This is a genomic window from Pseudomonas phytophila (assembly GCF_025643095.1).
Lineage (GTDB): Bacteria > Pseudomonadota > Gammaproteobacteria > Pseudomonadales > Pseudomonadaceae > Aquipseudomonas > Aquipseudomonas quasicaspiana.
Genome location: NZ_CP081201.1, coordinates 3670436 through 3901121 on the forward strand (window position 1 = coordinate 3670436; position 230686 = coordinate 3901121).

At 57.6% G+C, this 230686-nt stretch carries 195 protein-coding genes and 2 pseudogenes (2 of these 197 cut by a window edge); 86 read left to right on the forward strand and 111 right to left on the reverse strand.

Translation table 11 applies throughout. The features are described from left to right. The 8 genes from malQ to K3169_RS16650 form a co-directional block, all read left to right on the forward strand. Positions 1–1046: the 3' portion of a 4-alpha-glucanotransferase gene (gene malQ, locus K3169_RS16615; protein WP_122395662.1), read on the forward strand. The gene continues 1033 nt to the left of window position 1, outside the view; 1046 of the gene's 2079 nt are visible here — the last part of the coding sequence; the start codon falls outside the window, past its left edge; the stop codon is at positions 1044–1046. Next, positions 1043–3823 carry a malto-oligosyltrehalose synthase gene (locus K3169_RS16620; protein ID WP_263267185.1) on the forward strand — a complete coding sequence of 927 codons (2781 nt, stop codon included), beginning with the start codon at positions 1043–1045 and terminating at the stop codon, positions 3821–3823. Before malQ ends, K3169_RS16620 begins: the two co-directional genes overlap by 4 nt. 17 nt (positions 3824–3840) lie before the next feature. Beyond that, a complete protein-coding gene (locus K3169_RS16625) occupies positions 3841–4275 on the forward strand; it encodes a DUF2934 domain-containing protein (protein ID WP_027902671.1) in 435 nt (144 codons plus the stop codon). A gap of 163 nt (positions 4276–4438) precedes the next feature. Next, positions 4439–6634 carry a glycogen debranching protein GlgX gene (gene glgX, locus K3169_RS16630; RefSeq protein ID WP_027902670.1) on the forward strand — a complete coding sequence of 732 codons (2196 nt, stop codon included), beginning with the start codon at positions 4439–4441 and terminating at the stop codon, positions 6632–6634. Then, positions 6631–7650, forward strand: a complete 1020-nt coding sequence (locus K3169_RS16635) for an acyl-CoA dehydrogenase family protein (protein ID WP_122395660.1) — start codon at positions 6631–6633, stop codon at positions 7648–7650. The genes glgX and K3169_RS16635 overlap by 4 nt, the downstream gene beginning before the upstream one ends. Then, complete coding sequence (locus tag K3169_RS16640; RefSeq protein ID WP_263267186.1) at positions 7647–8408, forward strand: PIG-L deacetylase family protein; 762 nt, start codon at positions 7647–7649, stop codon at positions 8406–8408. The genes K3169_RS16635 and K3169_RS16640 overlap by 4 nt, the downstream gene beginning before the upstream one ends. Next, the gene (locus K3169_RS16645; protein ID WP_099269485.1) at positions 8405–9004 is read left to right on the forward strand and encodes a class I SAM-dependent methyltransferase; all 600 of its coding nucleotides are present in this window, start codon (positions 8405–8407) and stop codon (positions 9002–9004) included. The genes K3169_RS16640 and K3169_RS16645 overlap by 4 nt, the downstream gene beginning before the upstream one ends. Then, positions 9001–9663, forward strand: a complete 663-nt coding sequence (locus K3169_RS16650) for a glycosyltransferase (RefSeq protein ID WP_099269484.1) — start codon at positions 9001–9003, stop codon at positions 9661–9663. Before K3169_RS16645 ends, K3169_RS16650 begins: the two co-directional genes overlap by 4 nt. Positions 9664–9666: 3 nt before the next feature. Here the strand turns inward: K3169_RS16650 and K3169_RS16655 are convergent, their stop codons facing one another. Further along, positions 9667–10713, reverse strand: coding sequence for an alpha/beta hydrolase family protein (locus tag K3169_RS16655; RefSeq protein ID WP_122395657.1), 1047 nt, complete (start codon positions 10711–10713; stop codon positions 9667–9669). 331 nt (positions 10714–11044) lie between these two features. Between K3169_RS16655 and K3169_RS16660 the strand changes: the two genes are divergently transcribed. The 4 genes from K3169_RS16660 to K3169_RS16675 all read left to right on the forward strand — a co-directional run bounded on the left by K3169_RS16660 (position 11045) and on the right by K3169_RS16675 (position 16863). Then, positions 11045–12208, forward strand: coding sequence for an isovaleryl-CoA dehydrogenase (locus K3169_RS16660; RefSeq protein WP_099269482.1), 1164 nt, complete (start codon positions 11045–11047; stop codon positions 12206–12208). Positions 12209–12468: 260 nt separating this feature from the next. Beyond that, positions 12469–14076, forward strand: a complete 1608-nt coding sequence (locus K3169_RS16665; protein ID WP_231677606.1) for a carboxyl transferase domain-containing protein — start codon at positions 12469–12471, stop codon at positions 14074–14076. 13 nt (positions 14077–14089) lie between these two features. Beyond that, the gene (locus K3169_RS16670) at positions 14090–14905 is read left to right on the forward strand and encodes a gamma-carboxygeranoyl-CoA hydratase (protein WP_231677607.1); all 816 of its coding nucleotides are present in this window, start codon (positions 14090–14092) and stop codon (positions 14903–14905) included. Continuing rightward, a complete protein-coding gene (locus K3169_RS16675; RefSeq protein ID WP_263267187.1) occupies positions 14902–16863 on the forward strand; it encodes an acetyl/propionyl/methylcrotonyl-CoA carboxylase subunit alpha in 1962 nt (653 codons plus the stop codon). The genes K3169_RS16670 and K3169_RS16675 overlap by 4 nt, the downstream gene beginning before the upstream one ends. Before the next feature lie 734 nt (positions 16864–17597). On the opposite strand, the gene K3169_RS16680 is transcribed toward K3169_RS16675, so the two are convergent. Beyond that, complete coding sequence (locus tag K3169_RS16680) at positions 17598–21083, reverse strand: indolepyruvate ferredoxin oxidoreductase family protein (RefSeq protein ID WP_263267188.1); 3486 nt, start codon at positions 21081–21083, stop codon at positions 17598–17600. A 182-nt stretch (positions 21084–21265) separates the two neighbouring features. On the opposite strand from K3169_RS16680, the gene K3169_RS16685 reads away from it, so the two are divergent. The 3 genes from K3169_RS16685 (at position 21266) to K3169_RS16695 (ending at position 24165) form a co-directional block, all read left to right on the forward strand. Then, positions 21266–21733: an Lrp/AsnC family transcriptional regulator gene (locus K3169_RS16685; RefSeq protein ID WP_027899705.1), complete on the forward strand. Its 468-nt coding sequence runs from the start codon at positions 21266–21268 to the stop codon at positions 21731–21733. 619 nt (positions 21734–22352) lie between these two features. Next, on the forward strand, positions 22353–22913 hold the full coding sequence (locus tag K3169_RS16690; protein ID WP_027900829.1) for a DUF4880 domain-containing protein: 561 nt from the start codon (positions 22353–22355) through the stop codon (positions 22911–22913). A gap of 106 nt (positions 22914–23019) precedes the next feature. Next, a complete protein-coding gene (locus K3169_RS16695; RefSeq protein WP_231678167.1) occupies positions 23020–24165 on the forward strand; it encodes a M14-type cytosolic carboxypeptidase in 1146 nt (381 codons plus the stop codon). Positions 24166–24273: 108 nt separating this feature from the next. On the opposite strand, the gene K3169_RS16700 is transcribed toward K3169_RS16695, so the two are convergent. Together K3169_RS16700 and K3169_RS16705 are read right to left on the reverse strand one after the other, a co-directional pair. After that, positions 24274–24813, reverse strand: coding sequence for a cytochrome b (locus K3169_RS16700; RefSeq protein WP_231678165.1), 540 nt, complete (start codon positions 24811–24813; stop codon positions 24274–24276). Then, the gene (locus K3169_RS16705) at positions 24810–25907 is read right to left on the reverse strand and encodes a catalase family peroxidase (RefSeq protein WP_263267189.1); all 1098 of its coding nucleotides are present in this window, start codon (positions 25905–25907) and stop codon (positions 24810–24812) included. The genes K3169_RS16700 and K3169_RS16705 overlap by 4 nt, the downstream gene beginning before the upstream one ends. Before the next feature lie 177 nt (positions 25908–26084). On the opposite strand from K3169_RS16705, the gene K3169_RS16710 reads away from it, so the two are divergent. Together K3169_RS16710 and K3169_RS16715 are read left to right on the forward strand one after the other, a co-directional pair. After that, positions 26085–26597, forward strand: coding sequence for a sigma-70 family RNA polymerase sigma factor (locus K3169_RS16710; RefSeq protein ID WP_263267190.1), 513 nt, complete (start codon positions 26085–26087; stop codon positions 26595–26597). Then, positions 26594–27352 carry an anti-sigma factor family protein gene (locus K3169_RS16715; RefSeq protein WP_263267191.1) on the forward strand — a complete coding sequence of 253 codons (759 nt, stop codon included), beginning with the start codon at positions 26594–26596 and terminating at the stop codon, positions 27350–27352. Before K3169_RS16710 ends, K3169_RS16715 begins: the two co-directional genes overlap by 4 nt. 265 nt (positions 27353–27617) lie before the next feature. Here the strand turns inward: K3169_RS16715 and K3169_RS16720 are convergent, their stop codons facing one another. Continuing rightward, positions 27618–28823, reverse strand: coding sequence for an MFS transporter (locus K3169_RS16720; RefSeq protein ID WP_263267192.1), 1206 nt, complete (start codon positions 28821–28823; stop codon positions 27618–27620). Positions 28824–28928: 105 nt separating this feature from the next. Here K3169_RS16720 and K3169_RS16725 point away from each other — a divergent pair, with 105 nt between their 5' ends. Further along, positions 28929–29504, forward strand: coding sequence for a TetR/AcrR family transcriptional regulator (locus K3169_RS16725; protein WP_231678160.1), 576 nt, complete (start codon positions 28929–28931; stop codon positions 29502–29504). Between the two features lie 3 nt (positions 29505–29507). After that, on the forward strand, positions 29508–30797 hold the full coding sequence (locus tag K3169_RS16730) for a leucine-rich repeat-containing protein kinase family protein (RefSeq protein ID WP_263267193.1): 1290 nt from the start codon (positions 29508–29510) through the stop codon (positions 30795–30797). A gap of 320 nt (positions 30798–31117) precedes the next feature. Here the strand turns inward: K3169_RS16730 and K3169_RS16735 are convergent, their stop codons facing one another. Beyond that, entirely contained in the window at positions 31118–31822 is a 705-nt protein-coding gene (locus tag K3169_RS16735) for a YebC/PmpR family DNA-binding transcriptional regulator (protein ID WP_099269542.1), read from the reverse strand. 330 nt (positions 31823–32152) lie between these two features. Here K3169_RS16735 and K3169_RS16740 point away from each other — a divergent pair, with 330 nt between their 5' ends. Beyond that, positions 32153–34162 carry a type VI secretion system Vgr family protein gene (locus K3169_RS16740; protein WP_263267194.1) on the forward strand — a complete coding sequence of 670 codons (2010 nt, stop codon included), beginning with the start codon at positions 32153–32155 and terminating at the stop codon, positions 34160–34162. 18 nt (positions 34163–34180) lie between these two features. Here the strand turns inward: K3169_RS16740 and K3169_RS16745 are convergent, their stop codons facing one another. The 4 genes from K3169_RS16745 to K3169_RS16760 all read right to left on the reverse strand — a co-directional run bounded on the left by K3169_RS16745 (position 34181) and on the right by K3169_RS16760 (position 38225). After that, positions 34181–34954: an enoyl-CoA hydratase gene (locus K3169_RS16745; RefSeq protein ID WP_231678063.1), complete on the reverse strand. Its 774-nt coding sequence runs from the start codon at positions 34952–34954 to the stop codon at positions 34181–34183. Positions 34955–35024: 70 nt separating this feature from the next. Next, complete coding sequence (locus K3169_RS16750) at positions 35025–36233, reverse strand: acetyl-CoA C-acyltransferase (RefSeq protein WP_263267195.1); 1209 nt, start codon at positions 36231–36233, stop codon at positions 35025–35027. Positions 36234–36342: 109 nt separating this feature from the next. Beyond that, complete coding sequence (locus tag K3169_RS16755) at positions 36343–37110, reverse strand: 3-hydroxyacyl-CoA dehydrogenase (RefSeq protein WP_263267196.1); 768 nt, start codon at positions 37108–37110, stop codon at positions 36343–36345. Positions 37111–37190: 80 nt separating this feature from the next. Next, a complete protein-coding gene (locus K3169_RS16760; protein WP_263272312.1) occupies positions 37191–38225 on the reverse strand; it encodes an AraC family transcriptional regulator in 1035 nt (344 codons plus the stop codon). 163 nt (positions 38226–38388) lie between these two features. Here K3169_RS16760 and K3169_RS16765 point away from each other — a divergent pair, with 163 nt between their 5' ends. Next, positions 38389–38868, forward strand: a complete 480-nt coding sequence (locus tag K3169_RS16765) for an LEA type 2 family protein (RefSeq protein ID WP_231678060.1) — start codon at positions 38389–38391, stop codon at positions 38866–38868. A 37-nt stretch (positions 38869–38905) separates the two neighbouring features. On the opposite strand, the gene K3169_RS16770 is transcribed toward K3169_RS16765, so the two are convergent. Further along, positions 38906–39160: a hypothetical protein gene (locus tag K3169_RS16770; protein WP_027898211.1), complete on the reverse strand. Its 255-nt coding sequence runs from the start codon at positions 39158–39160 to the stop codon at positions 38906–38908. Between the two features lie 175 nt (positions 39161–39335). Between K3169_RS16770 and K3169_RS16775 the strand changes: the two genes are divergently transcribed. Further along, positions 39336–39656, forward strand: a complete 321-nt coding sequence (locus K3169_RS16775; protein WP_027898212.1) for a YqjD family protein — start codon at positions 39336–39338, stop codon at positions 39654–39656. A gap of 702 nt (positions 39657–40358) precedes the next feature. Here K3169_RS16775 and K3169_RS16780 read toward each other — a convergent pair. Beyond that, entirely contained in the window at positions 40359–40859 is a 501-nt protein-coding gene (locus K3169_RS16780; RefSeq protein ID WP_027900801.1) for a hypothetical protein, read from the reverse strand. A gap of 108 nt (positions 40860–40967) precedes the next feature. Continuing rightward, the gene (locus tag K3169_RS16785) at positions 40968–41321 is read right to left on the reverse strand and encodes an SPOR domain-containing protein (protein ID WP_263267197.1); all 354 of its coding nucleotides are present in this window, start codon (positions 41319–41321) and stop codon (positions 40968–40970) included. A gap of 317 nt (positions 41322–41638) precedes the next feature. Between K3169_RS16785 and K3169_RS16790 the strand changes: the two genes are divergently transcribed. The 8 genes from K3169_RS16790 to K3169_RS16825 all read left to right on the forward strand — a co-directional run bounded on the left by K3169_RS16790 (position 41639) and on the right by K3169_RS16825 (position 49919). Continuing rightward, complete coding sequence (locus K3169_RS16790; RefSeq protein WP_263267198.1) at positions 41639–42706, forward strand: M4 family metallopeptidase; 1068 nt, start codon at positions 41639–41641, stop codon at positions 42704–42706. Between the two features lie 17 nt (positions 42707–42723). Next, on the forward strand, positions 42724–43023 hold the full coding sequence (locus K3169_RS16795; protein ID WP_231667730.1) for a protealysin inhibitor emfourin: 300 nt from the start codon (positions 42724–42726) through the stop codon (positions 43021–43023). 250 nt (positions 43024–43273) lie between these two features. Further along, positions 43274–45385, forward strand: coding sequence for a putative bifunctional diguanylate cyclase/phosphodiesterase (locus tag K3169_RS16800; protein ID WP_263267199.1), 2112 nt, complete (start codon positions 43274–43276; stop codon positions 45383–45385). Between the two features lie 223 nt (positions 45386–45608). Beyond that, positions 45609–46238, forward strand: a complete 630-nt coding sequence (locus tag K3169_RS16805; RefSeq protein ID WP_263267200.1) for a paraquat-inducible protein A — start codon at positions 45609–45611, stop codon at positions 46236–46238. Next, positions 46238–46852, forward strand: a complete 615-nt coding sequence (locus tag K3169_RS16810) for a paraquat-inducible protein A (protein WP_027900796.1) — start codon at positions 46238–46240, stop codon at positions 46850–46852. Before K3169_RS16805 ends, K3169_RS16810 begins: the two co-directional genes overlap by 1 nt. Continuing rightward, a complete protein-coding gene (locus K3169_RS16815) occupies positions 46845–48527 on the forward strand; it encodes an intermembrane transport protein PqiB (RefSeq protein ID WP_122704201.1) in 1683 nt (560 codons plus the stop codon). The genes K3169_RS16810 and K3169_RS16815 overlap by 8 nt, the downstream gene beginning before the upstream one ends. Next, positions 48524–49135, forward strand: coding sequence for a membrane integrity-associated transporter subunit PqiC (locus tag K3169_RS16820; RefSeq protein ID WP_122704200.1), 612 nt, complete (start codon positions 48524–48526; stop codon positions 49133–49135). The genes K3169_RS16815 and K3169_RS16820 overlap by 4 nt, the downstream gene beginning before the upstream one ends. A 298-nt stretch (positions 49136–49433) precedes the next feature. After that, entirely contained in the window at positions 49434–49919 is a 486-nt protein-coding gene (locus K3169_RS16825) for a helix-turn-helix domain-containing protein (protein ID WP_122704198.1), read from the forward strand. A 147-nt stretch (positions 49920–50066) separates the two neighbouring features. Here the strand turns inward: K3169_RS16825 and K3169_RS16830 are convergent, their stop codons facing one another. The 7 genes from K3169_RS16830 to K3169_RS16860 form a co-directional block, all read right to left on the reverse strand. Further along, a complete protein-coding gene (locus K3169_RS16830; protein ID WP_263267201.1) occupies positions 50067–51332 on the reverse strand; it encodes a Zn-dependent hydrolase in 1266 nt (421 codons plus the stop codon). Between the two features lie 311 nt (positions 51333–51643). Further along, on the reverse strand, positions 51644–52825 hold the full coding sequence (locus tag K3169_RS16835) for an amidase (RefSeq protein ID WP_231677912.1): 1182 nt from the start codon (positions 52823–52825) through the stop codon (positions 51644–51646). Continuing rightward, positions 52822–53829, reverse strand: a complete 1008-nt coding sequence (locus K3169_RS16840; protein ID WP_263267202.1) for an ABC transporter ATP-binding protein — start codon at positions 53827–53829, stop codon at positions 52822–52824. Before K3169_RS16840 ends, K3169_RS16835 begins: the two co-directional genes overlap by 4 nt. Further along, the gene (locus K3169_RS16845; RefSeq protein ID WP_122398437.1) at positions 53826–54869 is read right to left on the reverse strand and encodes an ABC transporter ATP-binding protein; all 1044 of its coding nucleotides are present in this window, start codon (positions 54867–54869) and stop codon (positions 53826–53828) included. Before K3169_RS16845 ends, K3169_RS16840 begins: the two co-directional genes overlap by 4 nt. Positions 54870–54871: 2 nt before the next feature. Beyond that, positions 54872–55765 carry an ABC transporter permease gene (locus tag K3169_RS16850; protein WP_027900788.1) on the reverse strand — a complete coding sequence of 298 codons (894 nt, stop codon included), beginning with the start codon at positions 55763–55765 and terminating at the stop codon, positions 54872–54874. Between the two features lie 2 nt (positions 55766–55767). Beyond that, positions 55768–56721 (reverse strand): ABC transporter permease, encoded by a 954-nt coding sequence (locus K3169_RS16855; protein WP_027900787.1) that lies wholly within the window; start codon positions 56719–56721, stop codon positions 55768–55770. A 170-nt stretch (positions 56722–56891) separates the two neighbouring features. Further along, positions 56892–58565: an ABC transporter substrate-binding protein gene (locus K3169_RS16860; RefSeq protein WP_231677910.1), complete on the reverse strand. Its 1674-nt coding sequence runs from the start codon at positions 58563–58565 to the stop codon at positions 56892–56894. Positions 58566–58613: 48 nt separating this feature from the next. On the opposite strand from K3169_RS16860, the gene K3169_RS16865 reads away from it, so the two are divergent. Both K3169_RS16865 and K3169_RS16870 read left to right on the forward strand, forming a co-directional pair. Continuing rightward, positions 58614–58802: a hypothetical protein gene (locus K3169_RS16865; RefSeq protein WP_231677909.1), complete on the forward strand. Its 189-nt coding sequence runs from the start codon at positions 58614–58616 to the stop codon at positions 58800–58802. Positions 58803–58868: 66 nt separating this feature from the next. Further along, positions 58869–59897, forward strand: a complete 1029-nt coding sequence (locus tag K3169_RS16870) for a LacI family DNA-binding transcriptional regulator (protein WP_263267203.1) — start codon at positions 58869–58871, stop codon at positions 59895–59897. A 199-nt stretch (positions 59898–60096) separates the two neighbouring features. Here K3169_RS16870 and K3169_RS16875 read toward each other — a convergent pair whose 3' ends face one another. The 7 genes from K3169_RS16875 to K3169_RS16905 form a co-directional block, all read right to left on the reverse strand. After that, entirely contained in the window at positions 60097–61047 is a 951-nt protein-coding gene (locus K3169_RS16875) for a FecR domain-containing protein (protein WP_263267204.1), read from the reverse strand. Continuing rightward, a complete protein-coding gene (locus tag K3169_RS16880; protein ID WP_263267205.1) occupies positions 61044–61559 on the reverse strand; it encodes a sigma-70 family RNA polymerase sigma factor in 516 nt (171 codons plus the stop codon). Before K3169_RS16880 ends, K3169_RS16875 begins: the two co-directional genes overlap by 4 nt. A gap of 239 nt (positions 61560–61798) precedes the next feature. Next, positions 61799–62764 (reverse strand): L-arabinose ABC transporter permease AraH, encoded by a 966-nt coding sequence (gene araH, locus K3169_RS16885; RefSeq protein WP_027902022.1) that lies wholly within the window; start codon positions 62762–62764, stop codon positions 61799–61801. A 63-nt stretch (positions 62765–62827) separates the two neighbouring features. Further along, positions 62828–64354 carry an L-arabinose ABC transporter ATP-binding protein AraG gene (gene araG / locus K3169_RS16890; RefSeq protein WP_027902021.1) on the reverse strand — a complete coding sequence of 509 codons (1527 nt, stop codon included), beginning with the start codon at positions 64352–64354 and terminating at the stop codon, positions 62828–62830. Positions 64355–64515: 161 nt separating this feature from the next. Next, positions 64516–65520: a substrate-binding domain-containing protein gene (locus tag K3169_RS16895; protein WP_027902020.1), complete on the reverse strand. Its 1005-nt coding sequence runs from the start codon at positions 65518–65520 to the stop codon at positions 64516–64518. Between the two features lie 219 nt (positions 65521–65739). Then, positions 65740–66618 (reverse strand): SMP-30/gluconolactonase/LRE family protein, encoded by an 879-nt coding sequence (locus tag K3169_RS16900; RefSeq protein WP_263267206.1) that lies wholly within the window; start codon positions 66616–66618, stop codon positions 65740–65742. An 86-nt stretch (positions 66619–66704) separates the two neighbouring features. Further along, positions 66705–67427, reverse strand: coding sequence for a FadR/GntR family transcriptional regulator (locus tag K3169_RS16905; RefSeq protein WP_122807425.1), 723 nt, complete (start codon positions 67425–67427; stop codon positions 66705–66707). Between the two features lie 345 nt (positions 67428–67772). Between K3169_RS16905 and K3169_RS16910 the strand changes: the two genes are divergently transcribed. Further along, entirely contained in the window at positions 67773–68921 is a 1149-nt protein-coding gene (locus K3169_RS16910) for an aldose epimerase family protein (protein ID WP_263267207.1), read from the forward strand. Positions 68922–69051: 130 nt separating this feature from the next. Here K3169_RS16910 and K3169_RS16915 read toward each other — a convergent pair whose 3' ends face one another. The 13 genes and pseudogenes from K3169_RS16915 to K3169_RS16975 form a co-directional block, all read right to left on the reverse strand. Then, the gene (locus K3169_RS16915) at positions 69052–69945 is read right to left on the reverse strand and encodes a metal ABC transporter substrate-binding protein (protein ID WP_263267208.1); all 894 of its coding nucleotides are present in this window, start codon (positions 69943–69945) and stop codon (positions 69052–69054) included. A 16-nt stretch (positions 69946–69961) separates the two neighbouring features. Continuing rightward, positions 69962–70831 (reverse strand): metal ABC transporter permease, encoded by an 870-nt coding sequence (locus tag K3169_RS16920; RefSeq protein WP_263267209.1) that lies wholly within the window; start codon positions 70829–70831, stop codon positions 69962–69964. Between the two features lie 178 nt (positions 70832–71009). After that, the gene (locus K3169_RS16925; RefSeq protein WP_263267210.1) at positions 71010–71753 is read right to left on the reverse strand and encodes a metal ABC transporter ATP-binding protein; all 744 of its coding nucleotides are present in this window, start codon (positions 71751–71753) and stop codon (positions 71010–71012) included. Continuing rightward, a complete protein-coding gene (locus K3169_RS16930) occupies positions 71750–71881 on the reverse strand; it encodes a hypothetical protein (RefSeq protein ID WP_255878800.1) in 132 nt (43 codons plus the stop codon). Before K3169_RS16930 ends, K3169_RS16925 begins: the two co-directional genes overlap by 4 nt. A 78-nt stretch (positions 71882–71959) precedes the next feature. Continuing rightward, positions 71960–74725, reverse strand: a complete 2766-nt coding sequence (metC, locus tag K3169_RS16935) for a cystathionine beta-lyase (RefSeq protein WP_263267211.1) — start codon at positions 74723–74725, stop codon at positions 71960–71962. A 216-nt stretch (positions 74726–74941) separates the two neighbouring features. Beyond that, on the reverse strand, positions 74942–75538 hold the full coding sequence (locus K3169_RS16940; RefSeq protein ID WP_263267212.1) for a cysteine dioxygenase: 597 nt from the start codon (positions 75536–75538) through the stop codon (positions 74942–74944). 150 nt (positions 75539–75688) lie between these two features. Continuing rightward, positions 75689–76525 (reverse strand): annotated as a pseudogene (locus tag K3169_RS16945) (amino acid ABC transporter ATP-binding protein). Continuing rightward, entirely contained in the window at positions 76512–77303 is a 792-nt protein-coding gene (locus K3169_RS16950; protein WP_027898430.1) for an amino acid ABC transporter permease, read from the reverse strand. Before K3169_RS16950 ends, K3169_RS16945 begins: the two are co-directional and overlap by 14 nt. Beyond that, positions 77293–78027: an amino acid ABC transporter permease gene (locus K3169_RS16955; protein ID WP_263267214.1), complete on the reverse strand. Its 735-nt coding sequence runs from the start codon at positions 78025–78027 to the stop codon at positions 77293–77295. The genes K3169_RS16950 and K3169_RS16955 overlap by 11 nt, the downstream gene beginning before the upstream one ends. Beyond that, a complete protein-coding gene (locus K3169_RS16960) occupies positions 78024–79241 on the reverse strand; it encodes an aminotransferase class I/II-fold pyridoxal phosphate-dependent enzyme (RefSeq protein WP_231678148.1) in 1218 nt (405 codons plus the stop codon). Before K3169_RS16960 ends, K3169_RS16955 begins: the two co-directional genes overlap by 4 nt. Continuing rightward, complete coding sequence (locus K3169_RS16965; RefSeq protein ID WP_263267215.1) at positions 79238–80674, reverse strand: FAD-binding oxidoreductase; 1437 nt, start codon at positions 80672–80674, stop codon at positions 79238–79240. The genes K3169_RS16960 and K3169_RS16965 overlap by 4 nt, the downstream gene beginning before the upstream one ends. Then, on the reverse strand, positions 80671–81510 hold the full coding sequence (locus K3169_RS16970; RefSeq protein ID WP_122704159.1) for a transporter substrate-binding domain-containing protein: 840 nt from the start codon (positions 81508–81510) through the stop codon (positions 80671–80673). The genes K3169_RS16965 and K3169_RS16970 overlap by 4 nt, the downstream gene beginning before the upstream one ends. Before the next feature lie 157 nt (positions 81511–81667). Continuing rightward, entirely contained in the window at positions 81668–82501 is an 834-nt protein-coding gene (locus K3169_RS16975) for a transporter substrate-binding domain-containing protein (protein WP_122704157.1), read from the reverse strand. Between the two features lie 246 nt (positions 82502–82747). Between K3169_RS16975 and K3169_RS16980 the strand changes: the two genes are divergently transcribed. From K3169_RS16980 to K3169_RS16995, 4 genes are all read left to right on the forward strand, one after another. Continuing rightward, a complete protein-coding gene (locus tag K3169_RS16980) occupies positions 82748–83617 on the forward strand; it encodes a LysR substrate-binding domain-containing protein (protein WP_231678145.1) in 870 nt (289 codons plus the stop codon). A 233-nt stretch (positions 83618–83850) separates the two neighbouring features. Further along, positions 83851–85071 carry a putative DNA modification/repair radical SAM protein gene (locus tag K3169_RS16985; protein ID WP_027902755.1) on the forward strand — a complete coding sequence of 407 codons (1221 nt, stop codon included), beginning with the start codon at positions 83851–83853 and terminating at the stop codon, positions 85069–85071. Continuing rightward, entirely contained in the window at positions 85062–85922 is an 861-nt protein-coding gene (locus K3169_RS16990; RefSeq protein ID WP_206361651.1) for a TIGR03915 family putative DNA repair protein, read from the forward strand. The genes K3169_RS16985 and K3169_RS16990 overlap by 10 nt, the downstream gene beginning before the upstream one ends. A gap of 123 nt (positions 85923–86045) precedes the next feature. After that, positions 86046–86387 (forward strand): helix-turn-helix domain-containing protein, encoded by a 342-nt coding sequence (locus K3169_RS16995; RefSeq protein ID WP_027902753.1) that lies wholly within the window; start codon positions 86046–86048, stop codon positions 86385–86387. A gap of 159 nt (positions 86388–86546) precedes the next feature. Here K3169_RS16995 and K3169_RS17000 read toward each other — a convergent pair whose 3' ends face one another. After that, positions 86547–87392 carry a PhzF family phenazine biosynthesis protein gene (locus K3169_RS17000; RefSeq protein WP_263267216.1) on the reverse strand — a complete coding sequence of 282 codons (846 nt, stop codon included), beginning with the start codon at positions 87390–87392 and terminating at the stop codon, positions 86547–86549. Positions 87393–87556: 164 nt separating this feature from the next. On the opposite strand from K3169_RS17000, the gene K3169_RS17005 reads away from it, so the two are divergent. Together K3169_RS17005 and K3169_RS17010 are read left to right on the forward strand one after the other, a co-directional pair. Further along, entirely contained in the window at positions 87557–88183 is a 627-nt protein-coding gene (locus K3169_RS17005) for a LysE family translocator (RefSeq protein WP_263267217.1), read from the forward strand. Between the two features lie 71 nt (positions 88184–88254). After that, on the forward strand, positions 88255–89109 hold the full coding sequence (locus K3169_RS17010; RefSeq protein WP_122704147.1) for an NAD-dependent protein deacetylase: 855 nt from the start codon (positions 88255–88257) through the stop codon (positions 89107–89109). A 136-nt stretch (positions 89110–89245) separates the two neighbouring features. Here the strand turns inward: K3169_RS17010 and K3169_RS17015 are convergent, their stop codons facing one another. After that, positions 89246–91609 carry a DNA polymerase II gene (locus tag K3169_RS17015; protein WP_263267218.1) on the reverse strand — a complete coding sequence of 788 codons (2364 nt, stop codon included), beginning with the start codon at positions 91607–91609 and terminating at the stop codon, positions 89246–89248. 183 nt (positions 91610–91792) lie between these two features. On the opposite strand from K3169_RS17015, the gene K3169_RS17020 reads away from it, so the two are divergent. Together K3169_RS17020 and K3169_RS17025 are read left to right on the forward strand one after the other, a co-directional pair. Beyond that, complete coding sequence (locus tag K3169_RS17020; protein ID WP_263267219.1) at positions 91793–92260, forward strand: RidA family protein; 468 nt, start codon at positions 91793–91795, stop codon at positions 92258–92260. A 3-nt stretch (positions 92261–92263) separates the two neighbouring features. Then, the gene (locus tag K3169_RS17025) at positions 92264–92791 is read left to right on the forward strand and encodes a GNAT family N-acetyltransferase (protein WP_263267220.1); all 528 of its coding nucleotides are present in this window, start codon (positions 92264–92266) and stop codon (positions 92789–92791) included. Here K3169_RS17025 and K3169_RS17030 read toward each other — a convergent pair. The 4 genes from K3169_RS17030 to K3169_RS17045 form a co-directional block, all read right to left on the reverse strand. Next, on the reverse strand, positions 92683–93192 hold the full coding sequence (locus tag K3169_RS17030) for a helix-turn-helix domain-containing protein (RefSeq protein ID WP_122704141.1): 510 nt from the start codon (positions 93190–93192) through the stop codon (positions 92683–92685). The two genes, K3169_RS17025 and K3169_RS17030, sit on opposite strands and share 109 nt — an antisense overlap. A 269-nt stretch (positions 93193–93461) precedes the next feature. Continuing rightward, positions 93462–94412, reverse strand: coding sequence for a GlxA family transcriptional regulator (locus K3169_RS17035; protein WP_263267221.1), 951 nt, complete (start codon positions 94410–94412; stop codon positions 93462–93464). A 153-nt stretch (positions 94413–94565) separates the two neighbouring features. After that, entirely contained in the window at positions 94566–95099 is a 534-nt protein-coding gene (locus tag K3169_RS17040) for a DUF4174 domain-containing protein (RefSeq protein ID WP_027902744.1), read from the reverse strand. A 102-nt stretch (positions 95100–95201) separates the two neighbouring features. After that, the gene (locus K3169_RS17045; RefSeq protein ID WP_027902743.1) at positions 95202–95528 is read right to left on the reverse strand and encodes a DMT family transporter; all 327 of its coding nucleotides are present in this window, start codon (positions 95526–95528) and stop codon (positions 95202–95204) included. Positions 95529–95774: 246 nt separating this feature from the next. On the opposite strand from K3169_RS17045, the gene K3169_RS17050 reads away from it, so the two are divergent. Together K3169_RS17050 and ppnN are read left to right on the forward strand one after the other, a co-directional pair. Further along, positions 95775–97733: a DNA topoisomerase III gene (locus K3169_RS17050; protein ID WP_231677876.1), complete on the forward strand. Its 1959-nt coding sequence runs from the start codon at positions 95775–95777 to the stop codon at positions 97731–97733. A 322-nt stretch (positions 97734–98055) separates the two neighbouring features. Continuing rightward, positions 98056–99429 (forward strand): nucleotide 5'-monophosphate nucleosidase PpnN, encoded by a 1374-nt coding sequence (ppnN, locus tag K3169_RS17055; RefSeq protein WP_027898418.1) that lies wholly within the window; start codon positions 98056–98058, stop codon positions 99427–99429. 218 nt (positions 99430–99647) lie between these two features. Here the strand turns inward: ppnN and K3169_RS17060 are convergent, their stop codons facing one another. Then, positions 99648–100895, reverse strand: a complete 1248-nt coding sequence (locus K3169_RS17060; protein WP_263267222.1) for an aspartate aminotransferase family protein — start codon at positions 100893–100895, stop codon at positions 99648–99650. Between the two features lie 101 nt (positions 100896–100996). Here K3169_RS17060 and K3169_RS17065 point away from each other — a divergent pair, with 101 nt between their 5' ends. The 3 genes from K3169_RS17065 (at position 100997) to K3169_RS17075 (ending at position 103509) form a co-directional block, all read left to right on the forward strand. After that, complete coding sequence (locus K3169_RS17065; RefSeq protein ID WP_099269316.1) at positions 100997–101905, forward strand: LysR family transcriptional regulator; 909 nt, start codon at positions 100997–100999, stop codon at positions 101903–101905. Positions 101906–102382: 477 nt separating this feature from the next. Beyond that, complete coding sequence (locus tag K3169_RS17070; protein ID WP_095096866.1) at positions 102383–102679, forward strand: transposase; 297 nt, start codon at positions 102383–102385, stop codon at positions 102677–102679. Beyond that, the gene (locus tag K3169_RS17075; protein ID WP_231677976.1) at positions 102595–103509 is read left to right on the forward strand and encodes an IS3 family transposase; all 915 of its coding nucleotides are present in this window, start codon (positions 102595–102597) and stop codon (positions 103507–103509) included. The genes K3169_RS17070 and K3169_RS17075 overlap by 85 nt, the downstream gene beginning before the upstream one ends. Positions 103510–103719: 210 nt before the next feature. Here K3169_RS17075 and K3169_RS17080 read toward each other — a convergent pair whose 3' ends face one another. Then, positions 103720–104715 (reverse strand): aldo/keto reductase, encoded by a 996-nt coding sequence (locus K3169_RS17080; RefSeq protein WP_263267223.1) that lies wholly within the window; start codon positions 104713–104715, stop codon positions 103720–103722. A gap of 700 nt (positions 104716–105415) precedes the next feature. Here K3169_RS17080 and K3169_RS17085 point away from each other — a divergent pair. The 10 genes from K3169_RS17085 (at position 105416) to K3169_RS17130 (ending at position 114426) form a co-directional block, all read left to right on the forward strand. Beyond that, positions 105416–106327: a methyl-accepting chemotaxis protein gene (locus K3169_RS17085; protein WP_410478266.1), complete on the forward strand. Its 912-nt coding sequence runs from the start codon at positions 105416–105418 to the stop codon at positions 106325–106327. Positions 106328–106336: 9 nt separating this feature from the next. Further along, the gene (locus K3169_RS17090) at positions 106337–106705 is read left to right on the forward strand and encodes a response regulator (protein ID WP_027902808.1); all 369 of its coding nucleotides are present in this window, start codon (positions 106337–106339) and stop codon (positions 106703–106705) included. A 37-nt stretch (positions 106706–106742) separates the two neighbouring features. Continuing rightward, a complete protein-coding gene (locus tag K3169_RS17095) occupies positions 106743–107033 on the forward strand; it encodes a lipid asymmetry maintenance protein MlaB (RefSeq protein WP_122398400.1) in 291 nt (96 codons plus the stop codon). Positions 107034–107083: 50 nt separating this feature from the next. After that, entirely contained in the window at positions 107084–109210 is a 2127-nt protein-coding gene (locus tag K3169_RS17100; protein WP_263267224.1) for a chemotaxis protein CheA, read from the forward strand. Positions 109211–109241: 31 nt separating this feature from the next. Continuing rightward, a complete protein-coding gene (locus K3169_RS17105; protein WP_231665863.1) occupies positions 109242–110900 on the forward strand; it encodes a methyl-accepting chemotaxis protein in 1659 nt (552 codons plus the stop codon). A gap of 38 nt (positions 110901–110938) precedes the next feature. After that, a complete protein-coding gene (locus tag K3169_RS17110) occupies positions 110939–111478 on the forward strand; it encodes a chemotaxis protein CheW (RefSeq protein WP_027902812.1) in 540 nt (179 codons plus the stop codon). Between the two features lie 15 nt (positions 111479–111493). Then, the gene (locus K3169_RS17115) at positions 111494–112303 is read left to right on the forward strand and encodes a CheR family methyltransferase (RefSeq protein WP_410478267.1); all 810 of its coding nucleotides are present in this window, start codon (positions 111494–111496) and stop codon (positions 112301–112303) included. After that, positions 112300–112827 (forward strand): chemoreceptor glutamine deamidase CheD, encoded by a 528-nt coding sequence (gene cheD, locus K3169_RS17120; RefSeq protein WP_099269309.1) that lies wholly within the window; start codon positions 112300–112302, stop codon positions 112825–112827. Before K3169_RS17115 ends, cheD begins: the two co-directional genes overlap by 4 nt. Further along, positions 112790–113866 (forward strand): chemotaxis response regulator protein-glutamate methylesterase, encoded by a 1077-nt coding sequence (locus tag K3169_RS17125; protein ID WP_027902815.1) that lies wholly within the window; start codon positions 112790–112792, stop codon positions 113864–113866. The genes cheD and K3169_RS17125 overlap by 38 nt, the downstream gene beginning before the upstream one ends. A gap of 119 nt (positions 113867–113985) precedes the next feature. Next, a complete protein-coding gene (locus K3169_RS17130; RefSeq protein ID WP_027902816.1) occupies positions 113986–114426 on the forward strand; it encodes a CBS domain-containing protein in 441 nt (146 codons plus the stop codon). Between the two features lie 139 nt (positions 114427–114565). Here K3169_RS17130 and K3169_RS17135 read toward each other — a convergent pair whose 3' ends face one another. Then, positions 114566–115483 (reverse strand): homocysteine S-methyltransferase family protein, encoded by a 918-nt coding sequence (locus K3169_RS17135; RefSeq protein WP_231678180.1) that lies wholly within the window; start codon positions 115481–115483, stop codon positions 114566–114568. Between the two features lie 205 nt (positions 115484–115688). Between K3169_RS17135 and K3169_RS17140 the strand changes: the two genes are divergently transcribed. From K3169_RS17140 to K3169_RS17155, 4 genes are all read left to right on the forward strand, one after another. Then, positions 115689–116510, forward strand: coding sequence for a transporter substrate-binding domain-containing protein (locus tag K3169_RS17140; RefSeq protein ID WP_027902818.1), 822 nt, complete (start codon positions 115689–115691; stop codon positions 116508–116510). After that, complete coding sequence (locus K3169_RS17145) at positions 116507–117340, forward strand: amino acid ABC transporter permease (RefSeq protein ID WP_231678179.1); 834 nt, start codon at positions 116507–116509, stop codon at positions 117338–117340. Before K3169_RS17140 ends, K3169_RS17145 begins: the two co-directional genes overlap by 4 nt. A gap of 98 nt (positions 117341–117438) precedes the next feature. After that, positions 117439–118587, forward strand: a complete 1149-nt coding sequence (locus K3169_RS17150) for a MalY/PatB family protein (protein ID WP_231678178.1) — start codon at positions 117439–117441, stop codon at positions 118585–118587. A gap of 40 nt (positions 118588–118627) precedes the next feature. Then, entirely contained in the window at positions 118628–118777 is a 150-nt protein-coding gene (locus K3169_RS17155; RefSeq protein WP_164706030.1) for a hypothetical protein, read from the forward strand. On the opposite strand, the gene K3169_RS17160 is transcribed toward K3169_RS17155, so the two are convergent. Both K3169_RS17160 and K3169_RS17165 read right to left on the reverse strand, forming a co-directional pair. Then, complete coding sequence (locus K3169_RS17160) at positions 118771–119022, reverse strand: hypothetical protein (RefSeq protein WP_263267225.1); 252 nt, start codon at positions 119020–119022, stop codon at positions 118771–118773. The two genes, K3169_RS17155 and K3169_RS17160, sit on opposite strands and share 7 nt — an antisense overlap. Before the next feature lie 167 nt (positions 119023–119189). Then, positions 119190–120740, reverse strand: coding sequence for a TerC family protein (locus K3169_RS17165; RefSeq protein ID WP_255879803.1), 1551 nt, complete (start codon positions 120738–120740; stop codon positions 119190–119192). Positions 120741–121138: 398 nt separating this feature from the next. On the opposite strand from K3169_RS17165, the gene K3169_RS17170 reads away from it, so the two are divergent. Both K3169_RS17170 and K3169_RS17175 read left to right on the forward strand, forming a co-directional pair. Next, a complete protein-coding gene (locus K3169_RS17170) occupies positions 121139–122245 on the forward strand; it encodes a Gfo/Idh/MocA family protein (protein ID WP_027898608.1) in 1107 nt (368 codons plus the stop codon). Positions 122246–123285: 1040 nt separating this feature from the next. Next, complete coding sequence (locus K3169_RS17175) at positions 123286–124854, forward strand: lactate dehydrogenase (protein WP_263267226.1); 1569 nt, start codon at positions 123286–123288, stop codon at positions 124852–124854. Positions 124855–125112: 258 nt separating this feature from the next. On the opposite strand, the gene K3169_RS17180 is transcribed toward K3169_RS17175, so the two are convergent. After that, positions 125113–125505: a hypothetical protein gene (locus K3169_RS17180; protein WP_263267227.1), complete on the reverse strand. Its 393-nt coding sequence runs from the start codon at positions 125503–125505 to the stop codon at positions 125113–125115. A gap of 62 nt (positions 125506–125567) precedes the next feature. Next, entirely contained in the window at positions 125568–126461 is an 894-nt protein-coding gene (locus tag K3169_RS17185) for a LysR family transcriptional regulator (RefSeq protein ID WP_200866092.1), read from the reverse strand. A gap of 127 nt (positions 126462–126588) precedes the next feature. On the opposite strand from K3169_RS17185, the gene K3169_RS17190 reads away from it, so the two are divergent. Both K3169_RS17190 and K3169_RS17195 read left to right on the forward strand, forming a co-directional pair. Continuing rightward, complete coding sequence (locus tag K3169_RS17190; RefSeq protein WP_231665855.1) at positions 126589–127953, forward strand: MFS transporter; 1365 nt, start codon at positions 126589–126591, stop codon at positions 127951–127953. A gap of 793 nt (positions 127954–128746) precedes the next feature. Further along, on the forward strand, positions 128747–129484 hold the full coding sequence (locus K3169_RS17195) for an IclR family transcriptional regulator (RefSeq protein WP_263267228.1): 738 nt from the start codon (positions 128747–128749) through the stop codon (positions 129482–129484). 78 nt (positions 129485–129562) lie between these two features. Here K3169_RS17195 and K3169_RS17200 read toward each other — a convergent pair whose 3' ends face one another. Together K3169_RS17200 and K3169_RS17205 are read right to left on the reverse strand one after the other, a co-directional pair. After that, a complete protein-coding gene (locus K3169_RS17200; RefSeq protein WP_122704098.1) occupies positions 129563–130882 on the reverse strand; it encodes an MFS transporter in 1320 nt (439 codons plus the stop codon). Positions 130883–130959: 77 nt separating this feature from the next. Next, positions 130960–131937, reverse strand: a complete 978-nt coding sequence (locus K3169_RS17205; RefSeq protein ID WP_231673683.1) for a hydroxyacid dehydrogenase — start codon at positions 131935–131937, stop codon at positions 130960–130962. A gap of 338 nt (positions 131938–132275) precedes the next feature. Here K3169_RS17205 and K3169_RS17210 point away from each other — a divergent pair, with 338 nt between their 5' ends. Together K3169_RS17210 and K3169_RS17215 are read left to right on the forward strand one after the other, a co-directional pair. Continuing rightward, complete coding sequence (locus tag K3169_RS17210) at positions 132276–132953, forward strand: RraA family protein (protein WP_263267229.1); 678 nt, start codon at positions 132276–132278, stop codon at positions 132951–132953. Positions 132954–133067: 114 nt separating this feature from the next. Beyond that, on the forward strand, positions 133068–134330 hold the full coding sequence (locus K3169_RS17215) for an MFS transporter (RefSeq protein ID WP_411567004.1): 1263 nt from the start codon (positions 133068–133070) through the stop codon (positions 134328–134330). 4 nt (positions 134331–134334) lie between these two features. Here the strand turns inward: K3169_RS17215 and K3169_RS17220 are convergent, their stop codons facing one another. Further along, a complete protein-coding gene (locus K3169_RS17220; RefSeq protein ID WP_263267230.1) occupies positions 134335–135231 on the reverse strand; it encodes a LysR family transcriptional regulator in 897 nt (298 codons plus the stop codon). Positions 135232–135327: 96 nt separating this feature from the next. Between K3169_RS17220 and K3169_RS17225 the strand changes: the two genes are divergently transcribed. Beyond that, positions 135328–136452, forward strand: a complete 1125-nt coding sequence (locus K3169_RS17225; RefSeq protein WP_263267231.1) for a DSD1 family PLP-dependent enzyme — start codon at positions 135328–135330, stop codon at positions 136450–136452. 401 nt (positions 136453–136853) lie between these two features. Here K3169_RS17225 and K3169_RS17230 read toward each other — a convergent pair whose 3' ends face one another. From K3169_RS17230 to K3169_RS17250, 5 genes are all read right to left on the reverse strand, one after another. Then, positions 136854–137768, reverse strand: coding sequence for an IS3 family transposase (locus tag K3169_RS17230; RefSeq protein WP_231677976.1), 915 nt, complete (start codon positions 137766–137768; stop codon positions 136854–136856). Continuing rightward, on the reverse strand, positions 137684–137980 hold the full coding sequence (locus K3169_RS17235) for a transposase (protein ID WP_095096866.1): 297 nt from the start codon (positions 137978–137980) through the stop codon (positions 137684–137686). The genes K3169_RS17230 and K3169_RS17235 overlap by 85 nt, the downstream gene beginning before the upstream one ends. 406 nt (positions 137981–138386) lie before the next feature. Then, a complete protein-coding gene (locus K3169_RS17240; protein ID WP_099267504.1) occupies positions 138387–139562 on the reverse strand; it encodes an integrase core domain-containing protein in 1176 nt (391 codons plus the stop codon). A 208-nt stretch (positions 139563–139770) separates the two neighbouring features. Further along, positions 139771–140781, reverse strand: a complete 1011-nt coding sequence (locus K3169_RS17245) for an aldo/keto reductase (RefSeq protein WP_263267232.1) — start codon at positions 140779–140781, stop codon at positions 139771–139773. Between the two features lie 101 nt (positions 140782–140882). Further along, entirely contained in the window at positions 140883–141776 is an 894-nt protein-coding gene (locus tag K3169_RS17250; protein WP_027901389.1) for a LysR family transcriptional regulator, read from the reverse strand. 514 nt (positions 141777–142290) lie between these two features. On the opposite strand from K3169_RS17250, the gene paoA reads away from it, so the two are divergent. Genes paoA through paoC form a run of 3 tightly spaced genes read left to right on the forward strand, consistent with a single transcriptional unit; the run spans position 142291 to position 146065 of the window. Further along, positions 142291–142917, forward strand: coding sequence for an aldehyde dehydrogenase iron-sulfur subunit PaoA (gene paoA / locus K3169_RS17255; protein ID WP_231665874.1), 627 nt, complete (start codon positions 142291–142293; stop codon positions 142915–142917). Further along, positions 142914–143870, forward strand: a complete 957-nt coding sequence (locus tag K3169_RS17260) for an FAD binding domain-containing protein (protein WP_231678139.1) — start codon at positions 142914–142916, stop codon at positions 143868–143870. The genes paoA and K3169_RS17260 overlap by 4 nt, the downstream gene beginning before the upstream one ends. After that, positions 143867–146065: an aldehyde oxidoreductase molybdenum-binding subunit PaoC gene (gene paoC / locus K3169_RS17265; protein ID WP_263267233.1), complete on the forward strand. Its 2199-nt coding sequence runs from the start codon at positions 143867–143869 to the stop codon at positions 146063–146065. The genes K3169_RS17260 and paoC overlap by 4 nt, the downstream gene beginning before the upstream one ends. 419 nt (positions 146066–146484) lie before the next feature. On the opposite strand, the gene K3169_RS17270 is transcribed toward paoC, so the two are convergent. The 26 genes from K3169_RS17270 to K3169_RS17395 form a co-directional block, all read right to left on the reverse strand. After that, on the reverse strand, positions 146485–147453 hold the full coding sequence (locus K3169_RS17270) for an XdhC family protein (protein ID WP_263267234.1): 969 nt from the start codon (positions 147451–147453) through the stop codon (positions 146485–146487). 99 nt (positions 147454–147552) lie between these two features. Further along, entirely contained in the window at positions 147553–148026 is a 474-nt protein-coding gene (locus K3169_RS17275) for a cupin domain-containing protein (RefSeq protein ID WP_231677133.1), read from the reverse strand. Positions 148027–148081: 55 nt separating this feature from the next. Further along, positions 148082–148861, reverse strand: a complete 780-nt coding sequence (locus K3169_RS17280; RefSeq protein ID WP_263267235.1) for a carboxymuconolactone decarboxylase family protein — start codon at positions 148859–148861, stop codon at positions 148082–148084. A gap of 139 nt (positions 148862–149000) precedes the next feature. After that, positions 149001–149894, reverse strand: coding sequence for a LysR family transcriptional regulator (locus tag K3169_RS17285; protein WP_122704076.1), 894 nt, complete (start codon positions 149892–149894; stop codon positions 149001–149003). An 80-nt stretch (positions 149895–149974) separates the two neighbouring features. Continuing rightward, on the reverse strand, positions 149975–150289 hold the full coding sequence (locus K3169_RS17290; RefSeq protein ID WP_263267236.1) for an antibiotic biosynthesis monooxygenase family protein: 315 nt from the start codon (positions 150287–150289) through the stop codon (positions 149975–149977). 603 nt (positions 150290–150892) lie between these two features. After that, a complete protein-coding gene (gene ggt, locus K3169_RS17295; RefSeq protein WP_263267237.1) occupies positions 150893–152515 on the reverse strand; it encodes a gamma-glutamyltransferase in 1623 nt (540 codons plus the stop codon). Between the two features lie 14 nt (positions 152516–152529). After that, positions 152530–153309: an ABC transporter permease gene (locus K3169_RS17300; protein WP_122397759.1), complete on the reverse strand. Its 780-nt coding sequence runs from the start codon at positions 153307–153309 to the stop codon at positions 152530–152532. Next, a complete protein-coding gene (locus tag K3169_RS17305) occupies positions 153302–154060 on the reverse strand; it encodes an ABC transporter ATP-binding protein (RefSeq protein ID WP_122397758.1) in 759 nt (252 codons plus the stop codon). Before K3169_RS17305 ends, K3169_RS17300 begins: the two co-directional genes overlap by 8 nt. After that, positions 154057–155364 (reverse strand): acyl-CoA thioesterase/bile acid-CoA:amino acid N-acyltransferase family protein, encoded by a 1308-nt coding sequence (locus K3169_RS17310; RefSeq protein ID WP_122704068.1) that lies wholly within the window; start codon positions 155362–155364, stop codon positions 154057–154059. The genes K3169_RS17305 and K3169_RS17310 overlap by 4 nt, the downstream gene beginning before the upstream one ends. Continuing rightward, positions 155361–156434: an ABC transporter substrate-binding protein gene (locus K3169_RS17315; protein ID WP_263267238.1), complete on the reverse strand. Its 1074-nt coding sequence runs from the start codon at positions 156432–156434 to the stop codon at positions 155361–155363. Before K3169_RS17315 ends, K3169_RS17310 begins: the two co-directional genes overlap by 4 nt. Before the next feature lie 9 nt (positions 156435–156443). Then, a complete protein-coding gene (locus K3169_RS17320) occupies positions 156444–158030 on the reverse strand; it encodes a class I adenylate-forming enzyme family protein (protein ID WP_263267239.1) in 1587 nt (528 codons plus the stop codon). Then, positions 158027–158815, reverse strand: coding sequence for a VOC family protein (locus K3169_RS17325; RefSeq protein ID WP_263267240.1), 789 nt, complete (start codon positions 158813–158815; stop codon positions 158027–158029). The genes K3169_RS17320 and K3169_RS17325 overlap by 4 nt, the downstream gene beginning before the upstream one ends. A gap of 2 nt (positions 158816–158817) precedes the next feature. Further along, the gene (locus K3169_RS17330; RefSeq protein WP_122704062.1) at positions 158818–159237 is read right to left on the reverse strand and encodes a PaaI family thioesterase; all 420 of its coding nucleotides are present in this window, start codon (positions 159235–159237) and stop codon (positions 158818–158820) included. A 243-nt stretch (positions 159238–159480) separates the two neighbouring features. After that, on the reverse strand, positions 159481–160497 hold the full coding sequence (locus tag K3169_RS17335) for a zinc-binding dehydrogenase (RefSeq protein WP_122704060.1): 1017 nt from the start codon (positions 160495–160497) through the stop codon (positions 159481–159483). 38 nt (positions 160498–160535) lie between these two features. Next, positions 160536–161519 carry an ABC transporter substrate-binding protein gene (locus K3169_RS17340; RefSeq protein WP_231665841.1) on the reverse strand — a complete coding sequence of 328 codons (984 nt, stop codon included), beginning with the start codon at positions 161517–161519 and terminating at the stop codon, positions 160536–160538. A 32-nt stretch (positions 161520–161551) separates the two neighbouring features. Next, entirely contained in the window at positions 161552–162328 is a 777-nt protein-coding gene (locus K3169_RS17345) for an ABC transporter permease (protein WP_164706029.1), read from the reverse strand. Beyond that, positions 162325–163086, reverse strand: a complete 762-nt coding sequence (locus tag K3169_RS17350) for an ABC transporter ATP-binding protein (RefSeq protein WP_122397751.1) — start codon at positions 163084–163086, stop codon at positions 162325–162327. Before K3169_RS17350 ends, K3169_RS17345 begins: the two co-directional genes overlap by 4 nt. Further along, on the reverse strand, positions 163083–163808 hold the full coding sequence (locus K3169_RS17355; RefSeq protein WP_122397750.1) for a GntR family transcriptional regulator: 726 nt from the start codon (positions 163806–163808) through the stop codon (positions 163083–163085). The genes K3169_RS17350 and K3169_RS17355 overlap by 4 nt, the downstream gene beginning before the upstream one ends. Before the next feature lie 414 nt (positions 163809–164222). Continuing rightward, positions 164223–165893: a dipeptide ABC transporter ATP-binding protein gene (locus K3169_RS17360; RefSeq protein WP_263267241.1), complete on the reverse strand. Its 1671-nt coding sequence runs from the start codon at positions 165891–165893 to the stop codon at positions 164223–164225. Beyond that, positions 165890–166786, reverse strand: coding sequence for an ABC transporter permease (locus K3169_RS17365; RefSeq protein ID WP_122397747.1), 897 nt, complete (start codon positions 166784–166786; stop codon positions 165890–165892). The genes K3169_RS17360 and K3169_RS17365 overlap by 4 nt, the downstream gene beginning before the upstream one ends. After that, positions 166783–167790 (reverse strand): ABC transporter permease, encoded by a 1008-nt coding sequence (locus K3169_RS17370; RefSeq protein WP_122704054.1) that lies wholly within the window; start codon positions 167788–167790, stop codon positions 166783–166785. Before K3169_RS17370 ends, K3169_RS17365 begins: the two co-directional genes overlap by 4 nt. A 192-nt stretch (positions 167791–167982) precedes the next feature. Beyond that, positions 167983–169590: an ABC transporter substrate-binding protein gene (locus tag K3169_RS17375; protein ID WP_263267242.1), complete on the reverse strand. Its 1608-nt coding sequence runs from the start codon at positions 169588–169590 to the stop codon at positions 167983–167985. Between the two features lie 196 nt (positions 169591–169786). Beyond that, on the reverse strand, positions 169787–171121 hold the full coding sequence (locus tag K3169_RS17380; protein WP_122397744.1) for an LLM class flavin-dependent oxidoreductase: 1335 nt from the start codon (positions 171119–171121) through the stop codon (positions 169787–169789). 14 nt (positions 171122–171135) lie between these two features. Further along, entirely contained in the window at positions 171136–173589 is a 2454-nt protein-coding gene (locus K3169_RS17385) for a TonB-dependent receptor plug domain-containing protein (RefSeq protein WP_122704050.1), read from the reverse strand. A 5-nt stretch (positions 173590–173594) separates the two neighbouring features. Further along, entirely contained in the window at positions 173595–174566 is a 972-nt protein-coding gene (locus K3169_RS17390) for an ABC transporter substrate-binding protein (protein WP_122397742.1), read from the reverse strand. Positions 174567–174570: 4 nt separating this feature from the next. Then, positions 174571–175401: a class II aldolase/adducin family protein gene (locus tag K3169_RS17395; protein ID WP_263267243.1), complete on the reverse strand. Its 831-nt coding sequence runs from the start codon at positions 175399–175401 to the stop codon at positions 174571–174573. A gap of 711 nt (positions 175402–176112) precedes the next feature. Here K3169_RS17395 and K3169_RS17400 point away from each other — a divergent pair. From K3169_RS17400 to K3169_RS17420, 5 genes are all read left to right on the forward strand, one after another. After that, complete coding sequence (locus K3169_RS17400) at positions 176113–177744, forward strand: ABC transporter substrate-binding protein (RefSeq protein WP_231677130.1); 1632 nt, start codon at positions 176113–176115, stop codon at positions 177742–177744. Then, on the forward strand, positions 177741–178691 hold the full coding sequence (locus tag K3169_RS17405) for an ABC transporter permease (RefSeq protein WP_095102106.1): 951 nt from the start codon (positions 177741–177743) through the stop codon (positions 178689–178691). The genes K3169_RS17400 and K3169_RS17405 overlap by 4 nt, the downstream gene beginning before the upstream one ends. A 4-nt stretch (positions 178692–178695) precedes the next feature. Continuing rightward, positions 178696–179613, forward strand: coding sequence for an ABC transporter permease (locus tag K3169_RS17410; protein WP_231677129.1), 918 nt, complete (start codon positions 178696–178698; stop codon positions 179611–179613). Next, a complete protein-coding gene (locus K3169_RS17415) occupies positions 179610–181250 on the forward strand; it encodes a dipeptide ABC transporter ATP-binding protein (RefSeq protein ID WP_263267244.1) in 1641 nt (546 codons plus the stop codon). The genes K3169_RS17410 and K3169_RS17415 overlap by 4 nt, the downstream gene beginning before the upstream one ends. 201 nt (positions 181251–181451) lie before the next feature. Beyond that, entirely contained in the window at positions 181452–182273 is an 822-nt protein-coding gene (locus K3169_RS17420; RefSeq protein ID WP_263267245.1) for a class I SAM-dependent methyltransferase, read from the forward strand. Between the two features lie 151 nt (positions 182274–182424). Here K3169_RS17420 and K3169_RS17425 read toward each other — a convergent pair whose 3' ends face one another. From K3169_RS17425 to K3169_RS17440, 4 genes are read right to left on the reverse strand one after another with little or no spacing between them, the layout of a single operon-like run. Beyond that, complete coding sequence (locus K3169_RS17425) at positions 182425–183336, reverse strand: aminotransferase class IV (protein WP_263267246.1); 912 nt, start codon at positions 183334–183336, stop codon at positions 182425–182427. A 14-nt stretch (positions 183337–183350) separates the two neighbouring features. Then, positions 183351–184121 carry an amino acid ABC transporter ATP-binding protein gene (locus K3169_RS17430; protein WP_263267247.1) on the reverse strand — a complete coding sequence of 257 codons (771 nt, stop codon included), beginning with the start codon at positions 184119–184121 and terminating at the stop codon, positions 183351–183353. Between the two features lie 16 nt (positions 184122–184137). Next, on the reverse strand, positions 184138–184800 hold the full coding sequence (locus tag K3169_RS17435) for an amino acid ABC transporter permease (RefSeq protein ID WP_122704036.1): 663 nt from the start codon (positions 184798–184800) through the stop codon (positions 184138–184140). Between the two features lies 1 nt (position 184801). Then, a complete protein-coding gene (locus K3169_RS17440; protein ID WP_206197252.1) occupies positions 184802–185464 on the reverse strand; it encodes an amino acid ABC transporter permease in 663 nt (220 codons plus the stop codon). Positions 185465–185665: 201 nt separating this feature from the next. Here K3169_RS17440 and K3169_RS17445 point away from each other — a divergent pair, with 201 nt between their 5' ends. Beyond that, a complete protein-coding gene (locus K3169_RS17445; RefSeq protein WP_263267248.1) occupies positions 185666–187093 on the forward strand; it encodes an MmgE/PrpD family protein in 1428 nt (475 codons plus the stop codon). A gap of 180 nt (positions 187094–187273) precedes the next feature. Here the strand turns inward: K3169_RS17445 and K3169_RS17450 are convergent, their stop codons facing one another. Continuing rightward, positions 187274–188110 carry a transporter substrate-binding domain-containing protein gene (locus K3169_RS17450; protein WP_122394657.1) on the reverse strand — a complete coding sequence of 279 codons (837 nt, stop codon included), beginning with the start codon at positions 188108–188110 and terminating at the stop codon, positions 187274–187276. A 267-nt stretch (positions 188111–188377) separates the two neighbouring features. Between K3169_RS17450 and K3169_RS17455 the strand changes: the two genes are divergently transcribed. Further along, the gene (locus tag K3169_RS17455) at positions 188378–189304 is read left to right on the forward strand and encodes an aldo/keto reductase (RefSeq protein WP_263267249.1); all 927 of its coding nucleotides are present in this window, start codon (positions 188378–188380) and stop codon (positions 189302–189304) included. Positions 189305–189328: 24 nt separating this feature from the next. Continuing rightward, on the forward strand, positions 189329–190654 hold the full coding sequence (locus tag K3169_RS17460) for an NTP/NDP exchange transporter (RefSeq protein WP_263267250.1): 1326 nt from the start codon (positions 189329–189331) through the stop codon (positions 190652–190654). A 130-nt stretch (positions 190655–190784) separates the two neighbouring features. Here the strand turns inward: K3169_RS17460 and K3169_RS17465 are convergent, their stop codons facing one another. Further along, the gene (locus tag K3169_RS17465; RefSeq protein WP_263267251.1) at positions 190785–191510 is read right to left on the reverse strand and encodes an ABC transporter substrate-binding protein; all 726 of its coding nucleotides are present in this window, start codon (positions 191508–191510) and stop codon (positions 190785–190787) included. Between the two features lie 448 nt (positions 191511–191958). Between K3169_RS17465 and K3169_RS17470 the strand changes: the two genes are divergently transcribed. Next, on the forward strand, positions 191959–194382 hold the full coding sequence (locus tag K3169_RS17470) for a glucose/quinate/shikimate family membrane-bound PQQ-dependent dehydrogenase (protein ID WP_263267252.1): 2424 nt from the start codon (positions 191959–191961) through the stop codon (positions 194380–194382). A 341-nt stretch (positions 194383–194723) separates the two neighbouring features. Here K3169_RS17470 and K3169_RS17475 read toward each other — a convergent pair whose 3' ends face one another. The 16 genes and pseudogenes from K3169_RS17475 to K3169_RS17550 all read right to left on the reverse strand — a co-directional run bounded on the left by K3169_RS17475 (position 194724) and on the right by K3169_RS17550 (position 215967). Beyond that, a complete protein-coding gene (locus K3169_RS17475) occupies positions 194724–194966 on the reverse strand; it encodes a DUF6124 family protein (RefSeq protein WP_263267253.1) in 243 nt (80 codons plus the stop codon). Between the two features lie 530 nt (positions 194967–195496). Then, positions 195497–195733 carry a contact-dependent growth inhibition system immunity protein gene (locus K3169_RS29805; RefSeq protein WP_411567052.1) on the reverse strand — a complete coding sequence of 79 codons (237 nt, stop codon included), beginning with the start codon at positions 195731–195733 and terminating at the stop codon, positions 195497–195499. A gap of 318 nt (positions 195734–196051) precedes the next feature. Continuing rightward, the gene (locus K3169_RS17480) at positions 196052–196399 is read right to left on the reverse strand and encodes a hypothetical protein (RefSeq protein WP_263267254.1); all 348 of its coding nucleotides are present in this window, start codon (positions 196397–196399) and stop codon (positions 196052–196054) included. Between the two features lie 531 nt (positions 196400–196930). Next, complete coding sequence (locus tag K3169_RS17485) at positions 196931–197368, reverse strand: hypothetical protein (protein ID WP_263267255.1); 438 nt, start codon at positions 197366–197368, stop codon at positions 196931–196933. A 185-nt stretch (positions 197369–197553) separates the two neighbouring features. Continuing rightward, positions 197554–197913 carry a hypothetical protein gene (locus K3169_RS17490; protein WP_263267256.1) on the reverse strand — a complete coding sequence of 120 codons (360 nt, stop codon included), beginning with the start codon at positions 197911–197913 and terminating at the stop codon, positions 197554–197556. 103 nt (positions 197914–198016) lie between these two features. After that, on the reverse strand, positions 198017–198580 hold the full coding sequence (locus K3169_RS17495; RefSeq protein ID WP_263267257.1) for a PoNi-like cognate immunity protein: 564 nt from the start codon (positions 198578–198580) through the stop codon (positions 198017–198019). 27 nt (positions 198581–198607) lie between these two features. After that, entirely contained in the window at positions 198608–198883 is a 276-nt protein-coding gene (locus K3169_RS17500; protein ID WP_263267258.1) for a DUF1910 domain-containing protein, read from the reverse strand. Positions 198884–199368: 485 nt separating this feature from the next. Then, positions 199369–199731: a hypothetical protein gene (locus tag K3169_RS17505; protein ID WP_263267259.1), complete on the reverse strand. Its 363-nt coding sequence runs from the start codon at positions 199729–199731 to the stop codon at positions 199369–199371. Between the two features lie 474 nt (positions 199732–200205). After that, positions 200206–200934 carry a hypothetical protein gene (locus tag K3169_RS17510; protein WP_263267260.1) on the reverse strand — a complete coding sequence of 243 codons (729 nt, stop codon included), beginning with the start codon at positions 200932–200934 and terminating at the stop codon, positions 200206–200208. Positions 200935–201417: 483 nt separating this feature from the next. Next, on the reverse strand, positions 201418–201750 hold the full coding sequence (locus K3169_RS17515) for a hypothetical protein (protein ID WP_263267261.1): 333 nt from the start codon (positions 201748–201750) through the stop codon (positions 201418–201420). A 312-nt stretch (positions 201751–202062) separates the two neighbouring features. Continuing rightward, positions 202063–202491, reverse strand: coding sequence for a contact-dependent growth inhibition system immunity protein (locus K3169_RS17520; RefSeq protein WP_263267262.1), 429 nt, complete (start codon positions 202489–202491; stop codon positions 202063–202065). Between the two features lie 557 nt (positions 202492–203048). Next, positions 203049–205313: pseudogene (locus tag K3169_RS17530) on the reverse strand (DUF637 domain-containing protein); the annotation flags it as partial. Between the two features lie 899 nt (positions 205314–206212). Then, positions 206213–206674: an SMI1/KNR4 family protein gene (locus tag K3169_RS17535; RefSeq protein ID WP_263267263.1), complete on the reverse strand. Its 462-nt coding sequence runs from the start codon at positions 206672–206674 to the stop codon at positions 206213–206215. 319 nt (positions 206675–206993) lie between these two features. Next, positions 206994–207326 carry a hypothetical protein gene (locus K3169_RS17540; RefSeq protein ID WP_255878940.1) on the reverse strand — a complete coding sequence of 111 codons (333 nt, stop codon included), beginning with the start codon at positions 207324–207326 and terminating at the stop codon, positions 206994–206996. Then, positions 207326–214243, reverse strand: a complete 6918-nt coding sequence (locus tag K3169_RS17545) for a DUF637 domain-containing protein (protein ID WP_263267264.1) — start codon at positions 214241–214243, stop codon at positions 207326–207328. Before K3169_RS17545 ends, K3169_RS17540 begins: the two co-directional genes overlap by 1 nt. 23 nt (positions 214244–214266) lie before the next feature. Then, the gene (locus tag K3169_RS17550; protein WP_411567005.1) at positions 214267–215967 is read right to left on the reverse strand and encodes a ShlB/FhaC/HecB family hemolysin secretion/activation protein; all 1701 of its coding nucleotides are present in this window, start codon (positions 215965–215967) and stop codon (positions 214267–214269) included. An 882-nt stretch (positions 215968–216849) separates the two neighbouring features. Here K3169_RS17550 and wecB point away from each other — a divergent pair. The 7 genes from wecB to K3169_RS17585 are packed head-to-tail and all read left to right on the forward strand — an operon-like array spanning position 216850 to position 227541. Continuing rightward, positions 216850–218082, forward strand: a complete 1233-nt coding sequence (gene wecB, locus K3169_RS17555) for a non-hydrolyzing UDP-N-acetylglucosamine 2-epimerase (protein ID WP_411567053.1) — start codon at positions 216850–216852, stop codon at positions 218080–218082. 34 nt (positions 218083–218116) lie between these two features. After that, positions 218117–220327 (forward strand): cellulose biosynthesis cyclic di-GMP-binding regulatory protein BcsB, encoded by a 2211-nt coding sequence (locus tag K3169_RS17560; RefSeq protein WP_263267265.1) that lies wholly within the window; start codon positions 218117–218119, stop codon positions 220325–220327. A 12-nt stretch (positions 220328–220339) separates the two neighbouring features. After that, positions 220340–222454: a glycosyl transferase family protein gene (locus K3169_RS17565; protein WP_231677109.1), complete on the forward strand. Its 2115-nt coding sequence runs from the start codon at positions 220340–220342 to the stop codon at positions 222452–222454. After that, the gene (locus K3169_RS17570) at positions 222451–225018 is read left to right on the forward strand and encodes an NfrA family protein (RefSeq protein WP_263267266.1); all 2568 of its coding nucleotides are present in this window, start codon (positions 222451–222453) and stop codon (positions 225016–225018) included. The genes K3169_RS17565 and K3169_RS17570 overlap by 4 nt, the downstream gene beginning before the upstream one ends. Before the next feature lie 8 nt (positions 225019–225026). Next, a complete protein-coding gene (locus K3169_RS17575; protein ID WP_122704014.1) occupies positions 225027–225680 on the forward strand; it encodes an alginate O-acetyltransferase AlgF in 654 nt (217 codons plus the stop codon). A gap of 8 nt (positions 225681–225688) precedes the next feature. Beyond that, a complete protein-coding gene (locus K3169_RS17580; protein WP_231665818.1) occupies positions 225689–226681 on the forward strand; it encodes an alginate O-acetyltransferase AlgX-related protein in 993 nt (330 codons plus the stop codon). Between the two features lie 56 nt (positions 226682–226737). Further along, positions 226738–227541 carry a hypothetical protein gene (locus K3169_RS17585; protein ID WP_406643943.1) on the forward strand — a complete coding sequence of 268 codons (804 nt, stop codon included), beginning with the start codon at positions 226738–226740 and terminating at the stop codon, positions 227539–227541. A 765-nt stretch (positions 227542–228306) separates the two neighbouring features. Here the strand turns inward: K3169_RS17585 and K3169_RS17590 are convergent. Together K3169_RS17590 and K3169_RS17595 are read right to left on the reverse strand one after the other, a co-directional pair. Then, on the reverse strand, positions 228307–229560 hold the full coding sequence (locus K3169_RS17590; RefSeq protein ID WP_099269415.1) for an OprD family porin: 1254 nt from the start codon (positions 229558–229560) through the stop codon (positions 228307–228309). 138 nt (positions 229561–229698) lie between these two features. Continuing rightward, positions 229699–230686 carry the 3' portion of a TRAP transporter substrate-binding protein gene (locus K3169_RS17595; RefSeq protein WP_027900488.1) on the reverse strand. It continues 38 nt past the right edge of the window, so 988 of the gene's 1026 nt are visible here — the last part of the coding sequence; its start codon lies off the right edge, out of view — the gene reads right to left on this strand; the stop codon is at positions 229699–229701.

Sequence of the window (230686 nt, forward strand, 5' to 3'; positions counted from 1 at the left end):
AGATTGGCTTCTACGCCTTCGCCCAATGGCTGACGGCCCGTGGTCTGGAGCGTGCACAAGTTGCCGCCCGCAGCAGCGGTATGAGCGTAGGGTTGATTGCAGATCTCGCCGTCGGTGCAGATGGCGCGGGCAGTCAGGCATGGAGTCGGCAGGATGAATTGCTCTCCGCGCTCAGCGTCGGTGCGCCGCCGGACATTCTCAACCGTGCCGGACAAAGCTGGGGGATTTCCGCTTTTTCTCCTGAAGGCCTGAAGCGTAATGGTTTCCGTGCGTTCATTGAAATGCTGCGGGCCAACTTCGCCCATGCAGGCGGCCTGCGCATCGACCACATCATGGGCTTGCAACGTCTGTGGGTAGTGCCACTAGGCTCACCCGCCAGCGAAGGTGCCTACCTCAACTATCCGCTGGACGACATGCTCCGGCTGCTGAGTCTTGAATCGTGGCGACACAAAGCGATCGTGCTGGGTGAAGACCTGGGCACTGTTCCTCCCGGCCTGCACGAAAAGCTGGCTGCCCGGGCAATCCTCGGCATGCGCGTGCTGCTGTTCGAACAGAACAACGCGAACTTCAAGCCGATCCTCGACTGGTCCGATCAAGCCCTTGCCACCACCAGCACCCACGACCTGCCGACACTGGCGGGTTGGCTGGCGGAGAACGATATCGCCTGGAACCTGCGTCTGGGCATGGTCAACGAGCAACAAGCGCAAGACTGGAGCGCAGACCGCCATCGCGAACGCGACGGGCTGCGTCAGGTCTTGAGTCAAAACTCCACTAACTTCAGCGACGGACGTCCGGATGCAGAACAAATGATCGACGCCAGCATCCGCTATATCGGCCACACCCGTGCGCCTCTGGTGCTCCTGCCAATGGAAGATGCGATGGGCCTGACCGAGCAGTTCAACCTGCCTGGCGACACGCCGCAACACCCCAACTGGCGCCGCCGTATTCCCGGCGAAAGTTCGACATTGATGGACCACGAAGCCGTTGCACGACGGGTTGAGCTGTTGTGTCAGGCACGCCTGCAAGCTGCGGAGCGTGATCAATGAGCCCGCGCCTGGAAACCCTGCGTGCCACGCAGCGCCTGCAATTTCATAAAGACTTCACCCTGGATGACGCCGTAGCGCTGGTGCCCTACTTCGCCAGCCTGGGTATCAGCCATATCTACGCCTCGCCGCTGCTAAAGGCTCGCGCGGGTTCGATGCATGGTTATGACGTGGTCGATCCGCGGGTCATCAACCCGGAACTCGGTGGTGAACCAGCGCTGCGTCGTCTGGTCAGCGCCCTGCGTGAAAAAGGCATGGGCCTGATTCTGGACATCGTGTCCAATCACATGGCTGTGGGCGGTAACGATAATCCTTGGTGGCTTGATCTGCTCGAGTGGGGACGGCGCAGTCCCTACGCTGACTTCTTCGACATTCAGTGGCACTCGCCGGATCCGTTGCTCAAAGGCCAACTGCTTCTGCCTTTTCTCAGCACCGACTACGGCACTGTATTGCAAGCCGGTGAGATTCCGCTGCGCTTCGACCCCGACCATGGCGTTTTCTACATCGAGCATTACCAGCACCATTTCCCGATCAACCCTGGTACTTACGGGCCATTGCTTGAATCCGATGAGAATCCGCTTCTGGACGAATTGAGCAAGCGCTTTGCCGCACTTGATCAATTCCCGCAGGCATGGGAACGAGCCAGACAAGCCCGCGCCGAACTGGTCGAGCTGGTTAAAGACAAATCGATCATGAGAGCCATTGAGCTGGCCATGCAGCGCTACGACTCGACTACACCCGAAGGCTTCGATCGGCTGCATCACTTGCTGGAGGCCCAGCATTACCGTCTGGCTAGCTGGCGCACCGCAGGCGACGATATCAACTGGCGGCGCTTCTTCGACATCAACGAACTGGGTGGCTTGCGAGTCGAGCGCTCCAATGTATTTGAAGCTACCCACGGCAAGATCTTTGAGCTGATCAGCGAAGGTCTGGTGGACGGTTTACGCATCGACCACATTGACGGCCTGGCAGATCCACGCGGCTACTGCCGGAAACTGCGCCGCCGGGTCAACAGCCTGCTCGCTGCGCGTCCTGCGGGCACCGAACTGGCGCATTTGCCAATCTTCGTCGAGAAGATACTTGGCCCTGATGAATCGTTGCGTCAAGACTGGGGTGTCGATGGCACCACCGGTTATGAATTCATGAATCAGGTGTCGCTGCTGCAACATGACCCCAAGGGTCAGGAGCCTCTGGCCGAGCTGTGGAGCCGCATCAGTGAACGCACCGCTGACTTTGATCAGGAAGTGCTTGAAGCACGTGATCTGGTGCTGCACGGTACTCTGGCGGGTGACTTTGAAAACGTCGCGCAATCCTTGCTGCAAGTAGCACGCAGTGACCTGATGAGCCGCGACCTGACGCTGGGGGCGATTCGCCGGGCCTTGCTGGCGCTGGTGGTGAACTTCCCGACTTATCGGACCTACATCAGCGTGTGCGGGCGCTCTGCGGAAGATGAGCGTTTCTTCCAGCAAGCCATGCAAGGCGCACGCACCATGCTCAGCGAAGCTGACTGGCAAGTGCTGGATTACTTGCAGCGCTGGCTGGGTGGAGAGTCCTGGCGCAAGTTGCCACGGGGCAAGCAACGCAAGTTGAACAAAAACGCATGTGTGCGCTTCCAGCAACTCACCTCGCCGGTGGCCGCCAAGTCTGTGGAAGACACCTCGTTCTATCGCAGCGCGGTATTGCTGTCGCGCAACGACGTAGGTTTTCATCCGCAGCACTTCAGCGCCCCGGTCCAGGATTTTCACGATGCTTGCCTGGCTCGCATCAAAGCCTTCCCGGACAACCTGCTGACCACCGCGACTCACGACCACAAGCGCGGTGAAGACACCCGCACTCGTCTCGCCGTGCTCAGCGAATGCGCCGGTTGGTACGGCGAGCAGGTGGAGCGCTGGCGCCAGTTGGCGGTACCGCTCAAAGGCGAAGAAAACCCGATCAGCCCTGGCGATGAGCTGATGCTGTATCAGGCCATGCTGGGCAGCTGGCCGCTGGACATGCAGGAGGATGAGTTCGAAAACTACGCAGAGCGCCTCATCAAGTGGCAGGAAAAGGCCCTGCGTGAAGCCAAACTGCAGAGCAGCTGGAGCGCGGCCAATGAACCGTATGAGCGCGCATGCCGGGAGTTCCTGCAGAACATCCTGCTCAGCCCTCAGGGGCTCGCGTTGCGTCAGTCGCTGGGCGCCACCGCTAACCGCATTGCTACCAACGGTGCATTGAACAGCCTGGCGCAAACCTTGCTTCGTATGACCGCGCCTGGCGTTCCTGATTTGTATCAGGGCACCGAGTACTGGGACTTCACTCTGGTCGATCCGGACAACCGCCGCCCTGTTGATTACGCAGATCGGCAGGACGCGCTGAGTCAGGCGTCCACTGTCAGCGACCTGCTGGGCTCCTGGCAGAACGGCCGGATCAAGCAAGCGCTTATCCATCAGGTGTTGAACCTGCGGGCCGGGCACTCCGAGCTGTTCAGTCGCGGCGACTATGTGCCGCTGGAGGTGCTGGGCACCCATGCTGACAAGGTGATGGCATTTGCCCGTGTTCTTGATGCAGAACAGGCTATCGTTGTGGTGCCACGCTTGTGCAATGAACTATTGGGTACTGCCCAAACTCCATTCATCAATGCAGAAAATTGGGGGGACACGCGGGTCGTTCTACCGTTCGCGGATGCAAATCGAAGTTGGAAGGGACTTTTTTCAGACGCCGTAGTCACAACTGACAAGGAGTTGCTGCTCAGCGCAGCACTCGAGGAATTTTCTGTAAACCTGTTTATTCAGACTAAGTAAAACCTGGGAGTGTCGAGATGAGTGCCGACGAAAAGCGAATTCGCGAGTTTGCGTATCAGATATGGGAGTCGGAAGGGAAACCTTCCGGTCAGGACGCACGTCATTGGGAAATGGCTCGCAAGCTGGCTGAAGCTGAAGCGCTGGCTCCGGATAAATCCACCGCCCGCAAGGCAACCAAGCCTAAGCTGCCAAAGGTTGACGCCAAGCCGGCGGCTGATAAAGCCAAGCCTGCTACGGCAAAATCTGCTCCGAAAGCTGCCCCGAAACCGGCCAGCAAGCCAGCGGCGGCACCTGCCGCTAAACCGGCTGCCAAGCCTGCGAGCAAACCGGCTGCCGTGAAGAGCAAACCGGCTCCGGCGGCGACTCAGGCCGAACAGCCTGCAAAGCCAGCCGCTAAAAAACCCGCAGCCAAACCAGCAGCAAAAAAACCGGGCAAACCATCAGCGCCTTGATTCCTCCAAAGCGCCGCACCAACTCCGTACCGCAGGGATCACGTTCTTAACCGTCGTGACCTGCGGTAACCCAACATTTTTTACTTCGACTTTTTGTTGAAGCGCTCTCGCTTCGACCGCGGTTTCGGCCGCCCCGAAAAACACCAGCCGTCAGGAACGCACAATGAACACGCAGTCCAAAACCTCAAAGAAAGACAGTCCACAAGGTGCATCCGCCAAGGCCGATCAAGTCGAAGCCAGCGTGTCACGTATTCGTGAAGGCCTTCCCTTCCCTCTCGGCGCCAGCTGGGACGGTCTGGGCGTCAACTTCGCGATCTTTTCGGCCAACGCTACCAAGGTTGAGCTTTGCCTGTTTGATTCCACCGGCGAAGTTGAACTTGAACGCATCGAGTTGCCGGAATACACCGACGAGATTTACCACGGTTATCTGCCTGACGCCCACCCGGGGCTGATCTATGGCTACCGTGTCTACGGTCCATATGACCCAAAAAATGGCCATCGCTTCAACCACAACAAACTGCTGATTGACCCGTACGCCAAACAATTGGTTGGCGAATTGAAATGGTCCGAAGCGTTGTTTGGTTACACCATCGGCCACCCGGACGGCGACCTCAGCTTTGACGAACGCGACAGCGCGCCGTTCGTGCCGAAAAGCAAGGTTATCGACCCCGCCTACACCTGGGGTCGTGACCAGCAGATCAGCGTGCCGTGGGACAAGACCATCCTGTATGAAACTCATACCCGTGGTTTCACCATGCGTCACCCGTCGGTGCCGGATGAACTCAAAGGCACGTTTTCCGGTTTGATGGTTGCTGACGTGATCGATCACATCCGCAAGCTGGGTGTGACCTCCGTCGAGTTATTGCCGATTCACGCTTTCGTCAACGATCAGCATCTGTTGCAGAAAGGCATGACCAACTACTGGGGCTACAACAGCATTGCGTTCTTTGCCCCTGATCCGCGCTACCTCGCTCATGGCAAGATTGCCGAGTTCAAGGAAATGGTTGCGCACATGCACCATGCCGGGCTGGAAGTCATCCTTGACGTGGTCTACAACCACACTGCGGAAGGCAACGAACTCGGTCCGACCCTGTCCATGCGCGGCATCGACAACGCCTCGTACTATCGTTTGATGCCTGACGATAAGCGTTTCTACATCAACGACTCCGGCACCGGCAACACGCTGGATCTGAGCCACCCTTGCGTGCTGCAGATGGTTACCGACTCCCTGCGTTACTGGGCTTCGGAAATGCACGTCGACGGTTTCCGCTTCGACCTGGCAACCATTCTCGGCCGTTACCACGATGGCTTTGACGAGCGTCACAGCTTCCTCGTGGCTTGCCGCCAGGATCCGGTCCTGCGTCAGGTGAAACTGATTGCCGAGCCGTGGGACTGTGGTCCAGGCGGCTATCAGGTCGGAGGTTTCCCACCAGGCTGGATGGAGTGGAACGACAAGTTCCGCGACACCGTGCGCGCATTCTGGAAAGGCGATGAAGGTCAGCTGGCGGATTTCGCCGGGCGCATGACTGCGTCGGGCAACATGTTCAACCAGCGCGGTCGCAGGCCTCAGGCGTCGGTGAACTTTATCACCGCTCACGACGGCTTCACCTTGCATGACCTTGTCTCCTACAACGACAAGCACAACGAAGCCAACGACGAAAACAATCAGGACGGCAGCAACAATAACCTGTCCTGGAACCACGGCGTCGAAGGCCCGACTGAAGATCCTGAAATCAACGCGTTGCGCTTGCGCCAGATGCGTAACTTCTTCGCCACCTTGCTGCTGGCCCAGGGTACGCCGATGGTGGTTGCCGGTGACGAGTTCGCCCGCACCCAGCACGGTAATAACAACGCCTACTGCCAGGACAGTGAGATTGGCTGGGTCAATTGGGATCTGGACGAAGACGGCAAGTCGCTGCTCAAGTTCGTCAAGCGCCTGATAAAGCTCCGTCTGACTTACCCGATCCTGCGTCGTAGTCGCTTCCTGGTAGGCGATTACAACGAAGAAATCGGCGTTAAAGATGTCACCTGGCTGTCGCCGGACGGCAACGAGATGGGCATCGAGCAATGGGAAGACGCACACGCCCGTTGCCTGGGCATGTTGATGGACGGCCGTGCCCAAGAGACCGGCATCCGTCGGCCTGGCGCTGACGCGACCTTGCTGCTGGTAGTCAACTCGCACCATGACGGGGTCAACTTCACCCTGCCACAAGTGCCTGAAGGCGAGCACTGGACCTGCCTGGTCGATACAAATCAGCCAGACATGAAAGCCAGTGAGCAATTTGGTTTTGGTGATCACTACACCGTCACTGCTCGCTCACTGCTGCTGTTCGAACTGCAGCACGATGAAAACGCATGAGTCAGGCGCTCAGTGAGTTCCTCGACTGGCGCAAGCACGGCTATGCCGATACGCGAGCGCTGGGCGAATGCTTGCAGGCGCTGATTGACGAAGGGCTGGATCAGCTCCCCTTTCCTGCCAGCGGCCAGATACTTGAGCGCTGGCAAGGACTGGCCTGCGTTGCCGGGCATGATCTGGGGTTGTGCAAATTGTATGAAGGCCACACCGATGCGTTGGCCATCATGCATGAGGTGGGTGTCAACGCACCGGAAGCCGGGACCAGTTGGGGCATGTGGGCGGCCGAGCCGCCCCAGGCCAGGGTTAGCGTGCAGCGCAAAGGCGATAACCTGCAAATCAGCGGTCGAAAAGCCTGGTGTTCGGGCGCGGCGGTACTCAGCCACGCATTGATGACTGCCTGGGACGAAGATGATCAGCAACAGCTGGTCGCCGTCGATCTCAGGCAACCCGGTGTCAGCATTACTCAGGAAGGTTGGCGTGCCGTGGGCATGGGCGCAACTGGCAGCGTTGAGGTGGTGTTCAAAAGCGCTCTAGGCGTCGCCATCGGTAAACCCGGTGATTATCTGGCCAGACCCGGATTCTGGCAGGGTGGCATCGGCATCGCAGCTTGCTGGTACGGGGCGTCCACAGCTCTGGCCCAGCGCCTGTTGCAACAAGGCTGCAAATCACAAGAGCCACACACCATGGCCCATTTGGGCGCGGTGGATGTGGCAATGCACAGTTCGTGGGCTGCCCTGCAACACGCGGCCCACCGTATCAATAAAACACCCATCGCCGACGCACAGGTGTTAGCGCGTCGCAGCCGAGCGGTGATCGAACACAATGTCGAGCAGGTGATTCTGCACGTTGGCCGCGCCTTGGGCGCCGGTCCTTACTGCAAGGATGCGCATTTCGCCCGGATGATCGCTGACCTCCCGGTTTTCCTGCGCCAGAGTCACGCCGAGCGTGACCTGGCAGCCCTGGGTGATCTGACAGCCCGGCAGGCTGTGATCACGCCATCACGGATGTGGCAACTATGACTGACCATAACCCCATCGTCGGCAGCGGCACCTCGCTGCAGGCCTGGAACGGATCGAAAAAACTCGCGCAACTGGCTTCAATCAGCGCCGATGAACTGGTCCCGCCCAACTCACGCGCGGTGATCATCGCCCCTCACCCTGACGATGAAGTACTCGGTTGCGGCGGCCTGATGCATCAACTGGCGCAACTGGGTCGACCACTGAAACTCATTTCGGTCACCGACGGCAGCGCCAGCCATCCCGGCTCGTCCACCTGGCCGGCCGAGCGGCTCTGTGTGATTCGCCCCCAGGAAAGCGCTGAAGCCTTGCGCCGCCTCGACCTGCCCATGCACAGCCTGCAATGGATACGGGGTGGTTTCGCTGACACCTCCGTGGCCCAACATGAAGATCAACTGACGGCTTTTATCGAGCGCTACCTTGAGCCAACGGACGTGGTGTTTACCACGTGGGCCAACGATGGGCACAGCGATCATGAAGCAGTTGGTCGCGCCAGCGCACGTGCTGCCCACGCCGTTGGCGCACGTTTGCACGAGGTGCCGATCTGGGCGTGGCACTGGGCTTCGCCTGAAGATGACCGCTTGCCTTGGGAGCGTGCGCGCAAGATCCTCCTGGAACCCGCCGATATCGCGCGTAAACGTCATGCGGCTCATGCATTTGCCAGTCAACTGGAAGGCGATCCCCGGATCGGTCTGCCGCCGGTATTGGCCGCGGATGTGCTGGAGCGTTTGATGCAGCCGTTTGAGGTGGTTTTTCTGTGAGTGTCGATGACAGCTACTTCGAACGACTTTTTCAGGAAAGCGACGACCCGTGGGCGTTCAAGAAACGCTGGTACGAACGCCGCAAGCGGGCGTTGACTCTAGCCGCCCTGCCCCGTGAGCGTTACGCGTCGGTATTTGAACCTGGCTGTGCGAATGGCGAGCTCAGCGCGGACCTGGCCACACGCTGCGATCGATTGCTGGTCTGCGATACCAACCGTTCGGCGGTTGAACTGGCACGTCAGAGGCTCGCGACGTTCACACAGGTAGAAGTCATGCATGGGCGTCTGCCTGAGCAATGGCCGGACGGCCGGTTTGATCTGATCGTGTTCAGCGAACTGGGCTATTACCTGGACGAGCAGGACCTCAATAGCTGGATTGATCGCGCTCTGGCGTCGCTGACAGATGATGGACAAGTACTTGCCTGTCACTGGCGACCACAGATTGATGGCTGCCCTATGGATGCGCAAAAGGTCCACGCGATCCTTGCGGCACGCTTGGAAATGCCCCGGATTTTCAGTCATGAAGAGGCAGATTTTTTCCTCGATGTCTGGAGCCGTGATGAAAGATCCGTCGCAGAAAGGGAGAACCTACGATGATTGGCGTGCTCATACCGGTTCACAACGAAGAACTGTTGCTCGGTCAGTGCCTTGAAACCCTGTTGCGTGCGAGTAGGCATACCGCATTGGCTGCCGAGCGGGTTGTCATTCTAGTGGTGCTGGACAGTTGCACTGATGCTTCGGCGAGCATTGCGCGGCAGTATGGCGTGGACACTGTCGAGGTCAATGTACGCAACGTGGGTCAGGCGCGGGCTGCAGGCGCGGCGCTGTTACTGGAACAGGGTGCCCGCTGGATTGCCTGCACCGATGGCGACAGTACCGTGGCTGAAGACTGGCTGGTAGAACAACTGGCGCTAGACGCCGATGCCGTCTGCGGGACAGTAACGCCCGGGGTCTGGCAGGACGGAATTCCCGTTGAAGCGCAGATTCGCTATCAACAGCATTATCAGCATCGTGACGGTCATCGCCACGTTCACGGGGCCAATATGGGCATCAGCGCGGCGGCTTATCGTCTGGCAGGTGGCTTCCCGCCGCTGGCTTGCCATGAAGACGTTCAGTTGATTCGGCAACTGGAGTTGAATGGGGCTCGTATCGCCTGGAGTTGCCGACCTCGCGTGACCACAAGCACCCGGCTGGAAGCACGGGCGGCGGGTGGTTTTGCCGATTTCCTGCGTTCGCTGACGGCGACAACCGGCTGATCATCAGGGTTGTTCATGATGGGCTGTTTGCATTCCCCCGGCGCCCAACTCAGGCATACCCAGCGCATTCTCGAAAAAACGCACGGCCTCGGCACTCAGGTTGCGATGAATGTCTTCCCGGTCGACACCTTCACGGTCGTTACAAATAACCGGTGAAGTTGCTCTCAGCTCATCGCTGCAGGGCGCCATGAACACGAAGTGCCCTGCCCCCGCCAATAACTTGTAGTCCGGCGTCTGCGGCAGCTTGCGCGCCAGTGCTTCGGCATTCTGGTCAACGGCCAGCAGTTCGTCACCATCGCCGCTGTACAACAATACCGGGACGTGAACGTCCGCCAGAGTATGGCGGCCAAACATCAGTGTCAGCGGTGCCATCAACATCAATGCGCCAACCCTGGGATCAGCTTGTGCGTGCAGATCATCTCGATCTAGCAGCAATTCGCCTCCGGTCTTGCAGGCATCCCGATCATCAGGGCGTTTGGTGCAATACGTTTTCAGGCGCTGCAGATCAGGTTCTGCACCGGCCAGGATCAAAGCTGTTTCGCCCCCTGCCGAATAGCCAATGACGCCCACTTGATCGGCGCGGATATAGGGCGCAAGCGTCGGATCAAGCAGTGCAGTGCTGATTGCTTCGGAGATTTGCAGTGGTCGGCCATACAGATTGCTGACGCTGCCCAGTCGGCTGTGGTCAAGGTTGTTATCGCCGGGATGAATCACCGCAACCACTACAAAACCCTGCCTGGCCAGCGACGTGGCCAGGTCATGCAGCGCGAGTGGAGTACCGGTATTGCCATGGGAGAGCAATACCAAAGGAAAACGTCCCAGGGCTATCGGCGCTTCGAGCGCAGCATCAACGGTATAGCCCTGAATAGTGCTGGTTTGCTCCACTGCCGTAGAAGGGTAAAAGGCAATGGCCTGCATCGGCTGAGAGTCCAGCGGATCGGGAAAGCTGAGGCGGTGGTAGCCGACACTCCAGTCGTCGTCGGCCACGGCCTGCACCGAAATCAGGCTTTGGGTCAGGCACACCAGTAATAATGCACAGATACGTACCATCGTGCGATCCAACCTATGCAGGTCCGAAAGTAATCCATCCAGCGGTATCAACCGGTCTGGAGCGAGCTTCATGCTCTGCCGCGAACTCGTGTAACGAATTCTGTTAACAAACCATTAACAAACCCTGGTAACAACTGCTTACAGGTATCAGAGTCGCGACTTTGAAATTAGTGCACAACCCACGCCAAAATTTGGCGAAAACTTTATGGGTGATGCATTCCTACACCTACAGCATGACTTTAAACCTGCTCATTGACACATCTCCACCTCAAGGCTTACGTTAACGTAAAGGTCATAGCGACTCATCCAAAAATAACAAGGAACGCTAACCATGAGTTACCCCAGCCTGAACTTCGCTCTGGGCGAAACCATTGATATTTTGCGCGACCAGGTGCAATCGTTTGTGGCTGCCGAAATCGCCCCACGCGCTGCGCAGATTGATAAAGACAACCTGTTCCCTGCCGACTTGTGGCGCAAGTTTGGCGACATGGGGCTGCTCGGGATCACGGTCGCTGAAGAGTACGGGGGCGCTGGACTGGGTTATCTGGCCCACGTCGTGGTCATGGAAGAAATCAGTCGCGGCTCTGCGTCTGTTGCGCTGTCTTACGGCGCGCATTCGAATCTGTGTGTGAATCAGATCAATCGCAATGGCACTGACGCGCAGAAAGCGAAATACCTGCCCTCCCTCATCAGCGGGGAGCATGTCGGGGCGCTGGCCATGAGTGAACCCAACGCCGGCTCAGACGTGGTTTCGATGAAACTTCGAGCCGAAAAACGCGGCGACCGCTTCGTCCTCAATGGCAGCAAGACCTGGATCACCAACGGTCCGGATGCGAATACGTATGTGATCTACGCCAAGACCGACCTTGAAAAGGCGGCTCATGGCATCAGCGCGTTTATCGTCGAGCGGGACTGGAAAGGTTTTTCCCGCGGCAGCAAGTTCGACAAGCTGGGTATGCGCGGTTCGAACACCTGTGAATTGTTCTTTGACGATGTGGAAGTCCCGGAGGAGAACCTGCTGGGGGCGCTGAATGGTGGCGTGAAGGTCTTGATGAGCGGCCTGGATTACGAGCGTGTCGTGCTGTCGGGAGGACCAACCGGAATCATGCAAGCGTGTATGGACGTGGTCGTACCCTACATCCATGACCGTAAACAGTTCGGCCAGAGCATCGGCGAGTTCCAGTTGATTCAAGGCAAGATCGCCGACATGTACACCCAGCTCAACGCCAGCCGCGCTTATTTGTACGCCGTGGCTCAAGCCTGCGAACGTGGCGAGACCACGCGCAAGGATGCGGCCGGGATCATCCTCTACAGCGCCGAGCGCGCTACGCAGATGGCTCTGGAAACGATCCAGATTCTGGGCGGTAACGGCTACATCAACGAATTCCCGGCCGGACGACTGCTGCGCGACGCCAAGCTTTACGAAATTGGCGCAGGCACCAGTGAAATCCGGCGGATGTTGATTGGGCGGGAATTGTTTAATGAGTCGCGATGATTGCTGCTTTTTCGCGATAAACAATAACGCGGAGCGTCTTGCAACCCCGTCTCATGTATCGCGGGCAAGCCTCGCTCCCACATTGAACTGCATTCCAGTTCAAATGAGTCAGAATCTGTGCGCGCTTATCAACTCGAACTGAAATGCGATCTCTTGTGGGAGCGAGGCTTGGTCTGGGCGGCATTCCGACGATGCAGGAGACGAAAGTGGCAGACGTACCGCGGAATCTTTTATAGCGCGCAAAAAAACCCGGAGTAGCCATGACCACCCTCCAGACCCGCATCAACACCCGCTCCACCGAATTCGCCACCAACAGCGCTACCTTGCTGGAACAGGTCAACGCACTGCGTAACCTGCTCGCCAAAATCCAGCAAGGTGGCGGGCCAAAAGCTCAGGAACGCCATACCTCTCGGGGCAAACTACTGCCACGGGATCGCATCAATCGCCTGCTAGACAGCGGATCGCCATTTCTTGAAATCGCTCAACTGGCCGCGCTGCACGTTTATGACGAAGACGTGCCCGCTGCCGGAGTGATCGCCGGGATCGGCCGCGTCGAAGGCGTGGAATGCATGATTATCGCCAACGACGCCACGGTCAAAGGCGGCTCGTATTACCCCCTCACGGTCAAAAAGCACCTGCGGGCTCAGACCATCGCCCAGCAGAATCGCCTGCCGTGCATTTACCTGGTCGACTCAGGCGGTGCCAATCTGCCGCGACAGGATGAGGTATTTCCGGATCGCGAGCACTTCGGGCGGATCTTCTTCAATCAGGCCAACATGAGCGCGCTGGGAATCCCGCAGATCGCCGTCGTAATGGGCTCCTGCACTGCCGGTGGCGCTTATGTACCCGCCATGGCCGACGAAGCGATCATGGTTCGCCAACAGGCAACCATCTTTCTGGCCGGCCCTCCTCTGGTCAAGGCAGCGACAGGCGAAGTGGTCAGCGCTGAAGACCTGGGAGGCGCAGACGTGCATTGCCGTACCTCAGGGGTTGCCGACCACTACGCCGAAAACGATGAGCACGCGCTGGAGCTGGCACGCTGCAGCATCGCCAACCTCAACTGGCGCAAACTCGGCACTTTGAATAACGCAGCCCCCATTGCTCCGCTGTACGCCGCTGACGAGCTGTATGGCGTCATCCCCGCCGATGCCAAACAACCTTTTGATGTCCGTGAAGTCATTGCCCGCCTGGTGGACGGCTCGGTGTTCGACGAATTCAAGGCGCTGTTTGGCACCACCCTGGTGTGCGGCTTTGCAAGGCTGCATGGCTATCCCGTCGCGATCCTTGCCAATAACGGCATCCTGTTCGCCGAAGCGGCACAGAAAGGTGCGCACTTCATCGAACTGGCCTGCCAGCGCGGGATTCCGTTGCTGTTTCTGCAGAACATCACCGGCTTCATGGTCGGACAGAAATACGAGGCCGGCGGCATCGCCAAGCACGGTGCAAAGCTCGTGACAGCGGTGGCCTGCGCCAAAGTCCCGAAATTCACCGTGATCATTGGCGGCAGCTTTGGTGCGGGTAATTACGGGATGTGTGGACGCGCATACGACCCCCGCTTCCTGTGGATGTGGCCCAACGCGCGGATCGGTGTCATGGGTGGCGAGCAGGCCGCTGGCGTCTTGGTCCAGGTCAAACGCGAACAGGCCGAGCGCAGCGGCGAACCGTTCAGTGCCAGCCAGGAAGCGGCCATCAAACAGCCGATTCTCGACCAGTATGAACATCAAGGGCATCCGTATTACTCCAGCGCCCGGCTATGGGATGACGGCGTGATCGATCCAGCACAAACCCGGGACATCCTCGGTCTCGCCCTCTCCGCCTCGCTGAATGCGCCTATCGAACCGACGACCTTCGGTCTGTTCCGCATGTGATCAGGAAACCCTCATGACTGACTTTCAAACCGTCGAACTGTTGCGAGATCCCAAAGGCTACGCCACGCTCTGGCTGAACCGGCCCGAGAAAAACAACGCGTTCAACGCGCAAATGATCCGCGAGATGATCCTCGCGCTGGATGCGGTTCAGGCTGATGCCAGCCTGCGCTTCCTGCTGATACGCGGCCGCGGCAAGCACTTCAGCGCGGGGGCGGACCTGGCCTGGATGCAGCAGGCAGCCGATCTGGATTACAACACCAACCTGGATGATGCCCGCGAACTGGCCGAGTTGATGTACAACCTCGCCAAGCTGAAGATTCCGACATTGGCGGTAGTACAGGGCGCAGCATTCGGCGGCGCGCTGGGTCTGATCAGTTGCTGCGACATGGCCATTGGCGCCACAAACGCTCAGTTTTGTCTGTCAGAAGTGCGCATCGGCCTGGCGCCTGCGGTGATCAGTCCATTCGTGGTTCAAGCCATCGGCGAACGCGCAGCCCGCCGCTATGCACTGACCGCCGAACGCTTTGACGGTGTGCGTGCCCGGGAAATCGACCTCATTGCCGAGTGCTATCCGCCGCAGGAGCTTGAGCAACAAGTGGAGACCTGGACCGGCAATCTGCTTCTGAACAGCCCCCAGGCCATGCGAGCCAGCAAAGACTTGCTGCGCGAAGTGGGCAATGGTGCACTGACGCCGGCCCTGCGTCGCTATTGCGAAAACGCTATCGCCCGGATTCGCACCAGCCCTGAAGGCCAGGAAGGTCTGCGCGCCTTTCTGGACAAGCGTCCACCCGCCTGGCAGACCGAGCAGCCCAAGGAGCCACGCCCATGAGCGCTTCCACTCTAACGACTGTATTGATTGCCAACCGTGGCGAAATTGCCTGCCGCATCATGCGCACCGCGAAAAACCTGGGGCTGACCACCGTCGCTGTTCACAGCGAAACAGACAGACACGCCCGCCACACTCGGGAAGCAGACATCAAGGTCAACCTGGGGGGCAGTAAAGCCGCCGACAGCTACCTGCAGATATCCAGACTAATCGCCGCAGCACTCGCCAGTGGCGCTCAGGCGATTCACCCCGGTTACGGTTTCCTCTCCGAAAATGCCGAATTTGCTCGCGCCGTTGAAAGCGCCGGCCTGATCTTCCTCGGCCCGCCCGCCTCCGCCATCGACGCCATGGGCAGCAAGTCCGCGGCCAAATCGTTGATGGAACAAGCTGGTGTGCCGCTGGTACCGGGTTACCACGGCGAGGCTCAGGATCTGGCGACCTTTCGCGATGCAGCCGAGCAGATTGGTTACCCGGTACTGCTCAAGGCTACTGCGGGCGGCGGTGGCAAAGGCATGAAGGTTGTCGAGCGCGTTGAAGATCTGGCAGACGCACTGGCCTCGGCGCAGCGCGAAGCCGCGTCATCCTTTGGCGACTCGCGCATGCTGGTCGAGAAATACCTGCTCAAACCTCGCCATGTGGAGATTCAGGTGTTTGCTGATCAGCACGGTCATTGCCTGTACCTCAACGAACGCGACTGCTCGATCCAGCGTCGTCATCAGAAAGTCGTCGAGGAAGCGCCCGCGCCGGGCCTGAGTCCGCAGTTACGCAAGGCCATGGGCGAAGCTGCGGTTAAAGCGGCGCAGAGCATTGGTTATGTCGGCGCGGGAACTGTGGAGTTTCTGCTTGATGCCCGAGGCGAGTTTTTCTTTATGGAGATGAACACCCGCTTGCAGGTTGAACATCCTGTGACCGAAGCCATTACCGGTCTGGACCTTGTGGAATGGCAATTGCGAGTCGCACAGGGCCAAGCGCTGCCGATGACTCAGGAGCAAGTGCCTTTGATGGGCCACGCCATCGAAGTGCGGTTGTACGCTGAAGATCCAGACAATGAATTCCTGCCCGCTACCGGGACGCTGGCGCTTTATCGCGAAAGCTCGCCAGGCACCGGGCGCAGGGTCGACAGTGGCGTGGCGCAGGGCGACAGCATCTCACCGTTTTACGATCCCATGCTCGGCAAGCTGATTGCGTGGGGGGAAGACCGCGAGCAAGCCCGTTTGCGTCTCCTGGCGATGCTCGATGAGTTCGTTGTGGGTGGGGTCAAAACCAACCTGCCGTTTCTCCGACGCATCATCGGCCACCCGGCATTTGCTGCTGCCGAACTGGACACTGACTTCATTCCGCGCCATCAGGCGCAACTGTTGCCGCCGCCTACTCCATTGTCGGAAGAGTTCTGGCAAGCGGCCGCTGCTGCGTTCAGTCAGAGCGAGCCTGCTCGCGTGCGTCAGGACGATGCCCACTCACCCTGGTCGTCAATGAAGGGCCTGCGCTTTGGCATGGCAAGTGAAGTAGATCTGCACCTGGCCTGCGATGATCGGGAGCAAATCATCAAACTGTACGATGACAGCGCAGCGTCATTTCAATTGATTGGCGATCAGTTATTGATTGAGCGAAACGGCGTGCGTCAGCAACACCTGGCGCTGCGTCGCGACGACACCCTGTTCCTGAAATGGGCAGGTAACCTGCATGCTGTCAAACGCTTCAATCCCATCACAGCAGCAGACGCCAGCCACGCCCCTCAAGGCGGACTGACCGCGCCCATGAATGGCAGCATCGTGCGGGTTCTGGTCGAAGCCGGCCAGAACGTTGAAGCAGGTACGCTACTGGTGGTGCTGGAAGCCATGAAAATGGAACACAGCATCCGCGCTGACAAGGCCGGAGTCGTTACTGGCGTGCATTGCAGCGAAGGAGAGATGGTCAACGAGGGAGTGGTCTTAGTGGCAATTGAAGTGCTGGCTGAGTGACGATGCCGGAAGACCGTCCTCCAGGCTGAAGCCGGTCCTACAGGATTGAGCAGCCCCTGTGGGAGCTGGGCTTGCCCGCGATAAGAGCGACTCGGTTCACCTGCAACACTGCAGCGTCTGCATCGCGGGCAAGCCCGGCTCCCACAGGAGAAAGTGATCGCCTGGCAAAGCAACGCTAGCCCGCGACGGCTTACTTCAGAGAACGCTATCGCGCAGCCAGCCCATAACTCTGTGGGAGCTGGGCTTGCCCGCGATAAGAACAACTCGGTCAACCTGCAACACCACAGCGTCTGCATCGCGGGCAAGCCCGGCTCCCACAGGAGAAAGTGATCGCATGCCCACTGCACGCTAGCCCGCGACGGCTTACTTCAGAGGACGCTGTCGCGCAGCCAGCACATGACCTTGTGGGAGCTGGGCTTGCCCGCGATAAGAGCGACTCGGTTCACCTGCAACACCGCAGCGTCTGCATCGCGGGCAAGCCCGGCTCCCACAGGAGAAAGTGATCGCCTGCCCAGCAACGCTAGCCCGCGACGGCTTACTTCAGAGGACGCTGTCGCGGAGCCAGCACATGACCTTGTGGGAGCTGGGCTTGCCCGCGATAAGGACAACTCGGTCCACCTGCAACACCGCAGCGTCTGCATCGCGGGCAAGCCCGGCTTCCACAGGAAAAGCTATCCCCTGTCGAAGCAGTGCTGCCCGCCACAGTAATCCTGTAGCCAGACTTAATTAAAATCTCAAGCCACCACCTCAAACAACTTCGGCGCCGCCACTTCTCCCGTCAACAGACTATGCCGTACCCGCTCGGCATGTAGCCCCGCAGCCTTCATGGCGCGTTCCTTGATGTGCCCATAACCGCGAATCTTCTCCGGCAAACGCGCCAATTCCAGCGCAGTGTGGCGATTCATGGCATTGAGGTTGAGCAGGATCAGCTCGACGTCGCTGATATACGCCTCGATCAACTCTCGCTCCTGCTGACGCTCAAGGCTGCGCCCGAATGGATCGAACGCCGTACCCCGCAAGAATTTAAACTTCGCCAGCCCGCCAAACGCCTTGAGCATCCAGGGTCCGAAACTGCGTTTACGAGGTTCTCCCGTCAGCTTGTCACGCTTGGCCAACCATGACGGCGCCAAGTGAAACTCCAGCCGGTAATCACCTTCAAACTGCGTCTGTAATTGACGGGTAAAATCGCCGTTGCTGTAGAGACGCGCGACTTCGTACTCGTCCTTGTACGCCAGCACCTTGAACAGATTGAACGCCACCGCTTCAGTCAGTACCGCCAACTGCCCCGGGAACAAGCGCATCTCGGTCTGCCGCACATTTTCAACCAGACGCGTATAGCGTTCAGCGTAGGCGGCGTTCTGGTAATCGGTCAGCGCAGCGACGTTGGCTTTGATGCGTTGCGCCAGATCAACGGGCTGCGGGGCGTCGACGATTTGCTCCTGAGGATGAGCAATGGCTTGCACAGCCGCCAGATCATGGGCTGCTCGCCGTCCCCACAGGAAAGCCTGTTGGTTCAACTCAACCGCCACGCCGTTGAGTGCGATGGCTTTTTCAATGGCTGCAGAACTGAGCGGAATGAAGCCCAGCTGGAACGCGTAGCCCAGCATGAACAGGTTGCTGGCAATGGTATCGCCGAGCAAACGAATCGCCAGATCAGTCGCTTCGATAAAGTGAGTTTTTTCAGCCCCCACAGCGTCCCGAATGGTTTGTTTCATCGCCTCGACTGGAAAAACCGCATCCGGATTACGGGTGAATTCCGCAGTTGGCGTTTGCTGGCTGTTGACCACAGCATGAGAAAAGGTCGAATTGAGCTTGGCGATGGCATCCGGCCCCGCCGCTACCAGCAAGTCGCAGCCCAGCAGCAGGTTGGCTTCCCCGGCCGGTATGCGCACCGCAAACAGATCTTGCTGCCGTGCAGCGATGCGGATGTGACTGACAACCGGACCAAACTTCTGCGCCAGGCCGGCCTGATCCAGCACGCTACAGCCCTTGCCTTCAATGTTGGCCGCATAGCCCAGCATGGCACCCACGGTGGTCACGCCCGTACCGCCCACACCGGACAGCAGGATATTGAACGGTCTATCCAGACTCTGCGGGTGAGGCTCAGGTAATGTCACGAAGCTCTGCACCTGATTCGGCAGCGCTGGCTTGCGCAGCTTGCCGCCATGTACGGTGACGAAGCTTGGGCAGAAACCTTCGACGCAGCTGAAATCCTTGTTACAGGCGTTCTGGTCGATCTCGCGTTTACGGCCTTGGGCGGTCTCTTTGGGCAGCACTGAAAGACAGCCGGACTTGACGCCACAATCGCCACAGCCTTCGCAGACGGCGGTGTTTATCAGCGCACGTTTTTCCAGATCCTTCATCGTGCCGCGTTTGCGCCGACGACGTTTCTCCGTGGCGCAGGTCTGGTCATAAATGATTACTGAAACGCCCTGAAATTCACGCAGTTCGCGCTGCACGCTGTCCAGATCGCGGCGATGGTGAAAACTGGTGATCGGTGCAAAGCCTTCACGGCTTGGGTATTTGTCCGGCTCATCGGACACCAGCGCGATGCGCTGCACGCCCTCGTTGAATACCTGACGACTGAGCTGATCGACACGCAGTACACCATCGATGGGCTGTCCGCCGGTCATGGCGACTGCGTCGTTGTAGAGGATTTTGTAAGTGATGTTGACGCCCGAGGCCACCGCAGCACGCAAGGCCAGATGACCAGAGTGGAAATAAGTACCGTCGCCGAGGTTCTGGAACACGTGGGGCGTGTTGGTAAACGGTGCCTGACCAATCCAGGTCACGCCCTCGCCGCCCATTTGCGTGAAGGTCTCGGTGGCCCGATCCATCCAGATGGTCATGTAATGACAGCCAATCCCGGCCAGTGCACGACTGCCTTCCGGAACCCGCGTCGAAGTGTTATGCGGGCAGCCAGAACAGAAATGCGGGGTACGCTGGGTGTTGAACAAGGGCGCTTGCAGGGCTTTCTCTTTGTCAGCCAGAAACTGCAGGCGCGCGTCGATTTTGTCGCTGCTGTAAAACGGCGCAAGGCGTTTGGCAATCACCCTGGCAATCATTGCGGGAGTCAGCTCGCTCAGGTTCGGCAGCAGCGAAAGGCCTTGCTCGTCAAATTCGCCGACCACCACCGGACGGCGATCTACTGGCCAGTTGTAGAGCTGACCGGTGAGTTGATCCTCGATCACGCTGCGCTTCTCTTCGACTACCAGAATCTCGTCCAGGCCTTCAGCAAAACCATGGACCGAAACCGGCTCCAGCGGCCAGCTCATGCCGACCTTGAGCACCCGAATACCGACTTGAGCACACAGCGCTTCATCGATGCCCAGTTCTTCCAGAGCCTGACGCACATCCAGATAGGATTTGCCGGTAGTGACAATGCCCAGTCTTGGCTGCGGCGAATCAATTACAACCTTGTTGAGCTGGTTGGCACGGGCGAAAGCGCGAGCAGCGTAAATTTTATAGGTATTGAGCCGTGCCTCCTGAGCCAGTGGCGGATCCGGCCAGCGAATGTGCAAGCCACCTTCAGGAATGTCGAAGTCTTCAGGAATCTGCGTCGTGATGCGCAGTGGATCGACCTCAACCACGGCCGACGAATCGACGTTCTCGGCGATGGTTTTCATCGCCACCCAGCAACCGCTGTAGCGGGACAGCTCCCAGCCGATGATCCCGTAATCAAGGATTTCCTGAACGTTACTGGGGTTGAGCACAGGAATCATGGACGCGATGAACGCATGTTCGCTCTGGTGGGCGATGGTCGACGACTTGCAGCCATGGTCGTCCCCCGCCAGCACCAATACCCCGCCATTGGCTGCTACGCCCGCCGAGTTGGCATGCTTGAATACGTCGCCACAACGGTCCACACCCGGCCCTTTACCGTACCAAAGTGCAAATACACCGTCGTATTTGCCTTCGGGAAACAGATTGACCTGCTGGCTTCCCCACACTGCCGTCGCCGCCAACTCTTCGTTGACGCCCGGCTGAAAGTGGACTGCGTTCTGCTTGAGGTAGTCCTTGGCGTCCCACAGGCTCTTGTCGAGATTGCCCAGAGGCGAGCCGCGATAACCCGAGATGAAACCGGCGGTATTCAGCCCTCGTGCCTCATCACGCTGCTTTTGCAGCATCGGCAAGCGGGTCAGGGCCTGGGTGCCAGTCAGGTATAGGTTGCCGGTCGCGAGCCGGTACTTATCGTCAAGACGAATATCAGCCAAAGACATTCAGGCGCTCCTTTTATTTTTATGAGCAGTGTTATGGCGGCTAATCCGCGGGGCAGGTTCTACCCGGGCGGTCACAAGCAAAATACTGCCTGTAGCAATGAGGCTTTTTCTTTCTAATTTGCCGTTTATCTGCTGAACTTCTGCATGTTCAGTTCTATAAAAATAAAAAAAGAGGTCAATTCATGCAGAACAAATTAAGCCCCATCGACCGCAGGATCCTGCGCCTGCTGCAACACGATGCCGATCTCTCGGCAGCCGAAATTGCCGAACGCGTCGAGCTGTCCCAATCCCCTTGCTGGCGGCGCATCAACCGCCTTCAGGAAGAAGGCTATATCGAACGCAAAGTCGCCCTGCTCAACCCACGCAAGCTTGGCCTGACCATGACGGTGTTCGTCGATGTGAAGTTATCCGGGCACGGCCGGCGTTTTCTTGCGGAATTCGAAGAAGCAATCACCGGCTACCCCGAGGTGCTGGAGTGCTACACGATGGCGGGCGATATGGATTTCATGCTCAAGGTGGTGGCGCAGGACATCGCCAGCTACGAGCGCTTCCTGCGGGATCATCTGCTGCAGCAGCCACACGTGCAGGAAGCCCACTCGAACATCGCCATGAGCGAAGTAAAACGCACGACAGAACTGCCGCTGGACTGACGGGCGTCAGGCGGAATCCGAATGATTTTCTATGGAGACGATAAAAAGGTTTGACTTGCAAATGATAATGATTATTATTGCAAGCAACTGGCCGCAAGGTCAGTTGGATAACTCAGAAGTCTTAGGTCGGCTTCTGGATTATCTCCTCATCAGGCTAATCACGGTTTTTGACCCGGATTTTTTCCGGGTCTTTTTTTTAGTTTTGCGGTTCGTTTCTATTTTTTTGGTGTCACTGGTGATGCAAGGTTCGGGTGCTGCTTTCTTCAGGCTAATGAAGAGGGTGTCGTTTCTACGATGGCGCGGATCATAGCAAAAAGATTGCAGAAAGGGCCTCTGAAGTTGGCTTTCAAAGGCGCTGCACGGAAGATAATCGGTAATTGAGCTGGCTTAGCACTTGAGAAAGACTCTCATCCCGGCACCTCGCGCCGTCTTCTACACCGAATATGGCGCGGTAAACACTGGATCTGTAGGAGCGCACGAGCACCGCGAGGCCGCGATGGCGGTGTATCAGACAGGACGCCATCGCTGCCTCGCGGTGCTCGTGAGCTCCTACAGAAAAGCGTTAAAAGCAGCACCTTAGCAAAGAAGTCTTCATCAACATCAAGCGAGGCAATCGATCATGAGTATTCAACTCTCGTCCTTCCCCGCCCTGCCTGCACGACGGACAGATGTTCCACTGAGTCTGCACGGCGAGAGCCTGCGGCGCGGTCTGGTGAAGCTTTCTCGCCGAACACAGCAGGTCTTTCTGCTCAGCCGACTGGACGGGGCTTCCTACGCCCACATCGCTGACTTGCTGAGCATCGATGTCGCACTGGTCGAGCAGGCCATGGTGCGAGTCCTGCAACACAGCCGTCGGCAAGTCGCTGCGGATGAAGCCAGCGCTGTGGATCCGGTATGCGAACAGGCCAGCCGCTGGTATGTACACCTGCAAAGTCCACAGGCTACCGCCAGTCAACGTATCGAATTCCGCCATTGGCTGGATGCTGACCTTGCGCATCTCGCCGCCTTCGAAAGTACCGAGCGTCTGTGGCGCCAACTTCAAGCACCGGCTGCCGTCATAGGCGCCAGCGGCTGGCATCGCCGCAAACGTCGCAGTTATCTGTTCTGGTGTATGGCGACAGCGTTTTTGTGCAGCCTGCTCATGACGGCGGAAGCTTTTGCCTTGCTCGGTCAGACCTGAAGCACTGAGTGACCGATTCACACACCTTCACGTCGCAGCGACGCGCATTGCTTCGCGCAGGTTCCGTGTAAAGTAGCGCCATAACTGGCACTAACGTACACAGGAACTGACCGTGACCTCTCTCAAAATCAGCGCAGACTTCGATAGCGGCAATATCGAAGTGATAGACGCGAGCAACCCTGCACAGATCCAGTTGGCCATCCGCCCGGACACCCGCAGCCCGCATTTTCAGTGGTTTCACTTTAAGGTCGAAGGCCTGCAGACGGGCCAGGTCCATAGGTTCAGCCTGACCAATGCCAGTCAGTCCAGCTACAACAATGCCTGGACTGGCTACAACGCAGTGGCATCCTACGATCATCAGACCTGGTTTCGGGTGCCCTCCACATTCGACGGCCGCGCGCTGAATTTCAGCCTGACGCCCACTGGCGAGCACGTCTGGTTTGCCTATTTCGAACCCTACAGTCGCGAGCGCCATGACTGGCTCATTGGTCAGGCCCTGGAAAAGGCTGGCACTGAACTGCTGGCCACAGGCAAGAGCGTTGAAGGCCGTGAGATTCCGCTGCTACGGCGCGGCAATGGCGCCGAGGGCAAACGCAAAATCTGGATCATTGCTCAGCAACATCCCGGCGAGCACATGGCTGAATGGTTCATGGAAGGTGTGATCGAGCGCCTGCAACAGCAGGATGATCCGGTGCTGAATGCCCTGCTGGAAGTCGCCGACCTGTACCTCGTCCCGCACATGAACCCTGACGGTTCGTTCCACGGGCATTTGCGCACGAATGCCAACGGCAAGGACCTCAACCGTGCCTGGCAGGACTCCACCCCGGAAACCAGCCCGGAAGTATTCTTCGTCAAGGAACAGATGGAAAAGTATGGCGTGGACATGTTCCTCGACGTCCATGGCGACGAAGAAATTCCCTATGTGTTTACTGCTGCCTGCGAAGGCAATCCGGGTTACACGCCCAAGCAGCAACAACTCGAAGCTCAGTTCCGCAGCCGTTTGAGTGAAATCACCCGGGATTTCCAGACCCGCTATGGCTATCCCCGTTCACAGCCGGGCAAGGCCAACATGAACCTGGCCTGCAATAGCGTCGGGGAAAAATACAAGTGCCTGGCGCTGACTCTGGAGATGCCGTTCAAGGACAACGACGATGCCCCGGACCTGATCACTGGCTGGGACGGCAAGCGCTCGAAACAACTGGCCAAGGATGTCTTGACCGTTCTCTCGGAAATGGCCCCGATCCTGCGCTGAAAATCATCCTGTAGGAGCTGCCGAAGGCTGCGAAAGCATTCTGTCTGATACACCGCTTCGCAGCCTTCGGCAGCTCCTACAGGAAGGTAACGCCCTTCTTTTTAGCGCTTACCCTCTCCCCCGCAACATGCTACCGAGCACCTCGTCACGCCTCACCCACGCATGAAACAGCGCGGCTGCGATGTGCGTCAGCACGGTCAGAAACAGCGTATACGCCAGCCAGCTATGAGCCTGACGTAAAAAGGCGAAGGTCCCTGCGTCCGCTGCAACGATGGAAGGCAGGCGCACCGAACTACTGAGCATGACCGGATCACCGGCGGCGGAAATCATCGCCCAACCAATCAACGGCATTGCCAGCATCAATGCGTACAACACGTAATGGGACAGCTTTGCCGCCAAAACCTGCCAGCCCGGCAAGTCAGCCGGCAATGGCGGTGTCTGGCTGGACACCCGGACGATGATGCGCAGAATCACCAGCACCAGGATCGCTATGCCCAACGGTTTGTGCAGATTGAGCAACCATTCATGTCGTTCCGACACCGAGGCCACCATGCCCGCGCCAATAAACAGCATTGCGATGATCATCACTGCCATCGACCAGTGCAGCAGGCGCGCCAGAGGAGAGAAATGCTTATTGGAGCCACTCATGATTTTTTCTCCGGGACGGGGGCGGCTTTGGGCAATTGCTCGACTTCTGCAGTGCGCCGTTTGTAAGACGTCGCGTAAGCAGCAGAACGCGCGGCCAGCAGTGGGTCATCCGAGCCACTGATGCCGGATGGCAGCACCAGCGGGTCAAAGTTGATGTCACGGCAAGCGCCGCTCAACTGCGGTTGTTCGCTTTCCAGCACCAGCGTACCGGCGTTCAACGTTTGGCGATCAGCAGGCCATTGTTTGCTGGCATCGTTGACTGGATCACTGGCACCCGCGAGAGTCAGGATCAGGTTGAAACGAACGGGGCCTGCGGCCAGTCGGTCATTCAGGTCCTGCTCCAGATAATCCTTGGCGTCCGGCGCCGGTGCCGCGGGTTGCGCGGCATCCACAGGCACCATGTTCCAGCGCACGGCCTGGCGTTTGCCATCGGCACTGACCAGATAGAACGCATTGACACTGTTGTAACTGACGGTCGCGTAGCTGGCCGACGGCCTGGCGGTCTTGACCCATGCCAGAAATGGCGCGGCTTCCGGGTGATTGGCGAAAAATGCAGGGGCCTTGGTCGGGTCAGGCTTGCCGGTTTTAGGGTCTGGCGCATTGGCCTGCAACAACCCGAAGAACGCTTCCGGCGTGCCGACAGGGAATACCGGCATGGCATTCATTCCGGTACGCCACTGCTGGCCGTCTGCCTGAGTAAAGCGCAGGGCCAGACTGCGTATCGGAGCGGCACTGTCTGGCGAATAAGGGTTGCCGGTGGGCAGCGCGAATCGTCCTTCCACTGGCGTGCGGGTGGCGGTAAACAGCTGAGCACTGGAAAGATCGGCAGCAGCGCCGTTGCTTTCGAAGTAACCTGCAACGCATACCCCTTTTGGGTGATTGCGGCGATATCCGGGGAATGTACCGTTATTGTGCTCAAGGGTATTGACCAGCTTGTCAGGGGTCAGACGCTGCGGATCGAGGTAGCCTCCCACATAGGCAAATGCGGTAGCGGCAACCAGCACCACTACGCCAATGCCCACCAGACGCAGGCCCGTTGCAGTTGGACTTAATGGAGGTCTTTGCCCCTCGGGTAACGGATCACGGTCGGTCATATACAACTCCAGGTCATCGTCTATCACGCTTTGTGGGCAGTAGGACGGAGCCGGAAAGTGTTTATTCCATCCGCCGAAAAAAAATTGCACGAAGGGTGGAATAACCAATGCCGGGCGTCGTCTTGCTGCTCAGACGCTTAACACGATCATAGTTGCTGCCCAGGGAATCTGCGGTCCATGAACGAGCTCGACGCCCAACTCAGAGAGTTGATACCGCGAATGCGCAGGTTTGCCCTGTCGCTGACCCGCAACTCCAGCGGCGCTGATGACCTGGTTCAGGCAAGCCTTGAAAAAGCTTTGTCAGCCTGGAAAGACAAGCGAATCGAAGGCGATTTGCGCGCCTGGCTGTTCTCGATACTCTATCGCCAGTTTCTCGACGCCCATCGCCGCTCACGTCGGTACAGCCGCATGCTGGCGCTTTTTACCGGTGGCGCAGATGAGGATTACCAACCCAGCGTTGAACGCACCGTGATTGCTCAATCAACTCTTGGTGCGTTTGAGCGACTGAACACCGAGCAGCGTGCGCTGCTGTTATGGATCTCGGTGGAAGGCTTGAGCTACAAGGAAGTCGCCACGATTCTCGACGTGCCCATCGGCACGGTCATGTCGCGCTTGTCCCGCGCTCGTCAGGCCCTTCGCCAGTTCAGCGATGGCGAAATCACCACTCCTTCTCTGCGGATACTGAAATGATCACCCTGCCCCCCAGCGAACTCGACCTTCACGCTTATGTGGATCATCAACTGAGCGAGGCCGACCGCCTGCGCCTGGAAACCTGGCTGGCAGCCCATCCGCAGGTCGCGTCGCAGGTCAAAGCCTGGCAGGACGACGCGAAACGGTTGCGCACTGCAATGAGTGGCGAACTGCAACGCCCGCCGAACCCGGAACTGGACCCGGTGTTTATCCGTCAGCGCATGCGGCGTAATCGTTATCGTCACCTGGCTACGGCGGCCATGTTGCTGTTAGCTGTCGGAGTTGGCGGATTCAGCGGCTGGCAGGCCAGGGAGATAACCCTGGCCGGTGCCACGCCGCCGATGGCTGATGCGTTGCAGGCCTACCGGATGTTTGCTCTGGACGACAACATGGCCAGCGACTGGAGCGCGGAAAAAACCAGTGATGCACAAGGCTGGCTTGACCGTCATTTCACCCAGGCCAACCGGCTGCCCAACCTGGAAGCGGCGGGATTCAAACCGGTCAGCGGACGCATGACCACTACTGAACAGGGGGCCGCTGCCCTGGTGGTGTACAAGGACACTGAAGGCCGCACCCTGAGTTTCTACATCCGCCCGCCGGGTGCAAAAAACCGCTTGCTGCCGCGAGGCACCCGACTCGACGGTGATCTGCAAGCCGATTACTGGTCCAGCGATGGTTACAACTACGCCATGGTCACCCCGACTAAAGACCCTGCCGCCCAACTGGCCCGACAGGCGCTGCCTGGGGCGATTTGAGTTGCTGCTACCTTGTTATACGTAGGACCGGCTTTAGCCGGGAAAGCATCACTTCAGACGAAATCATCATGGAGGATGCGCCTGCCTCCTCGCGGCTGAAGCCGCTCCTACTTAGGACCGGCTTTAGCCGGGAGAGCATCATTTCAGACGAAATCATCATGGAGGATGCACCTGCCTCCTCGCGGCTGAAGCCGCTCCTACGGATTGAGTTCCCCCAAGGTGCTTTTTTGTAGATAAAACAAGGGGTTCCGTTATCGGCACACCTTCAAACCGGGTTGACCGCTTCCCGTCCAGCCACACGCCTGACAATCAGCCCTGCCAACGCCAACAGCGCCAGCACGATCACCACACCGCCATAGACATTGGTCGTGGCAATCAGGCCGAAGCTGTGGGCGCTCAGGCCGGCGATCAACGCCGGGATACAGAACGCCAGGTAGCTGAGCACATAGAAAGCCGACATCAGACCCGCCCGCTCATGGGCCTGAGCCAACGGCAATAACAGGCGCAATGCCCCAAGAAAGCCTGAGCCGAAGCCGATGCCCGCAATGACCGAGCCGACGAAAAACAGCCAAAGCCAGCCAGCATTGACCGCCGTCAGAATGACCGCAACGCCAACCGGCAAACCGATCGCACCTACCCAGAGCCCCAACACCGCAGGCCGCGTACGCAAGTTGAAAATGGCCAGTGCACCGCTGATGGTCAGCGTGGCAACGGCCAGCCCGCCGTTGATTGCAGAAGTCGTCCCGGTGGCTGCAGCAAGCAACGATGGCGACAGTGACAGGAAGAAGCCACCTAATGACCAAGCGGCAATATCTACCGGCAACACCAGCCACAGCGTGCGCCGGGCCTGAACAGGAACGTGCAGCGAGGGTTTCAGCGAGGCCCAGGCGCCCGGTTGACGGCTGACGGTTTCCGGAATCAGCCAGAGATAAATCGCTTGTCCGGCAAATGCCGCCAGCAACAGGCAGTAGGTCAATAGCAGTGGCAGCGGCGCCAGCTCCACCAACAGCCCTGTGCCTAAAGCCCCAATCGCCATGCCGAACATCGGCGCGATGCTGTTGACCAAAGGTCCCTGTTTTTCGTCGTTGTCCAGCAAGGCAGCCCCAAGCGCGCTGCCCGCCATACCTGTCGCCAGCCCTTGAATCATCCTCGCTGCCAGCAACCAGCCGACATCAACCGCAAATATAAACAACAGCATGGAAACAATTTCCAGCAGCAGTGCCGCAAAGATCACCGGGCGCCGCCCCAGGTAATCCGACAGCGACCCCACCATCAACAGCGCTATCAGCAACGTGAACGCATATACCGCGAAAATAAGCGTCAACATCGCTGCAGAGAAACCCCAGCCTTGCTGATACAAATGGTAGAGCGGCGTCGGCGCGCTGGACGCTGCAAAAAAGCACAGGGTCGTGAATGCCAGAAATCCCAAGGCGCTGTTTCCCCGGTCAGGGTTCTGCAAAAGACGGGACATGGGTACACTCTCCGATCAGGCACATCATTAAAGCTAAGATTTAGCGTTCTGGATTGTGCGAGCTGACGCAGCTTAAAGCAAATACTTTGTGTTAAGGTCCGCCTCATGGCTATAAAAGAAGGAATTCGCACCGGCGGTCGCAGCGCTCGCGTGCAAGAGTCAATTCACAGCGCGGTGCGCGATTTACTGGTCGAAAACGACCGCGCGGCCTTGAGCGTGCCCATGATTGCTGCACGTGCGGGCGTGACACCGTCCACCATCTATCGCCGTTGGGGTGACCTGACCACGTTGCTGGCTGATGCCGCCGTTGAGCGCCTGCGCCCGGATGAGCCTATTGACTGCGGCAACCTGCGCGACGATTTGCGCACGTGGACCGAAATGTACCTTGATGAAATGAACTCGGCCCCCGGCCGGGAGATGATGCGCGATGTCGTCGCCAGCAGCGCAGCGACGTGCTCGGGCAAATGTGCCGGCATCACTCGCGATCAATTGCAGATCATCATCGACCGGGCGCTGGCCCGTGGCGAGAAAGCCCCGGACGCCAATGAGCTGATTGACACAGTGGTTGCGCCGATGATCTATCGCATTTTGTATGCAGAGGCTCCTCCGAGCCTGGAGCGCGTCCACCTATGGGTCGATCGTTGCCTGAACCTGCCCCCTGAAACCATGGGTCGTGGCTGACCCATGCATACACTCGAAGACCTGCGCGCGGGCAAGCTGGCGGGTATAAAACGTTTGGACCTGTCCTGCGGGCTGAACGAATTTCCAGTGGAAATCTTCAATCTGGCCGATTCGCTGGAAATCCTCAATCTGAGTGGCAACAACCTGAGCGTCTTGCCGGACGACTTGTACCGGCTATCGCACTTGAAAGTGCTGTTTTGTTCCGACAACCCTTTTACAGAGCTGCCGACCTGCATTGGCCGTTGTCAGAATCTGCAGATCGTCGGCTTCAAGGCGAACCAGATTTCACACCTCCCGGCCGCAGCGTTGCCACCCCGACTGCGCTGGCTGATCCTCACCGACAACCAGATCGAGCAACTGCCAGAGACGCTGGGCGAATGCCGCTCGCTGCAAAAGCTGATGCTGGCCGGCAATCGTCTGACCCGCCTCCCCGCGAGTCTGGCCCAGTGTGAACAGCTTGAACTGCTGCGCATCGCAGCCAACCAATTGACCGAATTGCCTGACTGGCTGCTGCAACTGCCCTCACTGGCGTGGCTGGCCTTTGCCGGTAATCCGCTGTGCAGCGCGCCTGAAGCAAAGTCTGTACGGCAGATCCCGTGGACTGAGCTGAGTATTCAGCAGCAACTGGGTGAAGGTGCTTCCGGGGTCATCCAGCAAGCGCTCTGGCAACCACCCCGGCAAGCAGCCAGGACAGTGGCCGTCAAACTCTACAAAGGTGCCGTGACCAGCGACGGCTCGCCGCTCAACGAAATGGCGGCGTGTATCGCGGCGGGCACTCACCGGAATCTCATTGCCGTTGAAGGCCAGATCCTCGATCACCCTCAGTCATGCGCAGGGCTGGTCATGCAATTGATTGAGCCTAACTTCGTCAACCTTGCGGGTCCGCCAAGTCTGGATTCGTGCTCCCGGGATATTTACCCGAACGGTTTCCATCCGAGCAGGGAAATCGCGTTACGCATGGCCCGTGGCATCGCATCAGCCACCGCACACCTGCATCAGAACGGCATGACCCATGGCGACCTGTATGGCCACAATATTCTCTGGCACGACGACGGCGATTGCCTGTTGGGAGATTTCGGCGCTGCTTCGTTTTATTCCACGTCCGCACAGGGCGTGGCTCTGCAACGCATAGAAACGCGGGCCTTCGGGATTTTACTGGGGGAGTTGCTGGAGCGCTGTGCCGAGCCCGTAGAGGATACCCTTTGGGCGCTGCAGGCTCGCTGTATTCAGCCGAATGTCAGCCAGCGACCGACGTTGCGAGAGGTTGAGCAGGCTTTGACTAAAGGCCCGTAGAAAATGCTGCGCGAGATAAGGCTCTGCAAATTTTGAGTTGAAACGGTGTACCTGTGGGAGCCGGGCTTGCCCGCGATAAGGCTGGACGCGATCCAACGTCAACCGCGTACAGTCTTATCGCGGGCAAGCCCGGCTCCCACATAGACCGCGCTATTCCGTAGGACCGGCCGGGCGGCGTTCCGCTTTAGCCGGGAGGGCGTCGGGACATTCACTACATATTCCTCGGCAGAAATACCACTCTCCCGGCTAAGCCGGTCCTACGGGATTGCAAGCAAACATAGAATCTCCCACAGGAGAATGCATTTCAAATCAGAATGCCGTCAGCCCGCCAACCCCACGTAAACGTTCTGCACGTCATCGTTGTTATCGATGGCAGCCAGGAAAGCTTCAACTTCAGCCATCTGCTCGTCATCAAGGCCATCAACGGTGCTTTTCGGACGGTAGCCCAACTGGGCCGACTGCACGGTAAAACCGAACTCCGGCAGTTTCTTGCATACGGCGTCCATGTCGGTTGGCTCGGTCAGGAACAGGGTTGCGCCCTCTTCGCCTGGCTCGCAATCCTGAGCCCCCGCTTCGATGGCCGCTTCGTCTGGATCGGCGTCCGGGTTGATCGGCATTGCTTCGATCATGCCCTGATAGTTGAAATCCCAGGAAACCGAGCCTGCTGCGCCCAATTGTCCTTTACGAAACAACACACGGATTTCAGACACAGTGCGATTAATGTTGTCGGTCAGGCACTCAACGATCACCGGCACGCGATGCGGCGCAAAGCCCTCGTAGGTTAGGCGCTCAAAGGTAACGTTTTCGCCCAGCAAACCGGCACCCTTCTTGATCGCTCGCTCCAGGGTCTCCCTCGGCATCGAGGCTTTTTTCGCTTGTTCCACAACCAGCCGCAGACGCGGGTTCATGTCCGGGTCTGCGCCAGCACGCGCTGCGATCATGATTTCCTTGGACAGCTTGCCGAAGATACGTCCCTTGGCATTGGATGCTGCTTCTTTATGCTTGACCTTCCACTGTGCGCCCATGCTTGCTCTCTTGATCCGATTGCGTCCTGCCCGATGCGCCAGTCCCTGCGAAAGGGCCGACTGCAAAACCGGCAAAACGTTAAAAAATGAGGTGCGTCGCTATCAACACGCGACGCCGCGCATTTTATACCCGATAACGTCAGATGAAACCCCTGCCGTCGCTCGATTTCAGGTCGAAGGCCGATTGCATCAGGGTTAATGCACTGCATGGCAACTAGCGACATTCCTCTTTAACTTGTAGTCCCTTTCCGAAAAATGCTGAAGCGATGCCCATGGACCGTGGCATTTCGTACCCTCTGCCCCCTTAAATTCAAGGTGGGAGCGATGTGGATGTCCGAAGGCAAACGAATGCCGATCACTCTGGCGATTGTCGATCACAAGATGAATCTGCCCGTCATCAGCATCAGCGGGCGGGAAGCCCTGAACGCACCCTATCGTTTCATCATTGACGTTGTCAGCAGTGATCCACACCTGAAATTCGAGGTATTCGAGCAAAAAGCGGCCTGGCTTGCGTTAGGCCCCGATCAAGGTGTTCATGGCAAGATCAGTAGCGCCACACTACTGCACGCCGGGACCGGATTGAGCCTCTATCGCATCACTTTGGGCCCGACGCTGCTCGATATGGAGCAGCGTCGGCAGCGTCGGGTATTCCAGGACCTTAGCGTGCCGCAGATAATCGCACGACTGCTCGAAGAGCACAGCATTGCTCCTGCCACCTATCGTTTCGAGAAGCTGGTGGGAATCTATCCTTCGCGAGAACAGTGCGTACAGCAAGACGAAACCGATCTGCATCTGCTGCTGAGATTATGTGAAGAAGAAGGTATCTCCATGCGCTTCGAACATCAGCGAACCCGACACTTGCTGGTCTTCGCTGACGATCCTGCCCGCTTCCCCCATCGGTCAAAACCTGCTCAATTTCAGCCACCAGCCCTGCGAACAAGGCACGCACCGGCCATTTCGTACCTGGCTGAACAATGGGCGTTACAGCTGGCGGCGACAGACCACGAAACGCACTTTCATGACCCGCTGTTAAAGACATCGAAAAACGCGTCTGACGATGAAGCTCATGCCGACAAAAAAAACGCCAGTAACCAGCGTTTCGAAGCAAGCCTGCTGTCGCGCCTGCCCACCGAACGCCAGGCGCATGAGCGACAGGCCGGCGCCCGGGCCCTGGAGCGCCAACGTTGCGAGCGACGCGTGATCCGTGGGCTCGGCACTGACCTGCCAATGACACCGGGCCAGATCGTGCAAGTACTGGGGCATCCCGAGGCCCGGTTCAACGATCAGTGGCTGGTGGTAGAAATCAATCACACAGGCCAACAGCCGGAGGTGCTGAAAGGCAAAGCGCCAGAGGATGTGGCCCGGATTCTCGAGGCCGCAAGGTCAGTTGCTGCGCAATCCGGGGCCAGCAATGGTCAAGCGACCGGGCATGACGAAATCGACAGTCTCAGCCAGGGCTATCACAGCAGCTTCCGCTTACTGCCGTGGGAAATGCCGTTTCGGCCCGGGTTGAAGCACCAAAAACCTGTCATGTCGGGATTTCAGCCCACGACCTTGCTGAGTCGCTGCAACCAGACGAAAGAACAGTTGATGAACGGACGACTGCCTATTGGCTTCACCCCAACCCCGGCGGGCTGCGAGCCTGCCGAGTTGTGCGCGCCCATCGGTATTTCGCTGGCGCAATTGAAGGCCCTGCGTATCGGTGCAGCATTGATTGTCGGCCACTTTGACGGCGACCCTGAGCGGCCGATTATCTATGGCGTCCCGGACGAACATCGCGTGCCGCTCAATGATTACCCTGCACAGGGTCTGCCCACCGCTGATGCAGTACACCTGAACCTGCCACAAACCCTGCATCTCACGACTGATGGGATTTTGCAGCTCAGCACTGCAGACAGCAGATTCGACCTCACAGCCAGTTGCATTGAGATGACCGGTACGCTGCCAACGCTCACAGCCCAGGACCGCTCCTGCGGGCGGGATCAACCTGCACAGCATCCGGCTCTGTCTCTCTTCGACGCCGACCTGCGCCTGACCGAGCACCCCGGCCTCAAAGGCGCACCGCTGGTAGATCGCCTATGGTACATAGTGCGAATGCGTGAGCCCGGACTGCAGTTTCTTGCACGCCTGCAACCGGAGCATTTTCTGTTCGAGGGCAAAACCGACCGACACGGTTATTGCGGGCTCAGTTCTGAAGAGCTGCGCGAGCTTGCTGCAGCGTATCGCAAGACCCCGAACGAGCTCTGCCTGGTTCATCCGGGACACTGCATCATGCTACAGACGTGGTTCGAGCAAAACTGGCCGCGGAGATTGCATCAGGCTTTCATCCAGCATGGCTGAGCAGTCAGCAAAGACTACTCAACGCCCCTTGAAACGGGGCTCTCGCTTTTCGATGAACGCAGCCATGCCTTCTTTCTGATCCTCAGTGGCAAAAGCAGCATGAAAAACCCGGCGTTCGAAGCGAATACCTTCGGCAAGACTGACTTCCAGGGCGCGGTTAACGCTTTCCTTGACCATCATCGCAACAGGTAGCGACTTTGCCGCAATGGATGCAGCGACCTTCAGTGCTTCATCCAGCAGTTCGCTCAACGGCACTACTCGTGCGACCAACCCCGCGCGCTCTGCTTCCTGGGCGTCGATCAAACGTCCGGTCAGGCACATTTCCATCGCTTTGGCCTTGCCGACGGCGTGGGTCAAGCGCTGGGTGCCGCCCATGCCGGGCAAGACGCCGAGTTTGATTTCCGGCTGACCGAAGCGCGCATTATCCGCAGCGAGGATGAAGTCGCACATCAATGCCAGTTCGCAGCCGCCGCCCAAAGCAAAACCTGCCACGGCGGCGATGAGCGGGGTTCGCCGGGCGGCTACGCGATCACTGTCGCTGAACAGGTCGTCCAGATAGACCTGCGGATACTTCAGCTCAGCCATTTCCTTGATATCCGCCCCCGCCGCAAACGCTTTGCTGGAGCCGGTCAGCACAATGCAGCCAATGTCACGGTTGGCGTCAAGATCATCCAGCGCATTGTTCAATTCGCTGATCAATTGCGCGTTCAAGGCATTCAAAGCCTCCGGACGGTTGAGCGTTATCAGCGCCACCCTTCCTCGAATCTCTATCAAGATAGATTCATAACTCATTGATAATAATCCCTTTTCTAATAGCTATTATTCTAGAATAAACTTTAACTTAAGCACTTATCTCATTGCACTATTGAATGATTTCTACGGCTATAGCGGTTGCTTCACCGCCACCAATGCAAATGGCCGCAACGCCGCGCCGCAGCCCCTTACGTCGTAAAGCCCCCAGCAGGGTCACGAGAATACGTGCGCCCGACGCACCAATAGGATGGCCGAGCGCGCAGGCTCCACCGTGAACATTAACCTTGTCATGGGGCAAGTTCAGCTGACTCATAGCTGCCAGCGTGACAACGGCAAACGCTTCGTTGATCTCGAACAGATCGACCTGATCCAGGGTCCATCCGGTGCGCGTCATCAGATTGTGAATCGCCCCGATGGGCGCAACCGGAAATAGCCCCGGCTCGTCCGCAAACGCCGCATGCCCATGGATCACCGCCAACGGTTTCAGGCCTCGCTGTGTCGCTTCGGAGCGACGCATCAACAGCAGCGCTGCGGCACCGTCGGAGATGGAGCTGGAGTTGGCTGCGGTCACTGTGCCGCCTTGACGGAAAGCGGGCTTGAGCGTCGGTATCTTGTCCAGCCGGGCCTTGGGAGGTTGCTCATCATGAGTCACCAGCCGCTGCTCTTTGCCCACAGTGACTTCCAGCGGGACGATTTCACCGTTGAACCAGCCTTTGCTGATCGCCTCTTGTGCGCGGCTCAAGGACTCCACTGCAAACGCATCCTGCACTTCACGGGTAAAACCGTGGCTCTCCGCGCACTGTTCGGCATAAGTGCCCATCAGCCGGCCTGGTTCATAGGCGTCCTCCAGACCATCCAGGAACATGTGATCAAGCGCCCGCCCGTGCCCCATGCGGTAACCGCTGCGCGCCCTGTCCAACAGATAAGGTGCGTTGGACATGCTTTCCATGCCGCCCGCCACTACCACTTTTGCACTGCCCGCCAGCAACACGTCATGGCCCAGCATCGCCGCCTGCATGCCTGAGCCGCACATTTTGTTGAGCGTGGTGCACAACGTTGACCTGGCCAGCCCAGCGCCCAACGCGGCTTGCCGCGCAGGTGCCTGCCCAAGCCCCGCAGACAACACGCAGCCAAATAACACCTGCTCAACTTCTTCAGCCGCAATACCCGCCCGCTCTACCGCTGCGCGAATAACCGCCGCCCCCAGCTGCGGCGCGGTCAGACTTTGCAGATCGCCCTGAAAACCACCCATGGGCGTGCGCACAGCGCTGACGATCACCACGGGGTCATCATTTATGGATGAATGTTCTGAAGTCATGATTAATTCCTTAGCAAAATCACATAACCATTTGAATTAACGCCGTATCCGTATCCGTATCCGTATCCGTATCCGTGTCCGTAGGCGTTGCCGCGTGTTCACTCATTGATTACCGCGCAGCCATGCGCAAGGCGCCGTCGAGGCGGATGACTTCGCCATTAAGCATCGGGTTTTCGATGATGTGCCGGACCAGGGCGGCGTACTCATCCGGCTTGCCCAGACGCGGCGGAAATGGAACCCCTGCCGAAAGGGATTCACGCACCTGCGGCGTCATGCCCGCCATCATTGGCGTCTCGAAAATACCGGGGGCGATGGTCATGACCCGGATACCGAAACGTGCCAGCTCTCTCGCCGCAGGCAGAGTCATGCTGACAATGGCGCCCTTGGAGGCGGCATAAGCAGCCTGGCCGATCTGACCGTCGTAAGCCGCGACAGACGCAGTATTGATGATGATGCCCCGCTCACCGCCCTCATCCGCCGCGCCGACAGACACGGCCGCGCTGGCAAGCCGCAACAGGTTGAAACTGCCGATAAGATTGACGTCGATCACCTGGCGAAAGTCAGGCAGATTGTGAGGACCTTCCTTACCGAGGATCTTTTGCGCGCCAACGATACCGGCGCAATTGATCAGCCCGTGGAGCGCTCCAAATGCCTCGACACTGGCGTCCACGGCGGCCTGTGCAGAGGCTTCCTGACTGACATCGGTGACCATTGCGCGAGCATTTTGGCCCAGTTTTTCCAGCTGTATCGCCAATGCCTTGGCGTTCAGATCGGCGAGTACCACTCTGGCCCCGGCGTTGACCAGCATGTGCGCCGTCGCAGCGCCCAGACCTGAGGCGCCACCACTGACCAGGAAAACCTTGTCGCGAATATCCATGCGTAACCTCTATTCGGTTCCTTATTGTTGTTAACCAAAATAGTCGCCCTGCGTGCCGGTTCGGGCAATGGTCAAAACGCTCAGCGTTGATGACCGGTTTGACCAACGCCGCTCTGCACCACATCTCGATAGTGACCGGGGTTGATCCCCGACCATTTACGGAAAGCCTTGTAAAACGAGCTGGTGTCGGCAAAGCCAAGACGACTGGCGATGGTCGCCATGTCCAGATGCTCGTCCGCCAGCCAACCAATGGCCAGATCCTTGCGTACGGAATTCTTGAGGGCCTGGTAGCTTTGAGCCTCTTCGGCAAGATGGCGGCGTAAGGTCGAGCCGGAAACGCACAGACTCCTCGCCAGGTCAGCACTGTGTGGCCATTGTTCGGCAGGCAGGCTGCGCAGATGCTGGCGGATGCGGCTGGCCAGGCTTTGCGGGTCCCGATACTTGACCAGCAGATTACCCGGCAAAGCTTTGAGGAAGGCGTCAAGTTCGGCAGCGCTACGCCGAATGGGCAGGTCCAGGCAATCAGCAGCAAAAATCATTCTTGAGCGCTGCCGCTGGAAACGCAGATTCTCCGAAAACATGACCTTGTAGTCATCGATGTAATCCGGCTGCGCGCAACGCAATTCAATGCCCATAATGGGCACGCGCCGCCCGCAAAGCCAGCAGGCCACACCGTGCACAATCATCCAGAAGGTGAAATCCGCAAATGCCCGGGACACCGGGTCCTGCTCATCACCAATGACCACCTCCACCACACTCTGCTGACGGATCAACCGGGCACCGAAGCGCTCAAGCATCAGCCCGAGAAAGTCGAGTCCTGACTCAAGTCCTGCCACCAGCGTGGGCTGAGCCATGGACGAGCGGCATAGAAACTCAAGACTGCCTTGGCGCAGAGGACGCGGGTCCATACCGAAAAACAGGTCGTCAGTGCGCTGTTCAATACTCCGCCACAAATCCGCATATGCGTTGACCGACACCCGGGCCTCCCGATCTTCAAGCACATCAACGGCAATGCCTGCCTCTGCCAGCAGCGCTTGCTGGATCTGCCCGGAAAGACCGCTTTGCAGGAATGCCTCGCGCACCATTTCAACGGAAATGGTGTGTTTTGCCGTCAACATCGCAATCGGTGACGTGGTTTTCTGATGTCTGGGCATCCGTGACTCATCAGCATGCGGGTCCTGCAGCATAAGCCAGCGCCGGATGAAAACGAATCTCTGCGCGCACATGGGGTCTGAGCGGATAGCAGCGCCCTGTCACATGCCCAAAGGAACATACCGAATGCCCTCACGCCTGATTCGTACGCTGCTGGTCAGCTTTCTGCTTTTAACCCTTGGTGCTTGCGCCCTGTTGCCCAATCGCGATCCACTGAACATCAACGTAGTGGGTATTGAGTCATTGCCCGGACAAGGCCTGGAAGTGCGGCTGGCAGTCAAGTTGCGATTGCAGAATCCGAATGAGACCGCCGTCGAATACAACGGCGTTGCGCTGGACCTGGATGTAAATGGCAGACTGCTGGCGTCCGGCGTCAGTGATCAGCAAGGCTCCATCGGGCGCTTTTCCGAAACAGTGCTGGTGGTGCCGGTCAGCGTTTCCGCGTTCGCGGCCCTGCGTCAGGCGGTGGGCCTGACGCAAACCCAAAGCCTCGACAACCTGCCTTACACCTTGCGCGGCAAGCTTGCGGGCGGACTGTTTGGCACCATGCGTTTCAAGGACAGTGGCGTCCTCAGCCTGCCGCAATCTGTTGACGGGAGCTGGTAAGGCTCTGCCTCAAGCGAGGCGTCTGGCGAGGCGTTGCTTACTTGCTGGCGGCCATGAGCCGGTTGACTTCACTGCGGACCATGTTCGCGTACTCGGGCGGGCTCATGGTGTCGAGTTCGGAACGAACCCATTCGGACCATTTGCCTTTGCGCTTGGAGCGCTCGCCGAACAATCGCGCGGCGTCACCCTTGGCTTTACCCAGGTTGCTCTGCCATAGGTCAAAGAGGCGGGATTTCTCGTCTTCGAGCGCAGCACGCTCAGGAAGCGGCCGATTGGCCAGATTGAAACTCATAACGGTCACCTGTGACTAAAAACCGGAAGTATCTTACACCCGTAGGGGCACCTTTAAGAGACTGTTTCCGGCAAATCCCACAAGCAAAATGAGTGGTGACGCGCAGACTTCTGCAACTTTTCGCCAACCGCAAGACTCCATTGCTTACTGCCATCATCAACGAAAGGAAAACATCATGGCTCGTAAAACTGCCGCTCAAACTACCGCAGAACAGATCAAGGACCAGGCTTTCAGCGAACTGCAGGCCCTGATCGAAGAGTCCGACAAGCTGCTCAAAGACAGCGCTGCTCTGGTCGGTGAAGACGCAGAAACCCTGCGCGCGCAGCTCGGCCTGAAGCTCAAGCAGGCATCTGAGTCTGTTGCCAGTGTGCGTGAGCGCACCAAGCCGGTGGTTGAAGCGACCGAAACCTATATCGGTGGCCATCCATGGCAGACCGTTGCCATTTCCGCGGGCTTTGGTCTGGTAGTAGGTTTGTTGCTGGGTCGTCGCGACTAACCCTGTACATTTATTGATCTACCGTGGATTGGGTATGTATGCAGCTTTTTGTGTACATATCCATTGTTGCGTTTGGGCTTGGATTGGTTGCGCCCTTACGGCGCCTCACTTTTGAAAGGAGCCGGAAGCCGGCCCAGCCAAAAGTAAGCAAAAGGCTCTTGCCCCATCACTTGGCACCTCGCTGTCGCTCGGTGTACCCGCCCACAGATCCTGAACCGTGGGCCGCCGCAACGGGCCATCCATGGCCCAATGCGGCTAACCCGGCGTCCTGCCCCTCTTCAACTCAAGAGCACCCCACGCTTCAGAATCTGCGTTCGGCCAGCGTGATTTAACGGGGCGCCTCAGATCAAGATCAAAAGCGCGGCGGCCTGACAGCCGACCTGATTGTGTGGGTTTGCCGGGCATCTGTAGGAGCTGCCGAAGGCTGCGATGCGGTGGGTCATACGACGGATGCGTTGGCCGTGGTAACGTCTCGCGAACAAGTTCGCTCCTACCGATCCGCGGGGAACCGCTGCTTTTGATTTTGATCTTAAGCGCCCCGTTAAACCACGCCGGCCGAGCGACAGCGAGGCACCCAGTGGTGGGGCAAGAGCCTTTTGGTTACTTTTGGCTGGGCCGGCTTCCGGCTCCTTTCAAAAGTGAGGCGCTGTAAAAGCGCAACCAATATGAGCCATCACCCAACACCGGATATACACACAAGACCTAAACCGAACTCCCCGGCACCAACGCCTGCAACTGCCTGGCAAAATGATCCGCCGTAAAAGGCACCGCTTCAGACTCCTTCACGCCAATGCGTTTCTTCTCCATCCACTGCACACCTTGCGTGGCATCCACACAGATCAGCGACACCTGCTCCTGCGCATGCGGGCTCAACCCTGTGGCCGAAATCGACACCAGCCCTTTCGCCCCCATCGCGTCAGGAATCAGGGCAACCTGCCGCCCCGCAATCGACAGCGTCATCCGCTGAGTGCGAAACGGTGAGTTTTCGTCGGGGTAACCTTTGCTTTGTGCAAGATGCGGCTCGAACTCCACAGTGATCTGACCACTGTCGGTCAGCGGCTTGAGCCACGCTTCGATCTGCTCGTAAAGTTTCAGAATGCTGGCCTGCCATTGCGCCAGGCCGGTGTGGAATTGCTGGTGCTTATGTTCTTCATTGCGTTGATTGGCGCTCAGTAACTCGCCCAATCTTTGAATTTCGTCCATAACAGCGCTTCCCGGTTCACGCATCGAATAATTCGAAGCACGTGAACCGAGGGTGTCACAGCGATCATCCAGTGTCTTGCTACATTCGCGGCGACAGCTGAATAGCCGTCAGGACGGCACTCGCCGAATCACCACCGGGGCAGCTTTGCGGTGGGATTTGGCGATTTTAGCCAGCAGCTCAGTGCGAATTTCTTCGGCGCGTTCCTGGCTTGGGTAAGGTCCGATCAGTAATTGCTGCTTGCCATCGATCGTCACCAGATAAGGCGGATAGCTGCGCTCAAGCAACCAGGCACTGATATCGCTCAACGCCTCATTGGCATTGATCTGGATTTCCCATTGCGGGGCAGCCTGCGGGGCTTGTACTGCAGTCGTCGCCTGCACCTTGGGCGCGGGTGGAGTCGACTTGTCGGCATCGCAGCCAGCCAGTGCCAGCACCGCTATCATCATTGCCAAATTGCGCACGTCTGCTTGCTCCTCTCAAAAGTGGGCGCAAGTTTAGCATTGCTGCCATCGACAACGGTCCATTCACGCTGGCGACACTTAGTCGCTCTCTGGCAGCAACGAATGCCATAGATCACCCCGTCAGTCAGGCCTGGCTGGCGCGCATCTCTCAAAGACTAATACCGCAGTTACAAATTCTAACGATTGTACCTGCCGTTTTTCAGCGGCAATCGAGGTTCAACAGCGCTCTCCGGCGAACGGGCGGAACATCGTGGGCACGGGCGCTGCCCAAAAAGAGTCCGTTACGGTTTTGTAACACTGCTCAGGGAGTTTCACGCATGTGCCATCGAAATCCGCTGCATTGCATCGTCCCCCCTTACATTCTCGAGCATCTGGCTCAGTCGCCTCACGCACGGGTCAGAGCTCTGGCGATTACCAATCTGGCCAGCAGTTCGGCCTTTGTCGCTTTTCGAAGCTCAGCAGGAGCCATGCCGAGCTTGCTTGCAAGCAAATCGCCGGACGGTAAGAAGAGTCGACTGGTTTACGACGCCAAGGGCACCAATAAACTGCCGGGTACGCTTGGCCGCTCGGAAGGCCAACCGGACACAGCCGACGCTGCTCTGGACGAAGCCTTCAATGGTTCGGGCGATGTTTATGACTTTTATAACGAGTTGTTCGGCCGCAATTCCCTTGATGACAACGGGATGACGCTGGTTTCCACCGTCCATGTCGCCGAGGTGGATTTCGAAGGGGGCTTCGTGCCCATGAACAACGCGTTCTGGAATGGCGAGCAAATGGCCTACGGTGATGGCGACGGAGAGGTCTTCAAGCGTTTTACCGGCAGTCTGGAAGTCATCGGCCATGAGCTGACCCACGGCGTACAGTCTTTTACCAGCAACTTGAGTTATCAGGGACAGTCAGGCGCACTCAACGAACATTTTGCCGATGTATTCGGGATTCTGGTCCGTCAGTGGAAAGAAGGCACCAGCGCTGAAGAGTCGAGTTGGGTGATCGGTAAGGAGCTATTGGTCCCCGCCCCTACCCGCCGCGGCATCCGCGATATGGAGAACCCGGGTACAGCGTACGTGAACGATCCGGACTTGGGCGATGACCCGCAACCCGCCAGCATGGCGGGCCTTTACACAGGCCCCAAGGATAACGGCGGCGTACACATCAACTCGGGCATCGCCAATCGGGCGTTTGTGCTGGCGGCCAAGGCGCTGGGCGGGAATGCCTGGGAAGTGACTGGCAGGATCTGGTATGAAACCTTGTTGCAGTTGCAGAGCAACAGTCAGTTCGCAGACTGTGCGAGGATCAGTGTGCAGGTGGCGGGCAGCAAGCAATACGGCACTGCCGCGAAAAAGGCCGTCAAGGCTGCCTGGAAAAAGGTCGGCATCAACGTTTGATACTGAGGAGCACCATCATGAGAGTCTGTTACGTGCAGTCCGGGGGCTTTGTCGGCGCAATCAAAAGCTGCGAGGTGAATATGGCTGACCTTGAACAGCCATTGGTAGAACAAGTGAAGCGTCTGATGGAGGAACGCGGCCTGCCAAAATCCGCCGACACGGGCTCGGAGCACGCCCGTGACCAGAAGCAGTATGAGATCACGATCGAAGACGACACCAATGCGATCTGCATTTCTTTCGATGAGCACAACATTCCTGAAGAGGCGAAAACGTTGCTGAGTTACCTTCAGAAACGTGCGAAACCGGGGAAGCTCTGAGCTGGCCTGGACTGGTTTTAAATAACTGCTGGAGATTCTATCCTGGCCCGCGGTCCCGGCCGGTACTACGGGATTGCTGGCCAACATAGAATCTCCCACAGGGTTCTGTGCAAATCTGAATGCACACTATGTTTAATACGCAAAACAAAGTAATGGCTATTTGATGCTATCCTAGGGATCGGATCCCATCCCGCAGCCTTCCATTCCGACCTTGTCGTTGCTGGTGTGCCGATCCAGTTCAGAGGACGAAATGATCGCACCCATCCTTGCTCTGTATTTCATTTCCACGGGAATATTGGTCATGGGCGCGTTCAATGCCGCGTTGCTGGCCCGCAACAGTGGTTACACCCGAGCCTGCGTCATGTTTTCCGCGACCTGCCTGGTCTTCGCTCTGTTTCAGGTTGCCTGTGCCGTCCAGTACTCAGCACACACAGTTCAGGCGGCACTGTCAGCCCACAAATGGGTCAACTTTTTCTCGCTGTTACTGGTCCCGCTGAGCAGCTACCTGATTGCCGCGCTGGAAAACAGACCCAGCGCTTACAGGGCCTCCTGGCTGATCGCTGGCGTGGCCGCTTTTGCAATTGCCTACAACGCCTACAACCCCTTGGGTTACCGATTTGAACACTTGTACTCCAATGGCTTGAGCACGACTGCCTGGGGGGAACGGCTGTTCATCCTGGCTGGCGAGCCGTCGGCGATTTATCAGGTCATACGCCTGTTGTCGTTCACTCTGCTGATCTGGATCACTCTGTTTTCACTCAGAATCAGAAAGAAGGCGGGGCCGCTCTCGAATATTGTGATCTGGACGTCCATTGTCCTGTTGCTGACCTCTACCGTCCTGACCAGCCTGGCCGATGCCGGAGTCGTCCAGGTGCCCTATCTAGGCGCCTTTGGCTTCCTGTTTCTGGCGGTCTGGTTTTCTGTGATGGTCAAGGCGAGGGTTTCCAGAAGCCGACGAGAAAAAGCACGTACTGATCGGGCGCTTGAACAGGAGATCTACAGCCACCGGATCGCTAACCAGCGCTTCGAGCATGCCCTTCACAACGATGCCCAGACTGAGTTGCCCAATCGTGCCGGAGCGTTGGTCAGGCTGCAAAGCTTGATAGCCGTCAATAAACAGAATCAAACAAGGCTCGTGGTGTTCCTGCTAGAGCTTGATCAGATGGGAATCATCAATGGCACGCGTGGACACAAGGCAGGGGACCAGTTGCTGGTCAAGATTGCGCAACGCCTGCAACTCACCACGCGCGACAGCGACCTCATCGCGCGGGTCGGCACTGATCAGTTGTTAGTGGGCGCCAGCGGAGTCAAAAACGAAAATGGCGTTGCTCGCTTGCAGGAAAAGCTGTCCAAGGCCCTGGCGTCATCTTTCGATATTGCAGGCAGCCAGCTGAAAATAACGTCCAGTGCCGGGGTTGCAGTATTCCCGGATGATGCCTGCCAGCCCGAGGATATCCTCGGCGCTGCCGAACTGGCACTGCACGAGGCCAAGAGCTTTGGCCCAGGCAACTTGCGGGTCTATCACCCTGCCATGAAAGAAAACATTCAAGAACGGGTTGATTTCGAGGCAGCGCTTGGCCTGGCCCTTGAGAAAAGACAGTTTTTCCTGTGCTATCAACCCCAGGTGCTGGCTTCGGATGGCCGGACTGTATGCCTTGAAGCACTCATCCGCTGGCAGCATCCGGATTACGGTCTGGTCATGCCGGATCGATTCATCCAGGTTGCAGAATCCATGGGCATCATTGCCGACATGGGTGCATGGGTTATCGAAACCGCCTGCGAGCAGCTCGCCCGCTGGCACGCCATGGGTTTCACCGACCTTAAAGTGGCGGTCAATCTGTCAGTTCAGCAGTTGCTGGTCAGCGAACTTGAAGCGACGGTCACCAGTGCGCTGGTGCGGCACAATCTGCAGGGCCATCATCTGGAACTGGAGATTACCGAGTCGGTGCTCATGCAGGATCCCGAGCGTTCCATCGAGCGGCTTGCCGATCTGCGTCGACTGGGCGTGCGCTTATCAATCGACGATTTTGGTACGGGCTATTCATCGCTGGGATATCTGCGAGTCTTGCCGGTGCATGCCTTCAAACTTGATCGCAGCTTTGTCCGCGACATCGGCAAAGGCGGCAAGGATCTGGAGATTTGCGCTACCGCTATTGGACTGGCGATCAACCTGGGTCTTGAAATTGTTGCCGAGGGCGTTGAAACCCAAGAGCAGATCGAGCAATTGCGCGCCCTTGGCTGCCACCTTTTGCAAGGCTACTTTTTTGCCAGACCGCTCAGTGTCGAGGCTGCCAGTGACTTTCTTGCAGCCGAGCTCAAACGCCTGGAGAGCATTTCTTACGAGCCTCCCATCGCAATCTGAACTTCAAACCTCGTCCTGATGAACATCAAAGATAGGCTTGACCAGCATCAGGAAGAGTCAGCCAGCAATAATGGCTTATTGGCATGTGAACGTCGGTCAGCGCCCGCGGTCCATCTTTCATGCCATTAAAAGGAACGGCTGAAAAATGGAGCCATATGCGCGTCAAAAAGGTATCTTCTCGCCCTTCGTTCTCTTGCGTTATTCTCCCCGGCCCGCGGCGTAGATGAGCACCACCTTGGCTGACACCACACCCTCTAACGATCTGATCATCTGCGAACATTGCGATTCGCTGTACGATGCTGTTCCCCTGCAAAAGGGCGAGACGGCATTTTGCGCGCGTTGCGGTGCAGTTCTGGCACGCGCTCATCGCCTGAGTCTTGAACAATTACTGGCATTGACCATCGCCGCTGCAGTGCTATTCGTCTTTGCCAACCTGTTCCCGGTAATCAGCATCAGCATGAAGGGCCTGAGTAATGAGGTCACTCTGTGGTCGTCCGTGGAGGCTCTTGCCCAGGGACGCATCACATTGATTGCACTGGTTGCCGGCCTCTCGATCATCTTTGCCCCCATGCTGCAGATCATCCTGATGTTCTGGGTGTTGCTCCATGCGCAAAAGGGCCAGATAGCTCCGGGCTTCAAGATGTGCATGCGCGCACTGGAACATCTAAGGCCGTGGAGCATGCTGGAAGTCTGCATGCTGGGCATTCTGGTCGCGATCGTGAAACTGTCGGGCATGCTCGACGTACACGCAGGCGTTGGCTTGTGGGCCATGGCCATGCTGATGGTGCTGATCATTCTGATCGCCGGTAAGCACACGCGTCGCCTGTGGACCGAACCGGGAGTGCCACGTTAGTGAACGGCATACCCTTCGCCCACGAACACGGCCTGACGCTTTGTCACATCTGCGGCTACGCTTGCCCGGAGAACAGCCACGAATGTCCGCGTTGTGAATCCCCGGTTCATACCCGCAAACCCAATAGTATTGCTCGTACCTGGGCGTTTTTGATTGCCGGACTGATTTTCTATATTCCGGCCAATGCCCTGCCCGTGATGTACACCACGATGTTTGGCAACAGCAGCCAGAACACCATCATGAGTGGGGTCATCGAATTTTTTAAAAGTGGCTCGTGGGATATTGCGCTGCTTATCTTCATCGCCAGCGTGGTGGTGCCCAGCATCAAATTCTTTGTCCTCGGCTTGCTGCTCATTACTTGCCAGCGTCGCAGTACCTGGGCCATGCGGGAGCGGGCAAAGCTGTATCGGTTTATCGAATTGATCGGCTACTGGTCGATGCTTGACGTGTTGGTGGTGGCGTTAGTGGCCGCCCTTGTGCAGTTTAATGAGCTCAGCACCATTGAGCCCAGAATCGGCATTCTGTTTTTTGGTCTGGTAGTGGTGATGACGATGTTCGCCGCCATGAGTTTCGATCCCCGGCTTATCTGGGACGCAGAGGTTGAAGATGTCTGACAATACCCTCCCCCCTTCTTCATCGGCCCCGAGCCGCCCGGATATAAAACGGCGGCGCCTGCGTGTTTCGCTGGTCTGGCTGGTGCCGATCGTTGCCGCGCTTATCGGGATCTCCATGGCGGTCAATAACTGGATGTCACTCGGCCCCAAAATCACTGTGAGCTTCCTGACCGCTGAGGGGCTGGATGCCAACAAGACCCAGGTCAAGTACAAGAATGTGGTCATCGGTATGGTCACGGATATCAAGCTCAGTGAAGACCGGACTCATGTTCTGGCAACGATCGAGCTGAACAACTCTGCGGGGCCGTTCACACGAGAAGACACTAACTTCTGGGTCGTACGTCCACGGATCGGTGCACAAGGCGTATCGGGCGTCGATACGCTATTGTCCGGTGCCTTCATCGGTGCTGACGCCGGCAGGTCGGAGAAAACCAAGGCTGACTTCACCGGGCTTGAAACGCCCCCACCTGTGGCCTTCGGGGAAAGAGGCAAGCGTTTCAAACTGCATACCGACGACCTTGGCTCACTGGACATCGGCTCGCCGGTTTACTACCGCCGCATTCAGGTCGGACAAGTCGTGTCTTACGAGCTGTCTAAGGACGGCAAGGGCGTCGACATTCAGATATTTATCAACGCGCCCAATGATCAGTACATATCCACCGATACCCGTTTCTGGAATGCCAGTGGCGTAGATGTCACTGTGGGCACTGCGGGCCTGAAAATCGACACTCAGTCCATGGCTTCGATATTGTCAGGCGGGATTGCCTTCCGCGAACCTAACTGGAGCCCTGATGCCAAACCCGCAGACGAAAATGCCGAGTTCAAGATATTCGATGATCAGGCTTCTGCCCTCGCCCCACCCGATGGTGAGCCGAACTATATTCGTTTGCGCTTTAACCAGTCCCTCAGGGGCCTCGCTGTCAATGCCCCGGTAGATTTTCTGGGCGTCAACATTGGTCGCGTAGTGTCTGTCGACCTCGATTATGACCCCGAGTCCCAGACATTTCCGGGCGTGGTCGGTGCAGTGATCTACCCCAAACGCCTTGGCGCTGCACAAGAGAAACTTCAGCAACTGGGCGGTAGCGGTGACGTTGACGAACAATCGGCACGTATCCTCGGAGCATTTGTGGCTCGGGGCCTGCGTGCGCAGATCCGAACGGGCAACCTGCTGACGGGGCAGTTGTACATTGCGATGGATTTCGATCCGAAAGCGCCCAAGGTTGTGTTCAATCCTAAAAACCGCCCACTGGAAATACCTACCGTGCCGGGCAGCTTCGACAAGTTGCAGGAACAGTTGCAGGCCTTCGTCGAGAAACTCGGCAGACTGCCTCTCGATGATCTGGCAAAAAATCTCAACGGCAGTCTGAGTGAATTGCAGAAAACCCTTAAAACCGTCAACGGCACAGTCTTGCCGGAGATGCGTGGCACGCTGCAACAGGCGAAGAAAACACTGGGCACGGCGAATGACACGCTGTCCGAAGACTCTCCGGCACGTCAGCAACTGGGCCAGGCCATGGACGAGGTGCAGCGCACCGCGCGCTCGGTCCGGGTACTGACCGACTTCCTCAGTCGTCATCCTGAAGCATTGCTTCGTGGCCGTACTGGCGACGCCGCGCCGGGCTCTTACAAAGCCCCTTCATCATCTCGTGCCATCGACCTGGAGCCACAACAATGAGTTTGCGTCTGAAGTTCATGGCCTTGGCAGCCGCGCTGGGACTCAGCGCTTGCTCCTCGACGCCTACCCACTACTACACGCTGATTGCACCCATGACTTCGAATCCACAGCCGATTACCAGCCCGGCTCCATTTCAGTTCGAAATGCTCCCGGTGTTGATGGCGGTTCAGGTCGATCAACCGCCGCTGGTGGTGCGTCAGGGCAATGGCAGCCTGGCGATTCTGGACGCCGAACGTTGGGGATCGCCATTGGGTGACGAATTCCACGATGCGCTGACAGGCCAGCTGGAGCGTCGCTTTGGCAGTCGCGACATGGCGGGTTTGCCGAAGGACGCTGCACAACCTGTCTTGTCACTCCGTACGGATGTACGCCGCTTTGAGTCAGCGTTAAATCAATACGCGCTGATTGACGTTGTCTGGACGCTGGGTTTGCGCAACAACGACGCGAAACGGCAGAGCCTGACCTGCAGCAGCATCATTCGCGAACCGGCAGGCCAAGGCATGGAAAATCTGGTTATCGCCCATCAACGAGCAGTTTCGCGACTGGCGGACAGCATCGCTAAAACCGCAACAACCTGGTCGCAACAAACCAGCACACGCTGCCCTTGATACGCTAACTCCCTCCGCGGCCCCCCGGTGGGCCGCTGCTCATGGCATCAATTGCGATGCATGTTCATCGCCAACACATCTGATTGAAACTATGCGCCAACTAATTAACGTGTTTGGATCCACTTGAGTCTCGTTTAGCTGTATTGTTAACATTCTTTCGGTGGAGTAAACCATCGGACTGTCGTATCCGGTTGATTTCATTATCTTTGCTGTAAATCTGGATCAGTCATATTCAACCCTGACAAGTTGCCGCCCTCTGGCGTGGCAATCCTCATGAATAACTGCTCGGAAAGCCGCCATGACTAAAATCGGTCAACGTCTGAAAGAAGAACGCCTGCGACTCAAACTGTCACAAAGTGCGCTGGGCTCGATTGGCGGTGTTGAAACAAATGCGCAAGGCAATTACGAGAATGGCTTGCGATACCCCAGGGCCGATTATCTATCCCGAATCGCCAACGGTGGCATCGATGTGGCCTATGTGGTGACCGGCCTTCGTTTACCCCTCGTCAACGGGGAGTCTCGCGCCGACGATTTGTCCTCAAGCCTGCCTGCTCGCGATGGCTTGAACGGCACTGATCGTCTGGACAGCCTGATCGAACGCCTGCAAAACAACCTGCACGGCATCACTACCGACTTGTATCAAATCAGTCGGCTGGCTGACGCCAGCAGTGAATCAGGCAAGGCCGACAGCAGGAATACCCAACTCGAAAACATCAAGGGCGAGGCTGAAGCCATTGCGCTGGCGACTTTACGCCTGATCTTCGTTACCTCGCGTTTGAATTGATCAGATACCCTCATTTGAAGTTATCGTTGCAACGATTATCGCAAATAGATATATCCGTCTATTAATTAAGTTACTGCAGTAATTAACGGGGCTTTGTCAGCGGTTCATAAGTCCGGCAAGCCCCACTAATGGATGGACATCCCGGCATTATTGAGCAGCACTTACCATCGCTCGCAGCAGCACTGCGCAGCCAGCCGCCAGATCTTCGGGTGTCGCGTTTTCGATTTCGTTGTGACTGATACCGCCTTCGCACGGCACAAAGATCATCCCCGCTGGTCCCAGTTCGGCGATAAAAATAGCATCGTGCCCCGCACCACTGACGATATCCATATGGCTAAGCCCCAGTTGCGCAGCTCCCTGGCGAACAGCGTCGACACACAGGCTGTTGAAGTCCAGTGGCGGAAAGTCTGCCGTGGGTGTCAGCTCATGGCTCAGGCCATGCTGGGCGCAGGTGCTTTCGATCACTTGCCGCAGCTCATCAACCATTGACTGCAGCTTGTCAGCCTGAAGGTGCCGAAAATCAATGGTCATCTTCACTTCGCCAGGGATTACGTTACGTGATCCCGGATGGATATTCAGACACCCGACGGTGCCACAGGCATGAGGCTGACTCTGCAACGCAATGCGGTTGACCGCACTCACGACCTGCGCAGCCCCGACCAGCGCATCCTTGCGCAAAGACATGGGCGTCGGCCCCGCATGGGCCTCGACGCCGGTGAGGGTCAGATCGAACCATTTCTGCCCAAGACAGCCCATGACCACGCCAATGGTTTTTGCCTGATCCTCAAGAATGGGGCCCTGTTCGATGTGTGCTTCGAAGTAAGCACCCACCGGATGACCGAGCACCGCCCTGCTCCCTGCGTAACCAATCCGCTGCAGCTCTTCACCGACTACCAGACCTTGCTCATCCTGCTTGGCCAGCGTCTCGGCCAGATCCAATTGGCCTGCGAACACCCCCGAGCCCATCATGCACGGCGGGAAACGCGAGCCTTCCTCGTTGGTCCAGACTACGACTTCCACCGGTGCATCGGTTTCCAGCCCCAGATCGTTTAGGGTGCGGATCACTTCCAGCCCGGCCATCACTCCAAAACAGCCGTCGAACTTGCCGCCAGTAGGCTGAGTGTCGATATGGCTACCAGTCATCACTGGTGCGCGATCCGGATTGCGTCCGGGACGCCGGGCGAAGATATTTCCGATGGCATCGACGCTCACCGTACAGCCCGCCTCCTCGCACCATTTGACAAACAGATCCCGGGCCTGACGATCAAGGTCAGTCAGCGCAAGCCGACACACGCCGCCCTTGACCGTAGCGCCTATCTGCGCGAGATCCATCAATGATTGCCAGAGGCGCTGACTGTTGATCAGCGGAGCATTGGAAGTGAGCAATGTTGTCGAGGTGAACGGGGTGGTCATGATGGTTTCTCCAATTTTTTTTGGCATTGGCTTGATTTGCAATCTCTCAAACGACATCCAACCGCAGAATTGAATGCACTCCTGTAAGAGATCGCCCGGTGCCCTGACACAGCGCTGTCGCTCAGCAAACGGGGCCCTATAGGAGCGCGCCTGGTCTGGGCCGCATCCAGAAGATGCGGTGCGTCAGCGAAAAATGTGTTGCCTGACCCGATGCAATCGCGGGCAAGAGCGCTCCTACAGTAGAAAAGCATTCCCAGCCCGGTTAGCTATTTCATGTTTGATGAGCGCTCACCGAGGTCCAGTGTTGGCTGCTACAGGCCCTGCGCCACAGCAATCTTCACCGCCAGCTTCACCAGGCTCAAATCACTGCCCACCGGGCCCATCAATGAAATGCCCAGCGGCGCCCCGTCTTTCATCGTCAGCGGCATGCTCAACTGCGGGGTACGGCACAGCACCGATATCGCCAGCAAGTGATGGGAAATACGCCGGGTCTCTTCGATCTCTTCATCCCTGGCACTGAGCAAAGGCGCGATATCCGGGACGGTGGGCATCACCAATACGCGATCACCCAGCAGCTCTTTCCAGTGCGCCGCAAACCGTTCGCGCAACGCACAGGCGTCGTTGTACTGCTCGTCAGTGACCGCCTTTGACCAGGCAAAACGTGCCGCGACATCCGCACCCAATGCCAGGCCTTCACGTTCAATCAACTCACCCTGCGCCTGCCAGGCCTCACGCCCCTGAATGTAACGGAACGCCCAATAGGCGTCGGTCAATGAGGGCAGCTCACTGTGGAGCTTTTCCAGCGGTCCACAACAAGCGGTGATGTGTGCGATGGCCGGAGCCAATACATCCAGCGATGCCTTGGGCAACAGGTCGAATAACGCCTCGCTGATCACCAGTTTCGGTGCCTCCGGCAATGGCGCCGAATCCTCACCCAGCAAGCACTCCCCCACCAGGCCGAACACCTTGGCCTCGCGGGCAAAATACCCGGCAGTGTCCATGCTTTCGCACAGCGCCTGAGTGTTTGCCAGCGACACCCGACCATGGCTCGGGCGCAATCCGAACAACCCGCAGTAGCTGGCCGGGGTTCGAACCGAACCGCCTGTATCACTGCCCATGGCGAAATCACACAACTTGTTCGAGACTGCCGATGCCGACCCCGACGACGAGCCGCCCGGAATCCGGTCATGGGCCGCGCCGTTGCGTGGGGTGCCGTAGTGAGCGTTTTTGCCGCTCATTGAGTAAGCCATTTCATTGGTGTGCGCCTTGCCCACCAGTTCGGCACCAGCGTCCAGCAAGCGCTGGATGGTCGGCGCAGTCAGCGTCTTGATCCCGGACATGGCCAACACATGGGGGTTGCCACCTCCGGTTGGATAACCCGCTACGTCAAACAGGTCTTTGGCGGCAAAGGTGTAACCCGCCAACGGGCCGCTGGCCGCACGGGGTACATCAACGTGGGGATAGGGCATGAAAGCAAACGCAGAATCGGTCATGTCATGGACTCACAAACGGAATGAACGGGGGCCTGACTCCAGTGATGGCAGCTCACGGAGTGCTCAGCAAAAATGTCCTCGATAGCCGGAACTTCGTTGCGGCAAATTTCACTGGCGCGCGGGCAACGCGGGGCGAAGGCACAGCCTGTCGGCAGATTAGCCAGATCAGGAGGCGCGCCGGGAATGCTGATCAAGCGCTCGCCTTTACGCAGGCCATCTTTGGGACGGGTACCGAGCAAGACCTGGGTATAAGGGTGCCGGGGGTTCTCAAGCAATTCGGCCAGAGGCGCCTGCTCGACGATGCGCCCGCCATACATCACTGCCACACGGTCAGCGACCTCAACGGCAGCACCAATGTCGTGGGTCACGAAGATGATCGAAAGACCCAGTTCCTGCTGCAATTCGCGCAGCAGGATCAGAATCTGTATCTGCACGGTGGCGTCCAGCGCTGTGGTCGGTTCGTCCGCGAGCAAAATCTGCGGTTTGCAGGCCAGCGCCAAAGCAATCATCGCCCGCTGGCGCATACCCCCCGACATCTCGTGTGGGTAGGCATCGAGACGCTGCTCGGGGCTGGGAATGCGCACATTGCGCAAGGCCTCAAGTGCCGCCGCGCGGGCTTCGGCTTTGGACATCGGCCGATGACGGCGCAGCGCTTCGACGATCTGCTGGCCAATGGTGTAAACCGGATCAAGCGCCAGCAACGGTTCCTGAAAAATCATTGACGCCACAGGGCCGCGCAACGCTTGTAATTGGCTGCGGGACAGTTTCATCAGGTTCTGCCCGGCGATATCGATCTGTCCCTCGATGGTGGTCGAGCGCTCGGAATGCAGGCGCATCAAGGCCCTCAACGTGACGCTCTTGCCCGAACCGGATTCACCGATCAGCGCCAGGACTTCACCCTTGGCCACTTCCAGGCTGACGCCATTGACCGCTGATAACATCTGCCCTCCACGTTTGAAACGGACCTTGAGGTCACGCACGGCAACCATGGGTTGTTCGCTCATGCCAGTGCTCCTCTGTGAATCAACTGCGCCGATGGACTGCGGCTGTGCCCTGCTCCCGGCTGGACCATCAGGCATGCCGCCTGATGCTCGTCCCCCGTGTCAGTCAGCACCGGAGCGGTCTGCGCGCAAATCGCTTCCGCGTGTGGGCAGCGGGTGTGGAAACGACAGCCTGACGGCGGATTGATCGGGCTGGGCGGATCGCCGGACAACGGCGATACCAGCGTTCGACTGGCCGGATCCATGGATGGCATGGACGTCAGCAGCGCCCGGGTGTACGGGTGCTGGGCATCCGAGAACAAGGCTTCTGCGGGGCCGATCTCAACAATCTCGCCCAGGTACATGACCATGATCCGGTCGGATAAATAGCGCACCACGTGCAAATCATGACTGATGAACACGTAGGTCAGTTGCAGGCTGTCCTTGAGGTCCAGCAACAGGTTCAGAACCTGCGCCTCCACAGATTTGTCCAGCGCCGAAACGGCTTCATCAAGGATCACCAGACGCGGGTCCACCGCCAGTGCCCGGGCGATGTTTACCCGCTGACGCTGCCCGCCGGAAAGCTCGTGGGCATAGCGACCGGCAAAGCGCGTCGGCTCCAGTCCCACCCGGCCCAGCAGGTCGCGGGCGCGAAGCAAGGAATCCTTCTGGCTAACGCCGTGTACGGACGGGCCGAACGCTACGGATTGCTCCATGGTCAGGCGCGGGTTCAGGGAGGAATAGCTGTCCTGAAAAACCATTTGCACCTGACGCCGGTAGTCTCGCAACGGCAATTGAAGCCCACCGACGCTCATGGCGTCGAAGACCAGTTCGCCGCTATCGTGCTCAATCAACTGCATCAACAGCCGAGCCGTGGTGGACTTGCCGCAGCCGGACTCACCGACCACACCAAGGGTTTCGCCCTTGTGGACGACAAAGTTGATGCCATCCACGGCACGAACCACGCTGCGTTTACCCAACGCACCTTTGACCGGGAAGTGTTTGACCAGATTTTCCACTTTCAGCAGTGGCTGCGCTGGACCGCCAATATCGCGCTTGGTCATCGTCAGCTCCTGATTGCCATGGCTGCCCGCAAACGGTCGGCGAGCACGTTGAAAGAGATCGAAGTGATGAAAATCATCGCGCCCGGCAACGCCGAAACCAGTGGCTGGGTGTAGATCGCAGTACGCAGGGTGTTCAGCATCAGGCCCCACTCAGGCTCCGGTGGCGTGACGCCCAGCCCGAGGAACGACAGGCCCGAAGCAAGGATCATCGACACCGAAATAAGCCCCGTGGTGAACACAAAAATCGGTCCCAGCACGTTGCCCAGCACCTGGGTGCGAATAATCGTGAATGAACCCGCCCCCGAGGCACGTGCCGCTTCGATGTAATCCCGATTGCGCACCTGAGTGGTGACACTTTCGGCAATCCGCGCCACTTGCGGCACGAACACCAGTGTCAGTGACAGCAAGGCATTGTTGACCCCGGCCCCCAAGGCGCCCGAAAAAGCGATCGCCAGCAACACCGAGGGAAATGCGTAGAACACATCCACCGTGCGCATGATCAGGCTGTTCAGCCAGCCACCGAAGTAACCGGCAATCACCCCAATCGCGCCACCGATGAAAAAGGCGAAAATCACAGGTGTGATGCCCATGAACAGCGACAAGCGCGCGCCCAGCATCAGCCGCGACAGCAGATCACGGCCCAACTCATCGGTGCCCAGCGGAAAGCCTTCGGTGCCGATTGGCTTCAAGCGTTTGAACATAGACGTGGTAAACGCGTCCCCCGGAACGATCCATGGCCCGAAAACAGCCAGCAACAGCAACACGAAAATGATCGTGCCCACGAATAACGCCACTGGATCCCGGCGCACGCGGCCAAACACTTCACTCCAGTAGCCCGGCGAGCTTTCGACGGGAGCAATGACCGGCGCGGCCGGTCGCAATATCGACAGGTTCATGCTCAGCCCCTTTTGATACGTGGATCGAGCAACGTCTGCAGGATGTCCACCAGCAGATTGAGTGCCACGAAAAACAGCGCCAAGACCCAGATCGTGCCCTGCAGCAAGGGCAAGTCACGCTGGAAGATCGCGGAGTTGAGCAGCAAGCCGGTACCGGGCCAGGCGAACACCGTTTCCACCAGAATCGAGCCGCCCATCAAATAGCCGATCTGCAAGCCCATGACGGCCATGGCGGTGGGCGCGGCGTTTTTCACCACGTGACGAAACAGGCCCCACTCACTCAGGCCTTTGGCACGCAAACCGATGATGAACTCCTGCGACAGTGTTTCCGCCACTTGAGCCCGCACTGTGCGGGCAATGATCCCGGTGGGGATGACCGACAAGGTGATCGCCGGGAGAATCATGAACTGCAGATGCGCCCAGTCCCATGCCCATGCGGCCTGCCCCAGTGGTCCGCCACCGGTCGCCGGCAGCCAGCCCAGTTGTGATGAGAAGATGATCACCATCAGCATGCCCAGCCAGTAGTGCGGCACGCTGACACCCACTGCGGAAATGGCCGATGCCACACGATCAAGCCAGCTGTCCTGAAAATAACCGCCCACAAAGCCAAACAGGCTGCCAAGGACAAAGCCGATCAACGTTGCCAGTAACGCCAGCCGCAAGGAGTAACCCACGGCGCCCATGACTTCTGCAGTGACCGGACGGCCGCTGGCAATCGACATCCCCAAATCACCCTGAACGGCGTGCCATAGCCAAAGGCCAAACTGCACCGGCAGAGGTTTGTCGAACCCGTAGGCCTGGATCAACTGCATACGCAGCGCTTCGGACGCGTCCGGTGGCATCACAGAAACCAGCGGGTCGCCGGGTGCCATTTGCACGAGCATGAAGCACACCAGCGCCACGCCAAGCAAAATCGGCGTCGCCAGCAAAATGCGCCGCAAGATATAGGAAAGCATAAGGTCGCCTCACACGGTTTTTATGTGGGAGCAGAGCTTGGTCTGGGCGGCATTCCGACGATAAACGAGGACGCGGTATGTCTTCCAGTTGCGTCTCATGCATCGCGGGCAAGCCTCGCTCCCACAGGTTCTGCGCAATCCTGTAGGACCGGCTGAAGGTCTCAGGCTTCTCAGTCCTGTTTGGAGACCAGCGTCAGGTCGATGAACCAGCTCTGCGCAGGCACAACGCCTTTGATTTTTGGCGAAATGGCGCGTGGCCCGACGTCGTGCGCCACGTAGAGGAACGGAGCCTCATCAACGATGGCGGCATTGAGCTTGCCAGCCGCTTCATCCAGCGCTTTCGGATCGAAAGAGTTGCGCACGGTGGTGATCAACTTCTCGACTTCCGGGTTGGCGAAGTAGCCCCAGTTATTGGAGACCGGCGGGAACGCCTTCTCGCTGGCGAAGCGCACCATACCGAAGTACGGGTCCATGACCGCTGCGCTGACGTTGATTGCGTTAGCACCCTGCGCCGCAGGATCCTTGGCGCCCAGACGCCAGCCACTGAACAGGGTGTTCCACTCAGTGACGGCGATTTCCACATCGAAGTAGCAACCCTTGAGGCTCTGCTGAATGTATTCGTTCATGGGCAATGGCTGCATTTGCCCCGATCCGGACGCCGAAGTGAGGACCTTGACCTTGATCGGCTTAGCCTTGCTGTAACCCGCCTCGGTCATGAGTTTCTGCGCGGCTTCCTGATCGTATTTGATCTTGAATGCCGGGTTGCCGTACCACGGCGAATCTTTCTCATAGGTACCCGTGGCTTCCTGCATGTAGCCGCCCAGATAAGCCTTCAGTTCGCTGCGGTCCAGGCACAGGTTGGCAGCCTGACGCACGCGTTTGTCCAGCCACGGCGAACCCGGTGCAAAGGAGAACTGCCACGGCCACAGATGCGGCTGAGCATTGGAATAAATCTTGAAGTCCTTGCTCTTGATCTGGTCCATGGCGTCCGGTGCCGGTGCTTCAATCCAGTCCACCTGACCGGACAACAGCGCCGCTGTGCGGGCGTTGGCTTCTGGTAACGGGATCAATTCGACGCGATCAACCTTGGGCACACGCTTGGGGTCCCAATAGTCCGGGTTCTTGTCCAGCACCAGTACCTGACGCGGCACCATACGGTTCATCTTGAACGGGCCGGTACCCGAAGAATGGCTGGCGAACGCGGTCCAGGCTTGCTTGGAGCGCTCGGCCGGGTCAGTCGTGGCGGCTGGAACGGCCGCGAAATCTTTCTGCCAGGCCACGGGCGAAGCCATGAACAAGTTAGTCAGGTTGTACGGCAGCACGGCATCCGGCTCGCTGGTCGTCAGCTCGACGGTCAGGTCATCGATTTTCTTCGCGCTGCGCAGGGTTGGCATACGGGAAACGGTCACGCCAATCTGCCCGGGGGCGTACTGCGGAGCCTGCTTGTCGAGCACCTTGTTGACATTCCAGACCACTGCATCAGCATTGAATACAGAGCCGTCGTGGAATTTCACGCCAGGACGCAGCTTGAAGATCCACTTGGTGTGGTCATCGGGATTGACCGCCCACTCGGTAGCCAGCCCTGGCACCAACGCGCTGGGCTTCTCGCTCTGGGACAGATCCCACTCAACCAGCGAGTCAAAGATCGTGATCCCGGTAAAACGGTTGCCTTCATACCCCTGATCCGGCTGGCCATGGGTCAGCGGAATGTCCGCTGCTGTCATGGCGATCCGCAAGGTGCTATCGGCCATCGCGGCCAGTGGCGACAAGGCACCGATCGCTACCGAGCAGGCCAGTGCCAGTCGGGTAAAACTACGTGCGCGGGTTACTGAAGCATGCGTCATGGCGAGTTTCCCATCAGTCAGGTAAGGAGAGCTGACAGGTGCAACGCAATGGGCATACCAACTTTTTTCTCTGCAAATCGTAAAAGACCGATCGAGCAGGAAAAACTGATTACTTTCAGTAAGTTAAAACCCATTAAAAATCACTGGAAAATATCACCCAAACGTTTGGGTAGTGTTGCGCAGCAGTTCATGCAATCTTTTGGTACGCAGCGCTCCATGCTGGCGCAACTGTCCTGATCTCATGGAAGCACAGGTCATGCTGCGCATACCCGTCGGCGAAATACGCGTTACGAGGCCTACTCCATGAACAGACGTCCCGCCACACTTCGCGGTATTGCCCAGCAACTCAACGTACATGTCTCAACGGTCTCGCGAGTGCTCAACGGCACCCTTGACCATGCAGGCAGGGCCGCGTCCAAAGACACCATCGAACGCATTCGCGCCCTCGCCGCCAGCCTTGATTACCAACCCAACACCCACGCCCGCACCCTGAAAACGCGGCACAGCCGCGAGATCGCGATTCTGGTTCCGAGGCTTTCCGACCTCGTGCTGGCCACGGTCTATGAAGGCATCGACGAAACCGCCAGCGCGCGACGCTACACCTCGTTTGTTGCCAACACCTTCGACCGTCCGGAACGCCAGCGGGAACTGGCAGAGCGCGCGTTGGCGCGTAATGTCGAGGGGTTGATCATCAGCGACGTGCACTGCACCCCGGAGCCGGGATTTCTTGAGGAACTGGCGGAACGGCACGTGCCCTTCGTACTGGTCAGCCGCCGACGCGGTCAGCATTGCTCGGTGACCTCGGACGATGAAATGGGCGGTCGCCTCGCCGCCGAGCATTTATTTGCACAGGGCCATACAAACGTTGCAGTGATTGCCGGCGAAGTGCACAGCAGCAACTCAAGCGAACGTACCGCCAGCTTCGTAGACTACTACCGCGAGCGCGGCATCGACATTGCGCCGAAATACATTGTCCCCGGTCAGTTCGACAGCCAGGTCGGTTTCAGTACGGGAGAATATTTGCTGAGCCTGCCGCAACCGCCGACGGCGATTTTTGCCGTCAACGATTTTCTGGCCATCGGCCTGTTCGGTGCCCTGCGCAACCGCGGCCTGGTGGCCGGACGGGACATCGCCGTGATCGGCTACAACGACACGCCACTGGCTGCTCACCTGCAACTGACCAGCATCAGCACCAGCATGCATGCCCAAGGGGTACGTGCGGTTGAGACCCTGCTGCAACGCATAACGGGTGAGCCGGTTCAGTCGCATCGGTTCCCGGCAGTATTGATCGTGCGGGATAGTAGTTGTTGTCAGGGGCATACCCAATACTGACTTGAAACACGCCTATCAAACAATATTCAACCATATGATTTGGAATGCTTTTTTAACTGTAGGAGCGCGCTTGCCCGCGATTCGGTCTGTCAGTCAATAAATGTATCGGCTGTGCCAACGCTATCGCGGGCAAGCTCGCTCCTACAGGTCCAGTGTCAGGTGCGCGACAGCGCGACGCCCAAAGGAAAAGCGTTCCAATTCACGCAGTGGACTTGCCGGTGGTCAGCGTCACCCAATAACGCGTCCGGGTTTGCACTCGCAATGGCAGGGTGGCGGCAAGCAGGAACAATATCTTGTCGGTGTCATCAAGGCGGAAAGTGCCGGTGACCTTTAGCGACTCCAGCGCGGGCTCCCAACGCAGAACGCCCGGACGGTAGCGGCTGAGCTCCTCCAGAAAACGTCCCAGTGGCTGATTTTCAACGCTGAGTACGCCCTGACGCCAGCCGGGCTGACGGGTATCAAAAGGCTGCACAGAGGTAATCGATTCGGCGCTCATGATGGCTCGTTGGCCAGCCTGTAGTTGCATGGACGGGCCCTGTTGCGGCGTGAGTTCCACCGTGCCGCGCCACACGGAAACCTGACAGCTTTGCCCGTATTGACGAATACACAACTCCGCACCAGTGGCGAACACCTGCCCTTGAGCCGTCCTGATGGTCATCGCCGGAACATTATCGGCCAGGTTAAGCGCCATCTCGCCCTCGATCAGCGACAGCAACCGCCTGCCCTGCTCCAGATCCATGTTCAACGCTGATGCGGTACTCAGTTGCAGCAGGCTGCCATCCGGCAAACGAAGATCCCGACGCTCGCCCGACGCAGTGCGAAGATCAGCGCGCCAGGCGGCAACAGGAGTCTGTTGAGCCAGCAACCAGCCCGCAGGCAATAGCGCGGCGACAATCAAGGCGCGCTTGAGAACGGCACGGCGTCCGGCGTCAGGGCGGTCAAGGCTGGCCATTGCCAACTCCGGTGGCAGCCCGGCAAACCGCTGACGCAAGCCCTGGGCTTTCTGCCAGGTCTGCTCGTGATGGCTGGACTGCTCACGCCAGCGCTGTAAACGCGCCCGGTCTTCGGCATTGGCGCTACCGGACTCCAGCAGGACCAGAAAGTCTGCTGCGTCTTCAGCAATCTGCCGGGACGGCACCGCGCCGCTCATAGCTCGACCATCAGACAGTGGGTGTAAGCCTGAGCCATGTAACGTTTTACCGTTCGCTCGCAGACCTGCAAGCGTTCTGCAATCTGTGCGTAGCTGAGACCTTCGAGTTGCGCCCAGAGAAACGCCCGGCGTACCGGCAAAGGCAGCGCATCGAGCAATTCATCCAGTGCCTGCAGGGTTTCCAGCAAGACCCAGCGTTGCTCAGGTGAAGGAATCACGTGTTCAGGCAACTTCGCCAGCGCCTGGAGATAGGCCTGTTCGACGTTGCGACGCTGGTAATGGTTGATCAACAGGCGCTTGCCCACCGTCAACAGGTAGGCCCTCGGCTCACGCAATGAAGCCAGAGGTTCGCTGTGCTGGCTGGCCAGTACCTTGACGAACGTATCCTGACTTAAATCGGCAGCATCCCATGCATTGCCAAGGCGACCGCGCAGCCAGCTTTCCAGCCAGCTGCGGTGATCGCGGTAGAAACTTTCCAGGGTGGGCTCCAACGGCCCTGCTGCTTCCCTCATCGTCAACCGCTCACTGTGAGTCACTACTTAAAATGAGAATCATTCTAAGTAGTTCAGAGGCGAGCGCCAACTTTAATTTATTGAGGGGGGTTGGGTTTGTAGAAGGAGTTTGCAGTGCGAGCCTGAACTTGCGGAGCCTGAATCACTGGCAAGCCAGGCTCCCACAGGAGGAAGCGGTCTCATGTGGGAACCTGGCTTGCCAGCGATGCAGGCACTAAGGTCTATCTGCAATCACCGCCTCAGCGCCGCTTCATCCGGTCAATGATCACCGCGAGCAAAAGAATCGACCCGCGAATCACGTACTGGTAGAACGTATCGATATTCTTCAGGTTCATCGCATTCTCGATAATCGCCAGGATCAACACCCCGGCAATCACATGACGGATCATGCCAATCCCGCCGCTCAACGACACCCCGCCCAGCACACACGCCGAAATCACTGTCAGCTCGAAACCCTGCCCAATCATCGGCTGACCGGAAGTCATCCGCGACGCCAACACCACGCCCGCCAGCGCACCGATCAGACCATGGACTGCAAAGATAATGATCTTGGTGCGATCCACATGCACACCGGCCAGCAACGCTGCTTCCTGGTTGCCACCTATCGCCAGAGAATTACGGCCGTAAGTGGTGTAATTCAAAAGCCAGCCGAAAAACGCAAAACACACGATGGTGATCAGAATAGGCACCGGCACGCCGTACAGCTGGCCGTTACCGAACACGAAGAAGTCTTCGTTGGAAACACCCACCGCCTTGCCGTTGGAAAAGATATACGCAAGGCCACGAACAATCTGCATCGTCGCCAAGGTCGCGATCAGTGCGTTGATGCGCAGCTTGGCAATCACAATGCCGTTGATCAGCCCCACCACCAGCCCCATGGCCAGGGCGGCGGAGATACCGAGAAAAAGGCTGTCGGTATCGCGAATCACAATCCCGGCGATCACCCCTGAGCAGGCCAGCACCGAGCCGACCGAAAGATCGAAATGCCCTGACGCCAGACAGAACAACATCGTGCAGGCAGCGATGCCCACCGTGGAGATCGCCAGCCCCAGGCCGCGCATGTTCAGGGGGGACATGAAGTTATCGATGAGAAGCGTGCAAAGCACGAAGATGCCAACGGCGGCCATCAGCATCGCCCAGTCATCAATGAAACGACGCACGTTAAGGCCCTGACGTGGAGCCGTCAGACTGGATTCGGTAGACATACGCACCTCTTTCTTGTTTTTCATTCTTGTTTTTCTGCTTGTGCTACGCGTAGCGGGTCCGTGTCAGACACGGGTTCGCGGCAAGGCCAGTTGCAACAGACGCGCTTCATCCGCTTCGTCGCGATTCAGCTCGCCGGTGATAGCGCCTTCACTCATGACCAGAATCCGGTCGGCAATACCCATGACTTCCATCAAATCGCTGGACACCACAATCACTGCGATACCGTCGGCTGCCAGGTTATGAATGATCTGGTAGATCTCGGACTTGGCGCCGATATCGATGCCTCGTGTCGGCTCATCCAGCAGCAGGACTTTCATGGGCATCGACAGCCAGCGCCCGAGAATCGCCTTCTGTTGGTTGCCCCCGGAGAGAAACAGCATCTGCTGATCCGGCGAAGGTGTTTTGACGTTCATCGCCTGAATCTGATGTTTGGCGTTGCTCTTCTCCCAGCGTCCCTGAATCAGGCAGCCCATCGTCACGTGGCGTGGACGCGCACCAATGTTGATGTTTTCGGCAACGCTGGAGAGCGGCACGATGCCTTCTTTCTTGCGGTCTTCTGGGCATAGCAGGATTCCCGCGGCAATGGCATCACGAGGGGAACGCAGTTCGAGGTTCTTGCCGTCAATCTGCAACGTGCCGGCCTTGCTGCGCGTCAGGCCCGATAACATGCGGAACATCTCGGTACGACCAGCACCCACCAAACCAAAGAAGCCAAGCACCTCACCTTTTTGCACGGCGAAAGTGACGGGTTCCTGCAAACCCGGGCCAAGCAATCCAGTGACCCGCAAGCCGGGCCCTTGATGCTGTCGCGGCCGGTAGTTGTAGATATCCTGAATATCCCGGCCGACCATGCAGGTCACCAGCCGGTCGTGATCCAGTTCGGCCATGTCTTCGAAGGTACGCACGAAGCGCCCGTCCTTGAACACTGTGACCGCATCGCAGACCCGGAAGATTTCTTCCATGCGATGGGACACATAAAGGATCACCCGGCCTTCATCCCGCAGCTTGACGATGATCGCCATTAAACGATCGATTTCCCGTGCCGACAGACTGCTGGTGGGTTCGTCGAATGCAATGACATGGGCGTTACGCGACATGGCCTTGGCGATTTCCACCAGTTGACGCTGGCCAAGGGACAAGTCACCGAGCCGGGTCGACGGATCAATCTCGTCGGCGAGCCCTTTGAGCAGCTCCCGCGCCTGACGCAACATCGCGCGGCGGTTGACCATGCCCCAGCGGCTAGGCATGTGCCCGAGCAGCAGGTTCTCGGCCACGGACATCTCGGGGACCAGTTGCAGCTCCTGGTGAATGACTGCAATACCTGCGGCAATGCTGTCGGCAGTGGATTTAAAGTTGTAGGCCTGGTCACCAATCGACAAATTGCCGCTACTCGGCTGATAAGAGCCGCCCAGTATTTTCAGAAGCGTGGACTTGCCCGCTCCGTTCTCGCCCATCAGCGCATGAACGCTGCCGGGACGCGCTTCAAAGGTAATCTCCGACAGTGCGCGCACGCCGGGAAAGGTCTTGCCGATGCCGTTGAAGCGCAGGCTGCCTGCGGGGAGCGGTTGTTTAATTGCTGCTGGTTGCATGGAACCTCCTGTCCGGATCAAGACGCGATTCCCTGTGGGAGCTAGCTTGCTTGCGATGGCGTCGGGTCAGTCAACACTTCATTTGCTGATACACCGCTATCGCGAGCAAGCTCACTCCTACAGGGTTCCCGGGTGCTAGAGAGTGCGCACCTCGCGCACTCTCACTTCCAGAGACCAATCTTGGTCAGCACTTCCTGAAAGTTCGCCCGGGTAATCAGTGTCACGTCATCCATCGCGGTGTATTTAGGAGGCTCCTCGCCGGTGGTCACCCACTTGTACATCTGCAGCGCGGTGTTGTAGCCCTCTTTATCCGGGCTTGGCAGCATCGAGCCGAAGAAGCCGCTTTCTTTCTTCTTCAATTCATCGATAGCGTCAGTGCCATTGATGCCGATGCCAATCACATTGGCAGGTTTGAAGCCCGCGCCAGCCGTTGCACGCACACCACCCAGAACGGTGTTGTCGTTCATGCCGCCAATGATCAGGTTTTTCGCTGCGGCAGGCAGTTTAGGCAACGCCGAGTTGGTGGACTCCATGCTGCCAGGTACGTCGAGGGTCTTTTGCGCAGTGAAGAGGATATGGTCTTCCGGGAAGCCGGCTTTCTTCAGCGCGTCCACCGATCCATCGGTACGCTTCTTGCCGGTGTCCAGCTCGTTGTAGGTATTGATAATCGCGTAGGTTTCTTTCCAGTCCCAATTACGATTCTTCGCTTCAGCGGCCATGGCTTCGCCCTGTTTCTGGCCGACCTCGTACGCGGCCATGCCCAGATACGGGACGTCCTCCATGAACTTGCCACTGGCGTCGACAAATCGATCATCCACGGCCATGACTTTCAGGCCATTGGCTTTGGCCTTGGCAACAATCGCAGGGCCAAGGGATACATCGGGCGGGCAGATGACGAAGCCTTTGGCTCCATTGGCGGCCAGGCTGTCGATAGCGGAAAGGGTTTTTTCGCCGTCAGGCACGGCAATTTTGATCACTTCGAAACCATGGTCCTTGCCCGCTTTTTCAGCGAAGGCCCATTCGGTCTGGAACCACGGCTCTTCGGCCTGTTTCACGAGGAAGCCGATTTTGACTTTGTCAGCGGCAGATACACCACCCGACAGACCCAACACAGCAGTGGCAACAGCGGCACAGCAAAGGGAACGGATCCCATGACGACTCAACATAGCTAACTCCTTATTTTTATTGAATAGCTACAGCGTCCAGCAATGAGTTGTGTTGAGGTCATCCGCACCCGAAGGCAATCCGGAACGACATCAAAACAAGAACAAAACAGTCATATCATATTATCAATGACCGGAATGTAACCTAGTGTCACGCATCCTAAAGCACCGACATGGAACGCTCCTTTTCAGGTAATAAAACAAGCTTTTTGCTTACAACCGTCAGCCAGCGAAACGCGTCGATGGCAAACCCTTGATACCGACATTTGTCGCCAATAGCGCACCGTCAAATTGACCATGCGCATCGCCCGGCTCCGCGCTGGTGACATACAGCGTGGTCATATCAGGACCGCCAAACACGCAGCTGGTGGGATGACTGACCGGCAACTCTACGATCCGGTCAACACTGCCGTCGGGCGCAAAGCGGATCAGGCAATTACCGCCCCAGCGTGCATTCCATACGTAGCCATCGACGTCCATCGCCGAGCCGTCCGGAACGCCGCGGGCATGCTCCGCAGCCCAGATCGAGCGCACCCCAAGACTTCCATCGACAAGGATCGGGTAGCGATAGATCACCCCATCAAGACTGTCGGCGCTGTAGAGCTCATCGCCCTTTGCACTCCATAACAGGGTGTTGACGATACCCTGGCCTTCAAGCAAAGGCGTGACAGCGCCATCGGTATCAATTCTGAACAAACCGCCAGAACGCCGGGTGATCGGCAGATCACCGCCCTCCTCGTCGAGATTGTTCTGCATGGACCCCAGCCACAAGCGGCCCTGGACATCGCAACGGGCTTCATTGGCCCGATTACCGTCAACCGGGTCGGCCTTGCAAAACAGGGTGAGGTTTGGCGTATAGCCAGGAGAATCCAGGTCAAGGCGGTAGACGCCGCTGGCCAGCGTTACCAGCGCATCGCCCCGAAGAGTGGGGATAAAGGCCGAAACAGGTTCGGGCAGATGCCATTGCTGATACTGCTCTTCAAACAGGCGACAGGCCAGTCGGGCCGCGATATCGACCCAATACAGGGTCTGGGTTTCTGCGTCCCAGAACGAGCCTTCGCCCAGCATGAAACGGTGCGCTGAAACAGGCAGCCATTGCATATGAAAGTGTCCTTTATTCTTGTTTTTTTACGTGCTTCCTGGTGCATCTTGTAAATGCCTCAGGGTGTTCGGTTATCAGTACAACGTTAGTCGGTGAAGCTGTTTGATGCCAAAGCCTGTCGGGCAAACGATTCGGCAATCACCCCGGCAGCCTGCTCGATCAATGCCATGCAGGCCCATACGCCGCGCGCCGCATCACGAGTGGCAATCGCGTCGGCAAGATCCTTGTGCAGTGGCAAGGTTTTACCCAGCTCACCCGGTACCGCCGACGACACTTCGAACGACACGGCCAGCAACGCCCCCAGCGCAGGCAGCATTTGCTCGATGAAGCGGTTATGGCTGGCTGCCAGAACCGCCTCATGGAAACGTCGGTCAGCCAGGTTGTAATCGCCCATGTCCGCTACCGATACTGCCAATGCCGCATACGCCGATTGAATCTCGCTGATCTGCTCAGCGCTGGCCCGCTCGCACGCCCAACGCACCGCCATGGGCTCGATAGTCCTGCGCAAATCCAGCAGATCCTTCACAAAGTCTTCCGGCAGACCTTTGCGCGCCAGCCAACTCACTACTTGTGGGTCGAACAGATTCCAGCTGCGCAACGGCAAAACCCGTGTGCCCACCTTGGGCCCTACTTCCAGTAGTCCTTTGGCGACCAGTGTTTTGATCGCCTCACGAATCACCGTACGGCTTACACCCAATTCTTCAGCCAACACCGCTTCGACTTTCAGCACCTGACCCGGCCGCACATTACCCGCCGCGATCCACGCCCCCAGCCAATCGACTGTAGACGCATGAAAATTACTGCTCATGTGATGCGCCTCACCACGCGGCCATTCCGCGAACTGAGGCTAATCATCACATGATTGGCTGTCAAACCTGCCTGTTGTGTTGCATGTAGGAGGAGCCGAGGGCTGCGATGTGTTTTCTGCTGGAAAATCACCAGATCGCAGCCGTTCAGCAGCTCCTATAAAATCACCACGACCATCAAATAGTATTACGATTAAATTTTCAAGTGACGTTTTATCGGCTATAAATCCTTTTATCACCATTCAACAGGATGAATAGTCAGACCAATAAACCAAACCCAGCGATAACCCGGCCCGCATCGAAGGTTCGGTGCAGCCCCACCACAACAACAAAAAAAGGTACATTCAATGAAACCCTCTTCACTGCTCAGCAGCTTCGGACTGTCCTTGATGATCGCGACCCTCACGGCCAACGCGGCCAGCCTTACCAATGAACACAGCGCTTTTGGAAAGACAGCCGATGGCACTGCGGTCGAGAAGTACACCTTGCGCAATAGCCATGGCGTAGAAGCCAACATCATTACCTACGGCGCGACCCTGCAATCGCTGCTCCTGCCGGACAAGAACGGCAAGGTGGAGGACGTGGTGCTCGGTTTCGATGATGTGAAAGGCTATCAGGACAACGGAACCGTCTATTTCGGGGCGACCATTGGCCGCTTCGGCAACCGCCTGGCGGATGGCAAGTTCAGCCTTGATGGCAAGACCTATCAGGTGCCGCAGAACGACAAGACCAACGCCTTGCACGGTGGCACTCAGGGTTTTGACAAGCGGGTATGGAAAGCCGAACCCAGTAATGAGAATGGCTGGGTGGGCGTAAAACTGACCTATGTGTCACCGGATGGCGAAATGGGCTTCCCCGGCGAGCTGAAGACCGAGGTGACCTATAGCCTCAATGAGAAGAACGAGCTGCGCATCCACTACAACGCCACCACCAACAAGCCCACGGTGCTGAACCTGACCAATCACAGCTACTTCAACCTCGCGGGCGCGGGTAACGGTGATGTACTGAAGCAGGTCGCCACACTACACGCCTCGCATTACACGCCGGTCAACGAGAAGCTGATTCCCACCGGCGAACTGCCTGCGGTCAAAGGCACGCCTATGGACTTCCTGACGCCTACGGCCATCGGCAAGAACATCAAGGCGGACCATCAGCAATTGAAATATGCCGAGCCTAAACAAGGTGGCTTTGATTTCAACTGGGTACTGGACACCAAAGGCGACGTCAGCAAACTGGCTGCCGAAGTCATCGACCCACAATCCGGACGACGCCTGCAGTTGTTCACCAGCGAGCCTGGCGTGCAGCTGTATACCGGCAACTTCCTGGACGGCAGCATCCATGGCAAAGGTGGCAAGGTCTACCCGCACTGGGGCGCCTTCACCCTGGAAACCCAGCACTATCCGGACGCGCCGAACCAGCCGAAATTCCAGAGCACCCGACTGGATCCGGGCAAGGCGTATACACAGACGACCGTGTTTAAGTTTTCAGGAAACTAAAAGTTCAAGGTACCGCGCTGTCTCGCGGTGACCAATGGACCTGTAGCTGCCGAAGGCTGCGATAGCGGTGTGTCTGGATGAATGCTTCGCAGCCTCTGGCAGCTCCTACAGAACATGCATTTCAATAGAATTACTTACCCCGCATCGCCGCGACCAACTGGTCAACGTTGTACTTGAACATTTGCACATAACTGGCCGCTGGCCCATTGGCTGGCGACAGCGCTTCCACATATAACTCGCCACCGGGCTTGGCACCGCTGGCATCGGCGATCTGTTTCACCAGGCGCGGATCACCGGAGTTCTCGAAGAAGTACGCACTGACGTGCTCGGCCTTGATCTGCCGGATCAATTTGCCCACATCCGCCGCCGACGCTTCAGATTCGGTCGAGAATCCCAGAGGCGACAGGAACGTCACACCATACGCATCGCCAAAGTAGCCAAACGCATCATGGGAAGTCAGCACTTTGCGTTGCGCCACCGGGATCGACTGGATTTGTGTCCTCGCATAGCTGTCCAGCGCTTGAAGCTGCTGGGTGTAGCGCTCGCCATTGGCCTTATAAAGACTCGCGCCCGCCGGATCGGCTTTTTCCAGCGCGGCAACGATATTGCGCACGTAGATCACCGCATTAGCGGCGCTGTTCCAGGCGTGGGGGTCGGTGATGCGTTCGCCATCCTCTTCCATGCTGCGGGTCTTGATCCCGTTGGACAGCACCACAGGCTCGCCTTTGTAACCTGATGCCTTGATCAACCGATCCATCCATCCTTCCAGATGCAAGCCGCTGACAAAGACCAGATCGGCCTTCTTCAACGCTTGGGCGTCAGCCGGGCTGGGCTCATAGACATGCGGATCGCCGTTGGGGCCGATCAGCGACGTGACATGTACCCGCTCGCCGCCAACGTTCTGCACCATGTCGGCAATGACGGTGAATGAAGCGACGGCTTCCAGCGGTTTGGCCTGGGCCAGAACGCTAAACGCGGACAGCACAAGGGCTGCCATCGAACTCAACAGCATTGATCGTTTCATGACGTTCCTCTTGAAATCAGTGGGTCAGATGGGATTGGGGAAACAGGCCGCGCAGGATGCCCGTGCGGCCGAACAACAGAGAAAAGCCATAGAAAGCGCTGGCGGTCAGGACGATGGCAGGCCCTGAGGCAACACCCAAGTGGTAGGAAATGATCAATCCGATCAGCCCTGACAAAGTGGCAACCAGCGTCGAGATCGCCACCAGCGCGCTCAATGAAGTTGCCCAGAAACGCGCCGCCGTAGCCGGTAGCATCATCATGCCGACCGCCATCAAGGTGCCCAGCGCCTGAAAGCCCGCCACCAGATTGAGCACCACTAACAGCAGAAAAAGTACGTGATACAGGGAGCCACGCCCGCCGACGGCCCGCAGGAATCCGGGGTCAAAACATTCCAGAACCAGTGGCCGATAAATCAGTGCGAGCAGAATCACCGTGAACGAAGCGATGCCGCCGACCATGTAGATCGCGTCGGCATCGATAGCCAGAATGGTGCCGAACAGCACATGCAACAGATCGACGTTGGAGCCGTGCAGGGAAACGATCATCACCCCGGCTGCCAGTGAGGTGAGATAGAAGCTGGCAAAACTGGCGTCCTCACGCAGCGTCGTCAAACGGCTGACCAGCCCCGACAACAGCGCGACCGCCAGACCTGCGATCAAGCCGCCGATGCCCATGGCAGGCAGCGACAAACCAAAAAACAGAAAGCCCAGTGCGGCGCCTGGCAACACCGCATGACTCATGGCATCGCCCACCAGACTCATGCGCCGCAGCATCAACAAAACGCCCACCGGTCCCGAGCCAATGCCCAGCGCCAGACAAGCCACCAGGGCACGGCGCATGAAGCCGAATTCGATGAAAGGTTCGATTAATAAGGTGTAGAGGGTCATGAGAGTGATCCCCAGCGGCAACACAAATCGCTGGCTGGAATCCGATCCCCTGTGGGACCGAGGCTTGCCCGCGATAAGGACGACGCGATGTGTCCTGAATCGCATCCAGCCTTATCGCGGGCAAGCCCAGCTCCCACAGACTCCGCATTCACAACAGGGATGCGTGGTATCAGGTTCATCATTGAGCCTTCTCCCCACACAACTCCGCATCCGCACCCCAGAACTCGGCCATGTTGCGTGCCTTACGCAGATTTTCGACGTTGAGCACGTCGGCAGTCGCACCCCAGGCAATGGCTTCCCGGGCCATTAACAGGGTTTGCGGAAAGTGCTGCCGGACCTGATCGATGTCATGCAGCACCGCGATGACGGTTCTGCCCTGCCCGTGCCAGACCCGGACCAGTTCCAGCAGATCCCGTGTGGTGCGTGCGTCAATCGCGGTGAAAGGTTCGTCGAGCAGGATGACCGCAGCGTCCTGCAGCAATAGCCGGGCGAACAGCACTCGCTGAAACTGCCCGGACGACAGTGAGCCAATGCTACGTGACTCAAAACCTTCCAGCCCGACGGCTTGCAGTGATTCCTGGGTGCGTTTCGCCAGGTCGCGAGTCAACCCACGGAATGCGCCGATGCTGCGCCACGCCCCCATGGCAACGGTGTCCGCGACACTCAGTGGAAAGCTGCGATCGATTTCCGCTGCCTGGGGCAGATAACCGAGGGTTTTGGTCGCCAGATTGCCGCGGTCGACCCGTCCTGCCGCCGGTTTCAGGGTGCCCGCGATAGCTTTGATCAAGGTCGATTTGCCCGCGCCGTTAGGCCCGACAATCGCCGTCAGGCTACCGGCCTCGAAGCACCCATTAAGGTGATGCACCGCAGCCCGCCGTTCGTAGGCAACGGTGAGATTTTTGAGGGAAATAGCGGCGCTCATGGAATGGCCACCGCCCAGACGATGGCCAGCCACAGAAATATCAGCATGCTCAGGGCGAGCACGACTCGCTTCCATGCCGACTGGGCGAGGACCGAACCGGCGATGGACGGAACACGTGGAGCTTTCATGAATCAGTAACCTGCAACGATTCGTTACAGTATTACATAGCGCTCACTCTAAATGTTATGAAATAACATTTATGTTCACTACCCTCCAATAGCAACAAAGCCCTTTTGCAGATCCTCGATCAGCGCTCCCACATCCTCCAGACCAATGTGCAAGCGCAGCACCGGGTTCAGCGCTTTGTCTGCCAGATTCTTCCGATCACTCAGATCAGCGACGGTAATCAAGCTCTCGTAACCGCCCCACGACGCGCCCAGTCCGAACAGACTCAAGGCGCCGATGAAAAGGTCCAGTTGAGCAGGATCGGCATTCACCAGTTCGAACGACAACAAGCCATTGCTGCCACTGAAGTCGCGCTTGAACAACGCGTGATGCGGATGCCCGACCAGCGCCGGATGAAAGACCTTCTTGACCAGAGGTTGCGCCTGTAGCCAGTGGGCAATTTCCAGCGCCTGACGCTCGTGCACATCCAGCCGCGAGGCCAGTGTCCGGGAGCCGCGCAACACCAGATAAGCATCGTCCGGGCTGACGGTGTTGCCGAAGGTTTCGCTCATCCGTCCCAAAGCGGGCCACACCTCTTTGCGCGTGCAAACGCTGCCCATCACCACATCGCTGTGGCCACAAATGTACTTGGTCAAGGCCATGATCGAGATGTCGGCACCCAGCGTCAGTGGCCGATACAGGTAGCCCGAACCCCAGGTGTTGTCGACTGCCAACAGAATGCCCCGGGGTTTGCACAGTGCTGCGATGGCTGGCAGATCGCACAGCTCGTAGAGCAACGAACCCGGCACTTCGGCGTAGACCATTCTGGTGTTGGCTTGCAGCAGACCCTCCAGCCCGCGCCCATCGGCCGGGAAGTAACCGACCTCGATACCGAAAGGGGTGAGAAACTCCGCGGCCAGCCTGCGTACCGGGCCATAGACCGCGTCAGTGAGCAGTACATGATCGCCGGGACGCAGATAGGCCAGAAAGGTTTGCGCCGCAGCTGCGAGACCTGTCGAGAACAGCTTGGTGCGATATCCACCCTCCAGCTCGGTGACCAGGTCTTCCAGCGCGAAACCGGTAGGGTTGCCCCGCGCGCCGTAGCTCAGAACGCGCTCCGTGTCGCGACGCTTACGGATGTCGCGCATCTGACTGAGGCTGTCGAACAGCACGGTGCTCATTCGTGTGACCGGAACATTGACGGCGCGCCCGCCGCTGCCTTTTTCAGTACGCGCGGCATGAATCAGCCGTGTCCGCACGTCAGAGGCTGTGGACGGGCGCTCAGGCTTTTTTGCGTGCAAAGGCTTCAGGCTGTTGATTTCCTGTTCTGTCATTTGCGCCAGCAAGCCGATTTCCCAGGCCAGATACTGACGTGCGGCGTCCTTGTTGCCGGAGTGCCGGTCGTGGGTAAAAAACAGGAAGTCGATGCACTGCGCGTCGGCCAGCGCTGCCACGTTCTCTACCAGCGGCAAGCCCGCTGCTTGCCAGGCCGCCAAACCACCCTCCAGTAACCGAACGTTTGCGCGTTGCGCCTCAGGCAATTCCAGCACAGCCAGCTGTGCGACTTCCGGGCTGTCGGCCACTAACACCAGTGGTCGCGCTTCATCAGCCACCGCGTTCGCCAGCAGCGGACGAATCGACCAGCGCGAGCCCTCGACGTGCGCCTTGCGAAAGCTGGTACTTGGGCGCAAATCAACGAGGGCAATGGCGTCATCCTTCAAAGCATCGAATGCAGCCGTTGCCTTGATGGTTGGCAACAGCGAAGCGTTCAGGCCCGGCGCGACGGGCAGCGCCAGACCACTGCTGATACCGTCCGCCAGCACATAAGCCTGATGCCCCAACTGACGCAGCCAGGCAGCGACGATTGGCGCACGGACGCCGTCGGAATCGATCAGCACGATGCGCGCATGGCGCACGCCGATGTACAGGTCAGTAGACTGAATCAACTGCCCGCCCGGAGTATGTTGCGCACCCGGCAACGTCGCCGCAGCAAACTCTTCAGCAGTGCGCACGTCACACAGGAACAGACTGCGGCTTTGATCTTCCGCCCATCTGGCAACCTGATCGGCGCTGACCGTTTCTACACCGGCTTTTTGCGCCAGTGCCTGAGCGGCTTCGCGCTGTTTGCCGAGGGACTCCACCGCAACCTGATCGGGATAGCGCCGAGCGCTGCCATGTTCCAGTTGCAGGTCAGCGAGGTACCAGCCTTGAGTGCCATTTTCCAGGGCGTAGACCGGGTTTTTCACGCCCAGATCGATCAGCGTCTGTGCACCGATGATGCTACGGGTGCGACCCGCGCAGTTCACGACAATCGGTGTGGTTTCGTCGTTAATCAGCGCAGGCAGCCGATAGCCCAGTTCGCCATTAGGGCAGCAGATGGAGCCGGGAATGGTCATCTTGCGGTATTCGTCGAATGGCCGACCGTCGAGCACCAGCAACGGCTCGCCACGAGCCTGCCATTGGGCCAGTTCGTCGGCGCTGATGTGCGGCGTATGACTGGCCTCTTCCACCAGTTCGCCAAATGCCTTGGACGGCACGTGCACACCGGCAAACAGCTGCGAACCCGCCGCCTGCCAGCCATCGGCGCCGCCTTGCAGGATAGATACCTGCTGATAACCCAGCGCGGCAAGACGAGCGGCAGCGCGTGGGGCAACATCACTGCCGGTCTGGTCATAAATCACCAGACGCACAGCTGGATTGGGCGCCAGACGCGGCGCTTCGATTTCCAGACGGCTGTAGGGCAGATTCTGCCCATGGAACAAATGCGCCTCGCCGTACTGACCGTGCTCGCGCACATCAAACAGGGCAATTTCCTGCCCGTCGAAAAGCCACTGTTGCAGTTGCGCTGGTGTGATGGTTTGGCTCATGGAATCTCACAAATTATTGTATTGATGCAGGACCTGTTGGAGCGGTGCTGCTCTCTAGTGAGCAGAGGACCTGAGCAGACTGTGTGGGAGCGGTGCTTGCCCGCGATACATGAGACGTGGATATAAGTCACACCGCGCCATTATTTATCGCACACACCAACTGCCGGTTAACCGATTACCCAGCCCTGCCACAGGCACGCAGACGGAGCACCTCAATCACGCGTAAGCCTTGATCGAAGGTTCCATCTGCGAGGCGTTGTAATTCAGCACGCGGCCCTCTTCGTTCACGCCAAACCGGCCGTTCAACGACTCCAGCGGGCGGCCATACAAATGGAAATGCAGGGTCGGCGTTTCGCCGTCGACGCGAATGCCGTGCAGGTCTTCGCCGAGAAAACCTATCGGTGTACCTGGCTGCACCACGACTTCTTTTTCCAGCTCAAGTCTGGCGTATTCCGGATTGCTGCCGTCGTCGGTGCGTCCCCAGACGTAGTTGATTTCCTGACCTTGCACAGCAACGATCACTGCCCAGGTTTCATGGTTGTGAGGCAAGGTTTTTTTACCGGGCAGCAGCGAGTTCATGTACAGCGTTGGCGTATTACCGTCGTCGTTCAAACGATAGCGAAAAGCCGTCGAACCCGCGCCAGGCACCGGCGAGGGAAACGTGTCGAAGTTGAACAGGTCATGGCGAGTGGCAAGGCCTTCCAGCAAAGCGATGATTTCCTGCAACGCCGCCCGGTCTACGCCGCGGTCGTTGATCAAACGCACTTGCTGCAAAAGGGTTTCGATGGCTTCGGCACGGTTTTCAATGGTCATAAATACTCCTGGGTTAACTCTTGAACTGAAATGTTTCCCCTGTGGGAGCCGGGCTTGCCCGCGATACAGGCAACGCATATCGCGGGCAAGCCCAGCTCCCACCTGGAAAAGAATTTCAAATCAAAACAGTTTGGGGTTCCTCTTGAAGCCTCAAACAGAAATGCTGTACCGGCTCAGATTGCTCAACACATACGGGTCATTCTGTGCCGCCGGACGTCAACCGGAATCACCCAGTGCATGACGCAGAAACTCCTGGGTACGCTCGCTCACCGGCCGCTGGAAAATCTGCCCGGCGCTGCCGTGCTCAACGATCAGGCCGTTCTCGGTGAAATACACCACGTCGCTGATTTCTTCCGCGAAGCGCATTTCGTGGGTGACCAGCACGCAGGTCATGCCCTCCTCCGTCAGCTCACGGATCACGGTCAGCACTTCGCCGACCGTTTCCGGGTCCAGGGCCGAGGTCACTTCATCAAACAGGATCAGTTCAGGCCGCATGGCCAACGCCCGGGCAATCGCCACACGCTGCTGCTGACCGCCGGACAATTGACCGGGATAAGCATCCGCCTTGTGTTCCATGCGAACCTTGGCCAGCAGCGCGCGAGCCTGTTGCTCGGCCTCGGCACGGCTGACACCCAGCACTTTGCGCGGGGCAATGACCAGGTTTTCCAGTACCGACAAATGCGGGAACAGGTTGTATTGCTGAAAAACGAAGCCAACCCGTTTGCGCAGCTCGATGCGGTCGGCCTCGGTGGCCAGCTTGTTGACCTCAGTCGCACCAACCTGGATGGTGCCGCGCTGGGTCTGTAGCAAACCGGTAATGCAACGCAGGATGGTCGATTTGCCCGAGCCTGAAGGGCCGATGATCGACACTGCCTGACCTCGTTGCACTTCCAGGTCGATACCTTTAAGGACGTGATTGGTACCGAACGACAGATGCAGATCGCGCAGGCTGACCAGAGGGCTGGACGCTGTATCAGTAGAAGGCATAACGGCGCTCCAGACGTTGAGTCAAACGGGAAATCGGATAGCAGTAGGCGAAAAACAACGCCAACAGGCTCAGGTAAATCAGCACCGTGAACCCGGTCTGATTCACGGTATTACTGGCGATCTGCGCCGTATCGATGACGTCATGCACCCCCACCAGCGAAGCCAGCGCAGTGCCCATAGTGATGACCGCATAGAGGTTCATCCACGGCGGCAACATGCGCTTGAAACACTGCGGCAGGATGATCGACGTGAAGATCTGCCAGCGGGTGAACGCCAGTGAACGCGCGGCCTCCCACTGGGTGCTGGGGATCGAACCAATCGCACCGCGGAAGATTTCCGCGACGTTGGCGCTGGCAGGCAAAGCCAGGCCGATAGTGACCTTGACCCAGTCGGGAAACGAAATGTACGAGCTGCCGATATGAATCTCGAACGGGAATACGTACGTAGTGAAATAGATCAGTACCAGCCAGGGCGCATTGCGGAAAATCTGCACCCAGATCCGCGCGGGCAGACGCAATATCCAGCTGGGCGACAAGGCCAGCGCACCGATCAACAGCCCGGCGACGGTGCCCAGGCCAATCGCGACAAGGCTGATCAGAATGTTCTGTCCGAAGCCCTTGGCCAGCGCGGGCGACCACTGCATCAACGCCATGAACACCGGGCTTTGTGGCGCAGCGAAGATCAGCCAGGCAACTGCAGCGACGAGCAGCGCAAGCTTGCCCATATGGCGGCGCGGCCAGGCCAGCGGCACCGACACGGTGGAAGAATCAGTGGCCATAACCGGGCATCCTCAGGCGCGCTTCAAGGGCGCGGCCTACACAATTGACGACGAAACTCAGCAAGCCGAAAAACGACAGAATCAGAATCATCAACTCCAGCACGTTGTCGCTCTGGGTCCAGATCATGATTGCCGCGTAGGTGATATCGCCTACGGCAATGGCCGACGCCACTGCAGTCATCTTCACCAGATCAATCAGGTTGTTGATCAGTGATGGCAAGGCAAACCGCAACGCCAATGGCAGTTGCACATTCCACAGCAACTGACGACTGCTGAATGCCAGCGAGCTGGCGGCTTCCATGGTCACCGACGGCACCGCTTCAATACCGGCGCGCAATGCTTCGGCATGGAACGCGCCCTTGTGCAGGGAAATCACGATCACCACCCAGGCAAACGACGTCAGCGGGTTCGCCGCGCCGACCGCTTGAGTGAGCAGCATGTTCAGCACCAGGAACGCGCAATACAGTTGCACCAGCGTCGGCGTGTTGCGGGTCACTTCAATGAAAACCCGTGCTGGTGTAGCCAGATACGCTTTGCCCGACGTCAGCATCGCCGCCAACACCACCCCGACCAGCAAACTGCCAACGATGGTGAATGCGCACAGCAATAGTGTGGTCAGCGCTCCGTCCACCATGGATCCGCGCTGATAGGCGTCGAGCAAAAAGTTGTAGTTGAGCCCGAACCCGGCGGCCCAGTGAACGAACAGTTCCAGCCAATGACTCATGCGGGGACCTCGCTGTGCAGACGGGCACAGGCCGCTGCGATGCGACGTCCGGCTTCGGCAACACTGGCCGTTGCAGTCGCAATCGACAGCCGAAACCATGGCGACAGCCCATAAGCGCTTCCGGCCACGCCCGCAACGCCCGACTCAAGCAACCAGTCGACCACATCGGCATCGCTATCAATGCGCTGGGCGTCCGGACGATAACGACCGAGCAAACCGGCGCAGCGGACAAACACAAAGAATCCGCCTTGCGGTTCCAGCACCTGCAACCCGTCCACATCGCGCAACGCTGCAACCAGCAGATCACGACGCTGGTGATAGGCGGCGACCTGTTCCGGCAGGAAACCCAAGCCGCCTTCAAATGCCGCCAGTGCCGCGGCTTGGCCGACCGACGATGCGCCGGAGGTGGACTGGGACTGGACGACAGTCATCGCGGTCGTCAGTGTTTGCGGACCCGCGCCAAAGCCGATCCGCCAACCGGTCATGGCATAAGTCTTGGAAACCCCACCCACCAGCAAGCAGCGTGATTGCAGGTCAGGCGCGACGTTAAGCAGGTTCAACGCCTGACGGTCATCAAACCGAATGTGTTCATACAGCTCGTCGAGCAACACCAGAACCTGCGGATGGCGCCGCAATACATCGGCCAGCGCCAGCAACTCGGCTTCGCTGTAGACAGCGCCGCTTGGGTTGCCGGGACCATTGAGGATCAGCCAGCGGGTGCGCTCGGTGATGTGGTTTTCCAGTTGGGCAGGCGTCAGTTTGCAGCCCTGTTCCAACGGGCATTCGATGAAGACCGGTTCGCCACCGCTGAAACGCACGCTATCCGGAAACGACGGCCAGTACGGCACAGGGACCAGCACTTCATCACCGTCATCCAGGGTCGCAGCGAAGGCGTTATAGATAATCTGCTTGGCGCCATTGGCGATCACGATGGAAGGTAGCGCGTAGTCCAGGCGATTTTCCCGCTGCAGTTTGCGCTGCACAGCATCGCGCAAGGCTTTTACGCCGGGGGTCGCCGTGTATTTGGTGTCACCCGCCGCAATCGCCGCACAGGCGGCCTGTTTGATGTGTTCCGGGGTGTCGAAATCCGGCTCGCCCGTTGTCAGATCGAGAATATCGACTCCCGCTTCACGCAAGGCGGTGACACGGGATTTGGCGGCAGCATTGGCCGACAGCGTGACGCGTTGCACGCGTTTTGACAGACGCACGCTCATGGCGCTTCTCCCTGTTCGCCAACCACCAGAACTTTGCCGGGGTTGAGCAGGTTTTTCGGGTCCAGCGCCTGCTTGATGCGACGCATCAGGTCCAGTTCCACCGGGCTTTTGTAGTGAGTGAGCATCTGCAACTTGCGCTGACCAATGCCATGTTCGGCACTGATCGAGCCGCCGAAGGCATGAGCACTGTCATGCACCAGCGCACTCAGGGCGGCGTAATTAGCCATATGCGCCTCAACCGTCGAACCCAGCGGATGGGCCACGTTGTAATGCAGGTTGCCATCGCCCAGATGGCCGAAGGTGAAGTTGCGCACGCCGGGAAAGTGTTCCTGCAGCAAAGCATCGGTGTGAGCAACGAACTCCACCACACGTGAGATCGGCACAGAGATATCGTGCTTCATGTTGCGACCGGCGCGTTTCTGCGCGTCACTCATGTTCTCGCGCAGCAACCACAGGGCTTCGCTCTGGGCGAGGCTTTCGGCGACCAGGGCATCGGCCAGCAAATCGCTTTCGAAAGCAGCACCCAACACCTCTTCAAACGATTGTCGGGCATGGCTTTCGCTGTGGTTATCGGACAATTCCAACAGCGCAAACCAGGGTTGCGCGGCGTTGAAAAAAGGCTTTGGACCGTCCGGAAACTGCTCGCGCAGCAACGCGAGGCAGTCAGCCGTCAGCAACTCGAACGCCGTCAGGCTTGCGCCAAATCCGGCGCGGGCATGGGACAGGAAGCTCACGGCCTGCGCCAGCGACTCAAAGGCCAGGAAAGCTGTCGCCTGAGCCTTGGGCAGAGGAAACAGTTTCAAGGTCGCGGCCGTGATAATGCCCAGGGTGCCTTCGCTGCCAATGTACAGATCGCGCAGGTCGTAGCCGGTGTTGTCCTTACGCAAACCGCGCAGGCCATGCCAGATTTCGCCTTCGGCAGTCACCACTTCCAGACCCAGGGTCAACTCGCGGGTATTGCCATAACGCAGCACCGCGGTGCCACCTGCGTTGGTGCCCAGATTGCCGCCGATCGTGCAACTGCCCTCTGCGCCCAGACTGAGCGGAAACAGACGGTCCACATTGCGCGCCACGTCCTGCAGGTTTTGCAGGATGCAACCGGCTTCAACCGTGAAGGTGTCGTTATCGGTGTCCACCTCACGCACCCGATTCAGGCGATCGAGCAACACCAGCACTGCCCTGCCACTGGCATCGGGTGTCGCCGCGCCCATCAACCCGGTGTTGCCGCCTTGCACCACAATCGGCGCTTGATGCGCAACACACAAACGCACAACCGCTGCGACTTGTTCGGTATCGGCGGGATGCACGATAGCCACGGCCCGCCCGACATAACTGCCCTGCTTGTCGGTCAGTTGCGGCACGGCGTCTTCACCGCTCTGCACATGGCTGGCGCCCAGCAGTTGCTGCAACGCCTCGAACAGGGCTGCACTCATTGCTTGACGGCCAACGGTGCGGCGTTACGGAATTTCTCGTGCAGGTCGCGCAAGGCCTGGGAAGGTGCCATCCCGGTGCGTTCGCCGACTTCGATCAACCAGCCGCTGCGGTGCCAGTCACGCACAATGGCGTCGAGTCTGGCTTGCACGTCATGTTCGCCCTTGCGGATCCAGATCACCGAGTTGGACGGGATCAGGTCGGTAGGCAAAGGGGTTGAGTAATCAGCCCACTCCTCTTCGCCGAGCAGTGCATGCATGGTGGGGCTGACATGGACTGCCGCAACACAACCGTTGCCGCGCAACGACAACAGCGATTCGGACTGGCTGCGGAACGCCTTGATTTGCGCGCCGTAGGTTTCCTGCAATGGTTTGATAAAGTTACTGCCCTGGGACACGCACACCGGCTTGCCCTTGAGGTCTTCCCACTTGCTGATTCCCGCGTCTTTGCGAATCAGTGCTGCACCGCCGACTTCTTCATAAGGCGTGGGCACGTAATCGAGAATCCCGGCACGCTCATCGGTGTACTGCATGTTGGCGATCAGCAGATCAACCTTGCCCTGCTGCAGGAATTGCACACGATTGGGGGCCAGCACGGAGACGGTTTCCAGCTCGACGCCCAACTGTTTGGCAATGCCTTTGGCCAGTTCGACGTTGTAGCCCTGATGCGCGCCGGTGGCTGGGTCAATAGTGCCGAATGGCGGGCCGCTGAGAATCACACCGATGCTGATCTTGTGACGCTGCTGAATCTTGTCCAGTGTCGCGTCGGCATGGGCAAGCCCGGCGCAGAGCACCAGCCCGAGGGCTGTGAGGGTTTTGCGGGTGAAGAAGGTGTTCATGGGTGTTTCCTTGGTAACCGAAGTCGGTCATTTGGAATAGTGCATCCTGTGGGAGCGGTGCTTGCCCGCGATAAACGATAACGCGGTGTCTCTTCCATCCGCGTCTCATGCATCGCGGGCAAGCCTCGCTCCCACAAAGGATCAACAAATCGAATCGTTACCCCTTGAACTGCGCATGCAGCTCAACCAGCGCAGGCGATGCCGGGGTGATGTTGTGGCGCTTCTCGGCCTCGATCAGAAAGCCGGTGCGGTGCCAGTCCTTGACGATGGCATCCAGCCTGACCTGGGTGTCGGTTTCGCCCTGACGGGTCCAGATCACTGATGGCGCAGGGTTGAGTTCTGGCGCGATGGCGCGGTAGTCCTTCCACTCAGGATTGCTGGTCAACAACGGATTGATCAGGGTGGAGTCATGAACCGCGGCTACGCAGTTGTTGCCACGCAGCGCCAGTAGCGATTCCGAAGAGCTTTTGAACGCCTTGAGCTCGGCACCAAACTCAGTGAGCGGCTTGACGTAGCTGCTGCCCTGAGAGGTGCACACCGGCTGACCTTTGAGGTCTTGCCAAGTATTGATCTTGCTGTCTTTCAGCACCGCTGCCGTACCGCCAACCCGATAGAAAGGCGTCGGCACCGACCCCAGGATCTGGCCACGCTCAGCGGTCCATTCCATGTTGGCGATCAACAGATCCACCTTGCCCTGCTGCAGGAACTGCACGCGGTTGGCGGGCAGGACCGACACCAGTTCGACTTCTGCGCCAAGACGACGGCCGATGTCTTCGGCCAGATCGACGTTCAGCCCTTTTGGCTTCTGGCTGGACGGATCGATAGAACCGAACGGCCCACCGGAAAGCAGAACCCCCACCACGACCTTGTGCCGGGCTTCAATTTTGTCCAGCGTTGCATCGGCCTGGGCCAGGCCGCTGACCGCGAACGAAACCAGAGCGCTCAGCATGACGGGCATAAAACGAGAAACTGGCGTGCGAGTGGTCGGCATAATCATTCCCTGTTAATGGTCGGCGTACCCCGACCTGATGTGTGGGCATCCTAGGTAGCGGCAACAATTAACGGAAATTCAAATATCAAATATGGTTATAACTTTCTGTATTCCAGCTTCAAACAAAAAAGCTATAAGCTCGTAAAACGGGCCCCTTATGAAGTTTCTAAAAAACACTGACCGACATTACATAAAAATACGTAATGTATTGAGCTGTCTGATTGATATGAATCGAGCCATATCCCCATGCTGAACCATCCGCCCAACACGACACTTGATCTGGAATTGCTGCGCACTTTCATTGCCGTGGTTGACCACAACAGCTTCGCTGAAGCCGGAGCCCGACTGGCACGTACACAATCATCCGTGACCCAGCACATGCAGCGTCTGGAGCAGCAAGTGGGAGTCAGTCTGTTCCAGAAACAGGGTCGCCAGAAACAGCTCACCGAGCCAGGTCGCCAGTTGTTGCGTCATGCCCGGCAAATGTTGTCGCTCAATGACGAAGCACTCAATTCCCTGCGCGAAGACAGCCTGAGTGGCGTGCTGCGCATAGGCTCACCTCACGATATCGCCGATACGATTTTGCCGCCGATTCTCAGCCACATCGCACGCTCGGCACCGCGTCTTCGGCTGGAAATCGACGTCGGCCGCAGCCCGTTTCTGATGGATGATCTACATCGCGGCAAGGTGGACCTGGTCATTTCCACTCGCGAAGATCCGGACCTTGAAGGCTTTGCCTTGCGCACGTCGCCGGTCTGGTGGATCTGTTCTGCGGGGTACATTCACGAGCCGGGCGAGCCGCTGCCGCTGATCCTGATAGATGAGCCGAGCATTTACCGACGTTATGCGCTGGAAGCCCTTGAGCGTGCCAATATCCCCTGGCGTCAGGCGTATCTGGCATCCAACCTGATCGGCGTCAAGGCCGCCACTCGCGCGGGACTGGGTGTGACGGCACGAAGCATGGAAATGCTCGGCCCGGACATGCGCGTGCTGGGTGAGAACGACGGTCTGCCGCGCCTGCCGGACGTGACCTACCACCTGTGGATCAGGCCAAACACAGTCAACCCGTTGGCACGCCGGGCTTATGAACTGATTCGTGGGAGTCAGGGATTGTAGGTTTTTCTTCGCCAAAAGAATTATCAGAATTGGAATGGGATCGTATGTGGGAGCGGTGCTTGCCCGCGATACAGGCAACGCATATCGCGGGCAAGCACCGCTCCCACATGGGACTGCGTTCCAATTCAAATAATGCAGTGGCTTCAAGCAAGCCACTTATTCACCCGACCGCAGGACATTGCGTCCCACACCTGAACCCGATACTGTACATGCAAACAGTACCGGAGTTTCCCATGCAGCTGATCGACAAGCTCAGCATCCTTGCGGATGCCGCCAAGTATGACGCGTCATGCGCCAGCAGCGGTGCACCCAAGCGTAGTTCGGAGGGCAAGACCGGGCTGGGTTCGAGCAACGGCATGGGTATCTGCCACAGCTATACGCCTGATGGACGCTGTGTTTCGCTACTGAAAATCCTGCTGACCAACTTCTGTCTTTACGACTGCCAATACTGTGTCAATCGCCGCTCCAGCGACGTACCCCGTGCCCGCTTCAGCCCCGAAGAAGTGGTCACCCTGACACTGGATTTTTATCGACGTAATTGTGTCAGCGGGCTGTTCCTCAGTTCCGGAATCATTCGTTCGTCCGACTACACCATGGAACAGTTGATCGAAGTAGCGCGTCAACTGCGGGAGGTCCATGAGTTTCGTGGCTATATCCACCTCAAGACCATCCCGGACGCGGACCCGGCACTGATCGAAATGGCCGGCCGTTACGCTGATCGCCTGAGCGTCAACATCGAACTGCCCACCGATGACGGCTTGAAAACCCTGGCTCCGGAAAAAAACGTCGTCACGATCAAGCAGGCGATGAAGACCATTCACACCGGACAGCAAACCATCCTCAACGAGCCACGTGCGCCGCGCTTTGTACCTGCCGGGCAAAGCACGCAAATGATCGTCGGCGCTGACGAGACCGACGACAGTACCATTCTCACCAGCGCCGAATCCCTGTACGGCAATTACGGCCTGCGCCGGGTTTACTACTCCGCGTTCAGCCCCATCCCCAACAGCCCGAAAAGTGTCCCGTTGGCCGCCCCGCCACTGATGCGCGAGCACCGTCTGTATCAGGCGGATTTCCTGCTGCGGGGCTATGGCTTCAAGGTCAAGGAGCTGTTTCAGGGCGCTGGTGATCTGGCACTGGACATCGATCCAAAACTGGCGTGGGCCCTGAACAACCGCAGCCTGTTCCCCATGGACCTCAACCGCGCCGACGCTTCACAGATTGCGCGAATCCCAGGCATCGGTATCCGCACCACCAACCGTTTGCTGGAACTACGCCGTCAGCGTCGAATCCGCTACGAAGACCTGACACGCATGCGCTGTGTACTGGCCAAGGCCAAACCGTTCATCATTACCTGCGACTATCACCCGACTCAGGCAGAGAGCAGCAGCGAGTCATTGCACATGTTGTTGCGCGACCGCCCAGCTCCGCAGCAAATGGGGTTATGGGGATGATTTGCCTGGATTGCGACGACCTGTTCGACAACTGGCGACAGCAGGCACGCTGGCTGCTCAGCCATGAAGTCGATCCAAGTCAGGTGAGCTGGAAATCCAGCGACGGCAGCGACCTGTTCGGTTCTGATCACAGCTACCCGGAACAGCAAGGTCCGTTTCAGGCCCGGATCCCGCTGGCCCTTCTGCAGTTGCTGGAAAGCGCCTCACAATTTCGCGGCGATCAGCGCTGGAGCCTGTTGTATGAGGTGCTTTGGCGCGTCAGTCACGGGGATCGCACCGCGATGCTGGCGGGCGACAAGCTGGGCAGCGAGCTGCATCGGCGCATCAAACAAGTCAGCCGAGAAGCCCATCATCTGCACGCATTTCTGCGTTTTGTTGTACTGCCCGAATCTGAGCTGCCAGAGCAATTTGCGCAGCCACAATACGTCGCGTGGCACGAACCTGCTCACGACATCCTGCACAGCGCCAGTCAGCATTTTATCGGCCGTATGGGGCAGCATCGGTGGATGATTGCCACACCCAAAGACGGCGTCTACTACGATGGTCACCAGTTGATCCATCAGCGTGTCTGCCCGCCTGCCTGGCAACAACTGGCGCGCAACGCCGAGGATCCGGGTGGAGAGCTGTGGCTGACCTATTACAGTCACATCTTCAACCCGGCACGCCTGAACCCCAAGGTCATGGAAGGCCACTTCCCAAGCCGTTTCTGGAAAAACCTGCCTGAAGGTCCTTTAATTCCTGCTTTAATCAGTGAAGCGAGAACCGGCAAACAACGTGATGGTCAGGCCAGTCAGGTCGCCGCAAGGCCCGGCAAGCGTATCGCACGCGGTCCGGGAATTGCCTCGTCCTAGAGCGCTACACCGTTCATCAGTTGCTATCAAAGCCTTCAAACATCAAGACCTTCTTGGTAATCTGCGACACACTTCAAACAACTACCTTCTCATCGAAGTGGATCAGCATCAGGAAATCACCAAATGGAAGGCATGGGCATAAGACTCAAGTTGGAAAGAAAGCGTCTCGATCTTTCTCAGCGAGACCTGGGTTTGGTTGGCGGGGTTGAAGCCAATGCTCAAGGGCTTTACGAACGAGGCAAGCGCTTTCCCAATGCCGAATACCTCAGAGCTGTTGCGAAGGCCGGGGTCGATGTTTTGTATGTCATTACCGGTTCCCGGGAGTTACTGGCCATCGACTCCATTTCCGCAGGCGAGTCGAAAGTGTTATCCGAGCTGGACGGTTTACCTCTGGATGTACAGGAAGACATCAAACGCTTGATCAGCACTCTTTCTGTATCTGAAGAGCAAGCCGTTAAATCCTGATGGGTTTTACTACCGAGCACGTCGGCAGTACCCTGCGAACTAACCTGCTGAATGAAACATAGTCAGTGGGGACGACTTAGCCGGAAAACCAAAGCCGGTCCCATTGGGTTTGTTTAGTGCATTAGTTGCGCGCAAACATGGCGGCCCAGCAGCAAAGTCTCATTCCAGTTCTACCCCACCCTCAATACACGTCACCACCTCGCCGCCAATCCAGATGTCGTCACCAAGACGCTGCACGTAAACCCGACCTTGCCTGCCCAGCACCGTGCCTTGGCTGACCACATAGCTGTCCTCTGCCAGCCCGGCACTCAACAACCATTGCGCGATACCGGCATTGAGGCTCCCGGTCACCGGATCTTCAGGCATGCCGTCACCCGGGATGAATGCTCGGACTTCAAATTGAGCTTCCTCCCCATCGAGTAGCGGATCCCAAGGCGCGAACACACCAATCGCCAGACCGCCCAACTGCGCATAATCCGGTTTCAGCGCCAGTACGCTGGCTCTGTCCGCGAGCCTGAGTGCTAACCATCCAGCACCGTTATCAACCCAGCGGGCGTCAAGAATCGCAGCGTCAGCCAGCCCCATTCCAGCGCGAATCCGCTCCAGCAACCCAGCCTCGACCGGCTCAGAACGCAACAACGCGGGTGCAGTAAACGCCAGTTGTTTGCCCTGGCGACGAATCCGCACCAAACCTATGCCGCATTCCTGAATGATTTCCTCCCCTTTAGGCTGCCCGCCACTCTCCAGCCAGGCATGGCAACTGCCCAGCGTCGGGTGCCCGGCGAACGGCAACTCATACTGCGTGGTGAAGATCCGCAGTCGATAATCCGCCTCGGGATGCTGGGGCTTAAGCACAAAAGTGGTTTCACTCAGGTTGGTCCAGTGGGCGAACGCGGCCATGGTTGATTCGCTGAGTGCGTCAGCCTCAAGCACCACGGCCAGCGGGTTGCCCTTGAGGGCATGCCGACTGAATACATCAACTTGTTTGAACGAATAACGACTCATCACTGCCCACTCTGAAAACGCCAAGGCGGCGAGACTCTCATTTCAAACCGGGCAAGGTAAAGCCCGGAAAAAACTGTTGCACAAAAATCGCGAGCAACTGTAGTGCAGCCTGCCCGGCGCGATCCGCTACCGTCACCGCACGATATCAATGCAGGAAGCAGCTCATGATCGACTTTCAGACACTGTCTTTATTCTGCGGTGCAGTGATGCTTCTGTTGATCACACCGGGGCCGAACATGGCGTTTGTCATGAGCCACGGCTTTACCTATGGCTGGCGCGGCGGTCTGACCGTTTCGCTGGGGATCGGCGCCGCGGATATCGTGCTGACGATACTGACCGCAACCGGGGTGACCGGTCTCGTCGCGGCATGGCCGCCGTCTTTCGACATCATTCGTTATGTCGGCGCGGTCTACCTGTTGTGGATGGCCTGGAAAGCCCTGCAAGGCGGCAAGCCGGGCAAAAACGTCATCGATAACAAGGTTTCGCTGAGAACAGTGTTCGTCAGGTCGATGCTCAACAGCTTGCTCAATCCAAAGGCGCTGCTGTTTTTCATCGTCTTCCTGCCGCAATTCGTGACGCCTTCCAACGGCATGATCGCCCAACAACTGATCGTGCTCGGCCTGGTGCTGACGATAATTGCATTTGTCTTCCATGCCCTACTGGGTGCCTTTGGCAGCACCATCAATCGTTGGTTTGCGGGCAAAGAACGGTTAGGCAAGCTACAACACAGAGTGCTTGCGGCGGTGCTGACCCTGATGGCCGTGCGCCTGATGGTCATGTCCAGACCGTGAATCTGTTGTAGAGGGCACCATTCAAGCATCCGCCGGGTCAGATATCACTCACGCCACGCGGAGAACCCATCATGCTGGACAGCCCATCCACCGCCCCGGTCGAAACGCTTTACACGCTCATGGCGCAAAAACGTTTTGTGGTCCTGACCGGGGCAGGCATCAGCACACCGTCGGGTATTCCTGATTACCGGGATACCGACGGTGTAAGGCGCGGCAAGGCACCGATGATGTTCCAGGAGTTTCTCGGCTCACCTGAAGCGCGGCGACGCTATTGGGCGCGAGCGATGCTGGGCTGGCCGCGGGTGCGGATTGCTCAACCCAATGCGGCGCATCGCGCTTTGGCGACGCTGCAATCTCATCGCTACATTAGCGGTTTGATCACGCAAAACGTCGATACGCTACATGATCAGGCTGGCAGCACTGACGTCGTCGAGCTGCATGGCAGCCTGCACCGGGTGCTGTGCCTGGACTGCGGCGAGCGCTTTGATCGCGCCGCGATTCAGCAATTGATGGAAGCGCAGAATCACTATCTGGCAGACGTTGACGCAGTGCAGGCGCCGGATGGCGATACCTTGCTCGACCCGGCATTTGAGACGCGCTTCCAGGTACCACATTGCCCGCATTGCAATGGCCAGCGCCTCAAGCCCGATGTGGTGTTCTTCGGCGAAAATGTTGCGCCGCCTACCGCTGCAAAAGCTTTGGCGAATGTGACCCATGCTGACGGCTTGCTGGTAGTGGGCTCGTCACTGATGGCTTACTCCGCATTCCGCCTGTGCAAGACCATAAGCGAGCAAGGCAAGCCACTGATTGCCATCAACATCGGCAAGACACGCGCCGATGAACTGCTGGATCTGAAGATTGAGATGTCGTGCGAGATATTGTTGCCGGAGTTGGTGGAGCGGTTGGTCGGGCACAGAGATACCTGATGCCTGCAATTACCTGTGGGAGCCGGGCTTACCCGCGATAAGGACACCGCGATCCAAAGTGAACCGCGTCCGGCCTTATCGCGGGCAAGCCCGGCTCCCACAGAGGATCGCATTTCAGAATTAGATGGGGAATGATCTAAAACAACCCCAACTGCCCGCCAATCAGCTTGCTGAAATCATCATCCACGAATGGCAGGATTGCCTCCGCGATAGGTTGCAACTGGCGGGTGACGTAATGGTCGTAGTCGATAGGTGCATGCCTGACTTCCAAAGGCTCCGGCCCGGCAACGCTGATGACATAGCTGATCCAGCCGCCATTCTGATACTGCTTGGGACGACCCAGGCTTGCGTTGTGTTCGTCCGCAAGACGCGCTGCCCGGACATGAGGTGGCACGTTACGCTCATAATCATCCAGTCGACGTCTTAGCCGTTTGCGATAGATCAGCAAGTCATCCAGCTCGCCCGCCACGGTACGGCGCACATAGTCGCGCACATAGTCCTGATACGGCCGCCGATGGAAAATCCGCGAATACAACTCCTGCTGGAATTCCCGGGCCAGTGGCGACCAATCGGTGCGGACCGTTTCCAGTCCTTTGTAAATCATTTCATCGGAGCCATCCGCGCGCCTGACCAGCCCGGCATAGCGCTTCTTGCTGCCCTCTTCCGCACCGCGAATAGTCGGCATCAGGAAGCGTCGAAAGTGTGTCTCGAACTGCAGTTCAAGGGCACTGGTCAGGCCATACTCCTGCTGTAAATGCTCGCGCCACCACAGGTTGACCTGTTGCACCAGCGTACGGCCGATCCGGGTCGCGTCTTCCTCGCCGTGCAGGCTTTTGAGCCAGACAAAGGTGGAGTCGGTATCGCCGTAAATCACCGTATAACCCTGGGCTTCAATCAACTGCCGGGTGCGGCGCATGATCTCGTGGCCGCGCAGGGTGATCGATGACGCGAGCCGCGTATCAAAAAAGCGGCAGCCACTGGAACCGAGCACGCCATAAAAGGCGTTCATGATGATCTTCAAGGCCTGAGACAGCGGCTGATTGTTCTCCCGCTTGGCCGTCTCGCGCCCCTGCCAGACCCGCTCGACAATCGCGGGCAAGCAATGCCGGGTGCGAGAGAAGCGCCCGCCGCGAAAACCCGGTACAGAGTCTTCGTCCGACGGATTGCGCAAGCCTTCGACCAGACCCACCGGATCAATCAGGAAGGTGCGGATAATCGACGGGTAAAGGCTCTTGTAGTCCAGCACCAACACTGACTCATACAACCCCGGCTGCGAGTCCATGACAAATCCACCGGGACTGGCCTCGGGCATGCGCTCGCCAAGGTTGGGCGCCACAAAGCCCTGGCGATGCATCAACGGAATGTACAGATGACAGAACGCAGCCACCGAGCCGCCGCTGCGGTCAGCAGGCAACCCCGTGACCGAAGCGCGCTCCAGCAGGAAGGTCAGCAACTCGGTTTTGGCAAAGATGCGCGTCACCAGTTCGCAGTCTTTCAGGTTGTAGCGCGCCAGCGCAGGCTTGTCCTCGGCGAACATGCGGTTGATTTCATCCATGCGCTGGTAAGGCGTATCGATCGCCTTGCCCTCTCCGAGCAAGGTCTGGGCGACATTTTCCAGGCTGAACGACGGGAAGCTCCAGGTCGCCGAGCGCAGCGCCTCGATGCCGTCGATGATCAGACGCCCGCTGGCGTCGGCGAAAAAGTGATTGTTGCGTGATCCATGCTCGCGCCAACCCATGGCTTCCCCGCCCCGCCCAAGGCGCAGTGGCACTTGCAGTCGCTGAGCATGCTCGTGCAGTACCCGCAGGTCGAACTGCACCACATTCCAGCCAATGATCGCGTCCGGATCGTGAAGCTCAAGCCACTGGTTGAGACGCTCCAGCAGCAGCTTGCGGGTGTCGCAGTATTCAAGCGCGAAGTCGACGTCCCGGTCATCGCCATTGGCGGGGCCCAGCATGTAAACCTGACGCTGGCCGCAACCTTCCAGCGCGATGGAGTACAACTCGCCTTTTTCCGTGGTTTCGATATCCAGCGACGCAAGACGCAACTGGGGCCGGTAGTGTTCTGCAGGCCGGATCTGCGCCTCGCACAGCGTGCCATTACTGTCCGCAACACCGCTGAATTGCACGGGGGCGGTGATGAAACGCTCCATCAGATAGCGTTCAGGTGGGCGGATATCGGCCTCGTAGACATCCACCCCGCCTTTGCGCAGGGATTTTTCCAGGTTCATCAGTTGCCGGTGCTGCTGGCAATAAACCCCAAGGACCGGGCGATGGCGGAAATCACACAGACTCAGCTCACGAAGCTCGACCCCTGACTCGCTGCGCAATACGGCTTCGGCACGAGCACGCTGTTCAGCAGGAATGAACGCCACCGAAGGTTGTACAGGCAGGCGAATGTGCCGGGGACCGTTATCGGTCGCCAGCCAGAATTCCACCTGCGTGCCTTCGGGCGTATCACGCCAGTGTCGGCTCAGGATAAAGCCCTGCTGTACATCCACCACCGCAAACCTCAAAAACCTTCAGGAGCGTGATTCTACTTGGCATTGCCCGCTAGAGGGCGACTCATCTTCGTGACGGCGGCTACGACCAAAGAATCCACGCCTGACCGCTTGCCAATGTCAGGAGCTTGAGGCGATAAAGGCACCCTCCGCACTGGATTTATCTTCGCCACGGGACGTGACATGTCAGCAGACCAGCGCTTCAACCTGATTGCCGAACAACTTGGTTACAGCTTTGATGGCGAGATCAAAATCGGCGGCAATTATGTGCCGCTGATTCGGCACAACGACGAGATTTACATCAGTGGGCAAATCCCCAGGGTTGGCGACACGGTAGTCGACACCGGACGCGCAGGGGCCGACACCACTCTGGCTCAGGCGCAACTGGCGGCGAAAGTCTGCGCGATGCGCGCGCTCGCCTTACTGCAACGCAGCGCGGGATCACTGGACGGGATCAAGCGGTTGCTGCGCATGAACCTGTACGTGCAATGCGCCCAGAATTTCACTCAGCAAAGCGAAGTGGCCGACGCGGCTTCTGAGGTGCTGTTCTTCGTGCTGGGCGACGTCGGTGCGCACACTCGCACGTCGGTCGGGGTCTATCAGTTGCCGAAGAACGCCACCGTTGAACTTGACCTGATCGCAGTGGTGTAAGCCATGTCCAGTGCATTCAGGATTGAACGTTTGCAGGGCCGGCACGCAGCGGCTTATCGAGATTTGATGCTGGACGCCTACACACGGCACCCCGAGGCATTCACCTCCTCCACAGAAGAGCGCGCGGCCCTGCCCTTGTCCTGGTGGGAAAACCGGCTCAATGCGGCAGAAGATGCCGGGCAAGTGGTGTTCGGCATCACTGACGGTGACGCCGTCCTGGGTGCGGTAGGGCTGACCTTCAGCAACCGGCAACGGGCGCGACACAAGGTTTTACTGTTCGGCATGTATGTGGTGGCCGAGCAGCAAGGCAAAGGTCTGGGCCAGTCACTGATCGATGCGGCGTTGAGCTATGCACGTAAGCGGCCACACACGTTGCTGGTACAACTGACTGTCAGTGAAAACAATGCATCAGCACGCAAGCTTTACGAGCACAACGGATTCGCATCATTTGGCCTGGAGCCATTGGCCGTAGCGACCGCAACCGGATTTATTTCCAAGGTCCATATGTGGCGGGAATTACGCGAGTCCTGACGCACGCTGGCCGCCTTCAACTTGCGTGCATGGCCCCGCCACCGCGCGGGATTGGTACCTTCGGTCTTGCTGAACATATGAGAGAAATGCGCCTGATCGCAAAACCCGCATTCGGCGCTGATTTGCGTGAGGGTCATTTCCGACTCTTTGATCAGTTGCTTGGCCTGCTCGATGCGCTGGTTGCGAATCCATTCCTGGGGGGACATGCCCGTGCTGCGCTTGAATGAGCGCGAGAAATGACTGCGCGTCAACTCGCAGGACGCTGCCAGAAAAGGCACAGAGACTTTCTTGCTCAGGTCAGCAGTGATGAGTTGTTTGACCAATGCCAACCGGCCAGGAGAAAGACCGCCGGTGACCGGCTCATTCAGCCCGTCGTTGACGTCGTGCAGCGGATTGTCCATGACGATAAAACCTTGCGAAATATCCTGGAGTCATCTTCGCAGTCGTCAGTTTTCTAACAACCCTCACGAGGGGAGCACAACGGCCATCAAGGTGCCTGATCAGGACAAACCTTGGCAGCACGGTGCTATCGAGCAGCACACACAAAACCTGTGGGAGCGAGGCTTGCCCGCGATGAGGGCACCGCAGATATCAGGTTCTATCGCATCCAGCCTTATCGCGGGCAAGCCTCGCTCCCACAAAGACCGCAAGACTATAACAAAGCAATCGATCAACCAAACTGCTGTCGATACTGGCTCGGTGTCAAACCCAGCCTGTCGCTGAACAGTGAGCGCATATAACGCACACTACCAAAGCCACTGCGGTGAGCAATTGTCTTGAGCGGCAGCACGGTGGTTTCCAGCAGATTGCGCGCCCGGTCCAGTCGAGCATTCTGGATGAACTCCATCGGCGTCATGTTCACTTCTCGGCTGAATACCCGAGCGAAATGTCGCGGGCTCATGGCTGCCATCGAAGCCATTCGCTCGATGCTGAACTCTTCGTCAAGGTGCTCGATGAGGTAGTTCTGTATCCGGGTGATCGGCGTTTCCTGCGTGGCAACAGTCGCCACCAGCGGGCTGAATTGCGCCTGACCGCCCTGCCGCTTCATTACCACCAGTAAAACCTTGGCGACATCCAGCGCGACTTTTCTGCCGTGATCTTCCGCTACGAGTGCCAGTGCGAGATCGATCCCTGCCGTGACCCCGCCAGAAGTCACCAGGCGGCGATCCTTGATGTAGATCTGGTCGGTGGTCACCTGAGCCGCCGGGAAACCCTTGATCAAGCGCTCGGTGTAATGCCAGTGAGTGGTGACGGTGTGACCGTCGAGCAAACCGGCTCTGCCCAGCAAAAAAGCGCCGGTGCAAATCGAACCGTAGAGAGTCGATTCCTGCGCCGCTCGCTGCAGCCAGGCCACCAGCGGCGGATGACTGTCGTTATAAGACCCCGGACCACCCGGTACCAGCAGCAGATCGAAGGCTGTCGGTGCAGTTTCAACGCAGACGTCAGGGTGAACCGTGACGCCATTTGACGCGCGAATGGCCGACGCCTGGGTGCCCACAGTGGTCAACTGATAGTGTCTGGAGGGCTCGAGATAGCGGTTTGCGATAGAGAACACCTCCATCGGCCCGGCCATGTCGAGCAACAGGAAGTCAGGAAACAAAACGATTGCAACGGTCTTCATGCTCTTACATCGCCCAAATCGAGTTCAACACCCTAAAGCAAAGGCCCGGGACCGCGGCTGCGTCGGTCCCGGGCCTTGACCCGTGCACATACTAACGTTTTGAGTGGCGCTTCGCCGCTATCGGCTGGCTCGCCAGTTTCAGACCTTTACGGCTCAGTCATCGAGGGTTTTAGGCGCACCTTTCGCTGGCTTGCCAGCCTTTTCCGCGCCGGGCTTGGCCTCAGGCACCGGTGCAACCGCTGCCGGAGCGGTGGCAGCCTTTTCTTCGGTTGGTAATTGATCAACCGTGGTGAACAAATCTTTCACGGAAACAGGGCCAAGCTGGTCGAGTTTTTTCTCACCGTCCTTGCCCACCAGAACGACCTTGGTTCCCCTGCTCGCCCCCAGTTTCAGCTCCCGAATCAGCGCCATGGTTGACTGAGGATCAAGGTCTTTACCGTCACGTTTGCCGATCATGGCAACCACCGTATAAAGCACCATGCCACGCTCTGCGAAACCCTTCTGGTTTTCCGGTTCCTTGAGCTCTTTTTGCAGGTTGACCAGTGTCGGGTCCAGTGTGCTCGGCGCGATAACAATCAATGGGCGCGACTTGCCGCGGTCCTGGTTCAGAGGGCTGTCGCTGTCAGCCGCGAGCAGAGGGCCCGCAGAGATAAGCAACGTGGCGAGGGTCAACGACCGGATAAACATAAATGGCTCCTTCAAACCTAGACAGGACACTAGTCGGGCTTTCGACGCTGTTTTAGATGTTTTGTTCTCATTGGGTATAGCTCAACAGCCGTCGCAACCCTTTTATTTAACGGGTGCGGACACCAGCTTCAGTCCGACAATGCCAGCCAGAATCAGCAAAAAACACAAAATCCGCAACACACTGCGATCTTCGCCCAGTACCAGCATGCCGTAAACCGCAGTGCCCAACGCACCGATTCCGACCCATACAGCATAAGCCGTACCGACCGGAATGGTGCGGGTCGCCACAGACAGCAGGTACATGCTCAGACAGATGAAAAAACCGCAGAACAGACTGGGCAACAGCCGGGTAAAACCATCGGTACGGGGCATTACCGCGGCATAGATGATTTCGCAGGCACCTGCGAATAACAGAAACATCCAGCTCATCGAACTTCCTCGGAATGGTTTTCTTTAGTTGGCGTCGGGACAAAATAGCGGTGCCAGAGCGGTTGGTGCAAGGTTGAAAGCCGGTCCCAGTGAATTGCGCAGCTCCCACAAAAACTGCATTCCAAACCGCCTCCTGGCACCTTCCCACAAGTTTTATCTGTATATCCATACAGATAAAACTTGCCGAAAACGTCCTTACTGCTCATGCTGTGCCCCCATCAAAACCCGTAAAAAACGATGGTACCCATGCGGTTGTTTCTGTGCGAAAAACCCTCCCAGGCCAAAGATATCGCCGCTGTACTAGGCGCGAGTCGACGTGGTGATGGCTGCTGGGTGGGGCCCAACGCTACGGTGACGTGGTGCATCGGCCATCTGCTGGAAACCGCGCCACCTGACAGTTACGACGCTCGCTACAAACGCTGGGTGCTGGATGACCTGCCCATCGTTCCGGAAAAATGGAAGATGCTGGTCAAGCCACGCACGGCCAGTCAGTTCAAAGCGGTCAAACGCCTGTTGGGCGAAGCCTCCGAACTGGTCATCGCCACCGATGCCGACCGCGAAGGCGAGATGATCGCCCGGGAGCTGGTGGACCATTGTCGTTATCGCGGACCGATACAACGCCTCTGGCTCTCGGCGCTCGACGATGCCTCAATCCGCAAGGCCTTGAACGCCCTCAGGCCAGGCGCCGAAACCTTCAGCCTTTACCACTCGGCGCTGGGACGCTCACGGGCAGACTGGCTGATCGGCATGAACATGAGTCGCCTGTTCACCCTCCTCGGCCGCCAGTCGGGCTATCAAGGCGTATTGCCGGTGGGACGCGTACAAACCCCGACGCTGCGGCTGGTAGTGGATCGTGATCGCAGCATCGCCGATTTCGTGCCCGTGCCCTTCTGGGCTATCGATGTGCAACTGCTCCACGCTGACCAGCCCTTCACTGCTCAATGGCGTGCCGCTGCAGATGTCTGTGACGACCAGGATCGATGCCTGAATCAGACGACTGCGCAGCAAGCCGCTGAAACCATGCGCAACGCGGCGACTGCCAGGCTTCTGAAACTGCGAACCGAACGGGTACGTGAAGCCGCGCCGCTGCCTTTCGACCTCGGTACGTTGCAGGAGGTATGTTCGAAAAAATTGGGTCTCGGCGCACAGGAAACACTGGACGTTGCTCAAGCGCTATATGAAACCCACAAAGTCATCACCTATCCACGCAGCGACTGCGGTTACCTGCCAGTCAGCCAGCACAGCGATGCATCGAAGATCATTGCCGCACTGGGTCGCGCAGACCCGGCGCTGAACGAGCTGCTCAAACACCTTGATCCAGGTCGCCGCTCTCGGGCCTGGAACGACGCAAAAGTCAGCGCTCACCACGGCATCATCCCCACCGGCGCGGGCAAATCCCTCGATCAACTGACCGGCAAATACCGCGCAGTGTTTACCTTGATTCGGGCCCGTTACCTTGCGCAGTTTCTGCCCAACCATGAATACGATCGCACGCAGGCCGACTTCGACTGTGGCGGTGAAAAGCTCCGGGCGACCGGCAAGGTGATCGTCGAACCAGGCTGGAAGCGCGCATTGCCGGAAGCTCTGACGCCCCCAAAAGGTCGGGAAGCGCCCGCACCGCAAGCCTTGCCAAAGCTGACCGAGGGCAGCGATTACGCGGTCGACAACGTCACTCTCAAGGATCTCTGGACCCAGCCACCCAAGCCGTTCACAGAAGGTGACCTGATCAAGGCGATGAAGAATGTCGCCCGTCTGGTGGAAGACCCGCGCCTCAAACAGAAACTCAAGGACACTACCGGGATCGGCACAGAAGCGACACGTGCTGGCATCATTCAGGGCTTGCTGGATCGAGGTTATCTGAGCAAGAACGGCAAAGCCCTGGCGGCGACACCGGCTGCATTCAGCCTGATCGACGCGGTGCCCCGCGCAATCGCCGATCCGGGCACTACAGCCATCTGGGAACAGGCGCTGGACATGGTCCAGGCTGGCGAGATGAGTCTCGAAGAGTTTGTCGCCCGGCAGGCCACCTGGATGAGCAAGCACATCAGCCGCTGTATGGGCACGCGCATGGTCATTACCGCATCTGCAAGTCCTGCCGGAGGCAAGCCGCCATGGAAAGGCAAACGCAAGACCGGCAAGCGCAAACCTGCGGGCACCAGTACCGCCAAGCCACGACGTGCAGCCAAAACTGCCAGCAAACCGTGATCGGGTATAGGATGCCAGCTGTAACCCACTCACTTGCAAGGAGTTGACGCTTAATTGATTCACCGGTTGAATGGCGATGCCTGCTCAGGTGCGCACAATCAGCCGCACCTCAATAATCAAGAGCAGCAACTCAGACAAGGAGGATATTGAGTCAACCCGGTTTGTCGGCCCGCTTAAACCGTGGTGTTGGCTTTTGCCCCACGGTATTCAACAAGACACTTGCCCGCCCTGCCGCCTTTTCGTGCAGGGAAACGCAGGGTCTCACTATTCAGATGCGCGTGAGCCCGACTGGCTCACCGGCATTTCTTCAAGGGAATTCAGAATGCCCCCAAGACAAGTAATCAACGCCTCGGTCAGTCCCAAGGGCAGCCTCGAAACACTGTCCCAGCGCGAAGTACAGCAACTCAGCGCCGCCGGTTCAGGCAGCATTTACACCCTCTTCCGCCAGTGCGCCCTGGCTATTCTCAACACCGGCGCGCATGTCGATAACGCCAAGACCATTCTTGAGGCCTACGAGAGTTTCGAAGTCCGCATTCACCAGCAGGATCGTGGTGTACGCCTTGAGCTTCTCAATGCGCCCGCCGATGCATTCGTCGACGGCGAAATGATCGCCAGCACTCGTGAAATGCTGTTCAGCGCCTTGCGCGACATCGTTTACACAGAGAGCGAGCTGGACAGCCAGCGCATTGATCTCGAAAGCTCCCAAGGCATCACCGACTACGTGTTTCATCTGCTACGCAACGCTCGCACGCTGCGTCCGGGTCTTGAACCGAAGATGGTGGTTTGCTGGGGCGGTCACTCGATCAACACCGAAGAGTACAAATACACCAAGAAAGTGGGCCATGAACTTGGCCTGCGTAGCCTGGACATCTGCACCGGTTGCGGTCCCGGCGTGATGAAAGGCCCGATGAAGGGCGCGACCATTGCCCACGCCAAACAGCGGATCAACGGAGGTCGATATCTGGGCCTGACCGAACCCGGCATCATCGCGGCAGAAGCGCCTAACCCGATCGTCAACGAGTTGGTGATCCTGCCCGATATTGAAAAACGCCTTGAAGCCTTCGTGCGCGTTGGCCACGGCATCATTATCTTCCCGGGTGGTGCGGGCACCGCAGAAGAGTTCCTTTACCTGCTGGGCATCCTCATGCACCCGGACAACCACGACCTGCCTTTCCCGGTGGTGCTGACCGGTCCGAAAAGCGCTGCGCCGTATCTGGAACAACTGCACGCGTTTGTAGGCGCGACCCTGGGCGAATCGGCTTACAAGCACTACCAGATCATCATCGACGACCCGGCTGAAGTGGCCAGGGAAATGACTGCCGGGCTCAAGACCGTCAAACAGTTCCGCCGTGACCGCAATGACGCGTTCCACTTCAACTGGCTGCTGAAAATCGACGAAGGCTTCCAGCATCCGTTTGATCCGACCCATGAAAACATGGCAGCCCTGCAGTTGAGCCGATCATTACCGCCGCATCAACTGGCGGCCAATCTGCGTCGTGCGTTCTCGGGGATTGTCGCCGGTAACGTCAAAGACAAAGGTATTCGTCTGATCGAGCAACATGGGCCATACGAAATCCATGGCGACAACGAAATCATGGAACCGCTGGATCGACTGCTGCACGCGTTCGTCGAACAGCACCGCATGAAGCTGCCAGGTGGCGCGGCGTATGAGCCCTGCTATCGGGTGGTGACTTGAGGGCTGTTGTGAGTTATTGATTGATCGTACTGCGGCTATTCGTTTAGCTGAAATACGGCTCCAAAGTTAAACCTCAGCGCCTGAATCGTCGGAGTGCCGCCCAGACCAAGCCTCGCTCCCACATGAGATTGCATACCCTGTGGGAGCGTGGCTTGGTCTGGGCGGCACTCCGACGATACAGTCACCGCAAAATTAACCGGAATGCCAGATAAAGCCGCTCAGCTACATACCTCTTCAAGCGTCAACGTCATTGGCAACACCTCAGCCTTCAGGCCGCGTCCTCCCACCCCAGTACACGACGCCAGCGTCTTGCAAACCCCCAACACAATCTCATCGATCTCCTGCTCATTGACGGTCAACGGCGGTAACAGACGAATCGTCTTGCCCCGCGTGACGTTAAGCAGCAGGCCATGCTCGTGTGCGGCAATCGCTGCCAGATTTGCCAATGGTCGGGTCAACTCGACGCCCACCATCAAGCCCCTGCCACGAATATCCAGAACATCCGGGTGTTCACTCAGGGCGGCGCGCAATCCGGCCAGCAACCGTTCGCCCTGCAACCGGGCGTTATCCAGCAGGCCCTGATCCTTGAGAATATCCACGACTGTACAGCCAGCCCGGCAAGCCAGCGGGTTGCCGCCGAACGTGCTGCCATGGCTGCCCGGCGTGAACAGCTCAGCCGCTTTGCCTCGCGCCAGGCAGGCACCGATGGGGATGCCATTGCCCAGGCCTTTGGCCAATGTCATTACGTCCGGGACGATGCCTTCATGCTGGAACGCGAACCACCGCCCGGTGCGGCCCATACCGGTTTGAATTTCATCCAGCATCAACAACCACGCGCGCCGACTGCACAACTCACGCAAGGCCTTCAGATAACCCGGCGGAGCCAGTTGCACGCCACTTTCGCCCTGAATAGGCTCCAGCAAGATGGCCGTGATGCGATGGCCATAGGTCTTGCATATCTTGTCCAGTGCGGCGAGATCGCCAAATGGCACTTTGACGAAATCACCCGGTAACGAATTGAAACCCAACCGCACGGCAGGCCCATCACTGGCAGACAAGGTCCCCAGCGTCCGACCGTGGAATGCATTGTCCATCACGACCACCAGCGGCTTTTCAATGCCTTTGTGCCAGGCATACAGCCGGGCCAGCTTCAACGCCGTCTCATTGGCTTCCGCGCCGGAGTTATTAAAAAACGCCCGGTCCATGCCCGCCAGCCCGGTCAACTTCCGAGCGAGCTCCTGCTGCCACTGAATGCTGTACAGGTTAGAAGTGTGCATCAGCAAGCCTGCCTGCTCACTGATCGCCGCCACCAGCCGGGGGTGCGAATGACCGACGTTGGTAACAGCAACACCCGCCACCGCATCCAGATACTCGCGACCTGCCTCATCCCACAGGCGAGTGCCAAGGCCGCCAGTGAAACTTAGCGTCAACGGAAGGTAGGTGCTCATCAGGCAAGTGGCGGTCATGTTCGAAACTCCATCTCAGGCGTGTTTTTTTCCAGTATCGTTAGCAACCTGAGCTGGATAAACGGCGATTTCCTTCAATGATTTAAAAGTAAGGCTTGATAATGGATTTGCTCCAGGCAATGTCGGTGTTTGTCAAAGTGGTGGAAACCGGCAGCATGACGGCCGCTGCACTCGAGTGCGGTATGTCGACCACCATGGTGGGCAACCATTTGCGCGGGCTCGAACAACGACTGGGGGTCAGCCTGCTCAAACGCACCACGCGTCGCCAGGGGCTGACTGAGTTTGGCGCTACGTACTACCAGCGTTGTGTGGATGTTCTGGCGCTGGTTGCCGATTCGGAGCAATTGGCAGCGCAATCCCAGGACATCCCCCAAGGGACCTTGCGCATTACTGCACCGTTTACATTCGGCTCGGAAAGCCTCGCGCCGGCGCTAAGCGAGTTCATCCGCCGCTACCCGCAAATCAAGCTGGATATTGTGTGGAGCAACGAGCGCATGGATTTGATCGGTCAGGGGTTCGACGCGGCGATTCGTCTGGGCCAGATTCATAGCTCAAGCCTGATTGCCAGGCCCTTGCAGGATTACACCCTAACCCTGTGCGCAGCACCGTCGTATCTGCAACGTCGCGGCACACCCGTCGAGCCTATGGATTTGCAGCAGCATGATTGCCTGGCGTTTGCCTACCCGGCCGGAGATGACTGGAGTTCAGTCGAAAAACACTGGCGACTAACGGGGGCTGAAGGCGAAATATTAGTGCCGGTCAGCGGCCCGATCACCATGAACACCTCTGCGGGACTGCACAAAGCTGCACGCGCCGGAGCCGGGATCGTGATGATGCCTGACGCGCTGGTTCAGGAAGATCTGGAAAACGGCAAGCTGATCGCCCTGCTACCTGACTACCAACTTCCATGCCGCCCCATGCACCTGCTTTACGCCCAGGATCGCTACCGCTCGCCGAAGCTACGCAGTTTTGTCGACTATGTCGTGGAATTATGGGGTCGGCCTGTTTGACAGTTGTCGCCGAGTCGCCCGCGTCCATGGCACCGCGCTGTCTCGCGGCAACCAAGGACCCTGTAGGAGTGAGCTTGCTCGCGATAGCGTCGGTTCAGGCGATAAATTCGTCGACCAAAAAACCGAATCGCGAGCAAGCTCACTCCTACAGGTCCAGCATCTGCCTGACACATCGCTAGGTCGCACACCACATGAAATATCTGTAGGAGCGCACGAGCAACGCGAGGCCGCGATGGCGGTGTGTCAGGCAAACCGTCATCGCTGGCCTCGTAACCTCGGTGAGCTCCTACAGGTCCAGCATCTGCCTGACACATCGCTAGGTCGCACACCACTGAATTATCTGTAGGAGCGCACGAGCACCGCGAGGCCGCGATGGCGGTGTATCAGGCAAACCGTAATCGCTGGCCTCGTAACCTCGATTGTTGTGGCTCAATATTTATGGACCATGATGTAGGAGTATCAACCTAAGGAAGCATCATGGGATTTCGGGTCGTTACAGCCGAAGAAAAAGCCGAGGCTATTCGCCTTGTCGTTGAGTTGAATTACTCAGTGCCTAAAGCGTGTGAGCAGACTGGCGTAGGGCCTACCGCGTTGCGGCGCTGGGTTTCACGGTGGCGCAAGGAGCAGGTAGGAGCCGCGCAAACTACCCGGCCTCAGGATCAAGATCTCATCGACTCGCTGCAGGCCAGATTGGCACTGCTGGAGGCCGAGAACGATGTTTTAAAAAAGCAGTTGCCCTCTCATCTAAAGGTGCTGTTTGGCCGAAGAAAATGATTGAGGGCGCTACAAAGAAGCTGTCGGTTCGACGCTTGTGCTGCGTACTGAGCATACCTCGCAGCAGTTATTACGCCATGCGTCGGCCTCGAGCTAAACGCAGTATCGAGCCGCAGTTAGAGAAGAAGATCCGGCTTTTGCACAAAGAACATCGAGGCGCGCTGGGCAGTCGCGGATTTGTTAAAGCGCTGAAGGCACAAGGCGTCCAAATGGGGCGTCATCGTATGCGCAGCTTGATGAAGAGTCTGGGTTTGGTGAGGCGTCGGGCACAGCATGCGCACTATCGACGGGCTACCAAACCGTCCAACATTGCGCCCAATGTGCTGGCACGACGCTTTAACCCTGAACATCCCAACACGTTCTGGGCGGGAGACATTACCTATATCCGTGTCGGTGGTAGTTGGCTGTACCTGGCAATTGTGATGGATCTTTTCTCGCGCAGGATCGTTGGCTGGGCGTTTTCAAGGACGGCCGATACCGAGCTTTCATTGCAGGCTTTACGACTTGCGGTGGGGCTGCGCCGACCTTCTTCCGAGCTGGTGTTTCACTCGGATCAGGGATGCCAATACACCGCTGACCGCTTCGTTAGCTATCTGGCCGAGAAGCAAATCGTGCAGAGCATGAGTCGGCGCGGAAACTGTTGGGACAATGCGGTAGTGGAACGCTACTTCCGATCACAGAAACACGATTGGTCACCTGAGAACGGTTACTCGAATCACTTCGAGGCAGAACGAGACGTGATGGATTTTATTGCTCACTACAACCATCGACGTTGCCACTCTGCCTCGAATAACCTGCCGCCAGCTGTTTTCGAAAAACTGGCGGCCTAACACTCCTACGGAACGGTCCAAAAAAACTGGACCATTACAGATGGGCTCCTACAGGTCCAGCATCTGCCTGAACATCGCTAGATCGCACAGCACATGAAAATCTGTAGGAGCGCACGAGCACCGCGAGGCCGCGATGGCGGAATGTCAGGCATACCGTCATCGCGGGCCTCGTAATCTCCGTGAGCTGCAGGCCGACTATTCAATTAATCCCTACCGCGCCGCATCCCCCCATCGATACTCATGAGTAATCTCATCGAGCTGCGTCTTCAATGACTCATCCAGCACAAAATCTGCCGCAGCCAGGGTGTCATCCAGTTGCTCCGGACGACTCGCTCCGATGATTGCCGAAGTGATCACCGGATTGGCCAGCACCCATGCAACAGAGGTAGTGGTCATGGGTTTGCCCGCCTCGTTGAGCAAGGCCTTGAGCCGCTCGATACTCTGGAACTCACGCTCATGCCAGTAGCGCTGCTGATATATCTCCCCCGCCTCGCCCACACTCGCCGTGAAACGACCATCGCTGGGCGTGCGTTCCAGCGCATGCTTGCCGGTCAGCAAACCGCCGGCCAGCGGGTTATAGGGAATGACCGCCAGCCCTTCTTCTTTGGCCAGAGGCAACAACTCGCGCTCGATCTGGCGGAACAACAGGTTGTAGCGCGGCTGAATGGAAACGAAGCGGGTCAGCCTCAGGTAGTCCGCCCTTCCCAGCATCCTCGCCATTCGATAAGCCAGGAAGTTCGACACCCCGATATAACGCGCCTTGCCATGCTTGACGATGATGTCCAGCGCCTCAAGGGTCTCATCCAGCGGGGTCAGCGGGTCATCCATATGCAATTGATAAAGGTCGACATAGTCGGTGTTCAATCGTTTGAGCGAAGCTTCAATGGCATCGAGCAGGTGCTTGCGCGAATTACCCTTATTCCAGGCCGCGGGCCCCATGGAGCCACTGGCCTTGGTGGCGAGGATGAAGCGGTCACGTTTACCTTTGAGCCAGCTGCCAACCACTTCCTCGGTTCGCCCCACTGCATCGAATTTGGCACCGAGTGGGTAAACGTCCGCCGTGTCGATGAAGTTCACCCCGGCATCCGTGGCGTGATCAATGATTCGGTGTGAAACCTGAGCGTCAGTCTGCAAGCCAAAGGTCATGGTTCCCAGACAAAGCCGGGAAACACTGAGGCCTGTCCGGCCGAATTGACGATATTGCATGCTGCTTCTCCTTCGGGCTTCGAAAACTCAAGCCCCTGAGGATAGCCGTGCAAGATGCTGCTGTGGGGACCGCTCATCAAGCCTGACCAAATGAGGGGTGTTCAGTGTCCAGAAGCCCTGGGGATAAGAAAAGTTCCAAGTATTCAAGACAAATTATTTCCTGGTTTGAAATTGCACTGCTACGCTTTTTCCTGACCCTCAATCGGGGAATCCCTAGTAAACACAGGTAATGGACACCCCCAGAACAACACAGGTGCGCCAACTCACCCTCGAATGAAGCAGTCGTCGTCAAATCGACTGACGATTGACGCCATTAATGTGACTAAAGTCTCAGTCGTGTTTGCAGATAACAAAGTATTCGCCATTTCTCCTTATTGAGTCGTTCAAGGATCGAACCATGATGCAGAGCCAAAACGGTAGTTCTCCTGTTCAAGGCCGCCAGACGCTCTTCCTGTGGTTTCCACTGGTGCCTGCTGCTGCAGGATGTGCCGCGCTGTTGCTGTCGGCCTCTACCCAATTGAACATGGGTCTGAGTGCCGCGGTACTGGCTGTCGGTGTTGCCACGGGGTTGTTCGCGGCGGCCAGTCAAAACCGGAAACTGCAGGCCATTGCCATCGCTGCGGGCTTGCAACAACAGCAAACTGCCAATAGCGCATCGCTGAAATCCAGCGCGCAGATCAATGAAGTCCTGCTGGGCGCGATGCCCATCTGGGCCAAGCAAGTCGAAAGCTCACGGGAGCAGACCGAAACCGCCATCGTCACCCTGACCGGGCGCTTCACGGGCATCTCTTCGCGGCTGCAGGAAACGGTTCATGCGTCGCAACATGCGGCGGGTGATCTTGGCGGTCAAAGTGGCGATGGTGCGCTGCAAGTACTCGCGCAAAGCGACAGCGATCTGGTGCAGGTCATCGATTCTCTCAAGGCCACGCAGACCAGCCGTGACGAAACCCTGGCTCAGGTTCGCAACCTCACTGCTTACACCGGTGAATTGCGCACAATGGCCGCCGACGTCGCAGCCATCGCCGCACAAACCAACCTGCTGGCACTCAACGCAGCCATTGAAGCGGCCCGCGCGGGCGAAGCCGGGCGCGGTTTTGCGGTGGTCGCCGACGCCGTGCGCAGCCTGTCGAGCAAGTCCAGTGAGACCGGTCAGCAGATGTCCGCCAAGGTCGACATCATCAACAGCGCCATCAACCAACTGGTGCAGGCCGCTTCCAGTGGCGCGGACCAGGACAGCAACTCGGTAGCGAACTCCGAGAACACCATTCAGCGCGTACTGGAGCGCTTCAAGAGCGTGACCGAGCGCCTCGCCGAGTCCGCCGAAATGCTTCAACAGGAAAGTTTCGGTATCCGTGACGAAATGACAGAAGTGCTGGTCAGCCTGCAATTTCAGGATCGGGTCAGCCAGATACTGGTTCATGTGCGCGACAACATTGACGACCTGCACGCCCATCTTCAGCAGGCGACGCAGGCACCTGACCAGGCCGTGGCGATTGATGCACGCAGCTGGCTCGCGCGTATGGAAGCGACCTACGCCACCGACGAGCAGCGCAACACGCACCACGGCAGCAGCGCCGGACAACAGAATTCACAAGAAATAACCTTTTTCTAGGAGAGCCACATGGCTAAAAACATTCTGGTCGTCGACGACTCCAGCAGCGTTCGACAAGTGGTCGGCATCGCCCTGAAAAGCGCAGGTTATGACGTTATCGAGGCGAGCGATGGCCGTGACGCCCTGAGCAAGCTCACCGGGCAGAAAGTGCACCTGATCATCAGCGACGTGAACATGCCAAACATGGACGGCATCACCTTCGTCAAAGAGGTCAAGAAGCTGCCGAACTACAAGTTCACCCCGATCATCATGCTGACCACCGAATCTCAGGAATCGAAAAAAATGGAAGGCCAGGCAGCAGGCGCAAAAGCCTGGGTGGTCAAGCCGTTCCAGCCAGCACAAATGCTCGCGGCTGTTTCCAAGCTGATTCTGCCCTGATTGCCTGCTACTTGATGCCTGATACCAGGAGGTTGTGATGCCGCTTGCATGTGAAATTCTCAATGACACGGCACACGTGAACATCGACGGTGAGCTGACGATTTACACCGCCTCGGACTTGTCCGCTCAGTTGCTTCCGCGACTGGGCGCAACGCCGCAGATGCAGATCGATCTTTCGCAGATCACCGAAATGGACGGCGCAGGCTTGCAACTGCTGATCATGGTTACCCGCGAGGCCTCGAAGGCCGGGACGGCACTGACCCTGACCGGGCATAGCAATGCGGTACTGGAAACCCTGCAACTGAGTGGTATGGGCCCGTCGGTTTGACTACCGACTCGCCCGGCTGCTGCAGCTGACATCACCAAAGGGAACTGAGCGTGAGCATTAATCTCGACCAGGCATTACAAACGTTCATCGTCGAGGCTCGCGAGCTGTTGGAGGCGATGGAAGAGTCATTGCTGCAACTGGAAAGCGAACCCGGCGATGCCGACGCGATTGGCGCCATCTTCCGGGCAGCGCACACTATCAAAGGCTCGGCGGGTCTGTTCGGGCTCGACCCGATTGTCAGCTTTACGCACATCGTCGAAGACGTGTTGGACCGACTGCGCGAAGGCAGTGTTTCAGCCGACGCAGGCCTGATAGCGGTGCTGCTGAAATCCGGCGATCACATGCTCGAACTGATTGATGTCGTCGCCAGTCAGGGCGGCCAGCTGCAAGCTCCGGCACTGGCTCGTGAAGCCGAACTGCGTAAAAGCCTTCAGGCTTATCAGGCCCCTGCGAATGTCAGCAACGATGAGCTGGAAGTCATTCCGGACGCTGAAGTCCACGCCGAACAGACCCATGCCGTGCTTTGGCATATTTCCCTGCGCTTCGGTCACGACGTGTTTCGCAATGGCATGGACCCTTTGTCGTTCCTGCGTTTCCTGAACACGCTGGGTGAGATCGTCACGGTGCAGACGCTGACCGACAACTTGCCAACACTGGAAGCCTGGGATGCAGAGTCTTGCTATCTGGGCTTCGAAATCGACTTCTATTCCAGTGCGACCCACGCCGCCATCAACGAAGTCTTTGATTTCGTGCGCGAAGACTGTCTCGTTGAAATCACCAAAGCCGACACTGAGAGTCAGCAGGACTGCTCGGGCACTGAACTGATGTCCCAGTCACCAACCATCGCCGATCAAGGCACCGGCATGGTTGCCATGGGCGAGTTGCTGGAAGATCAGCGCTCGGTGCCACGCGTACCGGCCAACGTCTCCAATGAAAAACAGCTTGCCAGCGACAAGCCCGCCGAGAGCAAAGGCAAAGATGGCCGCTACGTCCGGGTCAACGCCGACAAACTCGACGAACTGATCAATCTGGTCGGTGAACTGGTGATCGCCAGTGCGGGTGCCACCCTGATCGCCCGTACGTGCGACAACGACCCATTGCAAGAGTCCACCTCGACAGTTTCCGGGCTGGTAGAAGAAATTCTCGACGGAGCGTTGCGTCTACGGATGATCCCCATTGGCGACACATTCAACCGGTTCCGCCGTGTTGTACGGGATGTCAGCCAGGAACTGGGCAAAGACATCGACCTGATGATCAGCGGTGCCGAAACTGAACTGGACAAAACCGTTGTCGAGAAAATCGGCGACCCTCTCATGCACCTGCTGCGAAACTCCATGGATCATGGCATTGAAAGTGCCGAGGCGCGTCTTGCCGCCGGTAAGCCTGCCAAGGGCCATCTGCACCTCAATGCCTACCATGACTCGGGCAGCATCGTCCTGGAAATCGCCGACGATGGCGCCGGACTGAATCGCGACCGGATTCTGGAAAAAGCCCAGGAACGCGGCCTGATAGCCCCCGGCGCGACGCTGACCGATCAGGAAATCTACAACCTGATTTTCGAACCAGGCTTCTCCACCGCCCAAGCGGTCACCAACCTTTCAGGGCGTGGCGTCGGCATGGACGTCGTCAAGCGCAACATTACCCTGCTGCGCGGCACCGTCGATCTGGACAGTAAACCGGGGCAAGGCACCGTCATACGCATTCGTTTGCCGCTGACACTGGCCATTATCAACGGCTTCCTCGTCGGTATCGGTCAATCCACCTACGTGATCCCGCTGGACATGGTCCAGGAGTGCATCGAACTCAGCGAGGACGACCGTCAGATCAGCCGCGAACAGGGTTATCTGGACCTGCGCGGTGAAGTGCTGCCATTGGTTTATCTGCGTGACCACTTCCACCACGACGGCCCTGCCGCTCGCCGCCAGAATGTAGTGGTGGTGCGTTATGCCGATCACAAGGCGGGACTGGTTGTAGACGACCTGCTGGGTGAATTCCAGACCGTGATCAAACCGTTGGGCAAGCTGTTCGGCGCACTGCGCGGCATCAGCGGCTCAACCATTCTGGGCAGCGGCGCCGTCGCATTGATTCTCGATGTTCCTGCTTTGCTCAGCCAGATCGTACACCTTGAAACACGCTACACCTCTAATCCAGCCCAATCGCCAGCCACTGCCCGTTGATGCATCCGCATTTCCATGGAGGTAACACCCGATGAAATGGTTTTACGATCTGAAGATCGCCACGAAGTTGATCGCGTCATTTCTCACGGTGCTCGCCCTCACCGCAGTCATGGGCGTTTTCTCCATCATTCAGCTGGGTCAAGTGAATGACACCGCCAGCGACATTCGCGATAACTGGATGCCGTCCATGCGTGCGGCGTCCGCCATGCGCTTCCAGGCGGCCAATTACCGCCTCAAGGAAAACCGCCACATCAGCACCGAATCCACTCAGGAAAAAACGACCGCAGAGCAAGAAGCGGCGGAAGCGAGGAAGCAGTTTGAGAGCCGGGTCGCGGTCTATGAAAAACTCATTTCCGGGCCGGATGAACGCCAGCTTTTCGACACGATGATGTCTGACTGGGCCGCTTATCTGACCGTCAGCAAAAACGTGCTGGCCCTTTCCATGCAGGGTGCAGAAGCCGATGCACGTGCTCTGTTGCGGGGTGAGTCGAAACGTACTTTTGACCTGGTGACAGCGGACCTGCAGAAAATGGTCGAGTTCAACGACGCCGGTGCTGAAAAAGCCAATGTGCTGGGTAATGAGCTGTACGCAACCGCGCGGATTTCGATCATCGCAGTGTTGATCTCGGCGCTAATCGTCGGCCTGGGTCTGGCGTTATTTATCTCGCGAGTCATTTCCCGCCCATTGAAAGAAGCGGCGATTGTTGCCGAACAACTGGCCGAAGGTAATCTTAACGTCCATATCAACCCCGGCTCGAAAGACGAAACCGGCATGGTGATCAACGCCATGCAAAACATGGTCGGCAAGCTCTCGCACATCATCGGTGAAGTGCGCAACGCAGCAGACAATCTGGCCAGCGCCTCTGAAGAAGTCAGCGCCACCGCTCAGTCCATGAGCCAGGCCACCAGCGAACAAGCGGCCAGTGTGGAAGAGACCAGCGCCTCCATCGAACAGATGAGCGCCAGCATCAACCAGAACACCGAAAACGCCAAAGTCACCGACGGCATGGCCAGCAAGGCTGCCAAGGAAGCCACCGATGGTGGTGAGTCCGTGCAGCAGACCGTTGTGGCCATGAAGAAAATCGCCCAGCGTATCAGCATCATTGACGACATTGCCTATCAAACCAACCTGCTGGCCCTCAACGCGGCCATCGAAGCAGCGCGTGCAGGTGAGCACGGCAAAGGCTTCGCCGTAGTTGCCGCTGAAGTGCGCAAACTCGCGGAACGCAGCCAGGTCGCAGCACAGGAAATTGGCGAGCTGTCGTCCAGCAGCGTCGACATGGCAGAGAAAGCCGGCAACCTGCTCAATGAGATGGTCCCGTCGATCAACAAAACCTCGGATCTGGTTCAGGAAATCAGCGCCGCCTCCGAAGAACAGGCCGCCGGTGTCGCGCAGATCAACACGGCAATGACCCAGCTCAACTCGGTCACTCAGCAAAACGCGTCGAGCAGCGAAGAACTGGCTGCCACTGCTGAAGAGATGAGCAGTCAGGCTGAGCAACTGCAACAGGCCATGAGCTTCTTCACCCTGGACGCTGCGCCGAAAGCCGCCAGCCAGCCGGCGAAGTTCGATAACTCTTCAGGCACTACAAGCCGCAAGCCCTCTCGCCCGGCTCCACAAGCGCCGCAGAAGTCTTTTGCGTACAACATGGCAAGCACCCCGGATGAATCCGAATTCACTCGATTCTGAGCGGATCCACCCACTCGCTTGTCATGAAGGAGACAGACATGGGCGCAATCGCTACGACACGACAAAACGTGACGGTCGTTGAGGAACAGGAGCAGTACCTGACGTTCATGCTCGGCACCGAGATGTTCGCCATCGGGATCCTTGGCATCAAAGAAATCATCGAGTACGGCAATCTTACTGTCGTGCCGATGATGCCGGCCTTCGTCCGCGGGGTGATCAACCTGCGCGGCGCGGTGGTCCCGGTAGTGGACCTGTCGGCGCGCTTTGGCCGCCCCAACTCGACGATTACCCGTCGCAGTTGCGTGGTCATCATCGAAGCCAATACAGCGGACGGCCAGTCACAGGACATAGGCCTGCTGGTGGACACCGTGTCAGCGGTGATGGACATCCCCGCTTCGCAAATCGAACCACCACCGAGCTTCGGTGCAAAGATTCGTGCCGATTTCATCAGCGGTATGGCCAAGGTCGATGGCAAGTTCGTCATCGTCCTGGAAGTTGATCAGGTGCTGTCTATCGACGAAATGTCGAGTCTGGCCGCAGTCGATCAGATTCCGGCCATCGAAGCCGAACAACGCTGATCCGGGACGGCAGATATCGTGAACGGAACAGTGCTCAACGACAGGGAATTCAGTCAGTTTCAGTCCTGGCTGTACGGAGCCGCGGGCATCAGCCTGTCACCTGCGAAAAAAGCGCTGGTGGCGGGCCGCTTGTTCAAGCGCCTCAAGCACTATGAGCTGGAAAGCTACGGCGAATACTTCAAGCTGATCATGAGCGGCCAGCGCAGCGACGAACTTCAGGTTGCGCTGGATTTGCTCACCACCAATGAAACCTATTTCTTCCGTGAGCCCAAACACTTTGATTTTTTACGCCAGCAGGTATTGCCCAAAGCAACGCCGGGCAAGACTTTTCGGGTGTGGAGTGCAGCAAGCTCCTCAGGCGAAGAACCTTACAGTCTGGCAATGACCCTGGCCGAAAGCCTTGGCACCACGCCGTGGGAAATTATCGGCTCGGATATCAGCAGCCAGGTGCTTGCCAAGGCCCGTGCCGGGCATTACCCCATGGAGCGCGCCACCAACCTGCCCCAGCCCCTGCTGCACAAGTATTGCCTCAAAGGTATCGGTAAACAGCACGGTACTTTTCTGGTGGACCGTGGGTTGCGCAACCGGGTCAGTTTTATTCAGGTCAATCTAAATGAGGCTCTGCCGGAACTCGGCGAGTTCGACGTGATCTTTTTACGTAACGTGATGATTTATTTTGACCAGGAGACAAAGATCAAGGTTGTTGCCCGTCTGTTCCCTCGCCTCAAGTCCGGTGGGTATTTCATTGTCAGCCACTCTGAAAGCCTCAACGGCGTCAGCGATGCATTGAAACTGGTAGCACCCTCGATCTATCGCAAACCATGACTACCACCGTTGATGAAGTCTTTCTGGCGCCGGGCGATTTCCACTTCGCGACAAGCCCTACCCGCATACGCACGATCCTCGGGTCCTGCGTTGGCATCACATTCTGGCATCCGGTGCGCAAGATTGGCGCTATGTGCCACTTCATGCTGCCAACCCGGACCCACCGATGCGGCGTGCTGAACGGTAAATACGGTGACGAGGCGATCGAGATGTTTCTCGAGTACGCCAAGGCACACCGTACGGCGCCGGAAGACTATCAACTCAAGTTGTTCGGGGGCGGCGAGATGTTCCCCCACCATAAGCGCGGCGTGCATTACAGTGACGTTGCGCGGATGAACGTCCGTGCGGCACTGGAGCTTGCCAACAGACATGATCTGGATCTGATTGCACAGGACATGGGCAGTACAGGCTACCGCAACGTCATTTTCGACCTGTGCAACGGACATGTCTGGGTCAGACACAAACCAATAAGGACAACCACGGAACATGGCCACGAAAAAAATAAACGTACTGCTAGTCGATGATTCGGCGGTAGTTCGTCAAGTTCTGCTGGCCATCCTCAACGACACGCCTGATATCCATGTGATGGGAGCTGCATCGGACCCGATCTTCGCCATGGAAAAACTGGCCAAAGAATGGCCGGACGTGATCGTGCTGGACGTGGAAATGCCCCGCATGGACGGCATTACCTTCCTGAAGAAAATCATGAGCGAGCGTCCTACTCCGGTGGTGATCTGCTCCTCGCTCACCCAGAAAGGCGCCGAAACCAGCCTGCAGGCGATGTCAGCCGGTGCGGTGGAAGTCATCACCAAGCCCACTACCGGGTTAAAGAATTTTTTGCTGGAGTCTGCGGCGGAACTGGTCGGTGCAATTCGTGCGGCAGCCAACGCCAATGTCAAAAACCTTGGCCGACGAGCAGCAGCGCCAGTACTGACACCTGCGACACGCTTGAGCGCCGATGCCATTCTGCCTGCCGCGCAGGGTCACGCCATGGCCCAGACCACCGAACGCATCGTCGCACTGGGCACCTCCACCGGTGGCACTCAGGCCCTGGAAGCAGTGCTGACCGCCCTGCCCCGCGTCTGTCCGGGCATCGTTATCGTGCAGCACATGCCGGAGAAATTTACCGCGTCCTTTGCCGAACGTCTTAACGGTCTCAGCCAGATTGAAGTACGCGAGGCAAAGAATAACGACCGCATCCTGCCAGGCCTTGCGCTAATCGCGCCGGGCGGCAAACACATGATGGTCACCCGCAGTGGCGCGTTTTACCACGTACAAGTGGTGGATGGTCCGCTGGTAAATCGTCATCGCCCGTCAGTGGACGTGCTGTTTCGCTCAGTCGCCAGATTCGCTGGCAAGAACGCCACCGGCATCATCATGACCGGCATGGGCGATGATGGCGCCCGCGGCCTGAAGGAAATGCTGGACGCTGGCAGCTCGACCGTCGCTCAGGATGAAGCAACCTGCGTGGTGTTCGGCATGCCCAAGGAAGCGATCAAACTGAATGCCGCGCAACGCATCATGCCTCTACACGACATCCAGCACGCAATCCTGCACAAATAGCGTTTTTCTAATGCCTTGATGCGGTTTTGCAGCTTGCTCTGTGGGGCGCGGTCTACGATGCTGTTTGCAGACTGTCAGGCCGCCCTACGCCGCCTCGGGTCGTCACGGGAGAACAACAAATGAAAACCGTCGCACAACTGCTCAAGCTCAAGGCGTCTTCGAATCAGAAAGTCCACACCATCTCCCCTCATCAGATGGTGCTCGATGCGCTCAGGCTCATGGCCGAGAAAAACATCGGCGCGCTGCCCGTGGTCGACAATGGCAAGCTGGTAGGCGTAGTCAGCGAGCGCGACTATGCGCGCAAGATGGTCCTTCAGGGCCGCTCCTCGGTGGGCACCCCGGTCAGCGCGATCATGAGCAGCAAAGTCATCACCGTCGACTCCCAACAGAGCGTCGAAGCCTGCATGGGCATCATGACCGACAGCCACCTGCGCCACCTTCCGGTTGTGGAAAACGGCGAATTGCTGGGATTGCTGTCCATCGGTGACCTTGTCAAAGAGGCCATAGACGAGCAGGCCAGCCTGATTAAGCAACTGGAGCAATACATTCGCGGGGATTGATGCCTGCGCGCAATCTCACGGCGAATAATGACCCTGTAGGAGCGCACGAGCACCGCGATAGCGTTCTGCCTGACACACCGCCATCGCGGCCTCGCGGTGCTCGTGCGCTCCTACAAATCACTGGCGTGATTGCCTGGGTCTACGCCAGCTTGAAATGACCGCGCAACGCCGCGATGTGCTCTGGCCCGATGCCGCAGCAGCCACCGATCACCGAAGCGCCCTTCTCCACCCAGGTATTCGCCCACTTTGCATAGGCGTCAGGCCCCAAGTCTGCGCGGATCTCGTGCAAAGTGTCGTTGGCGCCTTCTTCTTCCACTTCCATTACCGGAAACGCGTTGGCATACACGCCCAACTCGATCTGCGCCGATTCTGCATCAATCACTTCACGCGCAGCCACCAGCGCAGAGGCCATGACTTCCGGCTGGCTGCAGTTGAACAGCACTGCTCGCGCACCCAGTTCGATGGCAACTGCTGTGGCCTCAGCCACCGTCTCGCCGGAGCGCAAACGAGGACCATGGTCTTCACCGTCTTCCAGGGTAAACGACAGCCACAAAGGCTTGTCGTCCTGCCCCAGCGCTTCACGTACAGCGCGTACTTCAGCGATCGAGCTTTGGGTTTCAGCCAGCCATACATCCACGCTAGCCTTCAGACCCTGAATCAGGATGCGATGGATCGCGACCGACTGATCATGATCGAACAGATCCGGACGATAAGAACCCAACGCTGGCGGCAACGACCCCGCCACCTGAATAGATTGATCGGCCTCTGCTGCAGCCTGACGTGCAAGCCGGCCCGCCAGCCCGGACAGCGCCGGAGCGTCCGCAGTGAAACGCTCTTCACCCAGATGAAACGGCACCAGCGCATAACTGTTGGTGGTGATAATCCGCGCCCCGGCATTGATAAAAGCCTGATGCGCCTTGAGGACAAATTCCGGTGCTTCGATCAGCGCCAGCGCCGACCACTCAGGCTGACGGAATGGCGCACCAATACGCATGAGTTCCCGCCCCATGCCGCCGTCAAGCAAGCGTAGCGGAATTGATTTTTCGATTGTGGACATGGGAACTCCTGAAAGCCGGGCGTCCGTTGCGGGAATACACAGGCAACGGCTGATTGAATTGAACAGTAAGAGCGTTTGATTAAACCCAAAAACCGTAGCTTATAACCAAAACAAAGTCGTATAGATCAATTAATAATTAAGGACATTTTTAATATCGCGTTTAAATATATACCAATTATTTGTATTCGATCTATTCGGTGATGTGATGAATCTACGTGCTGTTTTGCCTTTGAGTCTTGCCCTGCTGTCCGTCTGCTCTACCGCCATGGCCGGTGCGACGCTGGATAAAATCAATAAAAAAGGCGAAATGGTCGGCGTGATGATGGAGAACTACCCACCGTTTTCCTTCCTCAATGATCAAAACCAGCTCGACGGTTTCGACGTGGACGTGGCAAAAGCAGTCGCCGACAAGCTGGGCGTGAAGCTGCAACTGGCAACACCGTCCTGGGACGTCATTGCCGCAGGCCACTGGGGCAGCCGCTATGACGTGTGCATCTGCTCCATGACTCCAAGCGCGGCCCGCGCTCAGGTATTCAACTTCCCGGTTGAGTACTACCAGTCGCCAGCGGTCATCGTGGTCAACGCCAAGAATGATGCGATCAAGTCAGCCAAAGACCTTTCGGGCAAGAAAGTTGGCGTCATCAGCGCTTCGACCTACGAGGCTTACCTGAACAAGGATCTGGTCATTGAAGGTGCGGAAGACAAGCCGATCAGCTACCCGTTCGACGCTGTTCAGGCTGCACCGTATGACAACGAAACCGTGGCCTTTCAGGACCTAGCACTGGGCGCGGGTGTCCGTCTCGACGCGATGATCACCAACCTGATCACTGCACGTGAGCGTATCAATCAGGATCCACGCTTCAAGATCGCTGGCGAAACTCTTTACGCCGAACCCAATGTCGTCGCCACCGAAAAAGGCGATGCCGAATGGGATGCGAAGCTGACCAAAGTCATCGCCGAACTCAAGGCCGATGGCACGCTGGCCAAGATCTCCCAAAAATGGATCGGCTCTGACATTACCCAATGAGCGAGCATCAACCTGCCCCGCCAGACCTGAACGCCGGATCTTCGCGCCTGCTGCGAATTTTCGGCTTCAAAACGCGGCTGTACCTGACCTGGATGGTGATGCTCGGTCTGTGCATCGCGTTTTTCATGAGCTTCGACCTGAAGTTTTCGATCATCGCCGCGAAATGGGAATATCTGGTCGGCCTGCATCTGGCACCCAACGGCTTCCTGCAAGGCGCCGCGCTGACCCTCTTCCTGTGCTTCTGCTCGATATGGCTCTCGCTGATACTGGGCTTTGCCACGGCCCTGGCGCGCTTGTCCAAGAGTGCCGTGGCGTTTGGCATCGCCAGTTTTTATGCATCGTTCTTCCGTGGCACGCCGCTGTTGATTCAGATCCTGCTGATCTATCTCGGTCTGCCGCAACTGGGCGTGGTGCCGGGCGCGATCAGCGCGGGCATCATTGCCCTGTCCCTGAACTACGGCGCGTACCTGAGTGAGATCTTTCGGGCGGGCATCATCGGTGTTTCACCCGGGCAACGTGAAGCCGCTGCGGCACTGGGCATGCGCCCTGGCGTGGTGTTCTGGCAGATCACACTGCCGCAAGCCATGCGCACCATCATTCCGCCGACCACCAGCCAATTCATTTCCATGCTCAAGGACTCGTCCCTGATCTCGGTAATGGGTGTCTGGGAAGTCATGTTCCTCGCGCAGTCTTACGGCCGGTCGTCCTACCGTTATATCGAAATGCTGACCACTGCGGCGCTGATCTATTGGCTGCTGTCCATCGGACTGGAGTTGATTCAGGCACGTCTGGAGCGGCACTACGGCAAGGCTTACAAAAACCAGCGCTGAGTTGATCACGGCACCGTTCAGTCAACTCAGGTGCGGGTGGACCGATGCGATGGGCGCAGCTAACCTGTCGCCCTTGCACCCTGCCTCTAGAGACTGAAATGACGACCCAACTGGACACCGTATTCGAACGCCACGGCACCGACAGCAAAAAGTGGAGCCTGTATCCCGCCGACGTGCTGCCGATGTGGGTAGCGGACATGGATTTCCCGGTGGCCGAGCCGATCATTCAGGCGTTGCAGAAACGACTGGAGCATCCGCTGCTCGGGTACGGCGTGGCACAGGACAACCTGCGCCAGACGGTTGTCGAGTACCTCTGGCAGCGTTATGCCTGGCGTGTTCAGCCTGAAGAACTGGTGTTCCTGCCCGGCGTCGAGCCCGGCTTCAACATGGCACTCAACGCACTGGTTCCGGCCAACTCGGGCGTGGTCCTGCAAACACCCAATTACTCGCCCCTGTCCCACGCGCCGAATCACTGGCAGCAGCCGCGTATCGAATTGCCGTTCAAGGCTGATGCCCACGGCGAGTACCACACCGACATCGCTGCACTGAACGGCAAGCTGGCGAACGCCGGTGCCTTGTTGCTGAGCAACCCGCATAACCCGCTGGGCAAGGTTTTCAGTGGCGAAGAGCTGCACCTGATCGGCGAAGCATGCGTGAAGCATGACGTGCTGATCATTTCTGATGACATTCACGCCGACATCCTCTTCGATGGCCGCCGGCATGTGCCCATCGCCTCTCTCAGCCCGCAGATTGCCCAGCGCACTGTCACCCTGATGTCGGCGAGCAAGGCTTATAACATCGCCGGGCTGAAAACCGCTTTTGCAGTGATTCAGAATGAGTCTCTGCGTAAACGCTTCAATGCAGGCCGCTTGGGTCTGGTCGACAGCGTCAACGTGCTGGGTCTTGAAGCCACGCGAGCGGCCTACAGCGAATGCGGCGAATGGTTGAGCGACGTCAACGCGTACCTGCAGGCCAACCGTGACTATCTGGCGCAAGCGGTGAAAGAACGACTGCCCGGAGTGGTCATGCACCTGCCACAAAGCACCTACCTCGCCTGGCTGGATTGCTCCGCGCTGGGTCTTGACGATCCACAGCAGTTCTTCCTCGAACACGCCAAAGTGGGGCTGAGTGCGGGAGTGGAGTTTGGTGACGATTGCCAGCAGTTCGTGCGGTTGAACTTCGGTTGCCCAAGGGTCTTGCTGGAGGAAGGGTTGGCGCGGATGGAGCGCAGTTTGCGGGATCGGTGAAGAAACAAAAAACCGGCACATATTTCTGTTGGAGCGAGGCTTGCCCGCGAAGAATGATGACGCGGTGGGTCTGGTCAACCGCGTCGACTGGTTCGCGGGCAAGCCTCGCTCCAACAAAGCCATCGTTTGCAATGAACACAAAAAAGCCCGGTTAGCCGGGCTGTTCCTGTTCGGACCTCGCAATCAATAACGCTGATACTGCGAACCAAATTCTTTGCGGTTTTCTGCTACGACCACTTTCTTGTCCAGGTTCACTTCAGCGCGGTCGAAGGTCTTGTTACCGGCACCGGCAACGCGGACTTCAGGAGTAACGACGCTGGAACGATCTGCAACCTTAGTGGCCGCAGCGACAGTCTGGGTCGGCGAAGTACTGGCAAAAGCGCCGGTAGCGGTCAGGATCGAAAGGGCAAAGCTCAAAGCGATAGTGCGTTTCATGATGTGGCTCCAATAGTTGTTTCGAAGTGATGGGGCCAATCTAAGGTCACAACCGCGTTATGAAAAACCACCCTTTAAAATACTGATTATCAGCCTCGTTGATGCTGGAGCGCGAGGTGTCTGGCTCGCGCTTCCCCAGCAACAGCGGGACTTTTATCACTTGATGGTCACTGGGGCTTGCGCAACAGAACCCGGGTGACACGTCGTTCTTCGACACCCACAACCGTCATGTCCCAGCCTTCCCAATCGAGCTTGTCGCCGATCCTCGGCAAGCGATCCAGCAGGCTCATCACCAGACCGGCAAGGGTCTGATAATCCTCGGTCGCATGGGCCTGAAAACCGACCCGCTCACGCACCTGGCTCAGGTTAAGGCCGCCAGAGACGATGAAACCATCGTCCTCGGCCACCACATCCGGACCTTCCACTTCGCTGGCATCCGGCAGCTCACCCGCGATGGACTCCAGAATGTCGGTCATGGTCAACAAGCCGATGAAATCGCCGAATTCGTTGACCACAAAAGCGATGTGCGTTGACTCTTTGCGCATCTGCTCAAGGGCGTTGAGGATCGAAAAGCTGTCCAGCAGGTTGATCGCTTTGCGCGCCATAAACTCCAGATTTGGCTCATTGCCGGCCAGCAGTTCCTTGAGCAACTCCTTCTTGTGCACAAAGCCCAATGGCTCATCCACGCGGCCTTCACGAATCAGTGGCAGGCGCGAATAGGACGAATGCATCAGCTTGGTCCGAACCGTTTCCGGATCGTCCGACACGTCGATCAGATCCACCGCGGCCCGTGGTGTCATAGCCGAGCGAATCGGACGCTCAGCCAGTTGCAGCACACCACTGATCATCACCCGCTCGCGACGGTGGAACACCGCCTCGGTCTGTTCACCTTCAAGCATGTCGGCGATTTCTTCGCCCACCTCATCGGCGTCCAGCTTGCGGCCACCCAGCAGCCGCAACACGGCGTGGGCGGTGCGTTCACGCATAGGCCGCGCACCGTGCAGCGACTTCTTGCGACGCTTGCGAGCGACCTGGTTGAACAGTTCGATCAGGATCGAGAAACCAATCGCCGCATACAGATAGCCTTTAGGGATATGGAAGCCCAGGCCTTCGGCGGTCAGGCTGAAACCGATCATCATCAGGAAGCCCAGACACAGCATGATCACGGTCGGGTGCGAGTTGACGAACTTGGTCAGCGGCTTGCTGGCGATGATCATCAGACCGATGGAGAAAATCACCGCAATCATCATGACGGCCAGATGCTCAACCATACCTACGGCAGTAATCACCGCGTCGAGAGAGAACACGGCGTCCAGCACCACGATTTGCGCGACGATGGGCCAGAATCGGGCATACGTGCCGTTGCTGGTACGTTCGGCAACATGACCTTCCAGTCGCTCGTGCAACTCCATGGTGGCCTTGAACAGCAGGAACACACCACCGAACAGCATGATCAGGTCGCGACCCGAGAAGCTGTGATCGAACAGTTCGAACAGTGGCGCAGTCAGCGTGACCATCCAGGAAATACTGGCCAGCAAGCCAAGGCGCATGATCAACGCCAGCGAGAGACCAATGACTCGCGCCTTGTCACGCTGCTCGGGCGGCAACTTGTCCGCGAGAATCGCGATGAACACCAGGTTATCGATGCCCAACACCAGTTCCAGAACGATCAGAGTGAGCAGGCCAAGCCAGGCCGTGGGATCAGCTATCCATTCCATAGAACTATTGAATCTCTCGCAAACGGGATTTGATAGATGTCAGTAAGCCTGCCGAACGTGAACAAACGTCGGCCGCACAGGACACACTAGACGGATTATCGAAGGGGGTATTCAGACGAGCTGATCCTGAGGGGAAAGCTGGATCGAGACTCAAATTAAAAGCAAAGCGGTTAGAAGCAAAGCAACCGGGAGGTTCCTGAACGGTGTTCATACAATCCTGAGATTTATTACGGGATGTGATCCTACAACGAGAAAGTCACTTTCCCACTCACGAAAAGTATTACAAAGATTGACATCATTTCGCCCGGTCCGGCTAATTGCTTTGAACTTCCAGCTTCTGAGCATGCCCTTTCTATATAGGCCGGGCATAACGTCGGGCGATTCTGGAGGCTTATCTCATGCCAGATGCACAGGGCAAAATTCGTTACGCAGTGGTTGCCGGAGGCTGGATTTCCCAAGGCGCATTCATGCCGGGCGTCGATCAGACTGATAATTCGGTAATGACTGCACTGGTGACTGGCGACCCGATAAAAGCCGATAAACTGGCTGAGCTTTACGACCTGAAAAGCTATGACTACAGCGAATTCGACACGCTGCTAAAGTCTGGGGAAATCGACGCGATTTACCTGGCCACGCCTAATTTCCGCCACCGGGAATTTGCCGTGCCTGCCCTGGAAGCCGGGATCCATGTATTACTGGAAAAACCCATGGCGACCAGCGAAGAAGACTGCATTGCAATCACCGAAGCCGCCCAGCGCTCCGGCGCCAAGCTGATGATCGCTTATCGGCTGCATTTCGAGCCAGGCACTGTCGAGATGATCGGCCGTATCCGCGCAGGCGAAATTGGCGATCCCCGGTTGTTCACGGCGACCTTTGCGCAGACCACCGATCCAAAGAATCACCGCATGCAGAATGGCTACTGGGCAGGACCTGCAGCGGACATGGGGCCGTATCCGATCAACGCGGTACGCAACCTGTTCGATGCCGAGCCGCTGGAAGTTCATGCCGTGGCCATTCACACGCCAGGGCGCGAAATCAATACGCCGGATACCGTCAGCGTGACCTTGCGCTTCCCGGAAGAGCGACTGGCGCAATTTACCGTCAGCTATAGCCTGCCGGGCACCCAGCGTTATCAAGTGATAGGCACCAAGGGCGAGTTTGAAGCGTCGCCCTGCTTCGGTTTTGGTGAAGGCGTCGCGATCAGTTACCGGGCAATCATCGGTGACGAAACCAAAGAACATGAACACCCTGTGGTGGACCAGTTTGGCGGCCAGACCCAGTACTTCTCAGACTGCATTCTGCAAGACCGCGAGCCTGAGCCCGATGGCGACGAAGGCTGGCGTGATGTGCGTGTCCTGGCGGCCATAGAACGCAGCCTGGAGACGGGCCAGACTCAGAAACTCGACCCGCTTCCGAATCGCCCGGGCATCAGCATCGAACAAGCCCGCCGCTTGCCTTTGGCCAAAGTGCCGGAGTACATCAATACCGATGAGCCGAATGAGTAAACATCTGGCTGACCAGCAATGACTCCCCTGGAGCTCACCGAGGTTACGAGGCCAGCGATAGCGGTATGCCTGACACTCCGCAATCGCTGGCCTTGTAACCCCGGTCACCGCTCATCCAGCATCACTTCAATAATGATTTGAGACGCAGACCTGGTAGGAGGCAACTTGTTGGCGAAGCGAAATTTCTGACGATGCAGGTCCGACGTCTCGCCAACAAGTTGGCTCCTACCGGGTCACCCATTTGCTTCGCGACAGCGGTGTGTCATGGACACAAGGCACGCGCTCATCCAGCATCACCTCAATAATGGATTGAAACGCAGACCTGGTAGGAGGCAACTTGTTGGCGAAGCGGAATTTCTCACAATGCAGGTCCGACGTCTCGCCAACAAGTTGGCTCCTACCGGGTCACCCGTTTGCTTCGCGACAACGGTGTGTCATGGACACAAGGCGCGCGCTCATCCAGCATCACGTCGATAATGGATTGAAACGCAGACCCGGTAGGAGCCAACTTGTTGGCGAAGCGGAATTTCTCACAATGCAGGTCCGACGTCTCGCCAACAAGTTGGCTCCTACCGGGTCACCCGTTTGCTTCGCGACAACGGTGTGTCATGGACACAAGGCGCGCGCTCATCAAACATCACTTCGATAATGGATTGAAACGCAGACCTGGTAGGAGCCAACTTGTTGGCGAAGCGGAATTTCTGACGATGCAGGTCCGACGTCTCGCCCGTTTGCTTCGCGACAGCGGTGTGTCATGGACACAAGGCGCGCGCTCATCAAACATCACTTCGATAATAGATTGAAACGCAAACCCGGTAGGAGCCAACTTGTTGGCGAAGCGAAATTTCTGACGACGCAGGTCCAACGTCTCGCCCGTTTGCTTCGCTACAGCGGTGTGTCATGGACACAACAGGTTGGCGTTTAAATCGCAGCATACGGTCCCTCCCGCGCTTACTCGCGCCCCACTCCAACCTAAAGTTTCCCTGCTATTGGCCGCTACAAAGTAGATACAAATCCAGATAAGCCAGCACGGAAGCGCTATGACCTCAATCTCTTTAGTCACTGCCAGCACGCCGCTCATCACCACACCAGCCTCCGCTGCCGTACCGGTGAGCGCCACCGAGACACCTCTGACACTGGCCAGCTCACCGGCCTCCGTTGTGATGCTCGGTCAGGATTCAAAAGTCGCAGATGCCGCCACTTACTCCAGTCGCGGGAGCTTGAACAACGCCGATTCGGTGTTGTTCTTTGAGAAAAAAACAAGCGATGCAGTGACCACAGTCCTCACTGGCAACATGTCCGCTAAATCCACGGCCGGACGTTTTCAGGGCCTGGGTGCTGCACTGCTGGAACAGCTTGCCAGCGGCAATTCGAACTCAATCTCCCAGTCCGTCATCAGATCCGGCACTGACGGTATAAAAGACGCTGCCGCGCTGAAATCAGCTCAGGCTCAGCTGCACAGCAATACCCAAAACACCATCACCCTCACGCTGAAAACCGCTAGCGGCGCGACCATCACGCTGAACCTGACCAGCAAGGATGACGGTCTCGCTGTGCAAGCGGATGTGACCGGTGGCAAGCTGAGCGATGAGGAAAATGAGGCATTGGCCTCTTTGGCAGACTCCTTTCAGGGAGCGATTGATGGTCTGACTGCCGAAACGCCACGCCTGAATCTCGGCAACCTGACCCAGCTGGACCCGGCCCTGTTCTCGTCGATTGACCTGAGCGCGCGCCTGAAAGTGGGCGATAACCAGTATCAGACGCTGAATTTCCAGTCGGATGAAAAAAACAGGTCCGTGGAAATGAACGGCCCGACCGGCAATGTTCAGTTAAGCGTCAAAAACAACGCGGCGATATTGGGCAACGCGCAACAGCAAGCCCAGGCTGTAGAAAGCTACCTGAAGCAATTTGATGCAGCGCAAAACCGGGGCCAGGGCGACAAAGACCTCATGGCGCTGTTCAAGGATGCGTTTTCTTCGTTGCAAACTACCACCAAGAGCCTGAGCGGTAGCTCCAGCCTCAACAGTGTGGATCGCTCGATGTTGACCGGGCTTGCTGATTTCAGTGTGTCGCTGACGCAAAACGCCCAACACAGCAACCCGATGCGCCCCGCCGAAGCCGACAAGTTTTCCTATAAAGCCTCGCAAACTACCGACATGCAAGGTGCAGGCGACGCCAATCGATCCATCGAGCAGAAACAGACATCCAGTCTCGAGGCGTCGTACCACAAGAGCATTTACCCAGGCTCGAAACTGGCCTTGGGCAATACCGCGGAATCGCAAAACTACGACTTCTACCAGATCAATGATCAGGCCGAGAGCACGACCCGCATCGGCTATAACAAGGGCGCGCTGGTAGTAGCCAACTCTACCCAGAGCGTTCAGCAGTCAACGATCGTCAATCGATACGAAATGGGCAAACTGATCGACACCATCAGCACCCCGAAAGAGATTTCCAGGTCGCGTAACTTGATGGGCATGATCGACGCCGCCCTGCGTGAAGACCGCAGCTCGCGGGTAACGACGGGCAAGTCGACACTTGAAGACGATCTGATGGCCGTTCATGCCAAGGTGCTGCTGCAGTCGAATCCTTCTTCGGTTGCTCGCTGACTTCCGGTCGTGACGCAAAACTTGTAGGGCATCTCTTCTACGACGCCGCACTGTCGCGCAGCAAACACAGGATCTGTAGGAGTGAGCTTGCTCGCGATAGCGCCAGATCAGGCGATGATTTATCGAAGGAAAAAATCAATCGCGAGCAAGCTCACTCCTACAGGGTCCGTGCTTGCTGCTAGACAGCATGGTGTCAGGGACAAAGGAACGGGCACTACAGAAAATCAGCGTCAAGGCTGATAGATGTTCAGCCTGAACTCAAACTTCGCGAAACAGATCGTGAGCGTCCAGCAACCGGTAGGCGATTTCGGGGTTCTTTTCCAGGCATCGCCTGATTGCAGCAGGAATCGACTGCCGGGTTTTGCGACACAGCCCCGGCAGCTCGTCGATAGTGATCGCGATCCCGCGCATGCTGCGTACTTCGTTAAAACCCGGCACCACCTCCAGTCGAATCCCCAACTGCTCGTACAACTTGCGCTGCATGTGCTCAAGGTCAGCCAGACTCTTCAGGTTTTCCAGACGCTCAAGCAGGCGTTTCTCCTCCTGGCGGGTCAACGCCAGAATCCGCAGCTCGTCCGCCTGCAACAGTTCGCGCCCGCAATTGCAGGCACCGGGGGGACAAGGCTGACGAAGCGGTAGCGTGGTACTCATGGTCGCAGCATACCGAGGCTTGTCCCGACTTTGCCATCACCCCTGGCAGGATTGGCGCATTTTTACCCCCGATTATGTTCAAACTCCCGACTAAGCAAATCCCTGAACGCGGGCAACACCGGATTTTCGTTATCGCGACGGGAAATCATGTGCAGGTCAGCATTCAGGGTCGCGTCGCGGAGCGGACGGAATACCACAGCGCCACTGTGCAGTTGCCGGGCCGAAGCCGGCACAATCGAAAGCCCCAGACCGGCCTGAACCATGCTGACAATGGCGTGGGTCTGGCCCAGATGATAGGCATACCGCGGCGTGACACCGCTCATGGCGAACAGCCCGACAATGCAGTCATAGAAGTAACGGCCTTCATCCGCGGCGTACATCACAAAAGGCTGATGATTAAGGTCCGCGAGGGCAATCGACGGCTGTGTGGTCAACGGATGCTCTGAGGGCAACACCACTAAGAGCGGTTCGCGATACACCAACTGCGCATCGAACATTTCTCGATCCCTGACCTGACGCACCAGGCCAATGTCGATCAGGTTCGCTGACAGCGCATCCAGCTGGGCATCGGAAACCATCTCCTTGAGGACGAACTTCACTTCCGGCATTTCAACGGCAGCCTTGGCCAGCAACTGCGGCACCATGCTGTAAGCGCTGACCCCGGTAAACCCGAGGGTCAGCCTGCCCACTTCGCCGGAGGCCAGACGCCGCGCGGAATTTCCTGCCTGTTCGGAGAACGTCAGGATGTGTCGCGCATCGCGCAGAAAGCCCCGGCCAGCCGCCGTCAGGCGAACGCCACGGTTATTGCGCTCCAGCAGGACAATGCCCAACGAGCGCTCCAGCAGCTGGATCTGTCGGCTCAGCGGCGGCTGGGTCATATGCAGGCGTGTAGCGGCTCTGCCGAAGTGCAGCTCTTCGGCGGCGGCCACAAAACATCGTAACTGGTGCAATTCCACGATTCAAAATCCGCATCAACCTATCCAGCATCTATGTTAGACGTATATCCACCAAGGCTCCTACTATCGGGGAAAGACAGAGTTACATCTTCTAACAAAAATAAAACGTCCCTACAGGAGACGCCCCATGCTTTCGAAATCCATTCCTCTGGACCAGGTCGAGGCGCAAGCCCGGGTCGGTCGCCATCGCTTTCTCATTCTTGCCCTGATCTTTATCGTTACCGTCATCAACTATGCCGACCGGGCCACCATGTCGATTGCGGGCACCGGGGTGGTCAAGGACCTGGGTCTGGATCCCATGATGCTCGGCGTGATTTTCTCCGCATTTGCCTGGGCATACGCGCTGGGCCAGATCCCGGGCGGCTGGTTGCTGGACCGGTTCGGTGCGCGGCGTGTTTATGGCTGCAGTCTGGTGCTCTGGTCTATCTTCACCATGCTGCAGGGCACTGTCGGCTGGATGGGCTTGATGGGCGCTTCGGCCGCCATCAGCCTGTTCGCCATGCGCTTCATGTTAGGGCTGGTTGAATCGCCGGCCTTCCCTGCCAATAACCGAATCGTTTCCTGCTGGTTCCCTACCAGCGAACGCGGCACAGCGTCAGCGTTGTTCAACTCCGCGCAATACATGGCAGTGGTGCTGTTCACGCCGTTGATGGCCTGGTTGACCCATTCGTGGGGCTGGGAACATGTATTTCTGTGGATGGGCGGCCTGGGCCTGGTGCTCAGCGTGGTCTGGTTTGCCTTCTACCGCGAGCCCCACAGCGATAAAAACCTCAGCCCTCGGGAGCTGGAATACATGCGTGACGGCGGCGCACTGGTAGACCTGGAGCTGACCCGCACCACGAAAAAACCCAAAGCAAAGCTCAGCGAAATCAAGCAACTGTTCACCAGCCGCACCTTGTGGTCGATCTACCTCGGCCAATACTGCATCACCGCCCTCACCTACTTTTTCATCACCTGGTTCCCGATCTATCTGATCAAGGGACGCGGCATGACCATCATGGAAGCCGGTTGGGTTGCGGCGCTGCCCGCCATCTGTGGTTTCTCGGGCGGCGTATTGGGCGGCATGCTCTCTGACTGGATGATCCGTCGTGGCGTACACCCGTCAATCGCCCGCAAGACACCGTTCATGATCGGCATGTCGATGTCGACGATCCTGGTCTCGGCCAACTTCCTCGATGCCAACTGGATGGTTATCACCGTCATGGCCATCGCCTTCTTCGGCAAAGGGTTGGCGGCGGTGGGCTGGGCAGTGTTGTCTGATACCGCACCAAAAAACATGGTCGGCCTCAGCGGTGGCGTGTTCAACGGCATCGGCAATATCGCCGGGATCATCACACCACTGGTGATCGGCTACATCGTCGCGGTTACCGGTTCCTTTAACATTGCCCTGTGGTTCGTCGCGGCCCATGGCGTGCTGGGCCTTCTGTCTTATGGCCTGCTGGCCGGCCGGTTTGAACGGGTGGTGATTGTGGAGAAGATGGACGCGATCTAATGTGAACGCTGGACCTCGTGGGACAGCGCTATTGCATAGGACACGTTGAACTTGAGACAGGCACAATTCCCGTGGGAGCGAATTCATTCGCGAAGAGGCCGGCACAGCCACAGGATTGCGTGTTCAGAAATGCCGTCTTCCCGAATGAATTCGGTCCCACAGGATCACGTTGAACTTGAGACAGGCACAATTCCCGTGGGAGCGAATTCATTCGCGAAGGGGCCGGTACAGCCACAGAGGTTGCGTGATCAGGAATGCCGTCTTCCCGAATGAATTCGGTCCCAAAGGATCACGTTGAACTTGAGACAGGCACAATTCCCGTGGGAGCGAATTCATTCGCGAAGGGGCCGGTACATCCACAGGATTGCGTGATCAGGAATGCCGTCTTCCCGAATGAATTCGGTCCCACAGGATCACGTTGAACTTGAGATAGGCACAATTCCCGTGGGAGCGAATTCATTCGCGAAGGGGCCGGTACAGCCACAGAGGTTGCGTGATCAGGAATGCCGTCTTCCCGAATGAATTCGGTCCCACAGGACTGCGCAGGTTCTGTCGGTACCTGTTCTGGACTCAGCTCCGATGTCTCTTCTATTGCTACACGACCTCGCCCGGGATGCCCGCAATGGCAGCCCGGCGATCAATGATCAGCATGCAACAGCCCCGCCCTGCCTTGGTGTAAGATCTCCCTCCGCCAAAATGCTCACAGCGCCCGGCGTCACCAGCCTCTTGCCTGGCGACGAAAGCGCTGATCCGCCTGATCATGGCCCGGACCATTTCAATGAAGGAGACCCTGATGGTAAAAACGCGCCCTCGTCCTACGGTAAATGGTGTCGCTTCGGCTGATCGCGTGTTGACGGTACTGACCGCTTTTCGAATCGGCGATTCGGCTCTGGGCCTGGCGGAACTGGCCGAACGGACAGGCCTGATCAAAAGCACCATCATGCGTCTGATGGTGTCTCTGGAAACCCATGGTTTTATTACCCGGATGGCAGACGGTCGGTATCAGCTTGCCAGCGAAGTCATGCGGCTCAATGCCGTCTATCAGGACTCTCTGGATCTGGAACGCTACATCACTCCGCTGCTCCATCACCTCACTCAGGAAACAGGCGAGACGGCGTCATTCTATGTTCGTCATGGCGCCTATCGCCTGTGTCAGTTCAGGGTCAACTCCCCCCATAGCCTGCGCCTGCATCTGCAGCCCGGCGACATACGCCCGATGGATAACGCGGCCAGCGCCGAAGCCTTGCGTACGCCGTACAAAGTGGCCAGAGAGCTCACTGAACCGTTCTACTCCTGCGGAGCCACAGATCCGCATGCAGCCTCAATCGCGCTGCCTATTTTCGCGACGAGCCAGGAACTGGTTGGAGCGCTGGTTATCTCCGGACCGGCCAGCCGCCTGACCGCCGAACGCGTCCAGCTGATTCGCACACTGTTCCTCGAAACAGCCCGGCAGTTGACGCGTAGCCTGGGCGGTAATGCCCTCTCGCTACCCGTTGATCCTGTAGCGGCACCCACCGACACACGTGATTGAAAAAAAGGCCCAACCATCAAGGTTGAGCCTTTAGTTCGGGTCAGAGGTGACCCGGCATCAATCAGTCAACGTGCACATTCAGCCCTGTGCAGTCTCCATGTTCTGTTCTTTAAGACGTTTACGTCCCATGACCACGACCATCACAGCACCGGCCGCACACAGCGCAGCCAGCGGCATCAAGGCCAATGCATAACTGCCGGTAGCGCCGTGGATCGTCCCGTAGACGTTGACCATCACCCCGCCACCGATCAGGTTCGCCAGTGCACCAATGGCAGCCAGCCCTGCAGCAGCCGTCGACGAGGAAAGCCAACCTGATGCCAGCGCCCAGAATGGACCCTTCATCGAGTAAGCGCCGATCAACACCATGCTGAGCAAAAACACCGTAGCGACAAGCGAAGATGTAACCAGTGCCAGCAGCAACCCGGCGGTGATCAACAGCAAGGTCGTCGCGGTATGCCAGCGACGCTCGCCGGTCTTGTCCGAGCTGCGTCCCCAGATAATCATCGCTATCGACGCCAGCCCGTAGGGAATTGCGTTGACCAATCCGATTTCGATATTGCTCAAGCCAAACGTCTTGAGCAATTGCGGCGCCCAGACGCTCATGGTGCTGCCCGCTGCAGACGCGCCAGAATAGATCAGCGCCATGACCCAGATGTCTTTATGGCGCAGAAGCTTCCAGAGCGATATATGGCCGATAGCCGTTTTGCTCTGACGTTCCTGAGCCAGGCGACTGGTGAGCCAGCCGCGCTGCTCGTCATCGAGCCATTTGGCCTGCTCAGGGCGATCGGTCAGAACGAACAGACAGGCAATACCCAGCAATACCGCCGGAATCCCCTCGAGAATGAACAACCAGTGCCAGCCGCGCATGCCAAACCAGCCGTCGAGGCTCAGTAGCAAGCCTGAAAGCGGCGAACCGATAAAGTTGGCACCGGGAATGGCGACCATGAAGATAGCAACCATGCGACCACGATAAGCCGAAGGCAGCCAATAAGTGAGGTAAAGCAAAACGCCGGGGAAGAAGCCCGCTTCTGCTGCACCGAGCAGGAAGCGCATCACGTAAAGGGAATTGGCGCCCTGCACAAAAGCCGTCCCTGCCGAGATCAGCCCCCACGTCACCATAATCCGCGCGATCCAGATTCGTGCACCAAACTTCTGCAGTGCAAGGTTGCTGGGTACTTCGATCAGAAAGTACGAAACGAAAAACAGGCTGCTGGCAAAACCGAAGATGGCCGGGGTGAGCCCCAGATCCTGGTTCATTTGTAGCGAGGCCATACCAATGTTGCCGCGGTCAATAATTGCAATCAGGTAGCAAACGATCAGAAAGGGCAGCAAGCGCCATGCAACCTTACGCATGGTGGCTCGCTCAATGGCACTGATCCCGGCTGAGGGGGTGGACATGGCGTTCTCCTGGTTCTTGTTCTTAGAGATCTGATATCAAGACGTTAAATGTCGAAAGGACATTTAACGGCGGCCTGTCAATTGTCCAGAAGGTGACGATTGACCACTGAACGGGGCTCCGGCGGCACACCCTCCCAGAACCCGATGATTTGCTGAGTGACCAACAGGCCGACCCTGTCTCTGGACTCTGCGGTATTGGCCCCGACATGGGGTGTGGCAACCAGTGAAGGCAGCCCCCACAACGGACTGTCCGCTGCTGGCGGTTCGGGATGAAAGGTGTCCAGCCCCGCACCGAAAATGCGTCGTTCGCCAAGCGCCTGGACCAGCGCCTCGGTATTGATCAACTCACCGCGAGCCGTATTGATAAGGATGCTGCCGGGGCGCATGCGGGCAAACTGTTCGGCACCGAACAGGTTGCGATTCTCTTCCGTTAACGGGCAGTGCAGGCTGATGACATCACTGTCCCGCAGTAGCTCATTGAAGTCGGTGACGCGCTCGACGTTCGGCAACTCAGGGAGACGAGCCAGGTACGGATCATAAATCTTCACCTTCATCCGCAAGGGGGTGACCAGATCCAGAAGGATGCGCCCGATGGAGCCCAGCCCTACTAGCCCAAGGGTTTTCCCGGACAGCTCGATGCCATTGGCAGTGGCTTTGTCCCAGTGGCCGTCTCGCATGCGCGCATCAAGTAATGCGGTCTGCCGTGCGACGCTGAACATCAGGGCAAATGCATGCTCTGCCACTGACTGCGCGTTCGCGCCCATCGCAATGGTGACCGGAATTTTCAGCTCCGCGGCGGCAGCGATATCAATGGTGTCAAAACCGACCCCATGTTTCGCAATGATCGAGAGTTTTGAGGACGCAGCCATCATCTCCCGGGTGAGATTGCCTTGGCGGACAATAATCGCATCGGGCTGGTTGGCAGTGATGATCTGCAGCAGTTCTTCGGCGGGCGCATAGGGCGTGGTCGGGATCACCTGAACGCCCTTCGCTGCGGCGAATGCCATAGCGTCAGACGTCAGTTGAGGACCAGTCAGAAGGATGGTTCGGGTCATGTGCACACCTTGGATTTTTTGTGTGAGTGCGTTGTTGTGCCGTCCGTTTGAAAGTGCGGCTTGGCAAAAACATACCATAATGAAATGGCGTTGCAATAAAAATAATAGAAAACGCCAACCCCAGACCTTAATTTCAAAAAAAGCGGACGCAAACCGCGAGATAAACCCAGTAAACATTGCCAATCTGTTTTTTAAGCTCCTCGCAAGATGGATCTGAAACCGACCAAAACCCGCACCACATTTTAAAAGTGTTGAGTTTTATGAAATGGCATTCTATTTTTGTAATAAGCCGATAATCAAAGTCGGCGGCCTACAAGAAATCATCAGAGGAATACCGAATGTCCATCGGATTCAGAGTTCTGCCCCACACCCGAAAAGTCAGCGCAGAATGGGTCGAGCGTTATCGCGACGTTCCTGTCGCAAACATCAGTGACTCCATGAATCGCATGACAGCGGGCGGTGCGCGTCTGCGTGCCATGCATCGGCAAGGTGTGCTTGTCGGACCGGCACTGACCGTCAAGGCCCGGCCCGGCGACAATTTGATGTTGCATTACGCAATCGACATCGCCCAACCGGGTGACGTAATCGTTGTGGACGCTGGCGGGGATCTGAGCAACGCCCTGATTGGCGAGATGATGGTCGCGTATGCAATCAAAAAAGGCGTGGCAGGCATCGTCATCAATGGCGCTATCAGGGACGCTGCGAGTATCGGCGCCGGTGACTTCCCGCTGTTCGCGGCCGGGGTCACACACCGCGGCCCTTACAAGGATGGCCCGGGAGAGATCAACGTCCCCATTGCCATCGACGGCATGGTGATCGAGCCGGGGGATCTGGTCATAGGTGATGACGATGGCTTGCTGTGCGTGCCCTACGATCAGGTAGAAAGCGTCCATGGACGCGCTCACGCCAAGCATGCCGCTGAGCAGAAGCAGCTCCAGCAAATAGCCCAGGGTGAAAATGACCGCTCATGGGTTCTCGCATCGCTGATTGAAAAAGGCTGCGAACTCCCGTCCTGAATGCCCATCGGGGCAGTCAGCACCTGATCGCCCCGACTGTCGCTCATTCATTTATGCTTGTGCAGATGAGCGTGCCAGACAGCACGCGCGTTGGCTCAGGAAAAAAGGCAGAAAGTGAACACTCCCTCGCGACCAAAACCTCGGCACTGGCCTGCTCCGATTCGTGCCCTCAAGCACAAAAATTTCCAGATTTATTTCGCAGGGCAAGCCGTCTCGACATTGGGCAAATGGGTGCAACAGGTCGCCCTCGCCTGGCTTGCCTACCACCTGACTTCCTCGCCGCTCCTGCTCGGTGCAATCACTTTCCTGACACTCGTCCCGCAACTGCTGATCGGTCCTCTTGCCGGGGCCTGGACCGATCGCCATGACAAGCGACGCTTGTTGATCATCGTTCAGTCGATGCTTGCCGTGCAGTCGCTCTGCCTGGCGATCCTGACCTGGGGCAACTGGATCAACAGCGAATCGATCATCGCCATGGCGTTGTTGCTGGGCCTGTTGAACGCATTCGAGACTCCTTTGCGCCAGGCGTTGATTGGCAGCTTCGTGACAGATCCCTCGGACTTGCCAAACGCTCTGGTGCTGAATGCGATGCTGATCAATGCGGCGCGTTTCGTCGGCCCGCCGCTGGCAGGGCTGCTCATCGCCTGGAGCGGAGAAGCCGGCTGTTTCCTGCTCACAGCCTTTGCGTTCGCCATGCTGCTGATCGGCCTACTCAAGGTACGCGGCACTCCGACCCCACGTGCTAAAGGCTCCACCCGGGAAATATTTCAGGAAGGTCTGAGATACCTGTGGACCACACTGACCATCAGACGACTGTTGCTCAGCGTGATCATGGTCAACCTGCTTGCCTCCTGCTACACCGTGCTGCTGCCCATTCTGGCCAGGGACGTTTTTGCCGGGAATGCTCAGACCCTGGGCTGGCTATGGGGCGCAGCCGGCGCGGGCGCCTTCGCTGCCACCTTGTTTCTGGCCTTCACCAGCCCACTGCGTAAACCGCGCAAGATCATTGATACCGGCGCTTTATTGTGTGCACTCGCGCTCTGCATCATGGGATTGAGCGCCCCTCTGTGGCTGGCCCTGCTCACCTTGGCGCTACTGGGTTTTGGCATTACCGTCAGCAACGTCAGTAGCAACATGCTGCTGCAGACCCAGGCGCCGGAGAAATTGCGCGGCAGAATCGTCGCCTTCTATATCGCCATGCGCTTTGGTTTCGAGGCCATCGGCGGGCTGCTGGCCGGGACAGTGGCTGCGGTCATTGGCGCGCAATGGACACTGGCGTTTGCAGGCCTAGCGTTGCTGCTCTACTGCTTCATCAACTGGCAGCTTGAGACCAGACGGCCTGTCCCTGGTGTTTCGGGAGACTCCAGTGCTTTATGAAGTTTTAATCGGGCTCTGTATCCGAGAGTGACTGCTGCAGAAACGCCACCAATGCCTGCAACCGCGCCGTACGATTTTTCCGGGAGCGCACCAGCAAGCTGACAGGCGCGCTATCGAACTCCCATCCCGGCAAGACCCGCACCAGAGCCCCACTCGCCAACGCCTCCTTGATGTCCCATTGAGAACGTAACACCAGGCCCAGGTCTTGCTCGGCCCAACGCCGGGCCACGCTGCCGTCATTACTGAGCATTGCCGGCTCGATCCGCAGGGTGCGCCGCGTTGATTGCTTGCGCAGTTGCCAGAGGGTGACGTCTTCTTCATTTTCGCGAATGCAGATACACCGATGCTGCAACAAATCTTCGGCGGACTCAGGCATTCCGTATCGCTCAAGATACCTCGGGCTCGCGCACAACCAACGCTCGTTGTGGGCAAGAGTACGTACCACCCAGGAACTGTCGCTGACACTGCCGATATGAATCACTGCGTCGCAGTCGTGGCGGTCCGGCCAGGGTGTTTCGCGCAAATCCAGATGCACTCGCACGTCGGGGTGCAGTCGGGCGAAACGTGCCAGTAACGGCGCGATCCGCGACCGGCCATAACCGAACGGCGCTGCCAGTCTCAGCGTGCCGCTCAGTTGATCATCGGCCTGCTTGAAATCCTCCGGCAGTGCTTCCAGTTGCTCCAGCAGCAAGGCGCTTTGTCGGGCAAAACGCTCACCCTCGGCGGTCAGGCTCAAACGTCGGGCAGTCCGGTTCGCGAGGCTGATTCCCAGCAATCCTTCCAGCTTGCGCAGACGCATGGAGAGCGCCGGAGGCGAGACATTCATGCTTCTGGCTGCCGCGCTGAGGGATTCGGAACGGGCAAGCGTCACTGCCAGACGCAAATCTTCGATGGCAATCATTCAATTTCACTTAATGATAAATGCCATCGTATTGAAGCACAGACTTACGTTGACGACGTAGATTGACAACACACGCAGCCAACATGAGCCATGACCATGCCGCCACTTCAGACCCTGGACACCCCCGCCGCCGTCATCGACATCCCTCGCATGCAGCGCAACATCCAGCGCATGCAGCAACGGATGGACACGCTGGGCGTCCGCCTGCGCCCGCATGTCAAAACCAGCAAATGCCTGGCCGTCATCGACGCCCAGCGCGGGGCTGGAGCACAAGGCATTACAGTGTCCACGTTGAAAGAAGCCGCGCACTGTTTCTCCCATGGCATCGATGACATTCTTTACGGCGTGGCCATGGCACCCGGGAAATTGCAGCAGGCATTTGCGTTACGGCTGAAAGGATGTCGCTTGAGCATCGTGACTGACAGTCTGGTCGGCGCCCAGGCCATCGTCAGCTTTGGCAGAGAACATGGGCATCGCTTCGAGGTCTGGATCGAAATCGACAGCGACGGCCATCGCTCTGGACTGAAAATCGAGGATCCGACGCTGCTGCATGTTGCGCGCACGCTTCATGAAGGAGGCATGCAACTGCTCGGTGTCATGACCCACGCCGGTTCAAGTTACGAGCTGGACAATCCGGAAGCGTTGCAGGCCATGGCCGAACAGGAACGTTGGGCCTGCGTAATGGCTGCGCAAAAGCTCCGCGCGCAAGGGCTGCCCTGCCGCGAAGTCAGCATCGGCTCGACGCCCACTGCGCTGTCAGCCACCAGCCTTGAAGGCGTGACGGAAGTTCGTGCGGGGGTTTATGTATTTTTTGATCTGGTGATGCTTAACGTTGGCATCTGCCAGCCAGATGAACTGGCCCTGAGCGTGCTGACCACGGTCATTGGTCATCAGGAAGAAAAAGGCTGGATCATCACCGACGCGGGCTGGATGGCTATGAGTCGGGATCGGGGGACGCAGAAGCAGAAACGCGACTTCGGTTATGGGCAGGTCTGCACCGAAAGCGGTGAATGGATTGAAGGTGCAGTGTTTGAAGGGGCCAATCAGGAGCACGGGATTGTCAGTACCTGCGAAGCTCATATCACCGATCGCTATCCGATTGGCAGCCGCCTGCGCATTCTTCCTAACCATGCGTGCGCCACAGGCGCGCAGTTTCCGGAATATCAGGCGGTTGATGCCGAAGGTCGGGTGCAGGTTTGGGGGCGGTTGTATGGGTGGTAAAGTGCATTTAGCCTTGAACAGCTTCAATGTTTTGTGTGCATATCCGTTATTGGGTAGCGTCTGAAATTGGTTGCGCTTTTACAGCGCGTCACTTTTGAACAGCCCAAAAGTAACCAAAAGGCTCTTGCCCCACCACTGGGTGCCTCGCTGGCGCTCGGCATACCCGTAATCCGACATTGCTGCGTGGGGCCGCCGCCACCGGCCATCCATGGCCTGAGGCGGCTAAACCGGCATCCCTGCCGGTTTGCCCCACGCAGCAATATCGAATTCCGGCCGGCGTGGTTTGACGGGGCGCTTAAGATCAAAATCAAAAGCAGATCAAAAGCAGCGGTTTTACCTCGGACCGGGGGTAGGAGCGAACTTGTAATGGTCCAGTTTTTTTGGACCGTTCCGTAGGAGTGTTAGGCCGCCAGTTTTTCGAAAACAGCTGGCGGCAGGTTATTCGAGGCAGAGTGGCAACGTCGATGGTTGTAGTGAGCAATAAAATCCATCACGTCTCGTTCTGCCTCGAAGTGATTCGAGTAACCGTTCTCAGGTGACCAATCGTGTTTCTGTGATCGGAAGTAGCGTTCCACTACCGCATTGTCCCAACAGTTTCCGCGCCGACTCATGCTCTGCACGATTTGCTTCTCGGCCAGATAGCTAACGAAGCGGTCAGCGGTGTATTGGCATCCCTGATCCGAGTGAAACACCAGCTCGGAAGAAGGTCGGCGCAGCCCCACCGCAAGTCGTAAAGCCTGCAATGAAAGCTCGGTATCGGCCGTCCTTGAAAACGCCCAGCCAACGATCCTGCGCGAGAAAAGATCCATCACAATTGCCAGGTACAGCCAACTACCACCGACACGGATATAGGTAATGTCTCCCGCCCAGAACGTGTTGGGATGTTCAGGGTTAAAGCGTCGTGCCAGCACATTGGGCGCAATGTTGGACGGTTTGGTAGCCCGTCGATAGTGCGCATGCTGTGCCCGACGCCTCACCAAACCCAGACTCTTCATCAAGCTGCGCATACGATGACGCCCCATTTGGACGCCTTGTGCCTTCAGCGCTTTAACAAATCCGCGACTGCCCAGCGCGCCTCGATGTTCTTTGTGCAAAAGCCGGATCTTCTTCTCTAACTGCGGCTCGATACTGCGTTTAGCTCGAGGCCGACGCATGGCGTAATAACTGCTGCGAGGTATGCTCAGTACGCAGCACAAGCGTCGAACCGACAGCTTCTTTGTAGCGCCCTCAATCATTTTCTTCGGCCAAACAGCACCTTTAGATGAGAGGGCAACTGCTTTTTTAAAACATCGTTCTCGGCCTCCAGCAGTGCCAATCTGGCCTGCAGCGAGTCGATGAGATCTTGATCCTGAGGCCGGGTAGTTTGCGCGGCTCCTACCTGCTCCTTGCGCCACCGTGAAACCCAGCGCCGCAACGCGGTAGGCCCTACGCCAGTCTGCTCACACGCTTTAGGCACTGAGTAATTCAACTCAACGACAAGGCGAATAGCCTCGGCTTTTTCTTCGGCTGTAACGACCCGAAATCCCATGATGCTTCCTTAGGTTGATACTCCTACATCATGGTCCATAAATATTGAGCCACAACAACTTGTTCGCGAGACATCAGCACAGCCAACACAGGCGTTGTTTGACACTACGCTTCGCAGTCTTCGGCAGCTCCTACAGAAGGTCGGTAAATTCACACAACCAGGTCGGCTGTCAGGCCGCCGCGCTGTGGATTTTGATCTGAGGCGCCCCGTTAAACCACGCTGGCCGCCCGCAGATTCTGAACCGTGAGCAACCCGGCAAGGATGCCGGGTTAGCCGCACCGGGCCATGGATGGCCCATTGCGGCGGCCCACGGTTCAGGATCTGCGGGCGGGTACACCGAGCCCCAGCGAGGTGCCGAGTGGTGGGGCATGTACGGATCAACCACATGGGTTACAAAAAAGTGCATTCACATAGGTGACACTTTGATTGAGACATAACCGTTTTTTGCATCTCTCGCATTCACGTGGCCCAAGATCACCGGACCGAAGATTACATTCCATACCCCATCACCGATCATCTCCATTCCGATGGTCTGGTGACAAAGTAAATTGCCCACATAAACCCGCATGCCTCCTCGATTGATGATTCCGCTACTGTCGGCCAGGTAACTCTCAATATGGCTCGCATAGGTCATTTCCGGTAGCGTTTCTGGGTACATTCGAGTTGAAGGCGTATAGCAAGCAGCAGGCGTTTTCTGGCCAAGCGCCTCATGTCCACGCTCATAATTATAGTGCTGCAGGAAGCGATCAAAGTGGCGCTGCTGGGCCTCCCAGGCAATTGCCGACGGGTGAGGTAACGTACTTTTCAACGTCCGGTGCATACGCTCATGCCGCCCATTCTGATCTGGGCGACCAGGCTCGATCCGCTCAGGAATAATTCCAAGTCTCATCCACCAAATCGACAGTTGTGAAAGCCCTGCACGACTGGTGCTGGCAAACGGAATCCCATTGTCAGTACGAATACGCTCTGGCAGGCCGTATTCGCGAAAAACCCTTTCGAAGGTTTGCTGGGTTTCCTTGAGATTGGTGCTGCTCATGCTCTGGCAAGCCAGCAAAAACCGGCTGGCATGATCCATGATCGTCAGCGGATAACACCAAATCCCTGCTCCGGTCAGGTATTGGCCCTTGTAGTCAGCACTGAATAACTGGTTGGGATTTTCTGCCTTGCGTAAAGGCTTGGGATACACAGCCACCCGTCGGCGCAATGGCTTGGGGGTAATCAGATCAGCTGCCTTGAGAATGTTGTAAATGGTCGTTTTCGAGGGCGGATCCTGGTCTGGAAAACGCTGCATGAGGCTGTTCTGAATCTTTTTCGGACCGGGGATCGTCTCGCCAATTAAGCGAAACTCAACGATTGCCTGCTTCACCGCCAAGGGCACCACGTAGGTCTGGTTGTGGCGGCAGCGGCTACGTTCATCAAGCCCGCTCGGCCCCTCTGCCTCGTAACGCCTGATCCACTTATACCCAGTCTTTCGGCTGACCTCATAGTCCCGGCACAGCTGGCTAAGGCTGTGCTTCTGGGACAGGTAGTCGGCGATGAACATCACTTTAAGGTCCATAGGTTTCAGCTCTTTCCAGGGCATGGTCAGATCCTCGCGAAATCGACCCTGCCAGTTAAAAACTGTTACCTATGTGCGTGAACTGATTTGTAACCCATGTGGGTGAGTCATACCGGCAAGAGCCTTTTGGTTACTTTTGGGCTGTTCAAAAGTGACGCGCTGTAAAAGCGCAACCAATGTCAGCCCCGACTGCGGTAACGGATATGTACACAACTAAACGACCCAGCCAACCCTACCCCACCTTACGCCCCTGCACCGGATAACCCGGATCGGTATAGCCATGGGTCGACGTATGCCCCGGCACCACAAGGCTGTCCACCAGCTTCTCATCGTCCGGACCCAGCTCCAGGCTCAACGCATCCATATATGTATCCCAATGCGCCTCAGTCCGGGGCCCGGCGATCGCGGCGCTGATCAGCTTGTTCTTCAAGACCCAGGCCAGCGCGAATGCAATAGACGTAGTGCCCCGCTCAGCCGCATGTCCGGCGATCGTCTGAGCGATTTTCAGCGACTCGGGACGCCACTCGGTCTGCTGCAAACGCTTGTCACCACGGGCCGCTCGGGAGTCTGCCGGAATGTCTGCATCAACCCCGTACTTGCCGCTCAACACGCCCCGCGCCAACGGGCTGTAAGACACAACACCCAATCCGTACTGCTCGGCCGCCGGCAATTGCTCCACCTCCGCACTGCGGTCGACAATGTTGTACAGCGGCTCACTCGCCACCGGCCGTTCGATACCCAACTGATCAGCGATACGAACCATCTCGGCAATGCGCCAGCCATGGAAGTTGGAGACACCGTAGTAACGGATCTTGCCCTGACGAATCAGGTCGCCGATGGCTCGAACGCCTTCTTCCATCGGTGCATCAGTCAGCGCCCGGTGGAAATACAGCACGTCGATGTAATCGGTACCCAATCGTTTAAGGCTGGCTTCAACGGACTGCATGATCCATTTACGCGACTGGCCTTGCTCATTTGGTCCTTGGGTCCGAGGCGTGGGGTAACCGAACTTGGTCGCCAGCACCCAACTGTCACGTTGCCGGGCAATGGCACGACCGACGACTTGTTCAGAACCACCGGCATGATAGGCATCAGCCGTATCGAGAAAATTGACGCCCTGTTCGAACGCCTTGTCGATGATGCGTTTAGACGTTGGCTCATCCGTTTCGCCGCCAAACATCATGCCGCCCAGGCACAGGGGGGAGACTTTCAGAGCGCTGCGCCCCAGATATCGGTAGTCCATAAGGTCCTCTCGAGAATGGCTGAAATACACATTCAGCCCATCCTAGAGAACCGGTGATTATTGAGTAAGCCCGAAAAGCGAGATACAGTCATGAGCAATATTCATGTGTTCAGCCGTAAGGCATCGACCACAATTGCCAAGGCCCGGGAGCTTTGACGGCGACTGGCGTAATACAGATGCAGACCCGGAAAAGTCGGAAACCAGTCCTCCAGCACCCAGTTCAAACGACCCGCATCGACGTGCGGCTGTGCCAGGTCTTCAGGCATATAGGCCAGACCACCGCCATCCAGGGCGGCCTGAAGTATCTGATACACACCGTTAAAGGTCAGTTGCCCGTCCACTCGGATCTGGAGCTCATCTTTGCCATTCGCCAGTTCCCAGGCATAACAGCCGCCATGGGTCGGCAGGCGCAGGTTGATGCAGTTGTGCTGATGCAGATCATCGGGTTTGAGCGGCATGGCGCGGTTTGCGAGATAGGACGGCGCGCCAACGATGGACATGCGCATGTCCGGCGCAATACGTACCGCGATCATGTCCTTGGCGACCTGATCGCCGAGCCGCACCCCGATGTCGTAACGCTGAGCGACGATGTCCGTCAGACCGTAATCGGTAATGATCTCGACTTTGAGGTCGGGGTACATCGGCAGGACTTTGGCCAGCCTCGGCCAGAGAACTGTGTTGGCGCTGTGGTCGGTGGCGGTAATACGGATAGTGCCGCGCGGCTTGTCCCGCATGCCCGTTACTTCGGCCAGATCAGCATCGATCTCTTCAAATCGCGGCGCCAGGCTTTCGAACAGCCGCTCACCTGCTTCGGTAGGTGCCACGCTACGGGTGGTGCGGGTCAGCAACCGCACACCGAGCCGGGTCTCCAGAGAGCGAATGGTATGGCTCAAGGCGGATTGAGAAACCCCTAGCTGGGCCGCCGCGCGAGTGAAGCTCCTTTCACGGGCAACCGCGATGAATGCCAGCAAATCGTTGTAACTGTCCCGCGCCATTCATGAGCCCTCGTCATCTAATGACTGGATTAAACCAGCTATCGCTTAATCGCCCACGCTATTTGTTTGCAAGATGTATCCGTACGCCCACTTCCAAATATGCGTCGAGGGCCCGTAGACACGGGTTCAGAGGGGATTGATGAGCTCAGTTCAGGTGTGTATTGCGATCTTTGCGCGTAGTCCTGCACGACTCTGCCGACTAACGTCACAGCTCTCGCACACCTTCTCCGAGCCACGACGCATTCATGAGCAGAATGCATAACTGTTAGCGAGCAGAAACCGCAAACTTTCTACGCAAGCGGCGAGTCGTAACTTTGACTTGTACGAAAACTGACCTGAACGAAACAAGCCCCACCTGAAACCGGCCAGCCGGACCAGGCCTGAAGGCGCAAAGACGCCCGGCACTAGCGAACTTGATGACAAGGTGTCGATACGGACGCCGCTGCCAAGCCACTGCTGAATTCGCAGCCATCCCCGTGCATAGGGGAACAAAATAATGGACGACCGTGACCTGATGAAAATAACCAGACGCAAATTCCTGATCGTGGGCGCGGTGACCGCCACCACGGCCGTACTTCCCCCGTTCATTTCCGCCCTGGCATCGGCGGCCAACCAGATGGCTCGCCCGGTCCGCGCACCGGTTTCACTTGAAGTGAATGGCGTGGCTCGACAGCTGGATCTGGATACCCGCACCACGCTGCTCGATGCCCTGCGCGAGCACTTGCATCTGACGGGCACGAAAAAAGGCTGCGACCATGGCCAGTGCGGTGCCTGCACCGTGATCGTCAACGGCAAACGCGTCAACTCATGCCTGACCCTCGCGGTGATGCAGCAAGGCTCGAAAGTGACCACGGTCGAAGGCTTGGGTACGCCCGACAAATTGCACGCAATGCAAGCCGCGTTCATCAAGCACGATGGCTTCCAGTGCGGCTATTGCACACCGGGGCAAATCTGTTCTGCAGTGGCTGTCCTAGATGAGATTCGTCAGGGTATCCCCAGCCACGTCAGCCAGAGCCTGACTGACCGTCCGCAACTGATCGCCAGTGAATTCCAGGAACGCATGAGCGGCAATATCTGCCGCTGCGGTGCGTACTCCAACATCATTGCCGCCATCAGCGAAGTCGCGGAGGTGAACGCATGAGGCCTTTTACTTATGTACGGGCGCAGTCGCCCGCCGAAGCGGCCGCACAGGCTGCACAGACCGAAGGGGCCAAGTTCATCGCTGGCGGGACCAACCTGCTGGACTTGATGAAGCTGGAAATCGAAACCCCGATGCACCTGATCGACGTCAATGACCTTGCGCTGGATCGTATAGAAGCGACGCCCGAAGGCGGCCTGCGGATCGGCGCACTGGTGCGCAACACCGATCTGGCCGCTGACGCCCGGGTGCGCAAGGATTACGGCTTGCTCTCCCGAGCATTGCTGGCCGGCGCTTCCGGGCAATTGCGCAACGCTGCGACCACGGCGGGCAACCTGCTGCAGCGAACCCGTTGCCCGTATTTCTACGACACCAATCAGGCCTGCAACAAACGCCATCCGGGCAGTGGTTGCGCAGCGATTGGCGGGGTCACGCGGCAACTGGGGATTATCGGTGTGAGCAGCGCCTGCATCGCCACCCATCCGAGCGACATGGCCATCGCCATGCGGGTACTGGATGCCCAGGTTGAGACCGTACGCCCGGACGGCACCACCCGGGTCATTCCCATCGCCGAATTTCATCGCCTGCCCGGCAATACGCCTAACATCGAAACATCGCTGGCAGCCAACGAATTGATCACCGCCGTTACCCTGCCCGCGCCGATTGGCGGCACCCACATCTACCAGAAAGTTCGTGACCGGGCTTCCTACGCATTTGCGCTGATTTCAGTTGCAGCGGTGATTCAAAGCAACGGCAAAGGCCGTGTCGCGCTGGGCGGTGTTGCACCTAAACCCTGGCGCGTTGAAGACGCTGACTCGCTGATGCCAGACGGTGCCAAAGCGGTCATGGCCAAGCTACTGGCCGGCGCCACGCCGACCCACGAAAATGAATTCAAGGTCACGCTTGCCGAGCGCACGCTGGCTTCGGTCATGGCGCAAGCGAGGGCTACCTCATGAAATTTGATACCCCGGCCAGCACCAATCCCATCGACCAGCTCAAAGTGGTCGGCAAAGCAACGCCGCGCATTGACGGCAAACTGAAAACAACCGGCCAGGCGCACTACGCCTATGAACATCACGACGTCGTGCCGAATCAGGCTTATGGCTATGTGGTGACCTCCGCCATTGCCAAGGGCCGTATCGGTTCAATGAATCTGGAGGCCGCCAACGCAGCGCCGGGTGTCATCGGGATCGTTACCGCCGCCAGCGCGGGCAAACTTGGCAAAGGCAAATACAACACCGCCACACTGCTCGGCGGCCCCGAGATCCAGCACTATCATCAGGCGATCGCACTCGTGGTGGCAGAGTCCTTCGAGCAGGCACGCACCGCTGCGCAACTGGTGCAGGTCGAGTACCTGCGCAGTAACGGCAAATACGATCTGGGCGGCGACCTGAATGCAGCCGTGAAGCCTGAAGGTGAATCACCCGATACCGCACGCGGCGACTTTGCCGGTGCATTCAGTTCGGCGGCGGTGCAATTCGATGCGACCTATACAACCCCGGATCAGTCCCACGCAGCCATGGAACCGCATACCTCTATGGCGACCTGGGAAGGCGAAAAGCTGATCCTGTGGACGTCCAACCAGATGATCGCCTGGAGCGTTGGCGATATCGCTACCACGCTGGGCATGGCCAAGGAAAATGTGCGTCTGGTCTCGCCTTATATCGGCGGTGGCTTCGGCGGCAAACTGTTCATCCGCTCTGATGCGATCCTTGCTGCGCTGGGTTCTCGGCAGTGCGGCCGTCCGGTCAAGGTCGCGCTGGCCCGCCCGCAGATCATCAACAACACCACGCACCGCCCGGCCACTATTCAGCGGATCCGCATCGGCGCAGGTCAGGATGGCAAGATCACTGCGATTGCCCACGAAGGCTGGTCCGGTGATCTGGCGGGTGGCGGTGTAGAGAACGCCGTACAGCCCACCCAGTTTCTATATGCCGGTGAAAACCGCATGACCGCCATGCGCCTCGCCACGCTGGACCTGCCGGAAGGCAATGCCATGCGAGCACCGGGGGAAACGCCGGGGTTGATGGCGCTGGAAATTGCCATGGACGAGATGGCGGAGAAGCTCAACATGGACCCTATTGAGTTCAGGGTCCTGAACGATACTCAAGTCGATCCTAACAATCCGCAGCGGCCCTTCTCGCAACGTAACCTGATCCAGTGCCTGCAAACCGGTGCCGAGCGCTTTGGCTGGAACAAACGCAACCCGCGTCCCGGTACGCAGCGCGAAGGCAATTGGCTGATTGGCATGGGCGTCGGCTGCGCCTATCGCAACAACCTCCTGCTCAAATCCGGCGCCCGGGTACGTCTGGGCAGCAACGGTAAGGTCACGGTCGAAACCGACATGACGGACATCGGTACTGGCAGCTACACGATCATTGCCCAGACCGCGGCAGAAATGATGGGCGTGACGCTGGATGACGTGGTGGTACGCCTGGGCGATTCGGACTTCCCGGTGTCAGCGGGTTCCGGCGGCCAGTTCGGTGCCAACTGCTCGACTGCCGGGGTTTACGCGGCCTGCGTGAAACTGCGTGAAGCCGTCACCCAACGCCTGGGTTACACCGCCAACGATGCGGTTTTCGCGGACGGTCAGGTGCAGTTCGCAGGACGTAGCGTTCCGCTGGGTCAGGCTGCGCGTAACGGCGAGCTGATGGCCGAGGACTCCATCGAGTTTGCGGAACTCGCCAAAAAGTACCAGCAATCGACCTTCGGCGCGCACTTCGTTGAAGTTGCCGTCAACATGGCCACAGGGGAAACCCGTGTACGGCGCATGCTGGCTGTCTGTGCAGCAGGTCGCATTCTCAATCCGACCTCGGCCCGCAGCCAGGTAATCGGGGCGATGACCATGGGCGTCGGCGCAGCGCTGATGGAAGAGCTTGCCGTGGACAAACGACTGGGGTTTTTCGTCAATCACGATCTGGCGGGATACGAGGTGCCGGTACATGCCGACATTCCCGAGCAGGAAGTGATTTTCCTCGACGAAACCGACCCGATGTCATCGCCCATGAAAGCCAAGGGCGTAGGCGAACTGGGCTTGTGCGGCGTGAGCGCGGCGATTGCCAACGCGATTTACAACGCGACTGGGGCAAGGGTTCGGGAATACCCGATTACCTTGGACAAAGTCCTGAAATCTTTGCCTGAGATGATTTAGCCAAACAGATACACGTTTCTCTGTAGGAGCTGCCGAAGGCTGCGATGGCGGTGTGTCAGCACGAATGCTTTCGCAGCCTTCGGCAGCTCCTACAGGGAACGTGTTTCGAGTCAGGCAATCGCGTTTGCAATCCTGTGGGACCGAATTCATTCGCGAAGGCGGTGTTCCTGAGGGTAAATCTGCAGCGCATACACCTGCCTCTTCGCGAATGAATTCGCTCCCACTAACAACCGTGCATTCAAGTGGTTTGGCGGTGAAAACATAATCCTGTGGGAGCGAATTCATTCGCGAAGGCGGTAGTTCAGGCGGTACATCTGCAGCGTATGCACCCGTCTCTTCGCGAATGAATTCGCTCCCACCAGGTTTTGCGCTTGCGGGCAAATATCGACGCCTATACGTCAGATCATGGCCCTGCGTGATCAAACCTCGCTGCGCCCTACCCCATTCGCCACCCTGATCACATCCGCCATCACCGCAATAGCGATCTCCGCTGGAGTTTTACTGCCCAGGTTCAAGCCGATCGGCGCGTGAATACGCTGCAACTGCGCCTCTTCCAGACCACCAATACGCACCAGCCGCTCCATGCGTTTTTCACTGGTGCGCCGCGAGCCCATGGCGCCGATGTAAAAGGCGTCGGTTCGCACGGCCTCCATCAGCGTCAGATCGTCCAGTCGCGGATCGTGGGTCAGTGCAACCACCGCTGTGGCAGCGTGGCAGCCACCTTCGGCGATGAACACCGACGGCAGCACCTCGCGGATTTGCACGCCTGCCATAGCGAACCCTGCAATGACCTCAGCACGTGGATCACAGAGAATCACTTCGTAGCCCAAGGCCACAGCGAAACTGGCGCAGAACTCCGCCACGGGAGACAGCCCGGCAAGAATCAGCCGATACACGGCCCCGACTCTGATAAACACTTGATCACCCGACACTGAAACCCGCTCCTCTTCCATGCTCGCCGGGCGAATATCGCGTTCAGTGCCGTGCAGGCGCACGCCCCTTATTGCCAATTCCCGCCCAGCGAGAGCGTGATCTATCGCTGCCAGGTGTGTCTCGCTGTCTTCGCCTGGCTCAAGGTACTCGACCAATACATCCAGTACGCCGCCACACGGCAATGCCAGATTGGGTGCCAGTCCGCCATCGCCGTAGCGCACGATCTGATTCCCCTGCGGAAAATACCGTGCAGCCAGTCGCTCGAGGAAATCATCCTCGACGCAGCCCCCCGAAAGCGAGCCGCGATGCTCCCCCGTCGATAACGCCACCAACATCGCCCCCGGCCCTCGCGGTGCAGAACCGAAGGTCGAGAGGACCGTGCAGAGCCAGATCGGCTTGCCGGACGCGAGCCAGTCACGGGCTTGCTGAATGACCTGCAAATCAAGCTGCTTCATCGTTAAAACATCCAACCCTGCGCCGCTTGAAATAAAAAAGGCCACCCCTCAACGGAGTAGAACCGAGGTGGCCTGGATAACTGGGGATCGGTCTTCGGATCAACGGATATTCCGGTATTCTTTCTCGCTCACCTGCTCCATCCAGTTCACCACCTTACCGTCCAACGCTTCGGCAATGGCGACATGGGTCATGCCGGTGTTGGCGGCTGCACCGTGCCAATGCTTGACGCCGGGCGGAATCCACACGGTGTCACCGGCCTTTATTATCTGAATAGCCTTGCCTGATTCCTGCACTAGCCCCGTTCCCGCGGTGACGATCAGGGTTTGCCCCAACGGATGCGTATGCCAGGCAGAGCGGGCACCCGGTTCGAACGTCACCGTCGCACCACTTACCCTGGCAGGCTCACTGCCCTTGAACGGCGCATCAATCCGCACTGCGCCGGTAAAAAAGTCCGCCGGGCCCTTGACCGAAGGCTGTGATCCGTTAGGCGTAACGGTCACCGGCATCGCCTCCGCGTGGGACTCGAACGCGACTAGCGAGAGCGATAAAGCAGCAGCTGCAAGTGTTCTCATGATGACCTCACTGGAATGTATTAAGCGCTGAACCGTGGATGCGGGCGCCGCAACCTCAGCCTTGAGCACCACGCTGTGCAAAGACCTCTTTCAACACCGGCACTGCCGACATTGCCTTTGGCCAACCGGTGTAAAACGCCAGATGCGTCACCACTTCAGCCGCCTGTTCGCGGGTCAGACCGTTGTCCATGGCGCGGTTGAGATGGAACGGCAGCTGTGCCGCCTGGCCCTGAGTAATCAATGCAGCAACGGTCACCAGGCTGCGATCCCGCGCCGTCAGGCTGGTTTGTCGCCACAGGTCTGCAAACAGCACGTCATCGGTGAAGCGCCCGAGCTCCGGGGCTACATCTGCCGTCGCAGCAGCAACAGCTGCTTTACGCCTGGCTTCGCTGGCGGGGTCGAGAGTCAGCGGCTCAGTGGCCGGTGGCACGATCTGGTCTGCAGGAATGCCCCGCTCGTCAAAGACGTTTTTCGCCACGCCCACCGCGGACATCGCGTTCGGCCAGCCGGAATAGAACGCAAGGTGAGTAATCAACGCGCTGATTTCACTGGGCTTGAGACCGTTGTCGAGACCCAGTTTCACGTGGCTGGTCATCTGGGCGGTCTGTCCGCCGGCCACCAGTGAAGACAGGGTGATCAGGCTGCGATCACGAGGCGACAGTTCCTTGCGCTTCCAGACTTCGCCGAACAGTAACTCAGTGGTGTATTGATAAAGCTGAGGCGTGACTTCCAGGACATCAGGCAAAGGCTTCGGATCAGGCCTGGCTCTGGATTCGCTGCCATCGGATGCAGCAGCGAAAAAGAGAGTGGCGAACGCGGTTGCTAGCAGCTTCATGCATGGCCCTTTCAAGTAGATGAATGTGCCCGGGATCTGGCCCCGGCGGGTAAATGATCCTTGGACGTTAAAGCACTGAAAGGACCAGAACTATGGGCGATAACCGCATGCAACGATGAGTGGAATTCACCAATACTTTTCAAGGCTGGTAGCGCAACGCATCAACCACCAGAGAAAATGCCAGCGAGGCATGACGCCGGTTCGGGTAATACAGGTGATAGCCCGCGCACGGCTGACACCAATCGTCGAGCACAGCCACCAATCGGCCGTCTTCAATGAACGGTGCCGCCCGGTCTTCCGGCAGATAAGCCAGCCCAAGACCCGCCACTGCCGCATCCAGCCGCATGAAAATGCTGTTGAAGGTCAGTTGCCCTTCCACCCTAACCTTGACCTCGCGGCCATCCTTTTCGAAGTCCCAGACAAATAGTTCGCCATGGGTCGGAAAACGAATGTTGATGCAGTTGTGCCTGGCCAGGTCCTGCGGGACTTCAGGTCGCGAATGCCTGAGAAAATAATCCGGTGAACCCACGATGACCCAGCGCAGATCAGGACTGATCCGCACGGCAATCATGTCCTTGGCGACCCGTTCGCCCAGTCGCACGCCAATGTCGAAGCGCTCGGCGACGATATTGGTCAGGCCGGAATCGATATTGACCTCGACATTGATGTCCGGGTACTGCGGCAACAGTTTCTGCAACGCCGGGGCAATGATCGAGATGGCCGCGTGCTCACTGGCCGTAATGCGGATGGTGCCAGCGGGCGTTTCGCGTTGATCGCTCAACATCGCCAACTCCGAAGTGATCTCATCGAAGCGAGGCTTCAGCGTGCGCAGCAACCGCTCACCGGCCTCGGTCGGTGAAACACTGCGGGTAGTGCGCGTCAGCAAGCGCAACCCCAGCCGCGCTTCGAGATTGCGGATGGTATGGCTCAAGGCCGAAGGGCTGACACCCAGTCTGGCGGCAGCCTTGGTAAAACTGCGATCGGTCGCAACAGCGGCAAAGGCGAAGAGATCGTTGAAGTTTTCCTGCTGCATTCGGGGTTCCGTTTTCTGAGGCATCTGGAGTGCCGAAGCTGGCAAGTCCGTTCGATTAAAGCATCCGGGATTATCACGACTCACTGTTCCGACATCGGCTGTTCCACCATCGGCGTAAAGCTGGCGAAGGTCAGGCTTGCACAGGACTCAATCAACGCGCTAACGATCTCGGTCATCGGCTCACTGGAAAAATGCGCAGTCATTTCTGTCGCGCTGGACCAGTAGCCGCTCATGATCCACACATCGTCTCGACTGGAGCTACGAATCAACGAATAACCCAGACAGCCCTGCATGTGTTGAATACGTGCGACGCAGGTTTGCAGGTGTTGCTCAAGCTGTGAGTCAGCCTCGGGACTGGTCCGGATTTCCAGGGTGTTGACGGCAGTTATGCTCATGACTTTCGTTCCTGCGCCCGCTTAAGACGGGGTGGAAGTTAACCAGCAGGTAAGACCATGACTATAGGGCCATGTCTACTTACACTCTTGAGCCGGTTTCATTAATCCACAGCAACAGCGTTGCTCAAGATGCCTCCAGCCGTTGGCTCCAGGCTCTCGGTAAGGGTCTCATGGGAAAAAGCCTAACGTCATTCCAGACTGTAAAAAGCTACAGCCCTCATGGGATATGAGCTGTAGCCATGCCCGCAACGAACAATCAAAACAACCGGCTGCCGAAGGGATGATCTTTGGCGTCGCGTTGATCAGAGGTACTCACGCGCTGGTAAAACATCAAGTCAGCGGCCACCCGTGATGAGCGGGATACATTTTGCAATCATTGCAAGCAAGCATACCTCCTGCATTGAGGCGCATTTCTGTAGCCCCCGGTGTCCATGGCACCGCGCTGTCTCCCGGCAAACACAAGACTTGTAGGAGCTGCCGAAGGCTGCGATCGCGGTGTGTCAGGAGAAATGCTTCGCAGCCTTCGGCAACTCAAGCAGAAAATGCATTTCATCCAGTAGTTTGCATGTTGTTTGATGAGGGCTGCCGGAGGTCGTCGCCAGGCTAAAACCCCGCCGCGTGCCCATCCCGGCGGCTATCACTGGCCGCCACATAACCGTGGTCCGCATCCTCCGACAATCGCCAGATAAACTGCCCCGAACCGAAATCCATGTACGGGTCCTCCACCGACTTCAGGCGATGCCCCAAATCCCGCAAACCCTCCACCGTAGCGTTCGCCAGGGTGTCTTCCAGATCCACCGAAAAATCCCGATTCACCTTCCAGCGTGGTGCATCACAGGCGGCCTGAGGCTGCTGGTTGTAATCCAGCATTCGCACCAGCGTCTGCACATGCCCCTGCGGCTGCATGTCCCCGCCCATAACCCCGAAACTCATCTGCGGCTGGCCGTCTTTGGTCAGGAAAGCCGGAATAATCGTATGGAACGGCCGCTTGCCCGGTGCAACTACATTGGCCGACTTCGGATCACTGGAAAAACCAGCGCCACGGTTCTGCAAACTGATCCCGTACTCAGGCACCACAATCCCCGAACCAAAGCCCATGTAATTGGACTGAATGAACGAAATCATCATGCCGTTTTCATCCGCCGCGCTCAGGTACACCGTGCCCCCGCTGCGTGGCATGCCGAAGCCCGGATCACTGGCCTTATCCAGATTGATCAGCTTGGCGCGACTTTCCAGGTAAGCCTCATCGAGCATCTGCTCCGGCGTTACGTCCATGCTCTTGGGATCGGCCACATACTGATAGATATCGGCAAACGCCAGCTTCATGGCTTCAATCTGCAAATGCTGCGACTGTGCCGAATCCAGCGGCAGCGAGCCGACGTCGAAGCGCTCCAGAATCCCCAGCGCGATTAACGCCGCAATACCCTGCCCGTTTGGCGGGGTCTCATGCACGTCATAACCCCGGTAGGATTTCGAGATCGGCTTGACCCACTCCGGCTGATAGTTGCGCAAATCATCCAGCGTTAAAGAGCCGCCAGTCTGCCGGGCAAAACCCACAATGGCTTCAGCAATCTGGCCCTCATAAAACGCCCGACCACCTTGTTGGCCGAGCAGGCGCAAGGTCCGCGCGGCGTCCTTGAACACGAACTTCTCACCGATGCGCGGCGCCCGCCCGCCGGGCATGAAAGTCTCGGCAAAACCGGGCTGGGTATTCAGCAACGGCACAGCTCCCGACCATTTATGGGCTACGGTCGGCGCAAGCGTCACACCGCGCTCGGCAACCTGCGCAGCGGGCTCCAGAATGTCAGCAAATGGCAGCTTGCCGAAACGCTCATGCAAAGCAGCCCAGCCCGCCACAGCACCCGGCACCGTCACCGAATCCCAGCCACGTGCCGGGCGCTTGGCATGACCCGCGCCATCTTCGCCATAACGCCCGCGAAAGTGCTCCAGATCCCAGGCCTGCGGCGCCGGGCCGGAAGCGTTCAGGCCATGCAATTGTTCACCGTCCCAAAGGATTGCAAACGCGTCGCTGCCCAGCCCATTGGACACAGGCTCCACTACCGTGAGCATTGCGGCAGCGGCAATCGCTGCGTCTACCGCGTTACCGCCAGCAAGCAGAGTATTCAGCCCTGCCTGAGCGGCCAGCGGGTGAGACGTCGACACCACGTTGCGGGCGAACAACGGGATCCGGGTAGTCGGATAAGGGTTTTGCCAATCGAAAGCCATGAGCGCTCCTTGATTCAGTCTTTACGTTGTCGCCGGGCGGCGCCCGGCTCCCAGAAAATCACGCGATGCTGTAGGGCTCGCACGCTTTGCGCGCCGCACAGGCCGATCAGCGCCAGCAGGATCAGGCCGCTGAACATCGTTGCCATGTTCATGCTCACCGAGCTTGAGGCGATCAGGTAACCCAGCCCGCGTTGCGACGAGAGAAACTCGCCGACGACCGCACCGATCAGCGCCAGTGAGATACCGATCTGCAAACCGGCGAAGACTTCCCCCGCCGCTGCCGGAAACTTCACATGCAGCAGCAGATACAACCGCGATGCCGAAAACGCCCGGCAGGCGTCCAGCAACTCCGGGTCGGTACGGCGGATGCCATTCACCGTATTGACGAACAGCGGGAAGAAGCACACCAGAGTCACGAGGACGATCTTTGAAGCGATGCCAAAGCCGAACCAGACCAGGATGATCGGCCCCAGCGCAACTTTCGGCGTGGCCTGCAGGCCAATCAGCAGCGGGTAGACAAAGCGTTCGAAGGTTCGCGATTCAGCCAGTACTGCACCGAGAACAATGGCCAGTACCGAACCCAGCACATAACCACTCAACGTCTCAATGACGGTCGACGCAATGTGCGGCCACAAGGTCCCGTCAGCGAACCCGTTGGCCAGTGCGTGATAGACCGCCAACGGCGGTGGCAGCAGATAATCGGAAATTCCCAGCCAGCGTACGCTCTGCTCCCAGACCAGAATCAGCACTGCCAGACTGGTCAGTGGATACAAAAACGGCACTAATTTACGCATGGCTGAAGTGGCTCCGCAGGTGATGACACAGCGCGGCAAACTGCGGATCGTTGAGAGTATCCAGGGTTCGCGGGCGCGGCAGAGGAATCGTAAGCTCATCAATAATGGTGCCGGGTGACGGCGACATCACCAGCACCCGGTCGGCGAGAAACACCGCCTCCTGAATGCTGTGAGTGATGAACAGCACGGACTTGCGGTGTACGCTCCAGATACGTTGCAACTCCAGCGTCAGCGCCTCACGGGACATGGCATCCAGCGCCGCGAACGGCTCATCCATCAACAGCATCTGCGGATCGTGCAATAACATCCGGGCAATACCGACCCGTTGCTGCATGCCCCCGGACAGCTCGAACGGGTAGTCGTTGGCAAACGCCTGTAGACCCACCAGTTCCAGCAATTGCACCGCCCGCTCTCGGGATTCAGCCATGGGCAACCCGAGGGTTTTCGCGGGCAACAGCACGTTATCCATGACCGACTTCCACGGCAGCATATTGGGTTTCTGGAACACCACGCCGCTTTGCCGACTTGGCCCCTGTACCTCACGCCCCGCCAATTCGATGCGGCCGCTGGAAACGGGCAACAAACCCGCTGCAAGTTTCAGCAAGGTGGATTTGCCGCATCCCGATGGCCCCAGCAACGCGACAAACTCGCCATCAGCAACATTCAGGTCGATGTTGCTTAACGCCTGAATATGCCCGCGCCGGGTCTCATAGGTCAGCCCTACTTGCTGCAGGCTCAGTGCAGCACTCATCGCGCAGAACTCCTGGCAGCAACAGCCCGGTCCAGAAACGCCAGCACCCTGCCCCAGCTGTGCTGGTTGGCCAATGCGTTGGCCGCAGGCGTGCCGCCGCCACTGATCAACACCCTGGCCACCGGATGCAGGCGGGCAATCATCGTGGTCGGCACGTACGGGAAGCCAATGGCGTGTCCGGCGCCCTGATTGAGCACATGCTCAACAGGCCAGGCATGACCCCGTGCGTGCAGGTCTGCCTCGATTTCGGCGCTGTAGGCGGCTGAAGGCCAGAAACCATCATCGTCACCGGAGATCAGCAACAACGGGCCGTTGATGTTCTCCACCGGAATACGCGCCCTGGCAACGGACGGTGCATCCTGTTGCACCGCGACAAACGCCGGAGCTTGACGGATCGGCGCGCCAGCCGGCTCCGCCACGTCGAACGGGCGCCAGTCGACCCGCGGGTTGTTTTGCCAGACGTTGGTCAGCGGCTGTCCTTGCCAGGTCCAGGCATTCGCGTCCCGGGGTTGCTCCGGTCTACCGGCGCGCAGGGTACCGTGGACCACTGAACTCGGCACGTAGCCGATGACAGCACTGACCAATCCCGGAAAATACGACCCCAGCAGCAGCGCCAACTCAGCGCCCCGGGACAACCCTGCAACGGCAATAAAGCCGTCCTTGGGCTTGAGCGTATTGGCCACCCACTCCAGCGCCTGCTGAAAATACTCCAGCGGTGTGTCGCTGATGTGCTCGGGACGACCCGGCGCCTTGAAATAGCCCAGTGCCAACGCCGTATAGCCATGGGCAGCATAAAGCGCGGCCCGCTGTTGCGGTGTACCACCGCCCGAGCCGTTCAGCACAACCACTGCCGCTTGAGGCTGATCACCTTCAGGGAGAAACAGCGTGCCGCTGATTCCATCCTCTCTGATCTCGCGTCGTTGCACCCCGGCCGCCAGATAATACTGAGTAAACGCACCCGCGATTTGCTGCCCTTTGGCGTCAGTCAATTGCAGCTCGATACACTGCGCCGCAAGGCTTTCCTGCGACGGCACACGAGTGGGTGGCTTGACCTGTTGCATCGACCAGACCAGCGCCATCGCGTCCGCAGACAACCAATCGCCACTTTGCGGAGCGTCTTTGGCCAGATCAAGCTCGCCCTGCGCTCCGATCAGAAATCGCGCCTGACTCTCCCAGCGACTGCCGTCAGCTCCCTGTAACCAGACGCGCAAGCTGGCCTCGCCCGCCGACAGTCCGCTGAAACGAATATGCCGGGGTTGATCGATCAGCCCTTCATCAACGTCAATCCAGTACTGCAGGTTCATTTCGCCTCCTGAGCACGCTTGACCAGCCCGGCGCGATCAAAGTCACTGAACGCCGGGACAAACTCGTTGGAGAAGATCGTGTTCACAGGCACATCAGCTGTCGGGAATTCCCCGGTTTTGGCCATGGCCGAAATCGCATCTTTGATGATCTGCAGGTTGTATTCGCCGGGTACCCGCTCACTACCATCCGGGTGATGCAAGGTGTTACGCAAACGGCGAACCAACAGTTCCCGTGCATCCGCCAGGCCTTTGCCGTCGGCGTCTGCCGGTTTGCTTTCAGGGTGCTGACGCCAGAACGCCTGCACGCAATACGTCGGGTTGGCCTCACAGACCAGTTGCCCTTGGGTGTAAGCCCGACCAAAACGGCGGATCAGGTCAGGATTTTCCTTGAACGTGTCCACATGAACAACGAAGCCATTGCCGGGGTTTTCCTGGAACACCGGTGGGTAGGCGATCCGGCGGATCGGCGTGCCGGACAGCTCCAGCATGTCATCCCAACTGCTGTTGAAATTGAGCGCATCGACTCGCCCGGTTTTCAGCGCCTGGAAGCCTGCGCCCAAAGCACCGACCGCTACAAATTCGACATTCTTGCCCGGTTCCAGCCCGGCGATGCGCAACGCCGCACGGCTATTGGGCAAGGTGCCCCAAGTCAATGCGCCCACGCCGATCTGCTTGCCTTTGAGGTCAGCCAGCGACTTGATCGGCGAGTCGGCCAGCACCGCGTACTCCATGGTCTGGCTGGGTACGCCGTTGTAGAAATAGCGCACCGGCAACGGGTCTTTGCCGTTGAAGTAGCTGGAGATGATCGGCTCGGCGACCGGAAAGCCAAAGGTCACGCGTTTGCTTGCCAACTGAGGCAGCAAGGCACCCGCCCCCTGAAACACCACCACGTTGACCTTCAGCCCCTGCTCCTTGAACAGGCCCAGCTCCTCGGCGGCAGCATAGGCCGCACCGTCATGCACGGCAGGCGGAATCGCCAGCGCCACGGTTACATCATCCAGCGCCCAGGCTTGGGTGGCCGTAAACATCAAGGGCACAGACAGCGGCAGCAACAACTTTACAAGGGTCATGAGCGGTCCTTATTGAGTCAAAACTGATTGCGCCTGATCAATCAGGGCGCGACGGTCGATCTTGTTAGTCGTGGCGAGTGGTAGTGCGACAAGAAACCAGACCCGCCGCGGATGCTGGTAAGCAGCGGCGTGTTCCAGCACAAAACTTTTGAGCTGGTCTTCACTGGCTTTAAAACCTTCGCGCAGAACCACAAAGGCCACAGGTTTGTGGCCTTTTATGGCGTCTTCTACCGGCACCACGCAGGCCTGCTGTACCGCGGGATAACGCTCCAGCAATTTCTCGATTTCACTTGGGTAAATGTTCTCGCCGCCGCTAACAAACATGTCGTCACGGCGGCCGACAAAGGTGTAGAAACCTTGCGAGTCGCGGGCGAAAACGTCGCCGGTGATGTAATAACCGTCAGCGGTAAACGGCAGCGGCAGGTCCGGGCGATTGTGGTATCCGGTCATCAAACCGGGACTGAGCAGTTCCAGTACGCCCTGATCACCGAGCGCACCGGCTTCATCGCGCAATCGCAGCTGTACTTTTGGGTGAGCACAGCCCAAGGACATCGCCGGTGTAGGTAAGCCAGCCGGATGTGGCGCAAAGACCACAGGCCCGCCTTCGGTGGTGCCATAAGCATTGATGACTTTTGCTTCAGGCAACAGGCAGTGGATTTGCTCAAGCAGGCTGGCACTCACCGGCGCAGAACCCATGCGTACGACCCGCACAGACGACAGATCAGCCTCAGCCAGCAAGGTTTTTTCACTGAGCATCATGGCGATCATCGGCGGTACCGCGGTCAACCAGGTGCAGCGGTGACGCTGAACCGCGGCGATGTAACTCGCGGCGGTGAATTGCGGCAGCAGCACGGTCGTTGCGTGAGACGCCAGGCTGAGGAAAGCCAACGCCAAGGCATTCATGTGATAGAACGGTGCGGCAATCAATGGTTTTTCGTCGGCCAGGCGGGTCGCCTGCAAACGGGTTCGCACCACCCACAAATGCGCCGCATGGCTGAGCACCACGCCCTTGGGTTTGCCGGTGGAACCCGAGGTATAAAGAATCAGCGCGGGTTCATCTGCCAGTGGCGCGAATGCCTCGTACGGCCCCGGATTGGCGAAAGTATCAAGCCCCTCGGTACTCAACTCGATGTGCTCAAGCCCGACGGGTGCTGACGACAAACGACGCGGATCACAGAACAGCAACCGCGCACCGCTGTCGGCAATCACGTAATGCACCGTGGCATCAGGGAATTTGTAATTGACCGGCACCGCTACCAGCCCGGCACGCATGATGCCCAGCACCACCACCAGGTATTCCACGGAGTTGGCGGCCAACACGGCGACCCTGTCACCCTGAGCGAAATCTCGTGCCGCCAACGCACGGGCAACGCCATCGGCAAAGTCATCGAGTTCGCCGTAGGTGATGAATCTTTCTGCAGCCAGCCTCCCGGTAGGAGCGAACTTGTTCACGAGGCGTTGTGTCAGGCGCGCCGCCTCGCGAACAAGTTCGCTCCTATCGGTCGAGGCTGTATCGTCTATTCCAACAAACGCCACCCTTTCCCGGTCAGCCTGGCGGTCTATCAACCGGCCGAGGTTTTTGATGCCGTCGATCACGAGACAAACTCCAGCAAGGTTTCGAACTCGGCAATCTCGATCAGTACACGCTCCGCTTCGAGCCGATAGGGCAAACCGGCCTGCCCGACCAGGCGCGCCAGTTCGGCAGGATCAACGCAGCGCAGGGTAATCGCCGCAAAACGCTCGCCTCGTTGGCTCAATTGACTGGCGGACGCGCCATAGCGCTGCTCAAGGGTGACCTGATCAATAACGTCCAGTGCAAAGCCATCGCCCAGTTGCCCCAATGCGGCATAGCGCTCGCGTGCCGCTTCGGGCTCTGCGCTGAGCACCGTCAGTTTGACGATCGCGCTGACACCATTGGCATGCGTCAGCCACTGCGGCTGCCAGACGAGTTCGGGGGTTTCGTGATGGCAGTAGTAAACCCGCCCGGCGGCAAAGTGGTTGGCTTGCAGCCGCACGGTGGTGAAACGCGCCGTCAACTCCCGTCCCTGATGCTCCACGGCGCGGGAGAAGCGCTGCACCGGCTGCACCAGAAAACCGGCGCTGACCAGTTCACTGTGCGTGGCATGGGCGTTACGGGTACTCAGCACCAGACCGTCAATGCCCAGCGGGCTGTCAAGCACCTCCTGGCGTAACTTGCGCGTGCCCAGCGGCAAGCCGATGAGTTCGAGGTAACCGCCCGGGAACATCATCAAATGGTTGAGTGAACCCAGCGAGTGATAACCACGCGGCGTGAGGGTGAAACCCAGCGCAGCGAACACTTGAGCTGCGGTGTCAGTCTCGAAACGAGTATTGATGACCAGATGATCCAGAGCGGTTTGCATGATCAGGCCTTGGCAGCAGGAGTCGAATAAAGACCACGGCCACTGGCGACCAGATGCCCTTCACTATCGAACACCTGAGCCTCAGCCACCGAGAACTGCTTGCCAAACTTGATCACCCGGCCCGTGGCACGCAAATCGCCCTTGGCGGCACGGTGGTAATCGACACGCAGATCGACGGTCGGCACGCCTTTGCCGGTTTTCGAGACCAGCGCCCAGTCAGCCGTCAGATCGACCAATGCCGCGAGGATCCCGCCGTGGGTGTACCCCCCCTCGACGTTGACCACCCACTCTTCGCGCCATTTGGCGGTGAGTTCGATGCAGCCCTCGCCCACCTCGATCACTTCAAGGCCCAGCCATTGGTGGTAAGTCCCTTTGAGCAAACGGGCTTGAATATCGGCAGCGGTTGGCAATGTATCTGTCATGTTCAAATTCCTGGTTGTCTAGTTAGGGGAGATCCCACGCTTTCTCGCATCAAACGCTGGACCTGTAGGAGCTGCCGCAGGCTGCGATAGCGGTGTGGCAGGACGAATGTTTCGCAGCCTTCGGCAGCTCCTACAGAAGTTGCGTTTAAATCCAGCCGAGTCGCTGAATCCAGGGCAAACGAGCCCCGTGCCGCCGAATGGAAACCTCCGGCAGCGGTACAGCATTAAAAGGTTAAAAAGGGCTCAGGGCTTGACGACAACCTTGCCCAACACTTCACGGTCGCGGATCAGCGCCAAGCCTTCGGCAGCCTGTTCCAGAGGCAGAACGCGGTCGATCAGCGGATCGATCTTGCCCTCGGCAATCAGGTCCAGCAGGCCCACAAGGTTTTCCTCGTAGAAGCTGTTGGAGCCCTTGATGTTGAGCTCGAAGCTCCACACGTAACGCAAATCCTCGGCGGGATCGTGACCTGCAGTCGCGCCACAGACCAGTAAGGTGCCGCCGCGCTTCAGGCATTTGAGCGATGGCACCCAGGTGTCGCCGCCGGTGAAGTTGATCACCACATCAACGCCGCCTTCGTGAGTGCGGCGTTGTGGCTTGCCGTACTGGGCAATCGCCCACTTGGAGAAATCGGTCTCGCGATAATTGAGCACGTGATCGGCGCCGATTTCCTTGAGGCGCTCGCCCTTGGCGTCACTGCCCGCACAAGCGATCACCTCAGCGCCAAGCAGTTTGGCAAGAATCACGCTGGCCGTGCCCACACCGCCACTGGCCCCTAGAATCAACACACGGTCGCCAGGTTTTACGGTGTTGTGAGTGATCAACATGCGGTGCGCGGTGCCATAAGCCACCGGCAACGCCGCGGCCTGCTCGAAGCTCACTGCCGACGGCAGGCTGATTAACTGACGGGCATCCACCAGCGCATATTCAGCCATGCCGCCGTCAACCATTTCGCCCATCAGGCCGACATCGGGTTTCAACGGATTGACCAGTACACGGTCGCCAACGCTCCAGCCACTGACGCCCTCGCCGACCTCGGTGATGGTGCCTGCCAGATCCAGGCCGATGACCACCGGCAACGGCACTTTGATACCCGGCATGCCTTTGACGGTGAACACATCGTGGTAGTTAAAGGACGACGCGCCAACGCGGATTACGACGTGTCCCTGGGTGACTGCCGGTACCGGCTTGTCGCTTACCACGCGCAAACGGTCGAGGTCGCCGTGTGCATCGAGTACCAGGGCTTTCATGGTTTTGCTCACTGGGGATTTCTCCTGAGTCGTTGATGGATCTGGATTGATCACTTAAGGGTTTTGGAGTCGGCGTAAGGCTTGGTAGCGAACAGGTCATCCTTGAGCTCGCCCTTGACCAGGCCGCCTTCGATGAACACCTTGTGCTGCAATTTCAGGGTCTCGATGTCGGCAGGCTCGAAGGACACACGGTTCATGGCATTCCACAGGCCCACGTAAACTTTGGCGTCCCTGGTCGGCAGGTTGGCGCTCTTTTCCAGGATGCCGACGACTTCGTCAGGGTGGGCTGCGCCCCAGGCCAACGTGTCGCGCAGCGCGGCAATGACCCTGGCGACGGTCTCAGGATGCTCGTCCACCAATTTGGCGTTCACCGCACCGACGCCGATGTAAGGCACCGCGTCGGTTTTGGTCAGCTTCTTCCACTCATCCGCGAAGCTGCCCAGGCGTTTGACCTTCAGCTCGTCGTCCAACTGGTCGATGGTCAATGAGCGCAAGGCCGCACCGTCCACCTGCTTTTGCGAGAGGAACTGCGCCAGTCGAGATTCATTGCCGCCAATCAACGAAAAGTCCGTTGGCTGAATGCCGTAGTTGCCCGCCAGCACAGTGCCTGCAATCACCGCCACCGAGGAACCGGTGGGTGACATACCGATTTTCTTGCCCTTGAACTCGGCCACCGACTTGATCGGCGAATCCGCAGGCACTACAAATTGCACATCGGCCGGCTGAGTGGCGGCAAAGATTCTGATCGGCACGCCTTCGGCTGCGGCACTGAACACGCCTGCCACCGGCGCGCCAAATGCCAGGTCAATGGAGCCAGCCGCCAGTGCACGGATCGGCGCATTCACGTCCGGAAAATGCACAAAGGTCGCCTCGATACCGCGCTTGGCCAGGAAGTCCTTGGCCTCAAGCACCGAGCCATAGCCCAGGCTGACGCCGCTGGTCCAGTAGCCGATGCGGACGGCTTCGGCCGCCTGGCTGGAGAAAGAAACAAAAACAGTCGTCGCCAACGCTGCGGCGGCAAAAAGCTTGCGCATGGGTGCAGCTCCTGAAGGAATAATTCAAAGGGTTATTGATTGGAGGTTTTCCAGCGAAACAAACGCCGTTCGAGGGGTTTGAGCACGCCCGCCTCAAGTAGCAACATCAACGTGACCAGCAAGATCGTCCAGGCGAACACCTGATCGCTCTGCACCAGATCAGCCGCCTGACGCAGGCGGTAACCGATACCGTCAGACGCGCCGAGGGTCTCCGCGACCAGCGACACTCGCCAGCCGAAACCGAACGCCAGCCGGGCACCGGAAAAGAAGTACGGGAGGATGGTCGGCAAGTAGATCTTCAGCAGGATCTGGCCGCGGGACATGCGAAACGAGCGCGCCAGATCGATGTACTGGCGCTCCACGGTCTGCGCGCCCTGCCAGACATTGGTCAGGATCAATGGCATCGACGTCATGAACACCACAAAAACGGTGGTCGCATCGGAAATGCCGAACCAGATAATCGCGAAAATCGCCCAGATCGCTGAAGACACCGTGTTAAACACGGCGAGGATTGGCTCGAAGAATTGCGCCAGCGTGCGGCTTGAACCCAAGGCCAGTCCAAGCGGCGTACCGATCAGTGCCGCCAGAGCAAAACCACTGAACACCCGACCCATGGTCGCGCCTAGATCATGAGCGAAGGTCGCGCTGTGCCAGAGCGTATTCAGTGCGATGAAGACCTTTTCTGGCCCAGGCAACACGAAGGATGGAACGCGTCCGGCGGCATACCACCAGGCGACAGCAAACGCCGCCACTAACAGCAAACGCTGGGCAAAAAGAATCACAAACCGGTTGGCAAGCATGCTATTCATACCTTCAACCGCAGTTGACGAACCTGCTCGCTGACGTCCGCGGCGGTCGGCGTGCGTGGACGCGGCAAGTCAATCGCAACGATGTCCCGTACCCGGCCGGGTCTCGGTTCCAGAACCACCACGCGATCGGCCAGCACCACGGCTTCTTCCACGTCGTGGGTGACAAAGACGATGGTCATGCCCTTGAGCGCTTGCAGGCGCAGCAATTCATCATGCATCTGGCTGCGGGTTTGCGGATCGAGCTTGGAAAACGGCTCGTCCATCAATAACACACCGGGCTCCACCACCAGGCTGCGCGCCAGTGCCACGCGACTGCGCATCCCGCCCGACAGCTGATGCGGCCAAGCCTTGGCGAACGCCTCCAGCTCCACCAGTTTCAGCGCGGCATCGGCACGGACCAGGCGCTCGGCCTTGCTCAGACCCGATCCTTCCAGGCCAAAAACGACGTTGCTGCGCACTGTGCGCCAAGGCAGCAAGCGATCTTCCTGGAACATGTAGGCGACGCGGCGCCAGCCGTCGAAGTCTTCGGCGGCCAGGCCCTCCAGTTGCAGGCTACCCTGATCAGCCTTGAGCAGACCGGACAGGATATTCAACAGCGTACTTTTGCCGCAGCCGGAGGTGCCCAACAAGGCGAGAATTTCGCCCTGAGCGACTTGTACCGAGATATCGCGCAGCACTTCCAGCTCGCCAAAGTATTTGGAGATGCCTTGCAGGCTCAGCGCCGGCGCCGTAAGCGGAAAAACGGCGTGCGCGGTCATCGGGCAAACCTCGCGGCAAGCATCGGCAGTGATGCGCCGGATTCACTGAGGCTGTCGTAAACCTTCTCCAGCGTCATGGCCTGAAAGGTTTCTATGTGGCGGCGGGCAATCAGCTCGGCCCGCTTGCCATCGCCTTCTTCGAAGGCGTTGATCATGGCGTTGTGATCGTGCTTGATCTCGGGTTTGGTGCCTTGCACGTTGAAACCCAGCGCCACCAGACGGGTCATTTCATCCATCAGGCCGGACAAGGTACGCACCAGTCGTTCATTGCCCGAGGCTTCGATGATCGCCATGTGGAACGCCTTGTTAGCGTCCATGAACACGTCAATCTGCTCCGACAGCGGCACCAGATGGCGAACTCGGCAAGCTGCTTCGAGGGCCCGTAGCTGTTCGAGATCAACACGGCCGACCGCCAGTCGTGCGGCCATGGGTTCGAGCTGCACCCGCAGGGCGAAGATTTCTTCGACGTCTTTCAAGGTGATCGGTGCGACCTGATAACCCTTGCGCGGAATCGAGCGCAGCAGGTTTTCATGGCACAAACGGGTCAGCGCGATGCGGCAGCTGCTTTTACCGATGCCGTAGTCCGCCATCAGGTCAGGCTCGGTGATTTTCGTGCCTGGCATCAACCGGCAGGAAAGAATGTCGCGACGGATGCGGCCATAGGCATCATCGCCAAAACTGGCGACCTCGGGTCTGGCAAACGGCGTGGCGGGAGTAGTCATCTAGCGGCTCGATCCAGTCTGTGAGCAGCTCACAGACTGATTCTGTGAGGCTTACCAAGGGCCACTACGCTAATCTAAAACTTCATAAATACGAACGAACGCTTTCGGCTAAGAATATGCATCGGGAGCATAACGTGGGCTGCTCACAGCACTGAAAGAAACCTCAAATTCCGCGGAATGCCCCAGCGGTAGGTGCGAACTTGTTCGCGAGCAATTGGGCTGGCGCTAATCTTTGGGGTTCACAGAATCTCTCGCGAACAAGTTCGCTCCTACCAAGGTGACGCGAGATGAACCGCTGGCAGGAGCGAACTTGTTTGCGAGAGGGACAACGCGGTTTGTCTGATAGACCGCGGAGCCTGCATCGCGAGCAAGCTCGGCTCCCACAAGGCTCATCACAGCCATTACCGCCTTCGCTCAAATCGCAATCCGGCGCAGCACCAGGGCCCGGGAGAACTCGTCGAGCAGGTCCAGATAACGCCTGCCGGGGACGTCCGCGAGCAAACCACGGGTGTAGGGATGGGCCGGTGATTCGAATACCTGCTCGGTATCGCCCCGCTCCACCACCCTGCCTGCCTGCATCACAACCACCTGATCGGAGATCTGTCGCACCACCGCCAGATCATGGGAAATGAACAGGTAACTCAACCCCAGTCGCTGCTGCAGATCAGCCAGCAGCGCCAATATCTGCGTCTGCACCGAGGCATCCAGTGCAGAAAGTGGCTCGTCCAGCACCACCAACTCTGGCTCAAGTGCCAGCGCACGGGCGATGGCGACACGTTGCCGTTGACCACCCGAAAGCTGCCCCGGTCGGCAATGCAACAAACGGGGCGGCAGCTCCACCTGTTCCAGCAGTTGCGCAGCGCGTGCCGAACGCCAGGCTTTGTCGCCGATAGCATAAGCCTGCAACGGCTCGGTAATGATTTGCTCCAGGGTAAAACCGGGGTCCAGCGACGCATAAGGGTTCTGGTAAACCACCTGAATCCTGCGGCGCAACGCCTGCCAGTCGCGGCGTGTGTATTGGCTGATTTCCGCTCCGTCAAACAGCACACGCCCGCTGTCCAGTTTTTCCAGGCCCAGGATCAATCGAGCCGTGGTGGACTTACCTGACCCCGACTCCCCCACCAGGCTGGTGGTACCCCGGCGCAACAGCGTAAACGACACATCATCCACGGCTGGCAGACCCGGGTTACGCCAGCTGGAAAAATCCTTGCCCAACCGCTCGACCACCAGCAATGGCCGCTCGTTGTCGAAAGCAGCACGGCGGCGTTCGGACACCACCGGCTGGGCCGCAGCCGACAGCACCGGAACGGTTTTCAGCAGTTGTCGGGTGTATGCGTGCTGCGGTCGCTGGAACATCTGCCGGGTGTCACCACTTTCGACGACGCGGCCACGGTACATCACCAACACCCGGTCAGCCCGATCCAGCGCAACCCCCAGATCATGGGTGATCAGCAGCACCGCTGTGCCGCGCTCTCGGGCCAGTTCCTGCAAACGGTCGAGAATCTGCCGCTGCACCCCGACGTCCAGCGCACTGGTCGGTTCGTCGGCAATGATCAGCGCCGGATTGTTCGCCAACGCAATCGCGATCAATACCCGCTGACGCATGCCCCCGGACAGCTGATGCGGGAAGCTGCGCTGCACTCGCTCAATGTTCTTCAGGCCGACTTCTTCCAGCAATCGGCTGGTACGCAGCCTGGCAGCGGCCCTCGGCACGCCATGAATCGTCATGGCTTCCTGCAACTGAGCGCCAATGCGCTTGACAGGGTCCAGCGACAGACCAGGGTCCTGCGGCACAAAGCCCAGCACATTGCCGCGTAAGTTGCGCCATTGCTTTTCGCTGGCGGCGACCTGCTCCGTACCGTTAAGCAGGATGCTTCCGGATTCGATCCGGCCATTACCCGCCAACAACCCGACCAATGCCGCCGCCGTGGTGGACTTGCCGGAGCCGGACTCACCCACCACGGCCAGAATCTCACCGGGGTACAGGGCGAAGCTGATCTGACTGACACCATCCACCCGGCCTTCACGGGTCTGATAACCAATGCTCAGGTCGCTGACCTGTAAAACAGCGTTTGCGGTACTCATGACTTGCTTCCCTGTAGATCCTGGACCGCGCGTGCGAGCTGATTGGCCGCCAGCACCACCGATGCAACCACCAGCCCCGGCAAGGTGGTGTACCACCAGGCGGCGACCATGTAGTTACGCCCCTCGGAAATCAGCAGGCCCCATTCCGGTTGCGGCGGAGGTGCGCCAAAACCGAGGAAGCTCAGGGCAGAAACGGCCAGCACTGCGCTGCCGAACTCCAGTGCAGCTAACGCCAGCACCGGGCCTGCGGCATGCACGAGAATATGCCGACGGATGATGGTCCATGGCCCCACACCACAGGACACAGCTGCTTCGACGAACACCGAAGTACGCCAACGCAATACTTCACCGCGTACCAATCGGGCAAAGGTCGCCACGGACGACAGTCCCACCGCCAGCGCAATGTTCAGGGTGCCAAAGCCCAGCACCGTGATGATTGCCATCGCGAGTAACAGCGATGGAATCGCCATCAACACTTCCACCACACGCATCAGAAACGCATCCACCAGACCGCCGAAGTAGCCGGCAATAACGCCCAGCAGGATGCCTACCAGCAAGGCGATCGCCACCGCCAGCGCCGTGGCCTGCAACGAAATCGCCGAGCCGTGAACCGCGCGGCTGTACAGGTCACGACCCAGTTGGTCGGTACCAAACCAGTGCCGGGCGCCTGGACTTTGCAACGCTTCGCTGGGTACGCCCGACAAGGGGTCGTAATGGCTGAATGCAGTCGGCCAAAGCGCCCAGGCCAGCGCGGTTAACAGCACCGCAATACCCAGCGGCAGTAACGGCCTGCTGAGCAGCAGCGCAGCGAGCGTTCGGCTCCAGTGCGGCCGGGTGATCGGCGCACTGGCGAGGCTGTTCAGTGCCAAATCGTCATTGAGTACGTTGCTCATTTGCCGCTCCTTCCCTGAATACGCGGATCAAGCAATGGGTACAGCACGTCCACCAGCAAGTTGACGCTGATGAAGATCAACGCTGCCAACACCACCACGCCTTGCACCAGCGGGATGTCCTGACCGCTGACAGCGCCTTGAGCCAGTCGCCCGACACCTTCACGTGAGAACACCGTTTCAGTCACCACCGAACCGGCCAGCAGGTTACCGACAATGACCCCGGACAGACTCAACAGCGGAATGGCGGCGTTATGCAGCAAATGCACGAACAGCAAGCGACGCGGACTCAGCCCCTTGGCAATCAGCACTTCGACAAAGGGTTGCGCACGCACCGCCTGCAACGAGCGCGTCAGTACCTGGGCAATCACTGCCGCAGTGGGGATAGCGAGCGTCAGCGCGGGCAAGACCAAGGCACTGAAGCCCTGATTGCCCATGGCCGGGAACCAGTGCCACGAGAACGAAAAACCCTGCAACAAGAGCAATCCGATCCAGAATGTGGGCAATGAGACCGCCACCGAAGGGATGCCCAGCAGTGCATTACGCAACCAGTCACGCTTGACCAGACTGGCCGTCAACGCCAGCGCAATGCCGGCCAGCAAGGCAAAGCCCAGCGCCAGAAAGGTCAGCGCAGCCGTGGCTGGCAATGCCTGAGCCAAGGCCTGCACCACCGGTTCACCACTCTGTATCGAGTGACCGAAATCCAGCTGAAGCGCCTTCCACAGGGCAATGCCGTATTGCACAGGCAAGGGCTGATCCAGATGGTATTCAGCGCGCAAGGCATCGACTTGCAATTGGTCGACGGCTGAAGGTTCGCCCTGTTGATTGAGCATGATGCTCACCGGGTCGCTGGGTAGCGCGTACAAAATCACAAACGACACGCTGAACGCAGCCCACAGCACCAGCAACGCCTGGCCAATGCGGCTGAGCAGATAGATCGATGCCTGCCTGAGCGGAAAGCGGGTCGCCACTTCGTTGCCGGGGGTGATCAATAAACTGTTGCTCATGGCGCTCTCCTTTCACGCGACACATATCCATCTGAACGCCCGCGTTCATGTGGGAGCGAATTCATTCGCGAAGAGGCCGTACCAGTCACCACATCTTCAGCGCCAGCAACAGCGCCTTCCCGGATGAATCCGGTCCCACAGGGTTTTGCGTCTGCAGTTAGATAGCGTTGTCTCGGGAACATATCGGAACTCCTACCGCTGCAACCACGTATCGAAAAACTGCAACCGCGATGACGCTTCATAATGCAGCCCTTGCACCTGTTTGCCGTGGGCCAGCACCGATGACAGTTCGATCAACGGGATTGCATGCCCTTCACGCAAGAGGATCTCGCTGGCCTGATCAGTCAGTTTCTGGCGTTGGGCGTTGTCCAGCGTGGCTGCGGCCTGCTGCAAGAGCTGATCAACCGGTGCAGGTTGGCGACGGTTGTAATTGCGGCCGTTCACCTCATACACCGTCCGCACCACGTCCGGATCGGCGCGGGTCAGGTTGAAGAATGTCAGGTGCATGTCACCGGCAGACTGCAAGGCAGCGATTTGGCTGATAGTGGATTTGTTCAGGCGCAAGTCTATGCCGACCAGCCGTAACTGCTGCTGTACCAACTCCAGAATCGGCGCGTTTTGCCAGTAACTGAGTTGCAGGGCCAGGCGCTTGCCGTCACGGCTACGGATGCCGTCAGCGCCGACCTTCCAGCCCGCCTCTTCGAGCAGCTGTTTTGCGCCCTCCGGGTCGTATTTCAACAAAGAAGAAAAATCGCGATAAAACGGCGTACTACTTGCCAGCAAGGCTGTTGCCGGTTTTTGGAAGCGGGAAATGATGCTGCGCAACTGCTCGCGATCAATCGCTTTGATCAGGGCCTGACGGACCTTTATATCGCTGTACAACGGGTCGGTTTCATCCGGCGTCAGGTTGTACACCACGCCCGGATTGGCCCGGGTCAACAACGACATACCCTGGTTTTCCAGGACCGTTTCGTTCTGCGGCACCACAGCAGTGTCGACGTCGATCTGGCCTGACAACAGACTGCCCAGGCGCACGCCGGACTCCGGTACGATGACAAATTCAATCCCGTCCAGCCAGGCTTTGCCTTTGTGCGTCGCCAGGGACGATTCCCCGGAATACGCTTCATGACGTGCAAGCACCACCTTCTGGTTATGCACGAAAGATTTGATCACAAACGGTCCGCTGCCAATCAGGTTGCCCTGGCAACGCTCGGCAGGAGGCAAAGCCAGCGTCGCCGGCGCCAACAGCCCCAGACTCATGGTAGAAGTGGCTTGCAGGAACTGGGCGTTGGACTGCCCGAACTCGATGACGACGGTGTTCTGGTCAGGCGTCTCGATGTTTTTCAGGCCTGCCAGATAGGTCGAACCCAGTACCGAGCGCGCTCCCAGCGCCACGATGTTTTCGAAATTGGCTTTCACCGACGCTGCATTCAGCGCACTGCCGTCACTGAACTTGACGCCTTCGCGCAGGTGAAAGGTGAAACGTCGTGATTCGCCATCCACTTCCCAGCGGCTGGCCAGCCAAGGCACGATTTCACCGGTTTTCGGGTCCTGATCAGTCAGTGAATCAACCACCTGCCGACCCACGTTGAGCGCGGTGTTGTTACCCGCCTGCTGCGGATCGATGCAGTTGGGGTCGCCGTCCAGCGCGACTTTGAGAATGCCGCCAGCAACCGGGCTGGCGGTGGTATTGGTGATCGGCGAATTGGACTCATCGCCGCACCCGGCGAGGGTTACAGCGACGAAGAGCAAGGCCAGTCGAGCGCCGGTGGCAAGTTTTAACGAAGTACTCAAGATCATAAGGAACAACTTTCTCTGAAGTCTGGCTCGGACCCTGTGGGAGCTGGGCTCTAACAGGGCAATGCGATCTTTTGTGGGAGCGGTGCTTGGTCTGGGCGGCATTCCGACGATAAGGACGCCTCGGTATACCTTCGAACCACAGCGTTCCTATCGCGGGCAGCCCCGCTCCCAGAAGATCCAATTGATTCTGCAGGTCTCAGCGCGCATGCCGATTCGCGACATACGGCAAGCCGAGGTTTTCCCGCAGGCTTTTGCCCTGGTATTCACGCTGGAACAGGCCGCGACGTTGCAGTTCGGGCACGACGCCTTCGGCAAAATCACTGATGCTTTCATGCAGGCCGCTGAACATCACATTGAAACCGTCTGCTGCTCCCGCTTCGAACCATTGCTGGAAGTCGTCGGCAATACTTTCAGGCGTCCCGATCAAAATGCGGTGCCCGCCCGATGTCAGCTTGTTGAACAGCTGCCGCACCGTCGGCCGCTCACGGCGAATCAGATCGAAGACCAGCTTCTGGCGACTCTTATGGGTGTTGGTGTCGAACTGTTCCGGCGGTAACGGCACCACTTCGTCGAAGGGCAATTCGGAGAGATCAAACCCGAGGCTGGTAAACCGCGAAATGGTGCGCAGGAAGGTCTTGGCATCAAGCAACTCCTGCAAACGGTCGTACTTGGCCTGAGCCTCGGCCTGGGTGCGCCCCACCACCGGCGAGACACCCGGCAGCACTTTCAGGTGATCGGGATTACGCCCCAACGCGGCCGCACGTTGCTTGATTTCGGTGTAGAACGCCTGGCCCTGCTCCACCGTATGTTGCGCCGTGAACACTAGCTCCCCCGCCCTCGACGCCAAGGCACGACCGGCATCTGAGGAGCCCGCCTGGGCAATCACCGGATAACCCTGAATGGGCCGCGCTGCGTTCAGCGGGCCTTTGACCTGGAACGATTTGCCGTGGTGATCGAGCACGTGCATTTTTTCCACGTCTAGCCAGGTGCCGCTGGCCTTGTCCTGCACAAAAGCGTCATCTTCCCAGCTGTCCCAGAGGCCGGTGACCACGTCATAAAACTCTTCGGCGCGCTCATAACGGTCGGCGTGCTGAACGTGAGCATCCAGGTTGAAGTTCTCGCCGCCGCCCAGCGATGTGACCAGATTCCAGCCTGCCCGGCCGCCACTCAGATGGTCGATGTTGGCCAGCTTGCGGGCAATGTTGTACGGCTCGTTATAGGTGGTACTCGCGGTGCCGATCAGGCCGATGTCGCGGGTGACCAGCGCCAGCGCCGGCATCAGCACCAATGGGTCCCAGCGCACGCTGTTCGGGCCACGCGCCAACGCATCCAGGTCCAGATCGACGTTCAGGCTGTCATTGAAAAACAGCGTGTGGAAACGCGCTTTTTCAAGGGTCTCGGCGATCCAGCGAAAGTGATCGAAATCCTTGAATGAGTCCGCGGCAGCCTGCGGATGACGCCAGCTGGAGCCTAAAATCCCGGCGCTGGGAATAAACGCGCCAAGGATGATCTGTGGTTTTGCAGTGCTCATACTTGATGCCCCTGTCAGAAGGTGTAACTCACACGGGTGTACCAGAGGCCACCGTAGGGATCGAACGGCGAGATGCTGCCGAATTTGGGAAAACCGTTGACGTCGCCAGCGGGGTAAGCGTTGTTGTCAGCACGCACGTCGAACAGGTTGTTGGCGCCGACTGCCACACCAAGGCTGTCGGTCACCGCGTAAGCGACCTCCAGATCGGTGATCCACTTGGCACCGAAGGTCACGTCAAAGTCAGGATTGACGTCACGGGAGATGACCTTGTCGTAGCGATTGAGCGCCAGGTTGATGTTGAATTTATCGACCTGCCAGTTACCGCTGAGAATCAACTTGGTCTTGGGATTGGCCACGGTCAGATAGCCTTGGGCAACCCGGTCGAACAGCTCAAGTCCGGTAGAAGCCAGCGCCGACGGAGTGGATTTGACGCTGTCTATTTCGGTCTTGTTGTAGTTGAACGCAAGGCCGTATTTGACGCTGCCGTAGCGGCCGTAATCGACTTTGTAGTCGGTGACCAGGTCGACACCGCGGGTGGTGGTGTCGGCCGCGTTGGTGAAGTACTTCACCCGGTAGCCGGGTCGATAGCCCTGTTGCTGAAGAATCTGATCGACGCTGTTGCCGGACAGAAAGCCGGTCAGCCCGATACGGTCCTTGATTTCGATCTGGTAAGCATCGAGGGTCAGGTTGGCTGCGGGCACAGGCTTATAGGTGAAGCCCACGCTGATGTTGCGTGACTTTTCCGGGTCCAGATCGCTGGCCCCCAATGCCTTGGCCAACGCCGAATCGACCCGGGCGGTCTTGGCTTCAACGAACTGCAGCACGCCGTTGACCGAGGTGTACTGGTTCGAAGTCTGCGCGTAGGTGGACTGCGACAGCGAAGGCGCCCGGAAACCGTTGCTCAGCGTGCCGCGGACGGCAAACTCGGGAGTGAAATCGTAGCGCAGCGCGAGTTTGCCGCTGGCAGTGTTGCCGGAGCTGTCGTCATACTTTTCAAAACGCCCGGCAACCCCCACGTAAAGCTTTTCGGTGGGGTTGATGCCCAGGTCCAGATAGGTCGCGTAGCTGTTTCGGCTGTTCTGCCCCTCGTCTTCAGGTGTGAGGGTAATCGCACCCTGCGCACCGATGGCTGCCGGTCTTCCGGCCAGCGGCCCGCTCGGGTAAACGTAGCCGCCATTGATATACGAAAGCGGGTCATCGGACTCAGTCTTGTAACGCTCATGGCGATGCTCCGCGCCCCAGGAAACCTGCAAGGGTTTAGCCAGACCGACCTCGAAAGCACGGGTCAGGTCGAGGTTATTAGTCCATTGATCGAAGGTGTTGGAGTAGGTATCGAAATGCGTCGGACTGGACGGCCCCAGAGACGCGTTGAGTGTTTCGTCGGTACCGGCCTGGCCTTTGTCGCGGCCAAAAGTCGAACTCAGATCCCAATTCCACTCCTTGACCAGCCCCCTGGCACCTGCGGCGACCTGATAGTCGATCTCTTCAAGGGTATAGAACGGCGCCGTCCCGTCGGGGTAAATCTCGGGGATGATGTTGGTCGAGTTCGGCCGTCGGTAGTTCTGCCCGCCCCGCGCATCGCGCTTGCTCAGAGTGGAAAAGGAATACAGGCTCAAGTCGTCATTGAGCGGCAGCTCGGCGTTATAGCCGACGTTGATGGCTTTGATTTTCGGCAAACCGTTCTTTTGCAGTTCACGATTAGTGCTTGCTTCTCGCGGATCAGCCGAGCCATCGGCTTGCGGGTAATACAGCGCGCCCGTCGCATCCCTCGAACGGACGGCGGTCTGCTGCGACTTGGCGTCCAGCGAAAAATTGAAGAAGCCGTCGTTGGGCAGCGCAAAACCGGCGTTGAGGGCCTGCTTGATAATCTCGCCGTCGCCTTTGTAATACTCGCCAAACTGAGTGCTGGCCGTGCCGCCATTGTCATTCTGCTTGAGGATGATATTGATCACCCCGGCGATGGCGTCCGAACCGTATTGGGCTGACGCACCGTCACGCAGCACTTCGATGTGGTCGATGGCGCTGATCGGGATCATGTCCAGATCCACCGGGTTGGTGCCATAAGCCGCCGTCGAATCCAGGTTGATGACGGCGCTGTTATGGCGACGCTTGCCGTTGACCAGCACCAGCACATTGGAACCGTTCAGACCGCGCAGGCTGTATGGCCGGGCAATGCTGTCGTTGGAACTGCCGGACGGTCGCTGACTGAAGGACGGCAAGGACTTTTCCAATGCCCCGCGCAGGCTGCCGGAGCCGGTTTTTTCCAGCTGCTGAGCACTGATTACGTCAATCGGTGCCGGACTGCTGGTTACGGTCCGTGCCTCACTGCCCCGGGAACCGGTGACGATTACTGTATCCAGGGTATCGGTGCTGCTGTCAGCGGCAAATGCCATGACCGGCAGCAAGCTGAAACCTGCGAAAAACCACGGTGCCAGCGGAGTCGCCACCGCGTGAGAGTTCATTTTCATAAGAATCAACTTTCCAGAATCTGCTTGAAGTCGTTACGCCACAGCGGTCGCACGTCGACCTGCTGGCGAATCAACTGATGTTCAAAAAAGGCATCGGCTACTTGCTGCTGGGAGGCGATGGACTGCTCGGAAACCGGCACCATGCGCTGCGCTTCGCCACGCAGGCGCAACTGATCCAGATACAGTTGCGCATCGATGCCGGTGATCTCCTGATTACGCCGCGCCCAGGCCTCAGGGTTGTTTTGTACCCAGGCCCAGGTGGCACGCTCACGCAGAAGAAAATCAGCGACCTGCGCGCTGCGTACTGGATCCTGCAAGGCGCGTTGCGTCGTAGCGATCAGCGTGTTGCCCCGGTAATCGCTGACGTTATGCAAGCGGGTGCCGCCGGACTGCACGGACTGAAGCACAGAAATACCGCCGCCGATCACGGCATCCAGATGCCCGCTGCGAAACGCGATCAAGGCTTCCTGGATCGGCATGGGAATCGGCTGCACATCCTTCAGAGACAGGCCGTGCTGATTGAGCAGGCGCAACAGGAAGTAATGGGTGTTGGTGGCCCGCACATAACTGATCTTCTTGCCCTTCAGGTCCGCAACCTGCTGGATATCGGCGTCATTGCGCACCACGATGCCAATGTCGCTGACATCACCGGGAATCGTCGCCACCAAGGCAATCGGCACCTTGGCAATGGACGCGAAGATCGGCGGGATCTCGCTCATGTACACATAGTCGAGGCTGTCACTGTTCAGGGCTTCGAGGACCAGGTTGCCGCCGCCAATGTCGATCCACTCGACGGGATAAGGCGTATCGAGTTGTCCGGCCAGCCCCATGAACGAGGCTGCCGAGCCTTTATAGCGCCAGACCCGCAGTGGCGCCTGCTCAGCGCCGAACACTGGCGGCGTAAGGGAGGCCAGCAAGCCACCGGCTGCCGCAAGCGCACTGCCGGTCAGCAGTTGGCGTCGGGTAATAGCAACCATGTCCTCAGGCCAACAGATCAGGTTGCCGGGCGATGATCTCGTCCCACAACGGCTGGAAATTGAGCCAGGCAAACAGCTCGTTGCGCGCCTTGCTCTGGGCACTTGGCGGCTCCACTTGCGGGATCACCGGCACCCCGGCAGCACGAGCCAGCAAGTGCGAGCGCGCTACGTCTTCAGCAAGAATGAAACGCCAGGCCGCGCTCTCGACCGTTTCTCCCACCGTCCAGACACCGTGGTTTTGCCAGAACAAAAGATTGTTGCCTGCAAAGCTGTCGACGAATGCCCCGGTCACGATGTCGCGGTCATGCTCCAGGCTGCCGTCGGCTTTGCGTAACGCATGACGCGGAAAGATTGCCTGATCGCCGACAAAGGCTCCGGCTTCGGCCGTAATCGGATCAAAAAGCTGCGCCAGCGATGACCATGTGCGCCCGTAGAAACCATGCAAATGAGCAATGCCGACGACTTCCGGACGGGCTTGCTGCAAGCCGTAATGCAAATCCAGTGCGCTGGTATTGAGCAGCCCGTCACCTTCGACGACTTGCCCTTGGGCATCGACGCGCAGCAGTTGCGAAACACTGATCTGCGAAAACGGCACGCCCAGCGGGTTGATCCAGTAGTGATCGGTTTCAATCGGATCGCGAGCGGTGAAATGCCCGGCCAGGCCGACTTCGAATCCATAACGTGAAAACAGGCGATAAGCCGCCGCCAGACGTTGCTTGCGATGCAGCCGCTCTTGCAGCAGGTCGTCGTGGCGCGGGACGCTATCGAGGGTCAGACGGTTATTGCTGTTGGGCAGGCTGTAAATGCTTCGGGGGATGAAGGGTGCATGGCTCATTCGGTTCTACTCAAGCAGTGCTCGTGTTGCCGAGCTTTTTTCTTCAGGCGAACGCAATCGCTGCGCACATTGGAGCGCGTTGACAGGTTGGCATTTAGGAGTTCCGGACCACGCGACGTGGGTTGTCGACGGGTCGGAGAAATGGGCAATAACGCTAGATCGTCATGATCGGGGTCCCTCGCATAAAGGCTGGCTGCTGCTCTCCTCCACCGTGCGAGGGGTCGGGTCGAGTCATCGTGTTGTGGCCGTTTTTACGGCTGACGCTTAAGAACCTAAAGCAAGAAAACAGCCTTGTGAAATTCCTTATTGGTCTAACGTAATATTTAATTTTATTATTTATACACGCATATAACATTCAGTTTAGGCATATAAAAAATCTCAACCCATCAGTCAGTCTCACTTCTCAGGATCGACCGGGCGACGGACACGCCCCCGAAGAGCTTGAAATAAATATTGAGCATAATCAAATCTCAAACTAATCAATAAAATACATATTAGCTTAGAAGCAAAAAGCCTTTTACAGCAGCCAACCATAAGAATACGGTCTTAGAAAGACAACCTGACCCTGCGCTCTTGTCAGCCTTCCCATCTGCCCAACTCCCGCTGTGTAAAGGATCCATCCATGCATCTGAGACATTCCTTGGCAATACCCAACCGCGCCCCAGGCGTTGCAATACACAGTCTCATGGGTCAAGGGTCGAGGATTGCGCGATGAGTAAACGTTTCCCGTTATTTCGCCTGCTGGCCGCCTGCGCCACCGCCGCCACCCTGCTGGGCTGCTCACCGTCCGCTCAGGATCTGGAAGCCAACAAGACCCTGAAGATCGCTTTCTTTCGCGACAACACCACACTCGTCAGCCTCGATCCCTTCCAGGTTTACTGGCTGGAGCATCGCGTAGTTTTGCGCAACGTTGCCGAGTCGTTGACCGATCAGGACCCGCAAAACGGGAAGATCATTCCCTGGCTGGCTGAAAGCTGGGAAGTCAGTGATAACGCGCTGGAATACACGTTCCATCTGCGCAAAGACGTGACCTTCAGCAATGGCACGCGTTTCGATGCCCAGGCAGTGAAAGCCGCCTATGACTCCAACAAGGCCTTTGCGGCGCAACTGCCTACCACGTTCGGCGCGACTTATCTGAAGGGCTACGATCACGCAGAAGTCGTCGATGACTTCACCGTGAAGCTGGTGTTGTCCACCCCTAACGCAGGATTCCTGCAAGCCACCTCAACCACCAACCTTTCGATTCTGGCGCCGGAATCCTACAAGCTCAGCGTCAAGGAACGTTCGCTGGGCGCCATTATTGGCACCGGGCCGTTCGTGCTGGAGCGCTACACCCCGGAAAGCGGCCTGAAGCTGGTCAAGCGCAAGGGCTATGCCTGGCCGTCCGCCAATGCGAAGAACAAAGGCGAAGCGCACCTCAATACCGTCGAGGTCAGCTACGTGCCGGAAGAAAGCGTGCGCAACGGCCAGTTCGTACAAGGCCAGGTGGATATTCTCTGGCCTCGCGCGCCCTTCTCTGAAGTCGATCTGAACCTGTTCAAATCCAAGGGCGCCACGATTCAGAGCCGTTCGTTGCCTGGCCCGGCGCTGAACTTCTACCCCAACACCCGTGGCACGCGCATCCTGGCAGATCGCAATGTGCGGCTTGCGCTGCAAAAAGGCATCGACCGCAAGACCTATGCCGCGACCGTGTACAACCCGCAGTTCCCGGTGGTGACCAGCATCTATGACGTCACCACGCCGTACTACAAGAACAAGGCCGACACGCTCAGCTATGACCCGCAAGGCGCGGAAAAACTGCTGGATGACGCAGGCTGGCAAAAAGGTCAGGACGGCTATCGCAGCAAGGACGGCAAACGACTCAAGCTGGTCTACAACTTGTCGCCAGCGGAAACCGCAGGCGATGTGCTGATTCAGGACCAACTGCGCAAGATAGGCATCGAACTCAAGCTCAATGTGCTGACCACCGCTGAATGGGCGGCCGCCAACGCCTCGGGCAACTATGACCTGACCTCTACCTACATGACCCGTGCCGACCCGATCATTCTGCAAACCATTATTGATCCGCGCTCGGCCAACAGCTCGACCCTGGCCACCAACCTGTATGCACCGGAAACCCTGCCCAAGGCACTGGAACTGTTTGATGCGGGCCTGACTGCCACACAGGCCGAACAGCGCGCCAAGGCTTACGGCGATCTGCAGGATCTGTTGATTGAAGAAGGCTCGGCATTCCCGATCTACGAGCGCGTCTGGCAGGCCGCGACCGCCAAGAAAGTCCATAACTTCTACTGGACTGCAGAAGGCTTCGCCCTGCTCAACGACATCGAGATTGCAGCGCCATGAGCCGCTATGTGATCGGCCGGATTGGCCAGGCGCTGCTGGTATTGTGGGGTGCGTACAGCGTGACGTACTTCATCCTGTATTTACTGCCGGGTGACACGCTGTCGATCATGCTCAGTGCGTCGGGTGTCGAAATCGACGCGCTGTCGCCTGAAGAAATCGCCAAGGCACAAGCCTATTACGGTCTGGATGGCGGGATTTTCCAGCAGTACTTTCACTTGCTGTGGGGCGCGGTGCAGGGTGATTTCGGCAGCTCGCTGACCCTCAACCGCCCTGTGGCAGAATTGCTCGTCGAGCGCTTGCCGCAGACCCTGGCGCTGGCCGGTCTGGCCATCGTATTTTCATTGATTGGCGGCATCGGTCTGGCCTACCTCACCGCTTATGTACGCTGGCAGCCGCTCAAGGTCGCACTGGCCCGATTGCCCTCGCTGGGCTTTTCGGTGCCAGTGTTCTGGATGGGGCTGCTGCTGATTCAGTTATTTGCCTTTACCCTGGGCTGGTTTCCGGCCACCGGCAATCAGGGTTTCTCCAGCCTGATCCTGCCCGCCGTCACTCTGGCGATTCCCAGCGCTGCGGTTTATGCCCAAGTGTTGCAACGCGGCTTCCAAGGTGTCTGGAAAGAACCCTACATCATTACCGCCTATGCCAAAGGCCTGAGCCGTGCCCAGGTTCAGGCCCGGCATGCGTTCAAGAATGCAGCCCTGCCGTTGCTGACCCTGATCGGTCTGCAAGTGGGCAATACCGTCTCCGGAGCCGTACTGGTCGAGACGATCTTTGCCCGTTCTGGAGTCGGTCGCCTCGCGCAAGAAGCCGTATTACGCCAGGACATCCCCGTGGTACTGGCAATCGTCGCAGTTTCGGCGGCGGCCTTTGTTCTGATCAATCTGATCGTTGACCTGCTCTACCCCGCCCTCGACCCACGTATCGCCCACACACCAAAGGTCTCCTGACGCCATGACTATTTTTGATAATCGCCTTGAACGTCTGGCCCGCAGCTTCACCAAAACGGATCCGGCACCGCCCGCGCTGTGGCGACGTCGCAGTCGTTTCAGCCGGGCATTGGAGGCCACCCAACCGCTGTTGCGCCGACCAGGCTTCGTGCTGGCGGTGGCAATCATCGCCTTTGCGTTGTTGTCCGCCGTGGCGCCTAACCTGCTCACCGACTTTGCGCCTTACGCCACCTCCCCCGTCGACAAACTCACTCCACCCAATGGCGTGCATTGGTTCGGCACCGATGAACTCGGCCGAGACCTCTACACCCGCGTGGTTTACGGATCGGGCCTCTCGGTACAGGCAGCATTGCTGGCCGTGGGCATCGCGCTGGCGGGTGGCTTGAGCCTGGGCATCGTCTCCGGTTTCGCTGGCGGGCGCATCGATGCCGCGATCATGCGTTTCATTGATGTACTGCTGGCACTGCCAGGCCTGCTGCTCGCGCTGGCTATCGTTACCGCGATCGGCTTCGGCACCATCCCGGTGGCCATCGCCGTGGGCGTAGGGATCATCCCCGGTTTCGCCCGCACCACGCGAGCCGAAGTGCTGCGCATCAAAACCCTGCCCTACGTTGAAGCGGCGCGTCTGGGCGGCGCCAGCTGGACCCGGACCTTGCTGCGCCACATCCTGCCCAACGCCTGGGGCCCGGTTGCAGTACTGGCAACACTGGATTTCGGCGCGGCGATTCTCGCGACTGCGGGCCTGAGCTTTCTCGGTTTTGGCGCGGAGCCGCCTGCCGCTGAATGGGGCACGCTGATCGCCAACGGTCGTCACTTCCTGATGACCGCGCCGTGGGTGTCGTTGTTGCCGGGGCTGTTCGTCGTCGCCGTCGTCTTCAGCTTCAACCACATCGCCCGCACCCTTGAGGAGACTCAACGATGAGCATCACGGATGCATTGATCGACGTGCGCCAACTGGCCGTTGCTTACCGTTTTGGCGGGCAGGTCAATCAGGCTGTGCGCGGCGTTTCCTTTCAGGTCGCCAAAGGGGAAACCCTGGCCATTGTCGGTGAGTCCGGTTCCGGCAAGTCCACCATGGCCAACGCCATTCTTGGGCTATTACCGGACAACGCCATATTGACCGGCGGCGAACTGTGGGTCGACGGCACGGACCTGACCCACGCCTCTGAACGGCAGAAGCGCCAGCTTCGTGGCAGCACCATCGGTTTGGTGCCGCAGGACCCCATGGTCGGTTTGAATCCCACGCTGCGCATAGGCAAGCAAATCGGCGAGGCGCTAATTCAGGCCCACGGCCGTCGTTATGCTGCCGTGGACGCTGATGTGCTGGAGTTGCTGCAACAGGTGGGTCTGGACAAACCACTGCTGCGCGCCCGGCAATATCCCCACGAACTGTCGGGTGGCATGCGCCAACGGGTGCTGATTGCGATTGCTCTGGCGGGAAATCCTCGGCTGATCATCGCCGACGAACCCACCAGCGCGCTGGACGTGACGGTGCAACGCAAGATTCTTGACCACCTGCAACGGCTGGTGGCCGAGCGCGGTATTTCGCTGCTGATCATCACCCACGATCTGGGCGTGGCTGCGGATCGCGCGGATCGGGTATTGGTGATGAAAAGCGGTGAACTGGTCGAACAAGGTCCGCCGCAGCAGATTCTCATAAGCCCGAGTCACTCCTACACCCAGGCATTGATAGCCGCCGCGCCCGCTTTCGGCCAGCGCAAGACGCCCGTTGCACCTCGCACTCTGGCGAAGGGTGCAGCGCCGATTCTGACGCTGGAGAATGTCGGCAAGTCGTTTCGGTTGCCCTATGTGAAGGGCGAAAACGCTGAATTCCAGGCCCTTGAAGACGTCAATTTCAAGGTCTATCCGGGGCAAACGCTGGCCATTGTGGGCGAGTCCGGCTCGGGTAAAAGCACCGCGTTGCGCATTGCGTTAGGGCTGGAAAAACCGACTCAAGGCCGCGTGTTGTTCGAAGATCAGGACATTACTCACCTGGGTTGGCGTGACTTTCGCCCGCTGCGGCGCCGCATGCAACTGGTCCAGCAAAACCCGTTCGCCGCCCTGGATCCGCGTTTCACCTTGTTCGAGAGCATCATTGAACCGCTGGTGTCGTTCGGACTGCTCAAAGGCCGGGACCTGGAACAGGCCGCACGCAAGCTGATCGAGCGGGTGCATCTGCCGGTGGCTTATCTTGACCGTTTGCCACGGGAGCTTTCCGGTGGCCAGAGACAGCGAGTCGCCATCGCCCGGGCACTGGCGTTGCAACCGGACTTGCTGCTGCTCGATGAACCGGTCTCCGCCCTCGACGTGTCGGTACAGGCGCAGATTCTTAATCTGCTGGTGGAATTGCAACGCGAACTGGGCATCGCCTATGTGCTGGTGTCTCACGACCTCGCGGTGGTCGCCAGCGTGGCTCATCAGGTGCTGGTACTGCGCCAGGGCAAGACCGTCGAACAAGGCGCTGCCAGCGAAATTTTCCACCAGCCGAAAGCGGCGTATACCCGTGAGCTGATTGATGCGATACCGGGGCGACGGCTTGAGGTGGCAGCGCAGTATTGAATTGAAATCCATTCGGCAGCGCTCATCAAACAAAATATAACCATATGATTTGGAATGCTCTTCTGTAGGAGTGAGCTTGCTCGCGATAGCGTCAGCACAGGCAATATATTCATCGACTGATAGACCGAATCGCGAGCAAGCTCACTCCTACAGGTACTGTGTTTACAGCTCTATGTTGGTACACATCCCACAAGGACAATCATGACCCGCACCCTTCTGGCTTTGACCCTCGCCTCGCTTCTCGCACCAGCCCTCAGCCAGGCTGCGACAACGGACATCACTGATGCGCAGTACCGGAAAGTGCTTGAAGGCTCATGGCGAACAAAGGAAAACAGCGCTCGCGACAGGTATCGTCATCCACAAGAGACATTGAAGTTCTTCGGTCTGCAGGCTCAGCAGACGGTAATCGAGATCACCCCGGGGGGTGGCTGGTACAGCGAAATCCTCGCGCCGTTGCTCAAGGACCACGGACGTTACGTGGCAGCGGTTCAGGCCCCCTCTTCCGGCGACTATTACAAAAACGCCGCCGACGGCCTGACGCAGAAATTCAAGGCTGACCCGGCCCGTTACAGCAAAGCCGAAACCATCGAGTTCGACCCCCAGGCACCGGTGTTCGGCAAACCCGGTTCAGCAGACCGCGTGCTGACCTTCCGCAATGTTCACAACTGGGTTCTGGCCGATGACGCGCCGCAGATGTTCGCCGCGTTTTTCAAGGTGCTCAAACCCGGTGGCGTGCTGGGCGTGGTGGATCACCGGGCCAAAGACGGAGCGGATGTCAGCAGCATCAAAGCCAGCGGCTATCTGCCTACTGATTACGTGGTGAAACTGGCCACGGATGCAGGCTTCAAGCTGGAAGCGCAAAGCGAGGTCAACGCCAACCCCAAAGACAGCAAAGACTACTCCGCAGGCGTCTGGACCTTACCGCCGTCGTACAAACCGGGCGATCAGGACCGGGCGAAATATGCAGCGATTGGCGAATCAGACCGGTTCACGTTGCGGTTTGTGAAGCCGGTGGGTAATTAGGGCACAGCTTATGACCTGGAATGCAGACCTGTGCAGTCTGTGTGGGAGCTGGGCTTGCCCGCGATAAGGCTGGACGCGATCTAACGCGAATCGCGTCCAGCCTTATCGCGGGCAAGCCCAGCTCCCACAGGTCAGCGTTTCCATCCAAGAGCTACACAGGCTGGCTGATGTGCTGCTGATAAAGCGCATTTAACCGCTCACTCACCGTGCGTTCGCCCGAACCAATCGGACGGCCATCCACCACTTTCACCGGGGTGATGCCCGCGAGCGTGCCGGTGACGAACGCCTCATCGGCGCTATAGACCTGAGCCAGCGTGAATTCGCCTTCGTGAACCTTGATACCGTTTTCACGCGCCAGACTGACCAGGGTCTGGCGGGTAATGCCGTTGAAGCAGCAATGCGCCGATGACGTCCACAGTTCACCTTTGCGCACGATGAAGAAGTTGGTGGAGTTGCAGCTGGCGACGAAGCCCCGGCTGTCGAGCATCAAAGCCTCATCGGCACCCGCGTGCAACGCTTGCAGCAAAGCCTGGATCAGGTTCAGACGGCTGTGGGAGTTGAGCCGCAAATCAAACACGTCCGGCGTGCTGCAACGGTAGGTCGAGGTGAACAGCGAAATGCCTCTTGCCTTGGCTTCCAGATCGACGACCTTGTACTCAGCTACACACACCACAGTCGCCTTGCCAATGATGAAGCGCGGATCCTGATTGGGCGTGCTTTTGCGCCCACGGGTGACCATCAGACGCAAGTGTGCACCGTCAGTCATGCCATTGATAGCCAGGGTATCCCAGAGCACTTTTTCGACTTCGGCACGGGTCAGGCCAATATCGAGATCGATACTCAACGCACCTTCGAACAACCGGTCCAGATGCGCCTGCAGGGCAACCAGACGGCCTTGCACCAGTCGCAGTCCTTCCCAGACGCCATCGCCGCAGACAAAACCGGCGTCGAAGATCGATACCTTGGCGGCATCGCGATGAACGAACTCACCGTTGAGGTAGACCTTGACGTCCGCATTGCGCGGGTCTGGTGCATACGCCTGACTGCTGGTGGTTGAAAGCATGGGGGTCTCCGGTCTTAAAAAGAACGCTCGGCAAAGCGGGCGAGGAATTCCTGGGTACGGGGTTGCTGCGGGTTCTTCAGCACTTGATCAGGCGTGCCCTGCTCATGGATGACGCCATTTTCGAGAAACAGTACCCGCTCGGCAAAGTGGTAAGCGAAGCCCAGTTCGTGAGTCACCAGCAACAAGGTGCGACCTTCGTCAGCCAGTTGGCGAATCACCCGCAGGACTTCGCCGACCAATTCGGGGTCAAGCGAAGACGTCGGCTCGTCAAACAGCAAGACCTCAGGTTCCATGACCAACGCACGAGCAATCGCCACGCGCTGTTGCTGACCGCCTGACAAACGCCCCGGGTAAGTATCGCGGCGGTCGGCCAGACCGACTTTTTCCAGCTGCGCCAACGCACGTTCACGCGCTTCGGCCTGCGGGATCTTTTTCACCGAGATCAGCCCTTCCATGACATTTTCCAGCACGCTCATGTGCGGGAACAGGTTGAACTGCTGAAAGACCATGCCGACCCGTTCGCGTACTTCGCGCAGTTGACGCTCTTGATAGGAGCGCTCACCGCCACGCTCCTCTCCCAGCAGCACGCCATTGAGTTCGATCTCGCCGCTGGTGGGCATTTCCATGAAATTCAGGCAGCGCAGCAACGTGCTCTTACCCGATCCGCTGCCACCGATGATGGCGATGCGTTCACCGCGACGGACGTTCAGATCAATCCCTTTTAGCACTGGCTGATCGAAATTCTTGTGCAACTGGCGTATACGGAACAACGGTTGTTCGGTCATGACAATTCTCAACAAATCAGCGAAGCGCCAGACGGCGTTCAAGGCGCGCAGCGAGGAAGCTGAACGGCCAGATCAGGCAGAAATACAGCAGCGCAACCACCGTCAGAATTTCCAGCGGTCGATAGTAGCTGGAGCTGAGCAAGCGCCCCTGATACATCACTTCGGTCACTGCCAGGGTCGAGGCCAGTGACGTCACCTTGACCAGTTCAATCATGCGATTGGTCAGTGCGGGAAGCATGCGCTGGCAGGCCTGCGGCAAGATGATCCGCCGTAACGCACGGGCACGGCTCATGCCCAGCGCTTTGGCGCCCTCCCACTGACCGCGGACTACCGACTGAAGACCGGCACGAAAAATTTCCGCGCAGTAGGCCGCGGTGTACAAGCTCAGCGCCAGCGCCGCCGCGAAGAATGGCGTGAAGCGCACGCCCAGCAAGACCGGAAAGGCGTAATAGATCCAGATCAGTTGAATCAACACTGGCGTGTTGCGGAACACCTCAATAAAGGCCACGGCGGGCAAGGTAACGCGCCGCTTGGGCGACAAACGCGCGACGCCCAGCATCAGCCCGACTGGCACGCCAACCAGCGCGGCGATCACAAACAATTGCAGGGTGACTTTCAGCCCACGCAGCAGCACTGGCAAGTTGTCGATGACGATCTGGAAATCCCAGGTGTAATCCATCTCAAGCGCTCCTCGCCAGGTGACGTTCAAGACGCTGGCTGGCCAGACTCGCCGCAAACAGCACACTGAAATACATCACGGCAATCACGCTATAGACCTCCAGTGGCCTGAACGTCTGAGTATTGATCTGCATGGCCTGATACAGGAGTTCGGCATACGCCAGCGACGACGCCAGCGCCGTGGTTTTGACCAGCTCGAAACTGCGTTCCAGAAAGGGTGCGAGCATGCGGCGCAGTGCTTGCGGCAGGATGATCCTGCGCAGCACTCTGGCCTGGGTCATGCCCAATGCCTTGGCGCCCTCCCACTGGCCACGTTCCATGGACGCAATGCCGCCGCGCAACACTTCGGCGTAAAAGGCGCTGGACTGGATCGACAGCGCCAGTACGGCAGCCGTAAACGGCGACAGACTGACCGGTGCCAGTACCGGCAACGCGTAGAAAAACCAGAAGAAATGCACGATGGCCGGGGTATTGCGGTAGAAACCGATAAAGGCCATCGCCGGGTAACGCAGCACGGCCCGCGATGACATGCGCAACACCGCCATCAAAGCACCCAGCAGGACACCGAAAAACAGTGAGACCAGCGCGATACGCAACGTGCCCAACAGGCCTTCGAACAGCAAGCCGCTATAGGGCCATATCGCAGAAAAATTCCAGGTATACACTCGTTGTTTCTCTCCTGGGGTGTTCCCCTCTGAGGCCGCTCAGCATTGCCTTCGCCAGACAAAGGCCGCGCATGGTAATAGCTGGACACAAATAGCGATAAATACCTGATATGCATTTGCATATTCGTTTTTGTTCTAGCAATCCATATGCCATTCGATTGCGTAAGCAGTAGCCTTTGATGTTTTCACACGGGCACCGCCATGAGCAGCGATTCACTGACCCACACCCTCGCGCGATTCGCTGCAGACCTGAAGTTGACGCACGTGCCCGACGTGGTGCGTGAGCAGATCAAACTGCACCTGATCGACGCCCTCGCCTGCGGTCTTGCCTCAACGCGCAGCGAACTGGCAGTCAGATTCCAGCAGCATTGCATCGAAGAATACGCTGCGGGCCCCTGCGCGCTGTTGGGCACCTCCGTGCGTCTGGCACCGGTGGGCGCTGCGCTGTACAACGGCATGGCAATCAACGCGCTGGATCATGACGATGGCTTCGAGGTGAATGGCCGCGGAATGGGTCATCCGGGTGCAAGTCTGGTAGCTGCGGCACTCAGTGGTCTCTGGCTGCGCAAAACCTCTGGCGTTGAATTGCTGGAAGCGCTGATCGCCGCTTACGAGATCAACGCTCGGGTAATCATCGCTGTGCAGCCAAGCATTGAACGCTTTCGCCAGGTGTACGGTGTTTGTCAGCACCAGGCTTTGGGTGCTGCGGTTGCGTTTGGCAAGCTGATGCAGCTGGAACCGGCAAGTCTGGAAAATGCCCTGGGTCTGGCGGGCACGCTGACGCCACTGCCGAGCCTGCGTAAATACAACTGGGAATCCCGCCCATTGGTGTCATTCAAGGACTTCACCGCACCAGCCGCCGAGGCCGGGGTCCGCGCGGTGCGCCTGCAACAGCATCAGTGGGTAGGCGCTCAATCGGTGCTGGATGGTGATCAGGGCTTGTGGCGCATGCTCGGCTCCGATCGGTTTGATCCACACCAACTAATCGCCGACCTGGGCAGCGAATGGCTTGCAGCCAACGCCAGCCTCAAGCACTACCCCGCCTGCCGCTGGATACACACGGCGCTGGAGTCGTTCGAGCAATTGCAATCAAGCTATTCCTTCTACGCCTCGGCCATCAGCGAGATACGCGTACTGACCGGCACCACCCAGGCCCGCGACTTTATGGACAGGCGACCGGTCAACGAAGTGGACGCTCAATTCAGCCTGCCTCATACACTGGCCTGTCTTGCGCTGGGTATCGCGAAACAGGATTGGCATACAGCAAGTACCATGAATGATCCGCAGATTCAGGCGTTGGCGGATCGGGTGGTTGCCGAGGTCGACCCGGAATTGAACGCGCTGATGGCCGATACCCGCCGCCCGGCCGGGCAAGTGCTGGTACGACTGGGTGAGGAAATGATTACCGGCCTACGACTGGACTATCCGCTGGGTTGCCGTGAAAGGCCATCGAGCCGCGAACAGGTGGCAGACAAATTCCGCCAGTACGCGCCATTGGGCGGCGCTGCTCAGAACGTCGAATTGATACTGGCGGGGTTGTTTGCAATTGAAGAGTGCGAGGATGTGGCGGTATTGCTGGAGGGGTTGTCTGGACCTGATTCTCCCCGCTCGGGCGCCGGCGGGTCGTGAACAATTCAAAACCCTGTGGGAGCCGGGCTTGCCCGCGATAAGGTTCAGGTAATCTGCCTGACAAACAGCGGTGTCTGTATCGCGGGCAAGCCCAGCTCCCACAGAGCCGACCCGAGCTGTGTCAGAAACACCGCTATCTCAGCCTTCGGCAGCTCCTACAGCTCGTTCACAGGTGTCGAGTTACTTCGCCCACTGCTCCTTGATCACCGGCGGTACTTTGCTTGGGTCTACGCCGCGCAGGCGCAGAGCGTCTTCGTAGTACTTCTGGGTGGTTCCGCTTTCATAGAGTTTGGCGAATTCCTTGCCGACGAAATCCCGGAAGGTCTTGTCATCTTCGTAACGCACAGCGCCACTGGTGCTCACCGCGACGATAGGCGTTGGCAGGATCAACGTCCCTTTGCGCACTTTGGCTTGTTGCAGCGCCAGCGCCGGGTGGAAGTAAGACAGGCCATCGACACGGCCTGCATAAAACGCAGCAACGCCTTCGTCCATGTTGGTGTAGCGCTCCAGATGGGCCTTTTTGAAGGTCTTGCTGAGGATCAAGTCCGGACTGCTGCCCTGGGTGACGCCAATACGCACGTCGTCACGGTCCAAGTCTTCCCAGGTGGTCGCGGTCAGGCCGTCACGGAGCAATACGCCTTGGGCATACCAGAAGAATGGCTGCTCGGGAAAATCCACAGCCTTGCGACGTTCTTCAGTCGGGTCCAGCACCAGCATCAGGTCAATCTGACCGGATTGAAGTGCAGCGACCGAGTTACCCCACGTAGTTTCGACCGTAACCAGTTTGACGCCCAGTTCCTTGGCGATGTCCTTGCCCACGTTGTAGCCGATGCCGTTCCACTCCTCGGTGGCAGGATCCTTGAAAAACCAGGGCTCCCCCTGAGCGACACCAATCCGTAGCTCGCCTGAATCGTGGATCTGCTTCCAGGTCGAGGCCGACTCTGCGGCCTGAGCGATGGAAACGGTGGACAGCAGCGCAGCGGCAATGACTCGCGCGTAGAAACCTAGAGACTTCATCGAGGTGATCCTGTTGACGTTGTTGACCCGTGTGGGGGGACGAATGATGGCAATTCGCACAGCGCATTCAAAAGAATTAATAGTATGTTTTTAATTACCTCAAGGAATATCAGAACAAACAACCTACCGAAAAATCAGATACCCGAAGGTAACGATTTGTAAAACATCCCCGACCATCTCACCGACGGGCGCGCTTCTCAAGAGGTTTGGATGTGTTTCTATCCATGACACCTCTGTTACACATTCAAGAATGAAAGGAGTCGTCGCATGCCCGCCCACTCGTTAAGCCGCCGTCACTTCATTCAGGCAAGCTCAGCGCTGGCCGCAATGGCTGCCTTGTCTCCCCTGCTTCCGGCATTTGCGTCGACATCGCTGTTGACCCGCAAGATTCCCTCATCAGGTGAAGACTTGCCGGTGATTGGCCTGGGCACCGCCCGCACCTTCAATTTTGCACTGACTTCAGAAGAGATGACTCCGGCGCTGGAAGTACTCAAGACGCTACTGAATGGCGGCGCAAAGTTGATCGACACCGCGCCGAGTTACGGGGAATCACAATCCGTCACAGGTGAATTGCTGACCCGCGCCAAAGCCCATGGCCAGGCGTTTATCGCCACCAAGGTTTCGTCTACAGGACGTGAGGCGGGTTTGCAGCAAATAGAGCAAGCGTTCAAACAACTGCAGACCGAGCGTATCGACCTGATTCAGGTGCACAACCTGCAAGACACGACCACTCAGTTGCAGACCTTGCGCGAACTCAAGCAACAGGGCCGTATTCGCTACATCGGCGTGACGCATTACGTCGAGTCGGCTCACGATGAACTGCTGGCGGTGCTACAGAAAGAGAAAGTGGATTTCGTTCAGGTCAACTATTCCATTGGCGCCCGCAATGCTGAAAAGCGTCTATTGCCCTGGTGCGCCGATAATGGCGTCGCAGTGCTGGCCAACCGCACCTTCGAGGCCGGTCGACTGTTTGCCAAGGTCAAAGGCAAGCCATTGCCGGATTGGGCATCTGCCGAACTGGACGCCAGTTCATGGGCACAACTGATGCTCAAATTTGTGCTCGCCAACCCAGCCCTAACCGCAGTGATTCCGGCAACCAGCAACCCGCGTTATGCTGCCGACAACCTTCTGGCAGGCCAAGGCCGATTGCCGGACGCCAGGTTGCGTGAGCGGATCGCCGAACAGTTCGCCTGATCACCCACAGCCGGGAGCGTATCCGTGTCCTTTGTTGACCACCCACTGATCCATCGCGCGGCTCGGGCCATCAACGCCGAGCCAGAAGAGTTGCGCCCGGCACTGGCTGGCTTTGCCCTCTTCTTCTGCCTGTTCTGTGGCTATTTTATGCTGCGCCCGATTCGTGAAGCGATGGGGATTCAGGCGGGCGTAGAGAATCTGCAGTGGTTATTCACAGCCACGTTTGTGGTCATGCTGATTGCCGTACCGCTGTTTGGCTGGCTCAACTCTGTAGTGCCACGCGTCCAGTTCGTCGACTGGGTATACGGATTCTTTGCCATCAACCTGCTGTTTTTTGCCCTGACCTTTGCCCTTCATGACGACAGCGTCTGGCTGGCGCGAGCGTTCTACGTGTGGATCTCGGTCTACAACCTGTACGTGGTGTCAGTGGCCTGGAGCCTCATGGCCGACGCGTTCGATGGCGCGCAGGCACGGCGGTTGTTTGCGTTTATCGCGGCGGGCGCCAGTGTGGGCGGCTTGGTGGGGCCACTGATCAGTGCGTTCTCGATTGACGTGCTCGGCCAAGGCGGACTGGCGCTGTTCAGTGCGTTATTGCTGCTGCTGGCATTGGCACTGAAACGCTACCTCATGGCGTGGCGCGAATCTGGCGGCGCAGGACGGCCCGGTGCACCACCCGCTGAAAACCCGCGTCGGCCAGTGGCGGGCAACCCGTTCAGTGGCATGCTGCGAGTGCTGCGTTCGCCCTATCTGCTGGGCGTGTGCCTGTTCGTCGTATTGCTCGCCACTGCCAGCACCTTTCTGTATTTCGAGCAGGCGCGACTGGTTTCGGAGTTGTTTGCTACGCGTGAAGAACAGATCCGCGTGTTTGGCCTGATCGACTTTGCGGTGCAGGCCGGTGCTCTGGTCTCGCAATTGTTCATCACCGGACGCATCGCTCAACGCTTCGGTATCCGGGTGCTGCTGGCGGGCGTACCGGCGCTGGTCTGCATCGGTTTCATCGGCCTGGCGCTGGCACCGACCTTCGCCATGTTGGCCGGACTGATGATCGTGCGCCGCATCGGTGAGTACGCGTTTATTCGGCCCGGTCGGGAGATGCTCTTCGCCCCGCTGGATGCCGAGACCAAATACAAAGCCAAGAACTTCATCGATACCGTGGTCTATCGCGGCGGCGACGCCATCAGTGGCTGGGCCAAGAGTCTGCTGGACATGCTGGGTCAAGGCACTGCGCTGGTCGCCTTGGTGGGCGCAATCTGTGCGGCACTCTGGGCGGTCACGGGGTGGTATCTGGGGCGGCGGATGGATCGGGACGTGATCGAAGAGCGTGTGAAAAACACTGATCATCTGGATTGAAATGCGATTCCTGTAGGAGCTGCCGAAGGCTGCGAGGCATTTATCCTGATACACCCCGATCGCAGCCTTCGGCAGCTCCTACAGGCCCGATGTCAGCCGCGCGACAGCGCACTGTAGCCCGAGCCTCCTGTCAAACAGGAACCGCAACATCGCCATGCCCCGTAGCATCCAGCGCCTGGCGTACAAACCCACTGGCTTTCTGCCGTTCGATAAAGCGCTGCACAAACTCAGCACCCGCCGCGCGCTGGCGAGGAACGGCCATCGCCTGGCGAATCGAGGTGAACGCCCCTTCCAGCACCCGATAACCTGAATGAGCAGCGGCGAATTTCTCCAGTGGCTGGCGAACCCCGGCTGCTGCGTCCAGCCCTTGTTCCAGAAACAAATCGACTGCCGCAGCAGAGGTTTCTGCGCGGCACAGTTCGGCGTGCTGCAGTGTTCTGCTCAGATAGAGGTCGTAAGCCGCGCCTTTACCCACCGCCAGTCGCAGGCCACTGCGATCCAGTTCGTCCACTTCCTTGAACGCAGAATCTGCGGCGACAAGGTAAGTTCCTTCGATGGCTACGTAAGGATCACTGAACGCGATCTGCTCAGCGCGCACGGGCTCGATGGCCAGAAATGCGACGGTCCATGCAGCCTGTTCCAGTGCGGCGAACACCTTGCCTGCCGCGTCGAACGTAACCATTTGCAGACGCACGCCCAGTTCTTCGGCCAAGGCTTTTGCGAGCTGAACGGAAACCCCTTGAGGGCTGCCATCGGCCGCCTGCTGCGCGAGCACCGGATTGCCAAAATTGATGGCAGCGCGCAGAACGCCGTCAGGCGCCAGGTCAGTCAGTACCGCCGGGGATATTTCGTTCATGTCTTCTCCTGATTATTTTAGGCACGGCAAATTGCAACTGTAGGAGCGAGCTTGCTCGCGATAGCGTCAGTTCAGGCGATAATTTTTCCATAGCAAAATGGAATCGCGAGCAAGCTCACTCCTACAGGATCCAGTTCAGCCTAGAACAATGCGTTTGAAATAACGCCCTCAAGCAGCTCAATAATTCGCAATTATTACCAATCCCGCAACAGTGTTTTCCCTAAATGCGGAATGACAATTTGTCGCAGGCAGGGCTTTTTTTGATATCGTTGCAAAAGTAACCAGTTAGTTAATTGTTTGCGGAGTTCCATCGAACTGAGCCGTGTTGTCTGCGTCGAGCCCGAAAAGTTCGCTCGCGACCTCTGCCCGGAAGCAGCATCACCGACCGCTTCCTCCACTACGCTTAACCTTTCACACAAACGCTCACGCGTTATCAGGATCATGCACCATGACTAAGTCTCAACCTACGGCATCCGTCAGCCGCTGGCCCATCTGGGTCGCGGCACTCGGCGTGTTGGTATTTGGATTACTGTTCACAGGACTGGGCGGCTTTCTCGTCACGGTTGGCGGCAGTTGGTACTTCCTGCTTGCCGGTCTCGGTATGCTCGTCTCGGCAGTACTGCTCTTCAAACAGCGCCTGACAGGTGCCTGGCTGTTCGCGGTCGTCATGGTGCTGTCCATCATCTGGGCCCTGGCTGACGCCGGTCTGAACTTCTGGCCGCAAATCTCCCGCCTGTTCGCACTGGGCGTATTGAGCCTCGTGGTTGCGCTGGTCTACCCGACCCTGCGCAAAGCCAATGGCCTTGTGAGCGGTCGCGGCGGTTACGCGCTGAGCGGCGTGCTGGCACTGGCCATCGTTGGCGGCGTGTGGGGCATGTTCATCCCGCACGCGTCGGTCTCCCCGACCGGTGACGGCCCAGGCCTGACCAAAGTCGACCCTGCCAAAGCGCAGAAAGACTGGGCCCATTACGGTAACGATGAAGGCGGCAGCCGTTTCGCGGCGCTGGACCAGATCAACCGCAGCAACGTCGCCAGCCTGGTGCCCGCCTGGACTTACCAGACCGGCGACGTGGCGATCAGCGACGGCAACGGTGCCGAAGACCAGATGACCCCGCTGCAAGTCGGCGACAAGGTGTTCATCTGCACCCCGCACAACAACGTCATCGCACTGGATGCCGACACCGGCAAACAGCTGTGGAAGAACGAAATCAACGCACAGAGTAAGGTCTGGCAGCGCTGCCGTGGCCTGGCGTATTTCGATTCGACGGCCGCACTGGCTCAGCCGGTTGACGGCAGCACACCCGCCACTGCTGTCTCGGTACCCGCGGGTGCCAACTGCCAGCGTCGCCTGCTGACCAACACCATCGACGCGCGCCTGATTGCCGTGGATGCTGACACTGGCGAGTTCTGCCAGGGCTTCGGCACCAATGGTCAGGTTGATCTGAAGGCTGGCCTGGGTAACGTGCCGGACTCCTACTATCAACTGTCGTCCGCACCGCTGATGGCCGGTTCCACGGTAGTCGTGGGCGGTCGTGTGGCTGACAACGTTCAGGCTGACATGCCAGGCGGCGTGATCCGTGGTTTTGACGTGATCACCGGCGCGATGCGCTGGGCATTCGACCCGGGCAACCCGGAAGACAAAAATGCACCAGCGGGCGACGCCACGTATGTGCGCAGTACGCCAAACAGCTGGGCGCCGATGTCTTACGACCCGGCGATGAACACCATCTTCCTGCCAATGGGCAGCTCGTCCACCGACATCTACGGTGTTGAACGTACCGAACTGGACCACAAATACGGCGCTTCGATTCTGGCGCTGAACGCGACTACCGGCGAAGAGAAGTGGGTTTACCAGACCGTCCACAATGACTTGTGGGACTTCGACCTGCCGATGCAGCCTAGCCTGATCGACTTCACCAAAGCGGACGGCAGCAAAGTGCCGGCCGTGGTGATCGGCACCAAGGCCGGTCAGATCTTCGTGCTCGACCGCGCTACCGGCAAGCCGTTGACCAAAGTTGAAGATGTAGCGGTCAATGCTGGCAACATCCCCAACGAACCGTACTCGCTGACTCAGCCCCTGTCGAGCGGCATGCCGCAGATCGGCACCAAGCGCATGACCGAATCGGACATGTGGGGCGCGACGCCGTTTGATCAGATGCTGTGCCGTATCTCGTTCAAGCAAATGCGCTACGAAGGTCTGTACACCGCACCGGGCACCGACAAGTCGCTGAGTTTCCCGGGCTCCCTGGGTGGCATGAACTGGGGCAGCCTCTCGACTGACCCGGTCCACGGCTTCATCTTCGTCAACGACATGCGTCTGGGCCTGTGGGTCCAGATGGTGCCGCAGCAGAAAGACGCCAAGGCTTCTTCCGGTGGCGAAGCGCTGAACACAGGCATGGGCGCAGTGCCGCTCAAAGGCACGCCGTATGCCGTGAACAAAAACCGCTTCCTGTCGATTGCCGGTATTCCGTGTCAGGCCCCGCCGTTCGGCACCCTGACCGCGATCGACATGAAGACCCAGAAAGTCGCCTGGCAAGTCCCGGTCGGCACCGTTGAAGACACCGGCCCACTGGGCATCAAAATGCACCTGCCGCTGCCAATCGGCATGCCGACACTGGGTGGCACGCTGTCTACTCAGGGCGGCTTGATCTTCATCGCCGGTACGCAGGACTACTACCTGCGCGCCTTCAACTCGGCGAACGGTGAAGAAGCCTGGAAAGCCCGTCTGCCAGTCGGTAGCCAGGGCGGCCCGATGACCTTTGTTTCGCCGAAAACCGGCAAGCAATACGTGGTCATCACCGCCGGTGGTGGCCGTCAGTCCCCGGATCGCGGTGACTACGTGATCGCTTACGCGCTGCCTGACAGCAAGTAATCGATAACAATAAAAACCCGCTGCCACTTAAGGGTGACAGCGGGTTTTTTATTGGCTTTTTTCCGGTTAAAGCCTATCCCACGACCTGCCGCCAATATTGAGATGCTCCTGTAAGAGACTCTATGTTGGCCCGCCCCCCCCTCCTGTGGGAGCGAATTCATTCGCGAAGAGGCCGGTGCATCCGCCGCCTTTGTACCGACTAAAATACTATCTTCCCGAATGAAGTGGAGCGCCACCCCGGTCGCTCCCACCGGTCCTGCATGAGCTTGAGGTGCTACCAACCTGTGCGAGGCTTGCCCTCAATACCGGCGCTATGGTTCAACGGGCCTACCGATAACTAACTAAATCGCCTTGCGCTGCCCCTCCAACCCCATCACCGACGCCTCAACCAGCGCACGCGCCGCCTCCAACTGATGCACAACCGAGCGCGCCAACGCCCGAAACTCCGGCGTATGGTTATCTGCAGATTCGTAAGCCGTAGCTGCGGCGCAGGTTAAGTATTCGCAAGCAAGCACCAGAGCATCATCAATGCTGACATCTGGTTTTACCGTGAAGAGGCTGAAATTTGGTGCGGATTTGATCATGTGGGATCTCCCTAATAGATTGAGACGCCATGGCGCAGCCTGCTAATTTAATGTCAGCGCACTGGTTGGCGATTATTACTCCTCGATTGGGGCGGCCTGTCAAAACCGGTCGCTGGTTACGCGACGGGCGGAGATTATTCGGTGAATGAGAGCGGTGCAACAAGCGCTGTCTGATGTAGCGAAATTTCGGAATAGTCCTACAGGCGGATGAGTTCTAGCGTGTAGGCTCCTGCGTAGAGCGCTCAATGTAACTCTCAAATTGCAACGAATCGGGGGCAGACCATGATTAAGTAAAACAATCGTGGCCTGCCCCGTTTTTCCCTGCATGGAAAACTCTAATCACCACGCGAAATATAGCCTACCTACAAACTGAGGCCATCCTCCAGGGTCTATGTCAGCGATTTAACATTCAAACTTTCAATTGAATCGATTAAAGTTGAAGCTTCACGCTGTACATCAACGTCGCTACTTAAAAAAGGAACTTCACGCAACACCTGAATCATCTTATACGGCCTGCATAAACTAGCCGCCTAAGAATTCGAATTGAGCCTAGTAAGAGCAGCAATTAACTCACCATCATACCGTTCTCCCGCCAGAACATCTTGCTCAAGAAAGGACTCAGCGAAAGGTATCAGCTCCTCAACAAATAAATTCTGCCGAAGCGCACGACATATAGATCCCAATTCCAACTGAGGTAGTGGAGTATCGCGAACATCCATATACCATTCACTCAAATATGAAATACTGGATTCCGGCGACCATTCAATCGAATATTTTTTCCTCCAGCGCTCTAAATGTCATATGCCTATCCCATTTAATGCCAATTCAATACGACCAGTAGTTTTCAATGCTCTCTGGCGCGCAGCCAAAGTAGCAGGATTACCGACGTCGTGGAGGATATCAGCAGGTAGATTATCCCAGTAACCTCAGCCCGTTTGGGGGACTGGGTCACCCACCATATCCTTCAATTTACCTGTTATGTCGCTGCCTTTAAAACCATTCAAAATGTTGTCAATTTTATTTACGGCTCTTTGCTGCCCTTGACTTAGCTTAGCGACAGCTTCTCCAGCTCCATTGGCACCAAATTATTTGTCTTTATAGCGAATATCCTCTCGCATAAGGCGTAAAACTTCAGACCAATTCCACAGTATCCCTGGGATATGATTCTCAGGCACCATCTTTCCGCGGTCACTTTCAGGGAAAATTTTCATTGCCGCTTCGCAATGGCTATAGAACAAATTGAAGCAATCGCCTGTAATATTATCTAGAACGATAAAGCTTTGCGCTTGCTCATCTAGAGCCTCGTATATCTTTCTCATACAGCTAAATTGATCATGAGTGAAGAGTGCTCTTGTGCCTTCGACAATACAATCAAACACCCCACCTGAAGTCCCCCAGCCTGAAGACTCATTTATTGATATGTACATACCCATAGGGATCACCGCAAAATTAATATTTTATTTTGTTGCTCTTGTGGCAGCAACTGGAAATGGGGGTCAGACCACAATTACCGTACTATTAAAGTAAAAATCGTGGTCTGTCCCCGTTTTTTTTTCAGCCTTTCCACACGTTTACTCCGGAGCGTAACAAAACGGATCTGCATCAAACCCATTCCAAAACACCCATAGCCTTCCACAATCCGAGCATTTAAGAAAACTGCTCATCTGTTTATAGAGTTCCTCTAGATCATTCCCTCGAAAATCATCAAACCTATCATCAGAAATCATCAGCCATTCGTTTGGATTGGGTATTGCACCAAACCCTAACCTAATACCACACGTACAAATTATTGAAGGCATATCATTACCTGCAGTGACAATATCTTTCGAAAATCGGGGTCAGACCACGATTAAGCACACTGACCGATCTTACAGCCTAGCTAGCCACGCAGGGTTGGCGCAACCAAAGCATTTTGAATAATAGTGGTCTGACCACATTTTCTCTGAAACGGGTTTTTCTAGCCCTTATTTGGCGAAGGAGCATTTATTAATACACCTTGTATTTTCGTTAGACGCCAAGGATAAAGCACTAAGAGCCATTTTTACTCTGGCCGGCAACTCGGAACTATTCCTACCTTTCCTAGGCACGGCAATCAATCTATAACCATCCCTAAAAACGTCATAACTATACAAACCTTTTTTTGCCATTGAAACAAATGATTTAAGGTAACGATCCCTTTGAGCAGTAGTACTGAAAGTAGGAATATTTACCTCAACGACCTCAAACTCATAATCGTCATGTAAAGAAAGAATATATTCATACACCAACTCATAATCAGAAACTGAATTCCTTATTGATGCAGGGACAAAACCCCGCCCACCAGTCGCGAAATGTGCAAGCACTCCATTAATGAAGGATGCAAAAAAATCCAAGTCATTCACCTCTATAAACCCATCATCCATTTTCATCATTCTAGCCCAAAAATATTCATGCAATTCTCACAACGCGAAATCACACGCCCTGCTCGAGGGCGAACAGCAGAAAGAATTTGAGTCAGACCACGATTAAACACAAACCTAACCATCTCAAAAAACAAACCATTAAAGATTGAATAAAACAATCGTGGCCCGCCCCCATTTTCCTTCTTTTAAAAGTCGTCATCCCAGAATTTCTTCGGAACAGCATAATCTCCGTCAACTATAACCGGACACCATCCAAAATCAGCATAAAACAACAACAACTCATAAACACTAAACTTATCGGGCTCTATTTTTTTTAACGTAATTAGCCCTGAAGCACAGTGGGTGTAGGCCCCACCGGCACCAGCAAGCGCACGCTGCTCCAGCTTTTTTCGATCCCAATCGATTACGGTACCTTCAACGACAAGAAGCGGAGATTGAAACAATATTTCAAATTTATCTGAAACCTTACACAGACATGGTATTCGCTCCTGAACAACCAAGTTTTCCGCTATAAGATTTTGTGGAAACTTAATATTTAATATCACCTCAGCACACTCCGAAAAACTACAATTTCACCTGCAAAAACTGGAAATCAATCGGGGGCTGACCCCGTTTTTCCGGACCCCGTTTTTCCGTCACACAACTCTACTACCTCGTGAACCAACGTCCAAAGGCCTCCCGCAGACTTCGGGTTTTTTTGCCTTCCTTCTGCGGTCCGTGAGTGCCAGCCACCTCAGGACAAAGTAGGTCGCCGGGATAGTGCGGATGCCCAACACATCGGCTGTCATCCAGCTTGAAAGCTTCGACGGCAGCGATCGCCTCAATGCACCAACGACCGAAATAGCTGCCCATCTCAAGCGGATTTTTTTCAGGATCACCGTAGTGGTACCACCAAGGCTGCTGTTTGCCGCGTCGGTTGAGCTCCGGATACCAAGCATCAACAAAATCATGCAGCAGAAATGCCTGCTGATCTTCGGACGCATCAATGGCTTTCAGCAGTCGCGCATAAGGTTTGGCATGCAAAAGAACATCACCAATAATGCGTGAAGTTTGGCGACTAGCAATTATGCGATCCAACAAAGTGTCTTTGCCTTCTTGAGCTATGAGCATCAACAATCGGTTCCACTGCTCGTCGGGATTACCTAATGCGAGCGCCAACCCGACCAACCAAAAACACCAGATATAATGGTTGAGATTAGAAACATCAAACACCCAATCACGACAAGTTTGCAGATTGTGCTAAGCACACACTTGCTCAGCCAAGTCATTCGACAATTCCCAAGCATCCAATAACTCTGAGAAAGATAAACCTATTTCAGATATCGGATCGCCTTGAAAGTAGCGTCTAAGCATTAGACGTAAGATATCCCTCGATAGATCAAACGAAAACTGGGGGTCGTAAAGCGGATTCTGTGAAGGTCGAGACAATAGTTCTCCCGATTTCTCTATCCAGAGCACATCCTTAGCAACCCGCTCACGCCAGTAATTAACGTCAGCTATGGAATCTCGGATCATGGTTCTGCTCCAGCAAGATTTGTATTGGTGGAAAGTATCTTAGACGTATCAATGGCCTTGGGCTTACCTAAAGAATCAAGCACTTAGATTTCAGTCGACCCATTTGCCCCCGTCCTTACAACCCAGGTCTCGGTGCGTCCAGTCTTAATCGCGCTTGGAGAAACTGGGGTCAGACCACGATTAAGCATAACCTAATCATTTAAAAAACCAAATTATTAAAGATCGAATAAAACAATCGTGGTCTGACGCCGTTTTCTACGCTCACGATTTTTCACTACCTAATTTTCTTGCCTTTTTCCTTTAAAATCTCGCACCCGGAGAAACTGGGGACAGACCACGATTGAGCACAACCTAATCATTTAAAAAACCAAACTATTAACGATCGAATAAAACAATCGTGGTCTGACCCCGTTTTTCTGTTTCCCCAATCGTGGTCTGACCTCGCTTTTCCATACTCTCGTTTTTTTTCGGTAGAGAGCGATAACTCAGGATCCGCTGTAGTAACTATAAAGATCCGCATCAGGCCAAAACTCGTCATAAGCCGTTAATGCACTTCGCAAGGCCTCACTACGAGGATCATCCGAAGGATTCATCTTCAAAATCACGAAATCTTTAATTTCGGACCATTGAAGCTCTCGCATGCAAAATGCCACAGCTTCAAATGGTGTATTACGGGATGTTAAAATCAGCTTAAACTTATCTATAAAATCCGCCTTATTCTCCGGATTTTTTTTTACAAACTCTAAAACATTCAACAATGACATTTCATAGGAGCCCTCGATATCTTCATCAAAAGCGGCCATTGCCAACTCACAAAGAATATAAAACTGTTTAATCACGCTATTCATTTAGGCACCCAACTCCCCTTTCTTGGATTGTTAGAATCTGGCACCCACACTTTCTCTATATATTTACCGGCCACATCAAGTCCTTTTTGAGAGAACGCACGTTCTGCTGCGGCCTGCGCCGCACTACCGGATGGTTCATAATGCCAGAAGAATTATCTATGTACTTAACTTCTCCTCGCACAATTTTCACCTCTCCCGCTGCAACCACTGGTTTACCATTCGCGAGATCAATGTGACCTCCACCTACTTCGTTAAATTTTCGGCCGGTTAGGAAAACCGGGGTCAGACCACGATTAATCAAATAAAAACTCCAAGCTTCCTTCAGTGGGCGGCGACGGGCCCACGAATAACTCTTTAAAACAATGGTGGTCTGACCCCGGTTTCCGTGACCCCGGTTTCCGCACATGCGAAAAAATAAAACCCAAGATATTAAGGAGCGGATAAAACGATCTCAGTCTGACCGCATTTTTTGCCTCAACTCAGAAAGAAACCCTCACTAAAGAGACCTTTAAGTTCAAGTCTACGCCTCGAGAAATAGAGAAAATCATCTTGTACATCTTGAAAGCATTCCGTCACTCGCGCCAGATAACCGTTAGAAATTTCATCGACAAAAAAACCTGCATCACTTATGCTTTTTACGTCCACTGCTTCCGCAAACTCGCCACCGTAAAACATAGCCCACCCCATATCTGGCACGTCGGGCTTAATGCTTGAATTGAAAGACCCAATTTGAAAGCTATTATTTTTTATCTTTGCTTCAGCCTCTAGACCGTCAAACAAATGCATGCATGCGATCTGGGGGGGAAATATGGCACATAACAGTCTAAATACGGAATACCAGTCAATTTTTGCGGTACAGGCTGCACGAATAACTATTTCGCCAGGGACAATTACTCCTTTAGCGTTCATCATAGTATGAACAACACTCCCTGAAGATTTTATACTTTTTTTCCGTGCCCAAGCAAAGTCCTCGAAAAACTCTGAAAGCGCCCCATTGACGCGAACAGCTATAGGGGACGCCCAAATATTCTCGCTTCCATCTATCCCGACAAACGGACTCGTTATTTTATCGGCATTGTTTGAAACATACTCGGGCGTAAGTAAGCCACCATTATCGGCCAGCAAATCCAGCAGTTGGCGACCAACCATCCAGTCAGCAGTATGAATACGAGTCCTAATTGCAATTTGAATGTATGCTTTCATATTTTCAAAACTTCGTCACTTCACCAGTGGCCGGATTGTACCTGAATATATCTCCGCCGGTACGCCTGGGGAAAATTAGGGTCAGATCACGATTAAGCACACCCTAATCACTTCAAAAAAACCAAACTATTAAAGACCGAATAAAATAATCGTGGTCTGACCCCGCTTTTCATAGAACTCCGCCCGGAGCTCTCTAGATCTCGCATCCTTCTCTCAACAGTTTTTCTGATTTTCATTCCCTATACCTTTCAGAAAGTTCATCAATGCCTCCCTTGTACTTGGGGAGCTGAAGGAAAGCGTCGTTGATGTAGATTTTTCAAGAGTTGGGGACAAACCATCATCAAGTACACAGAACAAGCTTACGCCCTAGCCAACCATCTGGGTTTGGCGCAACCTAATCGTTTGAAAAATCAAATAATGCATAGATAATCGTGGCCTGAACCCGTTTTTTCGTTTCAGACCCCACTTATTCCTTACCCCCAACTAGGCAAGCTTAAAATCTGAAGAATTGAATTTTTTCGGCCACTCGCCATTATAAGCTACAGCCTCTAACTCTAGAAAACTTGAATTCTCAATCCAGCACATAAATGATCCGCCATGACTTAGCTCTCTATGCTCAAAATTACAATCCCAGTGACGTTGAACAGTTACAGGCAACGTCACCGCCAGAGCAATGCTAGTAAAGAAACCTACACCCGTATGCTTACGCGCTTTGACCGCACAACTCTTCAGCTGAAGTCGAATCGCGAGACTTACTTTGTCCTGTCCGGAGAAAAGCATCTGTAGTGCAAATTCTTCTTCATTTGTCAGCGACATTAGAACACCCTCATTGTGAGAAACTGGGGTCAGACCACGATTAAGCGTAACCTAATCATTTAAAAAACCAAATTATTAAAGATCGAATAAAACAATCGTGGTCTGACCCCGTTTTCTCTCATTTTCTAGACCTGACATGCAGAAATGCTTAAATAAAAGTGCTATCCCAATAGAACTGCCTGCAACCGACCTTGCCTACCTAGTAGGTAGAGCCGATAAGCCGATGGCTCTCCCGTACAGAAAATATCAATCAAATATTAAAGAGCATAAAACAATCGTGGTCTGACCCCGTTTTTTTGACCCCGTTTTTTGTCATTTACCATTAAGCGCTGCCAGCAGTTTCCTTTCTAGCGCCTGAGCATATTCGAAATATTCGACAGCGCGAGGCTCCGCAGCAATAAGCTCTTTATTTCGCCGCAGAATATTCAACATTTTTTGCGTCAGCAGTAAACTCTTCGCCCAGACTGCCTCCGATAATTTTGAGGTTCCTTTTAGCAACTCGGCGTCATCCAGAAATCCTACCAGCACTTCCTTATCCAACTCGCGAACCACGACAGGCAATAATTCCGACGTATACATATCTTGCCTGACCGATCTGCAAAGGTCGCCGATCTCAAGCTCGTTTATCGGAGTGTCCAGAATCGACCTGTGCCATGACTCCAGCGCAGACTCATCAGAATCAGGCTCAACTTCCCACTTAAAACCATTACTCTCATCTATTTGACGAAATGTCTTTTTCATATACCTGCACCATTTAGAGAGTCAGAAATACGTTTTAAAGTATCCAAAGCTGCCTGTCGGGCCGCTTGCGCCTCTGGGTTACTTACATTCTTAAGCGTTTCTGCATGGTTGGTAAGCCCTCTTATCCGCTCCTGCATTTCGTTCAAATGATCATAGTAACCACTGCCATTCTTCCGAAGAACTGGATCTCCAGCCATGTCTTTCAATGTACCTTCGATATCATGATCTTTGAAGTTTTTTATTATGTTATCAATTCTAGCAACCGCTTTCTGCTCTCCCTGACTCAACTTAGTCGCAGAGCTTCCAGCCTCTTTTGCACCTCGAACACCAACCCAGTAAGTATATGCCTTCTGAATACTATTGGTCTCTGCGGCTGTTGCTCCACGCACCGCGCCGCCAATCGCACCAACCGGGCCTAATAGCAAACCTCCAATGATGCCCCCACCCTCTAGGTACGTCTGCTCCAGTGACTCTCTAGCTGTGAGCGCTCTATCGATCAAGGTGAATTTGTAGTTATCACATACCGCAGAGGAACACTGCAGCTCTCCCAATGCAGCAAGGCCGCCTCGGATCTCTCCCAGGAGAGCTCCGGCGCGAGCGGGCCCAACTGTTTCCAAAGCATCCTTCAGGTTGTCTAGGCTTCGCTGGTTGTAATTGCTGTCGCCGTACTGTGCCGTCCAAGTGTTCCGATAACAAGCATCGGTCTTGCAGGCCTGCATGTCGCCTACAAAGTCCTCCATTTCGTAATGGTTTAGGAAGTTGTAATGGGTAGCGTTTTTAGCAATCCAGGCTCCAGCCTCCATCTCTTTAGCATCACCCCCAACAAGTGCTGCGGAGAATAACCCTACCAATTGCGAAGCAGAGGTGAGCAGCAAATCTCGCTGTTCCGGGGCCAATTGCGTGATGCCACGCCGCAACTCTGTGGCCATAGCCTCATTCACTCCGGCCGCGACTGCCCCAGCAATGAAATCGCTCCCAGCGGCTTCGGCTAAAGCGCCACCGATCAGCGCGTGCAGCGCAATCTTCCCGGCACTGCCATCCACCAAGTTCAAGCCGCCAGCAGCGTTGAAACTCGTTGCGGCCAAGGTGTTCAAGATAGTGGTGGTAAGAGCGTCACCAATGCTGGCGTCCATACCCAATGCTTTGCTCAAAGCAGCAGAGGTGGAATTTTGCAACATCTGATTCGCAGCAAATCGAGCGACGTTTTCCGCACTACTGAGGTCAATGCTAATTTTTAGCGTCAAAGGGTCTGTTTTCGTAGCCGTTATCCCGTCAAAGACACCAGCAGTCAGTCCAGCGGTCACACCACTGACTACATATCCTTTGAGTGCAGAACTCGACGTTACGTCCTTGAAGACAGCTCCTAAATCCCCCCCATTGTTAATAAAACTGGTAGCAGCGTTTGTTGCCGCTCCGGAAGCGACAGCCGCCCCCCCGGCAGCTACCACTGCTCCAGCCCCTGCACCTGAAAGAGCCGCCATAGCCGCAGGACCAACAAACACGGCCATTACGATCGCTATAACCATTTGCGCGGCGACCCCCAATCCAGCTTGGCTGTATTTGAAGGAGTCATGGATTTCTTTCACTTGCCGCCAATCCACATCCCCGCGCTTCTCGGCTTCCTTCAGCCACGCCAACTGAGGATCGGCCTTGACCATGGCATCAATAGTTTGGCTTACCGTCTGTTTGTTGACTTCCTTGATGTCGATTTTCAAGCCATCAACAGCCCTGATTGCCAACTCTCCCTTGGCAATCATCTGGGTCTGGCGCAAGGTCTCGTCGGTATTGCCTTTGCCCGACATAGAGGTCCAGGCCAAACTGTTGCTGCTCTTCTCGTGACTCTCCTGATGCAGATCCTTCACACCCTCAAACGTGATCGACCCACCACTATCAATCGTCAGGTCCTTGCCACTCTCCAGCTTTGCGGCCTGATACCTTTGATCGCCACCACTCACCAGCAGGAGGTCACCACCCGTGGTGATCTGGCTGCCGATGTTTTTTACATCAGTGACTTCGTCGCGCCGGGTTTTACCTGAGCCAAACGAGCCCTTCTTCTTTTTGTCGTACAGAGAGTAATCACTGTCCTGCGCAGCAAGAATGTCCAGGTTTTCGCCTGCAACCAAATAAGCTTCCTGCCCTGCCGTAATCTGGCTGGAGATAACGCTAAGGTTTTGCCCTGCCTGCAAGGCGACGCTGCCACCTGCGTTCAGATCCGAAATCACCTGGCTGACATGATCTTCCTGCCTTGTCAGTTTTTTGCTCTTCGACAGGGAGTGTTCTTCATCTGCGGCGGAGCTGATCAAGAGGTTTTCAGTCGCGGCCATAGCGATATCGCGCTTAACGTCGATCTGGCTGGCGATGATTGCAATATTGCGGTCGGCCTGAGCCGTCATATCCCGCCCGACCGTAATGGTAGAACCTAGCTGGGTAATGTTGCTGCTGTTGCTTCTGCTGCTTATGTAAGCGCTGTTGGTGACTTCGGTCGGGCCAAGCGTCAAATCGCGCCCGGCCTGGATTTTCATGTCACGACCGCTCTCCAGAACGCTGCCACGGTTGATGACGTCGCGGCCCGCCGAAAGCCTCATGTCATTGGCCGCTTCCACTCGGGCAGCACTGTCAGCAAATTCACTGTGGCGCTGTCCGTTTAAATCGTTATCCGCCGCAGTAACGGTGCGTTCGTTGATCAGATCGCCACTCAGCGAGGTCAACGACACATCCCGACCGGCAATAATGCCGCCAGCCTTGTTGGTCAGATCGTTAACTGCCAGCAGATCAAGGCGATTGCCGGCTTCTATCAGCCCCGCATTGACGAGGTTATTGCCTGGGAGAATTGGGGTCAGACCACAATTATGCGCATCCTAACTATTTCAAACTATCAAATTGCAAATAAAGAGAGAAATTGGGGTCACACCACGATTACCGTACTATTAAAGTAAAAATAGTGGTCTGACCCCGTTTTCTCTTTTCTAGAGCTGATACGCAGAAATGCTTAAATAAAGGTCTTATCCGAACAGAGATATCGGCAACCGACCTTGCCTAGTAGGTAGACCCGATAACCCCATGATTCTCATGTACAGAAAATAAAAACCTAGATATTAAAGAGCGTAAACAATCGTGGTCTGACCTCGCTTTTCCATACCCTCTTTTTTTCGGTAGAGAGCAATAATTCAGGATCCGCTGTAGTAACTATAAAGATCTGCATCAGGCCAAAACTCGTCATATGCCGTTAATGCGCTTCGCAAAGCCTCACTACGAGGATCATCCGACGGATTCATCTTCAAAATCACAAAATCTTTAATTTCGGACCATTGAAGCTCTCGCATGCAAAATGCCACAGCCTCAAATGGTGAATTACGGGATGTTAAAATCAGCTTAAACTTGCCTATAAAGTCCGCCTTATTCTCCGGATTTTTTTTACAAACTCTAAAATATTCAACAATGACATTTCATAGGAACCCTCGAAATCCTCATCAAAAGCGGCCATAGCCAGCTCACAAAGAATATTAAACTGTTTAATTACGCTATTCATTTAGGCATCCAAGCCCCCTTTCTAGGATTGTTAGAATCTGGCACCCACATTTTTCAATATAGTTAGCAGCCACATCAAGTCCTTTTTAGGGGAGAATTGAGGTCGGACCACGATTAAGCACAAACCAATCATTCCATAAAACCGAACTATTGAAGAAAGAACAAAACATTCGTGGTATGCCCCCGAATCGTGTCAATTCAAGTCCGGCCATTGTAAAAGATGGTTTTCCACTGATTCAATTAAAAAACTCGAAATGCTATCCCAAGCTTGAGTTATCGAACTCTGACCTTCAAAAAATTGAAATACTGGTGGATCTTCAGAGACCGGTAGAAAACAATTAATTTCATATCCTTGATGCATGCAGAACACCTTAGCATCCGCTGGCAGCAAACCAGAGAGGCTTAGTTCATCAAGCAGCTCTTCTGCCTCCAGCCTCAGGCTAAGTAATCTCGGAAAAAATATATCTACGCCACAAAAGACCTTACCAGCTGAACGCCCCGCAACCATCAAGAAGTCACGATATGCCAATGGAAGTTTACAACCAAAATATTGTTCGACTGCGGCAATATCTACGTCAGTACAACCAACAATAGCAGACTCTAAAATTACACCTTTCAGGACTAACTCATGAAAAATATCACGAACGCTTTTCATCTTGGCTTTCCTGTTTCTACTTTAACAATCACACCGGGAACCTTTGTTGAAACTGACTTATAACTCCACTGCATGAAACGCAGACTGGGAGCTCTAACTAAAGGGAAAACCGGGGTCAGACCACGATTAATCAAATAAAAACTCCAAGCTTCCTTCAGTGGGCGGCGACGGGCCCACGAATAACTCTTTCAATCAACGCGAACTCAATCTCAGGTGTAAACTTTGATTCTTCTAATAAAAAAATCGTAGCCTGACCCCGAACCGTGCTCGAGCACTTTTACAGATAAATCAACATCAGCGCGACGATACCAATGTGATACTACCTCAAGAACATATCGATATCGTCTAGAGCATCCGCAATTTGCCCTGAGATAATGTTGTCATCTAGATGCTCACGAAGAGCAATGAGCACTTTTTCTTTATCAAGCTGGCGGTGAACCCTTGCTATATGTCCAAGACAAGTTGCTGCAAGCCCTCTAACATCAGAGCTTTCGTTGCTGAGGAAGTCCAAGCATTTATTCTGCGCCCATCTCCAATCAGAATCATTTAAAGCAACGTAGACAAGTGCCTCACAAATGCTCTTAACGTCCCTCGAAGCAAAAGCTTTTTCTAAAGCTCGCTTATTATAAGGCTGGGTATCTTGATAGTTCATTATCGCTTCCCACCAGTAAGAATATTACCTTTACGATCAGCCATACCTGCCTGTTGCAGGGCTTTTTGCATGTCTGGATGCAAATCACTCCAAGAGCGGACATGGCCGTGATAAGTCGTATCTAGCGTTTTGTCAAAAACAACAAAATCTTTTGAATCGTAGTCAATCCCGACTCGGCGAGGGGATGTCGGTTTAACTTGAATCGAAAAATCTAGCGCTTCTTGACCATTAATCGGAGCACGACTCTTAACGGCATTATCGACTTTCCCGTGGTAAGGAGCAGCTTCATAGTCCAATCGGCGCATGGCGCCTGCACTTTCACCGGAAGCTCCTGTCGCTTTTGTACCAGCACCGCTCCCACCTTGAACAACTCCACTCCCAGAAGCGCTATTCCCACCTGAGGCTTTCCCCCAGCCCTCCGTCAGCATAGCGTTGCCAAGCGATACAAGCATTTCTGCTTTTTCAGCAACCGTCAATACTCGCCCTACAGCCCGGTCCATCCAGCCCGTTTCTTTATTCCACGAGTCCAGGTAAGCCTGCTGAGCAGGGGTCAGCGTATTCTGCTGAATATTCAATGCCAGAATTATTTGGTCATCTGTTACATATTTTGCCCCCCAAGGATCATACCCTTGTGCTGGCATTGCGATCTGGCTCGGATCCCCCGTCAGCAGACCGACCATATCGTACGAAACACGCTCCCGATACCAAGCCACCAACTCTTGGGCGACGGGATCATCCAACGCTATCGTCTTGGCTCGAATAGCTTCCCTACATTCAGCAGTAGGACAAGCCGCAAGCAAGGCTGAACGGTCGGCCGAGATTTTCTCAATCCTTGCTATGAGGCTCCGCTGCTGATCTGCACTACAGCGGTTAGCCTTGCAAGCTTTCAACTCATCAAGCAGTCTCTCGGCCGTCGGGTGATCAAGACTGTTGAACTTCGTTGCCTGTGAAGCAACCCACGACGCAACAGCCTGATCCTTATCGGACCCTCCCGCAGCCGCAGCGACCGTTAGCCCAATCAGTTGAGAGGTCATCGCCAGCAGTTGGTCGCGAGAGTTTTCGGCAAATATCTTGTCGCCTACCGAAGCAACAAATGCCTCGTTTGCCCCTCCGGCCAAGGCTCCGGTCCGGAAATCCCCTCCCGCCAACTCTGCAATCAACCCTCCAACCAGAGCGTGCGCACCTACTTTCGCTGTAAGTCCAGAGAACTCCAGCTGGGACCCAAGTTTGTTGTAGATACCTGCCGTCAATACATCGGCTGCAGAGCTGATTGCGACTTGAGCCAGGTTATCCTTGAGACTCCCGCCATTGATTGCGGTATTTGCAACTGCGTTAAAGCCTCCTTGAGCAACGGTATAGCCTGCAAATTTGGTAAAACCATCCATGGTTCCAAGTTCGAACCCGTGGGTAGCCTTAGATAAATCCGCAGTTTTAACGCCAAATGACTTGTCGAGTACCCCGGCTGCGAAACCAGCCGCGAGCCCGCTGATCAGGTAGCCTTTCATCGCGTCTGCAGACGTAACATCCTTAAACGCCGCGCCCAAGTCACCTTTATTGTTCACTACGCTGACGGCAGCTTGTGCAACTGCGGCAGAAAAACTCGCAACAGCCGCGGCACTTGCAGCAGTTGCAGCGCCTGCAAACCCTGCTGCCACCATAGCGTCACTGGCAGCGACCCCAACTGTCGCAGCAGTGCCAGTTCCCGCAGTGACGATGGTCACAATGATAATGATCGCCAACATCGCGCCCTGGCCCAGGCTTGAGTGGCTGTACTTATAGGCGTCGTGTGTCTCTTTGATCAGTTGCCAATCCACATCCCCGCGCTTCTCGGCTTCCTTCAACCACGCCAACTGCGGATCGGCCTTGACCATGGCATCAATGGTTTGGCTTACCGTCTGTTTGTTGACTTCCTTGATGTCGATTTTCAAGCCATCAACAGCCCTGATCGCCAGTTCTCCCTTGGCAATCATCTGGGTCTGGCGCAAGGTCTCGTCGGTGTTGCCCTTGCCTGACATCGAGGTCCACGCAAGGCTGTTCTTGCTCTTCTCGTGACTCTCCTGATGCAGATCCTTCACACCCTCAAACGTGATAGACCCACCACTATCAATCGTCAGGTCTTTACCACTGTCGAGCTTGGCCGCCTGATACAGCTGGTCCCCAGTACTCTTGAGGGTCAGGTTGCCACCCGTGGTGATCTCGCTGCCGACATGGGTGATTTGCGTAACTTCATCACGCTGGGTTTCCTTGCTGCCGAAACCGCCCTCTTTCTTCATGTCGAACAGCGTGTAGTCGCTGTTTTGCGCGGCGAGGATGTTGAGGTCTTTACCTGCAATCAGACTGGCTTCGTCACCCGCCGCAATCCGGCTGGCAATCATCGTCAAGTCTTCAGTCGCACTCAGCTTCACATCCCCGCCCGCCTTGACGGTCGCTGCAACCTGGCGAACATGATCTTCCTGCCGGGTGATGCTTGAGCCTTTGGTGTACGTGTGATCTTCGTCGGCGGCTGAGGCCAGGGTCAGGTTCTTGCCTGCGGTCAGGGTGACGTCGGTTTTGGCTTCGATCTGGCTGGCGACGGCGGTGATGTCGTTGTCGGCGTTTACGGTCAGAGCTCCGCCTGCAATGACTTGCGAGGCGTGCTGACGGATCGTGGAGTCGTCGTGGGACTCGCCGTCGGCGATGCGGTTGTTTTGTTGGGTCGAGAGGATGTTGACGCTGCCGCCTGCGTCGATCTTCATGTCTGCGCCGCTGCTGAGCACGCTGCCGACGCTGGTGAAATCACCTGCGGCATTGATGCCCAGCGTGTTGCCTGCTTCGATGCGGGCGGCGTTGTCGACGAAGTCCTGGGACCAGTTCCAGTTGCCTTTGCCGCTGGTGTTGCTGCCCGCATAGGTGGTGACGGTACGTTCGTTGAGTACGCTGCCGAAAAGCGAGGTGATCGATACGTCGTTGCCCTTGATGATGCCGCCCGCCTGGTTGGCGATGTTGTTTGTAGCCAAGGCGTCCAGGCGGGCGTTCGCCTGCATCAGGCCGCTGTTGATCAAGTCTTTGCCCGACAGGGCGGACAGGTTGTTACCGGCACGCAGCGTTCCGGCGTTTTCCAGATTGGCACCGGCAGTCAGCGAAACATTGTTGCCCGCAATCAGCGCTCCGGTCGGGGCCAGACGGTTGTCGGCCTGAGCCAGATAGAGCACAGGCACCAACACTTTTTCGCCCTTTACTTCACGCTCTTCCATCCAGACGATGTCATCGGTCAGGGCCGCGACTTGCTCTGCGGTCAGGGTCACGCCCACGGACAGATTCAGCGCGTCTTTGCTGGCAGCAGCGTTGTTCATCAGGTATTTGAACTGCGCTTCGTCCGAGGTCTGGCCGTCGATGAAACGCTGACCGGTGCGGGCGACGATGGCTTGCTGGATCAGACGCTGTTCGTAGAGGCCGTCACCCAGGCGTTTGGCGCTGAGTGCGGGGTCATAACCCAGCTTATCCAGCAGGTAATCCGAGCTCATGAACTGCTTGAGGTCGGTGAGTGCTGAGTTGGTTTCGATCAGGTATTTGTGCGGGGTGACCTGACCGTTGGCATCGGGAATGTTCTGGCTAGTGGGCCCACTGCTGAGCCGGAACAGGCCATTTTCGCTGTCGGGGATCACAAAGCCCGGCAACGTGAGCGGGTCGACCTGCTGTTGAGCCAGGTCTGCCGGAAGCTGGGTGTTGAGCTGGGCAATAAAAGGTGTGGTGGCCTGCAGTGCGCCGGATGCATCGACCTGGCTATCGCTGGTGACGATGGGGGCGCTGACTTTCTGGATGCTGTTGTTGAACTCGTCGTTCGCGATGATGGTGGTGTCGCCACCGGACTGAATCACGGCATCAATGCTTTTGCCCGGCGTGGTCACCTGGGTTGCGGAAAACACGCCATACCGGGTCACAGCGGTGGGCACCGGCATGTTTTTGGTGGGGTCGTAATCAGGGTTGAGCGTGGTGCTTAAGCCGCTCTCCTGCTGGTAGAAATAACTGCCATCAGCGCGTCGGTACAACGGCACGTATTTGGCGCTGTACTTGTTGAATTCGTTGACCGCACCACCCGGATCAATCAGCCCAAGATAGATGCTGCCCGGCTCCTGGTCAGCGGGGTTTCGGTAGTGAGCGCGGTAGGTGATGGTCGCTAACGTGGTGCCTTCGTTCTTGAAATCATCGACGGTGATGTCGATGTCTTTGACCGCCGATACCGAGCTGTACTGGTTAAGGAAGCTGGTACCAGTAACGGTAAGGTTGCCGCCAATGGTCATGAACGCGGACGCTGAATCCTCTGTGACGGTGCGCTCATAGATTTCGTTGACGTAGTACCAGACGTTCCACTCATCCGAGCAGTGCGCACAGCTGTGGGTGATGTAGGCATTGACTCGCTTATTGGCGAGGGTCAGGACATCCTTGCGGTTAGTGACGGCGTCAGCGGACAGGCTCATGTCACCGGCGCTTTCGAGTGTGCCGGAAATGTTTTCGATGACCTGCGCACGGTCGCCTGCGGCGTTTTTGGCGATGGTCAGATCACCCATGCTGTAGATATCACCAAAACGGTTGGTGACCTTGGTGCCGCGCAGTTCCATGTCCGCGCCGCTGAAGATCAAACCGCCTTCGTTCAGCAGTTCTCCGGTGTTGATCGTGACGTATTCAGCAGCGCTGAGAGTGCCTCGGTTTTCGAGAGATCCTGCATTGATCAGCAGGTCCTGACTGGCGCTGATGCGCCCGGCGTTATTGAGCGCGCCACTGACGTAGACGTCCGTTGTACCGCCGCCGGTGATTCGCCCCGCCTCGGCCAGCTTCAGGCTGCCCGCATCGAGCCACAGATCACCCTGGCTAGTGGCTTGTCCGGCTCCGGCGTATTCACCGCTGAGGTCAATCATGAGATCGCCGTCACTGGCAATCAAACCGTTGTTGGTCCAGTCGACTCCGCTGCCTTGTAGCTCGGTGGAGGCCAGTAGTTGGCCGTCGGCGGTCTGGGTGAAGTGGTCGACATTGACGATCAGCCGCCCGGCCTGGATCACGCTGCTGTTGATCCAGCTGTCGGCGTTAAGGGTCAGATCGCCGTGTGTGACAAGGCTGCCGCCGGCGCGCATGACGGTGCGGGTTGAAAGGCCAAAATCGCCACGGCCGATGTGTAGCACGCTGCCACCGGTGTTGATCAGGCTGCCAACAGACAATTCGAGCGCGTTGTTCGCAGTCTCTACGGTACCGTCGCTGTTATCGAAAGCGCCGTCGATACTAAAGCGCGTCAGGCCACTGGTGCCCACCGCGCGTACCGTGCCGTTCTGGTTATCGACGCTGGCAGCACTGACGGTCAGCGTGGTGTCACTTTCAATGGAGCCATCGCGATTGTTCAGCGCATTGGTCACAGCAAGATCAACGGATTTGCCTGTGAGCTGACCAGCGTTATTCAGGTTGGCGGCCTTGACACTGAGTACACCGTCCCGGGCAATGACTCGCCCGTTGCGATTGGCGATATCGCCAGTGACGTTGACATCCAGGCCTTGTGCGGCGAGCAGCGTGCCCTTGCTGTTGTCGAGTGAGCCTGCCTTTATTTTCGTGTTGGCGTTGCGGCTGTAGATCAGACCGTCGTTCTGGTTGGACAGCAGGCCGTCAACTTCCAGTTCAAGCGCGGCGTTACTGGCCAGTGTTCCGGCGTCGTTATTGAGGTCTTGGGTGGTTTTGACTTTCAAGTCCCGGCTGGCGACCACACTGCCGACGTTACGCAGGTCTTTTGCGGTCAGGCTGATATCGCCTGTGGTGTTGCGACTATCGTCAGCATTCACCCCGGACTCGATGACCGCGTTGTTGGTCAGTTGCCCACCACTGGTGAGGGTGACCTTATCCCGCGCCACGATGTTTTGGTGGACGTTGAGCGCCTGCGTGGTTTGCAGATCGACGCTATTGCCGGACACCACACCCTGCACATCCAGGCTGTCAGCCTTGACCTTGACGACGCCGTTGGCTGAAGCCTGAGCAATTCGCAGGTTGCCATTGGCATCAAGCTGAATATCACCAGCACTGGCGGCAAGCTCGCCGTTGAGCCTCACACCCACGCCTTGCTCAGTGCCCACCAGCTTGATCGAACCCGCGTACATACCGCCCAGCGCACTGCTGTCGATGGCCAGCTCGGGTTTTACGCTGCCGTCGTCGGCCAGGGCTGTTGCATCCAGAGTCTTCGCGTCGACCTTGTTACGCCCGGTGACAACGTTGAGTTTCTTCGCGTAGAGCTTGGCGTTGAGTGTTGCCGAACGGGTAATCAGGTCGAACTGTTCGATGTTGCTGGCGTTGAGACCAGCGCCTTCAAGGCTGATATCGCCACCATCGACCTGGAAGTGATCCAGACGACCTTGATCCAGGACCGGCTTGCCGGTGGTTAGCGTTGCCTGAGGGGTATTGATGAAACCGCAGCCGTTGCAGGTGATGCCATATGGGTTGGCGATGATGACCCGCGCGGCTTGCCCCGCCACTTCCGTATAGCCCTTGAGCTGAGTGCGGTTGTTGCCGGTGACTTCGTTGAGAATGGTGGTGGCGGCAGTGCCCTGCAGGTTGCTGTTGCCGATGATGATGCCGCCCAGCTGGGTGCTCTGGGTCTGGGACGTGGCGTTGTTTAGGATGACGCCCTGGCTGCCGACGTTGTACTGATCGAACGTGTTATGGGACAGCCCCGTGCCATTGGGCTTGGCGATGTTGATGACCTGAACACCGTTGCCTGCGGTGGTCAGACTGGTCCCGCCGCCACTGACAGCGATGCCCTCGGCCTGGACCATCAGCGGCTGCCAGAACATCGCGTTGGCGAGGATCAGCGCAATGCCACGTTTGGGCATGCCCCAGAAGCTTTCACGCGAATTCAGCGCCGCCGAAGGTTGACGCGCCAGGAAGGCCAGCTGTTTAACGTCCATGTAGAGGGTTCCTTGGCGCGGGATCAGAGAAGAAGTTCGAGGCGGAAATAGATCGGAGCTTCACGCTCACTCAGTGCCACAGGTCGCTCCAGTGAGTGAGCGAACGTCACGCTGGCGGACACGTGTTTGCCGCGAGCGAACAGTTCCAGAGAGTTGCTGGACACCCGACCGTTCTGCCCGCCGCTGTTGTCATCACGGCGAATGACGCCCTGGTCATAGCCGACCCCGACGCCGTATTGCTGCAGCACCGGTTGCAACCAGTCGAGGGTGACAGGGCGGGTCCAGCGCAAGTCGTTGCGCCAGTAGCCACCGCTGTCGCCGGAAAGAAACTGATCCTTGTAGCCGCGAACGGCTGACTGACCGCTGACGCTGAAGCGCTGGCTGTTGTAGAGCATGTCTTCGCTGCGCTGGCCGGTAGCGAGGCTGCTGAAAGTGAAGCGCTCTTCACCGATCTGGAAAGGCTGCAGGTAGCTGAGGGTCGCGGTGTATTTGCGGTAGCGGGCGGTGGGTTCGTTACTGGCGCGGCGCTCCTCGCCCATGGCATCCAAGGCACCAATGCCCTGCTGCATGCCCAGCTCAAGGTTGGCGAATGCGCTGCCCACCACACGACCGTGGCTGACACCGAACTGTGCTTCAGTGATGCGTTGACTGCCGTTGGCCAGTTCGCTGTCTTCGATGAAGTTGCGGGTACGCAAGTGGCTGAGGCCTGCACTCAAGGCCGTCTTGCTCTTGGCGTCACGATGGATCACACGCTCGGCGCGCAACTGGTGGGTCTGGCTTTCGCCGGTATATTTGAAGTCGAAGCCAGCGCCTTGGCCAAGGGTGCGGTATTCGCTGTCGCTGTAGGAGTAACTGAAGTTCCACCAGCCCCACGGCAGGTTGTAATTGAGCATGTTGCTTTGATAAGTGCGCCTATGGTCGCTGACCGCGTCATGCCCACCCCGCAGGTTCAACTGATCAGCCAGCCCCAACGGGCTGTCCCAATCCAGCCCTACGCCCCACTGCTGTTCACCGGTGCTTTTCTGGCCGTCGTTGTGCCGCGCCAACGAAGCACGCCATGGCTTTTGCGGGGTGTTTTTCACCAACACAGTGCTGCCGCCCACCGCATTGCCGGGAGCCAACTCCATCTGCGCCTGATTGGACGGCAAGCGGTTGAGTTGGTCGAGCAACTGCTCGATCTCGCGCAGGTTCAGCTCTTGCCCTTCCCGCCCTGGAAAGGCCATCGCCAGTTCCCGCTCCGAGAGGCCACTGCCCGCTTCGCCCTTGAGGCTTTCCAGCTTGCCTTCCACGACCAGCACTTCGAGCGTGCCTTGGGACAGGTCCTGCTGCGGCAAGTAAGCGCGGGTGGTTACCAGCCCTTTGGCGAGGTAATGATCCGTGATGGCCTTGAGCACGCCATTGAGCTGAGCAACGCCCAGACATTGCCCAACGAAAGGCTCAAGCAGCGCGTCACGCTCGCGAATTGATAACGAGTCAGCGCCTTTGAGCTGGATGGTTTTAATCGGGAAGCAGCGTGTATCGACCGGAGCCGCGGGGGCGGATGGTGCCTTCTGGCTGCCAGGCAAATCCTTGAGCTCTTCAAGGCGGCGGCGCTGTTCTTCGAGCAGGCGGTCCTGACGGTCACGAATAACGTCTTGTTCACCCGGTGTCGGGGCGCCATAGACTATGAATGGCAATGCCAAAAGCGCCAGAAGCGCAGCAAGTTTTGTAGCGGAAAAATACACGTGACGTCCATGTGGTGGCGCATTGATATCGCAAAACGGCGCGATAATAGGCAGCCATTACTTTGACGTCAATATTAATGTTCTAGCCTGATACACAGCCGATACATAGTTACTACAGGCCTCAGGTCCGGCCTAAATCGAAGCTTTCACGAGCGGACTGAGCTGTCCGACTTTGAAGTCCAGACAGGATGTCTGATCAGCAGGTCGCGGCATCGGTGTATTGAACGCTTCATTTCTATTTGTCGTGATGTCGCAGCAGTCAACAGTTTCAGCACCATTCGTTTGCTATTAAAGCCGTCCTGTGATTACCCTCATATGAGTGACAACCTCATTATGAGCGCGGGCAGACCGGCATTTATCAGACCCGTTCAAACCATTATTAAACTTTGCTTGTGGTTCTTTCGATATTGTCGGACACTCTGCATTAACGACAATATACAGGCGTCAGCCAAACGACTTGGAATTCATACATGAATTCAGGCCGACACCGCACCACTGAAAAGATTCAATCGCAATTGACGAATGGTTTGTAAAAATAATAAAAACCATTAAAAACAGATAGTTAACAAAAGTAAGACGCTCTTGACTCCCTCGCAACAACACCGAACAAAACCTGTTAAAGACTCGTTACAAATGTAAAAGTTTCGCCCTCTGAAATTATTCTTAAAAACATCATTTATAACTTTGCGCCCACCGCGAATGCTGCTAATAATCGGCCCAGTTCCGGGGAGCAAGGCAATGCGCCATCTCACACGAAGTGAATAATCAGCTTCCTTCCGATTTAACCCCGGCCTAAAAACTATTCGGTAGTTTGCTCAAAATGCCATCAGGCTTTGAGCTGTCTACTTGTGCGGCGCAAGAAAATTGCGCGAGGAGGGCATCATCGCTCGCAGTGAATCAAGGATTAAGGTCCTATCGATCTTCGGCACGCGTCCCGAAGCCATAAAAATGGCTCCGCTGGTTAAAGCACTGGCGGCGGAATCTGGCGTCCACTCCCAGATCTGCGTCACCGGCCAGCATCAAAGCATGCTGAAGCAGGTGATGGATCTGTTCGACCTCACGCCTGATTTCAGTCTCGACGTGATGAGGCCCAATCAGACTCTTAATACGCTGACGTCTGCTCTTTATGGCGCGATTGATCCGATACTGGAAATGCTCCAGCCGGACCGCGTTCTGGTGCATGGCGACACCACCTCGGCCATGGTCGCAGCGATGGCAGCGTTCCACCGTCGTATTCCGGTAGGCCATGTTGAAGCTGGCCTGCGCACCGGTGATATTCGTTCGCCGTGGCCGGAAGAGATGAACCGTCGCTGCATCGACCTAGGCGCCGACCTGTTGTTTGCGCCGACCTTCGAGTCCCGCACCAACTTGTTGAGTGAGCGTCTGCAAGGTCGCTCGTTTGTTACTGGCAACACGGTTATTGATGCCCTGCAAATGACGGCCAGCCGTATTGATCAGGACCACGCACTGCGTGACAGTCTTGATAGCCAGTTTGCGTTCATCAAGCCAGGCCGCAAGGTGCTGTTGGTCACCGGCCACCGCCGTGAGAACTTTGGCGACGGCTTCCTTGATATTTGCAAGGCGCTGCGTCAGTTGGCCAGCCGTAAAGACATCCAGATCGTGTACCCCGTGCACTTGAACCCTAACGTTCAAGGCCCGGTCAACGAGCATCTGGGCGGCCTGGATAACGTACATCTGATCGAACCGCTGGACTATCTGGCCTTTGTGCGCTTGATGCAACGTGCCCACGTGATCCTCACCGACTCGGGCGGCGTGCAGGAAGAAGCCCCTTCCCTCGGCAAGCCAGTGCTGGTGATGCGTGACGTCACCGAACGCCCTGAAGCTGTTGCGGCTGGCACCGTTCGACTGGTCGGTACTGCGCCAGAATCCATCATCAGTGGCGTTGCGGCCCTGTACGACGATGACCTGCTGTGGCGTCGCGCCTCCCAGGCGGCCAACCCATATGGCGATGGCAAGGCCAGCTCCCGGATTGTCGACGTTCTGCTGGGCAGACCCATGCATGAGTTCGTGGTGGGCAAATCGTCGCGAGACATTGAACTGCCCCTGATGATTCCGAATCCGGAATTCACCCGTCCGGCTTCCAAATTCCAATAAACATTCGCCCCTTAACAGCCCGAGATCTGCCTGAATGAAGTCTTCCGTTGCCACCCAATCGGGCGCGCTCAGCGCCCTAGCCTGTGGCGTGAGCCTGCTCGCGCTCATGCCGAATTTCGCCCTGGCCGCGGACAGCCCGCTCACTCAGGCAATCAACCGGCTGAACACTGATACCCAACAGCAGCGCGAGATCCGTCTCAGCGATCTGGGTATCGATGCGCCGATCATCCTCGGCTCCACTGACTCGCGCCGCGAGCTGTATCTTCCGGTTCCGGCCGGTGTACCGCTGACTGACGCAACCCTGCAATTCGACGCCAGCTACCTGAACGGCGAAGGCGGACGCAACACCATGTTGCTGTCGCTGGACGGCTTCCCGGTACGCGCCGAAGGCCTGACCGAGCCGCAAGGCAAAGCCAGCGCTACCCTGGGCGTTGACAAGGCCGCCCGCGACAGCGGTTCGGTGCGATTGGGCGTCGCCTGGTCGTCGATCGTTTCCCGCGTGCTGTGCGAAGACGAACGCGTGATCGGCAATGTGTTGCGCATCGATCCGGCGACCCGTCTGACCTACAGCTACGACGCCAATGATCTGCAGGACATCGGCGCGGCGTGGAATGCACTCCCTGGCAAGCCAGGCATCATGGTTGCTCCAGGCAGCCTGTCTGCTGAAAGCTACGACGCGGCATGGCGTATCGGTGTGGCTCTGGAGCGTATAGGCAAGCACGCGCGCATCCTGCCCTTCCCTGCTTTGCAGGACAGCGTCGACCTGAGCGCTCTGCGTATCCCGGCCGAGCTGCTGAACATCCCGGCCTTCGCCAGCCTTAATGGCAAAGGCACGCAAACCCTGAGCGACCCGGCACAGATCGGTGCCTTGTTGGTACTGGGCCAGACGCCAAACGTACAGGCTGACCTGGCAATCAATGATCCGCAGTTGCTGAAAGCAATCAACGATTCGCTGGATGCCTTGCAAGCGCAGATTCAAGGCCGCGACGCGACTGCGGTAGACGCATTTAACCAATGGCGTGAGCGTCACATCAACGCTGGCCAGAAAACCGGTAAGGAAAACGTGCGTTTGGCATTGCTGGGCAGCCGCCCGATGCTGATGATTGCACCGGACGCCACTACCAAAGCGCTGACCATGTTCAGCTCGGCCTGGAACAAACTGGCCCGCACCCGCCAGTTGTCCATCAGCGAAGCTCAGGCTCCGCTGGACACCGATGGCCGTGTAGCGCTGTCGCGACTGGGCGGTCAGCCGGGCACTATCGACGTGTTGGCCAAGGCTGACTGGAGCGCCTCGTTCCCGTTGGGCGCCGTGGCTTATGACGGGCGTCTGCCGGTCAAAGCGGTGATTGATATCGCTGCCGCACCTGGCGCATCGGACACGGCTCCGGTCGCTTCGGTGTTCCTCAATGATTACCTGATCGGCGCGCAGCAGCTTGATACCACGGGCGAGAAGCAACGCATCGAAGCGCGCATTCCGCGTTATGCGTTGGGTTCGACCAACGTCCTGCGCGTTTCCTTCCAGCGTCAGCCGGTCAGCGATCGCTGCCTGGAAACGCCACAGGCGTTCCCGGTTTCGGTACGCCCGACCAGCCACATCGTCCTCGAAAAAACCACGCCAAGTGATGACTTCGCAGGCATGGCTGCACGCTTCGCGGTTGATACTCAGGTATTGGTCCCGCAAACCTGGCTTGATCACCCGGCCAGCAGCTTGCCGCAAGTGATTTCAGTCGCCAGCGCCACCGGTGTTTCGCCACTGCGCGCGCAATTGAAGGTCAGCGCTGACCCGAAAACCGCGGTCAAGCCGGAAAAATCCTTCCTGGCTTTCGCACTGCCAGTCGCCGACAGCAAGCAAGCGCTGCAAGTCGATGACCAGGGCCGCCTGCGCATCAACGACAAAGATAAAGTCTTGCTGGATGTCACCCAGCTGAACAACCTTGCCTCGCTGCAAGTGGTTGAGTCCGGCAGTCAGCGTGGTCTGATCTATCAGGCGCTGGGCAGCGATGCTCCGCAGTTCGCCAAACCAATCCTGTTGACCCGCGGCGATACCAGCGTGCTGGGCAACAACGGTGTGTTGACCACACTGGACAGCAAAGACCCGAACGGCAGCCGCATGATTGATGACGACGAGCCTAAAGGTCTGGATGCATGGCGCACGCCTTCCCTGCTGTGGCTGATTCCGGGCGGCATTCTGTTGTTCCTCGTGTTGTTGCTGGCTGGCCGTAGCGCCCGTCGCAATCGTCAATAACGGGAACCTGAGATGACGTCGCTTTATTGGCCTTACTGGCTGGCCCACTACTACAGCGTTCTGGAAGTCGCCACGATCGTGATCGCGGTGCTGATCCTGATTTCCAGCCTGGACGATCTGTTCATCGACCTGTGGTACTGGTCTCGCCGGATATTCCGCAGCTTCACCGCAGGGCGCAAATACCGGCCCCTGACCGCCGACCAGCTGCTCGCCCGGGATGAGCAACCCCTGGCGATCATGGTTCCGGCGTGGCTGGAATACGACGTCATCGCACCGATGATCGAGAACATGGTGTCGACGCTGGACTACCAGAACTACGTGGTTTTTGTCGGCACCTACATCAATGATCAGCGCACCATCGACGAAGTGGAACGCATGCGTCGCCGTTACAAGCAGTTGCACCGTGTAGAAGTCCCGCACGACGGGCCGACCTGCAAGGCTGACTGCCTTAACTGGGTGATTCAGGCGATCTTCCTTCACGAAAAAACCCACGGCATGACCTTCGCTGGCGTGGTCCTGCATGACAGTGAAGACGTGCTGCACCCGCTGGAATTGCGTCTGTTCAACTACTTATTGCCGCGCAAGGACATGATCCAGCTACCGGTGGTTTCACTGGAACGCAACTGGTACGAATGGGTTGCGGGCACTTACATGGACGAGTTTGCCGAATGGCACGGCAAGGACCTTGTGGTGCGTGAAAGCATGAGCGACACCGTGCCTTCCGCCGGTGTCGGCACATGTTTTTCGCATCGGGCATTGCAGGTGCTGGCCGGGGAAACCCAGAACATGCCGTTCAACACCGACAGCCTGACCGAGGACTATGATGTAGGCGCTCGCCTGTCCAAAGTCGGCATGAACGCGATCTTCGTGCGCTTCCCGGTGGAATACCGGGTGCTGCGTAAATCGTGGTTCAGAAAGCCTTACGAATCGACACTGAAAATGCCGTTGTGCGTACGGGAATTCTTCCCCGATACGTTCCGCACCGCATTTCGTCAGAAAGCCCGCTGGACACTGGGTATCGGCCTGCAAGGCTGGGAGCAGATGGGCTGGACCGGTTCGCTGGCCAACCGTTATTTGCTGTTCCGTGACCGCAAAGGTGTTGTGACGGCTTTCGTCAGCATCATTGCGTACCTGATTCTGGTGCAACTGCTGGTCTTGATCATCCTGCGTCAAAGCGGCGTGTGGGATGTGAGCTTCCCTACCCCGTTCGAAGCCAACGGCTGGATCAAATACCTGTTGCTGGCCAACGGTATTGCATTGGCCTGGCGCGTCATTCACCGCTGCTATTTCACCGGTGTGTTGTACGGCTGGCAGCATGCGCTGCTGTCTATCCCACGCATGGTCGTCGGCAATTTCGTCAACTTCATGGCCGCTTCCCGTGCCTGGAAGATGTTTATCGTTGGCAAGGTGATGAACCGCAAGCTGGTCTGGGACAAAACCATGCATGACTTCCCGTCCACTGACCTTGTAGCGGTTGCTCCACGCAAACTGGGCAGCGTGCTGCTGTCATGGCAAGCGATCAACGACACCAATCTGGAAAGCGCACTGGCCGAACAACAGACTCGCCAACTGCCGTTGGGGCGCATTTTGCTCAATAACGGCTGGCTGGACGATGAAACCCTGGCCGAAGCCATTGCCTTCCAGAACGACTTGCCGCGGGTGTTCGACGTGGCCGCCAAGGCTGAGCGTGCAGAGCCTGCGCTGGCCGACGAATTTGCCTTGCGCTGGCGGGCAGTGCCTGTTGGCCTGAGCCCTGAGGGCCGTCAGCAAATTGCCGTGGCCAGCCCATTGTCAGCCGAAGGACTTGAGCAGGTCAGCGCGCAACTGGGCAGCGAGCCTGTGCAGTTGATCGCTCGGGAAAGCGAAATCATCAATCAGTTGCGTCAACTTGATGCACCGGATGATCGCGCCTTGCCGCATGCCAGCGCACCACTGCTGGGTGATCTGCTGATCGAAATGGGCCTGCTGGATCGCAACGTGTTCAACGATGCGATGCTGCACTACAAACCACAGCAACATGGTCGTATCGGTGATTACCTCGTGGATATCGGCGTGCTGCCTCGCGCAACCATCGAACAGGCGGTTGCCCGTCAGCACAGCCATTATCAGCCGGAGCCGGCATTATGAAACGCTCACTGCTGAGCCTTGTAATCGCCGGTGCAAGCCTGCTGCCAGCGTTAAGCTACGCCGAAGCACTGCCGCTGCCGCTGACCGGCCCCGCCTATCAAGCGGCGAACGAAGCCTACAGCGCCTACGAACGCAAGGATTACGACCTGGCGATTGCCAAAGCCCGCGAGGCTTTGCGTCAGCGCGCAGACGTGACCCGCTTGAATCGGCTGATCGAACTGGCGCAGCGCGATAAAGAGGCGCGTGATAACCCTCGTCGTTATCCGCAGGCGAAGCCCGCTCCGGGTTTCAGCGTTGCCTCTCAGGCGTTCAAAGCCTACGACCGCGACGACTTCGGCCTCGCCGCGCAGTCCGCTCGTAAAGCCATCGCCCTGGCCCCAAAGCGCATGGATTACCGGCTGTTGCTGATCGAGTCCTTGCAACGCCAGCAGCAATTGGTCGAAGCCGATCAGGCGACCACCGAAGCGCTGCGGGTGTTCCCGGACGACGACGCACTGTTGATGCGCCGCGAAGCTATTCGCCGTCAGATTGCCGCACCGCTGTCCATCGCCGGTTATCGTGCGCTGGAACAGAACAACCTGCCTTTGGCAGTTGAACAGGCCCGAAGGGCTGTCGGCTGGGCGCCGGAAATCAGTGCAAATCAGCAACTGCTGATCAGCGCCCTCCTTGCTTCCAAGGACTATCCGGCAGCCGAAAAAGCCGCTACCGCCGCGCTGGCTCAGGACGACGGTGAAATTGCACCCTGGATCCTGCGCAGCTACGCACTGGATCGCCAGGGCAAAACCCAGGCCGCACAGGCCGACCTGAATCGGGCCCTGGCCATCGAGGGTTTGCTGGATTCCGAAGAACGCGAGATTCGCTTCTTCGCAGCCGATCTGGCCCTGGCCAACGGCAACCCGCAACAAGCACTCGACCAGCTGCAACAATTGAAGCCAGACGAAGGCGGCGAAGTTGCCCGTCGTCGTGCCGCTGCACAAGTCGTGGCGCGACAAAAAAGCAATGGCCTGAAAACAGCGGTTCGCTTCCCTGCCCCCGCGTTGAACTGCCAGGAAAGCGCCTTCGGTCTGATCTGTGATATCTGGCCGGGTAACCAGCGCGATGCCGGGACCGACACCGCGGTGCAGGCCTATGCAGCACTGGCGCGCAAGGACGCTGCTTCGGCTGCGACCCTCGCCCAGGAAGCGATTCGTCGTGCACCGCAAAATCCGGCCTATCGCAGCCTTCTGGTCAGTGCTCTGACCGAACAGAAGCGCCTCCCGGAAGCCATCGACGCCGCCAGTGAAGGCATTGCCGCCAATGGCGACGACGCTCGCCTGTTGGCTCAACGCGGTCGTCTGCGCCAACAAACCGGAGATGATGCCGGAGCACGCAAAGACTTCACCCAGGCCTTGGCACTGGGCAGCCTGCCCACGTACGAAGAAGCCAGCCTTTACGCTGCATTGGGCCAACGCAAGACCGCACGCGAACGCTTGCAGCAATCGCGCGATGCCGGTGAGCTGGAGGGCATGAGCAACCTTCAGGTTGCGTACCTGTCGGTACAGGCCGGTGACGACGACGCGGCGCATGAATCATTTCGCAAGGCTGACGCCGAAGCCCCGCTGCCGCCAACGGCGACACAGGATGCGGCTTACAACGCCATGCGCGTCAACGATGACGAGCAGGCGGTGGGCTACTTCAAGCGGGTGATCGATGCACAGAATGCCGGTGCCCTGGACATGCCTGCGCAACAGCTGTTCGATACCCGTCGCGCAGTCGCCGATGTCTCGCGCACCTGGGGCCTGATCAGCACCACCAGTTATCGCGGTAACAGCTCCAGCAGCGGCTTGAGTTCTGCGCCGAGCACCGGCAGCAATGGCAACGGCGGAAGTGGCGGCAGCAGCAACGACAGCCTGCAAAACAGTACTGAACTGTCGTGGCGTCCGCTGGGTTATCGCAACGCACGTTTCGTTGAGCTTTACGGGCGGATCACCGACACCCTGTGGGCCAAGAACAGCGACTCCGACACCGGCATGGACGCGCTCCAGGGCGCATTGGGTGTTCGGATCAAACCGTTCTCGTCACTGAACGTCATGGCGGCAGCAGAGCGTACCTTCCCGCTGGGCTCGTCCAATGTCGACGGCGACTGGCTGCTGCGCTTGGGCTATGGCTCCAGCATTGGCACTGATCTGCGCGTCGATACGCCAAGCTGGTGGACTTCGCAACTGTTCGCCGAGGCCGGGCACTACGTCAATGATTCGCGCAACTACTTCAACAGCGAATGGCAAGGCGGCCGCAGCTATGCCATCGGTGGCACGGGCTCGCGCTGGGTCACCTTCCCGCATGTCGTGGCGGCCTACGATTACGACTCGAAAATGAATAGCGAAACCGGCTCCAATGGCCGTGCGGATTACTCTTCAGGCCACGCCGCGGGCGTTGGTGTGGGTAATAACGTGCGCTACTGGTTCCGTGAAGACGCGTACAACGCGCCACGCTCTTACGTGGATTTTTCTCTGCAATATCGAGTGAAAGTGTCTGGCGATGATCGCGCCAAAGGCGTGTTTGCCCGACTGACTTACTCTTACTGAGGACTGATATGTACCCTCGAATCTGCGTGTGGCTGGGCTTGAGCCTGGCCGCCACAACAGCCCACGCCGCATCTGAAATTGCTCAGTTGTACGAATCCAAATTACCGGAAGGCTCGGCCTGGGTTCGGGTGGTCAATCCAACCGACTCCACGATGCAGGTCCGCATTGATCAGGGCACGAGCTTCAATCTGTCTGCCCAGTCAGCGCTGGCAAGCCCGTTTCAGGTAGTCGATGGCCGTCAGCCTTTGCGCCTGACGGTGAATGGTCGGGAGATAAAAGACCTCAAGGCTCCGGCCAATGCTTTTGTCACCCTGATCCTCGACAGCAACCCTGCTGCTGCGCCGCGCGTGGTGATTGATCCGCCCGTGCGTGGCAAGGATTTGCGCGCCGAGCTGAACATTTACAACCTGAGCAATGGCTGTGACAAGGCCGACATCAAACTGGCCAACGGCTCGACTGTATTCAGTCAGCTGCCGTTGAAAGGTCAGGCGCAGCGCACCATCAATCCGGTGCAGGCGACCCTGATTGCCAGTTGTGGTCAGAGCGCCAGCCTGCCGTTCAAACTTGAACCGTTCAAGGCCGGTGATCGCTACAGCCTGTTCCTGATCGGCTCTGGTCAGACCCCGCGTCTGGTGGGCCTCGTCGATCAGACTGCGCCATGATCAAGCTTATGAAAGCAGTCCCCGCGACGAACACCCGCCCCTCTCGCCGTCTGCCGTTATCGGCCATGCTCGCCGCGATGCTGCTGGGCGTTTCCAGCCAGCCCGCGCAGGCAGCCTCGGCAGTGATCACCGGCAAGGACGGCTGGTTGTTTCCGGCCTGGGAAAGCCTGACCAAGGTCGACAATGCCGGTACGACTCGCAGCATCGCCTTGATCAAGGACCTGCAACAGCAACTGGAGCGCAACAAGATCGCTCTGGTTGTGTTGGTGGTGCCGATGAAAGCGCCGTTTTATGCGCAACGCCTGCCGGCTGACCAGCCACTGAGTCCCGCTGTTGCACAACGCTACGATCAGTTGCAGGGCGCGATGAGCAAAGCGGGCCTGACCACGCTTAACATCAAGCCGATCCTGCAACAGACCGAACAAGGTGATCACACCGCGTTCTACCGGGCCGACTATCACTGGACCGCCTGGAGCGCCGAAAACACCGCTGATGCGACGGCCCGGCTCATAAACCAGCGCTATAAGCTGCAAGGCGAACCTGGTGGCGGCGCCGTGTTGGGTGAGTGGTTCGACAAACGCGCCTTTGGTGACCTGGCAAGTAACTTCCTGCCAGCCATCAAACGTAAAGCCATTGGCCGGGACATTTACACCGTGCGGCATCAGGTGGAAAAAGACCTGCTGATCGATGATGCTCCAGCGCCTGTACAGGTTATCGGCAACAGCTTTGTGCAGCCTTATCTGGGTTTCACTCAGAAGCTGTCCAACGCGCTGGATCGTCCCGTCACGCTGACCTGGAACCCCGGTGATGTCGGCCCTTGGGCTACCCTGCTGCAATATCTGCAATCCCCGGATTTTGCCCAGCACAAACCTCAAGTCATCGTCTGGCAATTCAACGAGGGGCAGTTCCATCAAGGCCCTGATGCGTCAGCCAACTGGAACGCCAAAGGCGTAGTGTCGTTGAGCCAGTGGCATCAGCGCATCAAGCAGGCACTCCCTTGAGGATTTTGGGAAGGCCCCTGAACCGTGCGACTCTGACCGCTCTGCTGCTTGCAGCCATGATAGGGACAGGGATCGCCATGTTGATTACCAACGCAGTAAAACCATTGAAACCCGGCATCGTCGGGATGGTCTGGCAACCGGACAATGCCACGGTTGGCATCAAGGGCGACTGGCACAAGCTCGGCGCGCGGGAACTGCTGGTGCAGTGGACGGTGGTCGATGATCAGGCGTTCATTCCCGGTACCGGCCTGCCTGCCGTACCGGTGATGCCGGACTGGGCACGCATCGGCAAAGAGCCATGGGCCAAAGACGTCATCATCGGTCTGGCCGGGTATTTCAGCGAAAATCGCTCTCGGGACAACGTCGAGCAATTGGCGAAACTCTCGGAGAGCATTGCCAGGCTGTCTTTGCCGTTGCATGTCACGGGTTATTACTTCCCTGCTGAAGTCGATCCAAGCTGGACCAAGGCCAAAGACCTGCCCGCCTTGCTGGCCAAACTGCCTAGACCACTCTGGATCAGTGTTTACGACGGTGCCAATATCGGCCCCGCTGCGACCGCTGACTGGCTCAAGCAGTGGTTGCCGGATGACATTGGTGTGTTCTTTCAGGACGGCGTCGGCGTCTATGCCCGCACCGCTCCGGTGGCTCGCACTTACGCCGACGCCATGCGCGACCGACTGGGCAAGGATCGCGTCAGAATCATCGCCGAGGCTTTCAGGCCGCAATACGGCGGCGGTTTCCGCTCCGCCACTGCCGAAGAGCTGAAACCGCAACTGGAAGCGTATGACGGCTATCCGCTCTACCTGTTCGACGGCCCGCATTACGTGACACCAGATTTGGTGAAACAGCTGTTGAAGTGAGGCTGGCGGGTGCATAACCGTCACTTGAGCCAGACGCAGAACCGGTAGGACCGAATCCATTCGGGAGGCGGTATTTCGGCGAAACACAGGCTGCGGATGTACTGGCCTCTTCGCGAATGAATTCGCTCCCACCGGTAGCCCAGGCAAGACGCAAAACCCTGTGGGACCGAATTCATTCGGGAAGGCGGTGTTTCAGGCCAAACATAGGCGGCGTCTGTACAGGCCTCTTCGCGAATGAATTCGCTCCTACCGGTAGCCCAGGCAAGACGCAGAACCCGGTAGGACCGAATTCATTCGGGAAGGCGGTGTTTCAGGGCAAACATAGGCGGCGTCTGTACTGGCCTCTTCGCGAATGAATTCGCTCCCACCGGTAACTCAGGCAAGACGCAGAATCGGTGGGAGCGAATTCATTCGGGGAGGCGGTGTTTCAGACCAAACATGGGCGGCGTCTGTACTGGCCTATTCGCGAATGAATTCGCTCCTACCGGTAACTCAGGCCAGATGCAAAACCGGTAGGACCGAATTCATTCGGGAAGGCGGTGTTTCAGGGCAAACATAGGCTGCGGATGCACCGGCCTCTTCGCGAATGAATTCGCTCCCACCGGTAACCCAGGCAAGACGCAAAACCCTGTGGGAGCGAGGCTTGCCCGCGATGCATGTGTCGTAGTTTCAAGGCAGACCACGTTATCGTTTATCGTGGGCAAGTGGGAATGCCGTCCGCCCGCCCCTAAAAGGGAATGGCATTCCAACCTGACATTTGTAGCCTTACAAAATTGACAACGGGTAGTTGATGATCAGGCGGTTTTCATCGAACTCGTTGTTGCTGAAATCACGACGCATGGTGGAGTTGCGCCACTTCAGGTTGAGCTTTTTCAGCACACCGCTCTGGATGGTGTAGGCCAGTTCGGTTTCCCGGGCCCATTCCTTGCCATCATTGGTGGCCGATGTTCTGACGTTGTCACCGCTGATGTAGCGGTTCATCAGGGTCAGGCCCGGGACGCCCAGCGCGGCGAAATCATAATCGTGGCGCAGTTGCCATGAACGTTCTTCAGCGTTGTCGAAGCTGGCGTTGTAGCTGTCGTTGGCCAGGGTGCCGCCACTGGTGCCGTTAACCCGCATCCACGTGTCGCCACTGACTTTCTGCAAACCCACGTAGAACACATGAGCGCCATACTTAGCCGAGAACAGCCCCGAGTACGTCTTGTTATCCAGCTTACCGGCCAGCTCCCGACCGTCCTCCCCGCCCTTGAAGAAGCCCAGATTCGCGCCCAGCGTCCAGTCACCCAGCGGCTGGCTGTGAACCAGTTGCAGATACTGCTGGTTGTAAACGTCTTTGAGCTCCGCTCCCCACAGGCCGACCATGGTGCGGTTCTGGTTGAACTTGTATTCACCGCCGACGAAGTTGAACCGGTCAGACACGCCGCCACCGAAGTTCATGTCTTCCATGCTGGCATCGTTACGCGGGCTATTGCCCTGAAACTGGCCGCCATACAGAGTCAGGCCGTCGATTTCATTGGAGGTAATCTGCGCGCCTTGAAAGGTCTGCGGCAACGAGCGACCGTCATCGGAACGCAGGATCGGCAATACCGGCATCCACTCCCCCACCTTCAACTCGGTTTTGGAAATACGCGCCTTGCCCGCGACCGCCAATCGACCGAAGTCATCCGCCGGACGTCCGTCACTGTGGCGTGGCAACAAAGCAGTGCCGTAAGTACCGCCACCGCCGTCCAGCTTCACCGACCACATGCCCAGCACATCAACACCAAAACCCACCACGCCCTGAGTGAAGCCGGACTTCGCATCCAGAATGAAACTCTGAGTCCATTCCTCCGCCTTGCTCTGCGGGTTTGAAGGATCGACGAAGTTGCGATTGATATAGAAATTGCGCAGGCCCAGATTGACCTTGGCGTCTTCGACAAAACCGGCGGCCGTCGCCGCTCCCGGCGCAATCAGCGAAAGGCCCAGTGCGGTGGTGCTGAAGCCAAGAACGCTTGCTGCAAGGGTATTTAATTTAGCCATTTTTGTTATCCCCACTTTCATTTGGACGAGCACAGCCATGCGCGCCCTTGAAAAGGCTCGCATCGCCGATGGAAAGTTATCTGCAAGCCGTCAAAGGCATTCCAGGACGGCTTGGCTACTGGCGTTGGTCGTCAGGGCTTACTGCCCGGCACGCACCTTGGCGATTTCGTCGTACATCAGCTTCACCAGACTGCCATCCAGCTTTTCCGAGTACTTCTTGATCACCGGCTGAACGCGTTCGCGGAAACGGTCTTTCTCTTCAGCAGAAATATCGTTCACGGCAACGTTTTTCTGCTGTTCAAGATAACCACGTGCACTCGCCATACTGCTCGCGGTGACTTCTCGCTGATACTTCTGAGCCTCTACAGCAGCCTCTTTAACCAGCTTTTTCTCATCATCATTGAGCTTGTTCCAGGTCTTCTGGCCAATGATGAAAGACTGCGGATTGAAGATATGACCGGTGGTCGAAATGTACTTCTGCACCTCGTAGAACTTGCTGCCCTGAATCACCGTGAGCGGGTTTTCCTGGCCGTCGATTACGCCCTGCTCCAGGCCGGTATAGACCTCAGGGAAGGCCATCGCCACCGGGTTGGCACCCAGCGCATTGAAGGTGTCCAGATAGATCGGCGACTGGATCACGCGGATTTTCAGGCCCTGCATGTCTTCGAGTTTATTGATCGGATGCTTGCTGTTGGTCACGTTACGGAATCCCAGATCCCAATAACCCAGGCTGACCAGCCCTTTGCTGTCCAGTTGTGCAGCAAGCTTCTGTCCAACCGGGCCGTCGATAACGGCATGAGCCTCTTCGACGTTGTTGAACAGGAACGGGAAGTCCAGCATGGCAAAGTCCGGCGCTTGAGCCGCAAGGATGCCGGAGTTGAGTACGGTCAGGTCCAGGGTGCCGCCTTGCAACGCGGAAACGGTGACGACGTCGCCACCCAGCGTGCCACCCGGAAACAGTTTGACCTTGATCTTGCCGCCACTGCTTTTGGCCAGCAGTTCGGCGAACTTCTGTGCGCCCTGCCCCTGAGGATGCTCCTGTACGTTCTGGAACGCGAAGCGCAAGGTTCGCTCACGAATTTCAGCCGCGTGGCTGGCCATGCTGCCCAGTAGAAGGCCTGTGGCG

What these genes read in the sequence shown, in the direction of transcription:
- K3169_RS17285 (WP_122704076.1), bottom strand. Translation starts at nt 149,894, where the DNA reads ATGCAGCAGGAAAACTTCAACGATCTCTTCGCCTTTGCCGCTGTTGCG.
- K3169_RS17420 (WP_263267245.1), top strand. Translation starts at nt 181,452, where the DNA reads ATGACCCGCACCCTTCTGGCTTTGACCCTCGCCTCGCTTCTCGCACCA.
- K3169_RS17245 (WP_263267232.1), bottom strand. Translation starts at nt 140,781, where the DNA reads ATGGACTACCGATATCTGGGGCGCAGCGCTCTGAAAGTCTCCCCCCTG.
- K3169_RS16960 (WP_231678148.1), bottom strand. Translation starts at nt 79,241, where the DNA reads ATGAGCGTGCGTCTGTCAAAACGCGTGCAACGCGTCACGCTGTCGGCC.
- K3169_RS16970 (WP_122704159.1), bottom strand. Translation starts at nt 81,510, where the DNA reads ATGAACACCTTCTTCACCCGCAAAACCCTCACAGCCCTCGGGCTGGTG.
- K3169_RS16770 (WP_027898211.1), bottom strand. Translation starts at nt 39,160, where the DNA reads ATGAGTTTCAATCTGGCCAATCGGCCGCTTCCTGAGCGTGCTGCGCTC.
- K3169_RS17360 (WP_263267241.1), bottom strand. Translation starts at nt 165,893, where the DNA reads ATGAGTACCGCAAACGCTGTTTTACAGGTCAGCGACCTGAGCATTGGT.
- K3169_RS16835 (WP_231677912.1), bottom strand. Translation starts at nt 52,825, where the DNA reads ATGACCGATTCTGCGTTTGCTTTCATGCCCTATCCCCACGTTGATGTA.
- K3169_RS16730 (WP_263267193.1), top strand. Translation starts at nt 29,508, where the DNA reads ATGCATACACTCGAAGACCTGCGCGCGGGCAAGCTGGCGGGTATAAAA.
- K3169_RS17330 (WP_122704062.1), bottom strand. Translation starts at nt 159,237, where the DNA reads ATGACAGATACATTGCCAACCGCTGCCGATATTCAAGCCCGTTTGCTC.
- K3169_RS17340 (WP_231665841.1), bottom strand. Translation starts at nt 161,519, where the DNA reads ATGCGCAAGCTTTTTGCCGCCGCAGCGTTGGCGACGACTGTTTTTGTT.
- K3169_RS16790 (WP_263267198.1), top strand. Translation starts at nt 41,639, where the DNA reads ATGTGCCATCGAAATCCGCTGCATTGCATCGTCCCCCCTTACATTCTC.
- K3169_RS17445 (WP_263267248.1), top strand. Translation starts at nt 185,666, where the DNA reads ATGAGCAGCGATTCACTGACCCACACCCTCGCGCGATTCGCTGCAGAC.
- K3169_RS17195 (WP_263267228.1), top strand. Translation starts at nt 128,747, where the DNA reads ATGGTAAAAACGCGCCCTCGTCCTACGGTAAATGGTGTCGCTTCGGCT.
- K3169_RS17400 (WP_231677130.1), top strand. Translation starts at nt 176,113, where the DNA reads ATGAGTAAACGTTTCCCGTTATTTCGCCTGCTGGCCGCCTGCGCCACC.
- K3169_RS17485 (WP_263267255.1), bottom strand. Translation starts at nt 197,368, where the DNA reads ATGGATGATGGGTTTATAGAGGTGAATGACTTGGATTTTTTTGCATCC.
- K3169_RS16920 (WP_263267209.1), bottom strand. Translation starts at nt 70,831, where the DNA reads ATGACCCTCTACACCTTATTAATCGAACCTTTCATCGAATTCGGCTTC.
- K3169_RS17475 (WP_263267253.1), bottom strand. Translation starts at nt 194,966, where the DNA reads ATGATCAAATCCGCACCAAATTTCAGCCTCTTCACGGTAAAACCAGAT.
- K3169_RS16855 (WP_027900787.1), bottom strand. Translation starts at nt 56,721, where the DNA reads ATGCTTTCCTATATCTTGCGGCGCATTTTGCTGGCGACGCCGATTTTG.
- K3169_RS16825 (WP_122704198.1), top strand. Translation starts at nt 49,434, where the DNA reads ATGACTAAAATCGGTCAACGTCTGAAAGAAGAACGCCTGCGACTCAAA.
- K3169_RS16910 (WP_263267207.1), top strand. Translation starts at nt 67,773, where the DNA reads ATGAAACCCTCTTCACTGCTCAGCAGCTTCGGACTGTCCTTGATGATC.
- K3169_RS17585 (WP_406643943.1), top strand. Translation starts at nt 226,738, where the DNA reads ATGATAGGGACAGGGATCGCCATGTTGATTACCAACGCAGTAAAACCA.
- K3169_RS17415 (WP_263267244.1), top strand. Translation starts at nt 179,610, where the DNA reads ATGAGCATCACGGATGCATTGATCGACGTGCGCCAACTGGCCGTTGCT.
- K3169_RS17535 (WP_263267263.1), bottom strand. Translation starts at nt 206,674, where the DNA reads ATGAAAAGCGTTCGTGATATTTTTCATGAGTTAGTCCTGAAAGGTGTA.
- K3169_RS17505 (WP_263267259.1), bottom strand. Translation starts at nt 199,731, where the DNA reads ATGAATAGCGTGATTAAACAGTTTTATATTCTTTGTGAGTTGGCAATG.
- K3169_RS16915 (WP_263267208.1), bottom strand. Translation starts at nt 69,945, where the DNA reads ATGAAACGATCAATGCTGTTGAGTTCGATGGCAGCCCTTGTGCTGTCC.
- K3169_RS17275 (WP_231677133.1), bottom strand. Translation starts at nt 148,026, where the DNA reads ATGAGAACACTTGCAGCTGCTGCTTTATCGCTCTCGCTAGTCGCGTTC.
- K3169_RS16625 (WP_027902671.1), top strand. Translation starts at nt 3,841, where the DNA reads ATGAGTGCCGACGAAAAGCGAATTCGCGAGTTTGCGTATCAGATATGG.
- K3169_RS16990 (WP_206361651.1), top strand. Translation starts at nt 85,062, where the DNA reads ATGGGGATGATTTGCCTGGATTGCGACGACCTGTTCGACAACTGGCGA.
- K3169_RS17210 (WP_263267229.1), top strand. Translation starts at nt 132,276, where the DNA reads ATGTCCATCGGATTCAGAGTTCTGCCCCACACCCGAAAAGTCAGCGCA.
- K3169_RS17125 (WP_027902815.1), top strand. Translation starts at nt 112,790, where the DNA reads ATGGCCACGAAAAAAATAAACGTACTGCTAGTCGATGATTCGGCGGTA.
- K3169_RS17000 (WP_263267216.1), bottom strand. Translation starts at nt 87,392, where the DNA reads ATGAGTCGTTATTCGTTCAAACAAGTTGATGTATTCAGTCGGCATGCC.
- K3169_RS17170 (WP_027898608.1), top strand. Translation starts at nt 121,139, where the DNA reads ATGCCAGATGCACAGGGCAAAATTCGTTACGCAGTGGTTGCCGGAGGC.
- K3169_RS16955 (WP_263267214.1), bottom strand. Translation starts at nt 78,027, where the DNA reads ATGAGTCATTGGCTGGAACTGTTCGTTCACTGGGCCGCCGGGTTCGGG.
- K3169_RS17080 (WP_263267223.1), bottom strand. Translation starts at nt 104,715, where the DNA reads ATGCAATATCGTCAATTCGGCCGGACAGGCCTCAGTGTTTCCCGGCTT.
- K3169_RS16700 (WP_231678165.1), bottom strand. Translation starts at nt 24,813, where the DNA reads ATGAGTGGCTCCAATAAGCATTTCTCTCCTCTGGCGCGCCTGCTGCAC.
- K3169_RS17095 (WP_122398400.1), top strand. Translation starts at nt 106,743, where the DNA reads ATGCCGCTTGCATGTGAAATTCTCAATGACACGGCACACGTGAACATC.
- K3169_RS16980 (WP_231678145.1), top strand. Translation starts at nt 82,748, where the DNA reads ATGCTGAACCATCCGCCCAACACGACACTTGATCTGGAATTGCTGCGC.
- K3169_RS17260 (WP_231678139.1), top strand. Translation starts at nt 142,914, where the DNA reads ATGAGGCCTTTTACTTATGTACGGGCGCAGTCGCCCGCCGAAGCGGCC.
- K3169_RS16620 (WP_263267185.1), top strand. Translation starts at nt 1,043, where the DNA reads ATGAGCCCGCGCCTGGAAACCCTGCGTGCCACGCAGCGCCTGCAATTT.
- K3169_RS17305 (WP_122397758.1), bottom strand. Translation starts at nt 154,060, where the DNA reads ATGAGTGCTGCACTGAGCCTGCAGCAAGTAGGGCTGACCTATGAGACC.
- K3169_RS17070 (WP_095096866.1), top strand. Translation starts at nt 102,383, where the DNA reads ATGGGATTTCGGGTCGTTACAGCCGAAGAAAAAGCCGAGGCTATTCGC.
- K3169_RS16815 (WP_122704201.1), top strand. Translation starts at nt 46,845, where the DNA reads ATGTCTGACAATACCCTCCCCCCTTCTTCATCGGCCCCGAGCCGCCCG.
- K3169_RS17470 (WP_263267252.1), top strand. Translation starts at nt 191,959, where the DNA reads ATGACTAAGTCTCAACCTACGGCATCCGTCAGCCGCTGGCCCATCTGG.
- K3169_RS17430 (WP_263267247.1), bottom strand. Translation starts at nt 184,121, where the DNA reads ATGACCGAACAACCGTTGTTCCGTATACGCCAGTTGCACAAGAATTTC.
- K3169_RS16875 (WP_263267204.1), bottom strand. Translation starts at nt 61,047, where the DNA reads ATGAGCGGCGCGGTGCCGTCCCGGCAGATTGCTGAAGACGCAGCAGAC.
- K3169_RS17455 (WP_263267249.1), top strand. Translation starts at nt 188,378, where the DNA reads ATGCCCGCCCACTCGTTAAGCCGCCGTCACTTCATTCAGGCAAGCTCA.
- K3169_RS17160 (WP_263267225.1), bottom strand. Translation starts at nt 119,022, where the DNA reads ATGAAACGCACTATCGCTTTGAGCTTTGCCCTTTCGATCCTGACCGCT.
- K3169_RS16865 (WP_231677909.1), top strand. Translation starts at nt 58,614, where the DNA reads ATGGGCATACCAACTTTTTTCTCTGCAAATCGTAAAAGACCGATCGAG.
- K3169_RS16665 (WP_231677606.1), top strand. Translation starts at nt 12,469, where the DNA reads ATGACCACCCTCCAGACCCGCATCAACACCCGCTCCACCGAATTCGCC.
- araH (WP_027902022.1), bottom strand. Translation starts at nt 62,764, where the DNA reads ATGTCTACCGAATCCAGTCTGACGGCTCCACGTCAGGGCCTTAACGTG.
- K3169_RS16860 (WP_231677910.1), bottom strand. Translation starts at nt 58,565, where the DNA reads ATGACGCATGCTTCAGTAACCCGCGCACGTAGTTTTACCCGACTGGCA.
- K3169_RS16675 (WP_263267187.1), top strand. Translation starts at nt 14,902, where the DNA reads ATGAGCGCTTCCACTCTAACGACTGTATTGATTGCCAACCGTGGCGAA.
- K3169_RS17405 (WP_095102106.1), top strand. Translation starts at nt 177,741, where the DNA reads ATGAGCCGCTATGTGATCGGCCGGATTGGCCAGGCGCTGCTGGTATTG.
- K3169_RS17135 (WP_231678180.1), bottom strand. Translation starts at nt 115,483, where the DNA reads ATGTCCACAATCGAAAAATCAATTCCGCTACGCTTGCTTGACGGCGGC.
- K3169_RS16745 (WP_231678063.1), bottom strand. Translation starts at nt 34,954, where the DNA reads ATGAGTTATGAATCTATCTTGATAGAGATTCGAGGAAGGGTGGCGCTG.
- K3169_RS17040 (WP_027902744.1), bottom strand. Translation starts at nt 95,099, where the DNA reads ATGTTTATCCGGTCGTTGACCCTCGCCACGTTGCTTATCTCTGCGGGC.
- K3169_RS17050 (WP_231677876.1), top strand. Translation starts at nt 95,775, where the DNA reads ATGCGGTTGTTTCTGTGCGAAAAACCCTCCCAGGCCAAAGATATCGCC.
- glgX (WP_027902670.1), top strand. Translation starts at nt 4,439, where the DNA reads ATGAACACGCAGTCCAAAACCTCAAAGAAAGACAGTCCACAAGGTGCA.
- K3169_RS17345 (WP_164706029.1), bottom strand. Translation starts at nt 162,328, where the DNA reads ATGAATAGCATGCTTGCCAACCGGTTTGTGATTCTTTTTGCCCAGCGT.
- K3169_RS17545 (WP_263267264.1), bottom strand. Translation starts at nt 214,243, where the DNA reads ATGGACGTTAAACAGCTGGCCTTCCTGGCGCGTCAACCTTCGGCGGCG.
- K3169_RS16950 (WP_027898430.1), bottom strand. Translation starts at nt 77,303, where the DNA reads ATGGCCACTGATTCTTCCACCGTGTCGGTGCCGCTGGCCTGGCCGCGC.
- K3169_RS16690 (WP_027900829.1), top strand. Translation starts at nt 22,353, where the DNA reads ATGAGTATTCAACTCTCGTCCTTCCCCGCCCTGCCTGCACGACGGACA.
- K3169_RS17560 (WP_263267265.1), top strand. Translation starts at nt 218,117, where the DNA reads ATGAAGTCTTCCGTTGCCACCCAATCGGGCGCGCTCAGCGCCCTAGCC.
- K3169_RS17020 (WP_263267219.1), top strand. Translation starts at nt 91,793, where the DNA reads ATGTCAGCAGACCAGCGCTTCAACCTGATTGCCGAACAACTTGGTTAC.
- K3169_RS17035 (WP_263267221.1), bottom strand. Translation starts at nt 94,412, where the DNA reads ATGAAGACCGTTGCAATCGTTTTGTTTCCTGACTTCCTGTTGCTCGAC.
- K3169_RS17145 (WP_231678179.1), top strand. Translation starts at nt 116,507, where the DNA reads ATGAGCGAGCATCAACCTGCCCCGCCAGACCTGAACGCCGGATCTTCG.
- K3169_RS17590 (WP_099269415.1), bottom strand. Translation starts at nt 229,560, where the DNA reads ATGGCTAAATTAAATACCCTTGCAGCAAGCGTTCTTGGCTTCAGCACC.
- K3169_RS17225 (WP_263267231.1), top strand. Translation starts at nt 135,328, where the DNA reads ATGCCGCCACTTCAGACCCTGGACACCCCCGCCGCCGTCATCGACATC.
- ggt (WP_263267237.1), bottom strand. Translation starts at nt 152,515, where the DNA reads ATGGCTTTCGATTGGCAAAACCCTTATCCGACTACCCGGATCCCGTTG.
- K3169_RS16845 (WP_122398437.1), bottom strand. Translation starts at nt 54,869, where the DNA reads ATGACCAAGCGCGATATTGGCGGTCCAGCGCAGCCACTGCTGAAAGTG.
- K3169_RS17435 (WP_122704036.1), bottom strand. Translation starts at nt 184,800, where the DNA reads ATGGATTACACCTGGGATTTCCAGATCGTCATCGACAACTTGCCAGTG.
- K3169_RS16680 (WP_263267188.1), bottom strand. Translation starts at nt 21,083, where the DNA reads ATGTCTTTGGCTGATATTCGTCTTGACGATAAGTACCGGCTCGCGACC.
- K3169_RS17410 (WP_231677129.1), top strand. Translation starts at nt 178,696, where the DNA reads ATGACTATTTTTGATAATCGCCTTGAACGTCTGGCCCGCAGCTTCACC.
- K3169_RS17130 (WP_027902816.1), top strand. Translation starts at nt 113,986, where the DNA reads ATGAAAACCGTCGCACAACTGCTCAAGCTCAAGGCGTCTTCGAATCAG.
- K3169_RS17140 (WP_027902818.1), top strand. Translation starts at nt 115,689, where the DNA reads ATGAATCTACGTGCTGTTTTGCCTTTGAGTCTTGCCCTGCTGTCCGTC.
- K3169_RS17005 (WP_263267217.1), top strand. Translation starts at nt 87,557, where the DNA reads ATGATCGACTTTCAGACACTGTCTTTATTCTGCGGTGCAGTGATGCTT.
- ppnN (WP_027898418.1), top strand. Translation starts at nt 98,056, where the DNA reads ATGCCCCCAAGACAAGTAATCAACGCCTCGGTCAGTCCCAAGGGCAGC.
- K3169_RS17030 (WP_122704141.1), bottom strand. Translation starts at nt 93,192, where the DNA reads ATGGACAATCCGCTGCACGACGTCAACGACGGGCTGAATGAGCCGGTC.
- K3169_RS17175 (WP_263267226.1), top strand. Translation starts at nt 123,286, where the DNA reads ATGACCTCAATCTCTTTAGTCACTGCCAGCACGCCGCTCATCACCACA.
- K3169_RS16905 (WP_122807425.1), bottom strand. Translation starts at nt 67,427, where the DNA reads ATGAGCAGTAATTTTCATGCGTCTACAGTCGATTGGCTGGGGGCGTGG.
- K3169_RS17270 (WP_263267234.1), bottom strand. Translation starts at nt 147,453, where the DNA reads ATGAAGCAGCTTGATTTGCAGGTCATTCAGCAAGCCCGTGACTGGCTC.
- K3169_RS16640 (WP_263267186.1), top strand. Translation starts at nt 7,647, where the DNA reads ATGACTGACCATAACCCCATCGTCGGCAGCGGCACCTCGCTGCAGGCC.
- K3169_RS17570 (WP_263267266.1), top strand. Translation starts at nt 222,451, where the DNA reads ATGAAACGCTCACTGCTGAGCCTTGTAATCGCCGGTGCAAGCCTGCTG.
- K3169_RS17350 (WP_122397751.1), bottom strand. Translation starts at nt 163,086, where the DNA reads ATGACCGCGCACGCCGTTTTTCCGCTTACGGCGCCGGCGCTGAGCCTG.
- K3169_RS16820 (WP_122704200.1), top strand. Translation starts at nt 48,524, where the DNA reads ATGAGTTTGCGTCTGAAGTTCATGGCCTTGGCAGCCGCGCTGGGACTC.
- K3169_RS17540 (WP_255878940.1), bottom strand. Translation starts at nt 207,326, where the DNA reads ATGAACTATCAAGATACCCAGCCTTATAATAAGCGAGCTTTAGAAAAA.
- K3169_RS16780 (WP_027900801.1), bottom strand. Translation starts at nt 40,859, where the DNA reads ATGGACGAAATTCAAAGATTGGGCGAGTTACTGAGCGCCAATCAACGC.
- K3169_RS17380 (WP_122397744.1), bottom strand. Translation starts at nt 171,121, where the DNA reads ATGAGCACTGCAAAACCACAGATCATCCTTGGCGCGTTTATTCCCAGC.
- K3169_RS17390 (WP_122397742.1), bottom strand. Translation starts at nt 174,566, where the DNA reads ATGGTTGCTATTACCCGACGCCAACTGCTGACCGGCAGTGCGCTTGCG.
- cheD (WP_099269309.1), top strand. Translation starts at nt 112,300, where the DNA reads ATGACTACCACCGTTGATGAAGTCTTTCTGGCGCCGGGCGATTTCCAC.
- K3169_RS16805 (WP_263267200.1), top strand. Translation starts at nt 45,609, where the DNA reads ATGAGCACCACCTTGGCTGACACCACACCCTCTAACGATCTGATCATC.
- K3169_RS17300 (WP_122397759.1), bottom strand. Translation starts at nt 153,309, where the DNA reads ATGCGTAAATTAGTGCCGTTTTTGTATCCACTGACCAGTCTGGCAGTG.
- K3169_RS17325 (WP_263267240.1), bottom strand. Translation starts at nt 158,815, where the DNA reads ATGCAAACCGCTCTGGATCATCTGGTCATCAATACTCGTTTCGAGACT.
- K3169_RS16840 (WP_263267202.1), bottom strand. Translation starts at nt 53,829, where the DNA reads ATGAGCGAACAACCCATGGTTGCCGTGCGTGACCTCAAGGTCCGTTTC.
- K3169_RS16670 (WP_231677607.1), top strand. Translation starts at nt 14,090, where the DNA reads ATGACTGACTTTCAAACCGTCGAACTGTTGCGAGATCCCAAAGGCTAC.
- K3169_RS16895 (WP_027902020.1), bottom strand. Translation starts at nt 65,520, where the DNA reads ATGTTGAGTCGTCATGGGATCCGTTCCCTTTGCTGTGCCGCTGTTGCC.
- K3169_RS16725 (WP_231678160.1), top strand. Translation starts at nt 28,929, where the DNA reads ATGGCTATAAAAGAAGGAATTCGCACCGGCGGTCGCAGCGCTCGCGTG.
- K3169_RS17515 (WP_263267261.1), bottom strand. Translation starts at nt 201,750, where the DNA reads ATGTCGCTGACAAATGAAGAAGAATTTGCACTACAGATGCTTTTCTCC.
- K3169_RS17385 (WP_122704050.1), bottom strand. Translation starts at nt 173,589, where the DNA reads ATGAAAATGAACTCTCACGCGGTGGCGACTCCGCTGGCACCGTGGTTT.
- K3169_RS17315 (WP_263267238.1), bottom strand. Translation starts at nt 156,434, where the DNA reads ATGACCCTTGTAAAGTTGTTGCTGCCGCTGTCTGTGCCCTTGATGTTT.
- K3169_RS16995 (WP_027902753.1), top strand. Translation starts at nt 86,046, where the DNA reads ATGGAAGGCATGGGCATAAGACTCAAGTTGGAAAGAAAGCGTCTCGAT.
- K3169_RS16925 (WP_263267210.1), bottom strand. Translation starts at nt 71,753, where the DNA reads ATGAGCGCCGCTATTTCCCTCAAAAATCTCACCGTTGCCTACGAACGG.
- K3169_RS16635 (WP_122395660.1), top strand. Translation starts at nt 6,631, where the DNA reads ATGAGTCAGGCGCTCAGTGAGTTCCTCGACTGGCGCAAGCACGGCTAT.
- K3169_RS17060 (WP_263267222.1), bottom strand. Translation starts at nt 100,895, where the DNA reads ATGACCGCCACTTGCCTGATGAGCACCTACCTTCCGTTGACGCTAAGT.
- K3169_RS17450 (WP_122394657.1), bottom strand. Translation starts at nt 188,110, where the DNA reads ATGAAGTCTCTAGGTTTCTACGCGCGAGTCATTGCCGCTGCGCTGCTG.
- K3169_RS16850 (WP_027900788.1), bottom strand. Translation starts at nt 55,765, where the DNA reads ATGAACCTGTCGATATTGCGACCGGCCGCGCCGGTCATTGCTCCCGTC.
- paoC (WP_263267233.1), top strand. Translation starts at nt 143,867, where the DNA reads ATGAAATTTGATACCCCGGCCAGCACCAATCCCATCGACCAGCTCAAA.
- K3169_RS17235 (WP_095096866.1), bottom strand. Translation starts at nt 137,980, where the DNA reads ATGGGATTTCGGGTCGTTACAGCCGAAGAAAAAGCCGAGGCTATTCGC.
- K3169_RS16660 (WP_099269482.1), top strand. Translation starts at nt 11,045, where the DNA reads ATGAGTTACCCCAGCCTGAACTTCGCTCTGGGCGAAACCATTGATATT.
- K3169_RS17045 (WP_027902743.1), bottom strand. Translation starts at nt 95,528, where the DNA reads ATGAGCTGGATGTTTCTGTTATTCGCAGGTGCCTGCGAAATCATCTAT.
- araG (WP_027902021.1), bottom strand. Translation starts at nt 64,354, where the DNA reads ATGCAACCAGCAGCAATTAAACAACCGCTCCCCGCAGGCAGCCTGCGC.
- K3169_RS17105 (WP_231665863.1), top strand. Translation starts at nt 109,242, where the DNA reads ATGAAATGGTTTTACGATCTGAAGATCGCCACGAAGTTGATCGCGTCA.
- K3169_RS16750 (WP_263267195.1), bottom strand. Translation starts at nt 36,233, where the DNA reads ATGACTTCAGAACATTCATCCATAAATGATGACCCCGTGGTGATCGTC.
- K3169_RS16755 (WP_263267196.1), bottom strand. Translation starts at nt 37,110, where the DNA reads ATGGATATTCGCGACAAGGTTTTCCTGGTCAGTGGTGGCGCCTCAGGT.
- K3169_RS17575 (WP_122704014.1), top strand. Translation starts at nt 225,027, where the DNA reads ATGTACCCTCGAATCTGCGTGTGGCTGGGCTTGAGCCTGGCCGCCACA.
- K3169_RS16765 (WP_231678060.1), top strand. Translation starts at nt 38,389, where the DNA reads ATGCCCTCACGCCTGATTCGTACGCTGCTGGTCAGCTTTCTGCTTTTA.
- K3169_RS16795 (WP_231667730.1), top strand. Translation starts at nt 42,724, where the DNA reads ATGAGAGTCTGTTACGTGCAGTCCGGGGGCTTTGTCGGCGCAATCAAA.
- K3169_RS17280 (WP_263267235.1), bottom strand. Translation starts at nt 148,861, where the DNA reads ATGAAGCTGCTAGCAACCGCGTTCGCCACTCTCTTTTTCGCTGCTGCA.
- K3169_RS16880 (WP_263267205.1), bottom strand. Translation starts at nt 61,559, where the DNA reads ATGAGGGAAGCAGCAGGGCCGTTGGAGCCCACCCTGGAAAGTTTCTAC.
- K3169_RS17090 (WP_027902808.1), top strand. Translation starts at nt 106,337, where the DNA reads ATGGCTAAAAACATTCTGGTCGTCGACGACTCCAGCAGCGTTCGACAA.
- K3169_RS17190 (WP_231665855.1), top strand. Translation starts at nt 126,589, where the DNA reads ATGCTTTCGAAATCCATTCCTCTGGACCAGGTCGAGGCGCAAGCCCGG.
- K3169_RS17110 (WP_027902812.1), top strand. Translation starts at nt 110,939, where the DNA reads ATGGGCGCAATCGCTACGACACGACAAAACGTGACGGTCGTTGAGGAA.
- K3169_RS17165 (WP_255879803.1), bottom strand. Translation starts at nt 120,740, where the DNA reads ATGGAATGGATAGCTGATCCCACGGCCTGGCTTGGCCTGCTCACTCTG.
- K3169_RS16975 (WP_122704157.1), bottom strand. Translation starts at nt 82,501, where the DNA reads ATGCCGACCACTCGCACGCCAGTTTCTCGTTTTATGCCCGTCATGCTG.
- K3169_RS16985 (WP_027902755.1), top strand. Translation starts at nt 83,851, where the DNA reads ATGCAGCTGATCGACAAGCTCAGCATCCTTGCGGATGCCGCCAAGTAT.
- K3169_RS17465 (WP_263267251.1), bottom strand. Translation starts at nt 191,510, where the DNA reads ATGAACGAAATATCCCCGGCGGTACTGACTGACCTGGCGCCTGACGGC.
- K3169_RS17220 (WP_263267230.1), bottom strand. Translation starts at nt 135,231, where the DNA reads ATGATTGCCATCGAAGATTTGCGTCTGGCAGTGACGCTTGCCCGTTCC.
- K3169_RS17065 (WP_099269316.1), top strand. Translation starts at nt 100,997, where the DNA reads ATGGATTTGCTCCAGGCAATGTCGGTGTTTGTCAAAGTGGTGGAAACC.
- K3169_RS16735 (WP_099269542.1), bottom strand. Translation starts at nt 31,822, where the DNA reads ATGGGCGCACAGTGGAAGGTCAAGCATAAAGAAGCAGCATCCAATGCC.
- K3169_RS17355 (WP_122397750.1), bottom strand. Translation starts at nt 163,808, where the DNA reads ATGACTACTCCCGCCACGCCGTTTGCCAGACCCGAGGTCGCCAGTTTT.
- K3169_RS17250 (WP_027901389.1), bottom strand. Translation starts at nt 141,776, where the DNA reads ATGGCGCGGGACAGTTACAACGATTTGCTGGCATTCATCGCGGTTGCC.
- K3169_RS17395 (WP_263267243.1), bottom strand. Translation starts at nt 175,401, where the DNA reads ATGAGCCATGCACCCTTCATCCCCCGAAGCATTTACAGCCTGCCCAAC.
- K3169_RS17500 (WP_263267258.1), bottom strand. Translation starts at nt 198,883, where the DNA reads ATGATCCGAGATTCCATAGCTGACGTTAATTACTGGCGTGAGCGGGTT.
- K3169_RS17510 (WP_263267260.1), bottom strand. Translation starts at nt 200,934, where the DNA reads ATGAAAGCATACATTCAAATTGCAATTAGGACTCGTATTCATACTGCT.
- K3169_RS16720 (WP_263267192.1), bottom strand. Translation starts at nt 28,823, where the DNA reads ATGTCCCGTCTTTTGCAGAACCCTGACCGGGGAAACAGCGCCTTGGGA.
- metC (WP_263267211.1), bottom strand. Translation starts at nt 74,725, where the DNA reads ATGAGCCAAACCATCACACCAGCGCAACTGCAACAGTGGCTTTTCGAC.
- K3169_RS17290 (WP_263267236.1), bottom strand. Translation starts at nt 150,289, where the DNA reads ATGAGCATAACTGCCGTCAACACCCTGGAAATCCGGACCAGTCCCGAG.
- K3169_RS17025 (WP_263267220.1), top strand. Translation starts at nt 92,264, where the DNA reads ATGTCCAGTGCATTCAGGATTGAACGTTTGCAGGGCCGGCACGCAGCG.
- K3169_RS17150 (WP_231678178.1), top strand. Translation starts at nt 117,439, where the DNA reads ATGACGACCCAACTGGACACCGTATTCGAACGCCACGGCACCGACAGC.
- K3169_RS17200 (WP_122704098.1), bottom strand. Translation starts at nt 130,882, where the DNA reads ATGTCCACCCCCTCAGCCGGGATCAGTGCCATTGAGCGAGCCACCATG.
- K3169_RS16685 (WP_027899705.1), top strand. Translation starts at nt 21,266, where the DNA reads ATGCAGAACAAATTAAGCCCCATCGACCGCAGGATCCTGCGCCTGCTG.
- K3169_RS17520 (WP_263267262.1), bottom strand. Translation starts at nt 202,491, where the DNA reads ATGAAAAAGACATTTCGTCAAATAGATGAGAGTAATGGTTTTAAGTGG.
- K3169_RS17085 (WP_410478266.1), top strand. Translation starts at nt 105,416, where the DNA reads ATGCCCATCTGGGCCAAGCAAGTCGAAAGCTCACGGGAGCAGACCGAA.
- K3169_RS16940 (WP_263267212.1), bottom strand. Translation starts at nt 75,538, where the DNA reads ATGACCATTGAAAACCGTGCCGAAGCCATCGAAACCCTTTTGCAGCAA.
- K3169_RS16830 (WP_263267201.1), bottom strand. Translation starts at nt 51,332, where the DNA reads ATGACCACCCCGTTCACCTCGACAACATTGCTCACTTCCAATGCTCCG.
- K3169_RS17480 (WP_263267254.1), bottom strand. Translation starts at nt 196,399, where the DNA reads ATGGGTATGTACATATCAATAAATGAGTCTTCAGGCTGGGGGACTTCA.
- K3169_RS17425 (WP_263267246.1), bottom strand. Translation starts at nt 183,336, where the DNA reads ATGCTTTCAACCACCAGCAGTCAGGCGTATGCACCAGACCCGCGCAAT.
- K3169_RS17240 (WP_099267504.1), bottom strand. Translation starts at nt 139,562, where the DNA reads ATGCCCTGGAAAGAGCTGAAACCTATGGACCTTAAAGTGATGTTCATC.
- K3169_RS16650 (WP_099269484.1), top strand. Translation starts at nt 9,001, where the DNA reads ATGATTGGCGTGCTCATACCGGTTCACAACGAAGAACTGTTGCTCGGT.
- K3169_RS16715 (WP_263267191.1), top strand. Translation starts at nt 26,594, where the DNA reads ATGATCACCCTGCCCCCCAGCGAACTCGACCTTCACGCTTATGTGGAT.
- K3169_RS17370 (WP_122704054.1), bottom strand. Translation starts at nt 167,790, where the DNA reads ATGAGCAACAGTTTATTGATCACCCCCGGCAACGAAGTGGCGACCCGC.
- K3169_RS17310 (WP_122704068.1), bottom strand. Translation starts at nt 155,364, where the DNA reads ATGAACCTGCAGTACTGGATTGACGTTGATGAAGGGCTGATCGATCAA.
- K3169_RS16775 (WP_027898212.1), top strand. Translation starts at nt 39,336, where the DNA reads ATGGCTCGTAAAACTGCCGCTCAAACTACCGCAGAACAGATCAAGGAC.
- paoA (WP_231665874.1), top strand. Translation starts at nt 142,291, where the DNA reads ATGAAAATAACCAGACGCAAATTCCTGATCGTGGGCGCGGTGACCGCC.
- K3169_RS17565 (WP_231677109.1), top strand. Translation starts at nt 220,340, where the DNA reads ATGACGTCGCTTTATTGGCCTTACTGGCTGGCCCACTACTACAGCGTT.
- K3169_RS17205 (WP_231673683.1), bottom strand. Translation starts at nt 131,937, where the DNA reads ATGACCCGAACCATCCTTCTGACTGGTCCTCAACTGACGTCTGACGCT.
- K3169_RS16800 (WP_263267199.1), top strand. Translation starts at nt 43,274, where the DNA reads ATGATCGCACCCATCCTTGCTCTGTATTTCATTTCCACGGGAATATTG.
- K3169_RS16740 (WP_263267194.1), top strand. Translation starts at nt 32,153, where the DNA reads ATGTCCGAAGGCAAACGAATGCCGATCACTCTGGCGATTGTCGATCAC.
- K3169_RS16710 (WP_263267190.1), top strand. Translation starts at nt 26,085, where the DNA reads ATGAACGAGCTCGACGCCCAACTCAGAGAGTTGATACCGCGAATGCGC.
- K3169_RS16965 (WP_263267215.1), bottom strand. Translation starts at nt 80,674, where the DNA reads ATGAGTGCAGCCCTGTTCGAGGCGTTGCAGCAACTGCTGGGCGCCAGC.
- K3169_RS16655 (WP_122395657.1), bottom strand. Translation starts at nt 10,713, where the DNA reads ATGGTACGTATCTGTGCATTATTACTGGTGTGCCTGACCCAAAGCCTG.
- K3169_RS16930 (WP_255878800.1), bottom strand. Translation starts at nt 71,881, where the DNA reads ATGAAAGCTCCACGTGTTCCGTCCATCGCCGGTTCGGTCCTCGCCCAG.
- K3169_RS16900 (WP_263267206.1), bottom strand. Translation starts at nt 66,618, where the DNA reads ATGCAATGGCTGCCTGTTTCAGCGCACCGTTTCATGCTGGGCGAAGGC.
- K3169_RS16870 (WP_263267203.1), top strand. Translation starts at nt 58,869, where the DNA reads ATGAACAGACGTCCCGCCACACTTCGCGGTATTGCCCAGCAACTCAAC.
- K3169_RS17375 (WP_263267242.1), bottom strand. Translation starts at nt 169,590, where the DNA reads ATGATCTTGAGTACTTCGTTAAAACTTGCCACCGGCGCTCGACTGGCC.
- K3169_RS17180 (WP_263267227.1), bottom strand. Translation starts at nt 125,505, where the DNA reads ATGAGTACCACGCTACCGCTTCGTCAGCCTTGTCCCCCCGGTGCCTGC.
- K3169_RS17010 (WP_122704147.1), top strand. Translation starts at nt 88,255, where the DNA reads ATGCTGGACAGCCCATCCACCGCCCCGGTCGAAACGCTTTACACGCTC.
- K3169_RS16705 (WP_263267189.1), bottom strand. Translation starts at nt 25,907, where the DNA reads ATGACCGACCGTGATCCGTTACCCGAGGGGCAAAGACCTCCATTAAGT.
- K3169_RS17365 (WP_122397747.1), bottom strand. Translation starts at nt 166,786, where the DNA reads ATGAGCAACGTACTCAATGACGATTTGGCACTGAACAGCCTCGCCAGT.
- K3169_RS17580 (WP_231665818.1), top strand. Translation starts at nt 225,689, where the DNA reads ATGAAAGCAGTCCCCGCGACGAACACCCGCCCCTCTCGCCGTCTGCCG.